Source organism: Streptomyces sp. NBC_01537, from assembly GCF_045040445.1.
In the GTDB taxonomy this organism is placed as follows: Bacteria; Actinomycetota; Actinomycetes; order Streptomycetales; family Streptomycetaceae; genus Actinacidiphila.
In genome coordinates this window covers 1583717-1812261 of sequence record NZ_CP109392.1, presented here as the reverse complement: position 1 = coordinate 1812261, position 228545 = coordinate 1583717, and the positions used below count along the sequence as shown (strand labels likewise).

At 71.1% G+C, this 228545-nt stretch carries 197 protein-coding genes, 1 tRNA gene and 10 pseudogenes (1 of these 208 cut by a window edge); 116 read left to right on the top strand and 92 right to left on the bottom strand.

Features of this window, described 5'->3' with window-relative positions; genetic code table 11:
* A protein-coding gene (locus OG607_RS08465; protein ID WP_405720691.1) for an Lrp/AsnC family transcriptional regulator crosses the window boundary here: on the top strand, window positions 1-955 show its 3' portion. Its footprint begins 20 nt before the window's first position; only the last 955 of its 975 coding nucleotides appear in the window; the start codon falls outside the window, past its left edge; it ends in the stop codon at window positions 953-955.
* A gap of 84 nt (window positions 956-1039) precedes the next feature.
* Window positions 1040-3001 carry a hypothetical protein gene (locus tag OG607_RS08460; RefSeq protein ID WP_405720688.1) on the top strand — a complete coding sequence of 654 codons (1962 nt, stop codon included), beginning with the start codon at window positions 1040-1042 and terminating at the stop codon, window positions 2999-3001.
* A 53-nt stretch (window positions 3002-3054) separates the two neighbouring features.
* On the opposite strand, the pseudogene OG607_RS08455 reads toward OG607_RS08460, so the two are convergent.
* The 4 genes and pseudogenes from OG607_RS08455 to OG607_RS08440 all read right to left on the bottom strand — a co-directional run.
* Window positions 3055-3309 (bottom strand): annotated as a pseudogene (locus OG607_RS08455) (LysR family transcriptional regulator); the annotation flags it as partial.
* 54 nt (window positions 3310-3363) lie between these two features.
* Complete coding sequence (locus tag OG607_RS08450) at window positions 3364-3657, bottom strand: hypothetical protein (protein ID WP_405720685.1); 294 nt, start codon at window positions 3655-3657, stop codon at window positions 3364-3366.
* 22 nt (window positions 3658-3679) lie between these two features.
* Entirely contained in the window at window positions 3680-3925 is a 246-nt protein-coding gene (locus tag OG607_RS08445; RefSeq protein WP_405720683.1) for a hypothetical protein, read from the bottom strand.
* Between the two features lie 108 nt (window positions 3926-4033).
* Entirely contained in the window at window positions 4034-4405 is a 372-nt protein-coding gene (locus OG607_RS08440; RefSeq protein ID WP_405720680.1) for a DoxX family protein, read from the bottom strand.
* Between the two features lie 34 nt (window positions 4406-4439).
* On the opposite strand from OG607_RS08440, the gene OG607_RS08435 reads away from it, so the two are divergent.
* Entirely contained in the window at window positions 4440-4832 is a 393-nt protein-coding gene (locus OG607_RS08435; protein ID WP_405720677.1) for a VOC family protein, read from the top strand.
* Window positions 4832-5425 (top strand): histidine phosphatase family protein, encoded by a 594-nt coding sequence (locus OG607_RS08430; RefSeq protein ID WP_405720675.1) that lies wholly within the window; start codon window positions 4832-4834, stop codon window positions 5423-5425. Before OG607_RS08435 ends, OG607_RS08430 begins: the two co-directional genes overlap by 1 nt.
* Here OG607_RS08430 and OG607_RS08425 read toward each other — a convergent pair.
* On the bottom strand, window positions 5391-9599 hold the full coding sequence (locus OG607_RS08425) for a glycoside hydrolase family 38 C-terminal domain-containing protein (protein ID WP_405720671.1): 4209 nt from the start codon (window positions 9597-9599) through the stop codon (window positions 5391-5393). The two genes, OG607_RS08430 and OG607_RS08425, sit on opposite strands and share 35 nt — an antisense overlap.
* A 5-nt stretch (window positions 9600-9604) precedes the next feature.
* Complete coding sequence (locus OG607_RS08420; protein ID WP_405720668.1) at window positions 9605-10531, bottom strand: N-acetylglucosamine kinase; 927 nt, start codon at window positions 10529-10531, stop codon at window positions 9605-9607.
* Window positions 10532-10803: 272 nt separating this feature from the next.
* Between OG607_RS08420 and OG607_RS08415 the strand changes: the two genes are divergently transcribed.
* The 5 genes from OG607_RS08415 (at window position 10804) to OG607_RS08395 (ending at window position 17499) form a co-directional block, all read left to right on the top strand.
* The gene (locus OG607_RS08415; protein ID WP_405720665.1) at window positions 10804-11961 is read left to right on the top strand and encodes an ROK family protein; all 1158 of its coding nucleotides are present in this window, start codon (window positions 10804-10806) and stop codon (window positions 11959-11961) included.
* A 313-nt stretch (window positions 11962-12274) separates the two neighbouring features.
* Window positions 12275-13606 carry an ABC transporter substrate-binding protein gene (locus OG607_RS08410; protein ID WP_405720662.1) on the top strand — a complete coding sequence of 444 codons (1332 nt, stop codon included), beginning with the start codon at window positions 12275-12277 and terminating at the stop codon, window positions 13604-13606.
* A 51-nt stretch (window positions 13607-13657) separates the two neighbouring features.
* The gene (locus tag OG607_RS08405; RefSeq protein WP_405720660.1) at window positions 13658-14635 is read left to right on the top strand and encodes a carbohydrate ABC transporter permease; all 978 of its coding nucleotides are present in this window, start codon (window positions 13658-13660) and stop codon (window positions 14633-14635) included.
* A gap of 26 nt (window positions 14636-14661) precedes the next feature.
* On the top strand, window positions 14662-15540 hold the full coding sequence (locus tag OG607_RS08400; RefSeq protein WP_405720657.1) for a carbohydrate ABC transporter permease: 879 nt from the start codon (window positions 14662-14664) through the stop codon (window positions 15538-15540).
* 9 nt (window positions 15541-15549) lie between these two features.
* Window positions 15550-17499 carry a hypothetical protein gene (locus tag OG607_RS08395; RefSeq protein WP_405720655.1) on the top strand — a complete coding sequence of 650 codons (1950 nt, stop codon included), beginning with the start codon at window positions 15550-15552 and terminating at the stop codon, window positions 17497-17499.
* A gap of 6 nt (window positions 17500-17505) precedes the next feature.
* Here OG607_RS08395 and OG607_RS08390 read toward each other — a convergent pair whose 3' ends face one another.
* Both OG607_RS08390 and OG607_RS08385 read right to left on the bottom strand, forming a co-directional pair.
* Window positions 17506-17634, bottom strand: a complete 129-nt coding sequence (locus tag OG607_RS08390) for a hypothetical protein (RefSeq protein WP_405720652.1) — start codon at window positions 17632-17634, stop codon at window positions 17506-17508.
* A 178-nt stretch (window positions 17635-17812) separates the two neighbouring features.
* Entirely contained in the window at window positions 17813-18187 is a 375-nt protein-coding gene (locus OG607_RS08385) for a cupin domain-containing protein (protein ID WP_405720649.1), read from the bottom strand.
* Window positions 18188-18274: 87 nt separating this feature from the next.
* Here OG607_RS08385 and OG607_RS08380 point away from each other — a divergent pair, with 87 nt between their 5' ends.
* Complete coding sequence (locus OG607_RS08380) at window positions 18275-18730, top strand: MarR family winged helix-turn-helix transcriptional regulator (RefSeq protein WP_405720646.1); 456 nt, start codon at window positions 18275-18277, stop codon at window positions 18728-18730.
* Window positions 18731-19349: 619 nt separating this feature from the next.
* On the opposite strand, the gene OG607_RS08375 is transcribed toward OG607_RS08380, so the two are convergent.
* Genes OG607_RS08375 through OG607_RS08365 form a run of 3 tightly spaced genes read right to left on the bottom strand, consistent with a single transcriptional unit; the run spans window position 19350 to window position 21267 of the window.
* Entirely contained in the window at window positions 19350-19784 is a 435-nt protein-coding gene (locus OG607_RS08375; protein WP_405720643.1) for a GNAT family N-acetyltransferase, read from the bottom strand.
* Between the two features lie 2 nt (window positions 19785-19786).
* Window positions 19787-20650 carry a thioesterase family protein gene (locus OG607_RS08370; protein ID WP_405720640.1) on the bottom strand — a complete coding sequence of 288 codons (864 nt, stop codon included), beginning with the start codon at window positions 20648-20650 and terminating at the stop codon, window positions 19787-19789.
* 2 nt (window positions 20651-20652) lie between these two features.
* Window positions 20653-21267, bottom strand: a complete 615-nt coding sequence (locus OG607_RS08365; protein ID WP_405720637.1) for a TetR/AcrR family transcriptional regulator — start codon at window positions 21265-21267, stop codon at window positions 20653-20655.
* 173 nt (window positions 21268-21440) lie between these two features.
* Here OG607_RS08365 and OG607_RS08360 point away from each other — a divergent pair, with 173 nt between their 5' ends.
* Complete coding sequence (locus tag OG607_RS08360; RefSeq protein WP_405720634.1) at window positions 21441-23000, top strand: hypothetical protein; 1560 nt, start codon at window positions 21441-21443, stop codon at window positions 22998-23000.
* 37 nt (window positions 23001-23037) lie between these two features.
* Here OG607_RS08360 and fdhD read toward each other — a convergent pair whose 3' ends face one another.
* Complete coding sequence (fdhD, locus tag OG607_RS08355; RefSeq protein ID WP_405720631.1) at window positions 23038-23898, bottom strand: formate dehydrogenase accessory sulfurtransferase FdhD; 861 nt, start codon at window positions 23896-23898, stop codon at window positions 23038-23040.
* A gap of 153 nt (window positions 23899-24051) precedes the next feature.
* On the opposite strand from fdhD, the gene OG607_RS08350 reads away from it, so the two are divergent.
* Window positions 24052-24735: a GntR family transcriptional regulator gene (locus OG607_RS08350; protein ID WP_405720629.1), complete on the top strand. Its 684-nt coding sequence runs from the start codon at window positions 24052-24054 to the stop codon at window positions 24733-24735.
* 61 nt (window positions 24736-24796) lie between these two features.
* Entirely contained in the window at window positions 24797-25147 is a 351-nt protein-coding gene (locus tag OG607_RS08345; RefSeq protein WP_405720627.1) for a hypothetical protein, read from the top strand.
* Between the two features lie 38 nt (window positions 25148-25185).
* On the opposite strand, the gene OG607_RS08340 is transcribed toward OG607_RS08345, so the two are convergent.
* The gene (locus OG607_RS08340; protein ID WP_405720625.1) at window positions 25186-25704 is read right to left on the bottom strand and encodes a VOC family protein; all 519 of its coding nucleotides are present in this window, start codon (window positions 25702-25704) and stop codon (window positions 25186-25188) included.
* A gap of 64 nt (window positions 25705-25768) precedes the next feature.
* Here OG607_RS08340 and OG607_RS08335 point away from each other — a divergent pair, with 64 nt between their 5' ends.
* Window positions 25769-26407, top strand: coding sequence for a LysE family translocator (locus OG607_RS08335; protein WP_405720623.1), 639 nt, complete (start codon window positions 25769-25771; stop codon window positions 26405-26407).
* On the opposite strand, the gene OG607_RS08330 is transcribed toward OG607_RS08335, so the two are convergent.
* The gene (locus OG607_RS08330) at window positions 26408-26992 is read right to left on the bottom strand and encodes an alpha/beta hydrolase (protein WP_405720620.1); all 585 of its coding nucleotides are present in this window, start codon (window positions 26990-26992) and stop codon (window positions 26408-26410) included. It lies immediately after the preceding gene.
* A gap of 86 nt (window positions 26993-27078) precedes the next feature.
* Between OG607_RS08330 and OG607_RS08325 the strand changes: the two genes are divergently transcribed.
* Window positions 27079-27423: a chorismate mutase gene (locus OG607_RS08325; protein WP_405720617.1), complete on the top strand. Its 345-nt coding sequence runs from the start codon at window positions 27079-27081 to the stop codon at window positions 27421-27423.
* Here the strand turns inward: OG607_RS08325 and OG607_RS08320 are convergent.
* The gene (locus tag OG607_RS08320) at window positions 27416-27946 is read right to left on the bottom strand and encodes a hypothetical protein (RefSeq protein ID WP_405720614.1); all 531 of its coding nucleotides are present in this window, start codon (window positions 27944-27946) and stop codon (window positions 27416-27418) included. The genes OG607_RS08325 and OG607_RS08320 overlap by 8 nt on opposite strands.
* Window positions 27947-28104: 158 nt before the next feature.
* Between OG607_RS08320 and OG607_RS08315 the strand changes: the two are divergent.
* A pseudogene (locus tag OG607_RS08315) lies at window positions 28105-28624 on the top strand (hypothetical protein); the annotation flags it as partial.
* A 68-nt stretch (window positions 28625-28692) separates the two neighbouring features.
* Window positions 28693-28777: transfer RNA gene (locus tag OG607_RS08310), tRNA-Leu, on the top strand.
* 123 nt (window positions 28778-28900) lie between these two features.
* Here OG607_RS08310 and OG607_RS08305 read toward each other — a convergent pair.
* The 11 genes and pseudogenes from OG607_RS08305 to OG607_RS08255 form a co-directional block, all read right to left on the bottom strand.
* On the bottom strand, window positions 28901-29101 hold the full coding sequence (locus tag OG607_RS08305; protein WP_405720611.1) for a hypothetical protein: 201 nt from the start codon (window positions 29099-29101) through the stop codon (window positions 28901-28903).
* Window positions 29102-29554: 453 nt separating this feature from the next.
* Entirely contained in the window at window positions 29555-30385 is an 831-nt protein-coding gene (locus OG607_RS08300; RefSeq protein ID WP_405720609.1) for a helix-turn-helix domain-containing protein, read from the bottom strand.
* Window positions 30386-30734: 349 nt separating this feature from the next.
* Entirely contained in the window at window positions 30735-31583 is an 849-nt protein-coding gene (locus OG607_RS08295) for a hypothetical protein (RefSeq protein ID WP_405720606.1), read from the bottom strand.
* Window positions 31584-32255: 672 nt separating this feature from the next.
* Complete coding sequence (locus OG607_RS08290; protein ID WP_405720604.1) at window positions 32256-32543, bottom strand: hypothetical protein; 288 nt, start codon at window positions 32541-32543, stop codon at window positions 32256-32258.
* 392 nt (window positions 32544-32935) lie between these two features.
* Entirely contained in the window at window positions 32936-34192 is a 1257-nt protein-coding gene (locus OG607_RS08285; protein ID WP_405720601.1) for a DUF6236 family protein, read from the bottom strand.
* Window positions 34193-34721: 529 nt separating this feature from the next.
* Window positions 34722-35081, bottom strand: a pseudogene (locus OG607_RS08280) (transposase); the annotation flags it as partial.
* Between the two features lie 166 nt (window positions 35082-35247).
* Window positions 35248-37566 (bottom strand): bifunctional polysaccharide deacetylase/glycosyltransferase family 2 protein, encoded by a 2319-nt coding sequence (locus tag OG607_RS08275; RefSeq protein WP_405720599.1) that lies wholly within the window; start codon window positions 37564-37566, stop codon window positions 35248-35250.
* 16 nt (window positions 37567-37582) lie between these two features.
* Window positions 37583-38209 (bottom strand): hypothetical protein, encoded by a 627-nt coding sequence (locus tag OG607_RS08270; RefSeq protein WP_405720597.1) that lies wholly within the window; start codon window positions 38207-38209, stop codon window positions 37583-37585.
* 82 nt (window positions 38210-38291) lie between these two features.
* Window positions 38292-39089 (bottom strand): hypothetical protein, encoded by a 798-nt coding sequence (locus OG607_RS08265; protein WP_405720594.1) that lies wholly within the window; start codon window positions 39087-39089, stop codon window positions 38292-38294.
* A complete protein-coding gene (locus tag OG607_RS08260; RefSeq protein WP_405720591.1) occupies window positions 39086-39790 on the bottom strand; it encodes an RNA polymerase sigma factor in 705 nt (234 codons plus the stop codon). The genes OG607_RS08265 and OG607_RS08260 overlap by 4 nt, the downstream gene beginning before the upstream one ends.
* A gap of 174 nt (window positions 39791-39964) precedes the next feature.
* Window positions 39965-40171 carry an SHOCT domain-containing protein gene (locus OG607_RS08255; RefSeq protein WP_405720588.1) on the bottom strand — a complete coding sequence of 69 codons (207 nt, stop codon included), beginning with the start codon at window positions 40169-40171 and terminating at the stop codon, window positions 39965-39967.
* 252 nt (window positions 40172-40423) lie between these two features.
* On the opposite strand from OG607_RS08255, the gene OG607_RS08250 reads away from it, so the two are divergent.
* The gene (locus OG607_RS08250; protein ID WP_405720585.1) at window positions 40424-40570 is read left to right on the top strand and encodes a hypothetical protein; all 147 of its coding nucleotides are present in this window, start codon (window positions 40424-40426) and stop codon (window positions 40568-40570) included.
* Here OG607_RS08250 and OG607_RS08245 read toward each other — a convergent pair.
* Window positions 40551-43667: a glycoside hydrolase family 2 TIM barrel-domain containing protein gene (locus tag OG607_RS08245; protein WP_405720583.1), complete on the bottom strand. Its 3117-nt coding sequence runs from the start codon at window positions 43665-43667 to the stop codon at window positions 40551-40553. The genes OG607_RS08250 and OG607_RS08245 overlap by 20 nt on opposite strands.
* 399 nt (window positions 43668-44066) lie before the next feature.
* On the opposite strand from OG607_RS08245, the gene OG607_RS08240 reads away from it, so the two are divergent.
* The 6 genes and pseudogenes from OG607_RS08240 to OG607_RS08215 all read left to right on the top strand — a co-directional run bounded on the left by OG607_RS08240 (window position 44067) and on the right by OG607_RS08215 (window position 50812).
* The gene (locus OG607_RS08240) at window positions 44067-45029 is read left to right on the top strand and encodes an amidohydrolase family protein (RefSeq protein WP_405720581.1); all 963 of its coding nucleotides are present in this window, start codon (window positions 44067-44069) and stop codon (window positions 45027-45029) included.
* A gap of 59 nt (window positions 45030-45088) precedes the next feature.
* Window positions 45089-46687 (top strand): annotated as a pseudogene (locus OG607_RS08235) (bifunctional 3-(3-hydroxy-phenyl)propionate/3-hydroxycinnamic acid hydroxylase); the annotation flags it as partial.
* A gap of 11 nt (window positions 46688-46698) precedes the next feature.
* Window positions 46699-48012, top strand: coding sequence for an MFS transporter (locus OG607_RS08230; protein ID WP_405720579.1), 1314 nt, complete (start codon window positions 46699-46701; stop codon window positions 48010-48012).
* On the top strand, window positions 48009-49124 hold the full coding sequence (locus OG607_RS08225; RefSeq protein WP_405720576.1) for a maleylacetate reductase: 1116 nt from the start codon (window positions 48009-48011) through the stop codon (window positions 49122-49124). The genes OG607_RS08230 and OG607_RS08225 overlap by 4 nt, the downstream gene beginning before the upstream one ends.
* A complete protein-coding gene (locus tag OG607_RS08220) occupies window positions 49121-50008 on the top strand; it encodes a dioxygenase (RefSeq protein ID WP_405720574.1) in 888 nt (295 codons plus the stop codon). The genes OG607_RS08225 and OG607_RS08220 overlap by 4 nt, the downstream gene beginning before the upstream one ends.
* Window positions 50009-50035: 27 nt before the next feature.
* Window positions 50036-50812: an IclR family transcriptional regulator gene (locus OG607_RS08215; RefSeq protein ID WP_405720571.1), complete on the top strand. Its 777-nt coding sequence runs from the start codon at window positions 50036-50038 to the stop codon at window positions 50810-50812.
* A 289-nt stretch (window positions 50813-51101) separates the two neighbouring features.
* On the opposite strand, the gene OG607_RS08210 is transcribed toward OG607_RS08215, so the two are convergent.
* The 7 genes from OG607_RS08210 to OG607_RS08180 all read right to left on the bottom strand — a co-directional run bounded on the left by OG607_RS08210 (window position 51102) and on the right by OG607_RS08180 (window position 59958).
* Window positions 51102-51821 (bottom strand): maleylpyruvate isomerase family mycothiol-dependent enzyme, encoded by a 720-nt coding sequence (locus tag OG607_RS08210; protein WP_405720568.1) that lies wholly within the window; start codon window positions 51819-51821, stop codon window positions 51102-51104.
* Entirely contained in the window at window positions 51821-53497 is a 1677-nt protein-coding gene (locus tag OG607_RS08205; RefSeq protein WP_405720565.1) for a (2,3-dihydroxybenzoyl)adenylate synthase, read from the bottom strand. Before OG607_RS08205 ends, OG607_RS08210 begins: the two co-directional genes overlap by 1 nt.
* Window positions 53478-55571: an acetate--CoA ligase family protein gene (locus OG607_RS08200; protein ID WP_405720562.1), complete on the bottom strand. Its 2094-nt coding sequence runs from the start codon at window positions 55569-55571 to the stop codon at window positions 53478-53480. Before OG607_RS08200 ends, OG607_RS08205 begins: the two co-directional genes overlap by 20 nt.
* A complete protein-coding gene (locus tag OG607_RS08195; protein WP_405720559.1) occupies window positions 55568-57169 on the bottom strand; it encodes an FAD-dependent monooxygenase in 1602 nt (533 codons plus the stop codon). The genes OG607_RS08200 and OG607_RS08195 overlap by 4 nt, the downstream gene beginning before the upstream one ends.
* 2 nt (window positions 57170-57171) lie before the next feature.
* Window positions 57172-57996 carry a fumarylacetoacetate hydrolase family protein gene (locus OG607_RS08190; protein WP_405720556.1) on the bottom strand — a complete coding sequence of 275 codons (825 nt, stop codon included), beginning with the start codon at window positions 57994-57996 and terminating at the stop codon, window positions 57172-57174.
* On the bottom strand, window positions 57993-59060 hold the full coding sequence (locus OG607_RS08185; protein ID WP_405720553.1) for a cupin domain-containing protein: 1068 nt from the start codon (window positions 59058-59060) through the stop codon (window positions 57993-57995). Before OG607_RS08185 ends, OG607_RS08190 begins: the two co-directional genes overlap by 4 nt.
* Window positions 59061-59145: 85 nt before the next feature.
* A complete protein-coding gene (locus OG607_RS08180; protein WP_405720550.1) occupies window positions 59146-59958 on the bottom strand; it encodes a PaaX family transcriptional regulator C-terminal domain-containing protein in 813 nt (270 codons plus the stop codon).
* A gap of 135 nt (window positions 59959-60093) precedes the next feature.
* Here OG607_RS08180 and OG607_RS08175 point away from each other — a divergent pair, with 135 nt between their 5' ends.
* Entirely contained in the window at window positions 60094-60819 is a 726-nt protein-coding gene (locus OG607_RS08175; protein WP_405720547.1) for an alpha/beta fold hydrolase, read from the top strand.
* Window positions 60820-61234: 415 nt separating this feature from the next.
* Entirely contained in the window at window positions 61235-62557 is a 1323-nt protein-coding gene (locus tag OG607_RS08170) for an alpha-L-fucosidase (protein ID WP_405720544.1), read from the top strand.
* A gap of 31 nt (window positions 62558-62588) precedes the next feature.
* Here the strand turns inward: OG607_RS08170 and OG607_RS08165 are convergent, their stop codons facing one another.
* On the bottom strand, window positions 62589-62960 hold the full coding sequence (locus tag OG607_RS08165; protein ID WP_405720541.1) for a hypothetical protein: 372 nt from the start codon (window positions 62958-62960) through the stop codon (window positions 62589-62591).
* Window positions 62961-63204: 244 nt separating this feature from the next.
* Between OG607_RS08165 and OG607_RS08160 the strand changes: the two genes are divergently transcribed.
* Together OG607_RS08160 and OG607_RS08155 are read left to right on the top strand one after the other, a co-directional pair.
* Complete coding sequence (locus OG607_RS08160) at window positions 63205-63591, top strand: hypothetical protein (protein WP_405720538.1); 387 nt, start codon at window positions 63205-63207, stop codon at window positions 63589-63591.
* Between the two features lie 27 nt (window positions 63592-63618).
* The gene (locus tag OG607_RS08155) at window positions 63619-65397 is read left to right on the top strand and encodes a caspase domain-containing protein (RefSeq protein ID WP_405720535.1); all 1779 of its coding nucleotides are present in this window, start codon (window positions 63619-63621) and stop codon (window positions 65395-65397) included.
* Between the two features lie 4 nt (window positions 65398-65401).
* Here OG607_RS08155 and OG607_RS08150 read toward each other — a convergent pair whose 3' ends face one another.
* Window positions 65402-65827 (bottom strand): sulfurtransferase, encoded by a 426-nt coding sequence (locus OG607_RS08150; protein WP_405720532.1) that lies wholly within the window; start codon window positions 65825-65827, stop codon window positions 65402-65404.
* 23 nt (window positions 65828-65850) lie between these two features.
* On the opposite strand from OG607_RS08150, the gene OG607_RS08145 reads away from it, so the two are divergent.
* Window positions 65851-66168 (top strand): hypothetical protein, encoded by a 318-nt coding sequence (locus OG607_RS08145; RefSeq protein WP_405720529.1) that lies wholly within the window; start codon window positions 65851-65853, stop codon window positions 66166-66168.
* A gap of 114 nt (window positions 66169-66282) precedes the next feature.
* The gene (locus tag OG607_RS08140; protein WP_405720527.1) at window positions 66283-67209 is read left to right on the top strand and encodes a Ppx/GppA phosphatase family protein; all 927 of its coding nucleotides are present in this window, start codon (window positions 66283-66285) and stop codon (window positions 67207-67209) included.
* A gap of 10 nt (window positions 67210-67219) precedes the next feature.
* Here the strand turns inward: OG607_RS08140 and OG607_RS08135 are convergent, their stop codons facing one another.
* Window positions 67220-68257: an LLM class flavin-dependent oxidoreductase gene (locus OG607_RS08135; RefSeq protein WP_405720524.1), complete on the bottom strand. Its 1038-nt coding sequence runs from the start codon at window positions 68255-68257 to the stop codon at window positions 67220-67222.
* Window positions 68258-68605: 348 nt separating this feature from the next.
* Between OG607_RS08135 and OG607_RS08130 the strand changes: the two are divergent.
* Window positions 68606-68878: pseudogene (locus tag OG607_RS08130) on the top strand (homoserine O-acetyltransferase); the annotation flags it as partial.
* A 225-nt stretch (window positions 68879-69103) separates the two neighbouring features.
* Here OG607_RS08130 and OG607_RS08125 read toward each other — a convergent pair.
* Entirely contained in the window at window positions 69104-69877 is a 774-nt protein-coding gene (locus OG607_RS08125; protein ID WP_405720521.1) for a maleylpyruvate isomerase N-terminal domain-containing protein, read from the bottom strand.
* Between the two features lie 353 nt (window positions 69878-70230).
* Complete coding sequence (locus tag OG607_RS08120) at window positions 70231-72486, bottom strand: DEAD/DEAH box helicase (protein ID WP_405720519.1); 2256 nt, start codon at window positions 72484-72486, stop codon at window positions 70231-70233.
* Between the two features lie 332 nt (window positions 72487-72818).
* On the opposite strand from OG607_RS08120, the gene OG607_RS08115 reads away from it, so the two are divergent.
* From OG607_RS08115 to OG607_RS08095, 5 genes are all read left to right on the top strand, one after another.
* Window positions 72819-75329 carry a SpoIIE family protein phosphatase gene (locus tag OG607_RS08115; RefSeq protein ID WP_405720516.1) on the top strand — a complete coding sequence of 837 codons (2511 nt, stop codon included), beginning with the start codon at window positions 72819-72821 and terminating at the stop codon, window positions 75327-75329.
* Window positions 75326-76435, top strand: a complete 1110-nt coding sequence (locus tag OG607_RS08110; RefSeq protein WP_405720513.1) for a sugar ABC transporter substrate-binding protein — start codon at window positions 75326-75328, stop codon at window positions 76433-76435. The genes OG607_RS08115 and OG607_RS08110 overlap by 4 nt, the downstream gene beginning before the upstream one ends.
* 90 nt (window positions 76436-76525) lie before the next feature.
* Window positions 76526-77644, top strand: coding sequence for a sugar ABC transporter substrate-binding protein (locus OG607_RS08105; RefSeq protein WP_405720510.1), 1119 nt, complete (start codon window positions 76526-76528; stop codon window positions 77642-77644).
* 34 nt (window positions 77645-77678) lie between these two features.
* Window positions 77679-78455, top strand: a complete 777-nt coding sequence (locus OG607_RS08100; protein WP_405720507.1) for an ATP-binding cassette domain-containing protein — start codon at window positions 77679-77681, stop codon at window positions 78453-78455.
* Window positions 78446-79768: a sugar ABC transporter permease gene (locus OG607_RS08095; protein WP_405720504.1), complete on the top strand. Its 1323-nt coding sequence runs from the start codon at window positions 78446-78448 to the stop codon at window positions 79766-79768. The genes OG607_RS08100 and OG607_RS08095 overlap by 10 nt, the downstream gene beginning before the upstream one ends.
* Before the next feature lie 13 nt (window positions 79769-79781).
* Here OG607_RS08095 and OG607_RS08090 read toward each other — a convergent pair whose 3' ends face one another.
* Window positions 79782-80660, bottom strand: a complete 879-nt coding sequence (locus OG607_RS08090) for an alpha/beta fold hydrolase (protein ID WP_405736627.1) — start codon at window positions 80658-80660, stop codon at window positions 79782-79784.
* Window positions 80661-80769: 109 nt separating this feature from the next.
* On the opposite strand from OG607_RS08090, the gene OG607_RS08085 reads away from it, so the two are divergent.
* The gene (locus tag OG607_RS08085; protein WP_405720501.1) at window positions 80770-82755 is read left to right on the top strand and encodes a BTAD domain-containing putative transcriptional regulator; all 1986 of its coding nucleotides are present in this window, start codon (window positions 80770-80772) and stop codon (window positions 82753-82755) included.
* A 22-nt stretch (window positions 82756-82777) separates the two neighbouring features.
* On the opposite strand, the gene OG607_RS08080 is transcribed toward OG607_RS08085, so the two are convergent.
* Together OG607_RS08080 and OG607_RS08075 are read right to left on the bottom strand one after the other, a co-directional pair.
* Window positions 82778-84067: a CAP domain-containing protein gene (locus tag OG607_RS08080; RefSeq protein WP_405720498.1), complete on the bottom strand. Its 1290-nt coding sequence runs from the start codon at window positions 84065-84067 to the stop codon at window positions 82778-82780.
* Window positions 84068-84145: 78 nt separating this feature from the next.
* Entirely contained in the window at window positions 84146-84541 is a 396-nt protein-coding gene (locus tag OG607_RS08075) for a hypothetical protein (protein ID WP_405720495.1), read from the bottom strand.
* Window positions 84542-84938: 397 nt separating this feature from the next.
* Here OG607_RS08075 and OG607_RS08070 point away from each other — a divergent pair, with 397 nt between their 5' ends.
* The 13 genes from OG607_RS08070 to OG607_RS08010 all read left to right on the top strand — a co-directional run bounded on the left by OG607_RS08070 (window position 84939) and on the right by OG607_RS08010 (window position 97795).
* A complete protein-coding gene (locus OG607_RS08070) occupies window positions 84939-85814 on the top strand; it encodes a helix-turn-helix domain-containing protein (RefSeq protein ID WP_405720492.1) in 876 nt (291 codons plus the stop codon).
* A 24-nt stretch (window positions 85815-85838) separates the two neighbouring features.
* The gene (locus OG607_RS08065) at window positions 85839-86051 is read left to right on the top strand and encodes a DUF397 domain-containing protein (RefSeq protein ID WP_405736624.1); all 213 of its coding nucleotides are present in this window, start codon (window positions 85839-85841) and stop codon (window positions 86049-86051) included.
* A 53-nt stretch (window positions 86052-86104) separates the two neighbouring features.
* Entirely contained in the window at window positions 86105-86929 is an 825-nt protein-coding gene (locus OG607_RS08060) for an SAM-dependent methyltransferase (RefSeq protein ID WP_405720489.1), read from the top strand.
* 1 nt (window position 86930) lies between these two features.
* Window positions 86931-87380, top strand: a complete 450-nt coding sequence (locus OG607_RS08055) for a GNAT family N-acetyltransferase (protein WP_405720486.1) — start codon at window positions 86931-86933, stop codon at window positions 87378-87380.
* A 113-nt stretch (window positions 87381-87493) separates the two neighbouring features.
* Entirely contained in the window at window positions 87494-89185 is a 1692-nt protein-coding gene (locus tag OG607_RS08050) for a protein kinase domain-containing protein (RefSeq protein ID WP_405720483.1), read from the top strand.
* 320 nt (window positions 89186-89505) lie between these two features.
* Entirely contained in the window at window positions 89506-90282 is a 777-nt protein-coding gene (locus OG607_RS08045; protein WP_405720480.1) for an SDR family NAD(P)-dependent oxidoreductase, read from the top strand.
* 218 nt (window positions 90283-90500) lie between these two features.
* Window positions 90501-91547 (top strand): sugar ABC transporter substrate-binding protein, encoded by a 1047-nt coding sequence (locus OG607_RS08040; protein ID WP_405720477.1) that lies wholly within the window; start codon window positions 90501-90503, stop codon window positions 91545-91547.
* A complete protein-coding gene (locus tag OG607_RS08035; RefSeq protein ID WP_405720475.1) occupies window positions 91544-93058 on the top strand; it encodes a sugar ABC transporter ATP-binding protein in 1515 nt (504 codons plus the stop codon). Before OG607_RS08040 ends, OG607_RS08035 begins: the two co-directional genes overlap by 4 nt.
* Window positions 93051-94028 carry an ABC transporter permease gene (locus OG607_RS08030; protein ID WP_405720472.1) on the top strand — a complete coding sequence of 326 codons (978 nt, stop codon included), beginning with the start codon at window positions 93051-93053 and terminating at the stop codon, window positions 94026-94028. Before OG607_RS08035 ends, OG607_RS08030 begins: the two co-directional genes overlap by 8 nt.
* 233 nt (window positions 94029-94261) lie before the next feature.
* On the top strand, window positions 94262-96721 hold the full coding sequence (locus tag OG607_RS08025; protein ID WP_405720469.1) for a SpoIIE family protein phosphatase: 2460 nt from the start codon (window positions 94262-94264) through the stop codon (window positions 96719-96721).
* Window positions 96722-96772: 51 nt separating this feature from the next.
* Window positions 96773-97126, top strand: coding sequence for an ArsR/SmtB family transcription factor (locus OG607_RS08020; protein ID WP_405720467.1), 354 nt, complete (start codon window positions 96773-96775; stop codon window positions 97124-97126).
* Window positions 97123-97296 (top strand): DUF6126 family protein, encoded by a 174-nt coding sequence (locus tag OG607_RS08015; protein WP_405720464.1) that lies wholly within the window; start codon window positions 97123-97125, stop codon window positions 97294-97296. Before OG607_RS08020 ends, OG607_RS08015 begins: the two co-directional genes overlap by 4 nt.
* 127 nt (window positions 97297-97423) lie before the next feature.
* Window positions 97424-97795, top strand: coding sequence for a hypothetical protein (locus OG607_RS08010; protein ID WP_405720461.1), 372 nt, complete (start codon window positions 97424-97426; stop codon window positions 97793-97795).
* Between the two features lie 8 nt (window positions 97796-97803).
* Here OG607_RS08010 and OG607_RS08005 read toward each other — a convergent pair whose 3' ends face one another.
* From OG607_RS08005 to OG607_RS07985, 5 genes are all read right to left on the bottom strand, one after another.
* The gene (locus OG607_RS08005) at window positions 97804-98160 is read right to left on the bottom strand and encodes an ArsR/SmtB family transcription factor (protein WP_405720459.1); all 357 of its coding nucleotides are present in this window, start codon (window positions 98158-98160) and stop codon (window positions 97804-97806) included.
* 34 nt (window positions 98161-98194) lie between these two features.
* Window positions 98195-99829, bottom strand: coding sequence for a SulP family inorganic anion transporter (locus tag OG607_RS08000; RefSeq protein ID WP_405736621.1), 1635 nt, complete (start codon window positions 99827-99829; stop codon window positions 98195-98197).
* A gap of 430 nt (window positions 99830-100259) precedes the next feature.
* On the bottom strand, window positions 100260-101324 hold the full coding sequence (locus OG607_RS07995) for a LacI family DNA-binding transcriptional regulator (RefSeq protein ID WP_405720457.1): 1065 nt from the start codon (window positions 101322-101324) through the stop codon (window positions 100260-100262).
* A gap of 336 nt (window positions 101325-101660) precedes the next feature.
* Window positions 101661-104060: a beta-galactosidase gene (locus OG607_RS07990; protein ID WP_405720454.1), complete on the bottom strand. Its 2400-nt coding sequence runs from the start codon at window positions 104058-104060 to the stop codon at window positions 101661-101663.
* A 118-nt stretch (window positions 104061-104178) separates the two neighbouring features.
* Window positions 104179-104892 carry a VOC family protein gene (locus OG607_RS07985; protein ID WP_405720452.1) on the bottom strand — a complete coding sequence of 238 codons (714 nt, stop codon included), beginning with the start codon at window positions 104890-104892 and terminating at the stop codon, window positions 104179-104181.
* 178 nt (window positions 104893-105070) lie between these two features.
* On the opposite strand from OG607_RS07985, the gene OG607_RS07980 reads away from it, so the two are divergent.
* The 7 genes from OG607_RS07980 (at window position 105071) to OG607_RS07950 (ending at window position 115772) form a co-directional block, all read left to right on the top strand.
* The gene (locus OG607_RS07980) at window positions 105071-110215 is read left to right on the top strand and encodes a family 43 glycosylhydrolase (protein WP_405720449.1); all 5145 of its coding nucleotides are present in this window, start codon (window positions 105071-105073) and stop codon (window positions 110213-110215) included.
* Window positions 110216-110315: 100 nt separating this feature from the next.
* Window positions 110316-111491 (top strand): NAD(P)/FAD-dependent oxidoreductase, encoded by a 1176-nt coding sequence (locus OG607_RS07975; protein WP_405720447.1) that lies wholly within the window; start codon window positions 110316-110318, stop codon window positions 111489-111491.
* Window positions 111488-111772 (top strand): (2Fe-2S)-binding protein, encoded by a 285-nt coding sequence (locus tag OG607_RS07970; protein WP_405720444.1) that lies wholly within the window; start codon window positions 111488-111490, stop codon window positions 111770-111772. Before OG607_RS07975 ends, OG607_RS07970 begins: the two co-directional genes overlap by 4 nt.
* Window positions 111753-113183 carry an NAD(P)/FAD-dependent oxidoreductase gene (locus OG607_RS07965; RefSeq protein WP_405720442.1) on the top strand — a complete coding sequence of 477 codons (1431 nt, stop codon included), beginning with the start codon at window positions 111753-111755 and terminating at the stop codon, window positions 113181-113183. Before OG607_RS07970 ends, OG607_RS07965 begins: the two co-directional genes overlap by 20 nt.
* Complete coding sequence (locus OG607_RS07960) at window positions 113180-114094, top strand: dihydrodipicolinate synthase family protein (protein ID WP_405720439.1); 915 nt, start codon at window positions 113180-113182, stop codon at window positions 114092-114094. Before OG607_RS07965 ends, OG607_RS07960 begins: the two co-directional genes overlap by 4 nt.
* A gap of 5 nt (window positions 114095-114099) precedes the next feature.
* Complete coding sequence (locus OG607_RS07955) at window positions 114100-115101, top strand: proline racemase family protein (RefSeq protein ID WP_405720437.1); 1002 nt, start codon at window positions 114100-114102, stop codon at window positions 115099-115101.
* On the top strand, window positions 115098-115772 hold the full coding sequence (locus OG607_RS07950) for a GntR family transcriptional regulator (protein WP_405720434.1): 675 nt from the start codon (window positions 115098-115100) through the stop codon (window positions 115770-115772). Before OG607_RS07955 ends, OG607_RS07950 begins: the two co-directional genes overlap by 4 nt.
* A gap of 188 nt (window positions 115773-115960) precedes the next feature.
* Here the strand turns inward: OG607_RS07950 and OG607_RS07945 are convergent, their stop codons facing one another.
* Complete coding sequence (locus OG607_RS07945) at window positions 115961-117244, bottom strand: hypothetical protein (RefSeq protein WP_405720431.1); 1284 nt, start codon at window positions 117242-117244, stop codon at window positions 115961-115963.
* 195 nt (window positions 117245-117439) lie between these two features.
* Here OG607_RS07945 and OG607_RS07940 point away from each other — a divergent pair, with 195 nt between their 5' ends.
* On the top strand, window positions 117440-118816 hold the full coding sequence (locus tag OG607_RS07940; protein ID WP_405720429.1) for a family 1 glycosylhydrolase: 1377 nt from the start codon (window positions 117440-117442) through the stop codon (window positions 118814-118816).
* Here OG607_RS07940 and OG607_RS07935 read toward each other — a convergent pair.
* From OG607_RS07935 to OG607_RS07920, 4 genes are all read right to left on the bottom strand, one after another.
* Entirely contained in the window at window positions 118813-120195 is a 1383-nt protein-coding gene (locus OG607_RS07935) for an acyl-CoA reductase (protein WP_405720426.1), read from the bottom strand. The genes OG607_RS07940 and OG607_RS07935 overlap by 4 nt on opposite strands.
* Complete coding sequence (locus tag OG607_RS07930; RefSeq protein WP_405720423.1) at window positions 120192-121553, bottom strand: hypothetical protein; 1362 nt, start codon at window positions 121551-121553, stop codon at window positions 120192-120194. The genes OG607_RS07935 and OG607_RS07930 overlap by 4 nt, the downstream gene beginning before the upstream one ends.
* 26 nt (window positions 121554-121579) lie before the next feature.
* Window positions 121580-122263 carry an ABC transporter ATP-binding protein gene (locus OG607_RS07925; RefSeq protein ID WP_405736619.1) on the bottom strand — a complete coding sequence of 228 codons (684 nt, stop codon included), beginning with the start codon at window positions 122261-122263 and terminating at the stop codon, window positions 121580-121582.
* Between the two features lie 90 nt (window positions 122264-122353).
* A complete protein-coding gene (locus OG607_RS07920) occupies window positions 122354-123598 on the bottom strand; it encodes an ABC transporter substrate-binding protein (RefSeq protein WP_405720421.1) in 1245 nt (414 codons plus the stop codon).
* Window positions 123599-123781: 183 nt separating this feature from the next.
* Between OG607_RS07920 and OG607_RS07915 the strand changes: the two genes are divergently transcribed.
* A complete protein-coding gene (locus tag OG607_RS07915) occupies window positions 123782-126490 on the top strand; it encodes an ABC transporter permease subunit (protein ID WP_405720418.1) in 2709 nt (902 codons plus the stop codon).
* Window positions 126491-126524: 34 nt separating this feature from the next.
* Here OG607_RS07915 and OG607_RS07910 read toward each other — a convergent pair whose 3' ends face one another.
* From OG607_RS07910 to OG607_RS07900, 3 genes are all read right to left on the bottom strand, one after another.
* Window positions 126525-128162 carry a choline dehydrogenase gene (locus tag OG607_RS07910; RefSeq protein ID WP_405736617.1) on the bottom strand — a complete coding sequence of 546 codons (1638 nt, stop codon included), beginning with the start codon at window positions 128160-128162 and terminating at the stop codon, window positions 126525-126527.
* A 15-nt stretch (window positions 128163-128177) separates the two neighbouring features.
* Window positions 128178-129341 carry an NAD(P)/FAD-dependent oxidoreductase gene (locus tag OG607_RS07905; protein ID WP_405720415.1) on the bottom strand — a complete coding sequence of 388 codons (1164 nt, stop codon included), beginning with the start codon at window positions 129339-129341 and terminating at the stop codon, window positions 128178-128180.
* A gap of 116 nt (window positions 129342-129457) precedes the next feature.
* Window positions 129458-130480, bottom strand: a complete 1023-nt coding sequence (locus tag OG607_RS07900; RefSeq protein WP_405720412.1) for a PucR family transcriptional regulator — start codon at window positions 130478-130480, stop codon at window positions 129458-129460.
* A 187-nt stretch (window positions 130481-130667) separates the two neighbouring features.
* Here OG607_RS07900 and OG607_RS07895 point away from each other — a divergent pair.
* A pseudogene (locus OG607_RS07895) lies at window positions 130668-132208 on the top strand (aldehyde dehydrogenase family protein).
* 18 nt (window positions 132209-132226) lie between these two features.
* Here the strand turns inward: OG607_RS07895 and OG607_RS07890 are convergent.
* The gene (locus tag OG607_RS07890) at window positions 132227-133369 is read right to left on the bottom strand and encodes an acyl-CoA dehydrogenase family protein (RefSeq protein WP_405720409.1); all 1143 of its coding nucleotides are present in this window, start codon (window positions 133367-133369) and stop codon (window positions 132227-132229) included.
* Between the two features lie 100 nt (window positions 133370-133469).
* Between OG607_RS07890 and OG607_RS07885 the strand changes: the two genes are divergently transcribed.
* Both OG607_RS07885 and OG607_RS07880 read left to right on the top strand, forming a co-directional pair.
* Window positions 133470-134237: a glucose 1-dehydrogenase gene (locus OG607_RS07885; RefSeq protein ID WP_405720407.1), complete on the top strand. Its 768-nt coding sequence runs from the start codon at window positions 133470-133472 to the stop codon at window positions 134235-134237.
* 14 nt (window positions 134238-134251) lie between these two features.
* Complete coding sequence (locus OG607_RS07880) at window positions 134252-135031, top strand: enoyl-CoA hydratase/isomerase family protein (protein WP_405720405.1); 780 nt, start codon at window positions 134252-134254, stop codon at window positions 135029-135031.
* Window positions 135032-135655: 624 nt separating this feature from the next.
* On the opposite strand, the gene OG607_RS07875 is transcribed toward OG607_RS07880, so the two are convergent.
* From OG607_RS07875 to OG607_RS07860, 4 genes are read right to left on the bottom strand one after another with little or no spacing between them, the layout of a single operon-like run.
* Window positions 135656-136105, bottom strand: coding sequence for a hypothetical protein (locus OG607_RS07875; RefSeq protein ID WP_405720403.1), 450 nt, complete (start codon window positions 136103-136105; stop codon window positions 135656-135658).
* Window positions 136106-136126: 21 nt separating this feature from the next.
* Window positions 136127-137341 (bottom strand): CaiB/BaiF CoA transferase family protein, encoded by a 1215-nt coding sequence (locus OG607_RS07870; RefSeq protein ID WP_405720401.1) that lies wholly within the window; start codon window positions 137339-137341, stop codon window positions 136127-136129.
* Window positions 137338-137832 (bottom strand): MaoC family dehydratase N-terminal domain-containing protein, encoded by a 495-nt coding sequence (locus OG607_RS07865; RefSeq protein WP_405720399.1) that lies wholly within the window; start codon window positions 137830-137832, stop codon window positions 137338-137340. Before OG607_RS07865 ends, OG607_RS07870 begins: the two co-directional genes overlap by 4 nt.
* A 16-nt stretch (window positions 137833-137848) precedes the next feature.
* Window positions 137849-138673: an enoyl-CoA hydratase/isomerase family protein gene (locus tag OG607_RS07860; RefSeq protein ID WP_405720397.1), complete on the bottom strand. Its 825-nt coding sequence runs from the start codon at window positions 138671-138673 to the stop codon at window positions 137849-137851.
* Window positions 138674-138753: 80 nt separating this feature from the next.
* Between OG607_RS07860 and OG607_RS07855 the strand changes: the two genes are divergently transcribed.
* Entirely contained in the window at window positions 138754-139908 is a 1155-nt protein-coding gene (locus OG607_RS07855) for a CaiB/BaiF CoA transferase family protein (RefSeq protein WP_405720395.1), read from the top strand.
* Between the two features lie 74 nt (window positions 139909-139982).
* Here OG607_RS07855 and OG607_RS07850 read toward each other — a convergent pair whose 3' ends face one another.
* Complete coding sequence (locus tag OG607_RS07850) at window positions 139983-141167, bottom strand: amidohydrolase family protein (protein ID WP_405720393.1); 1185 nt, start codon at window positions 141165-141167, stop codon at window positions 139983-139985.
* Window positions 141168-141281: 114 nt separating this feature from the next.
* Between OG607_RS07850 and OG607_RS07845 the strand changes: the two genes are divergently transcribed.
* The 5 genes from OG607_RS07845 to OG607_RS07825 are packed head-to-tail and all read left to right on the top strand — an operon-like array spanning window position 141282 to window position 144976.
* Window positions 141282-142412 carry an acyl-CoA dehydrogenase family protein gene (locus tag OG607_RS07845; RefSeq protein WP_405720391.1) on the top strand — a complete coding sequence of 377 codons (1131 nt, stop codon included), beginning with the start codon at window positions 141282-141284 and terminating at the stop codon, window positions 142410-142412.
* Window positions 142413-142441: 29 nt separating this feature from the next.
* The gene (locus OG607_RS07840; protein WP_405720389.1) at window positions 142442-143626 is read left to right on the top strand and encodes an acyl-CoA dehydrogenase family protein; all 1185 of its coding nucleotides are present in this window, start codon (window positions 142442-142444) and stop codon (window positions 143624-143626) included.
* A gap of 23 nt (window positions 143627-143649) precedes the next feature.
* The gene (locus tag OG607_RS07835) at window positions 143650-144135 is read left to right on the top strand and encodes a PaaI family thioesterase (RefSeq protein ID WP_405720387.1); all 486 of its coding nucleotides are present in this window, start codon (window positions 143650-143652) and stop codon (window positions 144133-144135) included.
* A 5-nt stretch (window positions 144136-144140) separates the two neighbouring features.
* On the top strand, window positions 144141-144566 hold the full coding sequence (locus tag OG607_RS07830; protein WP_405720385.1) for a MaoC family dehydratase N-terminal domain-containing protein: 426 nt from the start codon (window positions 144141-144143) through the stop codon (window positions 144564-144566).
* Window positions 144566-144976 (top strand): MaoC/PaaZ C-terminal domain-containing protein, encoded by a 411-nt coding sequence (locus OG607_RS07825; RefSeq protein WP_405720383.1) that lies wholly within the window; start codon window positions 144566-144568, stop codon window positions 144974-144976. Before OG607_RS07830 ends, OG607_RS07825 begins: the two co-directional genes overlap by 1 nt.
* 56 nt (window positions 144977-145032) lie before the next feature.
* Here OG607_RS07825 and OG607_RS07820 read toward each other — a convergent pair whose 3' ends face one another.
* Window positions 145033-145842 carry a FadR/GntR family transcriptional regulator gene (locus tag OG607_RS07820; protein ID WP_405720381.1) on the bottom strand — a complete coding sequence of 270 codons (810 nt, stop codon included), beginning with the start codon at window positions 145840-145842 and terminating at the stop codon, window positions 145033-145035.
* A 152-nt stretch (window positions 145843-145994) separates the two neighbouring features.
* Here OG607_RS07820 and OG607_RS07815 point away from each other — a divergent pair, with 152 nt between their 5' ends.
* Window positions 145995-146798, top strand: coding sequence for an enoyl-CoA hydratase-related protein (locus tag OG607_RS07815; protein ID WP_405720379.1), 804 nt, complete (start codon window positions 145995-145997; stop codon window positions 146796-146798).
* Entirely contained in the window at window positions 146795-147382 is a 588-nt protein-coding gene (locus tag OG607_RS07810; protein WP_405720377.1) for a DUF2889 domain-containing protein, read from the top strand. Before OG607_RS07815 ends, OG607_RS07810 begins: the two co-directional genes overlap by 4 nt.
* Here the strand turns inward: OG607_RS07810 and OG607_RS07805 are convergent.
* The gene (locus OG607_RS07805; protein WP_405720375.1) at window positions 147376-147894 is read right to left on the bottom strand and encodes a PaaI family thioesterase; all 519 of its coding nucleotides are present in this window, start codon (window positions 147892-147894) and stop codon (window positions 147376-147378) included. The two genes, OG607_RS07810 and OG607_RS07805, sit on opposite strands and share 7 nt — an antisense overlap.
* Window positions 147895-147983: 89 nt before the next feature.
* On the opposite strand from OG607_RS07805, the gene OG607_RS07800 reads away from it, so the two are divergent.
* The 4 genes from OG607_RS07800 to OG607_RS07785 all read left to right on the top strand — a co-directional run bounded on the left by OG607_RS07800 (window position 147984) and on the right by OG607_RS07785 (window position 152124).
* Window positions 147984-148979, top strand: a complete 996-nt coding sequence (locus tag OG607_RS07800; protein WP_405720373.1) for an LLM class flavin-dependent oxidoreductase — start codon at window positions 147984-147986, stop codon at window positions 148977-148979.
* Window positions 148976-149803: an SDR family NAD(P)-dependent oxidoreductase gene (locus tag OG607_RS07795; RefSeq protein WP_405720371.1), complete on the top strand. Its 828-nt coding sequence runs from the start codon at window positions 148976-148978 to the stop codon at window positions 149801-149803. The genes OG607_RS07800 and OG607_RS07795 overlap by 4 nt, the downstream gene beginning before the upstream one ends.
* A 103-nt stretch (window positions 149804-149906) precedes the next feature.
* Window positions 149907-151343 (top strand): class I adenylate-forming enzyme family protein, encoded by a 1437-nt coding sequence (locus tag OG607_RS07790; RefSeq protein ID WP_405720369.1) that lies wholly within the window; start codon window positions 149907-149909, stop codon window positions 151341-151343.
* 178 nt (window positions 151344-151521) lie between these two features.
* Entirely contained in the window at window positions 151522-152124 is a 603-nt protein-coding gene (locus OG607_RS07785) for a hypothetical protein (RefSeq protein ID WP_405720367.1), read from the top strand.
* Here the strand turns inward: OG607_RS07785 and OG607_RS07780 are convergent.
* Window positions 152114-152500: pseudogene (locus tag OG607_RS07780) on the bottom strand (IS5 family transposase); the annotation flags it as partial. The gene OG607_RS07785 and the pseudogene OG607_RS07780 sit on opposite strands and share 11 nt — an antisense overlap.
* Window positions 152464-153180 (bottom strand): hypothetical protein, encoded by a 717-nt coding sequence (locus OG607_RS07775; protein WP_405720365.1) that lies wholly within the window; start codon window positions 153178-153180, stop codon window positions 152464-152466. The gene OG607_RS07775 and the pseudogene OG607_RS07780, both read right to left, overlap by 37 nt.
* A gap of 300 nt (window positions 153181-153480) precedes the next feature.
* Between OG607_RS07775 and OG607_RS07770 the strand changes: the two are divergent.
* Window positions 153481-153784, top strand: a pseudogene (locus OG607_RS07770) (hypothetical protein); the annotation flags it as partial.
* On the opposite strand, the gene OG607_RS07765 reads toward OG607_RS07770, so the two are convergent.
* Complete coding sequence (locus tag OG607_RS07765; protein ID WP_405720363.1) at window positions 153702-154700, bottom strand: helix-turn-helix transcriptional regulator; 999 nt, start codon at window positions 154698-154700, stop codon at window positions 153702-153704. The pseudogene OG607_RS07770 and the gene OG607_RS07765 overlap by 83 nt on opposite strands.
* 100 nt (window positions 154701-154800) lie before the next feature.
* Here OG607_RS07765 and OG607_RS07760 point away from each other — a divergent pair, with 100 nt between their 5' ends.
* Both OG607_RS07760 and OG607_RS07755 read left to right on the top strand, forming a co-directional pair.
* Complete coding sequence (locus OG607_RS07760) at window positions 154801-155388, top strand: DinB family protein (protein WP_405736614.1); 588 nt, start codon at window positions 154801-154803, stop codon at window positions 155386-155388.
* A gap of 118 nt (window positions 155389-155506) precedes the next feature.
* Window positions 155507-156658, top strand: coding sequence for a serine hydrolase domain-containing protein (locus OG607_RS07755; RefSeq protein ID WP_405720361.1), 1152 nt, complete (start codon window positions 155507-155509; stop codon window positions 156656-156658).
* Between the two features lie 19 nt (window positions 156659-156677).
* Here the strand turns inward: OG607_RS07755 and OG607_RS07750 are convergent, their stop codons facing one another.
* Window positions 156678-157901 (bottom strand): acyl-CoA dehydrogenase family protein, encoded by a 1224-nt coding sequence (locus OG607_RS07750; RefSeq protein ID WP_405720359.1) that lies wholly within the window; start codon window positions 157899-157901, stop codon window positions 156678-156680.
* A 91-nt stretch (window positions 157902-157992) separates the two neighbouring features.
* On the opposite strand from OG607_RS07750, the gene OG607_RS07745 reads away from it, so the two are divergent.
* The 8 genes from OG607_RS07745 (at window position 157993) to OG607_RS07710 (ending at window position 166020) form a co-directional block, all read left to right on the top strand.
* A complete protein-coding gene (locus OG607_RS07745; protein ID WP_405720357.1) occupies window positions 157993-159483 on the top strand; it encodes an aldehyde dehydrogenase family protein in 1491 nt (496 codons plus the stop codon).
* 49 nt (window positions 159484-159532) lie between these two features.
* A complete protein-coding gene (locus OG607_RS07740) occupies window positions 159533-161125 on the top strand; it encodes an AMP-binding protein (RefSeq protein WP_405720355.1) in 1593 nt (530 codons plus the stop codon).
* On the top strand, window positions 161122-162297 hold the full coding sequence (locus tag OG607_RS07735) for a thiolase family protein (RefSeq protein ID WP_405720354.1): 1176 nt from the start codon (window positions 161122-161124) through the stop codon (window positions 162295-162297). Before OG607_RS07740 ends, OG607_RS07735 begins: the two co-directional genes overlap by 4 nt.
* Window positions 162294-162692, top strand: a complete 399-nt coding sequence (locus OG607_RS07730) for a Zn-ribbon domain-containing OB-fold protein (protein ID WP_405720352.1) — start codon at window positions 162294-162296, stop codon at window positions 162690-162692. The genes OG607_RS07735 and OG607_RS07730 overlap by 4 nt, the downstream gene beginning before the upstream one ends.
* Before the next feature lie 16 nt (window positions 162693-162708).
* Window positions 162709-163455, top strand: coding sequence for a 3-oxoacyl-ACP reductase FabG (fabG, locus tag OG607_RS07725; RefSeq protein WP_405720350.1), 747 nt, complete (start codon window positions 162709-162711; stop codon window positions 163453-163455).
* 19 nt (window positions 163456-163474) lie between these two features.
* Window positions 163475-163927: a MaoC family dehydratase gene (locus tag OG607_RS07720; RefSeq protein ID WP_405720348.1), complete on the top strand. Its 453-nt coding sequence runs from the start codon at window positions 163475-163477 to the stop codon at window positions 163925-163927.
* Window positions 163928-163957: 30 nt separating this feature from the next.
* Entirely contained in the window at window positions 163958-165184 is a 1227-nt protein-coding gene (locus tag OG607_RS07715) for an acetyl-CoA C-acetyltransferase (protein WP_405720346.1), read from the top strand.
* 77 nt (window positions 165185-165261) lie between these two features.
* On the top strand, window positions 165262-166020 hold the full coding sequence (locus OG607_RS07710) for a FadR/GntR family transcriptional regulator (RefSeq protein ID WP_405720344.1): 759 nt from the start codon (window positions 165262-165264) through the stop codon (window positions 166018-166020).
* A 9-nt stretch (window positions 166021-166029) separates the two neighbouring features.
* Here OG607_RS07710 and OG607_RS07705 read toward each other — a convergent pair whose 3' ends face one another.
* Entirely contained in the window at window positions 166030-166485 is a 456-nt protein-coding gene (locus OG607_RS07705) for a hypothetical protein (protein ID WP_405720342.1), read from the bottom strand.
* 17 nt (window positions 166486-166502) lie between these two features.
* Window positions 166503-167540: an LLM class F420-dependent oxidoreductase gene (locus OG607_RS07700; protein WP_405720340.1), complete on the bottom strand. Its 1038-nt coding sequence runs from the start codon at window positions 167538-167540 to the stop codon at window positions 166503-166505.
* A gap of 83 nt (window positions 167541-167623) precedes the next feature.
* Here OG607_RS07700 and OG607_RS07695 point away from each other — a divergent pair, with 83 nt between their 5' ends.
* Window positions 167624-168775, top strand: coding sequence for an acyl-CoA dehydrogenase family protein (locus OG607_RS07695; RefSeq protein WP_405720338.1), 1152 nt, complete (start codon window positions 167624-167626; stop codon window positions 168773-168775).
* Between the two features lie 566 nt (window positions 168776-169341).
* Complete coding sequence (locus tag OG607_RS07690; RefSeq protein WP_405720336.1) at window positions 169342-172920, top strand: LamG-like jellyroll fold domain-containing protein; 3579 nt, start codon at window positions 169342-169344, stop codon at window positions 172918-172920.
* 110 nt (window positions 172921-173030) lie between these two features.
* Here the strand turns inward: OG607_RS07690 and OG607_RS07685 are convergent, their stop codons facing one another.
* From OG607_RS07685 to OG607_RS07675, 3 genes are read right to left on the bottom strand one after another with little or no spacing between them, the layout of a single operon-like run.
* Window positions 173031-174146, bottom strand: a complete 1116-nt coding sequence (locus OG607_RS07685; protein WP_405720334.1) for an acyl-CoA dehydrogenase family protein — start codon at window positions 174144-174146, stop codon at window positions 173031-173033.
* 8 nt (window positions 174147-174154) lie between these two features.
* The gene (locus tag OG607_RS07680; protein WP_405720332.1) at window positions 174155-175117 is read right to left on the bottom strand and encodes an electron transfer flavoprotein subunit alpha/FixB family protein; all 963 of its coding nucleotides are present in this window, start codon (window positions 175115-175117) and stop codon (window positions 174155-174157) included.
* 42 nt (window positions 175118-175159) lie between these two features.
* The gene (locus OG607_RS07675; RefSeq protein ID WP_405720330.1) at window positions 175160-175969 is read right to left on the bottom strand and encodes an electron transfer flavoprotein subunit beta/FixA family protein; all 810 of its coding nucleotides are present in this window, start codon (window positions 175967-175969) and stop codon (window positions 175160-175162) included.
* Window positions 175970-176088: 119 nt separating this feature from the next.
* Here OG607_RS07675 and OG607_RS07670 point away from each other — a divergent pair, with 119 nt between their 5' ends.
* Genes OG607_RS07670 through OG607_RS07660 form a run of 3 tightly spaced genes read left to right on the top strand, consistent with a single transcriptional unit; the run spans window position 176089 to window position 178356 of the window.
* On the top strand, window positions 176089-177390 hold the full coding sequence (locus tag OG607_RS07670; RefSeq protein WP_405720328.1) for a phenylacetate--CoA ligase family protein: 1302 nt from the start codon (window positions 176089-176091) through the stop codon (window positions 177388-177390).
* Window positions 177390-178097: a hypothetical protein gene (locus tag OG607_RS07665; RefSeq protein WP_405720326.1), complete on the top strand. Its 708-nt coding sequence runs from the start codon at window positions 177390-177392 to the stop codon at window positions 178095-178097. Before OG607_RS07670 ends, OG607_RS07665 begins: the two co-directional genes overlap by 1 nt.
* A gap of 55 nt (window positions 178098-178152) precedes the next feature.
* Window positions 178153-178356, top strand: coding sequence for a hypothetical protein (locus OG607_RS07660; protein ID WP_405720324.1), 204 nt, complete (start codon window positions 178153-178155; stop codon window positions 178354-178356).
* A 58-nt stretch (window positions 178357-178414) separates the two neighbouring features.
* Here OG607_RS07660 and OG607_RS07655 read toward each other — a convergent pair whose 3' ends face one another.
* Window positions 178415-179503: an amidohydrolase family protein gene (locus OG607_RS07655; protein WP_405720322.1), complete on the bottom strand. Its 1089-nt coding sequence runs from the start codon at window positions 179501-179503 to the stop codon at window positions 178415-178417.
* 137 nt (window positions 179504-179640) lie between these two features.
* Here OG607_RS07655 and OG607_RS07650 point away from each other — a divergent pair, with 137 nt between their 5' ends.
* The 4 genes from OG607_RS07650 to OG607_RS07635 are packed head-to-tail and all read left to right on the top strand — an operon-like array spanning window position 179641 to window position 183652.
* Window positions 179641-180087, top strand: a complete 447-nt coding sequence (locus tag OG607_RS07650; protein WP_405720320.1) for a Zn-ribbon domain-containing OB-fold protein — start codon at window positions 179641-179643, stop codon at window positions 180085-180087.
* A complete protein-coding gene (locus OG607_RS07645; RefSeq protein WP_405720318.1) occupies window positions 180084-181232 on the top strand; it encodes a thiolase family protein in 1149 nt (382 codons plus the stop codon). The genes OG607_RS07650 and OG607_RS07645 overlap by 4 nt, the downstream gene beginning before the upstream one ends.
* Before the next feature lie 21 nt (window positions 181233-181253).
* Window positions 181254-182522 (top strand): acyl-CoA dehydrogenase family protein, encoded by a 1269-nt coding sequence (locus OG607_RS07640; protein ID WP_405720316.1) that lies wholly within the window; start codon window positions 181254-181256, stop codon window positions 182520-182522.
* Window positions 182519-183652 (top strand): acyl-CoA dehydrogenase family protein, encoded by a 1134-nt coding sequence (locus tag OG607_RS07635; RefSeq protein WP_405720314.1) that lies wholly within the window; start codon window positions 182519-182521, stop codon window positions 183650-183652. The genes OG607_RS07640 and OG607_RS07635 overlap by 4 nt, the downstream gene beginning before the upstream one ends.
* Here OG607_RS07635 and OG607_RS07630 read toward each other — a convergent pair.
* The 3 genes from OG607_RS07630 to OG607_RS07620 form a co-directional block, all read right to left on the bottom strand.
* On the bottom strand, window positions 183619-184335 hold the full coding sequence (locus OG607_RS07630) for a DUF6215 domain-containing protein (protein ID WP_405720312.1): 717 nt from the start codon (window positions 184333-184335) through the stop codon (window positions 183619-183621). The genes OG607_RS07635 and OG607_RS07630 overlap by 34 nt on opposite strands.
* A 166-nt stretch (window positions 184336-184501) precedes the next feature.
* On the bottom strand, window positions 184502-185278 hold the full coding sequence (locus tag OG607_RS07625) for an SDR family NAD(P)-dependent oxidoreductase (protein ID WP_405720310.1): 777 nt from the start codon (window positions 185276-185278) through the stop codon (window positions 184502-184504).
* Window positions 185275-186057, bottom strand: coding sequence for an enoyl-CoA hydratase/isomerase family protein (locus OG607_RS07620; RefSeq protein ID WP_405720308.1), 783 nt, complete (start codon window positions 186055-186057; stop codon window positions 185275-185277). Before OG607_RS07620 ends, OG607_RS07625 begins: the two co-directional genes overlap by 4 nt.
* A gap of 99 nt (window positions 186058-186156) precedes the next feature.
* On the opposite strand from OG607_RS07620, the gene OG607_RS07615 reads away from it, so the two are divergent.
* Window positions 186157-186999, top strand: a complete 843-nt coding sequence (locus OG607_RS07615; protein WP_405720306.1) for an enoyl-CoA hydratase-related protein — start codon at window positions 186157-186159, stop codon at window positions 186997-186999.
* Window positions 187000-187046: 47 nt separating this feature from the next.
* Here OG607_RS07615 and OG607_RS07610 read toward each other — a convergent pair whose 3' ends face one another.
* The 4 genes from OG607_RS07610 to OG607_RS07595 form a co-directional block, all read right to left on the bottom strand.
* Window positions 187047-187853 (bottom strand): NPP1 family protein, encoded by an 807-nt coding sequence (locus tag OG607_RS07610; protein ID WP_405720304.1) that lies wholly within the window; start codon window positions 187851-187853, stop codon window positions 187047-187049.
* A gap of 155 nt (window positions 187854-188008) precedes the next feature.
* Window positions 188009-189166, bottom strand: coding sequence for an acyl-CoA dehydrogenase family protein (locus OG607_RS07605; RefSeq protein WP_405720302.1), 1158 nt, complete (start codon window positions 189164-189166; stop codon window positions 188009-188011).
* 18 nt (window positions 189167-189184) lie between these two features.
* Window positions 189185-189712, bottom strand: coding sequence for a DoxX family protein (locus OG607_RS07600; protein ID WP_405720300.1), 528 nt, complete (start codon window positions 189710-189712; stop codon window positions 189185-189187).
* Complete coding sequence (locus OG607_RS07595) at window positions 189709-190617, bottom strand: SDR family NAD(P)-dependent oxidoreductase (RefSeq protein WP_405720298.1); 909 nt, start codon at window positions 190615-190617, stop codon at window positions 189709-189711. Before OG607_RS07595 ends, OG607_RS07600 begins: the two co-directional genes overlap by 4 nt.
* Before the next feature lie 148 nt (window positions 190618-190765).
* Between OG607_RS07595 and OG607_RS07590 the strand changes: the two genes are divergently transcribed.
* The 5 genes from OG607_RS07590 to OG607_RS07570 are packed head-to-tail and all read left to right on the top strand — an operon-like array spanning window position 190766 to window position 195610.
* Entirely contained in the window at window positions 190766-192241 is a 1476-nt protein-coding gene (locus OG607_RS07590) for an OB-fold domain-containing protein (protein ID WP_405720296.1), read from the top strand.
* Window positions 192241-193452 (top strand): acetyl-CoA acetyltransferase, encoded by a 1212-nt coding sequence (locus OG607_RS07585; RefSeq protein WP_405720294.1) that lies wholly within the window; start codon window positions 192241-192243, stop codon window positions 193450-193452. The genes OG607_RS07590 and OG607_RS07585 overlap by 1 nt, the downstream gene beginning before the upstream one ends.
* Window positions 193445-194308: a crotonase/enoyl-CoA hydratase family protein gene (locus tag OG607_RS07580; protein ID WP_405720292.1), complete on the top strand. Its 864-nt coding sequence runs from the start codon at window positions 193445-193447 to the stop codon at window positions 194306-194308. The genes OG607_RS07585 and OG607_RS07580 overlap by 8 nt, the downstream gene beginning before the upstream one ends.
* Before the next feature lie 7 nt (window positions 194309-194315).
* On the top strand, window positions 194316-194843 hold the full coding sequence (locus tag OG607_RS07575; protein ID WP_405720290.1) for a nuclear transport factor 2 family protein: 528 nt from the start codon (window positions 194316-194318) through the stop codon (window positions 194841-194843).
* Complete coding sequence (locus OG607_RS07570) at window positions 194840-195610, top strand: SDR family NAD(P)-dependent oxidoreductase (RefSeq protein WP_405720288.1); 771 nt, start codon at window positions 194840-194842, stop codon at window positions 195608-195610. Before OG607_RS07575 ends, OG607_RS07570 begins: the two co-directional genes overlap by 4 nt.
* A 129-nt stretch (window positions 195611-195739) precedes the next feature.
* Here the strand turns inward: OG607_RS07570 and OG607_RS07565 are convergent, their stop codons facing one another.
* A complete protein-coding gene (locus tag OG607_RS07565) occupies window positions 195740-196225 on the bottom strand; it encodes an excalibur calcium-binding domain-containing protein (RefSeq protein ID WP_405720286.1) in 486 nt (161 codons plus the stop codon).
* Window positions 196226-196390: 165 nt separating this feature from the next.
* Here OG607_RS07565 and OG607_RS07560 point away from each other — a divergent pair, with 165 nt between their 5' ends.
* A complete protein-coding gene (locus tag OG607_RS07560) occupies window positions 196391-196942 on the top strand; it encodes a DinB family protein (protein WP_405720284.1) in 552 nt (183 codons plus the stop codon).
* Here OG607_RS07560 and OG607_RS07555 read toward each other — a convergent pair.
* Window positions 196912-199278, bottom strand: coding sequence for a GNAT family N-acetyltransferase (locus OG607_RS07555; protein WP_405720282.1), 2367 nt, complete (start codon window positions 199276-199278; stop codon window positions 196912-196914). The two genes, OG607_RS07560 and OG607_RS07555, sit on opposite strands and share 31 nt — an antisense overlap.
* Before the next feature lie 67 nt (window positions 199279-199345).
* Between OG607_RS07555 and OG607_RS07550 the strand changes: the two genes are divergently transcribed.
* From OG607_RS07550 to OG607_RS07540, 3 genes are all read left to right on the top strand, one after another.
* The gene (locus tag OG607_RS07550; RefSeq protein WP_405720280.1) at window positions 199346-200275 is read left to right on the top strand and encodes an SDR family oxidoreductase; all 930 of its coding nucleotides are present in this window, start codon (window positions 199346-199348) and stop codon (window positions 200273-200275) included.
* A 110-nt stretch (window positions 200276-200385) separates the two neighbouring features.
* Window positions 200386-201750, top strand: coding sequence for an FAD-dependent oxidoreductase (locus tag OG607_RS07545; RefSeq protein ID WP_405720278.1), 1365 nt, complete (start codon window positions 200386-200388; stop codon window positions 201748-201750).
* Between the two features lie 133 nt (window positions 201751-201883).
* On the top strand, window positions 201884-202924 hold the full coding sequence (locus OG607_RS07540; protein ID WP_405720276.1) for a LacI family DNA-binding transcriptional regulator: 1041 nt from the start codon (window positions 201884-201886) through the stop codon (window positions 202922-202924).
* A gap of 62 nt (window positions 202925-202986) precedes the next feature.
* Here the strand turns inward: OG607_RS07540 and OG607_RS07535 are convergent, their stop codons facing one another.
* The gene (locus OG607_RS07535) at window positions 202987-205176 is read right to left on the bottom strand and encodes an RICIN domain-containing protein (protein WP_405720274.1); all 2190 of its coding nucleotides are present in this window, start codon (window positions 205174-205176) and stop codon (window positions 202987-202989) included.
* A 294-nt stretch (window positions 205177-205470) separates the two neighbouring features.
* Here OG607_RS07535 and OG607_RS07530 point away from each other — a divergent pair, with 294 nt between their 5' ends.
* The 5 genes from OG607_RS07530 to OG607_RS07510 all read left to right on the top strand — a co-directional run bounded on the left by OG607_RS07530 (window position 205471) and on the right by OG607_RS07510 (window position 212155).
* Window positions 205471-206505, top strand: a complete 1035-nt coding sequence (locus OG607_RS07530) for a LacI family DNA-binding transcriptional regulator (protein WP_405720272.1) — start codon at window positions 205471-205473, stop codon at window positions 206503-206505.
* 137 nt (window positions 206506-206642) lie between these two features.
* Window positions 206643-207932 carry an ABC transporter substrate-binding protein gene (locus tag OG607_RS07525; protein WP_405720270.1) on the top strand — a complete coding sequence of 430 codons (1290 nt, stop codon included), beginning with the start codon at window positions 206643-206645 and terminating at the stop codon, window positions 207930-207932.
* Window positions 207933-207955: 23 nt separating this feature from the next.
* Window positions 207956-208879, top strand: coding sequence for a carbohydrate ABC transporter permease (locus tag OG607_RS07520; RefSeq protein ID WP_405736612.1), 924 nt, complete (start codon window positions 207956-207958; stop codon window positions 208877-208879).
* A complete protein-coding gene (locus tag OG607_RS07515) occupies window positions 208876-209694 on the top strand; it encodes a carbohydrate ABC transporter permease (RefSeq protein ID WP_405720268.1) in 819 nt (272 codons plus the stop codon). Before OG607_RS07520 ends, OG607_RS07515 begins: the two co-directional genes overlap by 4 nt.
* A gap of 154 nt (window positions 209695-209848) precedes the next feature.
* Window positions 209849-212155 carry a glycoside hydrolase family 3 N-terminal domain-containing protein gene (locus OG607_RS07510; RefSeq protein ID WP_405736609.1) on the top strand — a complete coding sequence of 769 codons (2307 nt, stop codon included), beginning with the start codon at window positions 209849-209851 and terminating at the stop codon, window positions 212153-212155.
* An 8-nt stretch (window positions 212156-212163) separates the two neighbouring features.
* Here the strand turns inward: OG607_RS07510 and OG607_RS07505 are convergent, their stop codons facing one another.
* The 6 genes from OG607_RS07505 to OG607_RS07480 form a co-directional block, all read right to left on the bottom strand.
* A complete protein-coding gene (locus tag OG607_RS07505; RefSeq protein ID WP_405720266.1) occupies window positions 212164-212517 on the bottom strand; it encodes a UBP-type zinc finger domain-containing protein in 354 nt (117 codons plus the stop codon).
* The gene (locus tag OG607_RS07500; RefSeq protein WP_405720264.1) at window positions 212514-213962 is read right to left on the bottom strand and encodes an ATP-binding protein; all 1449 of its coding nucleotides are present in this window, start codon (window positions 213960-213962) and stop codon (window positions 212514-212516) included. The genes OG607_RS07505 and OG607_RS07500 overlap by 4 nt, the downstream gene beginning before the upstream one ends.
* Window positions 213959-215641, bottom strand: coding sequence for an FAD-dependent oxidoreductase (locus OG607_RS07495; RefSeq protein ID WP_405720262.1), 1683 nt, complete (start codon window positions 215639-215641; stop codon window positions 213959-213961). The genes OG607_RS07500 and OG607_RS07495 overlap by 4 nt, the downstream gene beginning before the upstream one ends.
* Before the next feature lie 137 nt (window positions 215642-215778).
* On the bottom strand, window positions 215779-216498 hold the full coding sequence (locus OG607_RS07490) for a YcnI family protein (RefSeq protein ID WP_405720260.1): 720 nt from the start codon (window positions 216496-216498) through the stop codon (window positions 215779-215781).
* A 53-nt stretch (window positions 216499-216551) separates the two neighbouring features.
* Window positions 216552-217112, bottom strand: a complete 561-nt coding sequence (locus OG607_RS07485) for a hypothetical protein (RefSeq protein ID WP_405720258.1) — start codon at window positions 217110-217112, stop codon at window positions 216552-216554.
* Window positions 217113-217177: 65 nt separating this feature from the next.
* On the bottom strand, window positions 217178-218614 hold the full coding sequence (locus OG607_RS07480) for a PepSY-associated TM helix domain-containing protein (RefSeq protein ID WP_405720256.1): 1437 nt from the start codon (window positions 218612-218614) through the stop codon (window positions 217178-217180).
* Between the two features lie 187 nt (window positions 218615-218801).
* Between OG607_RS07480 and OG607_RS07475 the strand changes: the two genes are divergently transcribed.
* From OG607_RS07475 to OG607_RS07445, 7 genes and pseudogenes are all read left to right on the top strand, one after another.
* The gene (locus OG607_RS07475; protein ID WP_405720254.1) at window positions 218802-219440 is read left to right on the top strand and encodes a hypothetical protein; all 639 of its coding nucleotides are present in this window, start codon (window positions 218802-218804) and stop codon (window positions 219438-219440) included.
* A 210-nt stretch (window positions 219441-219650) separates the two neighbouring features.
* Complete coding sequence (locus OG607_RS07470) at window positions 219651-220229, top strand: sigma-70 family RNA polymerase sigma factor (RefSeq protein ID WP_405720252.1); 579 nt, start codon at window positions 219651-219653, stop codon at window positions 220227-220229.
* 47 nt (window positions 220230-220276) lie between these two features.
* Window positions 220277-220648, top strand: a complete 372-nt coding sequence (locus OG607_RS07465) for an AMP-binding protein (RefSeq protein ID WP_405720250.1) — start codon at window positions 220277-220279, stop codon at window positions 220646-220648.
* Window positions 220639-220977, top strand: a pseudogene (locus OG607_RS07460) (ATP-binding cassette domain-containing protein); the annotation flags it as partial. The gene OG607_RS07465 and the pseudogene OG607_RS07460, both read left to right, overlap by 10 nt.
* Window positions 220978-221048: 71 nt before the next feature.
* Window positions 221049-222035, top strand: a complete 987-nt coding sequence (locus OG607_RS07455) for a helix-turn-helix domain-containing protein (protein WP_405720248.1) — start codon at window positions 221049-221051, stop codon at window positions 222033-222035.
* A 50-nt stretch (window positions 222036-222085) separates the two neighbouring features.
* Entirely contained in the window at window positions 222086-222217 is a 132-nt protein-coding gene (locus OG607_RS07450) for a hypothetical protein (RefSeq protein WP_405720246.1), read from the top strand.
* Window positions 222218-222350: 133 nt separating this feature from the next.
* Window positions 222351-224843, top strand: a complete 2493-nt coding sequence (locus tag OG607_RS07445) for an ATP-dependent Clp protease ATP-binding subunit (protein WP_405736606.1) — start codon at window positions 222351-222353, stop codon at window positions 224841-224843.
* Window positions 224844-225021: 178 nt separating this feature from the next.
* Here the strand turns inward: OG607_RS07445 and OG607_RS07440 are convergent.
* From OG607_RS07440 to OG607_RS07430, 3 genes and pseudogenes are all read right to left on the bottom strand, one after another.
* Window positions 225022-225495: pseudogene (locus OG607_RS07440) on the bottom strand (transposase); the annotation flags it as partial.
* Between the two features lie 145 nt (window positions 225496-225640).
* Window positions 225641-227653: an FtsX-like permease family protein gene (locus OG607_RS07435; protein WP_405720244.1), complete on the bottom strand. Its 2013-nt coding sequence runs from the start codon at window positions 227651-227653 to the stop codon at window positions 225641-225643.
* A 57-nt stretch (window positions 227654-227710) separates the two neighbouring features.
* A complete protein-coding gene (locus OG607_RS07430; protein ID WP_405720242.1) occupies window positions 227711-228397 on the bottom strand; it encodes an ABC transporter ATP-binding protein in 687 nt (228 codons plus the stop codon).
* Window positions 228398-228545 lie beyond the last annotated feature (148 nt).

The following is a 228545-nucleotide window of genomic DNA, read 5'->3' as shown; positions in this document are numbered from 1 at the left end:
CGTGACCGACCAGCAGCTTCTGCACGCTCTGACGCTCGATCCCAGAGCCCCCTTCAGCCGGATCGCCGCCGTCCTCGGCGTCTCCGACCAGACGGTCGCCCGCCGCTACCGGCGGCTGCGCGCCGACTTCGGGATGCGCGTGCTCGGCCTGACCGACGGCGCACGCCTCGGCCGCACCCGCTGGATCCTGCGGCTGCGCTGCACCCCCGACGCCTCCGTGACCATCGCCAAGGCCCTCGCCCGCCGCCCCGACACGGCATGGGTCCGGCTGACCTCCGGCGGTACGGAGCTGTTCTGCGTCACCGACTCCGACCGCGACGAATACGACGCGCTGCTGTTCGGCAAGCTCCCGCGCACCCCGAGGATCGTCGAGATCAGAGCCATGTCCGTGCTGCACGTCTTCTACGGCGGCGTCCAGGGCTGGTTCACCAAAAGCGGCAGCCTCACCCCCGAGCAGAGCGCCGCGCTGCGCGTGCCCGCCTACGACCACGAGCCCGGCGGCCCGTTCCGGCTCGACCCCGGGGACGAGCCGCTGCTCGCCGCCCTAGCGGAGGACGGCCGCGCCTCCTACCCCGAGCTGCACCGGGCGACCGGCCGCTCCGAGTCAGCCGTAAAACGCCGCCTTGAACAGCTCGTACGCGCCGGAGTTCTCTATTTCGACGTTCAATTCGACTCTGTACTGCTCGGCTACGACGCCCAGGCCGTACTCTGGCTCACAGTCGCGCCATCCGCGCTCGCCACGGTCGGTGAGGCGCTCGCCGGCCACCCCGAGACCGCCTTCGTCGCCGCGACCACCGGTACTTCCAATCTGGTCACTTCGGTCATCTGCCGTGACCACGCCGGTATTTACGCATACCTCAATGAAAAAATCGGAGCCCTGGACGGGGTGCGGCACGTGGAGACCGCGCCTGTCGTACGGAAATTCAAGCAGATGACGTACGAAGAACGCAGATAGTCGTGCGCACTCTTGCGCAATGGCGACTACGTGCTTCATCGTACGCACGACCAACGCGACCACCGGGGGGTGGGTACGACGGAAATGACAGGGGAACAGATCCCCGACAGAACCTCCGGAACCACCGGAACAACAGAGACCGCAGGAATCACCGGCATAAACGAACTGAGTGAGCGGATAGTGCGGCTGTCGGCCGCCCAGGTCCGCCACGGAAGCGAGCTGGACGCCCTCAGCGTCAAGGTGACCGGCGTCAACGCCTGGGTCGGCGGACTGCACGGCACGATGAGCGAGGTGTCCGCCCGCCTGGCCGACCTGACCGGGACCGTCGCCGAGCTGAGCGAGGAAGTCGCGCGCAGCCGGGACGAGTTCGCGGTCTTCCTCCAGCAGTACGAACGCGACCGCCTGGCCTCCGGTGCCCAGGCGGAGCTGGCCCGGCTGACCACCGACTGGCTCACGCGCTTCGGCGGACGCAAGCGGATCCGCTCCCTGGCACGGGGACTCACGCACACCCTCACCGCCGACGCGATCCGCAGGGACGCCGTCGAGCCGCTGATCGTCAAGGAAGCGATCCAGGACTCCCTGCTCTGGGACTCCACATACTGGCTGGCCCCCGCGCTCACCGCGCTGGCCGCGCGCCACCTGGGCGATTCGGACACCAGCGAGCGTGCCCGGCAGCAGGCGTACGCCCTCGACCCGGCCAAGGCCAAGCTCTTCGCCGCCCTCACCTTCGCCCGCCTCGGCGAGCAGGACGACGCCGCCCGCTGGGCCGGCCGTTACCTGGAGACCCTCGACCCCAAGCGGCTCGAAGCGGAGTTCCAGCCCGTCCTCAGCGCCATCGCCGCCGGTGAACTGGGGGCAGAGGCCCATACGTTCGCCCTGCAGGCGATGCTCCGCTGGGACAACGACTCCGAGACCCCGGAAGCGGACCGCGGTGCAGGCCGGGGCCGCGGCAGGCACGCCAGTGACAAGCGCATCGCCGGCTCGCGGCCGCGCGCGCTGCGCTGGGACCAGCGGCTGTGGGAGCTGCGCACGCAGGTTTCCGCCGAACGCTTCCCCGCCCTGCGCGAGGCCGTCGGCGAGCAGTGGGACGGCCTGGCCTACGGCTGGGAGCTGGCCACCATCCCCGGCGGCCTGCTCGGCCACCTCAACCGGGAATTCCCCGACACCCCCGAGGAACTCGCCGCCGGACGCGGTTACGCGGGCCTCGCGCTCGAAATGATCATCGAGCGCCCCGAGCCCGACGAGGCCGAACTCCACCACGAGATGGAATGGCAGCGCCGCGTCGTCGAGAACCGCGGCGAGACCCCTGCCGCATCTGCCGCGTCTGCCGCTCCTGCCGCTCCCGCCTCCCCGTCGGCGCCGGACGAGCTCGCACCAGGACTCGACTTCGCCGCCATCCTCGACCACGCGGTATTCGAGCCCGAAGGCGTCGAACTCGGCGCGGCCGGGCGGCGGCTGGCCCTCATCTGCGTCTGGAAGAGCGTCCAGCAGTCCGCCGCCGACTTCGTCCGCGCCGCCGCCACCCAGCGGCCCCAGCGGATCCACCTCGACCTGCACGGCTGGACCATCGACGTCCCCACGGATCCCGCCGTGCTCATCGACGAGCCGCTGCTCGCCGACCGGCTCGCCACCCACATCGACGACCTCACCCGCGAAGCGGTGCGGGCCGTCACCCACAACTGGCTCCGCCTTGTCGCCGGCGGTCTCGGCGGCGCGCTCACCACCACGCTCGCCGTCGTGCTCCTGCGCGGCAACACCGCCGCCTCCGTCGCCGTCGGCGGCGCAGCCGTGGCCGTCTGGGGTCTCCTCGACCTCCGGCGCGTCCCCGTCCAGCGCCGCCGCCGCCAGGACCACGGACGCCGCACGCGCAAGGAATCCCTACGGCTCCTGGCCGCCGCCCTGCGCCAGCGCACCGAGTTCTTCGACACCTGGGACCGCAACACCGCCGAACTCACCAGCCTGCGCATGTGGTCCCCGTTCGGCAACGGCCCCGACTCCACGCCGACGACCCTTTCGTACGAGGAGGACGAGGAACCGGAGGAGTAGACGCCTGCTGGATGCCGGGTAGGCGCCGCACACCGGTTACCGGCCACCGGTCGCTACAGCGGCCGGTGCAGCCGGTCGCCGCCGGCCAGGATCGCCGCCGCGAGCGCGTCCGCCGCGTCCTGCGCATGCGGCCGCCGCCGCCCGTGCAGCAGCACGAAGTCCACCTCGCCCAGCTCCGGCAGCCCCGCCCGGGCCGGCACGCGTACCAGCCCGGGCGGAATCAGCCCCTGCGCATGGGCCATGACGCCCAGCCCCGCCCGGGCGGCCGCGATCAGACCGTTGAGCGAGCCGCTCGTACAGGCGACACGCTGAAACCCCCGGCCCGGGATCCGCTCCCGGGCCGGGGACTTCCTGGTCATGCGTTACCGGTGGTTGCAGACCCAGTGTCCGGGGACCCAGAACTTGACCCAGTAGCCGTGGTGCCAGTGGCCCCACTTGTCCCAGAAGCCGTGGTGCCAGACCTTCGTCCAGTGCCCGTGCTGCCAGACGCAGTGGTGGTGGTTGTTGTGGTGCCCCGGCCCGGGGTGTGTGGGCGAGGGGACGGACGGGGCGGTGGGCGCCGCGGAGGCGGTGCCTGCCACAGTGAGTGCGGCTCCGCCGGCGAGCATCGTGGACGCCGCGCCCAGGGCGAGGCCTCGCATAAGTCGGTTACGCATGGTTGTCCCTCCGGGATGGCTGTTAGTGCGGGCACTGCCAGTGGGCCGGAATCGTGATCACGAACTTTCCGAGCAGTGGCAGCTGGAGAGTGATGGTCTGCTGGGGCACCCACCGGCACGGCTGCGGGTTGTGGTGCGTCGTCGCGGCCGTCGTAGCGGTGGGGGCGGCGGCGGAGGCCGCGCCGATGGAGGTGAGGGTGGCTCCGCCCACGACCAGCGTGGACGCGGCGCCAGTGGCCAGAATCCGGGTGAAGCCGGTGCGTCGCATGGGAGACCCCCTTCCTCATCGGAGAAGTCAGGTCCCCTATCGCCGCATATCAGCGTATATGCAAAGAAGTGTCATGTAACGGAAAAATTAGGCAAAATCGGACTTCTGTCAACGCAGCATGTCCACTACCAGCACAGACAGCGCCATCCCGAGAAACAACATGTAAGCCCCGAGCGCCCGGCCCCGGTCGCCCGCCCGCAGCTGCATGACCAGCACCCATGCGAAGACCAGACCCTCCACGGCAGCCCCCGCCACCCCCAGCGGCGGGGTCGGGAGCCCGGCGATGACGGCGGCCGTACCGAGCAGGTGCAGCGAGCCCAGCAGTGTCAGGACCCACAGCCGGCGGCCCTGGAGAACGCCCAGCCGGGTGAGTTCGTCGAGCCGGGTCAGTCCCGGCCTGGCCCGGGCCAGTTGGACGACCGCCGACGGCAGCGATTCGAGGACGAGGAGCACGGTGAGGGCCACGGCCAGTGCGAACACGGCGCTCAGTGTGCCAGCCGCCTAGGCTTGGCATGTGGGATCACCCGAACCGTTCGTCCACCACATCGGCGTCTTCGCGTCCGACCTCGCCGCGAGCAGGGACTTCTATTCGGCAGCGCTCGCCCCGCTCGGCGTCCGTATCGGATACGAGACGGCCGTCGCGGCCGAGTACTGGCCACCCGGCCGCGACACGCCCTCGCTGTCCCTGGAGCAGGCCGAGGCCGCCACCGAGCGCACGCGCGGCGTGCACATCGCCTTCGCGGCCGGTGACCGCGCGGCGGTCGAAGCCTTCCACGCAGCTGCCGTGGCGGCGGGCGGCCGCAGCCGTCACGCCCCGCGTCACTGGCCCCAATACCGCGCGTACTGCGCGTTCGTGAGCGACCCGGACGGCAACAACATCGAAGCCGTACACAAAGAGGAGTCCTGATGCACCCGCGCCTCATCCTGGTCCGGCACGGCCAGACCGAGTGGTCCAGGAGCGGCCAGCACACCGGCCGCACCGACATCCCGCTCACCGAGGAGGGTCGCGACGCCGCCCGGCTGCTGGGCAAGCGCCTGAAGCGGTCGCCCTGGGAGGACTTCCCGGGCGCCCAGGTCCGTACGAGCCCGCTGGCGCGCGCCCGCGAGACCTGCGAGCTGGCCGGTTTCGGGGACCGCGCCGAGGAATGGGACATGCTCATGGAGTGGGACTACGGCGCCTACGAAGGCCGTACGTCCCCGGAGATCCGTGAGGAGCGTCCCGGCTGGGTGATCTGGCGCGACGGAGTCATCGGCGGCGAGACCTCCTGGCAGGTCGCCGGGCGCGCCGACCAGGTCGTCGCCTGGGCGAAGGCCTCCGAAACCGACTGCGTCGTCTTCGCCCACGGCCACTTCCTGCGCACCCTCGCCGCCCGCTGGCTGCACCTGGACCCCGCGCGCGGCATGGTGCTCAGCCTGGCCCCCGCCTCCCTGTCCATCCTCGGCTGGGAGTACGGGGACCCGGCCGTCACCCTCTGGAACGACACAGCCCATCTGCAGTGAGTGCCAGTGCCCGCGTGTACTGGACGCCGCCGAACGCCGTGACCTTGGCCAGCACCCACCACTCGCCGCCCGGGTCGGCGGTGGCCGCACAGCCGACGGCGTACGGCAGTTCGGCCGTCGCCCCCGGCGCGATCGCGAAGCCCTGCGTCCGGGGCGTCACCGCGATGTCGTCCCCGGGCGCGCCCCATGTCCCGTAAGGGCTGACCAGCTGCACCTCGCCCCGGATCTCGGAGCGGGCGTTGTTCGTCACGCGCACGCAGCGTTCCGTCAGTTCGGCCCGCAACGGCTCGGCGGTGGGCGCGCCCACGGTGACCGGTACGGCGTCCTCCAGGAGCTGGCCGAGCTCGTCCCGGATGCGCGCCGCCACGTAGTACGTGCCCTGCGCGGCGCCCTCGTCGGGGCTGACCGTCAGCTCGAAGTCCGCGTGCTCGCCCGGCGCGAGGTCGTAGGCGAGGGTCTGCCGGGGCGTCGCCGTGAGGCCGGCGGGCACGTCGAGCTCGACCCGGCCTTGCGCATGCCGGGTCGCCGCCGCGACGGTCAGGCGGATCCGGCCCTGCTCGTGCTGCGTCAGGTGGACGCTCACCGGCAGGTACCCGATGGGCGCGGGCCCGGCGTTGTGCAGCCAGTACCGCGTGAACACGGGCTGGGCGGTCTCGGTCCGTCCGGCGCTTGAGGCGCCGGGGGGCCTGGGGGTCCTGGGGGCACCCACCGGACGTGCGGCGAACGTGGCGACGTCAGCCGCGCCCATGGCCACGCACACGACGCCCGCGTCCTCCACGGCCAACGCCCGTACATCCGAGGCGCGTTGTTCCAGCAGGTCCGTCGCCTCCGGCTCGGCCAGGCCCCCGCCGAACAGCCGTACGCGAGCGGAAACCGCCCGCCCCTGCGACTCGTACAGCCGGACCGCCAGTCCGTCGACACCGGGGTCCACTTCCCCGGATAGGCCGGAGGCCATCGCGTTGCCGCGCGGCTTCAGCGCGCTGAGCAGGACATTGTCCGGCTCAACTGTCAGCAGCGAGGCGCCGGAGGGCAGTTCTCCGCCGCTCGGGGCGGTTTCCACGGCGAGCAGCGCGTGGTTCGCCTCCTGGCCGGCCCGTACGAAGCCTCCGGCGCGCCAGTCGCCGGGCCCGGCGACCAGGCTGTAGCGGAAGTCGTGCGTCCAGTGCTGGAGGGCGAAGCTGCTGCCGTCGGGGACGGTGCGGCGCTCGCCGTCGATCCAGATGCCCGCCGGCCAGTCGGTGCAGGCGCGCATGAGGGTGAGGCAGAGCGTGCCGTCGGCGGTGGCGACGAAGCTGGGCGTGCCGTGGTTGAGGAGGGCGGCGGAGTAGTCGTCGGCCGGCTCGGTGGTGGTGGCGAGGCCGTCGGGGACGGGGACGTCGATGACGGACCCGGTCACTGTGAGGTCGTGGGCGATGAGGACCGGCAGATCGCGCGGCCCGCGCAGGTCCGCGCCGGGCACCCAGGCCTCCCGCCGGGTCCGTGTCGCCGGGACGAACACCCGTCCGTGCGTGGCCAGCGCCTCGCGGTAGGCCGGACCGGCATCGCTGAGAACGGCTTCCGCGAAGGCATTGTCAGTGCCGAGTGCGAACCTGATGTCGGGGAGATTGGAGTCCGCGTCGAGGGAGCCGTAGCGCGGGCCGTCAGGGCGGGTCGTGGTGGCCGTGACGCCCTGGGCGACGAGGGCGGCGAGGAGGGGGCGTACATCATGGTCAGCGGGGGCGATCACTTCGGCAACGCCGATGGCGTGCTTGAGGGTGTGGCCGTCAGGGCCGTGCAGGGCGAGGTGCGCGGTCGTGCCGAGCCCGGCCCAGGTGTGGGCGGGGTTGTCCAGGGTCCACAGGTGCTCGGCGGCGTCGGAGTCCGGGAAGCCGAACGACCGCCCGATGGCGGCGAAGCCGACCTCGGAGACGGGCAGCGCGCCGGGCAGGTCGAGGTCGAAGCGGACCCGCAGCAGCCGGTCCTGGCCGATCGAGCCGTCGACCCGGGTGCGGAAGTCGACCCGGTCGGCGCCCTCCCACAGGGTCGCGGTCTGCGTGAACCGCAGCTCGCCGAGCCGCGTTTCGCTGATGATCCGCCGCCCGACGGGGGAGTGCTCGACCCGTACGGAGGCGGCGGGCGCCGCGCCCGTGCCCCGGCCGGGGCCCTTCGGGAGCAGGTGCCACGGGCCCTCGCCCCACACGGGGTGGGTGGTGTGCTCGTCCTGGACGACCAGCTCGGCGCCGAGCCCGCCGGGGCGCAGCAGTTCGCGGCCGGTGCGCAGGTCCGTGACCCGGCTCAGCGCGCCCCCGCGTGCGGGGTCGGCCTCGATGCGGAACGTGCCGTTGTCGATGACGGTCGTGCCGGGCACGGTCGTCCAGCCGGGTGTCGTGCCGGGCGTCGTGCCCCCGGCCTCGCTCTCGACGAGGCGGTGGACGCGGTGTCCGAGGGAGGGGATGCCCCGGGCCAGGAAGGTGAGGGTGCCGCCGTCGGACACCGCCGGCAGGGGCCGTCCGCTGTCGTCCCGTACCTCAAGGCCTTCGCCGGCAGGCACCGACACGACCCCGTCCCGGTCCCAGGACAGCGTGTTGGCGACATACACCGCCCGGCCCTCGCCGCGCGTGTCCGTGCCCTGGGCGAGCTGCTCCAGCGCGGCACCGCGCACCTGGTCGCCCAGCTCGTACGCCTCGCGCCAGCCCGCCGCCAGGTCGATGTAGACCTGGTCGGACTCGGTGCCGGTGACGGCGTCGTGGTGGGCTCCGTACGCGAGCAGCCGCCACGCCTTGTCGAGGGACTCGGAGGGGAAGCGCTCACCGAGGAAGGTGGCGGCGAGCGTGGCGAGGCGCTCGCCGTCCAGGACGGCGGTCTCGGCGGCACGCTGGGCCTGCTTGGTGTCGATGTAGGAGACGTCCTTGCCGGTGAAGACCGGGTTCATGTCCCGGGTCTGCGGCGTGACCGGCGACACCGTCCATGCCGTCCGGTCCTCGGCCTCGCGGCGTACGGCGCCGAAGAAGTCGCGCGTCAGGCCCATCGTGAACCGCGGCCAGACATAGCGCTTGGCCCACTCGCGGTGGACCTGGGTGCACCAGCGGGACGGCACGTTGTGGTCATGGCCGACCGGCAGCATGACATTGCGGGTCGCGGCGACCTTCTTCAGCTCGGCGTACTGGCCGTAGGCCGCCTCCATGGCAGCGTCCACCGACTCCGTGCGGTTGATCGCCCAGCCCGCGGTGTAGTGCGCGCCCATGTAGTGGGTGAGGACGCCGCGCCCGCTCGGGGAGATCCACTCGAACTCGCTGGGGAACTGCATCCGGGCGATGTCCTCGGCGTGGCCCATCGGGCCGGAGTTGTGGAACGGGCCGCGCGCCCAGGCGCTGGAGTCCAGGCCGGCGTCGGCCATCAGGCCGGGGTGGGCGGGGTCGTGGCCGAAGACGTCGAGCATCCAGCCGGAGCGCGGGTCGCCGCCGAGGACGTCGCGCTGATAGCCGATGCCGTAGACGGTGTTGCGGATGGTCGACTCGGGGTGGGTGAGATTGGTGTTGGGCTCGTTGTAGCTGCCGCCGACCAGCTCGATGCGGTCCGAGCGCAGGAAGCGCCGCAGGTCGGCCCGGTCGTCCGGGTAGGCGTCCCAGTGCGGCTTGAGATAGTCGATCTCGGCGAGGACGAAGCGGTAGTCCTCGTCGTGCCGGGCCGCGTCGAGGTGCGCGCGTACGAGGTCGAAGGCGCTGCGCACGTGGGGCGGGCGCAGTCGGTCGACCCAGGGCAGGTCGGGGAGTTCGTGGCGGATGGCGGTGAAGCCGGCCTGGGTGTTCCACCACACGGGGTCGTAGTGGAAGTGGGACACCATCCACATCGTCCAGCCGGTGGCCTCTGCCGTGATGGTCCCGTCGGCCGTGCACCGCCGGCCGGTGCCGTCGGCGTCCTCCACGACGGCGGTGACGCGGTGCACGGAGCCTTCGGCGGCCGGCGCGGAGACGACCACGCCGACCTCGACGACGGTCTGTTCCTCCGGGCCCGGGAGGGTGATCAGCTCGGGTTCGGGCGTGCTGACCGTCGGCCCCTCCACGCGGACCCGCACCGGGCCGGCCGGGCGGCCGGCGCCGCCTGCCGTGCCCTCCACGGTGACCCGCACGACCTGGCGGGGAGCCGGGCCGGTGCCGACGAAGAGATCGGTGGACCGGATGGCGTGGATCCGCATGCTGTTCAGAGGCCTTTCAGGGAGGACTGGCGGAGCAGGCGGGCCAGCCGTACGGCCCCGGTGACGGGCGGCACCCGCAGCGGATGCACCCGGGAGCCGGGCAGTGCGGTGGCGAGGGTATCGGTGAGCGCGGTGAAGAGCACCGGCTGGTTGAGCACGACACTGCCCGCCACGACGATGTCGTCGGTGACGGCGCCGCGTTCGGCGAGCTGTATGACCAGGCCTGCCAGGGACCGGCCGCCCTCCGAGATGACCTCGCGGGCGATGGCGGAACCTGCGGCTGCCGCCTCGAAGACGGCCGCGCCGTGCCGGCCCCAGTCGGCGGACGGCTCCTGCGCGGCCTCCAGGGCGGCGCCGAGCGCGGGGACCTCGGGTGCGTCGAAGGCCGTGAGCAGCAGCCGGGCCAGCTCGTCCGGCTGTTCGTCGCGGTCGTGGGCGGCGTAGACGGCGCGTACGGCCTCGCGTACGAGACCGGCGGCGCCGCCCTCGTCGCCGAGGACCGCGCCCCAGCCGCCGACCTGGACGGCGGTGCCGTCCGGAAGCTCTCCGACGGCGACCGAGCCGGTGCCGGCGACCAGCCCGACCCCCTTGTCCAGCCCGAGAGCGGGGACGAGGAGCCGGGAGTCGTTGACGACGTGGCAGGGCACACTGCCGCCGAGGCGGGCGACGAGCGCCTGCCGGATCAGTTCGGCCTGCCGCGGGGTCTCGCAGGCGTGGGCGCCGACGGCGACCGACACGGGACGGGACCCCGCGGGCAGGGCGTGGTGGATCAGCTCCGTGAGCCAGTCCGCGGCGTCGGCGGCGTGATGTGGCCGCCAGTCACGGCTGGCGCGGACGTGGTCGGCGACGGTCTCGTCACCGGCGTACGCCTGGAGATGGGTCTTGGTGCCACCGACGTCGATGCCGACGACGAGGGCAATGGAGTCCTGCACGGGGTTCTTCGCCTTTCGCGACGCAGCGCTGTGGGGGTGGTGTCTGCTGCGCACGGCGGGCGAAACCGTGACTGACGGAGATGGGGTAGCAGAGCAAAGCGGATCAGAGCAGCGATGTCAGGAGGCCCCGGGACGGGCCTCGGTCGAGGGCGACAGGCGTGTGTCTGGCTTCGTTAGGAAGTTAACTAACGAAGTAGAGTGCGTCAAGGGGCTGTGAACACAAGCGGCCCCCGATGTTTGATGCGACCTGATCGATCGACCTGGGGGACCGTATGACCACTGGTGATCACGCCGGGCCGCGGCCGAGTGACAGTACCAGAGCCGTCTTTGAGGTTCTGGCCGGTGCCGGACGCGCCACGCGCCCCCAACTGGCCGCCGCCTGCGGCCTGTCCAAACCCACCGTCTCCCTCGCCGTGGCCGAGCTGGAGGCCGCCGGACTCGCCGCCCGCTCCGGCACCGCCAACGGCGCCACCGGCCGCTCCGCCGCCGTCTACCGCCTCGGCCCCCGGGCCGGCTGCGTACTCGCCATCGACCTCGGCTCCACCCACACCGAGGTGCGCGGCTGCGCCCTGGACGGCGCCGTGCTCGCCGTCCAGGGCACCGACAACGAGCTGCGCCCCGCCGACGCCGTCCACACCGTCATCGACGCCCTGCGCGCGGCGGCCGCCGGCCCGCTGCGGGCCGCTGTCGTCGCCGTCCCTGATGTCGCCGGGCAGGACGCCGACGGCCGGGTCCGCCCGGCGACCGCCCGGATCCGCGGCGCAGTTGAGGCCCTCGCGCTGCCCGCCGGGGTCCCGGTCCAGATCGAGAACAACGTCAACTGCGCCGCCCTCGCCGAGCTGCACGAAGGCGCCGCCCGTGACCGCGACCGGGCCGGGTTCGGCTATCTGCAGATCGGCTACGGCATCGGCCTGGGCATCGTCCTGGGCGGCCAGGTACTGCGCGGCGCGAACGGCGCGGCCGGGGAGGTCGCCCGGCTGCCCTACCCGTGGGCCGCCGCCCAGCAGCCCCGGCACGAGGGCCTGGAGGCCTACACCGGCGCCCGCTCCCTCATCGCCCGCGCCGCCGTGGCCTGGCGGCCCGACGAGGGCGACGGGCCCCTCCCGCACACCGCCGAACAACTTTTCTCACTCGCCGCCCGAGGTCACGCCACCGCCGCCGCCCTCGTCGCCGGCCACGCCGCCGAGGTGGGCAGACTGGCCGCAGCCGTGGTCGCCGTGCTGGACCCCGGGCTGATCGTCCTGGGCGGCGGCATCGGCGCGAATCCCCAGCTCCTGCCGGGTGTACGGGCCGAACTGGCCCGGCTGAGCTGGCCCACCGAGGTCGTCTCCAGCGTGCTCGGCAACAGCGGCACCGTCCTGGGCGCGACCCGCCTGGCCGTGGCCCGGGGAATCCAAAACGTTACCGGCGAGCCAACGGCCGGGCATTGACTCCGGACCCCGCACTCTGCAAATGTCCGGACAAGCGCTTTCTAGGGCCGGTGGGACCCGGCTCAGGGTGAGTGGTTCACGATCTTGTACGAGGGCGTGCCCGTACGGGATGCAGGAGGCAGGATTCCGCATACAGAATCCACGGGCCTCCGTCAGGACCCTCATCTGTACGGCGGCGCGGCCGGGCGAGGCCGCAATCCACGGGAGCGCGCAACCCCCTGAGCTGTACCCGAGCATTCCCACGCATTTCCCGGCAGCACCCCCCAGTCCCGAATCACTCGGGTACTTCGTCACGTACATGTAGGAGGAACCGGTGGGCACCGAAATCTCACGCAGAGGCCTGCTCCGCATCGGCGGAGGGCTGGCCGCCACAGGCGCCCTCACCAGCGCCCTGGCCGCCTGTAGCGGCGGCACTGGCGCCGGCAGCACCAGCAGCAAGCTCACCATGACCTGGTGGGGCAGCGACGAGCGCCACGCGGCCTACAAGAAGGCGCTTGCCGCCTTCCAGAAGAAGAACCCCTCGATCAAGGTCCAGGCGACCTACCAGGGCTACGACGGGTACTTCGACAAGTTCAACACCAACATCGCCGGCGGCAGCGCCCCCGACCTGCTCCAGATGGACACCGCGCTGGTCGCCCAGTACGCCCGCAAGGGTGTGCTCGCCCCGATCGACTCCTACGTCGGCAAGAGCCTCGACCTGACCGGCTTCTCCAAGACCCTCCTCGCGGCCGGCACCGTCGACGGCAAGCTGTACGGCGTCCCGTCCGGCATCGGCGTCAACCAGCTCACCATCAACCGGAGCGGCCTTGAGGACCTGGGCCTGAAGCTGCCGGACGCCGAGTGGACCTGGGCCGACCTGAAGTCGATCTCCCAGCAGGTCTACAAGAAGAGCGGAGGCAAGACCTACGGCGTCGACGACGGCGGCGGCTCCACCCTCCAGTGCTTCGAGATCTTCGCCCGGGAGAAGGGCCAGCAGTTCTTCTCCGACGACGGCAAGAAGCTCGGCTTCACCTCCGACACGCTCCAGGAGTGGTGGGAGTACTGGGCCGAGATGCGCAAGATCCACGCCTCCGGCCCGGCGGCGCTCACCTCCGCCGCGCACAACGACCTCACCAAGAACGCGGTCGTCATTGGCAAGGCCCTGTTCACCTTCGACTCCGGCGTCTACGGCGCGGGCGGTTCCATCACCGACGCGCAGCTGGACTTCCTGCCCACCCCGCAGGGTGACTGGTCCGGCGCACGCGAGGGCAACTTCGTCAACGGCGGTGTGCTGCTGAGCGCGACCAAGGCCAGCAAGAAGGTCGCCGACTCCGTGAAGATCATGTCGTTCATCGCGCAGGACGCGACGGCGATCAAGGACTTCCAGCTGCTGCGCGGCATCCCGCCGACGGAGAAGGCCCGCAACCTGATCGCCTCGGGCCTTACCGAGACGGACAAGCTGAACATGGCGAACGCCGACTACATCTCCAAGCGCGTCTCCAAGGCGACCAACGCCCTGGCCGCCCCCGCCGCCCCGCCGCAGGGCGCCGACCAGATCTGGGACCTGCTGTTCCAGTCGAACCTCGCCGTCGCCTTCGGCAAGAAGACCATCAAGGCGCAGCTGAGCGAGTTCTTCGACCAGGCGGCAGGCATCCTGTCCGCGTAAGCCGCACGGCACAACGGCAACGGAACACCGGGAAGGGCCAGGGAGATGAGTATGACCACCGCGAACACCGACGCGGTCGTGAAGGAGACGCCGGTTCCGGCGACCCCGTCCGACCAGCGGGAGCGCGAACGTATGCGCCGCCGCCTCGCCAGACGGCGGGGCGGGGGCTGGTGGCCGTTCCTCTTCCTGGCCCCCTGGTTCGTCGGCCTGTTCGGCCTGACGATCTACCCGATGCTCGACTCGCTGTATCTGTCCTTCACCAACTTCGACCTGCTGACGCCCGCTCAGTGGGTCGGCACCCACAACTACGAGCGCATGTTCTCCGACGACCCGGTCTTCTGGGACTCGGTGCACGCCACGCTTCTGTACGTCCTGGTCTCAGTGCCGCTGAAACTGGCGCTCGCACTCGGCGTGGCGATGCTGCTCAACCGTGATCTGAAGGGCATCGGCATCTACCGGGCCGCCTTCTACCTGCCCTCGCTGCTCGGCGGCGCGGTGGCCATCGCCATCGTCTGGCGTCAGGTCTTCGGCGGCGACGGCCTTTTCAACGACTTCCTCGCCTGGTTCGGCATCAAGGGCCAGGACTGGATCTCCAGCCCCGACACCGCGATCTACACCCTGATCCTGCTGGCCGTCTGGCAGTTCGGCACCCCGATGGTCATCTTCCTCGCCGGTCTGAAGCAGCTGCCGAAGGACGTGTACGAGGCGGCCGCGATCGATGGCGCACCGCCGGTCACCCGCTTCTTCAAGATCACCCTGCCGCTGCTGACGCCGATCGTCTTCTTCAACGTCGTCCTGCAGATCATCGACGCGTTCAAGACGTTCACTCCCGCCTACGTGATCAGCAACGGTTCCGGCGGACCGCTCAACTCGACCATGCTGTACTCCCTCTACCTGTACAAGAAGGGCTTCACAGACCTTCAGATGGGCTACGCCTCGGCGCTTGCCTGGGTGCTGTTCCTGGTCATCGCAGGCTTCACGGCGGTCAACTTCATCGCCAGCCGCTACTGGGTCCACTACGACGACTGACGTCTGAGCGAGGAGTCCTTCACCCCATGTCCGTCATCACCCCGAACCTGTCGCCGCTGCGCAAGCTGCGCTCTGCGACCGGCGCCCGCCGTATCTTCATCCACACCGTGCTCATCGGCGTGGCGATCGTCATGCTGTACCCACTGATGTGGATGCTCAGCAGCTCCCTCAAGCCCGACACCGAGATCTTCACCCACCCCGGGCTCATCCCGAAGGCGCTGCACCCGCAGAACTACTCCAAGGGCTGGAGCGGCTCCGGCAACTCCTTCTCCCTCTACATCACCAACTCGCTGATCGTCTCGATCGGCGCGGTGGTAGGGAATGTCATCTCCTGCTCGCTGGCTGCCTACGCCTTCGCGCGCTTCGAGTTCCGCGGCAAGAAGATCTGGTTCGGCCTGATGCTCGGCACGCTCATGCTGCCCACGCAGGCGGTCCTGATCCCGCAGTACACGATCTTCTACAACCTGACCTGGATCAACACGTTCCTGCCGCTGATCGTGCCGAAGTTCCTGGCCGCGGACGCGTTCTTCATCTTCCTGATGGTCCAGTTCATCCGCTCCATCCCGCGCGAGCTGGACCAGGCGGCCATGATGGACGGCGCCAATCCCTTCCAGATCTACTGGAAGATCATCCTGCCGCTGATGAAGCCGGCCCTGGTCACCACGACGATCTTCACGTTCATCTGGACGTACGACGACTTCCTGCACCAGCTCGTCTACCTCCAGCAGAACGACAAGTTCACCGTCCCCCTCGGCCTGACCCTCTTCCTGGACCAGACGAGCGGCTCCTCCTACGGCGCGATGTTCGCCATGTCGACCCTCGCCCTGCTGCCGACCCTCATCTGCTTCCTGATCTTCCAGAAGCGGCTGGTCGAAGGCTTGGCCACCTCCGGACTGAAGGGCTAGTACGAACCCGTGGTCTTCCTGACCTACCAGCGCGGCGCCCTGCACGACCTGGCCGACGACCCGGCCGCGTACGACGCCGTGCTGGAGCGAGTCACCGCCCAGGCCCTCGCCCGCATCACCGAGGACGGCAACCTCGAACGCCCCGACTGCGGCGAGGACATCGGCGACACCTCGCTCGGCATCACCTCACTGCTCGCCCTCGCCTGGCAGCGCTCCGGCGGCGCCCTTGACAACCTTGTCGAGCCGGTGCGCCGCAGCCTGGAATTCCACCTGCGCATGCGGGTCTACCGCACCGACAATCCCGGCTACCCCAACCTGCGCATGCGCGATTCCGGCGAGCCGTACGCCCGCTACGTCCTCGGCGACGGCGAACACCCCATCGGCGACTGGCCCAGCACCGCCTGGGCCCTCCTCCAGGCCGTCAACGTCCTGGACCTCGCCGAGGGCCTGATCGCCGACGACCAGCGCGCCGAGCTCATCGACGTCGCCCACGGCTACTGGCGCTGGCTCACCGACGTCGCGTACTTCAACCCCCAGGACACCGCCAACCAGGCCATCGGTGCCATCGTCGGCGCCCTGATGCTCGCCCGGCACCTGGGCCCCAAGGACGCCGACGCGGTGCGCGAGCGCGCCCTGCACATCTACGCCACCGAGATCCGCGCCCGCCGCCTCCCCGACCGGGGCGCGCTGTGCCCGCCCGAGCACGGCGGGGCGTACGACAACAACTACGGCCCGATCTCGCTGTCCTTCCTCGCCCAGGCCCACCGGGTCAGCGGCAAGCAGGTCTTCGCCGCCGACGGCGATGAGCTGGCCCGCTACATCGACGCCCGCCTGGCCTCCGGCGGCTACGACAACGGCGGCCCCCGCTACAGCGAGCAGCACTCCGGCTTCGAAGCCGTCCTCGGCATGCGCTACTTCGGCCGCCGCATCCGCTCCGACCTCGGCCGCTACCTGGCCGACACCCGCTGGGCCCGCCATGCCGCCGGCCCCGACGGCGCCGTCGACGGCCACTTCGCCTTCATGCTGGTCTGGCAGACCCAGGACACCACCCGCTGGTACCGCACCCCGGGCACGGCCGTCGCCCGCCACCAGCTGCGCTCCGCGCGCGTCTCGGTCTCCTTCGACGGCGCCATGACCCCCGCCCTGATCGAGGCAGGGGGAACGATCCTGCTCCCCGCCGCCGTCAACCGCCAGCACGGCTTCGGCCCCGCCGCCGACGGCTTCCTGCTCACCCGCCCCATGGGTGAGATCCGGGTCCGCGACGCCGTCGCCCCCGGCGGCCTGGCGGCCAAGCTCGTCACCAAGCCGGTCGTCAACCGCGACCACACCCTGCTCCACGTGCAGTCGCTGTACGTCACCGACGGCACGAGCCTGTGGCTGACCACCGCCCTGGAGCGCATCCCCGGCGTTCGCATGCTGGCCGGACTGCCGTACGCCACCGCGCTCGACGGCCGCCTCGCGAAGATCACCGAAATCGGCGGCCTCGACCTCGCCGAGAAGGGCGCGAGCCTGGTGGCCGAGGGCAACACGCTGGTGGCCGGAGGCCTCACCGTCAGCTCCGCGGGCGAACTCACCCTCACCACACCCGACTTCCCCGGCACCGACGGCTCGGCGTACTTCAACAGCCCCGACACCATCGGCCTCACCCAGGAACAGGCCGCCTTCCGCCTCGCCGCCGACCCCCGCGGCTACGGCAACCCCGATGCCGGCTGGCGCGACATCATCGCCACCACGGCCCTGGCAGCGGCCCCCGCTCCCGGCTCCCCGGACGGCCTGACCGTCCTCGCGGTCCGCTACACCCCCGCCCACGCCGCCGACGGCACCTACGCCCCCGGCCTCACCCTGGACGAGGGCGGCCTGACCATCCGCACGGAGGCCTTCACCGCCCTCGTCGGCCCGCCCTCAGGCGACGCCGCCGGCAACCCGACTCTGGAGCTGCGCCCGGCCGCCGGAGCTTAAGAGGCCTCAGGCGTTGCCGGACAGCAGCCCCGGGCTGGTGGTCCCCGGCGCGCCGAGGCCGCTGGGGCCGTCGACGAACGCGGCCCCCGTGAGGAGGGCGAGAGCGGCGAGGGCGGCGCTGAAGAAGCGGCGCATGGTGGTCTCCTTGAACATCGGTATGCGAAGCACTGACTGGAACGCCCCATTGCATACCGCCGAATGGCCACCCAAGCGCCGCATTTCACCCTTCCGAGGGCGCGGCGCCACCGAATTGCGGGCACCGCCACATCGGTTGATCCTGCCAAGGGCCACGGTCTACCGGAAGAGTCTGTAGTCACTGCACCCAGGGCGGCGAGATCCGCGACCCGTCGGCGAGTTCCGCCTCCAGCCCGAGGCTGGTGGTGACCCACATCGTGGCGGGCTCGGCGGTGGGGTTCGCGACCCCCAGGAGCGTCCCCGCGGGCGCGACGGCGACATCACCGGGGGACAGCATCCGCGCCTCGCCGTCGAGGCTCAGCCTCAACGAGCCGCTGAGCAGCAGAAACACCTCCTCACGGCTGATCGTGTGCGCCGGTCCCTCGACCCCGGCGGGGATCTCGCCCCGCCAGGCGCACAGCTCGGTGCTGCCGAGGCCGGAATTGGCGTACGAGACGAAACGAACCCCGTGCAGCTCGTGGACGACGGCATCGGCAGCGCGGACGAAAGGCATGACGGACCTCCTGAATAGGCAAGCAACTTGAGCAAGTAGCTTGCTCATATGCTCAAGCTGCTTGCGCAATGTGTCAAGCTTGGCGACGTGAACGACGCCCCTGCCGAAGAAGCCCTGGCCTTCAGCGCCACCCTCCTCGCCGCCGCCGGTGGCCTGGTTGCCGCTATCAACGCCGGCGTCATCGCCCGCGGCTTCGACGACATCCGCCCGGCCCACGGCTTCGCCTTCGCATGCATGGCCCCGGACGGCGCCACCGTCAGCGAACTCGCCGACCACCTCGGCTTCACCCGCCAAGCCGCCAGCCAGCTCGTCGACGAACTCGTCCACAAGGGCTACGCAGAGCGCCGCCCCCACCCCCACGACGCCCGCGCCCGCCTCGTCGTCCTCACCGAACGCGGCTGGTCCTGCACGCGCGCGGCGGAAGCGGCCGCCGCGGACGCGGTGCGTCCCTGGACCGCGGTCCTCGGCGAACGTCGCATGCGCATGCTGCGCGACGACCTCCAGCGCATCGCCCCGGGCGGGCCCATCCGGCCGACCTGGTGACTCGCGGGGTGCGGGCTGCCATGGCTGGCGGTGCCGTTGCGGTGCCGCCCGCCATGGTTGCTGGTTCCGTCCTCAAGCGCCGGACGGGCCGCGCGGGCGGTGCCGCCTGCGCCGGTGTGGGTGCGGTGCCGTCGGTTGGGGTTGCTGGTTCCGTCCTCAAGCGCCGGACGGGCTGGGTTGGCCGGTGTGCGCCTGCTGTTGTCGTGCGGTCGGGGCCGCCTGCCGGGACTGCGTCCTCAGCGCTCGCGACTCGGGTCGGCCTTGTTCGTGCCCGGGATCCTCGCTCGTCGCTTCCGGGCGCATCCCTCCACCGTCCCCTTCGGCCCGTACGCGGCCACCGGCCGGTGGGGGTACAGGTCCTCAGGCCCGGACGGGTGAGGATGTCCTTCCGGCCGGGCGGGGGCGGTGGAGGGGTTCTCCCGCAGGCGACGAGCGAGGGCCCCGGGCAAGGACAAGGCCGACCAGAGTCGCGAGCGCCGAGGAGAGAGACCCCGGCAGGCGCCCCCGACCCCACGGCCAACCCAGCCCGTCCGGCGTTTGAGGACGGAACCGCCAGCCATGGCAGGCGGCACCGCAACCGCACCGCCAAACATGGCCAACGGCACCGCAACCGCACCGCTCACCCTAGAAGCGGACGCTTCAAATAGGTCGCCGTCTCCTCGAAACCGAGCCGTACGTAATAGTCGCGCGCCCGCCGGGTCGGAACGGTGACCTCCACCGCCCCCAGCCCGCGCCCCCGCTCGACAACGGCCCGCACGAGGCGCTCGCCGACGCCGCGACCACGCCAAGCGGGGTCGACCATCAGCTCCTGCAACTCGCAGACGTAGCCGTTCGCGTACAGCACCAGCAGATCGTGGACGAGGGCGTAGCCCACGACGACGCCCTCGTCCTCCGCCACCAGAAGGCCACCGTGACGACCGCTCAGCAGCAGCGGAAAGTGCCGGTCGAACAACGAGCGCTCCGGCCGGTGGCTGGTGGCGAAGCCACTCAGCAGCACGAAGACGGCATCGGCGTCCGCCGGGACCGCCGCACGCACCGTCACGGTCGCCGTCATCGTCAGGGCCGTGGCTGCCGTACGCGGGCGAGCTGGCGCGACTGGGCGACCAGGCGGCCCGAGGAGTCCCAGACCTCGGCGTCCTCCTCCATGTAGCCGTCGGCGAAGTTCCGGGTGGAGTGGGTGATCCGAAGCCAGCCCGGTGCGGGTTTCGCCCTTATGTGGGCGGTCAGTTCGAGGGTCGGGGCCCAGCCGGGGAGGCCCAGGTCGAAGCTGACCGGCGGCAGCGAGTCCACGGCGAGCAGCAGCATGAGCGGATCCGGCTCGCGGCCGTCCGGGAGCCGGAGCCAGCCCTGGATGAGCCCGCGTCCGCTGGGCTGCCCGAGTGCCCAGCCGACGGTCGAGGGGTCCAGCCGCAGCTCGATGCTGTCCAGCAGCGGGGCCTCCTTGAGGAACTCCGGGGGTGCCAGCTCCGTGCCTACGCACTTGTCCGGCGGGGGCATGTCCGGGGGAGCGGCGGAGGTCCGCACATCGCCGGCGGCATGGCCGTCGAGGTCGCCGTAGGTGGCCATTGCCCGAAGCCGCTCCTCGCCGTTCTGGGCGATCGAGGCCGTGCCGGTCGAGACCGTGCGGCCCCGGCGCAGCGTCTCCGTCCGTACGGTCGCGGGGCCGGGCCGGGAGGCCGAAAGGTAGTAGGCGCTGATCGAGAACGGATCGGTGTGGCCGTGGCCGTCCTCGCCGCCGCCCAGCTCGGCGGCGAGCGCGCGCCCGGCGAGGGCGAGCAGGAAGCCGCCGTTGACGCCCTGGCCGATGCGCCAGCTGTCGTACAACTCGGCGTCGTACAGGCCGGAGGCGCCGGGGCGCGCAGTGAGCGCCGTGTCCCGGTCGAATCGGTGTATCGGAACGGGAATCGGAATCTGATTCATCGTCAATGTCCTTCTGGAGATATGTCATTCAGGCCGAAGGCGCGCAACAGCGCCTCCAGCGCGTCATCCACGTCGGCGGCGCCCGTGGCCAGTGGCAGCGACCCCCACATCCACAGCTGCGCCAGCCCCTGCAGCCCCGACCACAGGGCCCCGGTCAGCAGCCGTGTGTCGTCGCCCTGTCGCCAGCCCTCCTTCTGGGCCTCCCGTACCCGCGCGGCCATCCCGTCGTCGAAGGTCGACAGGCTGACCCGGCTCAGCTCCCGGTCGGTCGGATCGAGCAGGTCATGGCGGAACATCAGCTGGAACATCGCCGGATGCGCGAGCGCGTACGCCACGTAGGCGCGCGCACAGGCCCGCAGCCGCTGCACCGCCGACGCGTCGCCGGGGCAGCGCGCAACCGCCTGCCGGCCCTGGGCGGTGAGTTCCCGGAAGCCGGTCGTCGCGACGGCGGACAGCAGTGCCGCCCGGTGCGGGAAGTGCTTCAGCGGCGCTCCGTGCGACACGTTGGCGCGGCGCGCGATGGCCCGGAGGGTGAGGCCCTCGACGCCGTCCTCGGCGAGCACGGCGAGTGCGGCGTCGAGCAGGCGGCCGCGGGGGTCGGTCGGCGGGGCGTTCATGGTAGACACTGTCCACCGAAGAGGTGGACAGTGTCCACCTCTTTCAACGGCCGGTTTCCGCGTGGCCGCATGCCCTACTTTTGGCCTTGAGGCCTTGCGTACGGAATCGGGTGGAGTCGGGGGCGAATCTGATGTCAGCGGCGACGGGCGTGACGACAGGCGCGAGAGGCACCGTGGTCATCCTGACCGCGCTCCCGCTGGAGTACCAGGCGCTTCGCGCCCATCTCACGGAGCTGGAGGAGCGCATTCACCCCGAGGGGACGATCTTCGAAGTGGGCTTGCTTCCGGGCAGTCCGTGGAAGGTCGCGCTCGCGGAGATCGGCCAGGGTGCCAGGAGCGCAGCGGTGATCACGGAACGCGCGCACACCTGGCTGCAACCGGAGGCGCTCCTTTTCGTCGGCGTCGCCGGCGGCCTCGCCGACGACATCGCTCTGGGGGACGTCGTCGTGGCCACCAAGGTCTACGGCTACCACGGCGGCAAGCAGACGCCCGAGGGCTTTCACGCGCGGCCCCAGGCCTGGGATGCGTCACACCGCCTGGAACAGGCGGCCCGCGCCGCCCTTCGCGATCCGCAATGGGGGCGGCGGTTGGCCGGTCCGATTCCGGCCGTGCACTTCAAGCCCATCGCCGCCGGTGAGATCGTCCTGAACGACGCCCAGAGTTCACTCACCGACCAGCTCACACGCCAGTACAACGACGCGGTCGCCATCGAGATGGAGAGTTCCGGCGTCGCCCAGGCCGCCCATTTGACGGATGCCCTTCAGACGCTCACGGTCCGGGGCATCAGCGACAAGGCCGACGGCCGGAAACGGACGACGGACGCTGACGGATGGCAGCAACTCGCCGCCGGCCATGCCGCTGCGGCCGCCTTGGCCGTGCTCGACCGCCTGGTCTCTGTCCAGCCCGCACCGCCCCCGCCCTATCCGACCCTCCACGCGGTACAGACAGCCGTCCCATACACTCCCCCGGCCGCTCCCCCCTATCCCGTATGGATGCCTGAAGACGTCGAGCGGCGACTGGCGAAAGCGCGGGATGTCATCGGCAATGTCGCCGAGAAGGCCAGGCTGATGTCCGAGGTCTTCCCGGACGCCGAGACCGTATGGGGGGCGGACAGCTGGAAATACCTCAAGCTGCGGTGGGATTGGGCTGAGTTGGTATTCGCTTCCGGCCGGGTCGCGGAGGCCGCCGACGAGTACCTGGATCTCATGCCGCGCATGGTCGGTACGCCCGAGGCGAATCCGCGTGGGGCACTGCCCGACATGCTGTTTCGCCTGTCGGCCCACATTCTGGTCAAGGCCGGTCGTGTGGGCGAGGCCGTGGAGCTTCTGTCGGACCAGTTGGACGCGTCGCTGGAAGTGAAGGGCCCGCGCGCTGAGGAAACGCTGAGACTGCGCGAGAGCCGTGCCCTCGCCATCGCCGCCGATGGAGACCCCGACGAGGCCGTCCGGCTGTTGAAGGAGCTCATTCCGGATATTCGTGACGCCGTCAAGGCGATGAGCAGTGGCGGCGATACGGCACTTCAAACGCGATTCCACCTGGGCGTGTGCCTGCTTCAGGCTCAACGCCGCGACGAGGCCCTGATGACCCTGGGAGCTGTCCTTCGTGACCGCGAAACCTCGTACAACTACGTCTACCTGCCGGATTTCATGCTGGCGGAGGCGCAGGACCTGGTGAGCGAACTCGACCCGCCACCGCCGCCGTCCGAGAGGCGGGGATTCTTTCGGCGGCGGTGAGCTTTTCCGTCGGCGTGCGGGTAGGGCCGCAGCGGCGTCAGGCCCGGCCGGAGGCCTCTGCGCGCAGGGCGATGCGCTGCTCGCCGGCGTACACGTTCATGGAGGCGCCGCGGAGGAAGCCGACGAGGGTGAGGTTGGACTCGGCGGCGAGGTCGACGGCGAGGGAGGAGGGGGCGGAGACGGCGGCGAGGACGGGGATGCCGGCCATGACGGCCTTCTGGGCGAGCTCGAAGGAGGCGCGTCCGGAGACGAGCAGGATCTTGTCGGCCAGCGGCAGCAGGCCCTGCTGCAGCGCGCGGCCGACGAGCTTGTCGACGGCGTTGTGACGGCCGACGTCCTCGCGTACGTCGAGGAGCTCGCCGTCAGTCGTGAACAGCGCGGCGGCGTGCAGGCCCCCGGTCCGGTCGAAGACCTGCTGGGCCGCGCGCAGCCGGTCGGGGAGGGCGGACAGCAACCCGGGTTCGAGACGGACGGGGGGAGCGTCGGGGTCGTCGGCGATCGGCCAGCGGGCCTGGGTGCGGACCGCGTCGAGGCTCGCCTTGCCGCACAGCCCGCAGGAGGAGGTCGTGTAGACATTGCGCTCAAGGGTGATGTCGGGGACGGGGACGCCCTGCGCAAGCCGCACATCGACGACGTTGTACGAGTTCGAACCGTCCACCGTCGCGCCTGCGCAGTACACGATGTTCGCCAGCTCGTCCGCCCGGCCGAGGACACCCTCGCTGACCAGGAAACCGGCCGCGAGCGCGAAGTCGTCACCGGGCGTGCGCATGGTGATGGCCAGCGGCTTGCCGTTCAGCCGGATCTCCAGCGGCTCCTCGGCGACCAGCGTGTCCGCGCGGTGGCTCGCGGCGCTGTCCCTGATGCGCAGTACGCGGCGGCGCTCGGTGACCCGTCCCATGGTGATCAGTCCTGTCGGTAAGGGAGGCAGCGGCAAACGGCTCTTACCCAAGAGGTTGCCACGGGTCGCGGGACCGACGTGCGGCGAGGCCGGCCAGCCTGTACTCAGTAGACTGTAGACGAAAAACAATTACCGAGCGCTGGGGGACACAGGATGCTGTCCGCAGGACTTCCGCAGGGTGCCGTGCCGAAGCTGGAACGCCCCGGACCGCTCCGGGAACGGGTCTACGAAGCGCTCCTCGAACTGATCATCACGCGGGCCCTGCAGCCCGGCCAGCACCTGGTCGAGACCGAACTGGCCGGCCACCTGGGCGTCTCCCGCCAGCCCGTCCGCGAAGCCCTCCAGCGCCTCAACACCGAGGGCTGGGTCGACCTGCGCCCCGCCCAAGGTGCGTTCGTCCACGAGCCCACCGACGACGAGGCCGACCAACTCCTCGTCGTCCGCGCCCTCCTGGAGACCGAGGCCGCCCGCCTCGCCGCCGCCAACGCCTCCGGCAAAGGCCTCAAGCGCCTCGACGAGCTCTGCACCGCCGGTGAACGCGCCGTCGAGGCCGAGGACGTCGACGCCGTCGTGGCTGCCGACGCCGCCTTCCACGCGTATGTCATGGAACTGGCCGGCAACGCCGTCCTCTCCGAGCTCGCCGCCCAGGTCGAACGCCGCGTCCGCTGGTACTACACGCCCATCGCCCGCCAGCGCGGCATCCAGTCCTGGAACGAGCACCGCGAGCTGATCATCGCCATCGCCGAACGCGACGAGGCCCGGGCCCAGCGGGTCATGCGCACCCACACCGAGCACACCCGCACGTCCTACCAGCAGCGCGAGCGCAGCGCCGGCTAGGCCCTGGTGCCTGAGCGTCGGACCTGGAACCCCGATCACCCGCCACGCGTCCGTACGGGGCATGGAACAGCGTGAAGAGAGCAACCCTGCCGCCGGATTGCTCATCGCGGCCCTCGCGGTCGCCACGGCGTTCGGGGTGTGGCTTCATGGCGCCCGGCCCGGTCTGTACGGAGCATTCGAGGGCCAGCGGGACTGGAGCCTGCTGTACGCGGACCTGCCGTGCATGCTCATCGGGCTTCCGGCGGTCACCCTGGCGGTCTGGACACTGACGCGCGTTGCGCTGCGCCGCCGGCTGGGGCGCGGTGCACGTGGTCTGGCGTCGGGCACGGTGGCCGTGGTGGTCCTTCTGGTCCTGGCCTGGGCCTGCCTTGCCTGGCTGGGCGCCCGGGTCGGCTGGGTGTCGCCGCAGTAGTGACCCGGGCGGCCAGGGGCTCTGGTCGGCCTACCGGCCTACTTGAGCAGCGGGATGCCCTCGAACTGGCCGAGATCCTCCCGGTACAGCTCCAGATTCAGGCCGTTGGGGTCCCGGACGTACAGGCTGTTGTCGACGCCCCGGTCCGGGCCGAGGTAGTCGAAACCGGCCGCGTCGAAGCGCGCCTTCGCCGCCGCGAACTGCTCGGCGGTCACCGAGAGCGCCATGTGCTGGAGGCCGCCGATGGTCTCGTGCTGCTCGGGGTGCTCGTGGCCGGGGAAGTCGAAGAAGCCCAGCAGATTGCCGTTGCCGATGTCGAAGAAGAAGTGGCTGGACCCGGCGTAGTCCCGGTTCTCCACCAGCTCGACGAGGGGGAAACCCAGGAAGTCCTGGTAGAAGGCGATCGTCTCCTCGACATCGCGACAGATGAACGCCACGTGGTGCACGCCCCCCGTCGTCGTCGGGGGCCGCTCGCCCAGTTCCCGCAGGTACTTCGCGCGCAGCACCTCCCGCCGCTCGCGCACCGCTTCCAGCTCTTTGCCCTGGGGCTCGGCCATGATCTGATCGCCTCCGTAGAAAAATCCGATGCCGGTCAACGCATACCCGCTATACCTTCCAGGCATGGTGTCACTCGACCGACTGGCGGCCTTCGCCGCGATGTCCCTGCTGATCTGCGTGATCCCCGGTCCCAGTGTGCTCTTCGTCATCGGCCGCGCGCTCGCCCACGGCCGCCGTGTCGCCCTCACCTCCGTCGCCGGCAACACCCTCGGCTCGTACGTGCTGGTGGCCGCCGTCGCTCTGGGCATCGGGCCGGTCGTCGAGCGCTCCGTGCTGCTGTTCGCCGCACTCAAGCTCGCGGGCGCGGCCTACCTGGTGTATCTCGGCGTCAAGGCGCTGCGACAGCGCAAGGCACTTGCTCTCGCATCGGCCGACCAGCGCACGCCGCGCGGCGCGCTGCGCACCCTGGGTGAGGGCTTCGTGGTCGGGGTCTCCAACCCCAAGACGATGGTGTTCTACGCCGCCGTGCTGCCCCAGTTCGTCGACCGCGCCGCAGGCCATGTCATCGGCCAGATGCTGCTCCTGGGCCTGATCTTCAACGCCGTCGCTCTCGTCTCCGACTCGACCATGGGCCTGGCGGCCTCCGCCGCCCGCTCCTGGTTCGCCCGCTCCCCGAGGCGGCTGTCCCTGGTCGGCGGCGCGGGCGGCCTGGCCATGATCGGGCTCGGGGTCACGGTCGCGGCGACAGGTCGCACGGACTGATCAGGCAGGACCCACCAGCGCGTCGAGCAGCTCGGGGAACCGTGCCCCGGCGTCGGCCATCCGGTCCTCTGACGTGAAGTGGCCGTACCCCCGGAACTCCCGGTAGCCGATCCCCTCGACGCGGCTGCGGATCCGGCGGACGCTCTCCTGGATGTCCTCCGCGTCGTCGTCGGAGTGGAAGAGCAGGGTCCGCGCCGTACGGGAGGCCAGCGCGGGGTCGGGACGGAAGTCGAAGAAGGCGGGCGCGACGTCCCCGAACGGGTCGAGCCATGGCGCCACCAGCACGACCCGCCCCACGCGCGTGCCCGGGCGCTCACTGAGCCAGCGCAGCAGGAATCCGCCGCCGCAGCTGTGGCCGACCAGCATGGTGCCGGGCCCGATGTCGTACCGCTCGAACTCCCGGCGCCAGGCCGGATAGTCGGGCGCGTACGCGAGCGGCATCTCGGGGGTGTGCGCCGCTATGTCCCGTACGATCAGCTGCTTCGCCAGCCACGGCAGCCACAGGTGATTGCTGGCGGAGGGCACCTCCGGATCGTAGTACTCCTCGCGGGGCGGGCACCCGTGGACGATGATCGCGTTGGCCATCGCCCGATGATAGGCGCAGGCCCGGAGCAGGTATCGTGCTTCGGTCCACCCTTCCGTCCCGGCCCGACCAGGATCGCGAGAAGTGCATGAGTGAGCAGCAGTCCGGCGAGCAGCGCGGCGACGACGAGGTGTTGCGGCGCCTGCGGTATCTGCGCGGCAGCATCGACAACCTCGACGCGGCCCTCGTCCACCTGCTCGCCGAACGCTTCAAGGCCACCCAGCAGGTCGGCGAGCTGAAGGCGGCCCACAGCCTGCCCCCGGCCGACCCGGAGCGCGAGGCACAGCAGATCGCGCGGCTGCGGGGGATGGCGGAGGACGCGCATCTCGACCCGGCGTTCGCGGAGAAGTTCCTCAACTTCATCATCGAGGAAGTGATCCGGCACCACCGCGTCATCGCGGAACGGGCCGCCAACGGTTCCGCGCTCAGCTGATCCAGCCCCTGGCGCGGAGCAGGAACTCACGGGTCGAGCCCATCCCGTACCTGTTCACGTCGCTGGACAGCCGGGCGATCTCCGCCAGCATCGGCGCGATGTCGATCCCCGCCTCCTCCGCCTCGGCGCACAGGTCCCTCAACCCCAGCAGTTCGTCGCGTGCGTCGGGACCCTGGTCCATCGCCGAGAAGTGCAGCAGCCGAAACCGGAAGCTCTCCGGCGTGGGCTCGTGCGGCACGTGCACGGCCCAGCGGAAGGACGTGTAGCGGTTGAACAGCGCGCGTACGGCGGCTCGTACGCTTTCGTCGCCCTCGGCGTAGCGGGCGATCACGGCCCGCAGCGCGGCCTCGGCCTGCGCCTTGACCCCTGCTTCCTCCAGCGGCCGCGACTCCCTGAGCTTCGTCTCGTAGTCGGGGTCGGAGGTATCCACCCGACGGTTGGCGAGGGGCTTCAGCAGCGCGTCGATCCGCGCGATCTCGTCCTCTATCACCGATATCTCCGACGGGGTCGGCACCTTGTCCATGTCCCGGTCCGTACCCGCCCCGGATCCGGACGATGCGGGAAGGGAAGCGCGGCGGGCCCAGGACCTGTCCGGCGGATCCTGGCCGGGTCCGCGACCCCTGGCGCGGCACCTCGCGGCGTTGCCGAAACGCCCACAGGAAACCACCCCGCGGGCGCCTCGTTGACGATCCCTGCCGCGTCAAAGGGCTCGGCGACCTCGTCTCCGAGGCCATCAGCCGCGGCGCCGTCCCCCTCCACCGCGGCACCCTCGCCGACGCCCGCCTCCTCCCCGGCCAGGACACCTCCGCCTATCTCCCCCCCCCGGACCACTCTCCTCAACCCCGCCCCCTCCTCCCCCCTCCACCACGCGGAGCCCTTCGGCCCCGTCGACACCATCGTCCTCGTCGACACCGAAGCCGAGCTCCTCGCCGCCCGCCTCGCCCCCCCACATCCGCGCCCTCAAAACGGGCCACAACCACCCCCGCTCCCGCGGCGACCGCGCCGAGCTCTTGAGCGGCTTCGGCGCCTCCTGGCGCGGCGCCTTCGTCGGCGGCCACCTCCTCGTCCACGCCGTCACCCAGGGCCCCCGCCCGAGTGCCTCCCCGGCAACTTCCCCGACCGCCACCTCATCCCGCCTGACCTCCCCCATTGCCTCCCGCTGCCGTCCCGCCCCCGGGGCGGCAGCGGGATACGCAGGTGAAACGCACCCCGAATCCTTGGTATCGTTGTCCTTGTCGCCGCGGGAAACCGCGCGGGACGTCACACCCGGTCCGGGTGGCGGAATGGCAGACGCGCTAGCTTGAGGTGCTAGTGCCCTTTATCGGGCGTGGGGGTTCAAGTCCCCCCTCGGACACGCTATTTGTACTCGTTTGACGGTTTTTGCGCAGCGGTGATCGGCGCCCGTTCCCGGCCTTCGGCCGAGCGCGGGCGTTTTGCTGTCCCATACCCCGCGTGCGGTGTCGTGTGCGCAGGGTGGTCAGCCGATGGCAATCTTCTCTGCTTCCGGGGTGTCGGCGGTCACGGTGTGTGCGGTCGGGTCGTAAGTGAGCTTGATGCCGCCCGCCCGGAAGCGTCCCGCGCGGCGGGCCCGGTGAGGGAGTGCTGGTCGGGGGGCTTGTTGTGGGCGGAGCCGGATCAGCAGTGCCGGCAGGTGCGGCAGGACCTGATCCTCGCGCACATAGGCATTGCGGGGGCCGGTCTGGTGCGGGTGAGGTGGAGCTGGAGTGTCCGTGGCGGCAGCGGTAGGCGGGGTGCTGGTGGTTCCAGCAGGACTCCATCCGGCGCTCGCACACCCCGCACCGCAGCACGCCAGCGAGTAGGTAGGTGCGGCCGGGCGCAGTCTCGCGGGCGGTGCGGAGGTGCTGAACTGCGATGAAGTCGGCTTCGCCGACGAGCGCCGGGTGGGCCGGCGTGGTGGAGATGACCCAGTCCTCGGGGGTGTTCCAGCGCGTGACCGCACCGAGGGCGCCGTGAACCGCATCAAGAAGATCAAGAGGCAGCTGTACGGCCGGGCCGAACTCGAACTCTTACGGAAGATGATCCCTGTTGGTGAGACCGCCCGTGATGATTCCCCGTGATCGCTGTCAGAGCGGAGCCGTTCAAGGTCATCACGGCCTACAGGGAGGACTGGTCAGAATTCCTTGCGGGCGTGCTCCAGGATCGCCGTGGTCAGATTTGCTCCAGGTGCCTGGGCACTCATCTGGTCCAACGCTTCGAGGAAGGTCGCCACGTCGGCCCGGTCATCGAAGTAGGTGGCGCTGGTCAAGCTCTCCACGTAGACGATGTCCGGCAGCTCGGGCTGTTGGAAGCGGAAGATCTGGAAGGGCCCGTACATCCCCGGGTGTGGGCCTGAGGAGAACGGCATGATCTGGAGCCGGATATGGGGCAGCGAGCATGCTTCGATGAGCCGGTCGATTTGGGCGCGCATCACGGCGGGGCCGCCGGTAGGCCGACGGAGGACTGCTTCGCCGATGACCATCCACAGCAGGGGTGGGTTCTCCCGGGTCAGCAGCCGCCGGCGTTCGGTGTGCAGCGCCACCGAATGTTCCACTTCCTGCTCGGAGGCAGAGGGACGTCCCGCCCGCAGTACCGCTCGTGTGTAGTCGTCCGTTTGGAGGAGTCCGGGGACGTAGTGCGGTTCGTAGGCGCGGATTGTATCGGCCTCGCCCTCCAAACTCACGAAGGCGCTGAACCAGTCGGGCAGCACATCGTGGTAGCGGTGCCACCACCCAGGCTGGTTGGCATCCCGGCACAGGCTGAGGAAGGCCTCGATGTCGGAGGAGTCGGTGACACCGTAGGTGTGCAGCAACTTCTCGACGTAGGGGAGTTTCAGGGTGGCCGTAGCCGTCTCCATGCGGAGGATTGTGGCAGGGGTGACGTCCAGTGCGAGGGCCGCCTGCTCGTACTGCAGGCCGGCCTTTTCCCGGAGGTCCTGAAGGCGCTTGCCGAGCAGCACTCTCATTACGGTGGGTGTGCCACCGGCTCGTGCTTCCTGTGCTGCGCCACTGCGTTCGGACCCGGCGATGTGCGCAGCAAGGAGGCGGAGGGCGGCAGCGTCTGGCTCCCCAGGGAACGCCTGGCTGGGAAGCCGCTCATGTCCCTGGTACCCGAGGGCGTCCAGAAGCTGGACGACTTCACGGGCAGCCTCCGCAGATGCGTCCCCGGTGCCGTGGACCATCTGGTTGCGCAAGTCGGCCATCCTGCGGACGGTGCGAGCATGGGACGCTGACGTGCGATCCCGTAGGTGGCGGGCTCCGGTGCTGCCCAGGGACGACTCTGCCAGCAGTGCGTCGAACTCGTTGTCCTGGCTGTCACCCATCAAGTTCACCGCGTTTCGCCTGCTGGGCTTTGCGCCTCCAGCGGTGGAGCACGCCCTCGACAGCGCGCTCTGACGTCTCGTTGAGGATCTCGACGATCTCCGATTGCGTATATCCGTCGATCGTCATCGCCAGAACCGTCCGTTCCCGCGGCTTGAGGCTGTTCAGTTCGTCCTTGACCCGCATGGTGCCCAGGATCGTGGACTCCTCGCTGTGGCTGGCCCGGGGTTCCGCGGATGTCGCGTCGCGCCACAGTGCGCGACGCCACCGGGCTTCGGCCACCCGGTGCTTGCGGTACTCGTTGGGGAATTCGTAGACGCAGGCACCTATGAAGTACGTCGTGATGCTGGCACCCCCCTCGAATCGCCAACCGCCGTCCACGAGCGCGTGCTTCCGGAACCGGGGCAGTGCTCGTGCCACAGTCATCGTCGCCAGCTCATCTCGAACGTCACTGTTGCGGACCAGTTCCTCCAGCTCGGACTCCGTCGGGTTCAGTGCGTAGCCGCGTAAAGCGACAAGCTTGAACACGTACCCGGAGTGCATCATCCCGCGCAGTACGGAGATGCCGTATCGGGCCAGCTCTTCCGTGAAGCGGACGTACCGGGGACCGGTGAAGTTCTCGGAAGACAGCACTTTCAGCAACTGCCTGTCGGCCATGCGCCGCTCCAGACTCTCCTGGAGGCGGCTGGCGTCGTCGACGAACGGCGAGGCCATGTGCCCCATGGCCTCGCTCGCCGACACGGGAGCGCCCAGATCGAAAGAGTGGGGCTGTTCCGCAGGTTTTACGTGCCGGGCATGCGCGCCTGGGGACTCCTCGTCCGCAGCCTCGCTGTCGCCCTTCATCCCCATGGCCTTTCTGGGTCGTCGCTTGTGCCGACCTTGTAGGTGCGGCTTCTGCCGGTACCCCACGGCCACTTCCAAGATTTTTCAGAGAGAGGGCCAGGGGACGAAAACGCCCCGTGGGGTACCTCGGAGACGGCGACCTATCAGCGGCATCAGAACACCAACGATGCAGGAGAAACCGGTGACTTGCCCACCCGATCCGACGCCGCATAACGCACCGACCCCTGCCACGCCCGCGAACCCCCCGGCACCGGCGACGACTGCACCCACCTCCGATCCCGTTCCCTTCCTGCCCATGCATACCGCCCTCGTTCTGCTGACGGCGGTCGTCATCGGGCTCATCGTGGGAGGCCTGACGTTTATTGATGGCAGGTCTGCGGCGGCTGCGGTACTCGCCGGAGTCATGAGCGCAGGAATCTGCGTTCCTGTGCTCCGAACCCTGATCCGCTAAGAAGTCAACGCAAGGAACCCGTACGTGGACTCCCGTTCTGAGGAGACTGGCCTCCGAGTTCCGCCCTGGAATCGTTCAGTTCTGGCAGCCGCGCCTCGGAGCGGCGCGACCGCTCTGCGAAACCACTTGAGGCGTCCTGCAGGCACTGGCACGGTGGCCCCTTGTGCCTGCAACAGATGCCTCAGAGAGCCGAGATCGTGAACCACCTGGAGGGGGATGCGTCACCGGTAGCTAGTAGTGGCCTCGCGTCCGGGCAGCCGCTCCGGTCCGCTGCCTTTCGGTGGTTTCTGGGCGGCCAGTCGATCTCCATGGCGGGCAGCGCCATGTCGCCTGTCGCCCTGGCCTTCGGCGTCCTGGAAGCTGCCGGGCGCGACCTCCACCCGGCCGCTTGACCTGTGAGCCAGCAACTCAACCGACAGCAACAAGGCGACCGGCGGCCGCCCCGCCACCAGCACGGGCTTCCAGGCCAGCGCGGGCGCAGCCGCGATGTTCGCCGCCAGGGAGACCACGATGCCCAGCAGAAATGCCAGCTACACCACGTATTGCGTCCGGCGACCACCGCCTGCCGGCGGCCTCAGGAGACCGACCGCCGCCAGCAGGAGCAAACCGTCCACCCGACAACGGCCACAACGCACCGCCCTGCAGGGCAAAAGCACGCTGATGGACGTATGAGGCGTCGCCGCGACACCCGATGCGCGTGACCCCGCCAGGGGAACTCCGGATCAAGCAGCACGATCATGCGGTTGAACCGCGCAGATGCCTAACGCGAAGAGCGGGACTCAGTCTCACTGAGTCCCGCTCTTCGTTGTTGGTTCGCAGTGATCGCGATACACCTGCGATGGACCCCGAGGCTCAGCCCTCTCTATCAGCCTCGAGCGAGACACTCCGCTTTGTCGGATTATCAGGTGAAGCGGGAAAGACGCCGAAGCAGGGATGGGGGCTGCAGACCGCTCTCGACGGACAGGAGGTAGGCCACCGTGGAGCCGGATAGGAGGGCTCGGCGCTGCTGGGCCGCAGAGCGGTGCAGGCCAGCGACGGCAAAGGCAGCGCCGAGAGCCGTGCCGAGTAGCGGTTGCCCGGCGAGGGCGTTGCCGCCGGCGGCGCCGCCACCGAGGGCAGCGACCGTGCCAGGAAGCTCGAACTTGAGATTTGCTGCGGAGTAAACGGTCCCGAGGTAGAGGCCTCTCATGGCTTTGCGAAGGTCCTCAAGTGGGGTTTCAAAGCGTTTCCCAACCTCCTTGCGTAGGAAGGCTTCGCGGGAGGCCGGCAGACTGACGCCGACCAACTCGCTCCGGAGGTCGGCGACGGTTTCGGTCACGGCACTGGTAAATGCATCGAACTCCGCTTTGTAGTCCTGACGCAGCTTGATGATCTTCTCCACACGCACCTCGGAGAGGAACTCCGGTATGGCAATCCGTATGGCCAGCATGCCAACGTGGCTCGCAAGTTCGACGTCACCGGCAGAGGGAGTCACGGAGGGACCTGCAGCTCCTCCTAGGAGGGCGGTAGTGATGCGGTCGCTGTCCCATCCGTTCGACGCGATATGTGCGGTGGGCTCGTCTGTGGTGGGGGCAAACCTGCCCTGGCGGGCCAGTTCTTCGACGAAGGCGCACTTGTAGACCCACGCCAGCCCGACGTCCATGGCCACCCATCGGTAGTACCTCGCGTCGGGTGTGTAGCGTGACAGTCGCGTCTCGACGGCAAGGCCCGAGTCGAACAGAGCATCACGCAGTTCGGGGGTGACCTCCTCCCAGTAGGTACCAGCCACGACACCACCAACGTGAGGGCGTGACCCTGAGCCCGGTTGCGGCGGAGAAGGGTCTGCAGACACGTACCGGGGGTCTGGGATGTCGACCCCGGCGGCCTGCCAATTACGCACGTCCGAGAGCTGATTGCTGTACAAGCGCCGTAAGTCCTCGGCATGCCGGGCGATCACATCCAGAAACATCGGCGCCACCGCCTGCGCCGCGGGTTCAGGCTCCACCGGCACTATGAAGTCCAGTTGATCGATGAGCGCGCGTGTCGTCCGCAGATCGAACAGCTCGTAGTCGGCCGGCACAACGCGGGCCAACTGCGGCCAGTAGAGAGCCGCGGTCTTAAGCCACTCCTCGTTGCGAAAGTGAATGTAGGGGTAATAGAGGCCGATCTGATCCAGCATGGTGACACCTCCCCTCGTCACGGTACTGAGGGACCTTAAGGTTGCCAATCGGATACGTGAAGGTATTCGCCTCGCTCTCATGGATCCCGAAGTGCCATCATCTGGGCCGACCCTTCATATGTCGGCCATCTGGTGACCTGGGCCAAGATCTACCTCGAACCTACTGTCCAGGCCATTCATCGCCCACCAGACAGAAAAGGCTTGGAAGCGCTACTGAGTTGGAACTCGGGCTGTCGTCAGCGGGGAGGGACAACCCGAGTTCAAATTCGTGGGATGCCGCTCCTTCAGAACCGACCTCGCCACCATGGCACGTCCAGGCTGTCGGGCCGGGATGACTTTGGATCTCGCCCAAACTTTCTTGTCGAGGGCCCACGCTGGGACGCGCAGCTCACGCGCGCTCTTCCTGGGCAGCGCGTGAAGCACGGCTTCGAGGTGACCACGGAAGGATCCGCCGTAACACCCGCACTCAGGGATGCCGCAATCGGGACCTGCGAGCGGATCTACAAGTTGCCTGAGAGGGCCCTGAGTACTCGGCCAGGGCGTTGTCGTAGGCATCGGCGACGCTGCCGATGGAGGGTGCGATGCCGGCCTGGGCGAGGCGTTCGGTGAAGGCGATCGAGGTGTACTGGCTGCCCGCGTCCGAGTGGTGCACGAGCGCGTTGACCTGTTGGTTCGGTCGGTAGCCGCGCTGCCAGAGGGCTTGTTCGACGACGTCCAGGACCAGGGAGGTCTGTTTGCTGCGGGAGGCCTTCCAGCTCAGGATCCGGCGGGAGAAGGCGTCGACGCACAAGGCGACGTAGACGGTGCCGGACCAGGTGGCCACGTAGGTGAAGTCGGCCACCCACAACCGGTCCGGGCCGGCTGCCTGGAAGTCGCGGTTGACCAGGTCACCCGCGCGTCGTCCATCCTGGCGCTGGCTCGCGGGCGGCACGGAAATGCTGCACGGCGATGAAGTCAGCCGTGCTGACCAGCACCGGGTGGGCCGGGGCGGTGGAGATGGCCCAGTCCTCAGGGGTTCCAGCGCATCACGTCGCGAGTCAGCGAGTCGTCGCTGGTCAGCGTTGCCATGACTCCCTGTATGAGCCGAGGCTGTGGGCGTTGTAGGAGCCGGCGTTCATCACCGTGTCGTTCGCGTGCGCGGCTTGGGCCTCGGCCAGCCAGGCGTCGGCGAGCGCGGTGGGTGCGGCTGGTGTCGGGACCGGTGCGGTGGGGGAGGGCGGCGCCTGGAGACTGCCGTAACGTTCCATCCGCTGCCAGCGCAGACGGGAGCCGGCCAGGGCGGTGAACACCGACTGGACCACCACCAGGTACATCAGCTGCCGGTAGACGAACTGCTGCAACGGCAGACTCCACAGCGGTCCGGTGCGTTCGCCGTCCAGCCGGAACGCGTACCGGCCCATCGTCAGCTGCAGCAGCAGGAAGGCCAGCCACACCGCGATGACCCGCGTCGGCTGGAGGAAGACCAGCCCGTAGACGGCGAAGACGTCCACCACCGGGCCGAGTAGCGGCAACAGCGTTTGGAAGAGCAGTAGATACCCGAGCCCCCGGCGGCCGAGCCGGCCGGCAGGGCCGCGCCGCACCAGGGCTCCCCGGTGCTTCCACATGGCCTGGAGGGTGCCGTAGCACCAGCGGTAGCGCTGTTTCCACAGGGCGCCGAGGGAGGCGGGGGCCTCGGTCCAGGCGATGGCGCTCTCCTCGTAGACGACCCGCCAGCCGTCCCGGCACAGGGCCATCGTCAGGTCGGTGTCCTCGGCGAGTGTGCTGTCGCTGACCCCGCCCACGCGCCGCAGGGCCTCGCGGCGGAAGGCGCCCACCGCGCCGGGCACGGTGGGCATGCACTCGGCCAGGTCGAACAGGCGGCGGTCCAGGTTGAAGCCGACGACGTACTCGATGTGCTGCCAACGGCCCAGCAGCCCACCTCGGTTGGCGACCTTGGCGTTGCCGGAGACCGCGCCCACCCGTGGGTCGGCGAAGGGCTGGATCAGCATGCGTACGGTGTCGGGCTCGAAGACCGTGTCGCCGTCGACCATCACCACCAGGTCGTGGGAGGCGGCGGCGATACCGGTGTTGAGGGCGGACGGCTTGCCGCCGTTGGCCTGCCGGATCAGCCGGACGCCGGGCCGGCCGAGCGCTGCCACCAGGTCGGCGGTGCCGTCGGTGGACCCGTCGTCCACCACGATGATCTCCACCGGGTGGTCGGAGGCGGCCAGGGAGCGGACCGCCGCCTCGATACCCGCGCTCTCGTTGTACGCGGGCACGACGACCGACACCGGTGCGGTGACCGGCGGGCCCCACGGCACGCGCCGGGCCCGCCGGTGCCGCCGCGCGGCGACCAGCACGGTGACCGCACGCAGCAGGCTGAGCGCCCCGGCGACCACCATCAGCCAGTCCAGCGCCGACAGGACCAGGTTGCCGCCGCGCAGCAGGTAGATCAGGCCGAGTCCTTGCCAGTGGTCGCCGATGCCGGCGTCGCGGACCGGATCCGCCATGCCGACGGCGGCGCTGACGGTGGCGAACCGGTACCCGTCGGCTTTCAGCTCGGGCAGCAGGACGCGCAGCGCCGCGACGGTCTGCGAACGGTCCCCGCCCGCGTCGTGCATCAGCAGGACCTGGCCCGCGGCGTCGTGCGGTGTGGAGTTGGCGACGATCTTGGCCACGCCGGGGCGCTGCCAGTCCTCGCTGTCCCTGGTCGTCAGTACGGTCAGGTAGCCCTGCTGTCCGGCGCGCCGCATGCTGTCCCAGGCCGCGTCGTCGACGGCGTCGTTGCCCGAGGAGTACGGCGGGCGCAGCAGCGGTGTGGTCACCCCGGCGGCACCGGCCACCGCCAGCTGGGCCTCGCGCAGCTCCAGCGACTGGCGCCAGGGCGGGAGGGTGGACAGTTCGGCGTGGGTGAAGGTGTGGATGCCGACCTGGTGTCCTTCGGCGACGATCCGCCGGACCAGGTCCGGATGCTGGGCGGCCAGGGTACCGACCACGAAGAAGGTGGCGTGCACGTGGTTGCGACGCAGGATGTCGAGGACCTGCGGCGTCCATCGCGGGTCGGGGCCGTCGTCGAAGGTGAGCGCGATGGTACGGGCTGCGGGCTGCGCGGTGCGGGGGTGGGCGGCGCCCGCGTCCACCACGGGTCCGCCGTGGGCCACGGCGGCGGGCACCGCAGCGGCGGGGCCGGGCGCGGCCGCCGTACCGTCGGCCGCGTCGTTGAGCATGTGGTGGCTGTAGCCCTGCAGGAGCAGTGCCGCCGTCAGGGTCAGCACAAGGGTGCAGAGCAGCAGCCAGTGGGTGCGCAGCGGCGCCTCGCGACGGGTTGCCGCCGGGCGACCGCGCTCAGGGCTCGGTCTGCGGCGGGCGGGCTTGCGGCGGTGGCTGCGGCTCATGGGACAGGGCTCTCGGTTACTTGGTGGGGCGGTGAGTCGCCCCCGGAGCCGTGCTGGCGCGGCTCTTCGTGGAGTGGGCGGCGGGGCTCGGCTTGGCCGAGGAACCGGTGGAAGAGGAGGCGGAAGCGGCGGGAGCCGTGGATGACGGCGTCGCGGTCGCGGACGGCCCCGCGGACGCCCCCTGCGGCTGCCCGGTCCTGGCTGCACCGCCGGAACGTCGCGTCGCGTCGCCCGTGCCCGCAGGCGAGTCCTCGGGTGCAGGCTGTGCGGCAGCGGTCTTCGTCGCGCCCGGGAGCGGCAGGAACGGCTCGTTCAATGTGGGGCCGCCGAGCGCGGTACTGATCACCAGGGCCAGGTAGCCGACGGCGAGGACCGCCATGGCCAGGCCGAGACGTCGGACCCGACGTCGACGCCGCCCCGAGGCGTCGACAAAGACGGGCGCGGGGGCGGCGTGGGCGGCGTGCGCCGGTCGGACAGGCGCCGGAGGCTGCTCGTACGGCGCCGGAGGCTGCTCGTATGGCTCCTGAAACGGCCCGTACGGCTCCTGAAACGGCTCGTACGCTGCCGTCAGCTGCTCGTACGGTCCCTGAGGCTCCGCAAGCGGCGGAGTGATCGGGGTCATGATGAAGGTGTGGTCGCTCACGGCTCACTCATGGCGGGTCGGACCGGGCGGGCGGTGCGGCCACAGGGGGAGTTTGACGCACCGCCCGCCCGGCGCTGGGGCGTCACCCGGCATGGGCCGGGTGACTGGTCGGGGTGCTGCGCGCCGGAGCGGTCGCGGCATGGGTGGACTTCGGCGTAGTGCTCGGGTGAGCGGCATGCGTGGACGCGGAGCCGTTACCGGCACCGGTGGACGGCGTGGCCGTGGCGCTCGCGGAGGCCTGGGCGCCGTGCTCCGTCGTGCCGAGAACCGCGGCGCAGTAGGCCGCGACCTGGTTCGCGCCGTCCGCCGCGTCGACCAGGTCCGCGTATGCCGGCTTCGTCAGGAGCTTGGCGCGGCCGACGACGCTGTGCTTGGTGTACGCACGGCACAGCCCGGTGAACGCGGGGTCGGCGCTCGCCGGGGGACTGTCCGGACCACCGGTGTCCGCCACCTCGGGTGTGTCGGCGGAACCCGTGGCGCCGGCCGTGGTGCTCGCGGACGAACCGCCGCCCCCGGGACCGACGGCCGGACCGTCGCCGCGCACCCCGGGCAGGTGGCCCGTACCCGCCGCGAAGGCCACCCCGCACACGGCGGTGGTGGCGAACGCCGCCACGAGCGCCTTGGCGCTCAACCGCCTCGCCGGTGCGGCCACGGTTGTCATCCGGCTCCTCCCGAGCGGCTGGACAGGGCTGAGACGCTTCTCCTCGAACGCGGCCAGCACCGCTCGCTCGCCGGGCTGTTCGCCGTCGGCCGGGGGAGCGGCCAGGGCGGCGAGCAGATCGGCGAGGGCGTCATGACCTGTGTCAGGACCGAGCGGACGGCCGGTGAGCAGCTTCTCGGCGGTGTCCGGATCGATCCGTCGCGTCCGGTGGATCCTCATCTCATGTCCTTCAGCGTCGAGTCGTTGCTCCGTGTCACACCCTGGGGTGAGATTTTTTTCCCGGGCTCGTGCGCGGGCTCCGTACGACCGGCGGAGGCGGCCTCCTCCGGCTCGGCCTCCGACCGTTCCAGCAGCTTCGCAAGCTTGCGCAGGCCCCGTTGCGCCGCCATCCGTACGGCCCCGGGACGCTTGCCGAGAACCCGGGCCGCGCTGTCCGCGTCCAGGTCCATGACCACCCGCAGCAGCACCGCCTCGGCCTGGTCCCGTGGCAGGGCCGATATCAGGCCGAGCGCGGTACCCGTACGGAACCCGCCCAGTGCGGCCCGCGTCGTGTCGTCCCCGCCGGGCAGATCGGCCAGGTAGTCCATGGGCACCCCGGCCGCCTGTGGGCGGCGGCGCTGACGGCGCAGATGATCCAGGGCGCGGTTGCGGCCCACGGTGACGAGCCAACCCCGGAAGCCGTCCGCATCGCCGCGGAAGGTGTCGAGATCGCGGACCACGTGCAGCCAGGTCTCGGAGGCCACGTCCTCGGCCTCGTTCCCCACCAGGACGTACAGGTACCGCAGCAGTCCCGGTTGCAGGGCCCGGAACACCGACTGGAACGCCTCCGGGTCCCCGGCCCGCGCCGCGCTCACCGCCGCCGACAAGTCCTTCGGCTCCGCCGGATGTCCGGAAACGGGCGGTGGTTTGTTGTCACTCACACCGAATTCTTCTGCTCTGCGCACCTGCGACATCATGCGGCATCCCGACGCCGGGCGGGGAACCGGGCCGGAATCCGGTCGGAAGCGGTGGGCTTCGGCACCGAACCGTTCGAACCCGTCACAGCACCGTCCGCCAACCCGCAGCGGCCGCCGGAAGCCACTCCGAGTACCGCGTCACTCCTCCGGGACCTGCGACATCCGGTGCCAGAACTCGCCACAGTCGATCTCCCCGGCCACGTACCGCCGCCGCAGGACCTCACGCGCCCTCAGCGCGTACAACGCACGGCACCGCGGCGACACCCGCACCATCGCCGACCACAGCAGGAGCGACAGGCCAATCGCCATCAGCCCGGCAAGGACGGCGAGGAGAAGATCGTCCATCACGCACCAGAGCCCCATGCCGGGTGTCACGCACCCTGGGGCGGCGGTCCCGGTGGCGCATGACGCTCCTGTCTCGGGTATCCGCGGCCCAGCCGCGCGAGTACGGCCGGCGAGCGGCCGGCGAGCGGCCTTGCGGCCGCTCGCGGGATGGTATGTCGGGACATCCAGATCTTCGTCACACGAGCATCAGCGTCGAAACCCCCGTCCATGTCACGCCTTCGGGATGAATTCCTCGAGATTTTTCTCGGCCCCGTGAGCGCAGATCGCTCCAAGCCTTTTGTCCTGTTCGAGACGAGCGAGCGTCACGTGCCGCAGGCCGTCGAGGCCGTGGCCCGCGACGGGCTGGTCCCGAGGGTGGTCGGCGACGACGCGCCACCCGTCACGCGTCCGGCACCGTGAGGGTGCTGATGCGCTGGGCGCCGTTGGTGGCGCCGGGGTGGGCGCTGGTGAGGTCCAGGCGGAGGCGGGCGGTGGTGAGGGGGGCGAAGGTCAGCACGGTGGGGGAGCCGGAGGCGGTGGCCCAGCTGACGGCCGGGTTCTTGACGGGGACGTATCGGTCGCCGTCCCAGTAGGAGGCGGCGATCGAGGCGGGCAGGGTGTGGGTGGCGTCGACGATGAAGGAGACCTCGACGGTGTGCAGGGTGCGCGGCGCGGCCCAGGTCACCGATATCCAGTCCGACGGGCGGGCGCCGCTGAAGGCGGGCAGCAGGGCGGTGGCGGACTTGGCGAAGGCGTTGGACCAGCCGGTGTCCGGGTTTCCGTCGAGCATGGCGGCAGGGAGGGTGTTGGAGGCCCCGGAGTAGCCGGCGTCGGCCAGCGGGTAGACGGGGTCGCCGGTGCCCGGGTCGGGGGCGAACGGCCGGGCGGGGGTGGTCGACACGGTACGGGCGGGGGTGGTCCGTACGGCCGTGCCGGCGGTGTGCAGTCCGTCGGCGCTCGCGGTGAGGGTGAGCCGTCCCGGCCGGGTGCCGGAGCGGACGATGGCCAGGGCCTTGCCGTGGAACGCGGTGCGGGTGGTGGCCTGGTACCGCTCGGCGCTTTCCTGGCGGCCGTTGTCCACCCCGGCCAGCGAGCCGCCGGTCACGGCGAACGTGATCAGGTGATCGGCGTCGGGCACGGTGACGCCCCGGGCGTCGATGACCTCGACGGTGACATGGGCGAGCGACCGGCCGTCGGCGTCCAGCGTGGTGCGGTCCGGCGTGAGGCGCAGGGTGTGCGGTGCGCCCGCCGTGCGCAGGACATCGGTCGCGACGGTACGGCCGTTCCGCCGGGCCACCGCCTTCAGTTCGCCGGGGGCGAAGGGGACATGCCAGATGAGGTGGAGCTTGCCGGCGCTGCCGTTGGGGCTGGTGTAACTGCCGGGGTACGGACCTGCGGTGACCGTCTTGTCGTCGCCCGTGGCCTCGGTGGTCTCCAGGTAGCCGCGGCCGTCGGTGGTCCGCTTGGCGTCGAAGGTCCGCACGCCCAGCGAGGTGCCGTTGAGGAACAGCTCCACGGTGTCGGCGTTGGAGTAGGCCCAGACCTCCACGCTCTCGCCCGGCTCGTGGCCGGTCCAGTCCATGGGCAGCAGATGGACCATCGGTTCGCTCGTCCACTGGCTGCGGAACAGGTGGTACAGGTCCTTGGGGAACCCCGCGGTGTCCACCGCGCCGAAGAACGAGGCCTTCACCGGGAAGACGTTGTACGGGGTGGGCTCGCCGATGTAGTCGATGCCGGACCAGAGGAACTGCCCGGTGAAGAACGCGCGGTCGCGGTCCTTCTTCAGCCCGTACTCGCCGCTCATCGTCCAGGAGGCGAGGTTGTTGTCGTACGAGGAGGTCGCGCGTCTGCCTGGGGTGTGGTTCTCGCCGGTGTTGAGGTGCTCGGGTTCCTGGTAGGTCCCCCGGGTCGAGGTCTCGGAGGAGGACTCGGACTCGAAGAGGAACAGGTGCGGGTAGCGGGCGTGCAGGGCGTCCACGGACGCGGCGGTGTTGTAGTTGAGACCGAGGCCGTCGAGCATGGCCAGGATCAGGTCCGCCGGTGAGCCGACGGCGGGCACGGAGTGGTACTTGTTGGAGCCGATGACCACGGGCCGGGTGGGGTCCAGGGCGCGGATGTCGTCGACGAGGCGCTGGGCGATGGGGACTCCGGCGGCGGTGGTGGAGTCGGAGATCTCGTTGCCGATGGACCACATGAGCACGGCGGGGGAGTTGCGGGCGGCTTTGACCATCTCGGCGATGTCGGCGTCGCTGTCGGCGTCGAAGAAGCGGTGGTAGTCGTAGGTGGTCTTGGCCGAGTGCCAGCAGTCGAACGCCTCCACCATCATGAGGATGCCGAGCCGCTCACAGACCCGGATCATCTCGGGGGAGGGCGGGTTGTGCGAGGTCCGGAAGGCGTTGACACCCATGGACTTCATGATGGTCATCTGGCGCAGCACGGCGTCGGGGCTGATGGCGGAGCCCAGCGCGCCCTGGTCGTGGTGGAGGTCGACGCCCTGGAGTTTGGCGTACTCGCCGTTGACGGTCAGCCCGGTGTCGGGGTCGATGGCGATGTGCCGGATGCCGAAGGTGGTGGGGTAGCTGTCGACGACCTCGCCGCCGACCTCCACGTCGGTGTCCAGCATGTAGAGGTGCGGGGTGTCGAAGGACCACAACTTGGGCCGGGCGACGGTGAGTTCCAGCGTCGCGGTCCGGGACGCGCCGGCGTCGATCGGTAGATCCGCAGCAGCCCGTGCCACGGGACGGCCGCTCGGGTCGCGGACGGTGGTGACGACGGTGACGGTACGAGCAGTCCCGGATTCGTTGACGACGTCGACCTGCGCCCGCACGCAGGCGCGGCCGGCGGTGATGTCGGGGGTCGTCACATAGGTGCCCCAACGCCGCACGTGCACCGGGTCGGTGACGACCAGACGGGCGTTCCGGTAGATGCCGCTGCCGGAGTACCAGCGGCTGCTGGGCAGCTTGTTGCGTACCTCGACGGCGATGACGTTGGCGGTGGTCCCGTCGGTGTGCAGCAGATCGGTGAGGTCGAAGGCGAACCCGGTGTAGCCGTAGGGGTGGTTGCCGACGAGGGTGCCGTTGCAGTACACGTACGAGTCCATGTAGACGCCGTCGAACTCGACCGAGATCCGGCGGCCGGCGAGCGCGGGCGGCAGCGTCAGCGAGGTGCGGTACCAGCCGAGGCCGCCGGGTAGGAAGCCGGTGCCGGAGGAGGTGCCGGAGCCGGTGGTGGGGGTGAGTTCGATGCTCCAGTCGTGCGGCACCTGGACCGCCCGCCACCGCGAGTCGTCGTAACCGGGGTCGGCCGCGCCGGCGTAGGCACCGGTCGGGTCGGTGATGCCGGCCGGGTTGACGAGGGCGAACCGCCAGCCGTCGGTGAGTTCGATGGTTCTGTCGGAGAGGCCGCGGTTCCGCGCGACGCCGACCGCGCCGGCGCTGCCGGGGGCTCCGGCATCGAGGGCGCCGGCCAGTGGTACTGCGGTTCCGGCGATCAGGAACGACCTGCGGTTGACCGTCACTGCGATCCCTCCTCGTTGAGGCACGCGCACCATAATTGATCAACAGCGAACAGAATTCACCATTCCTCAACGGATTCTCGCAGAGGTTGACTGGCTGCGGTCAAGACTCGCGTCAGACGTTTCGGTGTTCGTGGGAGCCCCGAGGCTGATGGGGCTGCCCCAGTCGATGGCGTCGCAGGGCGAGATCCGGCGACAAACTCCGGCAATACGACCGGAACATCGCCGAGGCGGATGCGGACCGCTCTGTCGGTCTGCTCGGCGCCGTCGTGCAGTGGATGGCCGCCCGCGACCGGCCCATGGCGGCTTGCCCCGAGAAATGTTTCCGCGTCGTAACGGTTGACACGCGTCTTCAGGGGATTCACCATTTCGAAATGCATCCACTATTACGTAAGGACTCGCGTGAAGATCATTGGTCTTGAAGAGCATTTCGTCACGCCGGACCTGGTCGGCTACGGCGCTTCCACCGAATCGATAGCCCAACCGCAGGCATGGGCCGAGGCGTCGCGACGGCTGCTGGACCTCACGGAGGAGCGGCTGGCCACGATGGACGAGTGCGGCCTGGACGTGCAGGTCCTGTCGCTGAACTCGCCGGGCATCCAGGCCGAGACGGATCCGGCGGCGGCGGTCGCCAAGGCGGCCACGGTCAACGACTTCCTCGCGGGGGTGATCGCCGAGCATCCCGACCGGTTCTGCGGCTTCGGCGCGCTGCCGCTGCAGGACCCGGTCGGCGCGGCCCGGGAGCTGGAGCGATCGGTGAAGGAGCTGGGGCTGAAGGGGGCGCTGGTGAACGCGCACACCAACGGCATGTATCTGGATCACCCGAGCCTGCGGGTGGTGTGGGAGATGGCGGAGGCGCTGGACGTTCCGCTGTATCTGCACCCGGCCAACGGGGCGGACACCTCTCATGTCTTCACCGATCACCCCGAGATGATCGGCCCGATGTGGAGCTGGGGCGCCGACACCGCCACCCACGCCCTCCGCCTGATCTTCGGCGGCGTCTTCGACGACTTCCCGAACGCGAAGCTGCTGCTCGGGCACATGGGGGAGGGCCTGCCGTTCGTGCTGTGGCGGCTGGACTCACGGTGGGGCTTCCACAATCACCGCGGGATCGAGCTGAAGCGGGAGCGGCCCTCCGAGTACCTGCGCCACAACCTGTACATCACGACGAGCGGGGTCTGCTCGCCCGCCCCGCTGCTCGGGGCGATGCTCGCGCTGGGCTCGGACCACATCCTGTTCGGCACCGACTACCCCTTCGAAACCATGCGGACGGCCACCGACTTTCTGCGTACGGCCCCGATCAGCGAAGCGGACCGGGCCAAGATCGCGCACCGGAACGCCGAGTCACTGCTGCGCATCCCGTAGGCGCGAAGCAAGAGCACGAAGGAAGAGCACGAAGGAAGAGCACGAGGGAAGAGACAGAACCCATGTATGACGTCGCAGTGATCGGCTACGGGCCGGTCGGCATGGCCACGGCCGCCCTCCTCGGCCGGGCGGGCCACCGGGTCGTGGTCCTGGAACGGTACGACAGCCTCTACAACCTGCCCCGGGCGGCCATCTTCGACGACGAGACGATGCGCACCTTCGCCCTTCTCGGGATCGCCGAGTCGCTCCTGCCGAAGCTGCACATCCAGCGGACGTACGAGTGGCGCAACGGCGAGGGCGAGCTGCTCATCGAGCACGAGTTCGCCGAGACCGGACGGAGCGGCTGGGCGGAGTGGTACATGATGTACCAGCCCGATCTGGAGGACGCGCTGGACGGCGTCTGCCGGTCCCTGCCCGGGGTGGAGGTCCGCTTCGGCAGCCGGGTGACCGGCCTCCAGGACAGCGGGGCGGGCGTCCGGGTCCAGTTGGACGGCGGCGCCGGCGAGGCGGACGGCCCGGTCGAGGCGCGGTACGTCGTCGCTTGCGACGGCGGCAACAGCTTCACCCGGCAGTGGCTCGGCATCGGCCAGGACGACTACGGATTCTCCGAGCCGTGGATGGTCTGCGACTTCAAGCTGACGGAACCGGTCGAGCTGCCGATGGCACAGCAGGTCTGCAATCCGGCACAGCCGCAGTCGATCATCTCCATCGGACCCGGCCACCACCGGTTCAGTTTCATGCTCGACGCGGAGGAGTCGTTCGCGGCCGAGTCCCGTCCCGAGCTCGTCTGGCAGCGGGTCAAGCCCTATCTGCGCCAGGAGCAGGCGGAGCTCATCCGGGTGGCGACGTACACCTTCCTCTCCCGGGTGGCGCACCAGTGGCGGACCGGCCGTGTCCTGCTCGCCGGGGACGCCGCGCACCAGATGCCGCCGTTCCTGGGGCAGGGCATGTGCTCGGGCATCCGCGACGCGCAGAACATCGCGTTCAAGCTGGACGCCGTGCTGCGCGGCCGCGCCGACGACGGGCTGCTGGACACCTATCAGTCCGAGCGCGAACCGCATGTGCGGGCCGTCATCGAGAAGGGCATCGAGCTCGGACGTATCCAGACACTGCGCGACCCGGCCAAGGCGGCCGAGCGCGACCGGCAGTACATCGAGCGGCGGCGGGGCGGCCACCACTCCGAGAAGATACGTTTCCCCGGCCTCGGCCCAGGCTTGCTGGCCGATGGTGACACACCGGCAAGCGGCCAGCTCATGGTGCAGGGCCGGCTCCTGCGCGGCGACCGCACGGCCCGATTCGACGAGCACTTCGGCCACGGCTTCCAGCTCGTCCTGCACGAGCGGCTGCATCGGGCCCTTTCTCCCGGCCTCCTCGACCAGGCCCGCGCCATCGGCCTCGGCGTCGCGGTCGTCGGTACGGGCACCGAGATCACCCAGAGCACCCAGAGCAGCACGGAAGCGGCCATTGACACAGATGGCACCTATATGAGGTGGTTCGACGCACACGCCTGCGCCGCCGTCCTCGTCCGCCCGGACTTCTACGTCTTCGGAACCGCCGACACCGCAGCCGCCACCGAGGCCCTGGTGGCCGACCTGGCCGCCCGGCTCGGCAGCGGAATCTCCTCCTCACCATCACCGCTCACGACGGCTCAGGCTTAGGAAGGACCGACATGACCACGACCACGACCACGCAGGCGCGCGTCCCCAGCGTCACCCGCGTCATCAGACCCGTGACGCTGCTGGTGATCGGCTGGGTTATCGCCTCTTTGGAGGGCTACGACCTCGCCGTCTTCGGGGCGTCCATTCCCGCGATCGTCACCGACCGCTCCCTGGGCGTCGACAAGATCGGCGCCGGCGCCATCGGATCGCTCGTCGCCATCGGCATGCTGGCGGGCGCCGGACTCGCCGGTGCGCTGGTCCACCGCATGGGGCCCCGCGCGCTGATCATCGGCAGCGTCGGGCTGTTCTCGGCGGGCATGGTGCTGAGCGCCGTGGCCCCGGACTCCACCCTGTTCGGTGCCGGACGGCTTGTCACGGGCCTCGGGCTGGGCATAGTGATGCCGACGCTCAACTCCTACGTCGCCGACCTGAGCACCCCCGGCCGACGGAACCGCAACATCGCGACCGTCATGAGCGGCTACGCCTTCGGCGGCCTCTCGGCCCCGCTGCTCGCCTCGGTTCTGCTCCCGCACGGGGCGTACCGGTGGCTCTACCTCATCGGGGTCGTCCCGGCGATCGCCATCGTCCCCTTCCTCCTCCGCCTGCCGGAGAGCCCCGTCCACCTGCTCAACACCGGCCGCCGGGACCGGGCCACCGCTCTCAACGAGCACTTCGGGCTGCCCGAGCCGACACTCGCCTCCGGCGGTGCCGCCGGCCGCTGGTTCGGGCTCGCGCAACTGCTGCGACGCGATGTCCTGGCCGTCACGATCCTGTTCTGGGTCATGTGCTTCTGCGGACTGCTGCTCGTCTTCGGCATCACCACCTGGCTGCCCAGCATGATGCAGGCGGCCGGATACCCGCTCGGATCGGCACTGCTGCAGACCGCCATGATGTGGCTGGGCGTCGGCTGCGGCGTGATCGCCGGCGGCAGGGTCGCCGACGCCATAGGCCCGAAGCGGGTCGTCATCGTGGCCTTCCTGGTGAGCAGCGCCAGCCTGGTGCTCATCAGCACCGGCCCGGCAGTCGCCCTCCTCTACCTGCTGATGTTCGTGGCCGGATTCGGCTTCATCGGGGCCCAGATGCTCGTGAACGGTTTCATCGCCACCCGGTACCCCGACGACCTGCGGGGCAACGGCCTGGCCTGGGCCCTGTCGGTGGGCCGGTTCGGCGCCATCGCGGGCCCCAGCCTGGGCGCGTTCATCCTGGCCTCCTCGCTGTCGGTGCGGTGGAACTTCCTCGCCTTCGCCATCCCCGGCCTGATCGGAGCCACGGCGGCGGTGCTCGTCCCGATGGCGCGCAAGAAGGCCGGCGGTGCCCGGGGATGACGACCGGCACGACGTACTACGAGGGCCTCGCGCAGCGTGTCGTCTTCGGCGCGGGCGCGGCGCGAGGCGAACTGGCCGGCGAGGTGAAGCGCCTGGGGGCGTCCCGGTTGCTGCTCGTGGCCGGCGAGTCGGAACTGCCCCTGGCGCGGGAGCTGGTGGCCGGACTGCCGGTCGTCGCCGAGTTCAGCGGCGTACGGGCACATGTGCCGATCGAGGTGGCCCGGGCGGCGCGACGCGCCGCCCGGGAGGCGGGCGCCGACCTGCTGGTGTCGGTGGGCGGCGGGTCCACCACCGGCACGGCGAAGGCCGTGGCCCTGAGCGAGGGCCTGCCGATCCTGGCGGTGCCCACCACTTACGCCGGCTCGGAAGCCACACCCGTGTGGGGCATCACCGAGGACGGCCGCAAGACCAACGGCAGCGATCCGGTGGTGCTGCCCCGCACCGTCATCTACGACGCCGAGCTGACCCTCACCCTGCCCACCGGCCTGACCGTCGCCTCAGGGCTCAACGCGGTGGCCCACTGCGTCGACTCCCTGTGGGCTCCCCAGGCCAACCCGGTCAGCACCGCCTCCGCCCTGGAGGGCCTGCGCTGCCTGGCGGCGGGCCTGCCCGTCGTACGCTCCGACGGCCAGGACATCGCGGCCCGCCACGAATGCCTGGAGGGCACGTATCTCGCCGCGGTCGCCTTCGCCGGGGCCGGATCCGGGATGCACCACAAGATCTGCCACGTCCTGGGCGGGGCGTACGACCTGGAACACGCGGCGATGCACGCGGTGCTCCTCCCGCACGTGGTGGGCTTCAACGCCGCCGCTGTGCCCGGGGCCGCCACGCGTCTCGCGTCGGCTCTGGCCGGCGCCGGATTCGGCGACGGCAGCAGCGCGGTCGCCGGGCTCTCCGCGCTGTACGCGGCACTGGACGCGCCCAGGCGACTGGCCGACCTGGGGCTCGCCGAACAGGACCTGGACGAGGCCGCGAGCCTGTCCCTGGAGAAAATCCCGCCCTCCAACCCCCGCCCCGTCTCCCGGGAACAGATACGGACGCTGCTGCACCGCGCCTGGGCGGGGCTGGAACCCGAAGCCGTGCCGCTTGTGCCGCTGGAAGGAACGCCATGACGCGACAGACCGATGCGGACCAGGCGCGAAGCGAGGCGCTGGTGACCGAGAAGGTGCTGGCGAGCTTCGCCAGGACGCCCGACGAGCGGCTCCGGGAGGTGATGGACGCCGTCGTCCGCCATCTGCACGCCCTCATCCGCGAAGTACGCCTCACCGAGGCCGAGTGGGAGGCCGCCGTGCGGTTCCTCACCCGGGCGGGACACATCACGACGGACACCCGGCAGGAGTTCATCCTGCTCTCCGACGTGCTCGGGGCGTCGATGCTGACCATCGGCGTGAACCATCCGGTACACGGCCAGGCCACCGAGGCCACGGTCTTCGGCCCCTTCTTCGTGGCGGACTCCCCGCGCGTCGAACCCGGTGGCGACATCACCGGGGGCGCGGCCGGGGAGCCGTGCCGGGTCAGCGGGACCGTGACCGACGCCGAGGGCAAGCCGGTCGCCGGGGCCCGTATCGAGGTCTGGGAGGCCGACGAGGACGGCCACTACGACGTGCAGTACGGCGACGGGCGCACGGCGGGGCGAGCCCATCTGTTCACGGACGCGGAGGGCCGCTACTGCTTCTGGGGCGTCACACCCGCCCCCTATCCCATTCCGCACGACGGCCCGGTCGGCGACCTCCTGGCCGCCACCGGCCGGTCACCCATGCGCGCGGCGCATCTGCACTTCATGGTCACCGCCCCCGGCCTGCGCCGCCTGGTGACGCACATCTTCGTCGAGGGCGACGAACTGCTGGCCCGGGACGCGGTGTTCGGCGTCAAGGAGTCCCTGATCAAGCCCTTCACCCGGCACCCGCCCACCGACCCCGCGCCCGACGGCCGCGAACCGGCCACCACCTGGACCGACGTTGTCTTCGACATCGTCCTGGCTCCCGAGCGCATATAGCATCACCTGGGAGAGAAGGGGCGTGGGATGACAGAGGACGGGGACACGGACGACCGTCAGGGGATCAAGTCGGTCGAGACGGCGATGCGGGTGCTCATGGCACTGGAGCAGAGCGCCGGCCCGATGAGCCTCTCCGCGATCGCCCGCGCCAGCGACACCCAGCCCAGCAAGGCCCACCGCTACCTCGTCAGCCTCTGCCGCGTCGGCCTCGCCTCCCAGGCGACCGACTCCGGCCTCTACGACCTCGGGCCGACCATGCGCCGGCTCGGGGCGGAGGCCCTGCGGCGCACCAACGAGGTCGCCGTCGTCTCCGGCCACGCCCCCCAGCTCCGCGACCGCACCGGACACTCCGTGAACGTCGCGGTGTGGGGCGACCACGGCCCCCTCGTCGTCAACTGGGCCTACGGATCCCACGCACTGCCCATCGTCGTCCGCATCGGCAGCACCCTGCCGCTGCTCGGCTCCTCGATCGGCCGGGTCTTCCTCGCCCACCTGCCGCCCGTCATGACCGACCACCTCGTCGCCCGTGCTCTCGCCCGGCCCGCATCCGGCTGGTCCCAGGCGAAGGTGGAGGAACTGCGGCAACAGGTGACCGCCGACGGCTTCGCCGTCTCGTCGGGCGGAGTCATCCCCGGCATCGCCTCCGTGGCCGCCCCCGTGTTCGCCGCCACCGACCCGCTTCCGCTGGCCATGTCCGTCGTCATCCCGGACGAGCTGGCCACCCCCCAAGAGGTCGACTCCGTCGCGAAGGAACTAGTGGAGACCGCCAAGCGCATCTCCACCGAGCTGGGCTGGGCGACCTGACCCTGCCGGGGCTGCGCCCTAGCGGGCGCGGGGTAACGCAACGTACGACCCCGGGTTGTGGGTAGGCCGTCCGCCTGAGGCGGGACGGGCTGGCACAACCCGGCCACCGGCCTGCGGGCCGCCCGGGAAACCGCAACCGGCCACCGGGCCGCACCCGGCGGCGAGACGTGCAGGCCCATGGGCCCGGTCCGCGCGGGGTACGGCCCGTTGCCGGGTGCGGGCGGGTTGGGCCAGCCCGCTTCGCCTCAGGCGAGCGGCCTACCCCCAACCCGGAAGAGAGGGTCCGGGGTCAGAGCCACGGCGGAAGCGTCACGGACGCCACGGGCGCGGGGGCGGCGCTGCGCCCGGTGACCCAGGACAGCAGGCGTGCGGCCGTCCAGTCGATGACGGCGGGTTCCTCGTCCTCCGGGCCGAGCCGCCACGTACGGTCGCGGTCGAGGGGGGCGAGGCGGACCGCCGGGCACTGGGGGCGGGTGGAGAGCATGCCGCAGACGTCGTCGAGGAGGGTGTCGATCACGTCGGGGGGCAAGTCGGCGACGGTGGCCCCGGCCGCCAGGTCGACGGCGTGCAGCCATACCTCCCGTACGCGCATCCAGGGGATCTCGGCGGCGGGGATCGCGCGGCCCAGCGCGCTGCGCACCTCGGCCTGCCAGGTGCCGGCGTCGAGGGCGTCGAGGGCGTTCTCCAGGTCCGCCGCCGTGGATCGCAGGTCCTCGCGCAGCGTGGCCGGGGGCAGCGCGGCCGAGGTTTCGATCTCGGCTGCGCGCTGTGCCTGGTCGGCGTACATCGGGGTCTCTACGCCGGTACGGGCCCAGGCCGCCAGTCGGCCCAGGGCCTCGGCGTTGCGGGCGACATGGCCGATCACGTGTGCCCGGGTCCAGCCGGGGAGGGCGCTGGGCTCGCGGAGGTGACCGTCGGTGAGCCGGTCGGTCACCGCGAGAAGAAACGTCGTGCCCTCGCGCATCCAGGGCAGGGTCGAGGCGGTGTCGTGACGCTTCGGGACGCTCATCAGGTGCTCCGGGCGAGTCGGGTGAGTCTTTCGGCGATGTCGGCGCGCAGCGCCTTCTTGTCGATCTTGCCGACCTTGGTGGCGGCCAGCTCCTCGACGACGACGAGGTGTTCGGGCAGCTTGAAGCGGGCCACCCCGGCCCCGTCCATCGCCTCGCGGATCCGGTCGAGGGTCATCGCGCCGCTTCCCGGCTTCATGACCACGTAGAGGCATACGCGTTCGCCCAGTTCGGTGTCGGGCATGGCCACGGCCGCCACCTGGGCGGCGTCGGTGAGCCGGTAGACGAGGTTCTCGACCTCCTCGGCGGAGATCTTCTCGCCACCGCGGTTGATCATGTCCTTGTCGCGGCCCTCGACCACCAGATTGCCCTCGGGGGTGAGGCGGCAGATGTCGCCGCTGCGGTACCAGCCGTCGGCGGTGAACGCGCGGGCGTTCTGCTCGGGCGCCCGGTAGTAGCCGCGGGGAGTGTAGGGGCCGCGGGTGAGCAGGGAGCCGGGCTCGCCCACGGGGACGTCCTGGTCGAGTTCGTCGACGAGCCGTACTTCGTCGTCCGGGCACATCGGCCGGCCCTGGGTGGTGCAGACGACGTCATCCGGGTCGTCGAGGCGGGTGTAGTTGAGCAGCCCTTCGGCCATGCCGAACACCTGCTGCAGGGTCGCGCCGAGCACCGGCCGGATCCGGCGGGCCAGTTCGTCGGCCAGCCGGGCCCCGCCGACCTGGAGCACCCGCAGGGTGGCCAGCTGCCCTGCGCCGTGCCGGTCGGCGTGCTCCAGCCAGCGGCCGGCGACGGCGGGCACCACGGCGGTGTGGGTGACCTGCTCGGCGGCGACCGTGGCGAAGACCCGTACGGGTTCGGGAGAGGGCAGCATGATCACCCGGCCGCCCGCCAGTAGCGTGCCGAGGATGCCTGGGCAGGCCAGCGGGAAGTTGTGCCCGGCGGGCAGGCTCACCAGGTAGACCGAGGTGTCGTCCATGCCGCTGACCCGGGCACTGGCGAGGGCGTTGTAGGCGTAGTCGTCGTGGGTGCGGGCGATCAGCTTGGGCAGCCCGGTGGTGCCGCCGGACAACAGGAACACCGCGACGTCGCGGCTGCCGGGCGGTGCGGCCTCGCAGCGCGCCCGGTCCGCCGCCGGGTCGTCGCCCGGCGCGCACAGCGCGCGCAGGTCCACGCTGCCGGGGGCGATGTCGTCCCCGGCGACCAGGACGTGCCAGGGCCCGGCGGCCTCCTTGGCCAGTTCGTGGGCGAGCGCCTGGTGGTCGAAGTCGCGCAGCCGGTCGGGGACGGCGATCGCGGCGGCCTCGGAGTGCGCGGCCAGATACGCCAGCTCGCTGCGGCGGTGGGCGGGCAGCGCCATGACCGGCACGATGCCGGCCCGCAGACACGCCCAGGTGAGCACGGTGAACTCCCAGCCGTTCGCGAGCTGGACCACGATCCGGTCCCCGGCCGTGAGGCCGAGATCGAGCAGCCGCCCGGCTGCCGCGTCGGCGCGTTCGGCCAGTTCCGCGAAGGTCAGCCGCAGCTCGCCGTCGACCAGCGCTGTCGCGCCGGGCGTACGGTCGGCGGTCTCGCGCAGCAGGTCACCCAGCGGGCGGCCGGCCCAGTACCCGGCCTCGGCGTAGTGCCGGGCGTCGGCCTCGGGCCACGGAACCGTACCTTCAGCGATGGGTGCGGCCATCGGACACCTCCGGGACAGTGGCGATACATACAGCATCCAGGGCAAACAGGCCCTGTGCGGTCAACCGCAGCGGATTGATTTCGATCTCGGCGAGGCCGGGATGCGTGGCGAGCAGATCGCCCAGGGCCACCACCACCTCGCCGAGCGCGGCATGGTCCAGTACCGGTCCGCCGCGCCAGCCGTCGAGGAGGTCGCGTCCGGCCAGCTCGGTCGGCATCGCGGCGGCCTCTTCGAGGCTCAGCGGGGCAAGCCGTACGGCCACGTCGGCCAGCGCCTCGGCGGTGGTGCCGCCGAGGCCGGCCACGACGACCGGGCCGAAGACCGGGTCCCGTCGGGCACCGACCACCAGGTCCACGCCCGGGGGAGCCATCGACTCCACCAGGAAGCGTCCGGCACCGGCGGCCTCGAGCGCGTCGAGGGCGGCGTCGAGCTCGGCCGGTGTGCGTATGCCGAGCCGGACCCCGCCGATCTCGGTCTTGTGCAGCACGGACGCGTCGAGCAGCTTGACCGCGAACGGCCCGGGCAGTTCGGCGAGCGCCGCATGGGCCTCGGCCCGGTCGGCGCACGCCCGGCGCGGCATGGTCGCCACGCCCAGCGCGCCCAGCAGCGCCTTGGCCTGGTCCTCGTCCCACGGCCCCGGGCCGGGCTCGGGGAGACGGGCAGCACTCTCCGGCTCGGCATCCCCCTTGCGGTGCCGGGCGCGGGCGTCCGCCAGCAGGGCCCCGGCCATGGCGGCCAGGCCGTGCGGGCCGTCGGCGACCGGCACGCCCCGGTCGAGCAGGGCCCGGCGGGTGCGGCGGACCTCGGCCCCGGCACCGCCGACGCCGAGCAGCACAGGAGTGCCCTCCGCCGTGCCCGCGTACGCGTCCACGGCCTTCAGCAGGTCGAAGGCGTCCGGCTCGTGCAGCGCGTACGCCGCCACCAGCGCCACGCCCGGGTCGGCCGCGACCGCGTCGAGCACCGCCCCGAAGCCGGGGCCGGGACGGCCGGTGTCCACCGGGTTGCGCTGGTACGTCAGCGGGGGCAGCTCCCGCGCCAGTACGCGGAGGGTGTCCTCGCCCAGCTCGGGAACGGCGGCGCCACGGCCGCGCAGCTCGTCCAGCAGCAGCAGACCGGGCCCGGCCTGTGCGGTCACCAGCCCCACGCCCGGATCGGCGGACGGGGACAGCCGGGTCAGCGACAGCGCGCCGACCGCGTCGACGAGTTCCCGTTCGTCGTCCACCAGTACCGCCCCGGCCTGCGCGAGAGCGGCGCGCGTGATGCGCCACGAGGTCGCGAGGGCGCCGGTGTGCGATGCCGCGAACGCGCCGACGTCATGACGGCCGACGACCAGCGCGACGACCGGGCGGGTGCGGGTCAGCCGCGCGACGGCGCCGGCCAGTCGTCGGCCGTCGGCGACCGACTCGATGTGCAGGGCGACGGCGGTGGTCTGCCCGTCGCCCGCCAGGTGGTCGAGGACGTCCTCGGCGGCCAGGTCGACGCCGTTGCCCAGCCCGACGGCGAGGCTCACCCCGTGACCGGCCTCGGCGAGCATGAAGGCCAGCGCGTGGTTCACGCCGCCACTGGCCGCCACGACGGCGATCCTGCCGGTCGGCACGTCGGCCGCTCCGGGCACGAAGCTCGCGGTGAGGCCATGGCCCGGCGCGAGGAAGCCGGAGGTGTTCGGCCCGAGCAGCCGGATCCCGGTGCGGGCGACCACCTCGGCCAGATCGCGCTGATGGCGCTCGCCCTCCGGACCGGCCTCGGCGAACCCGCCACCGTAGACCACGGCCGCACGGGCACCGGCCTGCGCGGCCTCGGCGACCGCGCCCGCGCATCCCCCGGCCGGGACGCAGATCAGCGCCAGGTCCACGGGGCCGTGCTCGGCGGCCTCCCGTACGGAGCCGTGGAGCCCGGCCGACGGATCGGGGTTACGGGCGTTGACCAGCCCGACGTACCCCGGAAACCCGCCCACCGAGCGCGCCAGCGCGGCTCCCAGCTTCGCCGGATCGCGGGACGCGCCGACGACGGCGAGGCCGCGCGGGGCGAACAGGGCGTCGGTGGTGGCGGTGGCGGCGGGGTCCGTGACCGTCATCGGCCGACCTCCCAGTTCGAGACAGTCGCGGTGGAGCCGCCGACGAGGTCGGCCCGGCCGGACAGCAGCGTGGTGACCGCCTGGTCGCGGTCCATGCCGTCGTCGACGACAAGGGCGGGCAGCCCGTGGTGCAGCCGGGTGTGCTCGGCGAGGAGGGTGCGGGTGTACGCCGTTCCCCCGTGCACGGCGACCAGCGCCGGGCCTGCCGACGCGGAGGCGGCAAGGGCCTGCCGGGCGGCGGCAAGGCCGGACTCGTCGTCGGGGGCCGCGATCCACGCGCCCCAGGGCGAGGGCCCCGTAGCCGGCTCGGCGTGCAGTGGCAGCGGGGCACCGGTTCCGTTCGCGGGGCGGGCGGCGCCGTCGGCCTCGACCACTACGGCCCGGCCGGGCAGCGGCCATCCGGCCACGTCCAGCGGGGTGTTCAGGGGGGCGGCGCCGTGGGCCGCGTGCCACTGCTCATGGCTGGCCTGTACGAACTCCGGCGCCCGCCTGGCCAGCCGCGCGTCGGTGATGCTGCGGGACAGGAAGTGGTACGCGAACTGCCAGGGCTCGAAGGCGTCGTAGTACTGCCCGAAGTGCTCCCACCAGCCCAGGCTGGGACGGGCGGCACCCTGGATCGCCTCGACCGACGGCCGGGCCGCCGCCTCGTAGGCGGCCAGTGCGGCCGGGAGGTCGTCGCCGTGCTTGGCCAGCGCGGCCGAGAGCGCGATCGCGTCCTCCATGGCCATTTTCGTGCCGGAGCCGACCGAGAAGTGGGCGGTGTGCGCGGCGTCGCCGAGGAGGGCCACCGGCTGCGGCTCGGTCACGTACCACCGCCGGGTGCGGCGGGTGCGGAAGTTGCCCCAGCGGGAGTTGTTGACCAGCAGCCGGTGTCCGTCGATCTGCTCGGCGAACAGCTCTTCCAGGTAGGCCTTGCTCACGATGTCGCTGGGTCCCGGCGGCTGGGTCGTGTCGAAGGCGTCCAGTCCGGCCGCCCGCCACGACGCCTCGTCGGTCTCGACGATGAAGGTGCTCACGTCCGCGCTGATGGGGTAGCCGTGTACGGCGAACACACCGTGCGGGCCGCGCTCGTGGACGAAGGTGAGGCTGTCGAACATGTAGTCCGTGCCGAACCAGATGAACTTGGCCGCCGCTGTCTCCACCGACGACTCCAGCCGTTCCTCCAGGCGGTCACGGGTACGGGAACCGCTCCCGTCGGCGGCGACCACCAGGTCGTAGCCCTCCAGGTCGGCCGGCTCCGCCTCCGTGCTGAAGCGCAGCTCGGCGCCCAGCTCCCGGGCGCGCTCCTGGAGCAGCGCTAGCAGAGTGCGGCGGGAGATCGCAGCCATCCCGTTGCCGCCGCAGCGGATCCGCTCGCCCTTCAGCCGTACCTCGATGTCCTGCCAGTGCCGGCCGTGCTCGTCCAGCGCCTCGCGCAGCAGTGGGTCGGCCTCGTGGATGCCGGCGAGCGTACGGTCGGAGAAGACCACCCCGAAGCCGAAGGCGTCGTCGGCGCGGTTGCGTTCGAACACCGTCACCTCGGCCGACGGGTCGGCCTGCCGGAACAGCGCGGCGAAGAACAGACCACCGGGGCCGCCGCCGACGACAGCGATGCGCATGGTCAGCCCCTCACCAGGGTGTTGCGGCACTCGCCGATGCCCTCGATCCGGGTCACCAGCTCGCTGCCCTCGGTCAGATAGCGCGGGGGCTTGCGGGCATGGCCGACGCCTCCGGGGGTGCCGGTGGCGATGAGGTCGCCGGGTACGAGGGTGATGATCTGCGATATGTACGCGACCAGGGCCGCCGGATCGAAGACCAGGTCGGCGGTGTCGGCCTTCTGCATCAGCTCGCCGTCCACCGTGCAGGTCAGCTCGCTCGACACGGGTGCGTCGCCCGGCTCGGCGGTCACCAGCCACGGGCCCACCGGGGTGCTCGCCTCGAAGGTCTTGCCCTGGAGCCACTGGGGCGACCGGTACTGGAAGTCGCGCGCGGTGACGTCGTTGACCACGGTGTAGCCGGCGATGGCGGCGCGGGCCTGCTCGGGGGTCGCGTGCCGGACCTCGGCCCCGATGACCACGCCGAGTTCGGCCTCCCAGTCGACGGCCGCCGATCCGGCGGGCAGCGTCACCGGGTCGTGGGCGCCGACCAGCGCGCGGGCGAACTTGCCGAAGAGCGCCGGGTGTTCGGGCAGTTCGCGACCCATCTCCAGGATGTGGTTGCGGTAGTTCAGCCCGACGCAGAGGATCTTCTCCGGGGACGGGACGGGCGGCGCGTAGTCCAGCCCGGCCAGTTCGTGCCGGGGTCCGTCCCCGGCGGCGGCCTCGGAGCGCCAGTCCGGGCGGCGCAGCAGCCCGCCCAGGTCGGCGTGGCCGAGTTCGACGGCGGCGTCATCGTCCACCCGTACGGCTCGGGTGCCATCGGCGGTACGGATCGTTGCGAGCCTCATACGGAGGGCTCCTCTCGGTGGGTGCGGGCCAGGCCGATGGCCTCGTAGACGGGGTCGTCGGAGAACCGGAAGGCGTCCAGGCCGGTGTCCGTGGCGAGCGTGACCGGGGCCCAGGACGGCACGGCGAACAGGTCGCCGGTCGCGACCTCGTACCGCTCCTCGCCGACGGTGACCGTGCCGCTGCCGTCGAAGACCTGCCAGACGGCGGAGCCGACCACCCGGGTGGTCGCGGTGCGGGTCCCGGCGCGCAGCCGGTGCATTTCGGTACGGATGGTCGGCAGCGCGTCGCGCGCGGTGGCGGGGTCGGTGAACCGTACGACCGCGTGGCCGGGCTCGACGACGCCCGGGAAGCCTTCCTCCTCCAGCTCCAGCTGGGCGGTGAGGGCGGCGTCGGTGTGTTCCCAGCGGTAGGCCATCAGCGGCGATGCCGGGGTGGGCGGCGCTCCTACCGGGCGCAGACCGGGGTGGCCCCAGAGGCGTTCGTTGCGCGATGCGGCGGGGGTGGCCCGGGTGGCCAGCTGGTCGGGGCCGAACTCGAAGAACCCGGCGTCGAGCTGGCGGACCAGCGGGATGTCCAGGCCGTCGATCCAGGCCATCGGCCGGTCGGTGGTGTTGTGGTGCTCGTGGAAGTGCATGCCGGGGGTGAGCAGCAGGTCACCGCGGCGCATGGCGACCGGGTCGCCCTCCACGTTGGTCCACACCCCCTCGCCCTCGACGACGAAGCGGAACGCGGTCTGGGTGTGCCGGTGCGCCGGGGCCTCCTCGCCCGGGCCCAGGTACTGGATCGCGGCCCAGAGGGTGGGGGTGGCGTAGGCGGTGCCGGGCAGGCCCGGGTTGGCCAGCGCTATGGCGCGGCGCTCGCCGCCCCGGCCCACCGGCACCAGCTCCCCGCTGCGGGCGGCGAGCGGGTGGAGTACGGACCAGCGCCAGAGGGCGGGCCTCGCGTCCGGCTGCGGCTGCGCGGGCATCAGGCCCTCGCGCTGGGTCCACAGGGGGGTCAGATGTGCGGCGTCGAAGTCGGCGTAGAGCCTCTCCAACGCGGCACGCTCATCGGTGATCGTCACGGCGGCGCTCACTCCTTCGGGATGGCCTGAGCACCAACGTACGACATTCACAGGACGATCGTCTAGTTTTTGAAACGCATCCCGATCAGTTCCCGGCCCCCGATCCGCCGATGAGCCGGTCGACGTACGCCTCCGCCTCGGCTCGCAGCAGGCCGTGGGCCTCCAGGAACACCTCGTGCGCGGCCCGGCCGACCCAGTCCTGGGGCAGCAGCTCGGGCGGCAGATCCGGGTCCCGGAAGGGGAGCAGGCGGTAGTCGTGGATGAGGTGCATGCGTTCGACCAGCGCGTCACGGCCGCGCAGCTCGCCGGCGCGGTAGCCGGCGAGCCGGGGCCGGTAACGGTCGAGCAGTTCCGCGTAGTCCTTGTTCAGGGCGGTCAGGTCCCAGGACCTGACCGCCATGTCCCGGTCCGCCGCGGCCCCCTCGGAACGGGCGTGCAGCGCGTCGAGCCGCACGGAGGTGTGGTCGGCGAAGCTCTCCCGGACCTCGGCGACCCGGTCGTGCGGGCTGATCCAGACCGACGCCGACAGCAGGCCGAACCCCAGCCATGACAGCCGCTTGCGCAGTTGCTCGCGCAGCGCCCGGTCGGCCTCGGGCACCGAGTAGATGACCATGTGCCACCGGCCGTCCCACGGCCCGGGCGCACGGGCGAAGATCCGCGCCCTGCCCTCGTCGAGCAGCCGCCAGGAGGCCTCGGTGAGCTCGTAGACGGTCTCCCGGCCCTCGCGCCGGCTGTCCAGCCAGCCCTCCTTGCGCATCCGGGCGGCCACCACGCGTACGGTGCTCTCGGGGACGTCGAAGCACCCCGTCAGCGCCACCAGGTCGCGCAGCCTGACGGCTCCGCCCCGGTAACGCAGATAGTCACCGAACAAATCGAAGACCAGCGACCGCGGCTTCATGCGCGCCTCCCGGGATCCCGTCGAGATCCAAAGTCATTCGTGTCAATCACTTGACGATCGTCTCACATTCGGCCCATATTTCAGCCATCAGCGGCCGTCTCGGACGGCAGCACCCTCAGCGTCAAAGGAGACGCCATGGCAGAGACCTTCGTCCTCATCTCCGGTGCTTGCCACAGTGGCTGGACCTGGCGCCTGGTGGCCCAGGAGCTGCGCGCGGCCGGCCACCGGGTCCTGGCTCCCGACCTGCCCGGCCTCGCGGACGGCGACGATCCCCAGAAGCACAGCCTCGCGGAGGTGGGCGACTTCGTCGTCGACCTCGTCGAGCGCCACGACCTGCGGGACGTCACCCTGGTCGCCCACAGCTGGGGCGGCTACCCGCTCACCGCCGCCGCGCCCCGGCTGGCCCCCCGGCTCCGCAAGCTCATCTACTGGAGCGCCTTCGTCCCGGCCGAGGGAGCGTCCCTGATGGACGAGGTCCCGCCGCACTACGCGGACATGTTCACCCAGATCGCCGCCGCATCCGGCAACAACAGCGTCCTCTTCCCCTTCGAAGTGCTCACCGCCGCCTTCATGCAGGACGCCGACGCGAGCGTCCAGCAGCTCATCAACGGCCTCCTCGTCCCCCAGCCCATGCGCTACTTCACCGAGACCGTCACCCCTGTCGACCCGGCCGCGCTCGGCGTTCCCGCCTCCTACGTCGTGGGCTCCGAGGACCTGGCCCTGCCCCCCGGCGAGTTCGGCTGGACCCCCCGTTTCCCGCAACGCCTCGGCGCCGACACCCCCGTCATCGAGTTCCCCGGCAGCCACGAGGCCCAGTTCACCCGCCCCGCCGAGCTCGCTGCCGCCCTGCTCAAGGCGTAGGACGAGAGCGCCCATCACCAATGCCATCGGCCCGTATGCCAACCGCCAGGCGCTGGGTTGTGCCGCTCGGGGCCCCGTGCCCCGGGCGGGCGCCTGGAGACCCGGGTCACGTGCTTGGAGAAGTCGACATGCCGGCGGACTACCCACATCCAGTCGGTCGATGCGCAGGGCGTTCTGGCCGAGGCGGCGGACGGCGTCCAGACCTACATGGCGTACCCGGGATGGACCGTATGGCCCACGTGCCCGGACCTGAGGTGAAGGCGGATGGCCGGCAGCGGCACCGTTGAAGCTGCTTCTGCCCAGTGATACAGATACATCCGATGTATTATTCGGGATTGGACCCTCTGACCCCCAACGGCAAGGGTGTTCTAGAGTTGTCCCGCGCAATCACTCCGATGTATTGACGAGGTGTGCCATGACAGGCCGGCCAATCCCCGCATGGTTCACCGATGCCAAGTTCGGGATCTTCGTCCACTGGGGCGCGTACTCGGTGCCGGCCTGGGCCGAGCCCACGGGTGAGCTGGGGGCCATCGACCCCGAGGTGTGGTTCGCCCACAACCCGTATGCCGAGTGGTACTGGAACACCAGCCAGATCGAGGGCAGCCCCGCCCACGAGCACCACCGCACAGTCCATGGGGGCCGTCCCTACGACGACTTCCTCGACGCGTGGAAGGCCGAGCTCTTCGACCCGGCGGACTGGGTCGACCTGTTCGCGCGGGCCGGTGCCCGGTACGTCATTCCGACGACCAAGCACCACGACGGCATCGCTCTGTGGGACGCCCCCGGCACCGGTTCGCGCAACACCGTGCACCGGGGCCCGCGGCGCGACCTGATCGCCGACCTGGCCGCCGCCGTACGGGCCCGGGAACTGCGCTTCGGCGTGTACTACTCCGGAGGACTCGACTGGTACGCGGGGCGGCGTGCCGTCATCCGCCACGAGGACCTCATCGACGACTACGGCCGGCCCCAGGAGGCCGCGTACGCCGCCTACGCGCTGCGCCAGGTGCACGACCTGGTCGACCGCTACCGCCCCGAGGTCCTGTGGAACGACATCGGCTGGCCGGATGCGGGCATGGCCGACCTGCCGGAGCTGTTCGCCCGCTACTACGCCGCTGTCCCTGACGGTGTGGTCAACGACCGCTGGGACGGGGCCCACGCCGACTACCTGACCAGCGAGTACCAGGCCAACCGGCAGAACGAGGCGGGGGCGGTCCCCTGGGAGAACTGCCGGGGCATCGGCCTCTCGTTCGGCTACAACCGCAACGAGGGCCCCGAGCACCTGCTGGAACCCGCCGCCGCGGTACGCCTGCTGGTGGACGTCGTCTCGCGTGGCGGCAACCTCCTGCTCAACGTCGGCCCGAAGTCCGACGGCACCCTCCCCGAGGAGCAGCGGGCCGTCCTGGAGGGCATCGCCGCGTGGATGGCCCACCATTCTCCCGCCGTGCACGCCACCAGCCCGCTCGCGCCCGGCGCCGCCGAGCCGCGCGACGGCGGTCCGTGGATCCGCTGGACCCGCGACGACCGGTACGCCTACGCCTTCATCGCCGACGCCCCGGCCTCCGGCGAGGTCCTGCTGAGGACCGCTCAGGGACTGTTGGACCCTGATACGGCCCTCCGGCTGGACGGCCGTCCTGCACAGGCCCGCACCGTGGCCGACGGCGTCCTGGTCACCTCCGACGCACTCGGCGCACCGATGCCCGTCGTGGTCCGGTTCGCGCTTTCGTCTCTCGCGTCCTGATCCAGGTCCGCGCCCAGCGTGGGCCACGCCCTCAGTCGGTCGGCTCTGAGTTCCGGATGACCAGGGTCGCCCCGTTCTCACTCGTGTACACGGAGAGAGCGACCGGAATATTCCCCACCACCGTGGTGATTTGTGATTTCTCGTCACGGGTGAAGTGCGAGATTGGCAGCGTTCCTACCTGTGCTTCATCTTCAAGCGTGAAGGATTCCACGCCGTAGAAGATCAGTTTGAACTCCACCCTCTGGCGGATCGGGAATGACCATTTCTTGTGGTACTGGATCCTCGTCCCAGTCAGGGTCAGTCGGGTTCCATCGAGCTGGACCTGAGGGAGGTCCACGACAGCGTCATGGAGTTCTTGTGTGAGATCTTCGATCGACTCGTATTTCATGCCCTCTTGCGCCATCCCCACCTGCCGTCGATGTCGAGAACGAGTCAGGTTCTTGTCAGGTAAAGGAAGCGAAGATTGGTGACGAAGTGTCAGCGGTGAGTTCTTCGCGCAATTTTACTCGCCTCTCGGTGATGTGCACGTCGGTCCACACCCGGTGTTTTCTTGCGCCATCGCCGCGACGGGGTGAAACTGGACCCGAGGGACGTGGAGTCATAAGCCGTCCGCTCCGCGCCGCCCCTGCGAGAGAAGGGGCAGTTCCGTGGAAGACCGATTGCAGATTCATCTTTCCGACGATGGCTCGGACCCTGCCCGGCTGGACCTGTTGACCGGCTACCTGCGACAGGAACTGCTCCAGCTCGACGTGGAGGACGTGAGCGCCGTGCCGGCCGGGGAAGCCCCGCCCGGGGCGCGGTCCCTGGGGGTGGTGGAGATCGGCGGGCTGCTGGTCACCCTGGGCAGTTCCGTGACCGCGCTGCGCGAGGTGGTGTCCGTGCTGCAGAGCTGGTGGAGCCGGTGCCGGGAGAGCCGTCCATCGCTGCGGCTGACCCTGGACGGTGATGTGCTGGAGATCTCCGAGGCCAGCCAGGGTCAGGTGACGGACGCCTTCGAACTCTTCGTCCACCGGCACGCCACTGCTCAGCAGTAGCCGCTAAGCAGCGGCCGAGGAGCGGTCATGGAAGAAAAATCCCGGCACGCGTTGATCATCGCCAACGACCGCTACCACGACGACGGCCTGCGGCAGTTGGTGTCCCCGGCTCAGGACGCGGCGGCGCTCGGGGACGTCCTGAGCGATCCGCAGATAGGTGACTTCGACGTACAGATGGTCAGGAACGAGCCCTCGCACGTCATCACGATGCGCATCGACGACTTCTTCTCCGACCGGCGCCCCAAGGACACCCTCGTGGTGCACTTCTCGTGTCACGGCCTGAAGAGCGAGTCCGGGGAACTGTACTTCGCGGCTTCCAACACCCTTCCCCGGCGGTTGGCGTCCACGGCCGTTCCGGCGAGCTTCGTGCGGCGCTGCATGGCCGTGACCCGGGCCCGGAGCATCGCGCTCTTCCTGGACTGCTGCTACGGCGGCGCGTTCTCCCAGGGCGCGACGGCACGGGCGGCGGGCGACGCGCACGTGCTGGACTCCTTCGCCGGCGAGAAGCTCGGCGGCGGGCGCGGCTGGGCCGTCATCACCGCGTCGAACTCGATGGAGTACGCCTTCGAGGGCAGCCAGCTCGCCGAGGACGCCGGTGCGCGGCCGTCCGTCTTCACCAGCGCCGTGGTTTCCGGGCTCGCGACCGGCGAGGCCGACCTCGACGAGGACGGCCGGATCTCCCTGGACGAGCTGTACGAGTACGTCTACGACCGCGTCCGCCAGGAGAACCCGAACCAGACCCCCAGCCGCAGCGTCGACATGCAGGGTGACCTCTACCTGGCCCGCAGCTACCGGCGGCGGATCACCTCGGTGCCCGTGCCGGACGACCTGCGGGCCGCCATGCGCAGCGCCGACCTCTACACCCGCCGCGGGGCCATCATCGAGCTGCGAAGCCGGATGGAGCACACCGACCTCTCCGTGGCCGCGGGCGCGCGCGAGGCACTGGAGGAGATGGCACGCCAGGACATCCGGGCGGTCGCGGACGAGGCGACCCGCGCCCTGAACGAGGTGAGGGTCAACCCCTACCCGGCACACCTGCACTTCGGACAGGTCGGCCAGAACACCCCGACGCCGCACCAGTCCGTACGGCTGCTGGGTCCGCCGCTCGCGCGGAGCTGTGTGCCGCGTCCGCAGAGCGACTGGCTGCACGCGACGGAGTCCTCCGACGGACTGGACGTGTCCGTGGAGACCGCCACGCCGGGGCGGCTCAGCGGCGACCTCGTCCTGGAGGGAGTCGTCGGCACCTCCGTCGTCCACGTCGACGTCGAGGTGCTGCCCGCCGCTTCGGCGGCGCCCACCCAGACCGCCGCCGTCCCGCCCTCTCCCCCTCCGCCTCCCGGGCCTCCGCACGTAACGCCGCCGGTGCCGGTGCCGGTGCCGGTTCCGGCGAGGCGTCAGACGGCCTGGTCCTGGATCGTGACGAGACGCGCTCCCATCGCGGCGGCCTGTGCTCTGGCGCTGGCCGTCATGGCGGGGGTCACGGCAGTCATGGCCGTTGTGGAGGCGACGTACGCGTCAGTGTCCCGGAGCCATGAGCACCCTGGAGGACGGGAGATCGAGAACTTCGCCGGGGACAGGGGGTTGGTGCCCCTCCTGGTCATGTGCCTGGTCACGGGGTTCGTGGCGCTGGTGGTCGCCGCCGTCGCGCGCTACGACCTGGGCCGCCCGGGGGAGAATTCCCTGTCCAGGTACACGGCGAGCGTGACGAGATTCACCACCCGGGTGGCCAAGCGGCTCGCCCTACCGTCGTTCCTCGTGGCGCTGGCCATCCTCATCGCCTACAAGATCGCGGCCCGCAGTTGGTGACGCGTCAGGTCGCGAAGGGCGTCGGCACAGCGCCGCCGGTGGCGAGAGGACGTTCGGAGGCGGCCCATTCCTCCAGTGATCCGTCGTAGAGGGTGACGTCGTCGCGGCCGAGCAGGGTCAGGGCGAGCGCGACCGCCGCGGCGGAGATGCCGCCGCCGCAGTAGAGGACGACCGGGGAGTCCTGGGCCGGGAGGACGGCGTCGACCCGGGCTGCGAGTTCCGTACGGGGGAGAAAGCGGCCGGTGCCGTCCAGGAGGTCACGGCCGGAGAGGCTGAGGCTGCCGGGGATGTGTCCGCGTCGGGCGTAGCGGGTGGGGGCGGTGCCGTCGAAGGCGGCGGGGGGCAGGGCGCACGCCAGGGCGCCGGGGCGCTCGCCGCGGGCGACGGCGTCGGCATCGGTGATGTCGGCCCAGAAGCCGGGGCGGGGCACGCCTCAGCGACCGCACCACCGCCGTGCACGACCTGGCGACCGCCATCGAGCGCAACATCGTGCAGTGGCTCGACCTGCCCGGCGGCGCCGTCCGCGTCCAGCTCGACCACCTGGACGCGCTCCTGGCGGGCTACACCTCGGTCCGCCCGCTCACCGCCGCCGAGACCGCCGCCCTGCCCGAGCTGCTGCCCCTGGTCCACGCCGAGTTCGCGCTGTCCGAACTGGACTACTCCCACGGCGTCATCGGCTCCGCCGACAGCTCCCGCCTCGCCTACGACTACTACCTCGGCCATGCCGAATGGTTTGCCACACCCGAGGCCAAGGACTCCTGGAACACCTGAGAAGGGGCGGACGATGAGTCGGCCGGACGACGGGTGCGGGCACGATCGGTGACATACTGGTTACTCAATGGACCGAGCGCAGGTGAAGCGCGTGGGGGCTGGGGAGCTGGTGGAGTGCGGCAGGCAGGTGTGCTCGATGTCGGGTGTCACAGCGCGCTGCTCACGGTGGTGCGGTGGCGATCGGGCGGGTCTCTGGAGCCCGTGTTCTCCCACAAGGTGCGGCTGAGACTGCACGAGGCACTCGACCGGAAGGGGCGTCTGGGCAAGGCCGGGGTGGAGAGCGTGCAGCGGGCGGTGGCGGAGGCGGTCGCCGCGAATCCGCAGCTGCGCCGATCCGAGTTCTTCCCGTTCGCGACGTCCGTCATCCGGGACGCGCCCAATCGCGATGACGTCATCGCGCGGGTGGCGCGGGCCACGGGCACCCGGCTGCGGGTGCTGACCGGCGAGGAGGAGGCACGACTGGCCTACGTGGCCGCCCAGCGGTGGACGGGCTCGGCGCCCGGCCCGCTGCTGGTCCTGGACATCGGCGGCGGCACCGTGGAGATCGCCTCGGGTACGGGCGATCAGCCCCGCGTCGTACGCTCCCTGCCGCTCGGCGCCCGCAGGATCACCCGGGACTGGCTGCCCGCCGGCACCGGCTCGTCCAAGCGGCGCCTGGCCGAGGTCCGGCGGCATCTGCGGCAATCCCTGAGCGTGGGGCCCGGCGTGCCCCAGGCCGAGCCGGGTGGACGCGTGCTCGCCTGCTCCAAGACCTTCGAGCAGCTCGCCCGCCTCGCCGGCGCTTCTGGGCACAAGACACCGAGACTTCGGGGACAGCTGAGTCTGCCCCGGCTGCGGGCCTCGATCGACCTGCTCGCCGACGCGCGCCCGCGCCGCGGTGCCGGGCTGCCGGGTATCTCCCGGCACCGCGCCGAGCAGTCCCTGGCCGGGGCCCTGATCGCCGAGAGCCTCATGACGGCGTGCGGGGTGGAGGTCGTCGAGATCTGCCCGTGGTCCACCCGGGAAGGACTGCTCCTCGAACGCCTCGGCGTAACGCGCTGACAATCCCGGCTCAGTCGGCCCGGACCCGGCTGGGCCGGTCCGCGCGCACAGCGGGAGCGATCTCGGTGGCGAACCGTTCCAGGGCCTCCTCCTTCAGCCCGGCCGGGGTGTGCTCGACGGAGATGCCGGTCAGTTCATGGCCGAACAGCTCCTGGTACTCGCCGAGTTTGTCGATGATCTGGGCGGGGCTGCCGACGAGCGCCGAGCCCTCGCCGACGAACTCCTCCACCGTGGTGATCTCCGACTTGTTGTGCTTGAACGTGGGGCTGGCGGCGAACGCCTCCCACACCGGCCGGAAGAGCTCCAGCGCCCTCTGCGAGGTGTCGGCGACCAGCAGGCTTGGGAAGCTGGCGGCGACGACGGCGTCCTTCGGGTCGCGGCCGTAATGGGCCCAGCGTTCGCGGTAGTGGTCGACTAGGGCGGAGTAACGAGGCCTGCGATGGAAGCCGTTGGCGGTGAACAGGGGGTCGCCGTGGCGGGCGGCGAGGTCGGTGGAGCGGTCACTGGTGGCGCTGCCGTGCCAGACGGTGATGTGCGGCTGGAGCGGGCGGGGCTGGGTGGTGACGGCCGTCAGCGGCGTACGGAACCGGCCCGACCAGGTGACGGGCTCCGGTCCCCACAGCCGTCGCAGCAGCTCGTACTTCTCGGAGAGGTAGTCCCACTGGAGGGACTCGTCGAGGCCGAAGAGGCGGTACTGGTCGGGGTGGTTGCCCTTGGAGATGACGAGCTCGATCCGGCCGTCGGAGAGGTTGTCGAGCGTTGCGTACTCCTCGGCGACCCGCACCGGATCGAGGATGCTGAGCACGGTGACGCCGGTGAGCAGCCGCACCCGGCTGGTGCGCTCGCTGATGGCGGACAGCACGACGGCGGGCGAGGAGGACAGGAAGTGGCCGCCGTGCCGTTCACCGACCGACACGGCATCGAAGCCGAGCTCCTCGGCACGCACGGCGCGCTCCACGACCGAGCGGAGGCGCTCGCGCTGGGTCGGCACGTGACCGGTGGCCGCGTCGGGCGTGTTGCCGACGATGTCGTTCAGCAGGAACTTCACGGGGGACTCCTGGAAGGTCAGAGGGCGTCGCGAAAGAAGACAGCGCGGCCAGTGGCCGGGGAGGGGAAGGCGAGGATGCCGAGATCGGCGAGGTCGGCGCGATCGGCGAAGACGCGAGCGTGACGCTCAGCGACAGTGAGTGGCGCCGACGCGGCCGAAGTCGACCACGCGCCGCTGAGTCAGCCAGGTGCGGCGGGGGCGCGACCCGCAGGCCGCCGCGAAGGCAGTAGGCGGCATGGACCCAGCATGCGGCCGGCATGAGCCGAACGTCCAATGACGATTCGTCATCAAACGATCACGATTGCTTCTCGGTCCGCATCCAGTGCGCGCTGCGCGTCGACGCCTCGCGTGCGTCCAGCAGCGCGGGCAGGTGGTCCTTGCGGGCAGCACCGGCCCTTCCCGTATCTGACACAGCGTAACCAGGTCGCCGCGGAGGCCGAGTTGGCGGACGCGCTGGGCATCGGCCGTTGGGCCCTGGTGATCGGCGGCTCGATGGGCGGCATGCGCGCCCTGGAGTGGGCGGTCTCGTACCCGGGACGCACCGAGGCGCTGCTCCTGCTCGCCTGCCCCGCCGCGGCCGGCGCCGAACCGATCGCCTGGGCCAACATCCAGCTGCACGCCACCGGGCCCGCTACCGACTCGCTGCTTGATCTACGAGGTCAGTCCCAGCAATCTGCACCCGCCGCGCACTGTCCCCAGCCGAGCGCGAGCCGCCCGCAGGTGCGCCTTTCGCCTTTGAACAGCGGCCCGCAGCCTGCCCGCAGCCGCGCGATGTCCGCAACCCCGGGCCCAGTGGCGCCCGCAGGAGCGCGCGCACAACCGACAGATGCGTCACAAGTGCGCGTTTTACGCGTTCGGGTCCCAGTCTGCGAGCTGCTCCATCGGCTCGGTGTCGCCGGTGGTCTCCAGGCCGTCGAGCGGGACGCGCTCGTAGAAGTAGAGGACCAGTTCGCTCGCTGCGCCTCGCATCGCCATGTCGCCCGGCTCCGCGTCGGCGGCGAGGTCGTCGCAGCGGACGCCGTCGGCGTTGAGGGTCAGGCGCCAGGAGCGGCCCTCGGTCGTGTGCAGGTCGATGGTCGCCGGCTTGAACGGCCAGGGGACGGTCGTCGCCGAGACGGTCGTCAGGAACTCGTCGACACCCTCGACCGCGACGTCCGTCGGCAGCGGCTGTGCGGCCCCCTGGGTGAGCTGGGTGTCGTAGGTGTGGACAGCGATCTCCTGGATCTGGTGCCGGGCCACGGCTCCGCTGGTCTCCGGGGCCTGCGAGCGGCCCCACCAGGTCCAGCAGCCGCGGTCCGGGCCGGCCTCGCGCATCGCGTCGAGCATGAGCTCGGTCGACTCGGCGAGCCAGGCGTCCAGGGCTTCGTGGTCGCGGGGCGCGGTCGGGGCGCCCTTCGGGTCCGTCCTCGCCGGGGGCTCAGCGCCCGGGCCCGCCGCGACGATGGCGGCCTGGCGGCGGCGGCCGTCGCCGAGGTGCTGCGCCAGTTCGCGCAGCGTCCAGTCCGGGCAGGTCGGGACCTGGACGTCAAGGTCGGGGGCGGACGCGATCGCGGCGCGGAACGCGGCCGAGCGGTCTTCGATCAGCCGCAGGACCTCGGGGAACTCCAAAATGTTTTGCACGGCGGTTGTGTATCACGGCGCTCCGGCCGCCGGGTAGCGAATTTGTCGGACGAACGCGTCGACGGCCGGGCGGAGCGCCGGCGCCGAAGCCGTCCTGAAAATCCGCGCACTGCTCGCCAACGGCGACTTCGACCGCTACTGGACCCGGTCGAGGTGTCCCGAAGTAGGTCACTACACCGAATTTAGATGTCGGGTGCCAGGAGGCCGCGTCGTCACGCTGAGTTGGATTCCGTTCGGCGACGCCGAACTCTGGCAGCGCCGGGGCAACGCAGTACCTGCGCCTCATGCTCCGTCGGTGTGAGTTGCTGGACGCCGTCCGGATCCCCGCCTGGCAGTTGTACGACACAGCGACGTCAGGGGTTTGAGGCCGGCGCTGAAGCTGCGCCGAGATCCTTATGGAGGTCGACGCCGACGACCGGAGTGGGGGTGAGGGCGAGGCGTGCTTGCTCTTCCTCGACGATCTGGCGGGCGAGGGACTGTTCGGAGACGTCGACGGCGTCGGGGGTGGACTCCGCGAGGTCGCTGCGGCGGGCGTAGGCGTCGAAGAGCCGCTGCTTGATGCCGAGGATGTCGAGGATGCGCTGGTCGATGCTGTCGGTGGTGAGGAGGCGGTGGACCTGGACGTGACGGATCTGGCCCATGCGGTGGGCGCGGGCGATGGCCTGCGCTTCCAGGGTGGGCTTGACCTGGGGTTCGCAGAGGATGACGACGGAGGCGGCCTGCATGTTGAGGCCGGTGCCGCCGGCCTGGATCTGGCTGAGCAGGACGGCGTGGCCGGGGGCCGCGGTGAAGGCGTCCACGAGTTCCTGGCGCCGGGTTGCGGTGACGCTGCCGGTGATGGGGCCGAAGACGGCAGGGGTGCCGGTGCCGAGGGCTTCGTGGGCGGCGGTCAGTACGTCGCGGAAGTGGGAGAAGACGACGACCTTGAGGCCGTTGTCGGCGGCCTCGGCGACGAGTTCCAGCAGTCGCCGGAGTTTGGCCGACTTCGCGGGGGCTGCGTAGGCGGCGCGGCGCATGGCCATGAAGTTCCCGGCGGCGACGGCTTCGCGGTAGGCGGCGAGGTCGGCGGGGCTGAACTCCTCCCATTCGTCGATCTGGACGAGTTCGGGGAGTTCGGTGAGGACGTCCTGCTGGTTTCGGCGCAGGTATGCGGGGGCGACGGCTTTGCGGAATGCGTGGGAGCCGGCGACGGCGTCGCTGTGCCGGATGTGGGGGAGGAGGTCGGGCTGGAGGTGGTGGACCAGGTTGCGGAACTCCTCGACGCGGTTCTCCATGGGGGTACCGGTGAGGAACAGGACGTGATCGGTGCGTGCGGTACAGGCGGCGATGGTCCGGGAGCGTCGGGTGTCGGGATTCTTGACGTAGTGGGCTTCGTCGACGACGAGCATGCCGATCGGGATGTCGTCGGGGAGGGCCAGGGTTCCCAGTACGTCGAAGGTGGTGACGGCCGTGTCGCCGTGGCGGATCCACTCGGCGAGAGCGGCGTCACGGTCCGGACCGTGCACCCCGTAGGCGTCCAGGGTGCTACGGGACTCGATTTCGCGGATCCAGTTGATCAGGACACTGGCCGGGCAGACCACCAGGAAGTGCGTGGCGCCCTCGGCCTTGAGGTGGGCGAGGGCGGCGATGGCCTGGATGGTCTTGCCCAGGCCCATCTCGTCGCCCAGAACCACCCTCCGCTGGGCCAGGGCGAAGCGGGCTCCGAACGCCTGGTAGCCGCGCAGGGACACCCGGCGGTGGGTGTCGTCCAGCCGCTGGGCGCGTACGCGGTCGGACACCTCGCTGGGGAGGAAGCCCTCGGCGGCGTCGAGGTCCGGGGTGAGTCCGGCGATTTCGGAGAGCAGGACGGTGTATTCGGCGGGGCGGACCCTGAAGTCCAGCCACGCCTGGTCCGCCGGGTCGGAGGGGCGGAGAAGGTCTGTTGCCGCCTGGGCGAGCAGCAGGGGGACGGCGTGCGTGTCGGCGTCGGCGAGAAGGGCGTCGATCTGCTGGACGGCGTCGAGTGCCTGCTGCCGCCGCTCCTTTCCGACGAGCAGCATGCGTAGCCGGCCTCGGGCGGGGCGGGCGGCCGTGAGCAGTGGGGCGAGCTCGTTGTCGATCCGCGCGGCGGTGTCGATGGCGCGGGGGATGTCGGGACCGGCGTTCACCAGCCGGTTCAGCGCGGTGACCAGGGCCGTGGTGTCGGTGTCGTCACTCGCGTCGGCGTCGATCCGGACGGCGACGTGCTCCTCCATGGCGGTCGCGATCTGCCGTGCGGCGGCGATGGCCTGGTTGGCGCTCTGGGCGCCGATGCCCGGGATCTGCTGGAGCGCGTACGGCCTGGCGCCCAGGACCCGCCCGACCGTCGTGTACCCGGCCGACTCCAGAGCGCCCAGGCGCAGCCGGCCCTCGGTGACGTCCTTGAGACGGGACACCGGGATGCCGTCGAGTTCCCGGCGGACCAGAGCGTCCGTCAGCGGTGACAGAGCGGCCCGGATTCCCGACACCACCTCGGTGTGGTCGGCGATGACCGTAAGAGCCGCCCTGAGGAGCACGTCTGCCTGCGCAAGGACCGATCGCGCGTTCTTGCCGGAAGGCACCAGCTTCTGTTCCAACCCCGCCCCGCCCATCGCACCCTTTTGTGGCTCTGTACATCTGCTCCGGGCACATGATTCCACTGGCGTGCGGCTCTCCCCGCAGCTTTCTCCAGCCGATGGTGGATGGCTGTTCTCGGCCTGGTTGTTCAGGTAATCCGAGGTGCGGTGCTCGACGGAGGGCATCAGGGCGCGATGTGCGGCGGCGCGGCGGCGTCCACGACCAAACCCTCCCGGGGACGGACGGTGCCGCCACTGACGGCGATCGAGTGGATCTGTCCGGTTGTCCCATATGTGCGATTCTGGTACGGGGTGGCTGACCTCAAGCTGTCGGCACCCACCGCATGGACGGGAGGTACGTCGCGGACATGCCTCATGACGGCCGTGCCCGGACCGGAGTCTCGGAGCTGCGGGTATCCGGTGCATCCGAGGCCCCGGCGCCGCGGCCTCCGGTGCCGGAGGCCGCGGTGAGTGATCGGGCGCTGACGTTCGCCGGAGCGGCGCTGGCAGCGGTGTATGTGCCGGGTGCCGGGAATGACGGGAACGAAGAGCTTCGGTTGGCGGAGACGGCCGGGTGTGCGACGTCCGAGTTCAGGCTGCCGGAGCGGTTGCCCCTGTCCGGCGGCTCGCCCGCGGCGCACGCCGTGCGCACCGACCGGCCGCTGTGGCTGGATCGGGCGGGACTCGCCGCGTACTCCGAAGGGGGGCCGACGCCGCCGCGAGCGGAGGCGTCCCTTGCCGCGCTGCCAATGGGGACGGAGGGCAGGCGGCTGGGCTGCCTCGTCGTCGTGGGGGCTTCCGCGGACGGCTTCGAGCCCGAGCAGCGGCGTTTCCTGGAGCGGTACGCCGACGCGGTGGGCGGCATGCTCCAGTCCGGGACCGGCCGCCCCGCACCCGCGTCGTCGCTGCTCGGTCCCGCCCTGCGGAGTCTGCGCGTCGGCTACTTCGTCCTGGTGCCGGACACCGGCCTGATCGAGGCGGACGAAACCCTGCTCGAGCTGGTCGGAATCGCGCCGGAAGACTTCGACGGCGAGGCGGACACCCTGCTCGCGCATGCCCTGCCGGAGGACATGCACGCGCTGATGTCGGTCGTGGAGCCGTCCACGCAGGCGTTCGGCCGGCGGGAGCTGGAGTTCCGTGTCCGTCGCCCCACCGGTGAAATGCGCTGGCTGAGCCTGAGCTGCCGGGTGGTGGTGAGCGCCGACGGCCGTCCGGAGCAGGTGCTGGGCATGGTGACGGCGACCTCGGTCCTTCGCCAGAGCGCCGATGACGTCTCCAGGATCCAGTGGCTGACCGCGGCACTCGATGATGCAGCGACGGTCCGTGACGTCAGCCGTGTGGTGGTCACCGCGCTGCGGGAGCCGCTGGGCGCCGACCGGGTGGCGCTCGCCGAGCTGCAGGACGACCGGCTCATGGTCACCGTGCTCGACCCGCCCCATCCCGCCGCCTGGCCGGAGACATGGCGTGCCGAGTGGCGTTCGGAATGGCCCGACGCACCGGTCAGCGCCCTGCCCACCTTGCAGCTGGCCCTGCGGGACGGACGTATGGATCTGTGGCCCGCCGGCACACCCCTCGAATCCGGGCTCGCGGGCATCGGCGCCGGAGGTCTGGCGGTCCTGCCGCTGCCCGCCAAGGGCTGGGTCGCCGGAGTGTGCCTGGTCGGCTGGGACCAGCCGCACGAGTTCGTCCCAGAGGAGCGGTCCCTGCTGACCGCCACCGCGGCGCTGGTCGGGCAGGCCCTCATGCGCGCGCACGCGCACGACGCCGAGCAGGAGCTCGCGACGATGCTGCAGCGCAGTCTGCTGCCCCGGCGCCTCCCCGAGCTGCCCGGGGCGATCGCCGTCGCCCGCTATCTGCCCGCCAGGCGCGGGTTGCAGGTGGGCGGTGACTGGTACGACGTCATCGCCCTGTCCGAGCACCGGGTGGCGCTGGTCATCGGTGACGTGCAAGGACACAGTGCCGGAGCCGCAACGATCATGGGGCAGATGCGTACCGCGGTCAGGGCGTACGCGGTGGAGGGCCACCCGCCCGACGTGGTCGTCTCGCACGCCAATCGGCTCCTCGTCGGTATGGAGACCGATCTGTTCGCCACCTGCTGCTACGCCGAACTGGACTTGGAGGAGGGCAACACCCTGTTCGTCCGGGCCGGGCATCTCTCACCGCTGGTGCGCCATCCCGACGGCAGTACCGAGGAGGTGCAGGTCGAGGGCGGGCTCCCGCTGGGCGTCGTCGCGGACGCGGAGTTTCCCATGACCGCGGTCACGCTGGCCCCCGGCACGGTGATCGCCCTGGTCACCGACGGCCTGGTCGAGGCCGCCGACCTGCCCCTGGACGTGGGCATGCAGCGGACGCGGACCGCGCTCGCGGCGGCCGATCCGGCGGATCCGGGGCGGATGGCCGACGAACTGCTCGGCGGCGTCGAGCCCCGTGAGGACGACGTGGCGCTGTTGCTGCTGCGCTACGACGGCATGAAGAGCCGGCCGATACGGGCCGGCTGGGTGGTGTGGCGGTTGCCGGACGCCGTCATGCACGCCCGCCGTTTCACCGCGCGCACTCTGCGTGGCTGGAAGATCGAAGCAGTGGCCGACGCGGCGCTGCTGGTCGTGTCGGAGCTGGTCACCAACGCCCTGGTGCACACCCAGGGCCCGGTGCGCGTCGACCTGATGCTCCGCGGGGACCGGATACGGATCTGCGTGACCGACTCCTCGCCGCGTGCGCCCGCCAAGCCGGTGATCGTGGACTGGGAGGCGACCGGCGGCCGAGGCCTGTTTCTGGTCGAAGCGACGTCGGAGTCCTTCGGCTCCGTGCCGGTGGCCGGCGGCAAGCAGGTGTGGAGCGAGATCGTCGTGCCCCGAACGAAACGAGGGGGTCTGTCATGAGGACCCGCACATGGCACGCCATCGCGGCGCCTGTCGCGGCGCTCGTCGCCGGACTGATGGCGATGTCCCTGGCCGCCTGCGGAGGAGACCAGCAGTCCGGCACGGACAGCTTCGCCGTCGGCCTGCTGCTTCCGAGCCGCACCGTCCCCCGCTGGGAGCACTCCGACAAGCCGCTGATCGAGAAGGAGCTGAAGAAGCTGTGTCCCCGCTGCACCGTGGACTACGCCAACGCCGAGGGCGATACCACGAGGCAGCGGCAACAGATGATCTCCATGATCACCAAGGGGGTCAGGGTCCTGATCCTCGACGCCACCGACACCAGGGCGCTGCGCTCCTCGATCCAGGAGGCGCACAAGGCCGGTGTCCCCGTCGTCGCCTATGACCGGCTCGCCGAAGGCCCGATCTCGGGCTATGTCAGTTTCGACGGTGGGCAGGTCGGCAGGCTCCAGGGCGAGGCGCTCCTGAAGGCCATGGACGACAAGGCGAACGGCGGGAACGTCGTGAACGAGAACGTCGTGATGATGAACGGCGATCCGACCAGCCCCAACGCGGCGTGGTACCGCAAGGGCGCGCTGTCCGTCATCGCGGGCAAGGTGAACATCGCCAGGTCGTACGACACCCCGGGCTGGAGTACGGAGAACGCCCACGCCAACATGTCGGCCGCCATCGCGGCCCTGGGCCCGGACCGGATCGACGGCGTCCTGGCGGCGAACGACGCGATAGCCACAGGCGTCATCGCCGCTCTCAAGAGCGCCCGTGTCGGCGAGCTTCCTCCCGTCACCGGCCAGGACGCCCAGCTCGACGCCGTGCAGCGCATCGTCAAGGGCGAGCAGTACATGACGGTGTACAAACCGTTCGGAGCGGAGGCCGAGGCGGCCGCCGCCATGGCCGTCGCTCTGGGGCGCGGTGAGGATCTCGGCGAAGTCGCCACCACGACGACCGACAGCCCCACCACACGGCACATCCCCAGCGTCCTGCTCACTCCGAGCGCGGTGACGGTCGGCAACATCGAGCAGACACTCGTCAAGGACGGCGTGTACACCGTCGACCAGATCTGCACCCCGAAGCTCCGGTCCGCCTGCGACAAGGCCGGACTCGCCCCGTAACTCGTCCGGTAAGTGGCCCGGTCCTTGGCTACGCTTGGTATTAAGCGCCCATTACGGGGCAATGTCGGACATATTTCTAAGGAACCGAAGATGGGTCTCGGTGCCGGCCTTCCGGCCATGAAGCGCAGGTCCCTCCCCCGTGCGTCGGCGGCGGCGGCGGTCGCGGTTGCCGCCGGCCTGGCCCTGACCCTGGTCGCGGGCTGCGGCGGGGGTGGTGGGGGCGGTAACGACAGCATCACCATCGGCGTGCTGCTCCCGGGTGGCGGGGCCTCTCGCTTCGGGCAGTCCGACAGGCCCCTGATCGAGAAGAAGCTGAAGCAGCTGTGCCCGGACTGCCCCGTGACTGTCGCCGCCACGCCCGACCCGGCGGTCCAGCGGCAGCAGCTCGAGGCCATGATCACCAGGGGGGTGGATGTCCTGATCCTCGCCGCCATCGACGCCGAGGGGATACACCCCTCGGTCGAGGCCGCGCACCGGGCCGGTATCCCGGTCGTCGCCTATGACCGGCTCGCGCAGGGCCCGATCTCCGGTTACGTCACCTTCGACGGTGCGAAGGTCGGCAGGCTTCAGGGCCAGGGGCTCCTGAAGGCCATGGGCGCGAAGGCGCACGGCGGCCAGATCGTCATGATGAACGGTGCCACGATCGACCCCAATGCGGGCTGGTACAAGGGGGGATCGCTCTCCGTCCTCAAGGGCCAGGTGAAGATCGGCAAGTCGTACGACACCGTCGGATGGCGGCCGGAGAACGCCTTCGTCAACATGACCGGCGCCATCGCCGCCCTGGGCGGGGGCAACATCGACGGTGTCCTGTCCGCCAACGACAGCCTCGCCGGCGCTGTGGTCTCCGCCCTCAACGCCGCCGAGGTCAGGCCGCTGCCCCCGATCACCGGTCAGGACGCCGACCTCGCCGCCGTGCGTCGCATCGTCCGGGGCGAGCAGTACATGACCGTCTACAAGCCCTTCAAGCCCGAGGCCGACGCCGCCGCCGAGATGGCCATCGCCCTTGGGCGCGGCAAGACGGTCGAGTCCATCGCCACCGGCACCGTCGACAGCCCCACCACGAAGCACATCCCGGCGGTCCTGCTCCCGTCCGTCTCGGTGACGGTCGGCAACATCAAGAACACTCTGGTAAAGGATGGTATGTACACCATCGACCAGATCTGTACTCCGAATCTCCGGTCCGCCTGCGACAAGGCCGGACTCACTTGACGGGTTTTCCCCGAAGGCGGAAGGAGGTGGCCCCGTGCCTCAGCCCCTGCTGGCCTTGCGCGGCGTCTCCAAACGATTCGCCGCCGTCCAGGCGCTGGTGGACGTAGAGCTGGAGATCAGGGCCGGCGAGGTGGTCGCCCTGGTGGGCGACAATGCCGCAGGCAAATCCACCCTGGTCAAGGTGATCTCGGGGGTCGGCCCCGCCGACAGAGGCATCGTCGAGTGGCAGGGGGACGCCGTCCAGATCAAGCGTCCCCAGGACGCCCAGGTCCTGGGGATCGCGACCGTCTACCAGGACCTCGCGATGTGCGACAACCTCGATGTCGTCGGCAACCTCTTCCTCGGCCGGGAGATCCACCGGTTCGGCGTCCTCGACGAGGTGGAGATGGAGCGCCAAACCCGCGAACTGCTCCACACCCTGTCCATCCGCATCCCGGACGTGCGGGTGCCGCTCGCCACCCTGTCCGGCGGCCAGCGGCAGGTCGTCGCGATCACCCGCTCGATCCTCGGCTCGCCCAGACTGCTCCTGCTCGACGAGCCCACCGCCTCCCTGGGCGTCGAGCAGACCAGTCAGCTCCTCGACCTCATCGAGTCACTGCGCGACCGGGGCCTCGGGGTGCTCCTCATCAGCCACAACATGGGTGACATCAAGGCCGTCGCAGACCGGGTCGCCGTCCTGCGCCTCGGCCGCAACAACGGCCTCTTCGACGTGACCACCACCTCCCAGGAACAGATCATCTCCTCCATCACCGGCGCGGCGGACAACGCCGTGGCCCACCGCGCGACCTACCCGGAGGAGGCATGGCCGTGAGGGGGAGCGGGCGGGGGAGGGAGAGCGGGCAGGGGAGGGAGAGCGGGCAGGGGAGGGAGAGGCAGGCGCGCGCCGACGATGCCGCGCCCGCCGCCGGCCGACCCCGCGGCGGACGCCGGTGGTACGCCGGACATCTCAGGGCGTACGCCGGCGTGGTGCGCCGCAGACTGCACGAAGGCGACCTCGGCCCGGCCCCCGTCCTGCTCGCTCTCGCCGTGACCTGGATGATCTTCCAGGGCCTCAACGACAACTTCCTCTCGCCCCGCAACCTGTCCGTCCTCAGCGTGGACATCGTCGGGACCGGCATGGTCGCCGTCGGCATCGTCTTCGTGCTGCTGATCGGCGAGATCGACCTGTCGGTGGGCTCGCTCGCCGGCCTGGCGGGCGCCCTGTTCGCCGCGCTGAACGTGAACCTCGGAATGCCGGAATGGCTCGCCGTGATCATCGCGCTGATCTGCGGCGCGGCCGCCGGGGGCCTCCAAGGGTTCTTCTTCGCCAAGATCGGCGTACCCGCGTTCGTCGTCACCCTCGCGGGCCTGCTCTTTTGGAACGGCCTGATGCTCTACCTCCTGGGGCCGGACAGCTCCATCAACTTCAGCGAGGACGGCCTGGTCGCCACGCTGACCAGCCGCTACTTCGCCGCCGCCCTCGCCACCTACGGCCTGGCGGCGCTCGGTACGGCCGCGTACCTCCTCGTCTCCTTCCGCAACCGCAGACGCCGCAGCGCCGCCGGGATGCCGTATCGCCCTGTGGGCGAGATCTGGGCGCGTACGGCCCTCCTCGCGGTGGTCGCCTTCGCCACCGTCTACGTGCTGGGCCGCTTCGAGGGCCTGCCGCTGGCGCTCCTGATCTTCCTCGCGGTCATCATCGCCTCGGACCTCTTCCTGCGCCGCACCCCCTACGGCCGGCAGATCCTCGCCCTGGGCGGCGGCGTGGAGGCAGCCCGGCGGGCCGGCGTCGACGTGGCGCGCGTACGGATCTCGGTGTTCATGGTGTCGGGGACCCTCGCCGCGGTCGGCGGCCTGTTCATCGCGTCACGCCTCACCTCGGCGAGCCAGGTCTCGGGCTCCGGCATGCTGCTGATCAACGCCATCGCCGCAGCCATCATCGGCGGCACCAGCCTCTTCGGCGGCCGCGGCTCGACCTGGTCCGCACTGCTGGGGGTGCTCATCATCCAGTCGATCGCCTCGGGCATGGCGCTGCTGGGAGTAGAGACCCCCGTCCAGTTCATGATCACCGGCGGGGTGCTGCTCACGGCCGTCGTTTTCGACTCCTTGGCGCGGCGCGCCGCGGAGTCGCACGGGCGGGACTAGGGCCTGTCCTGTGTCAGCGTGCCGTGAGTTTCCGCAGCGCGGCGGCGATCTGTTCGGGGGCTTCTTCGGCCATGAAGTGGCCGTAGGTGACGGTGGTGTGGGAGAGGTCCGGTGCCCAGGCCTGCCAGAGCGCCGGGGCGTCGAAGCCGAGGGCGGCGCCCCAGTCCTGCTGGAGCACGGTGACAGGCATGCGCAGCTGGTTGCCGGTGTCGTGGTCGGCCCGGTCGTGGTCGATGTCGATGCCGGCGGAGGCGCGGTAGTCGGCCACGATGGAGGTCACCGCGTTGCGGGAGGCGTCCAGGTAGGCGGCGCGGATGTCGGCGGGGATGGTCTGTGGGGCGCCTGCCCAGATGTCGAGGAAGTGGCCGAAGAACACGTCCGGGGCGGCGGCGATCAGCTGCTCGGGCAGGCCCGGGGGCTGGGCCATGAGGTAGAGGTGGAAGCCGACGGCGGCGGTCGTGCCGCGCGTGACGTCCCACATGTCCAGGGTGGGCAGTACGTCGAGGCAGGCCAGGTGGGTGATGGCGCCGGGATGGTCGAGTGCGGCGCGGAAGGCGACCAGGGCGCCGCGGTCGTGGCCTGCGAGGGCGAATCGGTCGTGCCCGAGTGCGCGTGCCAGGGCGATGATGTCGGCGGCCATGGTGCGCTTGGCGTAGGCGGTGCCGTCGGTGTCGGCGGGTTTGTCGCTGGCGCCGTAGCCTCGCAGGTCGGGGCAGATGACGGTGTGGTCGGCGGCGAGATCGGCGGCGACGTGCCGCCACATCAGGTGGGTCTGGGGGAAGCCGTGCAGCAGCACGATCGGGCTGCCCGAGCCGCCGACGGCGACGTTGAGGGTCACGTCGTCGGCGACGGGTACGCGCTGGTACGCGAAGCCGGGGATGGACGGTGCCACGGTCATGGTGGGCTGCTCTCGCTAGTTTCGGGAGGCGTCCGCCGGGCGGCGGGGCACGACGAGCCTGCCGCGTGCGAATCAGCATCCGGTCAGCAACTACCGTGGCGGTATGGAACCGGTCGCGTTCGGTGTGCTCGGGCCTGTGGTGGCGGAGCGTGGCGGTGGCGTGCTCGCGTTGAAGGGGCCGCGGCATCGGGCGGTCCTGGCCCGGTTGATCGTGGCCCGCCGCCGCGTTGTCCCGGTGGCCCGCCTGGTCGAGGACCTGTGGGAGGAGCCTCCGCCGGGCGCCGTCGGTGCCGTGCAGACCTTCGTCGCCGCGCTGCGCCGTGTCCTGGAGCCGGATCGTCCGCCGAGGGCGCCGGCTCGTCTGCTGGTCACGGAAGGTCCCGGTTACGCGTTGCGCGCGGATCCGGACGCCGTGGATGCCTGGCGCTTCGAGGCGGCCGTCGGTGCCGCGCCGGCGTTGCCGCCCGCGCGGGCGGCAACGCGGCTTCAGGAGGCGCTGGGGCTGTGGCGCGGTCCCGCTTACGGCGAGTTCGAGCAGGAGAACTGGTGCCGGGCCGAGCGCTCCCGCTTGTCCGAGCTGCGGCTGCGGGCCGAGGAGCAGCGGGCTGAGGCCCGGCTGGCGCTGGGCCGGGCCGCCGAGGCGGTGCCCGATCTGGACGCGCACGTGGTCGACCATCCCTGGCGCGAGGACGCATGGGGGCTGTTGGCGCTCGCGCTCTACCGTGCGGGCCGCCAGGGGGACGCGCTCGCGGTGCTGCGCCGGGCGCGGGCGGCCCTGGTCGGCCGGCTGGGGGTGGACCCGGGCCCGCGCCTGCGCCGGCTGGAGGCGGACATCCTCACCCAGGACCCGTGCCTGGACCTTGCGGCCGAGCCGGCGGCGACCGGGGCGGCCCGGCTGTGGACGCAGGCGGCCGCGGCGTACGACCGTAATGTGGCCGCCGGTGCCCGGGCCCGGCTGGAGTCGACGGTCGGCCTGATCCGGAACCTCGCGGTGACCGGGGGCGGTGGCCTGGAGGCCGCCCGGCAGCACCGCATGGCGGCCATCACCTCGACGGAGGAGTTCGGCGACCCGGAGCTCACCGCCAGGGTGATCGGCGCCTACGACGTGCCCGCGATCTGGACCCGCGGCGACGACCCGCAGTTGGCCGGGCAGGTCGTCGCCGCGGCCGAGCGCACCATCGCCGCCCTGCCGGACGGCGGCTCGCAGGACGCCGCGCGCTGCCGCCTGCTGGCCACGATCGCGATGGAGATGCGCGGCACCCGCTCCCCGCGCGGGCCCCGGGCCGCTCGCGACGCGGAGGAGATCGCCCGCCGCCTGGACGATCCCGCGCTGCTGGCCTTCGCCCTCAACGGGGTGTTCATGCAGTCCTGCACCCGGGCGGGCCTCGCGCCGCAACGAGACGCGATCGGCGCGGAGCTGATCGCCCTGGCCGCCCGCCACGGCCTGATGACCTTCGAGGTGCTCGGCCACCTGATCCGGCTTCAGGCCCGCAGCGCGCTCGCCGACTTCCCCGCGGCGGACGTGCACGCCGCCGCCGCGGACCGCCTGGCCGAGCGCCACGAACTGCCGCTGGTGGGTGTCTTCACCCGGTGGTACGGGGCGCTGCGGCTGGCCGACTCCGGTCAGCGGTCGCAGGCCGAGGCCGCCTACCGGGCGGCCGCCGCGCGGCTGGACGGCGCCGGCATGCCGGGGCTGCGGCACGGTCTCATGCCGCTCGCCCTGCTGTGCTGCCGCCTGGCCGACGGCCCTCCATCCGCCCTGCGGGCGGCCGACGGCGTCGCCCCGAGCGCGGACTGGGGCCCGTACCGTCCCTGGGCCGAACCCTTCGCCCTGCTGCGTACGGGCCGCCGCGCCGACGCACGGGCAGCGCTGCGCGCCCTGCCGGAGCCGCCCGCGGACCTGATGTACGAGGTGCTGTGCTGCCTGCAGGCCGCCGTCGCCCTGGAACTCGGCGACCGCGCCGTCCTCAGGCGGGTCCGCTCCCGCCTGCTGCCCGCTGCAGGCGAACTCGCGGGCGGGGGCAGCGGCCTGGTCACCCTCGGCCCCGTCGACCGTTACCTCACGGCCATCACGGCCGCCCTCGACTGATGTGAGGGTCCCGGCCCGGCTGTCAGGCCATGCCGAAGAGCTGGGTCCAGTAAGTACCGGCATGGCTGCCGATGGCGTGGCCGATGCCGATGTGGGTGAAGTCCGGTTTGAGGATGTTGGCGCGGTGGCCCGGGCTGTTCATCCAGCCGAGGACGACCTCGGCGGGGGTGCGCTGGCCGCAGGCGATGTTCTCGCCGATGCCGCGGTGGGTGGAGCCGGCGGTGGCGGCGCGGTCCCAGGGCCGGCGGCCTTCGGGGGTGGTGTGGGCGTAGAAGTCGCGGGCGACCATGTCGTCGCTGTGCGCCTGGGCGGCGGCGGTCAGTGCCGGGTCGACGGTCAGAGGTGCCAGTCCGGCGCCGGCCCGTTCGGCGTTGGTGAGGATGACCACGTCGGATGCCAGGCGGGCCAGGCCGGCCGGGGTGAACGGCTGGGCCCACAGGGCGGTCCAGTAGACGTCACCGGATGGCCCGCCGGTGGCGCGGCCGAGTCCGACATGGCTGAACGCCGGGTTGTGGAAGGGGAGTCGGCGCTGCTCCGCGGCCAGGCAGTAGTCCACGAATTCCGCCGGGGTGCGGGGCCCGGAGACGATGTGCTCGGCGATGGACAGACACGCGTAACCGCCGGCGGCGACGCGGTGGAAGACCGACCGGCCGGCGGGGCTCTCCAGGCCGAGGCGGCCGTGCGCGGCCATGCTCGCGGCGTGAGCCTGGGCGGCCGAGGCGAGCCTTGCGTCAAGGGTGACGGGGGGAGCGCCGGCCCGGGACCGCTCGGCGTTGACGCGGGGGAGGAAGCCGTCCGGCGACGGTGAGGGGGAGCGGACCGGTGGCGGGTCGTCGTCCAGGACGTCGACGCCGAAGTCGCGTGCCACGCCGGCCAGGCCGTCCGCGTAGCCCTGGCCGAGGGCCCGCAGCTTCCACTCGGTGCCGCGCCGGTAGATCTCGGCGATCAGCAGCACGGTCTCGTACGTCGGCTGCGGCGGGGTGAAGCGGGCGAGCACCGCTCCGCCGTTCCCCGTCACGCTCATGGCGGGCACCGGCAGCCTTCCGAGAGGTGTGCCGGGATCGGCGGGGCTGACGGCCACCGTGACCCGGCTCGCCCCTGCCCGCAGCGACCGTGGGTCCACGGTGACCGTGTCGCCGTGCAGCCGGGCACCGGGAGCGGACGGCTGGTTGAAGAAGACGAAGTCACCGTCCCCGGCGACCTTTCCGTTGTCACCGGTGATCAGTACGGAGAGGTCGAACGGCCCCGGCACCCGGATCGCGAGCGAGCCGTCGGGCAGCGTCCGGTTGCCACCGGAGACCAACTCGCCCATCGCCGCCCCTCGCCGCCGTGCGTGCTCATCGTGTTCATCGATGGAACGGACGCCGGGTTCATCCGGTTCCAGCGCGGATCAGGCGGCGCCGATGTGGCAGGCGGCGAAGTACAGCGGGAGCGGCGGCGTGTAGGGCGAGTCGTGGGGGCGGTGGATCAGGCGGGGGTCGTGAGCGGAGGGAGTGGTCAGCTGGGCACCTACGGAGTACTGGGTGAAACCGGGCCAGCTGACGCCGAGGTGGGAACCGGAGGGGACGATCCACCACCAGTGGCGGTCGTCGGCGAAGACGCAGCCTGTGCGGGGGAGTGCGTCGATGATCCGCTGGCCGTGCTCGGCGGGGATGCCGACGGCGTCGCACCCGAGGGCGGCCGGGAGATCGGGGGGAAGGACAAGCCGTCGGCGGCATCCACGCGGGGCACGGGGGCTGGTGCGGGCGTACGAGAGCAAAGGGGGCCGGGGCCAGGACGACGGCATCAGAGGCTGCTTCCGGACAAGGGCGGCCGTCGTGCGGACACCCGCGGCTGAGGGCGGCTCAAGCAAGGGCGGCTCAAGGAAGAGGCCGCTGGTTCTGCCCGGAGGCGAACTCGGCCCGGACGATGCCTCTAGGGCCCGTCCGCCGCCGGACAGGCCCTCCCAGCCCGCTGCCGCTCTGGGCTTCGGAGGCCACCAGGACCACGTCATCGCACAGTTGGGGGGCGGCGGAGGGATGCATGGGGTTCACCTTTCGTCTGCCCTGACGTCACTGTGTCAGTTGACGGATTCAGCACGCAACAGGCGACTTGAAATTTGCATATTACGCAGTGCAACTGCTGTTGCCGCAGGTCGGCCGTGGCACACTACGACCGTGCACCCGGCGCCGAGGAGGCAGGACGTGAGTGTGGAGACCGCCTGGGGCGACGCTCCGACCGTCCTGCGCATGATCCTCGGGAGGCAGCTCGAAGAGCTGCGCACCCGCGCCGGACTGAGCTTCGAACAGGCTGCCGAGGCCATCGGGGTGAGCCACTCGACGCTGCGCCGGATGGAGGCCGCCAAGGTGGCCCGGCTCAGGCTGGCCGAGGTCGAGAAGCTGCTCCGTACGTACGGGATCACGGACCAGAACGAGATCGACACCTTCCTGCAGTCGGTCCGCGAGGCCAACAAGCGCGGCTGGTGGCACAACTACCGCGATGTGATGCCGGACTGGTTCGCCGCGTATCTGAGCCTGGAACGGGCGGCGCTGCAGATCCGGGCCTACGAGCCGCAGTTCGTCCACGGCCTGCTGCAGACCCAGGAGTACGCACGGGCCCTGCTCACCGCCGGGAACCCGCACGCGTCGGACGGGGCCACCGAGCGGATGGTCGCGCTGCGGATGCAGCGGCAGGAACTGCTGCACCGTCAGAACCCGCCCCGGCTGTGGGTGGTGATGGACGAGACGGTGCTGCGGTGGCCGGTCGGCGGCGCCGAGGTGATGCGCGCCCAGATCGACCACCTGATCGCGGTAAGCGCGCTGCCCCATGTGACGCTGCAGATCATGCCGTTCAGGAACGGCCCGCATCCGGCGATGCGGGCCGGGGCCTTCCACCTCTTCCGGTTCAAGGCCCGCGAACTCCCCGACATCGTCTATCTCAACGGCATGGTCGGCGCGGTCTACCTCGACAAGGACGAGGACGTCCTTGTGTACCGCGAGGCGCTGGACCGGCTGGGCGCCCAGTCGGTACCGGCCAGGAAGACCGAGGAACTTCTCGGCGCGATTCGCAAGGAGCTGTGAGTGCACCACCACATACGCAACGGCATGCCCTCCACCGATCTGGGCGCCAAGGGCTGGCGCAAGCCCTGGAGCGACGACGCCGGTGGCGCCTGCGTGGAGGCGAAGAAGCTCAACGACGGCCGGGTGGCGCTGCGTCAGTCCACCGATCCGGACGGCCCGGCCCTGGTCTTCCCGCCCGGGGCGATGACCTCTTTCGTCGACGGCATCAAAGCCGGTGCCGCCGACTTCCTCTGCTGATTCCTGACCCTGGACAGCTCATGACGAACCAATTACCCGATGGAGGGACCGCGTTGCACGAGAACGGCTGGTCGGCCGACCGCATCGACACCCAGAGCGCGCATTCCGCGCGCATCTACGACTACATCATCGGCGGCAAGGACTACTACCCGGCCGACAAGGAGGCCGGCGACGCCATGACCGCCGAGTGGCCGGCCCTGCCGGTCCACATGCGGGCCAACCGTGACTTCATGCACCGGGCCGTGCGCTACCTGGCCGAGGAGGCCGGCATCCGGCAGTTCCTCGACATCGGCACCGGCATCCCCACCTCGCCCAACCTCCATGAGATAGCCCAGGCGGTCGCCCCCGACTCCCGGATCGTCTACGTGGACAACGACCCCATCGTCCTCACCCTCTCCCAGGGCCTGCTCGCCAGCACCCCCGAGGGCAGGACCGCCTACGTCGAGGCCGACATGCGGGACCCGGCCGCCATCCTCGCCGCCCCGGAGCTGCGGGAGACCCTGGACCTCGGCAAGCCGGTGGGTCTGACGGTGATCGCCATCGTCCACTTCGTCCTGGACGAGGACGACGCCGTCGGCATCGTCCGCCGCCTGCTGGAGCCGCTGCCCCCTGGCAGCTACCTCGCGATGTCCATCGGCACCGCCGACTTCGCCCCCGACGAGGTCGGCCGGGTCGCCCGCGAGTACGCCGCCCGTGGCATGCCCATGCGGCTGCGCACCGAGGCCGAGGCCGAGGAGTTCTTCGAGGGTCTTGAGCTGGCCGGCCCCGGGGTGGCCCAGGTCCACAAGTGGCGCCCGGACGGCGCCGGCAGCGGCGCCGAGGCCATCAGGGACGAGGACATCGCCATGTACGGGGCGGTCGCCAGAAAGCCCCTGTGACATGCCTGTACAGATCGAGCCGGCCGGACTGGCCGACCTGCGCCGGGTCCTTGCCGATCACCCTCGCTACTGGGGCGAACGCGACCTCCGGTCCCTGCACCTGACGGCGCTGGTGCAGGAGTTCGGTTCGACGTGTCTGGTCGCCCGGGCCGGGGACGGGATCCGCGGGTACGTCTTCGGGTTCGTGACCCCGGCCGGCACCGGGTATGTGCATCTGGTCGCGACCCGGGACGATGCCCGCGGCTCCGGTCTCGGGCGCCGCCTGTACGAGGCGTTCGCCGAGGCGGCGCGTCGCGAGGGCGGCGTGCGGCTGAAAGCGATCACGTCGGTGGGGAACACCGGCTCGATCGCGTTCCATCGCCGCCTCGGCTTCGAGGTGGAGATCGTCGATGACTACAACGGCCCGGGCCAGGCCATGGCCGTCTTTCGACGCGATCTGCGCGAAACCTGACGTTCCATCAAATTCCTTTATTAGCACGGGAGTTCGGCCTCCGATGGGGTCTGTGGCCCCCTATGCTGTGCGTGCCCGGAGGGGCTGCGGGGGCTGAGGCGTCGGGAGGGATTGTGGCAGCGCTGGAGCCGGAGGACCCGCTTTCCGTCGGGACCTACCAGTTGCTGGGGCGCCTGGGCGTGGGCGGTATGGGCCGGGTCTTCCTCGGACGGTCGCCGGGTGGGCGGGCGGTCGCGGTCAAGGTGGTGCACGCCGAGCTGGTCCGCCGGCCGGAGTTCCGCTCCCGCTTCCGCCGCGAGGTGCAGGCGGCCCGTCAGGTCAGCGGGGCGTTCACCGCCCCGGTCATCGACGCGGACCCGGACGCGCCCCTGCCGTGGCTGGTCACCAGCTACATCGCCGGGCCGTCACTCCAGCAGGCGGTCGCCGACCACGGACCGCCGCCCGCGCACGTCGTACTGGCCCTGGCGGCCGGGCTGGCCGAGGCGCTGATGTCCATCCACGCGGTGGGCCTCGTCCATCGCGACCTCAAGCCGTCCAACGTGCTGCTCGCCGAGGACGGACCCCGGGTCATCGACTTCGGGATCGCCCGCGGCCTTGAGGTCAGCTCGATCACCAAAACCGGGCTCATGGTCGGCTCCCCGGGCTACATGTCGCCCGAGCAGATCAACGGCGGTGGCGTCACCCCGGCGAGCGACATCTTCGCCCTAGGCGCGGTCCTGGCGTACGCGGCGACCGGTGCCAACCCCTTCGGCGAGGGACCGACCCCCGCGCTGCTGTACCGCGTGGTCCACAGCGAGCCCGACATCCGAACGGTCACCGAACCGGGCCTGTACGCCCTGATCGCGGCCTGCCTGGCCAAGGACCCGGGCCGCCGCCCCACGCCGCGCGAAGTCCTTGCCGCGGCCGCCCCCGGCGCCGGCCGGGTGACGGACACCCGCCACTGGATGCCCGCCGTCGGCCACACCCGGGCGTTCGCGCCCGACACCCCGCAACCGCCGAGGCAGCCGCCGACGCGGCCCGGCACTGCGGCGGCACCCGGCGGCCGTACCCGGCGGGTCCTGCTGCTCTCGGGACTCGCCGCCGCTGTCGCCGCCGCGGGCGGCACCGTCGCTCTGCGCCTCACCGGATCCACGGCGAACGCGAGCGGATCCTCGCCCTCGCCCTCGTCCTCCCCGTCCCGGTCGTCCGGGGTGTCCTTACCGGCACCGCTCGGTGCCTGGCCGCTCAGCGAAACCTCCGGCACCTCCGCCGCGGACACCGTGGGCTACCACGACGGCACCGCCAGCGGGGTCGGGTGGGGGCTGGGCAAGGACGGTGCCGCCCAGTTCAACGGTGTCAGCAGCCAGATCATCACCGAGGGCCCGGTGCTCGCCACCGGCAGCGGCCAGAGTTTCACCGTCGCGGCCTGGGTCTGTCTGTCCGCCGTACCCGACGGCTTCGCCACCGCCGTCAGCCAGGACGCCACGACCGCCAGTGGCTTCTACCTCCAGTACTCCTCCGCCGAACAGCGGTGGGCCTTCGCCCGCCCGGGCGTCCGCGCGCTGTCGTACACCCTTCCCTCCGCGGACACCTGGACGCACCTGGCGGGCGTCTGCGACGCGGCCGACGGCCGGTTACGCCTGTATGTCGACGGCGTCCAGCAGGGCGCCATCGGCGACACCGACCCCGTCGACGCCCCCGGTGCCCTCATGATCGGACGCGCCACCTACCAGGGCCAGGCCAGCGACTTCTTCCCCGGTGCCATCAAGGACGTGCGGGTCTTCGACCAGGCCCTCACCTCCGCCCAGATCAAGACCCTGCGCTGAGGCCGCTGCGTGGCGTATTCAATGCCGCCGTCAATAATGTGACCGCTGATGCGAAGGAATGCGGAATTCGTCAGTTCGAAAACTGATTTCATTGTTTCCCGATTCCCGGCTCTGACTCAATCCCTGCCCTTTCGCCGGGCGACACACCGTAACCGCATTCGACCGCCTGACCTCTCGCTTCCGGTCACGGACCTATATACTGATTTGTGAAGTTGTGCAGTCGGCCCCGAGACGCATCGGATATCTCTGATGAAGGCGACGAAGGCGCGGCGCGAGACACGGCTGCGAGCCACCCCGGGATTCAGCGAGCGGCCTCCGGTATGAACGCGCGGGAGTTCGAGGGGCTGTCCGCCATCGTGACGGGCGGGGCGTCCGGTATCGGCCTGGCCACCGCCCGGACCCTGGTGGCCCGCGGTGCCCGCGTGGCGGTCCTCGACGTCGACCTCGACGTCGACCGGGATCCCGGGCCCGTGTACGCGATCCGGGCCGATGTCGGGGACACCGCATCGGTCGCCGCCGCTGTCGGCCGGGCGGTCGAGGAGCTCGGAGGCCTGGACGTCCTGGTCAACAACGCGGGGATCGGCGCCCGGGGCACCGTCGAGGACAACCCGGACGAGGAGTGGCACCACGTGCTGGACATCAATGTGCTGGGCATCGTCCGCACCAGCCGGACGGCCCTGCCGCATCTGCGCCGCTCCTCGAACGCGGCGATCGTCAACACCTGTTCGGTCGCGGCGGCCACCGGGCTGCCGCAGCGGGCGCTGTACGCGGCCAGCAAGGGAGCCGTGTTCGCACTGACCCTGGCGATGGCGGCCGACCACATCGGTGAGGGCATCCGGGTCAACTGCGTGAACCCGGGGACCGTGGACACCCCATGGGTCCGCCGGCTGGCCGAACAGGCCGACGACCCGGAGGCCGAGCGTGCCGCCCTCAGCGCCCGCCAGCCCAGCGGCCGTCTGGTGACCGCCCAGCAGGTCGCGGACGCCATCGCCTACCTCGCCGGACCGCTGGCCGGCGCCACCACCGGGACAGCGCTCGCGGTGGACGGGGGAATGGAAGGCATCCGGCTGCCCCGGGAAGGGCCAGGCCGTGTCTGACAAATCCCGTCTGCCCCACGACGCCGCAGTGACATCAGCCGCTGGCGCGGCGGGCGCGCGCTCGCTGCGTGGTCGGAGTCGCCCGAGCAGCCCACTACGAGGGCGATCCTCCGCCTTGCGATCGCACGCACCAGACGCCGTGGGGCCCGCCCTTCGGGCGGCCGGCGCCAGACCCCCGCTCCTTCTCCCACGGACATCACCAGAAGGGCCCTGGCACCATGAAGCGCATCGCCGCCGTCGCCACATCCCTCGCACTCGGGTGCGGGCTCGCCGTCGCCGCCACTGCGTGCGGCGACGGCGGCCAGGGCAATGCCGGGACCGCATCGGGCAAGGTCGGTGTGGTGCTGCCGCTGCTCACCTCGCCGTTCTGGGAGTCGTACAACAGGTATGTGCCCCGGCAGGCCGCCGCGCAGGGCGTCGACACGCTCCCGACGGTGAACTCCAACTCCGATCCGAGCAAACAGATCACCGACATCAACAACCTGCTGACCCAGGACGTCAAGGGCCTGGTCGTGTCCCCGCTCGACTCGGCGGCGATCACCGCGGGTCTGAACGCCGCCCAGCGCAAGGGCGTGCCGGTGGTCGCGGTCGACGTGGCGCCGGACAAGGGCAAGGTCGCGATGGTGGTCAGGGCCGACAACCGCGCCTACGGCGAGAAGGCCTGCAAACAGATCGGCGGCGCGGTGAAGACGGGCAAGGTGGTGCAGATCCAGGGCGACCTGGCCTCGGTCAACGGCCGGGACCGCTCGGACGCGTTCAGCGCGTGCATGAAGAAGAACTACCCCCGCGTCAAGGTGCTGGAGATCCCGGCCGGCTGGCAGGCCGACAAGGCGGCGGCCGGCCTGGAGGCGCTGTACACGGCCAATCCCGATATCAGGGCCATCTACATGCAGGCCGGCGGTGTGTACCTGGCGCCCACACTGAGCACCCTCAGACGGCACAACGCGCTGCGCGCGGCCGGCGACCCCAGGCACATCGTGATCGTCTCCAACGACGGCATCCCGCAGGAGCTCGACGCGATCCGCAAGGGCCTGATCGACGCGACCGTCTCCCAGCCCGCGGATCTCTACGCGAAGTACGGCATGTACTACATCAAGCGGGCGATGGCCGGCGAGACCTTCCACCCGGGCCCGACCGACCACGGCAGCACCATTGTCAGACTGCCGGGCGGAATCCTGGAGGACGAGCTCCCGGCACCGCTGGTGACCAAGGCCAATGTCGATGACACGGCTCTGTGGGGCAACCAGATCGGCAAGACGTCGTGAACGCCACGGGCCCGCGTCCGGTGGCCGAGGCGCTCGGCATCACCAAGCGCTTCGGGCCCACCGTGGCCCTGCGGGATGCGGGCATCACCATCCGGTCCGGTGAGTCGCACGCCCTGGTCGGCCGCAACGGGGCCGGGAAATCCACCCTGGTGGCGATCCTGACCGGAATCCAGCGGCCCGACAGCGGGACGGTCCGCTTCGACGGCGAACGCGCGCCGGACCTCGCGGACCGGGAGGCCTGGCAGCGTCGCGTCGCCTGCGTCTACCAGCACCCCACGGTCTTCAGGGATCTCACCGTCGCGGAGAACCTCTTCGTCAACCGCTACCCGGCCGGACGCGGCCGGGCGATCAGCTGGCGGCGGATGCGCCGCGCCGCCCGCGAGGTACTGGACGAGTGGGGCGTGCCCGTCGACGAGAACGCTCCGGCCGGGGCGCTCGGCGTCGAGGACACCAAGATGGTGGAGATCGCCAGGGCGCTCTCCCGGGGCACCCGGTTCATCGTCCTGGACGAACCGACCGCCCAGCTGGACAGCAGGGCCATCGAGCGCCTGTTCACCCACATGCGGCGGCTGGAGAAGGCCGGAGTCACCTTCCTGTTCATCTCGCACCACCTGGAGGAGGTCTACGCGGTCTGCCAGGCCGTCACCGTCTTCCGGGACGCCCGCAGGATCACCACCGCGCCGGTCGGCGGGCTGCGCCGCGGCGATCTCATCGAGGCGATGACGGGGGAGCGGGGCACAGCGGCCGACCCCGACGCCATCGGCGCCCCGCCGGCGGACGCACCCCTCGTGGTGCGGGTGGACCGGCTGAGCGGCCCGCACTTCACCGATGTGAGCCTCACCATCCGTGCGGGTGAGGCCGTGGGCCTGACCGGGCTCGCGGGCTCCGGCAGCCATCAGGTCGCCGAGGCACTGGCCGGGCTGTACCGCCCGGACAGCGGCCGGATCGAGGTGCTCGGCCGCCCCGTCCGGCTCGGCAGCGTCCCCTCGGCGCTCGCGGCGGGGGTCGGCTGCGTGCCCCGGGACCGCCACTACGAGGGCCTGGTGCCGGAGCTGTCGGTCGCCGAGAACGCCTCGATGACCATCACGGACCGGCTCGGGCGGCTGGGGGTGATCTCCACCAGGGCCCGCAACGCCTTCGCCCGCCGGGCGATCGGCGATCTCGACATCAGGACGGACGGCCCGGACCAGCCGGTCAGCGGCCTGTCGGGCGGCAACCAGCAGAAGGTCGTGGTGGCGCGCGCGCTGGCCACCGCCCCTGACGTGCTGGTGCTCATCAACCCGACGGCCGGCGTCGACGTGAAGTCCAAACGGTCCCTGCTCTCCTTCATCGACCGGTCCCGCGCGGCCGGACGCGCGGCCCTCCTCGTCTCCGACGAACTGGCGGACCTGCGTCGCTGCGACCGGGTCCTGGTCATGTTCAAGGGCGCCGTCACCGGCGAGTACGCGGCGGGCTGGACCGATCACCAACTGGTCGCCTCCATCGAAGGGGTCACCCTCAGCGATGAATGACACCCGGTCGCTCGTCCTCGCCAGGACCCGTGACCTGGCGCTGCTTCCCGCGCTGGTTCTGCTGCTGGTCATCGGCGCGGTCGGCAACGACAACTTCCTCCACCGGGACAACCTGCTGAACGTGCTGAGCGCGTCCTCGGCCCTCGGGCTGCTGGTGCTCGCGGAGGCGATGATCCTGATCAGCGGCAACATGGACCTCTCGCTGGAGTCCATCGCGGGCCTGGCCCCCGCCCTCGGCCTCATGGTCGTCATTCCGGCCTCGTCGGCGGGCTTCGGGACACAGCTGCCCTCCTGGCTCGGACTGCTGCTCATCCCGCTGACCGGCGCGCTCATCGGGGCCGTAAACGGCCTGCTGATCGTGAAGCTCCAGCTCAACGGCTTCATCGTCACCCTCGCGATGAACATCGTGCTGCGCGGGGTCCTGGTCGGGATGGTCTCGGGCAAGACCCTGTTCGACGCCCCGGCGGCCTTCTTCGCCCTCGGGTCGGACAGCTGGCTCGGCGTGCCGGTCTCCGTATGGGTGACCGGGCTCTGCTTCGCCGTCGCCGGGTGGGTGCTGCGCTACCACCGGCTGGGGCGTGCGGTGTACGCGGTGGGCGGCAACGCGCCGGCGGCCAGGGCGGCGGGCATCCGGGTGGACCGGGTCGCCTGGGGCGTCCTGGTCATCGGCGGCACGCTGGCTGCCGTGGCGGGCCTGGTGATCGCGGGGCGCGTCGGGGCGGTCAACGCCAACCAGGGACAGGGCATGATCTTCACCGTCTTCGCGGCCGCCGTCATCGGCGGCATCAGCCTGCGCGGCGGCAAGGGCTCCCTGACGGGCGCCCTGCTCGGTGTCCTGCTGCTGGGGCTGCTGGAGAACCTGCTCACCCTGGCCCAGGTGTCGTCCTTCTGGATCCAGGCGATCTACGGGGCGATCATCATGGTCGCTCTCATGGTCGCCCGGCTGACCACCGGTGAGGCCCAGGCCTAGGGCCTGTCTTGTGGATCTCCGCGGCGTCGCGTGCCCTGGCACCAACGCTCGCCGCGTTGTCGTCGGTCGACAACGCTCCGCGTTGCCTCCCTCCTCCGCCTTGCGACCGCAGGCGCCAGACCCCGCTCCTTCTCCCACGGAGATCCACAAGACAGGCCCTAGCCACAACCGGTCCGGAGGGGTACCAAGTCATAATATGAGAGATATGCCATCCGCCAGATTGGACGGCCGCGATGATGTTCCCTGCGGAGGCCACACCGAACGGAACGTACGGGCCGTTCGACATGGCGAACGCCGCCGCGGCAGTGATCGACGCCCAGGGCACGGTCATCGGCTGGACCGGGGCCGCCGAGCGACTGCTGGGGTACCCGGCGGCTGAGATCCTGGACCGCCCGGCCGCCCTGCTGCTGGCGGGGCCCGAGGACGCCTCACGGGCGGCGGCCATCGTCGACGAGTGCCGGTCGCGGGACAGCTGGGGCGGGCTGGTGGGCGCCCGGCACCGGGACGGCCGGCGGGTCGACGTGGGGCTGCGGGTCTGCGCCATGTCCGACACCGAGGACCGCAAGGCCTGGCTGGTCTCGGCCATCGATCTGACGAAAAGCCCGTCCTGGGCGGTGAGCGGGTCGGTGCTGGAGGGCTTTCTCACCCGCTCCCCACTGGGCATGGCCGTGCTGAGCCCGGACCTGCGGTACGTCTGGATGAACGACACCCTGGAGCGATACGGCGGGGTGCCGCGCTCGGAGCGGCTGGGCCGCAGGATGAGCGACTCACTGCCCGGCCTCAACACCAACGCCCTCGAAGCGAAGATGCGGCAGGTGCTGGAGACGGGCGTGCCGGTGATCGACTACGAGTACACCGGCTGGACCTGGGCGGACCCGCACCGGGAGCATGCGTACTCCACCTCCTTCTTCCGGCTCGACGATCCGGACGGCAACACCATGGGCGTGTGCTACATGGGGATGGACGTCACCGACCGATGGCGGGCCCGGGAGCGACTGGTCCTGTTCGGCGAGGCCAGCGCGAGTATCGGCAGCACCCTGGACGTGATGCGGACCGCCCAGGAACTGGCCGACTTCGTGGTGCCGCGGCTCGCCGACTTTGTGACCGTCGACCTGCTGGAGTCGGTCCTGCAGGGGGAGGAGCCGGGCTCGGGCCCGCTCGGCAGCGTGCGCCTGTTGCGGCGCGCCGGGCAGAAGTCGATCCACGAGGGCACCCCGGAGTCGGTGACGGCGACCGGAGACCTGACCGGCGCACCCGCGTCCTCGCCGTACTTCCGGTCCATGGCCGACGGCGCCTCCATTCTGGAAGCGCGGCTGGACGTCGACGGCGCCGACTGGATCGCCGAGGACCCCGCGCGGGCCAGGAGCATCGCCGAGTACGGGATGCACTCCATGATGTGGGTACCGCTGGCCGCGCGGGGCACCGTCCTGGGCGTGGCGACCTTCGTCCGCGAGGAGCACCCGCAGCCCTTCGAGGCGGACGATCTGCTGCTCGCCGAGGAACTCGTCAACCGGGCCGCCGTGTGGGTGGAGAACGCCCGCCGCTACACCCGTGAGCACGCCGCCGCGCTGGCCCTGCAGCGCAGCCTGCTCCCGCACGACCTGACCGGCGGGACGGCCATGGAGGTCGCCTCGCGCTATCTGCCGACCGACGCGCGGCAGGGCGTGGGCGGCGACTGGTTCGACGTGATCCAGCTGTCCGGCGCCCGGGTCGCGCTGGTCGTCGGCGACGTCGTCGGGCACGGCATCAACGCCGCCGCCACCATGGGAAGGCTGCGCACCGCCGTGCAGACGCTCGCCGACATGGACCTGCCCCCCGACGAGCTGCTGGCGCACCTGGACGACCTCGTGATCCGCCTCGCCGAGGAGAAGGGCGACGACGAGCCGATCGCCACCGCGGTCCTGGGCGCCACCTGCCTCTACGCGGTCTACGACCCGGTCACCCAGCGGTGCACGATGGCCCGGGCCGGGCATCCGCCACCCGCTGTCGTCGGCCCCGACGGCACCGTCTCCTTCCCCGACCTCCCGGCGGGGCCCCCACTGGGCCTGGGGTCGCTGCCGTTCGAGTCGGCGGAGCTGGAGCTTCCCGAGGGAAGCCTGATCGCCCTCTACACCGACGGCCTCATCGAGACCACCGACCAGGACATCGACGTCGGGCTGGGCCGGCTGAGCGACGTACTGGCGCAGCCCGGCATGCCCCTGGAGGAGCTCTGCTCCGCCGTGGTGGACAACCTGCTGACCGGCCCGCAGAGCGACGACGTCGCACTGCTGGTCGCCCGTCCGCACGCCCTGGGCGCGAACCGGGTCGTCTCGTGGGACCTGGCGGCGGATCCGGCGGTCGTCGCGAGCGCCAGGGCGATGGCCGTCCGCCAGCTGGGGGAGTGGGGACTCGACGACCTGATGATGACCACCGAACTGATCGTCAGCGAGCTGGTCACCAACGCCATCCGGCACGCCAGCGGACCCATCAGGCTGCGCATGATCCGGCACGACATCCTGATCTGCGAGGTGTCCGACGCCAGCAGCACCTCTCCGCGCCTGCGCCACGCCCGCACCACCGACGAGGGCGGGCGCGGGCTCTTCCTCGTCGCCCAGCTGACCCGCCGCTGGGGCACCCGCTACACCCCGGCAGGCAAGATCATCTGGGCCGAGCAGGACTTCCCCGATGTTCGACCGGTCGGCCGCATGGTCTAGGCTTGAAGAGTTCTTCAATTTGCCAGACCGAGGGAGTGCGGAGTGGTCGGAGTGCAGGTTCCGCTATACCAGGCCAAGGCGGAATTCTTCCGGATGCTGGGCCACCCGGTGCGCATCCGGGTCCTGGAGCTGCTGCAGGACGGGCCGATGCCGGTACGGGACCTGCTGGCGGCGATCGAGGTCGAGCCGTCGAATCTGTCCCAGCAGCTGGCGGTGCTGCGCCGCTCCGGCATCGTCACCGCCACCCGCACCGGATCGACGGTGATGTACGAGCTGGCGGGCGGGGATGTGAACGAGCTGCTGCGGGCCGCACGGCGGATCCTGACCGTCCTGCTGTCCGGCCAGCAGGACCTGCTCGCCGAGCTCCAGCAGACGCGGACCGAAGTGGCGGGGGACCGGGCGTGAGCGAGCAGGGCGGGGAGGTCGGGGAGGTGCCCGCGAGCACGGGTGCGGGCACCGAGAAGTACAAACAGCGGGCGGTGCTGCTGAGGGTCATGATCTATGTCTTCGCGACACATGTCTTCGCCGGGTTCGTCATGCTGCTCTTCTACCTGGGCCAGCACGCGCAGAAGTGATCCGGCCGGTCGCACGACTCGGTCATTATTGAAGACTTCTTCAATTCCCTACAGGGGAAACTCACGTCGTCCCTAGGGTCGCCAAGCGAGGGAACACGATCGCGAAGCGACGAGAGGACAAGAGTCCATGGCGAGTACGGACGTGGCACTGAAGGACGCGATGCTGATCGAGGGGGCGCGCGGTGCCGCCCTCGTCGACTACACCAGCGGCATGGCCCTGGGAGTCCTCGGCGGCGGCAAGGATCTGGACCTCGCCATCGCCGCGGCGGGCAACACCGAGGTCGTACGGGCCAAGATCCGCGCGCTGGAACTGCTGGGCCTGCAGGACCAGATCGAGGACATCCTCATCACGCTCGGCGGCCAGTACCACCTGATCCGGCCGCTGGCCGGCAAGACGGGCAAGGGGCTGTTCCTCTACCTCGTACTGGACCGGGTGCGCGCCAACCTGGCCATGGCCCGCCACCAACTGCGCCGGATCGAGGACGACATCGAGGTGTAGGAGCGGGCTCAGATCCTGTCCGGGGGCCCGTCCGACGGGGACGCGGCCCGCAGGTCCGCCAGCAGTTCGGCCTGGCCCGCCAGGACGCCGGACAGGATCGCCCGGGCGACGCGCAGCAGCTCCGCCACCTGAGGACTGGTCAGGGAGTAGTAGACGGCCGAGCCCTCCTTGCGGGAGACGACCAGATTCGCCCGGCGCAGCACGGCGAGCTGCTGGGAGAGGTAGGCCGGCTCCAGGCCGACGTGCGGGAGCAGCTCCGAGACCGCGTGCTCGCGCTCACTGAGCAGCTCCAGCACCCGGATCCGGGCCGGGTGGCCGAGTGTCCTGAAGAATTCCGCCTTGAGTTGGTACAGCGGTGTGCTCACCCCGCCATCCTCCCGCGCGCGACGGGTGACGCGCTCAACGGTTGGCGAGGACGACCGGATCTGCCGGATCCGGCAGGACGCCCGCCACATGCAGGTGGGCGCGGGCGGCGCGGATCGCGTCGGGCGTGCTGTCGTACACCCGCCCTTCGGCGCGGAGCCGGTCCAGGACGCCCAGGGAGTCCAGGGTGCGCAGCTGGCCGGGCCGGATCCCGGAGGCCATGACGATGATGCCGCGCCGGGTCAGTTTGCCGATGGCGTCCTTGAGGACCAGCGCCCCGGTGGCGTCGAGCGTGCTGACCCGGGACATGCGCAGGATGACGACCCGGACGTCGGCGACCTCGGTCAGCTCCATCAGGAAGCGGTGGGCGGCGGCGAAGAACAGCGGCCCGTCGATCCGGTACGCCACGATGTGCTCGGTGAGCAGCCGGTGTTCCTCCTCGCTGTGGTCGCCCCGGTCGAGCGGCACCTGGTCCAGCCGTGCCTGCCGGGCCACCGCCCGCAGAGCGAGCGCGCCGGCCACGCCCATGCCGATGAGGACCGCCTTGACCAGGTCCAGGGCGAGCGTGGCGGCCGCGGTGAGGACCAGGATGACCGCGTCGGAACGGGTGGCGCGGGCCATCGCCCGCAGCGAGCCCACCTCGACCATCCGGATCGCGGTGGCGATCAGCACCCCGGCCAGCGCCGCCAGCGGGATGCCGGACACCAGTGGGGCGGCGGCGAAGACGATCACCGCGAGCACGGCGGCGTGGCTGAGCGCGGCCAGCCGCGACCCGGCCCCGGACCGGACGTTGACCGCCGTACGGGCGATGGCCCCGGTGGCCGCGACGCCACCGAACAGCGGGGCCGCCAGGTTGGCCAGGCCCTGTCCGAACAGCTCCTTGTCGCTGTCGTGCCGCTGCCCGACGCTCATCGCGTCCGCGGCGCTCGCCGACATCAGCGACTCCAGTGCCGCCAGCGCCGCCACCGCGAGCGCAGGGGCCAGCAGCGACGGCACGCTCGCCGGGTGCAGGAACGACAGGGACGGCGCGGGCAGTCCGGAGGGCAGGTGCCCGATCAGTGCCGCGTCCAGGTGGGCCGCCTTCACCGCGAGGGTCGCCCCGGCCACCGCGACCAGCGAGAACGGTACGGTCGGCTTCCAGCGGGCTCCGGCCAGCATCAGCACGACCACCCCGGCGGTCAGGCCGGCCGCGGTCCAGTCCGGCTGCCGTACGAACTCCCCGGCCGAGCGCCAGGCGATCACCACGACCTTCGCACCGTCCGGCTTGGCCACCCCCAGTGCCGCGGGCACCTGCTGAAGCCCGATCACCCCCGCGATGCCCAGCGTGAACCCCTCGATGACGGGCGCCGGGACATAGCTCATGTAGCGGCCTGCCCGAGCGAGGGCGAGGGCGATCATCATCAGCCCGGCCAGCAGGCCCACCGCGAGCACTCCGCCGGTCCCGTACTGCGCGACGATCGGCACCAGGACCACCGTCATCGCCCCGGTCGGCCCCGACACCTGCAGATTCGAACCCCCGAAGACCGCCGCCAGCGCCCCGGCCACCACCGCCGTCGCCAGCCCGGCCTCCGCCCCGGCCCCCGAGGAGATCCCGAACCCGAGAGCGAGCGGCAGCGCCACGACCGCCACCGTCAGCCCGGCCAGCAGGTCCCGGCGTGGGTTACGGCCCATCAGCGCCAGGTCGGCCCGGGAGGGGAGCAGTGAGCGGACCTGATAGAGCGGTACCGGCACCGGGCGTACGTCCCTGTCTTCTGGCTGGCTGGAAGCAACAGCATGTAGTGAATTGATAAATTTTGCAATTGCGCGATGGCTACGCTCCGGCGCCAACGGCAGCCGCTACACCTCCGATGGCGTCCTGCCCCTGATCCCGGGCATCGACGCGGTCGGTCGGTCGCGGCGGCCGCGGCGATGAACCCCGGCATGTCGTCCTGGGGCGCGCTGCGCCGCCGGGTCACCCTGCGGCCCGGCGCGGGGTCCTGATCCTGGGCGCCACGGGCAACGCCGGACAGCTCGCCGTCCGCCCCGATCGCGCCAAGCCGCTGGCCTGGATCCAGATCGGCTCCATGGCCGGAGGGGAGATCGCCTCCGGCCGGCGGCTGACTCAGCGCTTCGGCGCCGGTCCGGTGCTGCGGCGGACGATGAGTTCGACGGGTACGACGTACCCGGCCCGGGGTTCGGCGGGGCTGTCGATCCGGGCCAGGAGGAGCCGCAGGGAGCGGGTGCCGATTTCGGCGAAGTCGGTGCGTACGGTGGTCAGCGGGGGAAGCAGGTGGGCGGCCTCGGGGATGTCGTCGTAGCCGACGACGCTGACATCGCCGGGGACCTGGCGTCCGGCCTCGTGGAAGGCGCGGAGCACGCCGAGTGCCATCTGGTCGTTGGAGGCGAACACCGCCGTGACGTCGGGGCGTGCCGCCAGGCGGCGGCCGAGATCGTAGCCGGAGTCGGCGCTCCAGTCGCCGATCAGGGGGTCGTGGACCTGCGCGCCGGCCGCCCGCAGGGTGGCCCGCCAGCTCTCCACGCGCCGGTCGGCGGAGATCCAGCCGGTCGGGCCGGCGATGTGCCGGACGGTGGAGTGGCCGAGCCGCAGCAGATGCTCGGTGGCCTTGCGGGCACCGGCCCGGGAGTCCGCGGTGACCAGGGGAGTGCCGTCCCCGAGGTCGCTCTCCAGCACCACCAGCGGGGTGTCGAGACGGGCTTCCGCCAGCGCTCTGCCGACCCGCTGCTGCGGGGCGATGGCGATCACGCCGTCCGCGCCCTCGGCGGACAGCCGTTCCACGGCGCGTACCACCGTGTCCCGGTCCGCCCTGTCCAGGGCGATCGAGCTCACCAGGTAACCGGCCTCCTGCGCCGCGGTGTTGATCGCGGTCAGGGTGGAGGCTGGCCCGTAGCGCGCCGCGTCCGAGGAGATCACACCGAGCATCCTGGTCCTGCCGCTGGCCAGGGAGCGGGCGCTGCGGCTCGGGCGGTAGCCGAGCGACCGCATGGCCTCCAGAACCGTCTCACGGGTCTCGGGGCGGACGGCGGGATTGTCGTTGAGCACCCGCGAGACGGTCTGCTTGGAGACACCGGCCAGCCGTGCCACGTCGTCCATCACCGGGCGTGCTCCCGCGAAGTTGCGTCGGCTCCGCCCCTTGGGAGCAGGACCGTCGGGGGCACTTCGGCTCATGGAACGGGTTCCTTCGGCATCGGCCCGGCGGCCTGGACCCGCCCGGGCAGGCCCACAGGATAGGCCAGGCGGGACAGCGCGGCCCGGTCGCTCGGGCCGCCGCGGCTGGGCCCAAGGGCCCTTCTGACGGATCTGCCAGGCGCCGTGACGCTTCCCTCCGCCGCCTTGCCAGGCAGGCCCTGGTGCGGTGGCCGCGTACGTTCGCCGGGTTGCGCAGCCTGCCGGCTGCGCTTTGTCCTCAATCGCCGGACGGGCTGAATTCAGCCCGTCCGGCGATTGAGGACGGACCCGGCCACCGGACGAACCCGGCGAACCAGTGCGGTCGCCGGACACGCACTAGCCTGCCCGGGTCGCCCATGAGCGGGCGGTGACCCATTCGGCGTGCCCGACGGCGGCCGTTTCCGCCGCGTTCCCCGCCTGGGCGGGTACGTACACCGGGGCGTCGGCGCGCAGGGGCAGCAGTTTCAGGCGCAGGCCGTGGGCGCGCAGGGCTGCGGCGGGCAGCCGGTCGAGGCCGATGTCCCAGGGGCGCCCGGAGAAGAACTGGTCGGCGACGAGGGTGTCTCCCACGTAGGCGCGCGCCACGTCGCCGGTCCAGTGGATGCGGAGCAGGGTTCCCGGGGGCAGGTCGTCCGGTACATCGATGCGGTACTCGGCGGCGCTTGCGTCGAAGTGCTTGTCCGCGGGGACGCTCGCCCGGCCCAGCGGGCCGGTGGCGGTCTCGGGTGCGGGGCCGGCGGGGCGGATCAGGGTGACCGGCAGGGCCGTGTCCTGGCTGCCGGGCCGGCTGCCGGGCCCGTCACCGGGCAGCACGGTGAAGCGGGTGAGTACCCCGTCCGGCGCTTCCCGCACGGAAGCGTCGGCCACCACCGGGGCCCGTTCCGGAGCGGGCAGGACGGCGAACGAGGGCGCCGTGGCAGAGCTGTGCACGCGGACCTCGTCGTGGTCGAAGACGACGCCGTCGCGGCAGAGCACCAGCCGCTCGGCGCCCCACGCGGGACCCCGGTAGGCGGTACGCGCCGTCGCCGCGTCCAGGACCAGCAGGCCGACCCGTCCGCCGTCCGCCGTGTCCACCTCGACCAGGGCGTCGGTTCCGGGGCGCAGGCCGGTGACCAGGACGCGGCCGTCGGTGCGGGTGATGTCCGCGCCGGGCGCGCTGACGCACGCCACGGTGGCCGCGCTGAGGGCGAGTTCGGGGGTGATGCCGTCGGTGGCGGCCAGCACCACGACCGTACGCCCGTCCGCGTCGATCCGGCACACCGGCTGGGCGGTGGCCCAGTCGAGCCGCAGGCCGTCGATGTCCAGGCGCAGAGGCCAGCAGAAGTACGCGCCGCCGGGGACCGTGACGGGGGTGCTCGGCAGGGTCAGGGAGGTGGTGCCGTCCGGGAAACCGACCGTGAAGGAGGTGTCCGGATGCGGCGGCAGCGGCTCGTGCGGCTGGTGGTTGTTGACGAAGAGGAAGCCGGCGGCGCCGTCACTTCGCACGGCCCAGCGCAGGGTGTCCCGGTCGTGCTGGCCGTCGGGCTTCCGCTCGGGCAGGACCGGCTCCATCGGGGCGATCAGGTCGCCGAAGTCGGCCAGCAGCAGGTGCTGGAGGCGCAGCTCGTGGTACGAGGGCCGGTACTGGCCGTACTCGCCCAGCGGTGCCTGGAAGTCGTAGGTGAGGACCGGGAGGTCGTTGGGGTAGCCGGTGGCGTGGGATTCCTGGAGGGTGGTCAGTTCACCGGCGGGGTTCGTGCCGCCGTGGAACATGTAGTAGCCCTGCCAGACCGAGCCGCAGCCGATCTTGGTGAGGCCGAGCGCGCCCACGTCCTCGGGCTCGACGCGCGGCCGGCGGTGGTAGGCGACGGCCATGCCGCCGCCCAGCTCGCAGGTGGCCCAGGGGAAGCGGTCCGTGGGGGCCGGGTCGCCGCCGCGTACGGTCGTCGGCCGCAGGTCGGCGCCGATGCCCTCGTCGTCGCGCTGGTGGGTGAAGAAGAAGTGCTTGCGGCAGGTGTCGGACCAGCCGCCGTCCGCCTCGGTCCAGAAGGTCTCCGTATAGCCGCCGTACAGCGGAAGCAGCTCGTCGGGCGGGAGCTGGACGCCGCCCCAGGCGGTCGACGTCCACAGCGGGGCGCTCAGTCCGGCCTCCTGGGCCATCCGCTTGAGGGTGAGCAGGTGGCCGGGCTGGTCGTAGAGCTCGTTCTCGATCTGGATGGCGACGATCGGCCCGCCGTGGGCCCGGCCGAGGCCGCGCAGCTGCTCGCCGATGGCCGTGAACCAGCGGCGTACCGGCTCCAGGTACGCGGGGTCGTCGGTGCGGGGGACGCAGTCGCGGGCCAGCAGCCAGTCGGGCAGTCCGCCGTTGCGGACCTCCGCGTGGCACCAGGGGCCGACGCGGGGGATGAAGTCCAGGCCGTGGCGGGCGCACAGCTCGGCGAACCGCCGCAGATCGCGGTCGCCGTCGAAGCGGATGCGGCCCTCCACCTCCTCGTGGTGGATCCAGATGACGTAAGCGGCGACGGCCGTCACGCCGCCCGCCTTCATCTTCAGCAGCTCCTCCTCCCAGTCCCGGGCCGGGTAGCGGGTGTAGTGGAACTCCCCGGAGACCGGGAACCACGGGCGGCCGCCGCGGGTGAGGTAGCGGCTGGTCACCTCGATCGGGTCGGACACCCCGGGTGCGTCGGTGAAGGGCAGATGGCCGGTCAGCGGGGGCGCGGCGGGCACGGGAACGCGCAGGCGGTGCTGGTCTGTCATCAGGACTTCTCCGGTCCGGGGTCCGGCCGGGCAGGCCGGGTGCGCGGCGCCGCTACGACGCCACGGGGATGTTACCGGTAACATCCCCGTGGTCCCACTGCATTTACCGGGTCCGGCCTCAGGTGGTCAGGCAGAAGGGGTGGCCGGCCGGGTCGGCGAAGACCCGGAAGGTCGTGCCGCCGCCTTCGAGCCGGGACGCGCCCAGCTCAAGAGCCCGTGCTTCGCCGGTGTCGAGGTCGTCGACGATGATGTCGAGGTGTCCCTGCTGCGGGTGCGCCGGGTCCGGCCACTGGGGCGGGGTGTAGTCGCTGACCTGCTGGAACATGACGCTCTTGCCGTCACCGGCGATGAGCGAGCCTTCGGGGCCGTCGTAGGTGACCTCCATGCCGAGGAGGGCGGCGTAGAAGCGGGCCAGTGCCGATGCGTCGGGAGCGTCGATGGTGACGGCGAACAGCCCCATCACCGGGCCGACGCCGTCCTTCTGGCACAGGTCGAACGGGTGGCCCGCAGGGTCGGCCAGGGTGATCCAGTTCGGGCCGTCGGCGAGCCGGGTGGCGCCGAGCGCGACCGCCCGTTCGGCCGCCGTCAGGTGGCCGTCGACCTGGAGGTCGAGGTGGAGCTGCTGCGGGTGCTGCTGGCCGGGCCACTGGGGTGCGGCATGGTCCGGGGCCAGCTGGAAGGCCAGTTCCTGGCCGTCCCCCGTCCGCATGGTGATCCAGTCGGGCTCCTTCCGGGCGATCGTCCAGCCGGTGAGTTCGGCGTAGAACGAGGCGAGCCTCTCGATGTCGGCCGCGTCGAACGCGGCGAGTTCCAGGCGTCCTGTCACAGTCATGCCTCCCATCCTGCCCCCGGCCACTGACATTGGCGGGCGGATCGTTTGTCCGACTGGTCGGACGTTGTTCGGTATCTCTTGACGCTGCACTCCGTGCGCGTTCACACTCTCGAAACGCGACGTCACACACCGCTCCCCCCCTGGTTTCGGTCATGTCTCAACGAGGAGATTTGAAACGATGCAAAGAGCCTGCCTCGCCGTACTGACCGCCGCGTCGCTGTTAGGAGGAGCAGTCGGCCTCGCGGTTCCCGCACAGGCGGCGCAGGCCTCGGACGTCACCGACGGGCTGGCCCTTCGGTACAAGCTGGACGCCGCCTCCGGCGCCGTCGCGGCCGACGCCTCGGGCAACGGCAGGGACGGCGCGGTGAGCGGGACCGCAGGGTGGTCCGGCAGCGGCGAAGGGCTCGCCTTCAACGGCTCGGACACCTACATCAAGGTGCCGGACAGCATCATGAGCGGCATGACGTCGATCACCGTATCGATGGACGTGAAGATCGACTCCGCGCAGACCACCCCGTACTTCATCTACGGTTTCGGCAACTCCAGCGGGTCCAGCGGCAACGGCTACCTGTTCACCACGGGGAACACCTTCCGGACCTCCATCGCCACCGGCAACTGGTCGACGGAGCAGACCACCCAGCCCTCCGCCGCCCGCAACCTGACCCGCGCGGTCTGGAAGCACATCGACTACGCCCAGACCGGCACCACCGGCATCCTCTACGAGGACGGTGTGGAGGTGGCCCGCAACACGGCGGTCACCATCACCCCCGGCGCCATCGGGTCGGGGGTCACCACCGCCGACTACATCGGCAAGTCCGTCTACTCGGGGGACAAGTACTTCAAGGGCAGCATCCGCGACTTCCGGGTGTACGACCGGGCGCTGGCCGCCTCGGAGACCGAGCAGCTCGCCCTCCCCGTCGCCACCCAGGGCGTGGCCGACGACAAGGCCGCCCTCACCCTCGGCGACACCGGCGCGGTCGTCGCCGACCTGACGCTGCCGGCCACCGGCACCGCCGGCGGCTCCACGATCACCTGGGCGAGCGACACGCCCTCCGTGGTGTCGGCCACCGGCGCCGTCACCCGCCCCGCCGCCGGTGAGCCGGACGGGCACGCCACACTGACGGCAACGCTGAAGAAGGGCCCGGTGACCGACACGAAGACCTTCGACGTCACCGTCCCCGCCGACTTCGACGACGCCGAGGCCACCCAGCGGGCCGCCGCCGCGCTGAGCGTTCACAACCTCGGCGACGTACGCGGCAACCTCACCCTCCCGGCGACCGGCACCTACGGCACCGCCGTCACCTGGTCCTCCGCGAACCCCGATGTCGTCTCCGCCGACGGCGTGGTCCACCGCCCCGCGCACGGCGACGGCGCCACCACCGTCGACCTGACCGCGACCGTGACAAAGGGCGGCGCCACGGCCACCCGCGTCCTCACCGCGACCGTGCCCGAACTGCCCGCCCAGGAAGCCCGCAAGGGATACCTGTTCAGCTACTTCACCGGCGAGGGCACCTCGGACGGCGAGCAGGTCCACTTCGGCCTCAGCAAGGGCGACGACCCGCTGCACTGGCGGGAGCTGAACGACGGCAGTCCCGTGCTGACCTCCACCCTGGGGGAGAAGGGCCTGCGCGACCCGTTCATCATCCGCTCCCCGGAGGGCGACAAGTTCTACCAGATCGCCACCGACCTGCGGATCTACGGCAACGGCGACTGGGACGCCGCACAGCGCACCGGTAGCAGGTCCATCATGATCTGGGAGTCCACCGACCTCGTCCACTGGACCGACCAGCGCCTGGTGAAGATCTCGCCCGACACGGCCGGCAACACCTGGGCGCCGGAGGCCTATTACGACGACTCGCTCGGCGAGTACGTGGTCTTCTGGGCCTCGAAGCTGTACGACAACGACGCGCACACCGGCGACACGTACAACCGGATGATGTACGCCACCACGCGCGACTTCTACACCTTCAGCGAGCCCAAGGTCTGGATCGACCGCGGCTACTCGGTCATCGACTCCACGATGATCAAGCACGACGGCCAGTACTACCGCTTCTCCAAGGACGAGCGGAACAACACCTCCTCCACCCCCAACAGCAAGTTCATCTTCGAGGAGAAGGCCGACTCGATCCTCGACCCCTCCTACGACGCCGTCGCCGAGGGCATCGGCAAGGGCGCGATGACCGCCGCGGAGGGGCCGCTGGTCTTCAAGTCCAACACCGAGGAGAAGTGGTACCTCTTCCTGGACGAGTTCGGCGGCCGCGGCTACATCCCCTTCGAGACCACCGACCTCGACTCCGGCGTCTGGACCCCCTCCACCGACTACGACCTCCCGTCGACCCCACGCCACGGCACGGTCCTTCCGGTCACCCAGGCCGAGTACGAACGGTTGCTGACGGCCTATCAGCCCGACGCGCTCGTCACGAGCGCCGAGGACGTCAGCGTGAAGACGGCCGTCGGCCAGGCCCCCGTCCTGCCGGCCACCGTCATCGCCGAGTACGCGGACGGCGTCCAGCGCCCCGTCTCCGTCACCTGGGACGACGTCCCGGCCTCGGCGTACGCACAGGCCGGGACCTTCACCGTCAGGGGCAGCCTGCCGGACGGCTCCGCGATCGAGGTCCATGCCGCCGTCACGGTCTCGGCGGAGGGCTCCGAGGTGCCGGCCGACCTGGTCCTGCACTACGACTTCGACGAGACGGCCGGCAGCATCGCCCGCGACTCCAGCGGCCACGGCAACCACGGCACGTACGTCCATACCCCCGCCTTCGGCACCGGTGTGCACGGCGGCTCGTTCGAGATGTCCGGCGGCTCCAGTACCTCCACCACCTCGCCGTACGTCAAGATTCCCAACGGTGTCCTGAAGAACACCGACAGCGTCACCGTCTCCACCTATGCCAAGTGGAACGGCGGGGCCAACTTCCAGTGGCTCTTCGGACTCGGCCCCGACAGCAACAAGTACCTCTTTGCCACCCCGTCCAACGGCGGCTCCAGCCTGTACTCGGCGATCACCACCGCCACCTGGTCGGGCGAGTCCAAGATGACCGGCTCCCAGTTCACCACCGGCACCTGGCATCACGTCACCGTCACCGTGGACGGCACGGCGCAGACCGCGGTCCTCTACCTGGACGGCGTCGAGGTGTCCCGGGCGACGGGCGTCATCATCAAGCCCTCGGACCTCTACGACTCCGCCAAGGACTACACCGGCTACATCGGCAAGTCCCTGTACGGCGCCGACCCCTACTTCGGCGGCGCCGTCGACGACTTCCGGATCTACAACCGGGCCCTGTCGGCCGCCGAGATCCTGGAGCTCAGCGGCAACACCACGGGCATCGCGAAGGTGACCCACCCCGCGCTGAAGGTCGCCGCGATCGTCGACGACGCCGACAGCAAGGTCACCCTCCCGCTCACCGAGGGCACCGACCGCACCTCCCTCGCCCCCGAGTTCACCCTCGCCCACGGCGCGAGCATCAGCCCCGCCTCCGGCACGGCGCACGACTTCACCAAGCCGGTGACGTACGTGGTCACCGGCTCGGACGGCACAACCCGCACCTGGACAGTGGAGGCCCTGGAGATGAAGAGCCCGGTGCTGCCGGGGCTGAACGCCGACCCCGACATCGTCGTCTTCGGCGACACCTTCTATATCTATCCGACCACCGACGGCTTCGACGGCTGGAGCGGCACGCAGTTCAAGGCGTACTCCTCCAAGGACCTGGTCCACTGGACGGATCACGGCGTCATCCTCGACCTCGGGCCGGACGTCAGCTGGGCCGACAGCCGGGCCTGGGCCCCGACGATCGCGGAGAAGAACGGGAAGTACTACTTCTACTTCTGTGCCGACGCCAACATCGGCGTCGCCGTCTCCGACTCGCCCACCGGCCCCTTCAAGGACGCCCTCGGCAAGCCGCTGCTCGCCGCCGGCGCCTTCAGCGGCCAGATGATCGACCCGGCGGCCTTCACCGACGACGACGGCCAGTCGTACCTGTACTTCGGCAACGGCCACGCGTACGTCGTCCCGCTGAACGACGACATGACCTCCCTCGACGCGTCGAAGGTCACCGACATCACGCCGAGCGGCTACAACGAGGGCTCCTTCGTCATCAAGCGAGCGGGCACCTACTACTTCATGTGGTCGGAGAACGACACCCGGGACGAGAACTACCAGGTCGCCTACGCCACCGGACCCTCGCCCACCGGCCCCTGGACCAAGCGCGGCGTGATCCTGAGCAAGGACCTGTCCCTGGGCATCAAGGGCACCGGCCACCACTCCGTCGTCCACGTCCCGAACACCGACGACTGGTACATCGCCTATCACCGCTTCGCCATCCCCGGCGGTGACGGCACCCACCGCGAAACCACCATCGACAAGCTGGAGTTCGACTCCGACGGCCTGATCAAGAAGGTCGTGCCCACCCTGACCAGCATCGACCCGGTCACCATCGTCCGCGCCGGCCCCGACGCCCTGGGCACCGAGGGCAGCCCGATCCCCCTCACCGGCACCATCTCCGGAGCCGGCGACCCGAAGTGGACGGTCGAGGCCGGGGCGCCCTGCACCTTCTCCGACCCCGGCGCCATCCTCACCGCCATCACCTGCGCCGACAACGGCACGTACGAGGTCACCCTGACCGGTGGCCGAAGCCACGACAGCCTCACCGTCACCGTCGACAACGCGGCACCGGTGATCGGCTCGGCCACGGGTCCGGCCCACCCGGTGCCGGTGAACAAGCCGGTCACCGTGAGCGTCCGGTTCACCGACGCGGGCGCCGCCGACACCCAGACCTGCCGCGTCGACTGGCAGGACGGCACCGCCCCTACGGCTTGCACCGCCGCCCACACCTACCGGGCGGCGGGCATCCACCGGCCGGTGGTCACCGTCACCGACGACGACGGCGGCTCGGACAGCAGGACGCTCCCCGAGCTGGTCGTCTACGACATCAACCAGCGCATGACGGGCAAGGGCGACATCACCTCGCAGGCCGGGGCCTCACCCGCTCACCCGTCCGCGACCGGGAAGGCCTCCTTCTCCGTCGCCGCCAAGTACAAGAAGGACGGCACCATCTCCGCCAAGGCCGCCTTCGAGTTCAAGGCCGGCAAGCTGGACTTCCGCGACACCTCCTCCGACTGGATGGTGATCACCGGCTCCCAGGCCCAGTACCAGGGCTCCGGCAAGGTCAACGGCACCGGCGGCTACGGCTTCCGGGTCTGGCTCACCGACTCCCCGGACACCTTCCGCATCAGGATCTGGAACAAGACCACGGGCGATGTCGTCTACGACAACCTCACCGGTGCCAGGACCACCGGCATAACGCTGAGCGTCGGCAAGCGCTGACCAGCAACACCTTCGAGTGGCGCTCCGGGTCGGTCCCGGGGCGCCACTCGCGCGTCCGGTGAGAGTGGCGCGTGGAATTGCAATGTGACATACTACTGCCATGAGTGGGTCGAATCGATCACCTGATGTGGTCGTCATCGGGGCGGGTGTGGTCGGTGCCGCGTGCGCGTACTACTGCTCCCGGGCCGGTCTGAGCGTCACCGTCGTCGAGCGGGGTGCGATCGGCGGCGGCACCACCTCCGCGTGCGAGGGCAACATCCTGCTCTCCGACAAGGAGCCCGGGCCCGAACTCGACCTGGCGCTGCTCTCCTCACGGCTGTGGCAGGAAGCCGCCGGGGAGCTGGGTGCGGAACGCCTGGAGTACCAGGCCAAGGGCGGTGTCGTGGTGTCGGCCTCGCCCGCCGGGGCCGACGGCCTGCGCAGGCTCACGGCGGCCCAGCGCGAGGCCGGTGTCGAGGCGGTCGACGTCTCCTGCGGCGAGGTCACCGAGCTGGAGCCGAACATCACGCGTGACGTGGTCGCGGGGGCGTACTACCCGCAGGACAGCCAGGTCCAGCCGGTGCTGGCCACCGCGCGGCTGCTCCAGCACGCCCGGGCGCGGGGGGTCACCGTCCTGACGGGCACCGAGGTCACCGGCTTTGTGCGCGACGGCCGGGGCGCCGTCATCGGGGTCGCCACGAACTCCGCCGAGGCGCCGGTCATTCACGCCGGCCGGGTCGTCAACGCCGCCGGCACCTGGAGCGGGCAGCTGAGCGAGCTCGCGGGCGCACCGGTCCCCGTGCTGCCCCGGAAGGGGTTCATCCTCGTCACCGAGCCGCTGCCCCGGGTGATCCGGCACAAGGTCTACAGCGCCGACTACGTCGCCAACGTGGCCAGCGGCGAGGCCGGGCTGGAGTCCTCGGTCGTGGTCGAGGGCACGCGGGCGGGCACCGTGCTGATCGGGGCCAGCAGGGAACGGGTCGGCTTCGACCGCTCGATGTCGCTGCCCGTGCTGCGCAGGCTGGCCGCGCAGGCCATCGCGGTCTTCCCGTTCCTCGCCGAGGTCGCGCTGCTCCGGAGCTACCTGGGATTCCGTCCGTACTGCCCGGACCATCTGCCGGTCATCGGTGCCGACCCGCGCGCCCCGTGGCTCGTCCATGCCACCGGGCACGAAGGCGCCGGGATCGGGCTGTCCGCCGCGACGGGACACCTGATCGCCCAGGTCATCGCGGGGACGGAACCCGACCTGGATCTCACGCCCTTCCGCCCGGACCGGTTCGAGGAGGCCACCGGATGAGCAGCGGTGCGAGTTTCGAGTTCCGCTTCGACGACGAGACGATCGACGCGGAGGAAGGCCAGAGCATCGGCGCCGCGCTCATCGCCGCCGGGCACCGCTCGTGGCGCAGCACCCGGATCGAGGGTGCCCCGCGCGGGCTGTTCTGCGGCATCGGGGTGTGCTTCGACTGCCTGGTCACCGTCAACGGCCGGCCCAACCGCCGCGCGTGCCTGATCGAGGCCATGCCCGGTGACCAGGTCCGGACCCAGGAAGGAGCGGGCCATGGCGACCTCGCCTGCTGACTCCCGCCGCTACGACCTCTCCGTCATCGGGGCCGGTCCGGCCGGTCTCGCGGCGGCCGTCGCCGCCGGTGCCGCCGGAGCCCGCGTCGCGCTGATCGACGCGGCCCCGCGGCCCGGCGGCCAGTACTGGCGCCACCGCCGGGGCGACAGCGGAGCCCTGCACCACGGGTGGTCCACGTTCCGGCGGCTCCGGCAGGGGCTCACCGACCACGCCGACCGGATCGACCACCTCGCCGGGCACTCCGTCTGGCACGTGGAGCGGACCGACGACGGATTCCGCACGTACGCCCTGCACAACGGGGACAGCGCCGAGCGGATCGTCGACAGCCGTACGGTCGTGCTGGCCACCGGCGCCTACGACCGCCAACTACCCTTTCCCGGCTGGACGTTGCCGGGAGTGTTCACCGCCGGCGGGGTTCAGGCGCTGCTGAAGGGCCAGGGCGTGCTCGCCGGACGGCGGATCGTGGTCGCGGGCACCGGCCCCTTCCTGCTTGCCGTCGCCGCCGGGCTCGCCGAGCGGGGCGCCACCGTGGTCGGCGTGTACGAGGCCGGACTGCCCGCCACGTTCGCCCGGCACCCGGTCGTGGTGGCCCGCAGCACCGCCAAACTCGCCGAGGGCGCGGGATACCTGGCCACCCTGCTGCGCCACCGGGTGCCGTACCGGACCCGTAGCACCGTGGTCGCCGCACACGGCACCGACGAGGTCACCGGGGCCACGGTGGCCAGGCTCGACGCCCAGTGGAAGGTCGTGCCCGGCAGTGAACGCAGGCTGGACTGCGACACGATCGCCGTCGGCTACGGCTTCACGCCCCAGATCGAGCTCCCGCTCCAGCTCGGCTGCGACACCTGGTCCGACTTCGACGGCACCCTGCACGCCCACGCCGACGAGCGGCAGTGCAGCACCGTCCCCGGCGTCTACCTCGCCGGCGAGGTCTGCGGGGTCGGCGGCGCCGCCCTGTCCCTCATCGAGGGTGGACTCGCCGCCCTCCACGCCGCCCACGCAGCCACCGGGGCCGTTCCCGATCCGGCGGCCGTACGCCGCCTGGTGCGGCGGCGCAACGCGCAACTGCGGTTCGCGAGCGCCCTGCACGAGGCTCATCCGGTACGGCCGGGGTGGACGGACTGGCTGGACCCCGGCACCGTGGTGTGCCGGTGCGAGGAGGTCACCGCGGAAGCGGTCACCGAGGCGGTGGTGGACCTGGGCGCGACCGATGCCCGCGCGGTCAAGCTGTACGCGCGCCCCGGCATGGGGCTGTGCCAGGGCCGGGTCTGCGGCTACGCCACCGCGTCCCTGGTCGCCGCACAATGCGGTCGCAAGCCGACCGACGACGATCTGCGCGCCCTGGCCGGCAGGCCCGTCGCGCAACCGGTGCCGCTCGGCACCCTCGCCCGAACCAAGGAGACCCCATGAACGTACAGACGCAGACACAGCCGTGGCACGGCGTACTGGTGGCGACGGCGCTGCCCTTGCGCGAAGGGAGCAGCGGCAAGCTGAAGGTGGACTTCGACGGCTTCGCCGGGCACGTCGCCTGGCTCGCGGAGAACGGCTGCCACGGTGTCACGCCGAACGGCTCGCTGGGGGAGTACCAGACCCTGTCACCCAAGGAACGTGCCCGGGTGGTGACCACGGCGGTCGAAGCGGCGCCCGAGGGTTTCGCGGTGATGCCCGGGGTGGCCGCGTACGGCGCCGACGAGGCACGGCGCTGGGCCGAGCAGGCCGCCGAAGCGGGCGCCTCGGCGGTGATGCTGCTGCCGCCGAACTCCTACCGTGCCGACCGGCGCGCGGTGGTCGCCCACTATCGCGAGGTCGCGGCCGCCGGGCTGCCGGTCGTGGCCTACAACAACCCGATCGACACCAAGGTCGACCTGGTGCCGGAGCTGCTGGCCGAACTGTATGGCGAGGGGCTGATCGCGGGCGTCAAGGAGTTCACCGGCGACGTACGCCGGATCTACCGGATCGCCGAACTGGCCCCGGGGCTCGATGTGCTGTGCGGCGCCGACGATGTCGCCTTCGAGCTGGCCGTCGCCGGGTCGCCGGGCTGGGTGGCCGGCTATCCCAACGCCTTCCCCCGCGCCTGCGTCGAACTCTGGCAGGCGGCCTCGTCGGGCGATCCGGCCGCCGCGCTGCCGCTCTACCGCACCCTGCACCCGCTGCTGCGCTGGGACTCCCGGACCGAGTTCGTCCAGGCGATCAAGCTCAGCATGGACCTCGCCGGCCGCTACGGCGGCCCCTGCCGCCAGCCGCGTGTACCGCTGACCGCCGAGGACGAGCTGGCCGTGCGCCAGGCCACCGAGAAGGCCCTCGCGGAAGGGCTGCGGTAACCGGGATGCGCAGCAACCGGGTCTTCCACGCGGTCGACTCCCACACCGAGGGCATGCCCACCCGGGTCGTCACCGGCGGGATCGGGGTGGTCCCCGGCGCCACCATGTTCGACCGGCGGCGGTACTTCATGGAGCACCTCGACCACATCCGCAGGTTCCTGATGAACGAGCCGCGCGGGCACGCCGCGATGAGCGGCGCCATCCTGCAGCCGCCCACCCGCCCCGACGCCGACTACGGCGTGCTCTTCATCGAGACCTCCGGCTGTCTGCCGATGTGCGGGCACGGCACCATCGGCGTTGCCACCGTGCTGGTCGAGACCGGCATGGTCGAGGTCACCGAACCGGTCACCGCCATCCGCCTCGACACCCCGGCCGGACTCGTCGTGGCCGAGGTGCGCGTGGAGGACGGCGCCGCGCGGTCGGTCACCCTGCGCAATGTGCCGTCCTTCGCGCTCGGCCTGGACCGGACCCTCAAGGTCGCGCCATGGGGTGACATCCCCTACGACCTGGCCTTCGGCGGCAACTTCTACGCGATCGTCGAACTGGACGACCTGGGCATCCCCTTCGACCGGGCCCACAAGAACCGGATCATGGACGCCGGCCTGGCGATCATGGCCGCGATCAACGAGCAGGACCGCCCCGTCCACCCGGGCAACCCCGAGATCAGCGGCTGCCACCACGTCTACCTGGCCGCGCCCGGCTCGGACGCCCGCCACTCCCGCCACGCCATGGTCATCCACCCCGGCATGTTCGACCGCTCTCCCTGCGGCACCGGCACCAGTGCCCGCATGGCCCAGCTGCACGCACGCGGCGAACTCGCTCTCCACACCGACTTCGACAACGAGTCCTTCATCGGCACGCACTTCACCGGCCGCCTCGTCGAACAGGGCGAACTCGGCGGCCTCACCACCGTGACGCCCACCATCACCGGACGGGCCTGGATCACCGGCACGGCCCAGTACCACCACGACCCCGACGACCCCTTCCCCGAAGGCTTCGAACTATGACCCCGACCCATCACACAACACCGGCACTGCCCTCGTTCGGCAACCGGCGCAACCTGCGCGAGGAGATCACCGAAACTCTCCGCGCGGCCGTGATCTCCGGCGAACTGCGGCCCGGCGTCGTGTACTCCGCGCCCAGCCTGGCTGAGCAGTTCGGCGTCTCCTCCACGCCCGTCCGTGAGGCGATGCTCGACCTCGTGGGCGAAGGCCTGGTCGAGGCCGTCCGCAACAAGGGATTCCGGGTCACCGAGCTGTCCGAGCAGCAGCTCGACGACATCACCCACCTGCGCGCCCTGATCGAGATTCCCACCGTGCGGGCGATCGCCGAGGCCGGAGTCAACCCCGCCGTCATCGAGCGGCTGCGCCCGCTGGCGGCCGGCATCGAGGACGCCGCCCGCCGGCGCGACCTGATCGCCCACGTCACCATCGACATGGAGTTCCACCTCACTCTGCTGGGCCTGACCGGCAACACCTACCTCGTCGACATGGTCCGCTCACTGCGTTCCCGGTCACGGATCTACGGACTTGTCACCCTGTCCGAGCACGATCAGCTCGTCCCCTCCTCGCACGAGCACTCCGACCTGCTCGACCTGATCGAGGCCCGGGACGCCGACGGTGCCGAGCAGCTCATGCGGCATCACCTCAACCACGTCCGCGGCATCTGGAAGGCTTAGGGCCTGTCCGGCGGATCTCCGTGGCGTCGCGTGCCCTGGCACCAGCGCTCGCGGCGTTGCCGAAACGCCCACAGGAAACCACCCTGTGAGCGCTCCGGCGCCTTGCGATCGCAGGCGCCACAGTGACATCAGCCGCTGGCGCGGCGGGCCGCTCCTTCTCCCATGGAGATCCGCCGGACAGACCCTAGTCACGAGCCGTCCGCGTGCACGGCGTAGACGTAACGCTTGTCGACGTACTCGCTGAGGTTCCAGATCACGGACTCGCTGTAGGCCCAGCCGGATGCCCCGCTGCTGTGGTAGCTGAGGTCCTCGCAGCCGATGGCCAGGTCGCAGACGGCGCTCGCGGTCGAGCCGCCGGAGGTGAAGGTGCGCAGCGTGCCCTTGGTGGAGGGGCCGGCGCTCGCCGAGAGGTAGTGCTTGCTGTTGCGGGAGACGACTCCCTGGATCTTCTGCTGGCTGACGGTGACGGCCTCGGTGGCGGTGAGCGAGGCCGGCAGCCGGTCGGTGTAGTCGAGGTTCCAGCGGACCACCTTGGGCGTGGTGGTGCCGGCGCCGGTGCCGTTGAAGGTGCCGTCGGTGTAGCTGACGGTGCCGGCGGCGGAGTACTCGCTCACCACCAGGCTGTCGGGGCTGCTGGCGCGGTCGAGCCCGATCGCGGTGTAGCGCAGGTACGTTCCCGCGTTGTCGTAGGCGAGGCTCTGCGGCAGGACGTACTGGTAGCCGTAGCCGTAGCCGTAGTACGAGCCGTCGGTGTGCAGACCGCACACGTCCTTCTCGGCGGTGGCGACCGTGAAGAGGGTGTTGAGGTCGAAGACCCTGAGTCCCTTGAAGGTGTCGACGACGTAGAGCAGGTTTCCGTACCACATGATGCCGCCGGCGTGCTTGCGGATGGGGTTGAAGGAGTACTCGCCGGCGGCGGTCGTGACGGGTTCGACCAGCAGCACATGCCGGTACTTCGGTGCGGAGGCGGTGTTGTAGTCGACGAAGGTGAGCCGCAGGCCCTTGTCGAGCGCGTACTCGTCGACGCCGTCGCCGTCGGGATCGGTCTCGAAGTACCAGGAGGCGAGGACGACCTTGTTGCTGCCGCCGTCCGGGTAGAGCCCGTTGCCGTAGGCGTCGGCGCTGGTGGTGACGCCCTGCGGTATCCAGTAGTCGACGGCCTGGTCGTCGTCGTCCCAGGCGAAGCCGGTCGCGAAGGCCTCGGCGGTGCTGGGGGCGCTGGTGAGGTGGGTGGCGCTGTGGTTGGTGTCGGCGATGACGGTGGTGGCGTCCACCTTGGTCAGCTTGGTCGCCAGGCCGGCGGCGAGGGCGTCGAACTGGCCGTAGGAGTTGCCCGTCCGGGCCGTCAGGGTGAACTGAGTCGCGCCGATGGTGGCCGCCTCCGCGGCGGTGGGGGCCAGCAGGCCGCCGGTCGTCGCGGCGAACGGTGCCGCGGCCAGGCCCTTGATAATGGTTCTCCGTGTCATGGTCATGACGCGGAAACCTAGAGGTCACCGGCTGTTCGGGGCAAGCATATAAGTGATCTTGGTGTCCGGGTCGTGCGGTGGGCCGGATCCGGGGACAGGGAAATGTGGCTGAAATATTGTGGTGACACCGCCGTGGTGTTAGCGTCCCCGCACGGCTATCCCGCCGAATCAGCTGACTTATTCACCTTTCGGGTGGTTGGCATGAGCAATCCCGCCCTGCATGGCTCCTTCCAGAGTGTCGACTGGGGCGTTGCCACCGCCGACAGCATCGCGGCCCCGTTGCCGGACCATCGGGAGACCGCCACCGACTGGTCGGACGGGCACCACCAGCAATGGTCCGACGACGTCCGCGCGGTCACCGGGGCGTCCCCGGCCACGTACCGCACGGTCCTGGGCTGGCGGTACGTGCAGCCCGACGGGGCCGGGCAGTGGGACCGCACGGCGCTGGACCGCTGCGACCGCGCGCTGGACGCCACACTGGCGCGGGGCCTGCGTCCCGGGCTGACGCTGCTGCACCGGGATCTGCCGGACTGGCTGGCCGGATCCGGCGGATGGCTGTCGCGGGACACCGCGCTGCGCTTCGCCGAGTACGCCGCCGAGATGGGGCAGCGGTTCGGCGACCGCGTGGACCGGTGGATCACCTCGAGCGACCTGGTGGCGCCGGCGGTGGCCGAGTGCGTGGCCGGAATGGGCCCCACGGGTCAGGGGCTGGGCGCGGCAGGGCTGCCGGCCGTGCACCATCTGCTCCTGGCCAACGGGCTCGCGGGCCTCGCGCTCAGGGGAGCCGGAGTGACCGCCGAGATCGGGACCACCGTGACGCTGTACGGCGGCTACCCGGCGACCGACGACCCGTTCGACCGCATCGCGCTGGAGCGGCTGGAGTCCTGGGGGAACCGGCTGTTCCTCGACCCGATGCTGCTGGGCGAGCACATGACGACCGAGGACGACCGCTCTCCCGTCGAGGAGTCCGGCTGCGTCCGGCCCGGGGACATGGAGATCATCTCGGCCGCGCAGGACTCCATCGCCCTGTCCTGGCACCTTCCGTTGCGCGTCACCGCCCCCGAGAACCTCCCCGGCGTCCTGCCGGTCCTGGGCTGCTTCCAGGCCCTCAACGACGTCAACCGCCTGCTGATGCACCTCGGCTTCGCCGTCGTCCCCTTCGAGGGAGTGGAGACCAACTCCTACGGCTGGCCCATCGTCCCCGAATCCCTGGCCGACGCCCTCGCCTCCCTCCACGACCTCTACGGCGACCTGCTGCCGCCCCTGCGCATCGTGGACAACGGCATGTCCGACCCGGACGGTGACACCCGGCGCTCCCGCCTCGCCGCCCGGCTGTCCTGGCTGGCCCGCGTGATGGCCTGCGGGGTGGACGTACGCGGCTACGAGTACTGGTCGGTGCTCGACAACCTCGAACACAAGCTGCGTTACTCCCGGTTGTACGGGGCTGCCGTCCCCGAGGGCGAGCCCGTGCCGCAGCCCCCGATCCCGCGCGACTGGTCGCATGCCGGCGCGTTCAGTGAGGACCGCGGCCCGGGTGGCGCGCCGCGCTCGCTCCAGCTGGTCAGCCCTCGTCGTTAGCCCTCGTCGTTTACCCAGCGCACGAACCGCTGCAACGGCCGGAACCCGTCGTGCGGCAGCCCGGCCTCCACCCGCCCGGCCCCCGAGAGCTCCACCACGCGCTGCACCCCCGCCCCGGCGAGGGCGTCGCGCACCTCCGCCTTGCGGGCGGAGGGGTAGACGCCGACGGTCTGGGTCGCCACGTTGGCGTACCGCACGCCGTCGCTCAGCTCCCGCACTGGGACGACGTTGACGATCCGCCCGTCCGGATGGAAGTCCACCGGCTCGTCGGAGCGGATGACGACGCCCTCGCCCCGGTAGCCGCCCCAGACCCGGTACAGCGGCTCCAGCGCGCGCAGACCGTCGATCTCGTCGCGCAGACCGGGCGGCACCGGGGCCCCGGCGGCCGAACTGTGCTGCCGCTCGACGCCCAGCCGCTCCTGGAGCAGGGCGCAGTAGCGGTCCACCTCCGTCACCGTGCCCTCCACGAACTGGAAGCGGCTGGAGGCGCAGGCCTGCTGGTTCATCAGCGTGACATCGGTGGCGGCCAGCTCCGCGACCTCCCGCAGGGTGTCCTCGGAGACGAAGGCCTCCCGGCCGATCAGCGAGATCGAGGTCTTCGGGTCGAAGGCCACCAGCTCCAGCCCCGGTCCGACGTACTTCTGCGCGCTGCGCAGCGCGCCCTCGCCGCCCCAGGCGACCAGCTTGTCGAAGTACTGCGGCCTCAGCAGCGCGCCCTCGACCCGCTCGTCGCCGCCGCGCCAGTACACCGCCGAGAAGGAGCGGGTCACCGGGTGCCCCGGCGCGACCGCCGCCATCGCCCGCAGGATCGCGGTGGCGGTGAACAGGTCGTTCGACGGCAGCTTCAGTAGATTGACCCCCTTGGTGAGGGCCCCGCGCACCACCGACATCGCCGAGACCCCGGGGGCGTTGCCCGCCACGATGTGCAGCAGCCGGGGCGGGAAGGCGCGGATCCGCGACCGCCGCCCGCTCGGGGCGTCGGTGATCTCCCGCCAGCCGTCCACCACATCGGGGCCGCCCAGCTCGTGCTCGACCTGGAACTCCATGCTGCGGCGGTTGAACTGCCGCCCCAGGTCCCGGTACGAGCGCTCCAGCACGCTCCGGGGCAGCGGACTGGTCCGCACCGAGAACTCCAGCGCCTCGGCCATCAGCCCCTGCGGGTCCTTGGTGATCCACTCGCCGGTCTCCACCAGCAGGTCCATCACCTCCGACAGCGGCACATCCAGCGCCGGCAGCGGCTCCTGGCGCGGCCACACGAGCCGGTCGAGCGCGAGCGGGGGAGTGGTGAAGCGGGCGTGCGGCGGTCCGAACTCGGGTCCGGCGCCGAGGACGGTCTCGCCCTTGACGACATGGCTTACGGGAACGGGAACGGCGTTCATACGTCCTCCACCACCCCACGGATATAGGAATCGATCGTGCCCGCGCAGCCGATGTGGTCGTCCTCTCCGGGCTGTGCGATACGCGAGATGTCGTCGAGGAAGGTCGGCCCGTAGCGCCCGCAGGCGCATCGCTCCGAATGGTCGACGGTGACCCGGTCGCCGGTGATCACCCCGCCCCAGCGCCCCTCGTGCGAGAGGTCGAGGAAGGCGAACCGGCCCTGCACCAGGCCGTCGCCGGATGCCTGCTCGGGGCCGAGCAGCTTCTCGGCGGGCGGGTCAAGGATCAGCGTGATCAGTCCGGGCGCGCGGTGGTAGCGGCCGGCCTCGCAGCGGGGGAGCTGCTGGCCCAGCTCGGTCATGCCGTACGACGCCGGGCGGAGCACCTCGCCGTAGAAGCGGGCCACCTGGTCGCGGTAGTCGGGCGGCAGAGCGACGGACTTGGTGCCGCCGCCGGCCCCCACGACGCTGCCGGGGTGGAAGTCGCCGTCCGGGATGCCGCGCTCGCGGGCCCGGTCGATGATCGCCATGTGCTGGGCCCACATCCCGCTGACCCACACCGGCTCATGGCGGCGGTCCAGCAGCTCGTCGGCCAGCCGGCGCAGGGCGTCCCGGCCCTCGACGGCCCGGGCCGCGCTCTCGTCGCGTATCGCGGTGATCTCCTCCGGGGTGGCCGTGCCGTCCGCCATCCGCTTGCGGAAGGCGGCCATCCGGCTCACGTCGGAGATCCGCAGAGGTTTGTCGGTCAGCGCGTGGACCAGGCCCGGGCGGGCCCAGTTCTCGGCGTTGATGACCGCCGCCTCGACCGCGCTGCTGTACCCGGCCATCGGCCCGAGCCAGAAGAACGGCCACTGCGGGCTCGACGCGATCAGCGGCCAGCCGTGGGTGTGCCGGATGTGCCGCCGCTTGCGCTCCCCGTCGCCCCGGGTGTGGTTGAGGAAGGAGCACTTCCCCGTGGTACCGCTGGTGGCCAGCACCTGGTGGCCGGCGGCCCAGAGCCGGTCGAGCCAGTCGTCGACATCGGCGACGCCCTCGACGTCCACGTCCACGACGCTGTCGACCGACAGGGTGTCCAGCCACCGCAGCATCCGGTCCCAGCGGCCCTGGTCGAAGAACGACTGCGGATACGACTTGTAGACGGTGTGCGCGAACAGCAGCGGGACGAGGTCGTCCAGGGACCTGATCTCGTCGATCCCGGCGTCCTCGGCCCGCCGCCCCACCAGCGGGATCTGCTCCCGGCGCTCCTCGAACAGTGCCTGGGCCGCACGCAGTTGCAGCGGTTCGAGGTCGGCGGCGGAGCGGTTGTAGGCGTCGTCGGGGTCGGTGATCAGGTCGAGCAGGCGCTGTCGGGTGGACTCCATTCCGTTTCCTTTCTCCAGGCCGGGATTCAGAGCTGGACAGGCAGACCCTGGGCCGGACCGCCCGCGAGATACGAGGACTCGATCGCGTCGAGGTTCTCGCGCAGTTCCTTCGGGGTTCCGGTCATCTCGACCCGGCCGCGCCGCAGCACGTACACCCGGTCGGCGATGTCCAGCACCTTGCGTACGTGCTGCTCGACCAGCAGCGCGCCCAGGCCGCGGTCGGCGGCCTCGCGCACGGCGCGCAGCAGGCGCTGGACGACCAGGGGGGCGAGGCCGAGGGACAGTTCGTCGGCGAGCAGCAGCTTGGGGGAGCGGCCCAGGGCGCGGGCCAGGGAGAGCATCTGCTGCTCGCCGCCGGAGAGCATGCCGGCGCCGGTCTTCAGGCGCTTGCCGAGCTCGGGGAAGAGATCGAGGGCCCGGTCCGTCTCGACGCGGCCGACCCGCAGGTTGTCGGCCGTGTCGAGACGGGTGAAGACGGCTCGCTCGCCCACGTACGCCAGGCCCTGGCGGGCGCGGCGGTGCAGCGGGGCGGTCGCGGGGGCGCCGAGCCAGGTGACCTCGCCGTCCATCGGGGCCAGTTCGCCGGCCAGGACCTGGAGGGTGGTGGTCTTGCCGGCGCCGTTCGGACCGAGGAGCGCGACGACCTCGCCGGGGCGCACCTCGATGTCGAGGTCGCGGACGACGGGCTGGGTTCCGTAGCCGGCGGACATCGCGCGGGCGGCGATCAGGGGTTCGGAGGTCTGCACGGTGATCTGCACGGTCCGTTCCTTACGTCTCTGGACTTCTCTGCTTCTCCGGCGTCAGCCGGTCTTGGTGGTCAGCGCCTTGCGGACGTCGACGAAGGTCGAGCCGGCCTTGGCCCACTCGATCTGGCCGTCCTTGATGACCAGGTCGGTGGCGGTGGTGTTGTGGATGCGGTTCAGCCCGGGGATCGGCAGGGCGGTCGAGGTCTTCCAGCTCAGCGGCGGGGTCAGTCCGCCGGTGTCGAGGCCGGAGGTGCTGTTCAACTCGGCCACCAGGGCCTTCGCGGTGACGGTGGACAGCTTGTTGGCGGCCTCGGTGAAGGCGGTGAACGCCACCCAGGTGGTCTCGTCGGCGCCGTTGGTGGTGTCGATGTTCTTGTTGCCCTTGGCGGCGGCGACGTAGGTCTTCCACGCCGGGTCGGAGACGGGCGGGTAGTAGCCGGTGATGATCGCGCCCTCCAGCGGGCCGCCGGCTCCGCCGGTGCTCGCGGCCAGCTCCGGCGTGAGGTTGCCGACGACGCTGCCGAGCTTGTTCTTGGCCCCGGACTGGACGTACGCCTGGACGAACAGCTGCGAGGCCGTGCCCAGGATGACGTCCACGCAGCCGCCGCCCTTGGTGGCCGCGGCGACCTGCGGGGCGAGGTCGGTGGCGCTGAGCGGGATCTTCACGTCCTTGGCGGCCGCCCCGCCGGCGGAGACCGTGCCCAGGGACAGGAACTGCCCGACGATGGCGGCCGCGGCCACGTCGTACCGCACGCCCGCGACCGACTTGCAGCCGGACTCGACGAGCTGCTGGCCGTGCGCGGCGAAGATCACCGGGGTGCCGCCGTTGACCGGGAAGGACAGCGGGTTGGAGAACTCCGCCGCCGAGACGCCGGTGCCGCCGAGGTAGGGGATGCCGGCCTTCTGCAGGATCGGCATGTAGCGGTCCCCGGCCAGGCTGTACGAGCCGACGACCGCCACGACCTTCTCGCTGACCGCCTGCTGGGCGCACTTCTCGGCCTCGTTGGGGTCGCCCTTCTCGTTGCAGGTGATCACCTTCAGCGGGCCGCCCTTGATGCCGCCGTGGTTGTTGATCCACGTCGCGTACGCCTGGGCGGTGGCGGGCACGCCGGGCTGGTTGCTGCCCTGGGAGTTCTCCGGTGCCCAGACCATCACTTTGACGGGGGTGCCGGTCAGGGACGAGTCGGCCGTCGAGGCGGCGTTGTCGGATCCTGAGCTGCCGCAGGCTGCCGCGAGCAGCGCTCCGGTGGCCGCGAGACAGGTGGCTGCGGTGTGTCTGCGCAGACGTGCGTTGTGCATGGTTCCCTCCGCGGGGGTGGCTGCCGCCCGATCGGGCGGGTCGTGGCGGGGTCCAGCATGGGGGCAGATGGGTAAGTTAGAGAAGTACCCTAACCAGAATGATTTAAATAAATAACCCGCATGCCCTTGCGGGCCCCCCGGGGGTTCGCTACTCATAGGGCCTGAGAACAAGGGGTTGATCTGGTGGACGACATCCTGCGCTTCGCGCTCCTGGGCCTTGGACTCGGTGCGCTGTACGCGCTCACCGCGCAAGGCATCGTGCTGATCTACCGAGGGTCCGGCGTCCTGAACTTCGCGCACGGCGCCATCGGCATGACCGCCGCCTACCTCCAGTGGGAGCTGACCGCCAACCACGGCGTGCCCTACTGGACCGCCCTGGTGGTCGCCGTGGCCGTGGCCGGGCTGCTCGGCGTGCTCACCCACCTGCTGGTGATGCGCCCGCTGCGCCGGGCCTCCTCGCTGGCCCGGCTCGTCGGCACGCTGGCGGTGTTCATCGTGCTCACCGCTGTCGCTGTCAAGCGCTACGGCGACAGCGTGCAGCTCGTCGCCGGCAAGCTGCCCTCCGGGCTGGTGAAGATCGGCGGCGTGACCGTGTCCGAGGACCGGTTCTGGCTGCTCGGCATCGCAGTCGTCATCACGCCGGCACTGCATCTGCTCTACCGGCGCACCATGTTCGGCCTCGGCACCACGGCCGTCGCGGAGAACCAGAGCGCGGCCTCCGCGCTGGGCTGGTCCTCGGACGTCATCGCCGCCGCCAACTGGGGCATCGGCTCCGCGCTGGCCGGCCTGACCGGCATCCTGATCGTCCCCGTCATCGGCCTCGCCGTGAACGGCCTGACGACGCTGCTGCTCAGCGCCCTGGCGGCCGCCCTGGTGGGACGGTTCTCGTCGTTTCCGGTCACCCTGGCGGGCGGCCTGGTCATCGGCGTCGTCCAGTCCGAGCTGACCCGCTTCGGGACCAACGTCACCGGCCTCGCGGCCTCCGTGCCGTTCCTGGTCATCGCCCTGGTCCTGGTCGCCCGGGGCCAGGCGCTGCCGCTGCGCGGCACGTTCCTGGAGCGGCTGCCGGCCCTGGGGACGGGCCGAGTGCGACCGGTCCTGCTGGCGGTCGTGGTGGCGATCGCGCTGCTGCTCACCGCCGTCTCCTCGCCGCTGTGGGCGGACGCGATCACCAACACCATGGTGCTGTCGCTGATCATCCTGTCCGTGGTGGTGGTCACCGGCTACGCGGGACAGGTCTCGCTGGCGGCGTACGCACTCGCCGGCGCCGGCGCCTTCATCGCCGGCCACGCCGTCGCCGACTGGGGCTGGCCCTTCGAACTCGCCCTGCCCGCAGGCGTACTGGGGACCATACCCATCGGGCTGCTGTTCGCCCTGCCCGCCATCCGCACCCGGGGCGTCAACCTCGCCATCATCACCCTCGGGCTGGGCACCACGCTGGAGGTCATGGTCTTCCAGAACACCGGCCTGGCCACCACGACCGGCAGCGACGGCATCGAGGTCGGCAAGCAGACCCTGTTCGGCATCAACATCTCCGGCGTCGACCACCCACAGCTCTACGCGGGCCTGGTTCTCGTGCTCTTCGTCCTCGCCGCCCTCGCAGTCGCCAACGTACGCCGCAGCCGCACCGGCCGCCGCCTCATCGCGGTCCGGGCGAACGAACGCGCGGCGGCGGCGCTCGGGATCAGCGTCCGCGCCACCAAGCTCTACGCCTTCGGGCTGTCGGCGGCGATCGCCGCGCTCGCGGGCGTCCTCATCGGCTTCCGGTCCACCTCGGTGGTCTTCACCGACTTCGCGAGCTTCAACTCCATCACGGTCCTGGGGCTCGCCGTCATCGGCGGCGTCGGCTACCTCGCCGGGCCGGTGTTCGGCGCGACCTTCGCCGCCGGAACGGTCGGCGCGCGCTTCGGGGACCTGGTCGTGCCGGGGCTCAGCGAATGGATGCCGCTGATCGGCGGGATCATCCTGCTGCTCACCCTGGTCGGCAACCAGGACGGCATCGCGCGGGAGACGGGCGGCCAGGCCGCCGCGCTGATCGCCCGGATCCGGCCGCCCGGGCCCATGGCGTCGGCTCCGGCCCCTGCCCCTGCGCCCGTCGAGGGTGCCGCCGGCCGGGCCCGGCCGCTCCCGTTGCACGTCGAAAACCTGACCGTGCGGTACGGCGGAGTCGTCGCCGTGGACGGCCTGTCCTTCGCGGTCGAGCCGGGCCGGATCGTCGGCCTCATCGGCCCCAACGGCGCCGGCAAGACCTCCGCCATCGACGCCGTCACCGGCTTCACCCCGGCGGCCTCCGGCCGCGTACTCCTCGGCGGCGACGACGTGACCGGCGCCGCTGTGCACCGGCGCGCCCGCGCCGGGATCAGCCGGTCCTTCCAGTCCCTGGAGCTCTTCGAGGACATGACCGTCCTGGACAACCTCTACGCCGCCTCCGACCGGCCCGGCCCACTGACGCCCGTGACGGACCTGGTCCGTCCCGGCAGCCGCCCGCTGCCCGAGCAAGTGCTCCTCGCCGTCCGCGAGTTCGGCCTCGACGGCAGCCTCGACCGGTCCGTCGGAGACCTCTCCTACGGCGAGCGCCGGCTGCTCGCCATCGCCCGCGCGGTGGCGACCTCCCCGTCCGTGCTGCTCCTCGACGAGCCGGCGGCCGGTCTCTCCGACGACGAGACCCGCGAGCTCGCCCGCCTGGTCCGGCGGCTCGCCGACGACTGGGGCATGGGCGTGCTCCTCGTCGAGCACGACGTGGACATGGTCATGAGCGTCTGCGACCAGGTCGTCGTCCTCGACTTCGGGCGGCGGATCTGCGTCGGCACGCCGGACGAGGTACGGCGTGACCCGGCGGTCCGGGCGGCCTACCTCGGCGACCTCGCGCCGGAGGAGGCGGCTGCGGGTTGACAGGTTGCCGACGGGCGCGGGCTGCCGCCCCGGTTCACCGTCCCGCTCGGTAGTACACCGCGTCGGACGGTGCGAGCGGCTGTCTGCCGCGTATCCGGTCCGCGATCTTCTCGGCCATCATCATCACGGGGGCGTTCAGGTTGCCGGTGACGACCCTGGGCATGATCGACGCGTCGGCGACGCGTATGCCGCGTACCGCGTTCATCCTGCCCTCGCTGTCCACTACGGCGTCGGAGTCGGTGCCCATGCGGCAAGTGCCGGACGGGTGGTACGAGGTGCCGGTGGCCCCGCGGATCCACGTTTCGAGGTCGCGGTCGCCGGTCACCTCCGGTCCCGGGTTGAGATGCCGCGGGCGGAACCTCTGCATGGCGGACTGGCCGATCACCCGGTCCCGCATCAGCCGTACGCCGTCTATCATGTCCTGCAGGTCCTGGCGGGACTCGTAGTGGTTGAACACGGTGAGCGGCGCGTCGGCCGGGTTCCTCGTCAGCAGCTTGACGTAGCCGCGGCTCTCGGGGCGCGAGAGGTCCATCCAGACCTGGAAACCGGGCACGGGGACGAGCTTGCCGTTCACCAGCTTCCGGGTGAGCGGCAGGAATTCGTACTGCATGTTGGGGAAGCCGAGGTCGTCGCGGGTGGCCAGGAACGCACCGGCCTCGAAGAAGTTGGTGGTGCCCAGGCCCCTGCGCAGCAGCAGCCACTCGGCGCCCAGTCTGGCCCGCCCGAACAGGTTCAGCTGGGCGGTGAGCGAGTCCTCGTGCGCCGTGCCGAACTGGATGTCCACGCCGGGGTGGTTCTGCAGGTTGCGGCCCACGCCGGGGATGTCCGCCACGACGTCGACGCCGACCTCGCGCAGGTCGTCGGCGGGACCGATGCCGGAGAGCAGGAGCAGTTTGGGCGTGTTGACGGCGCCCGCGCACAGGATCACCTCGCGCTCGCAGGTGACGCGGCGCGGACCGTCCGGGCCCGCCACCTCGATACCGGTGGCGGCGCCGTTCTCGACGAGGACCCGTGTCACCAGGGTCTTCGGCAGCACCGTGAGGTTGGGCCGCCGCATTGCGGAGCGCAGGTAGGCGCGCGGGGCGCTCCAGCGCACGCCGTCGTGGATGAAGGACTGGGCGACGTGCATGCCCTCCTGCCGGTAGCCGTTGTGGTCCGGTGTGACCTCGAAGCCGCTCTGCTCACCGGCGCGCAGGAACGCGTCGTACAGTTTGTGCTCGGCCTTGGCACGGCTGATGCGCAGCGGGCCGTCGCCGCCGCGGAAGTCGTCCGGGCCGTCCTCGAATGTCTCCATCGTGCGGAAGTACGGCAGGCAGTGGGCGTAGTCCCAGTCCTTCAGGCCGTTGTCCGCCCAGCCGTCGTAGTCCATGGGGTTGCCGCGGTTGAAGATCATGGCGTTGATCGACGAGGATCCGCCGATGATCTTGCCGGCTTTCTCGTCGATCATCTTGCCGTGCAGGTGCGGCTCGGGGCCGGACTGGTAGCCCCAGCCGATCCGCTTGTTCTGGTACACGAACGGCAGGCCGCCCGGCATGGTGATGAAGAGGCTGCGGTCGGAGCCTCCGGCCTCCACGAGCAGCACCTTCACCGAGGCGTCCTCGGTGAGGCGGGCGGCCACGATGCAGCCGGAGGAGCCGGCGCCGACGACGATGTAGTCGAACTTCACGTCCACTGACTCCAAGGCTCCTTAGATGATTCCCTGTTCGGGAAGCGGCGTGCCGTCCATGAGGCGCTGCCAGCCGAAGCGGGTGAGGTCGATGGTCTGGTACGACCCCTTCAGCAGCAGCTCAGCCATGGCGCGGCCGCAGCCGGGCGCGTGCATCAGGCCGTGGCCGGAGAACCCGGCGACCAGGTGGAAGTTGGCGAGGCCGTCGGCGCCGGGGCCGATGATGACGTTGCCGTCGAAGTCGTTCTGGTCGTACAGGCCGGGCAGCGTGCTGGTGCAGCGGGTCCGCTCGAACTGCGGGAAGCGGTGGGCGAGTGCGGGCCAGACGGCGCTTTCGAAGTAGGCGCGGTCGACGTCGAAGTTGTAGCCGCGCGGCTCCGCGAGCGTCGGAACGCCGCCGGCGTAGCCCTTGCCCTCGGGGCGGAAGGCGAGGCGCCGGGTGTCCTTGATGTAGGGCAGCGGCTCGATCGGGTCCTGGGACTCGAAGTAGTGCTCGAAGCGCCGTAGCGGCTCGATGGGCGCCTTGACGCCGAGCATCGCGCAGACGTCCTTCGCCCAGGCACCGGCGGCGTTGACGAACTGGGCCGCGTTGATCCGCCGCCCGGACTTCAGTACGGCGGTGGTGACGTGGCTGCCCTCGCGGATCAGGCCGGTCACCTCGTCCGCCACGAACCGGGCTCCCAGCGCCCTGGCCTTGTTGCGGAAGCCCGTCAGCACGCTGTGCGGGTCGAGCCAGCCGTCGTCGGGGGAATGGACGGCGCAGCCGAGGTCCTCGACGTTCATGGACGGCCACTTCTGCTTCAGCTCGTCCGGTTCGAGCCAGACGACGTCGCAGCCCAGCCGCTGCTGGATGTCGAAGTTCCGGCGCAGCGCCGCGCGGTCGGAGGGCGGCACGATGAAGAGATAGCCGTTCTTCTTGAAACCGATGTCGGCCTCGGCTCCGTCGACCGCCATCGTCCTGGGGAACTCCTCGAAGAAGTCGATGCTGTACTTCGACAGCTCGATGTTCTCCGGAAGGTGGAACAGCCGCCGCACCCCACCCGATGCGCGTGGGGTCGACGCCAGTTCGTAGTGGGGGTCCCGCTCGACCACGACGATCTCGGCACTCGGGTCGAGGAGCTTCGTGAAGTAGGCGACGGCCGCGCCGATCGCTCCGCCGCCGATGACGACGATGTCGGTTCTCATGCCAGCCGACAGTAGGTCGGGCCGTCCGGCGGCCGCATCCACGGTGGAGAGGAGAGATTTCCCCGGTGTTCGACATCTGTCGAATCCCGCCGGGGCCGATGACGAAGCCGGGGGCCCTACTCCTCGACGCTGCGATAGGCGGCCAGCCACAGAGCCAGCTGCAGGCTGGTCCGGCCGGCTCCGGACCGCAGGTCGACGCCGGTCAGCTCGGTGATCCGGTTCAGGCGGTAGTAGAGCGTGGTGCGGTGGACGTGCAGCTCCTCGGCTGCGGCGGCGACTTCTCCGCCGTGGTCGAGGACGACGCGTGCCGTCGTCATCAGGTCGTCGCGCGACTGCTCGAGGAGTGCCTCGGCGCCCGCGTGCACCTGCGCGACGGTCAGGGAGTCGGGGGCCTCCACAATGAACCTCCAGGCTCCCAGCCCGTCCCACGACGCCCTGTCCAGCCGCGCGCCGGCGGCGACGACCCGGCGGGTGGCCGCCGCCCGGCGGACCGCTTCGCCGAGTTCGGCCAACGGCACCGGGCCGCCGCTCGTCGCGTTCCGTACGCGGCTGCTCACGACGTGTGCGCTCATGTGGCCGGGCAGCGGCCAGCCGCCCGCCGTCGGCGGGGCCTCGACCTGCACGCGCGCATCGGAGGGCAGGTTCTCCAGCCGGGTGAGTTCACGCGCGGCGTCCTGGTCCGGGGCACGCAGCAGGCGGCTCAGGAGCTCGTCGCGCTGGCGATGCCGCTGATCGGCCGACCGGCGGGTCTTCGCCATCGCTTCGGCGGCGAGTTCCGCGCAGTCCACCAGCGCCGGAAGGTCGGACTCGGTCAGGGTGCCGTCGCGGTCGAGGACCCACAGGAAGCCGATCGCCCTGCCCTCGTACCGGACGGGCATGCACCAGCGCGCCCACATGTCCGCCTCGGGCAGCGCGGGCGTACGCACCGGCTTCGTCGCCTGGGCGAGCCTGAGCCGCCGCACGACCGCGGCGGCGGCCGGTTCCACGCGCCGGTCGAGGATCGTCCTCATCCGCGTGCCGTCGACCGCACCGCGGGTGCTCCACCAGACGGGGTGCTGGTCGATGTCCTCGACGAGCACCGACAGGCCGACCGCGGACGCCAGATCGTCCACCACGGCCTGCATATTGACGGACTCCATCAGGATTCCCCCTCTCTTCCGTCGGTCCGCGCACCGGCCTCGAAACCCGGGGACCTGGCCGATTCGACAAGTGTAGGAAGGGCGGTCGAAGATTTCACACCGCCGCCGATGCCCGAAGGCGTACGGCGCTCCTAGGGTCGGGTCACACCGGATCGACACCGCCATCGGAGCCCCTCGGAGCCCTGCCATGACCGAACCCGCCGCGGCGCTCGCCGAGGTCCGCGCCGCCGCCTACGACGTGCCCAACCTCATCGCAGGCCGTGAGGTCCGCACCGGCCGCACGCTGCCCGTCGTCACCCCGCACGAGCACGCCGTCCGGCTGGGGCAGGTCCACCACGCCTCCGTCGAGCACATGGCCGAGGCCGTGGAGGCCGCGACCGACGCCTCCCGCTGGTGGGGCCGGCTCGGCCGGGAGGAGCGCGCGGCGCCGTTCCTGCGGGCGGCCGACATGCTGGAGAGCGGCGGGCCGTGGCGCGAGCGGCTCACCGCCGCGGCGATGCTCGAACTGTCCAAGACCCGGGAGCAGGCCAAGGGCGACGCGGTCGCCGAGACGGCCGAGCTGATCCGCGCCAACGTCGAGAACATGCGGGCGATGTACGACGTACAGCCCTATTCGCCGGAAGGCATCCGCAACCACGTCGAGTACCGGCCCCTGGAAGGCTTCGTCCTCGCGGTCTCGCCGTTCAACTTCGTCTCCACGAACACCTCGCGTTCGCGCCCGCCCTCCTCGGCAACACGGTCGTGTGGAAGCCCGCCGAGAGCGCCGCACTGACCGCGCACCTGTCCCTTCAGCTGCTGCGCGAGGCAGGCCTGCCCGACGGGGTCGTCAACATCGTCCACGGCGGCGGCGCGGAGCTCGGCCCGGCCGCCCTCACCCACCGCGACCTCGCCGGGGTCCACTTCACGGGCTCCACCGCCACCTTCCGGCAGATCCTGCGGACCGTGGGCGAGAACGCCGACGGCTACCGGAACTACCCGCGCGTGGCCGGCGAGACCGGTGGCAAGGACTTCATCATCGCCCACCCCTCGGCCGACCTCGACGCCCTCGCCGTGGCCTGCGTGCACGGCGCGTTCGACTACCAGGGGCAGAAGTGCTCCGCCCCGTCGCGGCTGTACATCCCGCGCAGCCTGTGGCCCGCCCTCAAGGAGCGGTTCATCGAGCTGACCCGGCGCCTCGTGATCGGTGACCCGACCCTGCCGCAGACCCACATCGGCGCCGTCATCAACGCCCGCCAGCACGCCAGGCACGCCGAGGCCCTGGCGCGGGCACGGGCCGAGAACCTGGTCGTCGTGGGCGGCACCACCGACGACTCGGTGGGCTGGTTCGTCGACCCCACCCTCCTCGAAGTCGACGATCCGCACTCGCCGTTCATGACCGAGGAGCTCTTCGCACCCGTCACGGCCGCCTACGTGTACGAGGACGCCGACTGGGCGAAGACGCTGAGGCTCGTCGACGAGTCCACTGCCTACGGGCTCACCGGCGCGGTCTTCGCCGAGGACGAGGAGGCGATCACCCAGGCCGCCGACGCCCTGAAGTACACCGCCGGCAACTTCCACATCAACGACAGGCCGACCGGTGCCGTCGTCGGGCAGCAGCCTTTCGGAGGCTCCCGCGCCTCGGGGACCAACGACAAGGTGGGCACCGTCTGGAACCTGATCCGGTTCACCAGCCCCCTGACCGTCAAGCGCCCCGAGCGCCCGGAGCGCACTCCCTGGCCGCCGGCCTGACCGTTGTCACGGGTCGGCTCAGAGGCCGAGGCCGCGGCCGACGATCTCCTGCATGATCTCGGACGTTCCGCCGAAGACCCGCTGCACGCGGTTGTCCCGCCAGATCCGGGCGATCTCGTACTCGTTGACGTAGCCGTAGCCGCCGAAGAGCTGCATGCAGCGGTCGATGGCCTGCCAGGCGGTCTCCGAGGTCCAGTACTTGGCGGCGGCCGCGTCGTCGGCGGTCAGATGGCCGTCGACCAGGGCCATGATGCAGCCGTCGACGTAGACCCGGGCGGCGTTGAGCTTGGCCCGGATGTCGGCGAGGGCGAAGCGGTTGGCCTGGAAGCTGCCGATGGGCTGACCGAAGGCGGTGCGCGTCTTGGCGTAGTCCAGGGCGAGGAGGAAGGCGCGCTCGGCGGCGGCGAGGGAGCTGACGGCGATGGCGAGGCGCTCGGTGGGGAGATTGCGCATCATGTGGTAGAAACCGCGGTTCTCCTCGCCGATCAGGTTCCCGGCGGGGACCCGGCACTCGTGGAAGAACAGCTCCGCGGTGTCCTGGGCCTTCATGCCGACCTTGTCGAGCTTGCGGCCGCGCTCGAAGCCGGGCGTGCCGCGCTCGACCACGATGAGGCTGATGCCCTTGTGGCCGGCCTGGGGGTCGGTCTTGCAGGCGACGATGACCAGGTCGGCCAGGATGCCGTTGGTGATGAAGGTCTTGGAGCCGTCGATGACCCAGTCGTCGCCGTCGCGGCGGGCGGTCGTGGCGATGGACCGCAGGTCCGAGCCCGCGCCGGGCTCGGACAGGGCGAGGGCGCAGATCGTCTCGCCGCTGATGACGCCGGGCAGCCAGCGGTCCTGCTGCTCGTCGGTGGTGAGACCGCCGAGGTAGGGCGGCAGGACGTCGTTCTGCAGGCCGAGGCCGATCCCTACGGAGCTGGTCGCGGCCATCTCCTCGGCCATGATCGCGTTGTAGCGGAAGTCGTGGATCCCCTGGCCTCCGTACGCCTCCGGGAACTGCCAGCCGATGAGCCCGGCCTTGCCGGCGGCGGCCCACGCGGCGCGGCTGACCTGGCCGTCGTGCTCCCACTCCTCGGTGTGCGGGGCGCACTCGCGCAGGTAGTAGGCGCGGGCGGTCTCGCGGAAGAGGTCGTGTTCCTCGGTGAAGATCGTGCGGCGCATCGGGTGGTCCCTTCCCTGCTGTCTTCCATCGTCTTCTATCCGAGCATTCAGTGTAGTAATTTAAATGATTGTGAACCGGTGGGGAAGTCATGGAGGGCACATGGACGAGCGTGGCGGACTGAACGGCACGGTGGCTGTCGTCACCGGAGCGGGCCGGGGTATCGGCGAGGCCATCGCCGCCGGGCTGGCGGCCCAAGGCGCGGCGATCGCCGTGTGCGACCTCGACGCGGCGGCCGCCGACAAGGTCGCCGCGCGCCTCGCCGAGCAGCACGGCGTACGGGCCCTGGGCGTGGCGGTGGACATCGCCGACAGCGCGGCCGTGCACGCGGCCGTGGCCCGGGTGACGGAAGAGCTGGGGACGGTGGACGTCCTGGTCAACAACGCCGCCATCGACGTCATCGAGCGCTTCGTCGACAGCAGCGAGCAGACCTGGGACCGGATCATCTCCGTCAACCTCCGGGGCACCATCACCATGACCCGGGCCGTCCTCGACGGCATGATCGGACTCGGCCGGGGCCGCGTCATCCACATCGCCTCCGACGCCGGCCGCGTCGGCTCTTCCGGCGAGGTCGTCTACTCCGCGACCAAGGGCGGCGTCATCGCCTTCGGCAAGGCCCTCGCCCGCGAGGTCGCCCGCCACGGCATCACCGTCAACAGCGTCTGCCCCGGGCCCACCGACACCGCGCTGCTCGGCCAGGTCGCCGAGTACAGCCAGAAGATGTACGACGCGACCCTGCGGGCCATCCCGCTGCGCCGGGTCGCCGAACCGGCGGACATCGCCGGTGTCGTTGCCTTCCTCGCCTCCGACGCCGCCGCGTACATGACCGGGCAGACGCTCTCGGTCAGCGGCGGCCTGACGATGGTCTGAGGGGAAGCGCTGATATGACCGATGTACTGCGGGTGGAGCTGCGGGAGCGGATCGCCGTCCTCACCCTTGACCGCCCCGGCGTGCTCAACGCGATCGGCACGGCGACCACCGATCGGCTCGGCGAGGTACTGGACGAGCTGCGCGAGGACGACCGGGTCCGCGCCCTCGTCCTTGTCGGCGCCGGGCGCTGCTTCTCGGCGGGGGCCGATCTCGCCGAGATCGAGTCGTTCACCGCGGCCTACCAATTCCGGGAGTTCGTAGGCCGGTTGACCTCCGTCGGCCGGGCTCTCCAGCACCACCCCAAGCCGTCGGTCGCCGCCCTCCACGGCTTCGCCTTCGGCGGCGGCCTCGAACTCGCCCTCGCCTGCGACCTCCGCGTCGCCGAACGCGGCACGCGCTTGGGTCTGCCCGAAATGAAGCTCGGCGTCCTGCCGGGAGCCGGTGGCACCCAGCGGCTGCCCCGGCTCATCCCGCCTGCCGTCGCCCGCCAGATGATCCTCACCGGCGAGCCGATCGACGCTGACCGGGCTTATGGGCTTGGCCTCGTCAACGAACTGGCCGAGGGCGGCGGTGCGCTTGCTGCGGCGGAGGCGTTGGCCGTGCGGCTCGCCGCCGGTGCGCCGCTCGCCTTGGCGGCGGGGAAGCGGTTGATCGACGAGGGGCTGCGTATGGAGTTGGACGCGGCGATCGCGTACGAGCGTGAGACCGTCTCCGTGCTTTTTACCTCCGAGGACCGTGAGGAGGGGCTCAAGGCCTTCCGTGATCGCCGTCCCGGAGACTTCCGGGGCGCGTAGTCCGTACGGTGCGGTTTGCGGTGGTTTGCGGTTCCGTCCTCAAGCGCCGGACGGGCTGGGTTGGCCGTGGGGTCGGGGGCGCCTGCCGGGGTCTCTCTCCTCGGCGCTCGCGACTCCGGCACCTTCAGTCCGTGCCCGGGATCCTCGCTCGTCGCCTGCGGGAGAACCCCTCCACCGCCCCCGCCTGGCCGGGAGCGTTCACTTCAGCCCGTCCGGCGTTTGAGGACACGCCCGAAGGGCGTTCGGGGGTCCGGGGGCGCAGCCCTTGGCGGTCCGGGCGGAGCCCGTCACGCGGTGCCAGCCGCTGATCGGATGCAGCGGGCAGGGGCGGGGTGGGGGAACACCCCCGGCGGCCGGAGGCCGGCGCAGCGGTCCGAAGCCAGCGAAGCGCCCGCGAGGGCCGCGCAGGAGGATAGGGGCCCTCGCTCGTCGCCTGCGGGAGAACCCCTCCACCGCCCCCGCCTGGCCGGGAGCGTTCACTTCAGCCCGTCCGGCGTTTGAGGGAAGGGGCGGGGTGGGGGACCCCTCACCCACGAACCGCCCACCCGCGAGTGGGCCGGCACACGGGCGTGCCCTCCGAGCGATGCCGGCGTGGGCCACTCACCGCCGGCTGACCGGGACGGGTCACGGGCCCTGCGCGATCAGCTCCCGGGTGTGGACGAGTGCCGCTTCAATGAGTTCGCAGAGCCGGTAGTCCCCCTCGATGGAGTGCAGATCGCTCTGCCAGGCGTCGACCGCGTGCCACCCGTCATCGATCAGGGGCGGGACGGGCTCGCCGGCCTTGAGGTTCGTGGGCGGTGACGGCAGCCGTACCAGCAGGTCTGACATGCCCTCGGCGACGGCTGCGGCTACGCCTTCGTAAGCCAGGACCGGGACTCCGTAGGCGGCGGAGAGAGGCTGCCAGAGGGCCAGCTTGTGCAGCCTCTCCCAGAGGTCTGGGTGCGTGTGCAACTGCCATGCGCCGAGAGCCATGTCGTGAGGCCCGTGCGGCGGGGCGGCCCGGGCTCGCAGATGGGCCAGCAGCGCGGTGTTGTGGGGATGCTCGGGGAGCGTGGGCAGCGGTTGGGATCCCATGCGCCGTTACCTTACGGCGGATCAGATCACCTTGTCGGCGTGCAGCGCGGCAATCTCGGCGGGGCTGAGGCCGAGGGCCTGGAGCACGTCCGCCGTGTCGCCGCCGAGGGCGGGCGGCGCGGCGTAGGACTCGATGGGGGTGGCCGAGAACCGGATGGGGTTGCGCAGGAGGTCCAGGCCGTCGTCGGTTCGGACGCGCATGGCGCGGTGGGCGAGTTGGGGGTTGGCGAGGGCATCGGGGAGGGTGTTGACGGGGCTGACGGGGACGTCGGCCGCTTCGAGGTCGGCGATCCAGGCGGCTGCGGGGCGGGTGAGGAAGAGGGCGTCGAGGATGGCGAGGAGTTCGCGGCGGTGGGAGATGCGGGCGGGGACGGTGGCGAAGCGGGGGTCGGTGGGGAGGTCGGGGCGGTGGAGGGCGTGGCAGAGGGCGGCGAACTGCTGGTCGGTGGCGGCGACGAGGAAAATGTCGTGGTCGGAGCAGCGGAAGGACTGGGAGGGGATGCCGCCGTAGCCGCCGTTGCCACGGCGTTCGGGGACCTGGCCGGAGACCAGGTAGGACTGGGCGTAGTGGGAGAGGGCGGCCAGGCCGCAGTCGAGGAGGGAGAGGTCGATGTGCTGGCCGACGCCGTCGGCCGCGTCGCGGTGGTGGAGGGCGGCGAGGATGGCGTTGCCCGCGTAGAGGCCGGTGAGGATGTCGATCATGGAGACGCCGACCTTCATGGGCCCGGCGCCCGGGACGCCGTCGGGGAGGCCGGAGACGCTCATCATGCCGGACATGGCCTGGAAGACGCCGTCGTAGCCGGGGCGGCCGGCATAGGGGCCGTCCTGGCCGAAGCCGGTGATGGAGCAGTAGACGAGGCCGGGGTTGACGGCGGCCAGGGGCGCGTAGTCGAGGCCGTACTTGGCGAGGACGCCGGGGCGGAAGTTCTCGATGAGGACGTCGGATTCGGCGACGAGGCGGCGCAGCAGCTTCTGGCCCTCGGGCTTGGAGTGGTCGAGGGTGACGGACCGTTTGTTGCGGTTGCAGCTGAGGTAGAAGGCCGCCGGGTCCGGGTCGTCGCCTGGGGTTTCGAGGAATGGCGGCCCGTAGGCGCGGGAGTCGTCGCCGACACCGGGGCGCTCGATCTTGATGACGTCGGCGCCGAGATCGCCCAGCATCTGCGCGGCCAGGGGCGCGGCGAGGATACGGCTCAGGTCGAGGACGCGGATGCCCTCCAGCGCCCGGGGTGCGCTCATCGCGCTTCCGGTTCGTAGTCCTTGCCGCGGATCAGGCGTACGGGGGTGTAGACGAGGACTTCCTCGTCGCGCTGGTTGCGCACGCCGATGCGGCTGGTGACGACGCCCCGGGCGCCCTTGCTGGCCGGGCGGGAGCCGGTGGTCTCGACGACGGCGTAGAGCGTGTCGCCGACGTAGACCGGCTGTTTGACGGTCAGTTCCATGTGCATGAAGGCCAGGCCGGTGCCGTGCAGGACGTTGGTCTGGAGGACGAGGCCCTCGGCGATGCAGTAGATCATGCCGCCGGGGATGAGGCGGCCGGTGTAGCCGCCCTCGGCGGCGTGGGAGGCGTCGAGGAAGAGGGGCTCGTTGAAGCCGCCCCAGCTGATGAAGTTGACGAGGTCGGTCTCGGTGACGGTGCGCCGGGCGGTGCGGAAGGCGTGGCCGACCGGCATCTCCTCGTACGTCATGCCCTGGACGAGGGGCGGGGGCGTGGTGGTTGCCTCGGACACGGTTGCTCCTGGTTTCTCAGAGGGCCAGCGGGTTCTTCGCGGCGACCGCCGTGAAGTCGGGGGCGCGCTTCTCGCGGTGGGAGGCCACGCCCTCGGCGACGTCGTGGCCGCCGAAGCCGAAGAACTCCAGGCCGAGGGAGGCCTCGAAGGCGGGGGAGGCGGTGCGGTACCAGTGGTTGAGGGAGCGCTTGGTCCAGCTGATCGCGCTGGCCGAGCCGGCGGCGAGCGCGGTGGCGACGCGCAGGGCCTCGGCGTGGACCTGGTCGTCGTCCACGCACTTGGAGACCAGGCCGATCCGCTCGGCCTCCTCGCCGGTGAGGACTTCGCAGGTCAGCAGGTAGTACTTGGCCTTGGCCATGCCGCACAGCAGCGGCCAGCAGATCGCCGCGTGGTCCCCGGCGGCGACGCCGAGGCGGGTGTGGCCGTCGACGATCTTCGCCTTGCGGCCGACGATCGAGATATCGGCGAGCATCCCGATGACCAGCCCGGCGCCGACGGCGGGCCCGTGGATGGCTGACACGACCGGCTTGGAGCAGTTGATGACGCCGTAGACCATCTCGCGGGCCTCGCGCATGACGCGGGCGCGGACCGCGTAGTCGGCGGTCATGTCCTCGATGGAGTCGAAGGTGCCGCCTGCGGAGAACGCCTTGCCCGCGCCCTGGACGACCACGGCGCGGGTCTCGTCGTCGCGGTCGATCACGGGCCATACGTCGGCGAGTTCGCCGTGCATCCGGCCGTCCACGGCGTTGAGGTTCGGGGCGTCCAGGACGATGCGCAGCACGCCGGGGGCGGGGCGTTCGAACCGCAGGCGTTCGAAGGCGGAGTACGGATCGGTTGTCACGGGGTCTCCTCCAAGAGCAGGCGTTAAGCTAGATTAGTGTATCTAGTTCAATAATAAGAAGGCTTTGGAGGAGGTGGGCCGTGCGTCCGCTGGAGGGCTATCGCGTGGTCGAGCTGGGCATCTGGGTGGCGGCGCCGGCCGCGGCCGCGATGATGGCCGACTGGGGCGCGGAGGTGATCAAGGTGGAATCGCCCGGCGGCGACCCCAACCGCTACACGCTCAAGCACGTCGGCCAGGACGTGGACAGCGCGCCGCCCTTCGAGACCGACAACCGGGGCAAGCGCGGTGTCGTCCTCGACCTGCGTACGGAGGAGGGCCTCGCGGACCTGCACCGGTTGCTGGAGCGTGCCGATGTCTTCGTCACCAACCTTCGGCCCGGCGCCCTGGAACGCCTCGGCCTCGACCCCGACACCCTGCGCGAGCGGCACCCCGCGCTCGTCGTCGGCACCCTCACCGGCTACGGCTGGACCGGCGCCGAACGCGACCGCGCCGGGTACGACGTCTCCGCCTTCTGGGCCCGCCCCGGCATCGCCGCCATGCTCAACCCGGTCGGCGAGCCGCCCCCCGGCATCCGCCCGGGGCTCGGGGACCGCACCGCCGCGTCCAACCTGGTGGCCGGTGTCCTGGCCGCGCTGCTGCGCCGGGAACGGACCGGCGAGGGCGGGGTCGTCGATGTCTCGCTGCTGCGCTCGGGCACGTACGCCATCGGCAACGACCTCGCCCTGCAGAACTTCTTCGGCAAGCGCGGCCGCACCCGCCCCCGCACCGAGCACGAGTCCCCGCTCTACAACTCCTACCAGGCGGGGGACGGCCGCTGGTTCTGGCTGGTCGGCCTGGAGGGCAACCGCCACTGGCCCGGCGTGCTCGCGGCGCTGGGGCGTCAGGACCTAGGCGAGGACGAGCGCTTCGCCACGGGGCGCGCCCGGCGCGGGCATGTACGGGAGCTGATCGCGGTCTTCGACGAGGAGTTCGGGAAGCGTCCGCTGGCGGAATGGGCCGAGCGCTTTGATGTCCATGGTGTGTGGTGGGCACCCGTCCAGACCCTGGCGGAGGCCTCTGCCGATCCTCAGGCCGAGGCCGTCGGGGCGTTTGTCGAGCAGCCGGGGATGGGGGAGGGGCCGGTGCTGCGGACGGTGGCCACGCCGGTCGGCTTCTGGGGCGTCGACGACAAGCCGCGGGCCGGTGCGCCGGCCCTGGGGCAGCACACGGCTGAGGTCCTCGGGGAGCTGGACTGAATTCCAGCCCGTTCGCGGGTCGGCCCGGGGCAGCGGATTCGCTGCCCCGGGCCGACCCGCGTTCCGCCTGGCGCTCAGCGCGAGATCAGCTGCTGCGCGTTGTTGTACATGATGTCGTCCTGCACCTGCTCGGACAGCGTCGGGATGAGCTTGCGGAAGTCCGCCGGGTTGGCCAGGCCCTCCGCGTGCGGGTAGTCCGAGCCCATGACCAGGGACTCGTGGTAGCCGAGCCGCTGGACGAGGCTGGTCACGTCGTCCTCCGGGTAGGGGACGACGCGGATGTGCTTGCGGAAGACCTGGCTGGGCCGCTCCTCCAACTGGCCGCCGAGCCAGGGGCCGTTGCGGCCCATGCCGCGGCTCTTGTCCATGTGGCGGACGAAGTGCGGGACCCATTCGGCACCGAACTCCGAGACCAGGACGTTGATGTCGGGGAAGCGGCCGAAGAGGTTGTCGAAGATGAGTGCGGAGAGTGTCTCCTCGATGGGCCGCTGGCCGTAGGTGTTCATCCACTGCCACGCCGACATCCGGAAGTGGATGGGGTTGGGGTCGTGGCCCCAGGCCGGGGCCACGTTCGAGTTGTAGTAGAACTCGCTGATGTGGTAGCAGACGCTGGCCTTGGCCTCGTTGACCAGCTTCCAGAACGGGTCGAAGTACGGGTCGCCCGGCGAGCGCCCGTACATCGGGCCGGTGGGCAGCATGATGAAGCGCGCGCCCTCATTCAGTACGGTCTCCAGCTCCTTGACCGCGCTGGGCAGGTCGCGCAGTGAGAGCAGGGCGGGGGCGTAGATCCGGTTCTGGTGGTCGAAGCCCCAGACCTCGTTCATGTAGCGGTTGAACGAGCGGTAGTTGGCGTAGAGCGGCTCGACCCCGCGTACGTACTCCTCGGCGACCAGGGCCCAGCCGCCCGGGTAGATGATCGACTGGTCGACGCCCTGCTCGTCCATGACCCGCAGCCGGGCGTCCCGGTTCTGGTACGCCTCGTGCATCGGCTCGAACTGGTACGTCTCCTCGGGGTTGCCCGAGGCCATGGCCTTGAGCATCTCCTTCAGCGAGCCCGGCCGGTAGACCTGCCCGAACTCCGGCTCCAGGCAGACCACGATCCGGTCGCCGGCGAGGATGACCTCCCGGCCGTCGGCGAGCGTCACGGGTGCCACGGCCTCGCCGAGGAACTCCTTGGGGAGGTACCGGGTGAAGGAGTCCCGCTCCTCGTACATGTGCTGGTCGCAGTCGAAGATCCGCTTGCGCTGCTGCTCCGTCATCGCGGTGGTCCTCCCTCTGATCTGGCTGATGCGGCTCTGATCTGGCTCACTCAACTTATTGTGGTTACTATAATTATCTAACTCTATCTAGCCTGGCAAGGACTGGACTCCGGGATGGCCCACCACACACTCACCGGCACCTACACCGAGGAGCAGGACGAGCTGCGCAAGGTCGTTCGCTCCTTCCTCTCCAAGCACTCGACGGAGGCAGATGTACGGGACCTGATGGCCACGACCCAGGGCTACGACCCCGCCCAATGGCACCGCATGGGCGCCGAACTCGGCCTCCAGGGACTGGCCGTCCCCGAGGAGTACGGCGGCGCCGGCTACGGCTACGTCGAGCTGGGCATCGTCTTCGAGGAGACCGGCCGCGCCCTGCTCTGCGCCCCCTACCTCGCCACCGTCGCCCTCGCCGCCGAGGCGCTGCTGCGCAGCGGCGACGAGGCCGCCCGCAAGGACCTGCTCCCGGGCATCGCGACGGGGGAGACGGTGGCGACCCTGGCCTTCACCGAGGACAGCGGAAGCTGGGACGAGCGCGGGGTGGCCGCCCGCGCCCGGCGAACGGCCACCGGATGGGCCGTCACCGGCACCAAGACCTACGTCCCCGACGGCCACACCGCCGACCTGCTCCTGGTGGCGGCCCGTACGGATGCCGGGCTCAGCCTGTTCGCCGTCGAGGTGGGCGCGCCCGGCCTGGTCCGTACGCCGCTGGAGACCCTGGACCAGACCCGCAAGCAGGCCCGTCTGGACCTGGACGCGGTGCCTGCCCGGCTGATCGGGGAAGAGGGCGCGGCCTGGCCGGTGATCGAGCGGAGCCTGGCGACCGCCTCCGTGCTGCTGGCCGCCGAGCAGTTGGGCGGGGCATCGCGGGCTCTGGAACTGGCGGTGGAGTACGCGAAGATCCGGGTGCAGTACGGGCGGGCCATCGGCTCGTTCCAGGGGATCAAGCACCTGTGCGCCGACATGCTGGTCGAGGTCGAGTCCGCCCGGTCCGCCGTCTGCGACGCCCTGTGGGCGCTGGAGGCCGACGCCCCGGACCTGCCGGTCGCCGCCGCGCTCGCGCTGGCGTACTGCTCGGACACGTACACCCGGGTCGCGGGCGACTGCGTCCAGGTGCACGGCGGCATCGGCTTCACCTGGGAGCACCCGGCCCATCTGTACCTCAAGCGTGCGAAGAGCTCCGAGGTACTGCTCGGCACGGCCGCCTCGCACCGGGAGCGGCTCGCCGTACGGCTGGGCCTGTGACAGACACGATGTCGAGAGAGGAGCAAGGGGTGGAGCTGGACTTCGGGCCCGAGGCCGAGGGCTTCCGGGCCGAGGCGCGCGACTGGCTCGACGAGCACCTGGTGGGCGAGTTCGCCGAGCACCGGGGCGTCGGCGGACCGACCGACGCCGAGGCCTGGGAGGTGCGGCTGGCCTGGGACCGCGAACTGGCGGCAGGCGGCTGGCTCGGCATCAGCTGGCCGAAGGAGTACGGCGGCCGGGGGCTCGGGCTGCTGGAGGAGATCGTCTTCAACTACGAGTACGCGCGCGCCGCCGCCCCCTACCGGGCCACCTGCAGCGCGCTCGACCTCCTCGGGCCGATGCTCGTCGCGATGGGCAGCGAGGCCCAGAAGCAACGCTTCCTGCCCCGGATCCTCGACGTGAGCGAGATGTGGGGCCAGGGCTTCAGCGAACCCGGCGCCGGCTCCGATCTCGCCTCCGTACGCACCCGGGCGGAGCGGGACGGCGACGAGTGGGTCATCAACGGGCAGAAGGTGTGGACCACCATGGGCCACGTCGCCGACTGGCTCTACGTGCTGGTGCGCACCGATCCGGACTCCCGGCGCCACAAGGGCCTGAGCATGCTGCTCGTCCCCACCGACCAGCCGGGCGTCGAAGTGCGCACCATCCGCAACCTGGCCGGGCAGGACGAGTTCGCCGAGGTCTTCCTCACCGACGCCCGCACCCGCGCCGACCTGGTCGTCGGCGAGGTCGGCCAGGGCTGGCGAACCGCCATGGGCACCCTCGGCATCGAGCGCGGCGCGACGCTGCTGCCCCAGCAGCTCACCTTCGAGCGCGAGGCGGAGGCGCTGCTGGCGACGGCCCGCGCCAAGGCCGAGGCCGGGCAGCTCGATCCGGAGCTGCGCGCGCGGGTCGTCCAGGCCTGGACGTCGGTGCGGATCATGCGCACCACCAACCTCCGCACCATCGGCGAGCTGCTGGCCGGCCGCGACCCCGGACCCCAGTCGCACATCGCCAAGCTCTACGCCTCCACCGGCCACGTCCGGCTCGGCCACCTCGCCTCCGAACTCGCGGGCCCGGCGGGGCAGATCACCGGTTCCGGCTACGCGCTCGACACCCGCCAGCGCACCTTTCTGCTCTCCCTCGCCGAGACGATCTACGGCGGCGCGAGCCAGGTCCAGCGCAACATCATCGGCGAGCAGGTGCTCGGCCTGCCCCGTGAGCCGCGCCCGTGAGCACGACAGAGGGGAGCAAGCCCATGAGCATCGGCACAGGCCTCGCGGAGGAGGAGCAGCGGTCCCGCCGGGCGTGGTTCCGGGAGCGCTGGGAGCACGGCGTCCGCTTCAACCGCATGTGCCGTATGCGCGTGCTGCGCTGGGACGAACGCGGCGTGGAGATCGCCCTCCCCTACACCGAGCCGCTCTCCTCCCATGAGGGCGTCTTCCACGGCGGCGTCGTCTCCGCCCTGATCGACACGGCGGGCGGCGGCGCGGTCATGGCCGGCCACGACTTCGACAAGGGCAGCCGCATGTCCACCGTCACGATCTCCGTCCAGTTCCTCGCCCCGGCGCGGGGTCCCGAGATCGTGGCGTACGCGCTCTGCGTCAGGCGCGGCGGCCGCCTCCACCACGCGGAGGTCGAGGTCCGCGACCGCAGCGGCACGGCCTGCGCGCGGGGGCAGGTCGTGGTGAGCATCTCGGGGGAGCGGGCCGGAGTCGGCGAACCCATTCAGCGAGAGAGGTGAGGGATATGGCAGCGACCAGATTTCCCGTCGAGGCCGGGCACATCATGATGTTCGCCCGGGCCATCGGCGACGAGGAGGACACGACGGTGGCCCCGCCCACCTTCACGATGGCGTCCGCTCACTACGACCCGGACTCCCCGCTGCGGCCCCTGCCCGGCCAGGAGTGGCTCGGATCGGGACGCGGCCCGGGCGTGGCCGTGGAGGGCAGCGGCGGGCTGCACGCCGAGCAGCACTTCGAGTACCACCGGCCGCTGCGGGCCGGCGACACGCTCACGGTCAGTACGCGGCCGGGGCGCAGCTGGGACAAGGCGGGCCGGGCCGGGCTGCTGCGCTTCAGCGAGCAGATCACCGAGTACCGCGACGAGGCGGGCGAGCTGGTGGTCACCGCCCGCACCGTCGGCGTGGTCACGACCCAGGGAGAGGGCACCTGATGGCACTGCGAGCGGACGGGATCAAGGTCGGCGAGTCACGCGAGGAGGTGGTCGTCGAGGACCTGAAGCGCACCCGGATCGTGCAGTACGCGGGCGCGTCCGGGGACTTCAACCCCCTCCACACCGACCAGGAGTTCGCGGTCAAGGTGGCCGGCTTCCCCGGGGTCTTCGCCCACGGCATGCTCACCATGGGCCTGACCGGCCGCGTGCTCACCGACTGGGTGGGCCGCGACCGGCTGCTGCGCTACGGCGTCCGCTTCAAGGCGCCGGTGTGGCCGGGGGACACCCTGACGACGACGGTGACGGTCGAGAGCATCGACGGCCCGGTGGCCGAGTTCTCCGTGCGCACGGTCAACCAGAGCGGCGTCGAGGTCGTCACGGGCACGGCGGCGGCGCGCCTGGACCTGTAGGGCGCGGGGAACTGCGCGATCAGCCCACCACGGTCCGCACAATACGCACGGACCGCTCAGTCCCCGAGCAGGTCCAGCACCGTCTTGGGCCCGGCCGCGTTGACGTAGTCATCCGCGCCGGCGATGTGCCGCTGCCACAGCTTCTCGGCCTCGTCCGCCTTGCCGGCCTCGATGAGGCCGACCAGCTTCACGTGTGCCCGGTGGCCCTTGCGGGCCTGGGCGGTGGGGGTGCCGGTCTCGGAGACCTGGGCGACCTGGGAGGCGTTGGCGCGGTCGATGATGAAGCGGAGCATGCCGCTGAGGAGGATGAGGGTCTGGTTGCCGGTCAGCTCGACCAGGAGGGTGTGGAAGGCGTCCTGGGCGTCGACCAGGGCGAGCGGGTCCTCCAGCACGGCCTTCTCGGCGGCGATCGCTTCGCGCAGGCGGGCGATGTCCTCCGGGGCGTGCTTGGTCGCGAGCTGGCGGGCGCAGGGCGGCTCGATGAAGGCGGCGGCCTGGTAGACGTCGCCCAGCGTGGCGCCCCGGTACTCCAGGATCAGCCCGGCGTAGCGCGCGGCCACCTCGGCGTCGGGGGCGCTGACCCGGGCGCCGCCGTGGGCGCCGCGGCGGACGCTGATCAGGGCCTCGGACTCCAGCACGCGGAAGGCTTCGCGCAGGGTCGGGCGGGAGATCCCGAACTGCTCCATGAGCATGGACTCCGACGGCAGCGCGTCGCCCGGCTGGAGCTCGCCCCGGACGATCTGGCGGCGCAGCTGCCCGGCCACGAGCTCGGCGGTCTTGGGCACGCGGACCTGGCGGCCCACGGGCGCCCGGGTCGGGATGGGCAACGTGAAACTCGGCTGCGCACTGCCGGCGGGCTGGGCCACGGTACTTCTCCTCGTGCTCCATTTGCCGCGAATACAGCAAAATGAATCTTCCTAATGCAACAAGACTACCAGGGGAGGGGAAGCCCCCTGGTGTGGACCGGCCGTGTCGTATATAGATGATTCATCTATCTATTATGGGAGGCTGATCCTCCGTGACTCCACCCGAGCCGGTGATCCTCAGCGAGCTGACCGCCGACGGCGTGATGGTGCTGACCCTCAACCGTCCCGATCGCCACAACGCCTGGACGCTGGAGATGGAGCTGCTCTACAACGAGCTCTTCGACCGCGCCGAGTCCGACCCCGCCGTACGGGCCGTGGTCCTCACCGGCGCCGGCCGCAGCTTCTGCCCCGGCATGGACATGAGCGTCCTCGACGGTGCCTCCTCCGGTGCCCGCCCCTGGCCCACCGGCCAACTGCCGCCCCGCACCCGCCCGCTCGCTCTCCCCAAGCCGGTCGTCGCCGCCGTCAACGGCGGGTGCGCCGGGATCGGCTTCATCCAGGCGCTGATGTGCGACGTGCGCTTCGCCGTGCCCGGCGCGAGGTTCGCCGCCGCCTTCAGCCGGCGCGGGCTGGTCGCCGAGGACGGCGTCTCCTGGATCCTCCCCCGCGTCGTCGGCTACGGCCACGCGAGCGACCTGCTGCTGTCCTCCCGCCGGGTCGACGGCCCCGAAGCCCTCGCCATGGGCCTGGTCAACCGCCTGGTCGAGCCGGACGAGCTGCTGCCCGCAGCGGTTGCGTACGCGACCGAACTGGCCCGCGAGTGCAGCCCGTACGCGATGTCCCTCATCAAACGGCAGCTCCTGGACGACCAGGCCCGGGCCTTCCCCGACGGGCGCGACAGCGCGATCGCCCTGCTCGCCACCGCCAAGCGCGCCCCGGACTACCGCGAGGGCGTCACCAGCTTCATCGAGCACAGGCCGCCGCGCTTCGCCGGCCTGGGGGAGGTGCGCTCATGACGGACAAGGTGCCGCTGCACCGCCGTACGATCACCTTCGCGGCGTACGAGTGCGAGGACGACGGCGGTTCCATCGACGTCGAGGCCGAGCTGCTCGACCAGCGCCCCTGGGCGGAGCCGTACGCGGGCCCGGGAAGCTCGGTCGCGGAGCTGCACCGGATGGCACTGACCGTGCGGGTCCGGCTCGCGGACATGCTGATCACCGAGGCGCGGGCGGACATGGGCACCTTCCCGCACGCGGAGTGCCCCCGGATCACCCCCGCCTTCGAGGGACTGGCAGGCCTGAGCATCGCCTCCGGCTTCAACCGGGCGGTCCAGGAGCGCTTCCGCGGTGTCTCGGGCTGCTCGCACCTCTACGAGCTGGCGCGGCTGCTGGGGCCGGCCGTGGTCCAGGCGGGTATCTCCGCCAAGGCCCGGCGCCGCGTGGTGGGCAGGCCCACCCATGATCCCCGTACGACGGCGGGAGTGCTCAACAGCTGCCACATCTGGGCGCCGGACGGGCCGGGAGTGCGCAAGCTCGAAGCGGGCTGGCGACCGGGGACGGGGGTGTTCCCGGTGCCGCCGGTGGAGACCTTCGGTCAGTGAGGCCGGGCGTCCTGGCCGGCGAGCCACCGCTCATGGCGTGCGAAGTGGCCGTTGTCGCGGCTGACCCAGATGCCGGACGCGCGCGCGACCACGGCGCGGCCGGGCAGCAGGACCATCTCGCCGGAGATGTACCAGCGTGACCCCTCGCGGCGCTCCACCCAGGCGCGCACTTCGAGCGGTCGCCCGACCGGGACCGGTTTGACGAAGCTCACCGTCAGCTCGGCGGTGACCGACAACACGCGGTTGAGCAGTGGTACATGCCCCAGGCAGTCGTCGAGGACGGCGGCCGTCCAGCCGCCGTGCGCGACGTTCGGTCCGCCTTCGTGGTCCCGGGGGCAGGTGAGGGCGAACCGGACCGCCCCGTCGTCCTCCATGCGCTCCCGCTCGACGCCCAGCTTGCATCCGCCCTCCTTGCGGCAGGCGCCGCACAGCGCGACGCCACCGGCGGTGCGGGGCGGGTCCTGGAAGTCGGGCATGGCATCGGATGGGACATCGGACGTGGCATCGGACATGGCGGCACTCCTTGTCTGATTCAGTTTAATGCGTTAGATATAACAGAGGATTAAGGCTAGTCGCTACGACCCGATGGGAGCTGGCCGCCGTGAAGATCGGCCTCTGGTTCGACCTGCGCAACCCCCCGAAGTGGCGACAGGACCCCGCCCGCCTCTACGGCTTCACCCTGGAGATGTGCGAGGAGGCCGAGCGGCTCGGCGCCGACTCCGTCTGGTTCTCCGAGCACCACGGCTTCGAGGACGGCTACCTCCCGCAGCCCCTCACCTTCGCCGCCGCCGCTGCCGCGCGCACCTCACGCGTGCGGCTCGGCACCGGCATCCTCGTCGCACCGCTGCGCAAGACCGCCCAGCTCGCCGAGGAGGCCGCCGTTGTCGACATCATCAGCGGCGGCCGGCTCGACCTCGGCCTCGGCGCGGGTTACCGCGTACCGGAGTTCGAGCTGTTCGACGCGGATGTGACGGCCCGCTACCGCACCCTCGACGCACAGGTCGGCGAGCTGCGCCGGCTCTGGGAGAAGGGCGGCGTCACCCCCGCCCCCGTACAGGAGCGGCTGCCGATCTGGCTCGGCTACCAGGGCCCCAAGGGCGCCCGCCGGGCCGGCCGGATGGGCGAGGCCCTGCTCACCCCCTCGGCCGAGTCCTGGCCGCACTACCGGGACGGGCTCGTCGAGGGCGGCCACGACCCCGCCACCACGGCCCGGATGGCGGGCGGCTTCGAGGCGTACGTGACGGACGACCCGGAGGGGGACTGGCCGGTGGTCGCGCCCTACATCGCCTACCAGGTCGACAGCTACCGCCGCTACATGGTCGAGGGCACCGGCCAGCCGCCGCCGCGCCCCGTGGACCCGGACAAGCTGCGCCGGCGCGAGCCCCGGGGCCCGCTCTCCTCCTACCTCTACGGCACGCCCGAGGACGTGGCGGCGGAGATCAGGAAGCGGACGGCGGGCGCGCCCGTGGAGACGGTGTGGTTCTGGGCGTCGGTCGCCGGAATGCCGGAGGAGATGACGGCCCGCCACGTCAGGACGATATGCACCCGCCTGCGCCCGCTGCTGGCGGACCACGAACCCGGAGGAGAGGCGTCATGACCGGCAGACTCAAGAACAAAATCGCCATCGTGACGGGAGCGGCCTCCGGCATCGGGGCGGCCACCGCCGAACGCGTGGCCGCCGAGGGCGCGCACACCGTCGTCGCCGACCTCAACCTCGACGGGGCGAAGGCGGTGGCCGAACGGATCGGCACGGCGGGCGGCTCCGCCGTCGCCGTCGGCGTGGACCTCGGCGACGTCGACTCCGTACGCGCCATGATCGCGACCGCCGTCGGCATCTACGGCGGCCTCGACATCCTGCACAACAACGCCGCCGCCACCCACCTCGCCGCCCGCCTCGACCTCCCCGTGGCCGAAGCCGACCCCGCCGTCTGGGACGACACCTTCCGCATCAACCTCCGGGGCACGATGGCCGCCGTCCAGGCCGCGATCCCGCACCTCGTCGCGCGCGGCGGCGGCTCCGTCATCAACACCTCCTCCGGCGCCGGCCTCGCCGGAGACCTCAGCCACCCCGCCTACGGGGCCTCCAAGGCGGCCATCATCAACCTCACCCAGTACGTCGCCACCCAGCACGGCAAACAGGGCGTCCGCTGCAACGCCATCGCCCCCGGCTTCATCGTCACCCCCGCCAGCTCCGGTTCCGAGTACGGGCCGATCCAGGAGACGATGCTCCGCCACCACCTCACCCCCCGCCTGGGCCGCCCCGAGGACATCGCCTCGGCCGTCGTCTTCCTCGCCTCCGACGAGGCCGCCTTCATCACCGGGCAGACGTTGTGCGTGGACGGCGGGCTGCTCGCCCACCAGCCGTACGTGGCGGACCTGCGGGCGGTTTCGGAGAAGGGGGCGGAGGGGACCGATGACTGACGTCGACCGCCTCTGCGGACACGAGGGGACGACCGTGCGGCTGGCCGGTTCGTCCTCAATCGCAACCATGTCCCGGGTCCTCCCGGGACAGGGCTGAACCCCTGTGACCGCCACCTGGACCGCCATGGTGGCCCGCGCCTACGACCACCCCCGCCCAGCCGTGCGCTTCGGCGGCGTCACCTGGACCGGGCACGAACTCCTGGACCGAGCCGCAGGGGCCGCCGACTGGCTGGACGCCCTCGGGTGCGCCCCCGGTCGGCCCGTGCCGGCGCTGGTGGCCACCTCGGCCGAGGCGTTGGCCCTGGTGATCGGCGGCGCGGGGTCGGGGCACCCGCTCGCGCCGCTCGGCGTGCGGATGGCGCCGCCGGAGATCGCGGCGGTCGTCAAGGCGCTGGGCGCCCCGCTCGTCGTGGCCCAGGCCGGGTTCGCCGAACTCGGCCTCACCGTGGCGGAGCTGACCGGCTGCGGAGTGGCCATCCTGCCCGAGCTTGCCGAACTGCCCGCGTCCAGCAGGGTGTTGGCCGCCGCGCCGGACGACATCGCGGCCGTGCTGCACACCTCCGGCACCACGGGCGTCCCGAAGGCCGTCCCGATGCCGCAGTGGCGGCTCGCGGCCCGCGCCCGCGTCAACGGCGCCCTGTGCGAACTCGACCCGAGCAGCTTCTACGGCGGCAGCTCGCCCTTCCACCACATCGCGGGCCTGGGCAACCTAGCCGTCGCCCTGGCCGCCGGTGCCACCGTCACCGGGCTGCCCCGCTTCACGACCGAGGGCTGGGCCCTGCTCCGCGACATGGGCGCGACCCACACCAGCATGGTCCCCGCGATGCTGGAAATGCTGCTCGCGGCCGGCCAGGCGCATCAGCCCCACCTCCGCGTCCTCCAGTACGGCGGTGCCCCCGTCCGCCCGGAGACGCTGCGCCGTACGTACGGGGCGATGCCCGGCGTGCGCATGCTCAACATGTTCGGGCAGACCGAGGGCTCCCCGCTCAGCGTGCTCACTCCCGAAGACCACCGCGAAGCCGTCGCCGGCCGCCCCGAACTGCTGCTGTCCGTCGGCCGCGCCGCCCCCGGCGTCGAGCTGCGGATCGCCGGCGACGCCGGGCCGGACGGTGTGGGCGAAGTCCTCGGCCGGGCCGACCACCTCTTCCGGGTGGACGACGAGGGCTGGCTGCACAGCGGCGACCTCGGCCGGATCGCGGCGGACGGCTACCTCTACCTCTCCGGCCGCCGGAACGACATGATCATCCGTGGCGGTGAGAACGTCCACCCCCTTGAGGTCGAGACAGTCCTCGCCGCCCACCCCGGCGTCGCCGACGCCGCCGTCGTCGGCATGCCCGACGACCGCCTGGGGCAGACCGTCGTCGCCTTCGTCGTCCCCACGGACCCGGCCGCCCCGCCCCACCCCGATGCCCTCAGGACGTACGCCCGCGACCGGCTCTCCGGTTTCAAGGTGCCGGCCCGGTGGTGCTTCGTACCCGACCTGCCGCGCAACGCGAACGGCAAGATCGTACGGAGCCGCCTGCGTGAGACCACGGCCTGAAACAGCCGTCGCGCCCTGTCGCCGGACACGCACGTCCGGAACACTCGTGCGAGGGGGTGTGAATCAGTAGTTCCTTGGGGGGAAGCCGATGCTCCGAATCCACTTCACGGATGCCGACTTAGAGGTCGTCTCGATTGGTGCTGCTCAGCGCTGAAAGAGGGTGTCGGAGGACAGAGCCGTGCTCCATGATCGCCTCATGTCGAATCCTGCTTCATTCCGCGATCAGAGCAACTGGACCGATGGCTTCTACGAACTGGCCATCGAGGTTGGATCAACCGATGACGCCCGGGTTCAGGAAGTTCTGGGCGCGGTGTGGTCCGCAGCGGGTGTGCAGGGATGCTTTGCGTTCCGAGACCGTGAGCCCGAGGAACAGGAGCCCGTGTCGTGCTCGGCCGCCTCCCTGGCCGAGTACGGACACCTCCGCGGTCAGGTGCGCCTGCCGACCGGCCAGCTGGCGGTGTGCGGTTGCGTGGCGATCCGCGGGGGCGATGAGAGCAGTGACTGGCTGGACTTCTATGTTCCCGTCGGAGCGCTGAGCAAGGCGGGTATCGCCTACTGGGACGGCCGGCCGTTCTTCAGGTCCGCCGTCATGGACGACTGGCTTGCAGCCGTAGGGGCCGGGGCTTTCCGCCATACGCCTTTCAGCCTCGCCGTGATCGGCTTTGAAGTCTCTGGATGCACCGATGCGGCGACGTTGGCGGGCAGGCTGCCGGAGTCACGCCGGATCGGGTACCTGCTTCCGCAGGAAGGAGTCCTGCACTACGGGGCGGCTAACGACTGAGCCCGGACACCCTGGGCGGGCATGACCTCCGGTAGCAGATCAGGAGGCAGGAGATGCCGACGAAGGCGAGAAAGTGCTCGGCCTTGCGCTCGTAGCGGCGGTGCAGGCGGCGGCATCCGTTCAGCCAGGACATCGTCCGCTCGACCACCCAGCGGTGCCGGCCGAGACGGTCGGAGGATTCGATGCCGCGACGGGCGATGCGCGGCACGATCTGCCGACGGCGCAGCCAGCCTCGCAGGTGGTCGAAGTCGTAGCCCTTGTCCGCATGGAGCTTGTCCGGGCGGCGGCGCCTTGGCCCGTAGCGGGAGCGGATTGGCGGGATGCCGCGCATCAGCGGGATCAGGGCCTGGCTGTCGTGCAGGTTGGCGCCGGAGATGCCCACTTAGCGGTGGCCCAGGCGTGAATCACGTCGAAGTCAGGGTCAGGCCCGGTGTGCATAGCCGGATTCCCCCGTACTGCATACGCCGGTAGGCGGGCTTCGTTCAGGTAGGCCGGGGAGAGTGACAGGCTGAAGCGTTTCTCGATGACGCCGAGGGTGCGCCTGTAAGCGGTCGTGTAGTGCTCACCCTCAGCGGCGCCGGGCGTGGCGCCGTCGGGCCCAAGCACCTGTGCAGCAATGAGGTCGGGCAGCAGCAGGTCCGGCTCCCGGCCCCAGCGGTGAGTCTCCTCCTTGAGCCCGAGCCCCCAGGTGAGCACGCCGTCACGGGCGTAATTGACGGTGGCTGGTGGATGTTCCTGCATCGGCACGTAGTGGAAGGTCTCAACGCCGTTTCGGGAGATCTCCGTTAAGCGGTCGCTGCCAGTGGAGTCCCCGTACTCCACTGCGAAGGACCAGCCCGCGCACTCGCCGACCCGCACGACACCATCACCGTCCGCGCCTGGCCGGTACTCCTCGATCCCAAGGTCCCACACCTCGGCATCGGTGATCGGCTCGCTCGCCCCGTCGGGAGCGCCTCCCATGCGCAGGGCCAGCCCCTTCGCGGATATCCCGCGCGCGAACACCACGCTGGACATCCAGTGCTCCAGATCGGCCAACCACTGAATACCGTCACCCACGACGACACCACCCCTTGCCAGCACGAGTTAGTGATCACGCTTCTCAGCCCGCACCCTAACCAGCGCCACTAACAAGCCGAACCCCCACCGCTCACCCTGCAGCGGATCACGTATGAGCGCCCGTGAGCCAGGTTGACAAGGCTCAGTGAGCCCCTTTCAGCGTTGCCGCTGATCGGGTGACGGCGGCAGGGTGCGCCAACACACGAGGGATCCCGTGCCGTTGAGGGATGTGTTCGAAGTGTCAACCCATCGGTGGGGGAGCCTCGTTGGTTCCCTGCCCTGCTGAACGCGACCGCTGCAAGCGACGGCTCCGCCAAGTGCCGGTGCCACGGCGTGAACGTGCAGGTCGTGAGTGTCCCGACCGGCCACGTGCTGTGGATCTCGCTGTCCTGCCGGGCCGGTGCGATGACCTGGCCGCGGCACGCAGGGGGCACCCGTCGAACGTGGGACGGCACGATTGAAATCTTGGAAGATCTTCCGCAGGCCACGCAGCAGCCCCAGGAGAGGAGCGCTGAAAACGCTCATTGGATCGGGGGCGGCGTGGTGGGCGGGTCGGTTGTGGCATTGGCGTAGCGGCGGGCCAGACACGCGACGGCGTCCTTGAGCTCGGCCGGGCCGACGACCTCGAAGCCGGCGTCGAAGCTGCCGATGGCGGCGGCCAGGCCGGGCCAGGACCACGAGCCGAGGATGAGCCGGCAGCGGTCGGGGCCGAGTTCCTCGACGACTCCGTCGCGGATGTGGCGGGAGACGGCGGCGGCGGGGAGGTCGAGGATCACCTCGCCGCGGCAGGGCCAGCCGCCGGAGCCGGCGGAACCCTGGAACCGGCTGGTCACGAAGGCGGCCACGTCTCCTCCGGGCAGTTCGCGCGGGGTGAAGCGGGGCCCTGTGGGGGTGCGCGGGGTGATCCGGTCGGCGCGGAAGGTGCGCCAGTCCTCGCGGTCGAGGTCCCAGGCGACGAGGTACCAGCGGCCGCCCCAGGTGACGAGGTGGTGGGGCTCCACCCGGCGGGCGGAGGGTCCGGGGCTGTCCTTGACGGGGGTGTGGTCGAAGCGCAGCACTTCGCGGGCGTGGACGGCGGCGCTGAGCGTCATGATCACGCTGCTGCCGACCTGTGGGTTCGGCCGGATCGCGGTCCGCTCGACGGCTGTGACCTGGAGGGTGTCGATGCGGTGGCGCAGCCGGGCGGGCATGACCTGCCGGACGGTGGTCAGCGCGCGGGCCGCGGCTTCCTCGATGCCGGCGCCGGTGGCGGTGGCGATCTGGAGTGCGATGGCCAGAGCAACGGCCTGCTCGTCGTCGAACAGCAACGGGGGCAGTTCCGCGCCGGCGTCGAGCCGGTACCCGCCGTCGGGGCCCTTGAAGGCCACGATGGGATAGCCGAGCTCGCGCAGCCGGTCGACATCGCGGCGCACGGTGCGCGGGCTGACGTCCAGCCGGTCGGCCAGCAGCGACCCGGGCCAGTCCCGGCGCGCCTGGAGAAGCGAGAGCAGCGAGAGCAGTCGGGCTGAGGTCTTCGGCATGACTCCAGATTGCCCTGAGAAGCGGCCAGAACCTGGCCGCTTCTCCTGCGATTGTTCTCTCGTGCCAGACAACGAGAACAACCGGAAGGGCCCGATCACCATGACCGCCACGACCACGCCGACCACGCTGACCTCGACTTCCGACGCCGAGCGGGCCGACCTGCTCGCCGAGCTCGCGACCGCGCGATCGGCCCTCACCAACACCGTGCGCGGGCTCAGCGACGAGCAGATCGGCCAGCGCCCGACGGCCAGCGCGCTGTGTCTGGGCGGGCTGATCAAGCACGTCGCGTCCACCGAGGAAGGGTGGATGCGCTTCGTGGTCGACGGCCCGTCGGCGATGAGTTTCGATCTGCCCGACGGCGTCACCTGGGCCGACCTCATGGCCGGTACCGCACGCGAGCTCCCGCAGTGGGCGATCGACCGCGAGAACGACTTCCGGATGCTGCCCGGCGAGACGCTGGCCGGGATCATCGAGCGCTACGAGCAGGTCGCCGCCGCCACCGAGAAACTCATCGCCTCCGTGCCCGACCTGTCGGCGACGCACCCCCTGCCGGAGGCGCCCTGGAGCGAACCCGGAGGGGTGAGGAGCGTACGCCGGGTGCTGCTGCACGTCATCGCCGAGACCACCCAGCACGCCGGGCACGCGGACATCCTGCGCGAGACCCTCGACGGGCAGACCTCGACCTGACATCCCGGGCCTTCGCCCGGTGTGATGCATTCACCGCTCCCTCTGCGCGTGGCGGCCGCACCTGTGCGTGTCCGGCGGCGACAGTGGCCGGAAACCGCTGCCGGAGGTGTGTCGCGCTGTGAAAGTCCGATCCGTGGTCCTGGCCGTCTCGCTGCTCCTCGGTGTGAGTGCGTGCGGCGAGGAGGCCTCCCGTGACAGCCTCTCGCGTGAGCAGGTCGCACAGAGGAAGGCCGCGCACGGGGACTCGCAGAGGGAGCGGCTGGCCGCCGACAGCGCGGCCCTCCTGGCCAACGGCGTGCCCGGGGTGGTGGTGGTCACGGCCGAGAACGGCCGGCAGACCTCCACGGCGTGGGGCGAGGGCGAGGTGGCCACACACACGCCGCTCGCCGTGAGCGACAGATTCCGGATCGGCAGCGTGTCGAAGTCCTATGTCGCGGTGATCATGCTCCAACTGGCCGACGAGAAGAGACTGAGCCTCGACGACACCGTCGAGAAGTGGCAGCCCGGCCTGGTCCCCAACGGCGCGCAGATCACGATCCGCCAGCTGCTGAACCATTCCAGCGGCATTCCCAACTACGAGGACAACCCCGCCTACCTGGCGCCCTACCTGGCGGGCGACGTCACCCGCGTCACCACCCCGCAGCAGCTCGTGGCCCTGGCCAACGCGCTCAAGCCCGCCTTCGCGCCCGGCACGGGCGCGGCGTACTCCAACACCAACTACACCGTGGCCGGGCTGATCATCGAGAAGGCCACCGGGACCTCACTGGCCCACCAGTTGGAGCAGCGCATCTTCAAGCCGCTCGAACTGCGCTCCAGCTATCTCCCGACCGCCCCGGAGATCGCCGGACCACACGCGCACGGCTACTTCGTGATCGGCAAGCCGCCCGCCAAGGCGACCGACGTCACCCGCTTCAGCCCCTCGATCGCCTTCGCGGGCGGCGGCATCGTGGCCACTGCGGGCGACGTCTCCGCCTTCTACCGGGCGCTGCTGGGCGGCCGGCTGCTCCCGCCGGCCCTGCTGAAGCAGATGATGACCACCGTCACCGGCAGCAAGGGCGAGAAGTTCGGACTCGGCCTGGTGCCCCGCACACTGCGGTGCGGAACCGTCTGGGGGCTCGACGGCAACTTCCCCGGGTACCTGGTGCAGTCCTACGCGAGCCAGGACGCGAAGCGCCAGGCCACGATCGCCCTCAACCTCGACCCCAACTCCATGAGTCAGAAGGCGGCCGCCGCCACGGAGAAGCTGTTCGAGGACGCCTTCTGCGGGTGAGGGAGCTTCGCCTCTGCGTCTACGCTCGCGGCTCGCGCGGCAGGCCGAGGACCTTCTCGGCGAGGATGTTGCGCTGGACCTGGGACGTCCCGGCGTAGATCGTGCCGGAGAAGGCGATCTGGTACGTCGTGGACCATGAGGCCGAGGAGTTCGCCGCTCCCGGGTCGTCGGTGCGGTACGTACGCAGGGGCGGGCGGCCGGCCGGGATCTGGGCGTGCATGCCCATGATGTCCATGGCGAGGTCGGTGACCTTGGTGTGGTACTCGCTCCAGAAGAGCTTGGAGACGGAGGACTCGGGGCCGGGCTGGGCGCCCTTGAGCCAGCCGGTGAGGACGCGGTAGCCGAGGTAGCGCATGATCTCGACCTTGGACCAGCACCAGGCGATGCGCTGGCGGATGACGGGGTCCTGGTCCTTGCCGTAGAGGCGGGCCAGCTCGATGAGGCGCTCGACCTCGGCCTTGAAGAGGATGGGGTTGGTGGCGGCCTCCTCGCCCCGCTCGACGCCCAGGAGGCTCTGTGCGACGGCCCAGCCGTTGTCGACGCCGCCGACGACGAGGTCGGCGCGGGTGCGGGCGCCGGTGAAGAAGACCTCGTTGAAGTGGGGGCGGCCGTCCATCATGCGGAAGGGGCGGACCTCGACGCCGGGCTGGTGGAGGGGGACGAGGAGGAAGGAGATGCCGCGGTGCCTGGGGGCGTCGCGGTCGGTGCGGGCCAGGACGAAGATCCAGTCGCAGTGCTGGGCGCCGGAGGTCCACACCTTCTGGCCGTTGATCACCCACTCGCCGGTGTCCGGGTCGAGGTCGGCGCGGGTGGTGAGGGAGGCCAGGTCGGAGCCGGCGCCGGGCTCGGAGTAGCCCTGGCACCAGGTGTCCTCGCCGCTGAGGATGCGCGGGAGGAAGTGGTTCTTCTGCTCCTCGGTGCCCCAGCGCAGCAGCGTGTTGGCCAGCATCTTCACGCCGAAGGTGTCCTGCGGGAGGCCGAACGGCACGCCCGCGCGGGCCAGTTCCTCCATCAGGACGACCTGGTGCAGTTTGGACAGCCCCCGGCCGCCGTACTGCTCGGGCCAGGCGACGGAGAGGTAGCGCCGTTCGGCCAGCCGGGTGCGCCAGTCGCGGGCGAAGGCCCAGGCGGCGTCCTCGTCCAGGGCGCCGATGCCGTGCCAGCCGGCGGGCAGCCGCTCGGCGAGGAAGGCGGTGACCTCGGCGCGGAACGCCTCCGTCTCGGGCGGGTAGCTGATGTCCACCGGCGGTCGCTCCTCTTGCTCCAGAGACATTGATTACCTGAGCTGAATAGGTTATCTATTTAAAAGGATTCTGTACACGAGGAGGCGCGGCATGGTCACGGTCGACGTGGAGCTCCATCGGCGCAAGGCCGAGCAGGACCTGCCGCGCCCCCGCCTGATCATCGGCGGCGAGGAGCTGACGGAGGCGAGCGGCGGGACGTACGAGCACGTCAACCCGGCCACCGGCCTCGTCCAGTCGCGCATCCCGCTGGCCGGTCCCGCCGAGGTGGACCGGGCCGTGGCCGCCGCTCGCGCCGCGTTCCAGGTGTGGGGGACGATGCGCCCCGCCGAGCGGCGAGGGCTGCTGACCCGGTTCGCCCAGCTGATCCGCGACCACATCGAGGACTTCGCGGCCGTCTCGCCGCTGGAGAACGGCGTCTGCGTCGGCGGCTGGGCGGACAACGTGGGCCGCGCCGTCGCGGAGTGGACCGAGTACTACGCCGGCTGGGCCGACAAGATCGAGGGGATGGTCGGGGCCGCGTACAGCCCGTACGAGAACGTCGAGTACACCGTCGCCGAGCCGTACGGCGTGATCGGCCACATCATCACCTGGAACTCGCCCGCGCTGTCCCTGGCCATGAAGGTCCCGCCCTCGCTGGCGGCCGGGAACACGGTCGTCATCAAGCCCGCCGAGAGCACCCCGTTCTCGGCCCTGCTCTTCGCCGACCTCGCCCGGCAGGCCGGCATCCCGGACGGCGTGATCAACGTCGTCACCGGGCTGGGGGATGCGGGGGAGGCCCTGGTGGGCCACCCCGGCGTCGACAAGATCTCCTTCACCGGCGGCCCGGCCACCGCCCGCCGGATCATGGCCACCGCTGCGCGCAGCCTCAAGCCGGTGCTGTTCGAGCTGGGCGGCAAGTCCGCGAACCTGCTGTTCGCCGACACCGACCTGGACCTCGTCACCCCGTACTGCGCCGCCTTCGCGATGAGCAACTCCGGGCAGGGCTGCGCGCTGCCCACCCGGCTGCTGGTCGAGCGTGCGATCTACGAGGAGGTGGTCGAGCGCGTCGTCGCCACCGTCGCCGCCCTGCCCGTCGGCGATCCCCTCGACCCGGCCACATACGTCGGCCCGCTCATAAACGCGGTGGCCCGCGACCGGGTGCAGGCCATGATCGAGCAGGCCATCGCGGACAAAGCCGGGCGGCTGGTGCACGGCGGCGAACGGATCGAGTCCGAGGGCTGGTTCGTGGCCCCGACGGTCTTCGCGGACGTCGACAACACCAGCGACCTGGCCCAGCGGGAGGTCTTCGGGCCGGTGCTGGCGATCACGCCGTTCGACAGCGAGGACGAGGCGGTCGGGCTCGCCAACGCCACCGAGTACGGCCTGTCGGCGTACGTCCAGACGGCCGACATCCGCCGCGTCAACCGGCTGGTGCCCCGGCTGAGGGCGGGCACGGTGTACGTGAACCCCGGCCCCAACCCGATCACCTGCGCGGCCACGCCCTTCGGCGGGGTCGGTGCCAGCGGGTTCGGGCGCGAGGGCGGCAAGGCGGGCCTGGACGAGTTCATCCAGGTCAAGGGAGTCGGCATCGGCCGGCTGTGAACGTACTCGACGCGGCAGACGCAACCCGATACGAGGAGTGAGCAGGGCAGTGACTTCCACCCGCCGGATCACCATCGGCGACACCATCCGCGAGCACAGCCGCTCGCTCCCCGGCCGGACCGCGCTCGTCGACGGGCCGGTGCGCCTGACCTGGCCCGAGCTCGACGAGCGCACCAACCGGCTGGCCAACGCCCTGCGCGGCGCCGGCGTCGGCCCCGGCGACCGGATCCTGTGGCTGGGCCAGAACTCCTTCCGGGTCTACGAACTGCTCGGCGCGGCCGCCAAGATCGGCGCGATGGTCTGCCCCGGCTACTGGCGCTGGGCCGCGCCCGAGATGGCCTTCGTGGTCGAGGACTTCGACCCCCGGGTCGTGGTCTGGCAGGACGAGGAGATCGGCGACACCGTACGCAAGGCACGGGCCGAACTCGGCGACGGGCAGATGGCGTTGTGGCTCCGGCACGACGCGGAGGAGGAGGGCGAGGACACGTACGAGTCCTTTCTCGCCGCCGGGTCGCCGGACGACCCCGGCGACGACCTCGGGGAGGACGTCGACCCGGACGCCGCGCTCCTGGTGATCTACACCGCCGCGATCACCGGCCGTCAGTGCGGCTCGATGCTCTCCCACCGCAACCTCCTCGCGATGGGCGTCTGCGCCGCCTGGATGGGCGACATCGGCCACGAGACCGCATTCCTGAACTCCGGGCCCATGTTCCACATCGGCAACTACCAGTTCTGGGGCATCCCCGCCTTCGTGCACGGCGGAAAGAACGTCGTCGTACGCCGGGTGGTGGCGGAGGAACTGCTGCCGCTGCTCGCCGAGGAGCGCTGTACGCACGCCTACCTCATGCCCCCGACCATCGCCCAGCTGGTCGCCCTGAACAAGGACGCCGGCCACGACCTCTCCGCCATGCGCGCCAGCATCGCCGCCCCCGTCTGGCAGGGCACCATCCCCACCGACACCAGCCGCTTCACCCGCAACGGCGGCGGCGAGGGCAAGGGCTACGGCCAGACCGAGGTCACCGGCTTCGCCGTCACCGGCGCCTTCGGCGGCACCGGCACCGGCAACGCCGGACGGCCCGGGCCCTTCGTGACCGTACGCATCCTCGACGAGCGCGGCGGGGAATGCGAGGTGGGCGAGGCGGGCGAGATCTGCGTACGCGGCGATCTCGTGCACCTCGGCTACTGGAACCGGCCGGCGGTGAACGAGGAGCGCTTTCGCTTCGGCTGGTGGCACACCACCGACCTCGGGCGGCGCGAGACGGACGGCACGATCAGCTTTCTGGGGACGACGACGCGGATGCTCAAGTCGGCCGCCGAGAACATCTTCCCGGCCGAGGTGGAGAACTGCATCGAGTCCCACCCCGCGGTGAAGGAGGCGGCCGTCATCGGCGTTCCCAACGAGCGCTGGGCGCAGGACGTCAAGGCGGTGGTGGTGCTGGCGGAGGGCGGGGACGGCGTGAGCGCCGAGGAGATCATCGAGCACTGCCGGGCGCGCATCGCCTCGTACAAGAAGCCCAAGACGGTGGAGTTCATCGACGTGCTGCCGCGCACCGCCGCCTTCGGCAAGGACTACGACGCCCTCGACGCCCGCTTCGGCGGCGGCGGTTACCCCGGCCGGGACTCGCTGGGGGCGGGACGATGACGGCGTCGGCCTCGGCCCGGCAGGCGGTCATCGTCGGCATCCACGCCACCGAGCAGGCCCTGTCCCTCCCGCACCGCACCGCCATGGACCTCGCCCTGGAAGCTGTCCAGGGCGCGATATCCGACGCCGGGCTGACCCCCGCCGACATCGACGGCGCCCAGGCGGACTGGCCCGGCCCCGGCGGCGTACCGGGCGAGGGCAGCTCCTGGGCGCGAATGCTCGGCGGGGGCAGGGACCTGCGCTGGACGAGCGACTCGATGCTGGACAACGCCGGTTCGCGCGGTCTGCTCAAGGCGGCGGCCGCCGTCCGGGCCGGGTACGCGGACACGGTGGTCGTCGGCGGCTGCAGGCTGGTCTCCCGGGGGCCGGACAACGCGCCGGTCGGGGCGGGGGTGCCGCTGGAGTTCACCGATGTGTGGGGGTCGTACGTCGTCGCGCAGTTCGCGCTGGTGGCCGCCCGCCACATGCACGAGTACGGCACCACCCCACGCCAGCTCGCCGAGGTCGCCGCCACCATCCGCAACAACGGAACGACCAACCCCGAGGCGATGATGTACGGGCGCGGCCCCTACACGGCCGACGACGTGCTCGCCTCCCGCCTGGTCGCCACCCCCTTCCACCTCCTCGACTGCTGCATCGTCGGCGAGGGCGGCGCCGCCCTCGTCGTGACGACCGCCGAGCGCGCCCGCGACCTCCCGCACCCGCCGGTCGCGGTGCTCGGCGGCGGCATGGAGTACCACCAGGCCGCGTACGCCAACCCCGCCCTCTACCGCGAGATCGGGCAGATCGGCAGGGACGCCGCTGCCCGCTCCTTCGCGATGGCCGGCATCGGCCCGCAGGACGTGGATGTCTTCTCCCTCTACGACCCCAACTCCTTCGAGGTCATCCGCCAGTTGGAGGCCCTGGGCGTCTGTGCCGAGGGCGAGGGCGGCCCGCTCGCCGCGAGCGGCGCCATCGCGCTCGACGGCAAGCACCCGGTCAACCCGGACGGCGGCTGCCTGTCCTACGCCTGGAACGGAACCCAGCAGATGACCCTGAAAGTCGTCGAGGCCGTACGGCAGTTGCGCGGCAGCGCCGTCCACCAGATCGACGGGGCCGAGATCGCGGTCGTCGGCAACGCCGGTTCGGGCGCGCAGCACTACGAGATGTCGGTCCTGGGGAGGGCCCGATGAGCCTCAGGCCGGTACCCGTCCCCGGCTCCCTGAGCCGCCCCTTCTGGGAGGCCGCCCGGCGCGGCGAGCTGGTCGTCCCGCACTGCCCGGCGTGCGGCCTGCGCTTCCTCGTGCCCGAGCTCGCCTGCCCCGGCTGCCTGTCCCGCGACTGGGCGTACGAGCCGAGCAGCGGCCTCGGCACCGTCTACTCCGTGACCGTCGTCCACCGTGTGCCCGGGCCCGGCTTCGACACGCCCTTCGCCCTCGCGGTCGTGGACCTGGACGACGGGGCCGTGCTGCTGACCCACGTCGTCGGCCGCGCTCCGGACGAGGTGGCCATCGGCATGCGCGTACGCGTGGACTTCCGGCCGCTGACGGACGAGATCACCCTCCCGTACTTCGTACCGGCGACCTGAGAGGACACCGCATCACATGGGACTGCTGGAAGGCCGGAGCGCGGTGGTCACCGGAGCCGCGCAGGGCATCGGCTACGAGATCGCCCGGGTGCTCGGCGAGGCCGGGGCGTCAGTCGTCATCGGCGACATCAACGAGGACGCGGCCGGGCAGGCGGCGGAGCGGCTCGGCAAGCTGGACATCGCCGCGACGTCGAGGCGTTGCGACGTCACCGACGAGGACGAGGTCGCGGCGCTCGTCGCGCACTGCGCCGACCGCTTCGGGCCGGTCGGGGTGATGGTCAACAACGCGGGCATCACCCGGGACGCGACCCTGCGCAAGATGGCCGTCGCCGACTTCCGCGCGGTGATCGACGTCCACCTCACCGGTGCCTGGAACGGCACCCGCCACGCCGCCCAGGCGATGCGGGAGCACGGGCACGGCGGCAGCATCGTCAACATCTCCTCCATCTCCGGCAAGGTCGGCAACTTCGGCCAGACCAACTACAGCGCCGCCAAGGCGGGCCTCATCGGCCTCACCAAGGCCTCCGCCAAGGAACTGGCTCGAGCAGGGGTGCGGGTCAACGCCGTACAGCCCGGGCTGATCCGTACCGCCATGACCGAGGCCATGCCCCGGGAGGCCTGGGACGCCAAGATGACCGAGATCCCGATGGCCCGCGCCGGCGAACCTGCCGAGGTGGCGCAGGCGGTGCTCTTCCTCGCCTCCGACATGGCGAGCTACATCACCGGGGCCGTTCTGGAGGTGACCGGTGGCCGGTACATGTGACGAACCGAGTGAGGCGACGATGAAGGTGTTCACCGACCTGGACGAGATCCGTGCCGCCAAGGGCAGCGTCCTCGGCACCAGCGACTGGCTGACGATCGACCAGACCCGCATCGACCGGTTCGCCGACGCCACCGGCGACCACCAGTGGATCCACGTCGACCCCGACCGCGCGGCCGCCGGGCCCTTCGGGGCCACCATCGCCCACGGCTTCCTGACGCTCGCCCTGCTTCCGTACTTCGCCGTACAGAACTACCGGATCGAGGGTGCCCGGCTGTCCGTCAACTACGGCCTGAACAAGGTCCGTTTCATCACCCCGGTCCGTGTCGGCTCCCGCCTGCGCGGGATCACTGAGCTGACCGGAGTCGAGGACCTGGACACCGGCGCCCAGCTGTCGTTCCGTACGACGATCGAGATCGAGGGCGTCGAGAAGCCCGCCTGCGTCGCCGAGACGCTCAGCCGCCAGTACTTCTGACCTTCTGAACTTCTGAAAGGACAAGGTCGCATGACCCCCCAACTCCGCGACGCGGTCATCTGTGAACCGCTGCGCACCCCCGTCGGCGGATACGGCGGCGTCTTCCGCGACGTGACGGCCGCCGCTCTCGCGGCCACGGTCGTACGGGCCGTCCTTGCCCGCACCGGCGTGCCCGCCGAGGCCGTCGACGACGTCATCCTCGGCCAGTGCTACCCCAACGGCGAGGCCCCCGCGATCGGGCGCGTGGCCGCTCTGGACGCCGGGCTGCCGGTCGAGGTCCCGGGCCTGCAGGTCGACCGCCGCTGCGGGTCCGGGCTCCAGGCGGTGATCAACGCCGCGATGCAGGTCCAGACGGGGGCCAGCGACCTGGTCCTGGCCGGCGGCGTCGAGTCGATGAGCCAGGCCGAGTTCTACACGACCGGTGCCCGCTGGGGCGTGCGCGGCGCCGGCACGATGCTGCACGACCGGCTGGCCCGGGGCCGAGTCACCTCGGGGGGAGCAAACTATCCGGTCGCCGGGGGCATGCTGGAGACGGCGGAGAACCTGCGCCGCGAGTACGCGATCCCGCGCGAGGAGCAGGACCGGCTGGCCCTGCGCTCGCACGAGAAGGCGGTGGCCGCCCAGCGCGCGGGCCGATTCGACGACGAGATCGTGCCGGTGACGGTGACGACCCGCAAGGGCGAGTCGGTCATCGACACCGACGAGCACCCCCGGCCCGACTCCACCCTGGAGAAGCTGTCCTCCCTGCGTGCCGTCCTCGGCCGCCAGGACCCCGACGCCACGGTCACGGCGGGCAATGCCAGCGGCCAGAACGACGGCGCGTCGCTCTGCGTCGTCACCCACCCGGCCCGCGCGGCCGAGCTGGGCCTGCGGCCGCTGGCCCGCCTTGTCTCCTGGGCCGTGGTGGGGGTACCGCCGCGCACGATGGGCATCGGCCCGGTGCCGGCCACCGCCCGCGCGCTGGACCGGGCCGGGCTGAAGCTCTCCGACATCGACCTGGTCGAGCTGAACGAGGCCTTCGCCGCCCAGGTGCTCGCCTGCACCCGCGAATGGGGCTTCACCGAGGCCGACTTCGAGCGCTTCAACGTCAACGGCTCCGGCATCTCGCTGGGCCACCCGGTCGGTGCCACCGGCGGGCGCATTCTCGCCACGCTGCTGCGGGAGATGGCACGGCGTGAGGTCCGCTACGGCCTGGAGACCATGTGCCTGGGCGGCGGCCAGGGCCTGGCGGCGGTCTTCGAGCGCGCTACCGTGTAATCCATATACTTGGCATGAACAGTTAGCTATTCTGAGGATTGCCGCTCATGCGGCGGCGCCGACGAGAGGCGGACGATGTGACCAGCGAGGTGGGCACCCGCGTACGGGTGCCCAAAATGGCCGAGCTGGTGGCGGCACAGCTGCGGCGCAAGATCATCCGAGGTGAGCTGTCCGAAGGCGACGCCCTCCCCGCCGAGGCCGCCCTGATGGCCGAGTTCGCAGTCTCCCGGCCCACGCTGCGCGAGGCCTTCCGCGTCCTGGAGGCCGAGTCCCTCATCAGCATCCGCCGCGGCGCCCGGGGCGGAGCCCGCGTCCAGCCCCCCGAGGGCAACGTCGCCGCCAAGTACGCCGGCCTCGTCCTCGAATACCGCGGCGCCACCCTCCAGGACGTCTACGACGCCCGCACCGTCATGGAGGCCCCCTGCGCCGCCCTCCTCGCCGACCGCCGCACCGACGAGGACCTCGAACGCCTGCGGGACGCCGTCGCCGAGGCCGAGCTCCTCATGGACGACCCCTCCGCCTTCATCCGCGCCCACATGGAGTTCCACGCCCTCGTCGTCGAACTCGCCGGCAACCAGACCCTCACCGTCCTCAACGGCATGGTCCGCCACATCATCGACCTCGCCAACTGGTCCCACGTCGACCTCGACGCCGGCACCCCCGAGAACGTACGCGCCAACCGCCGCGGCTTCCGCGCCCACGTCAAGCTCGTCGAACTCGTCGCCGCCCGCCAGGGCGAGGCCGCGGAGCGGCTGTGGCGCCTGCACCTGGAGGAGGCGGAGGACTATCTGCTCCGCAACAAGTCGATGACCACGGTGCTCGACCTGCTGGGGTGAGCCCTGCCCCTACCAGGACGACCGCGGGTCCCGGCGGTCCCGCGGAGTCTGCTCGGGCAGGGCGGTGCGCGCGTCGGTACGCCACAGGACCGCGGGGGTCGGCGGGTAGTCCTCCTCCGGCGGAGCGGGAGCGTGGAAGCGTTGAGTGTGAGGCAGCGCTACCTCCACCAGCCTGCCGTCGTGGATCATCCACAGGCCGAAGCAGTCGTCCTCCTCGTCGTGGATCAGCACCTGCACGCTTTCGGGCCGGGGCCACGGCAGCGACCCCAGGTGCTTCAGCAGACCGGAGCGCTGACCTATCCGGTCGAACTCCGTGGCCCAGCCCGCACCGAAGGACCCGGGCCACTGGCTCTGTACCGGCACGAATCGGCCCCGCCAGGTGCGGTCCTGGTCATCCCGGGTCAGGGGCTCCATGACATCGTGCGCGTCGAGCGCCAGCACTATGACCTCTGCGTTTCTGCTCATGCGGCGAGTATCGCCGGTCAGCCGCCCACCGGCCGCGCGTCCCGCAGCTCCCGCACGATCGGCTCCCACACCGCCCCGTCGATGTCGTACGCGGTGTAGAAGGACACCCGGTCCACGACCCCGTCGAAGCGGCTCCGGATCTCGGCCGCGACGCGCTCAGGCTCGGCGACCACCGCAAAGGTGTTGAGCACCTCGTCGTCGATCAGGGTGCCCATCGCGTGCCACCTGTCGTCCCGGGAGGACTTGGAGAGGGCGTTGAGCTCGTCGCCCAGGTCGCCCCAGCCGTGCAGTTCGAGGACGCCCCGGTAGGCGGGGGTGCTGCCGTAGAAGGCGATCTGACGGCGGGTGCCGTCGATGGCGCGGGCCATCTCCTCCTCGGTGCGGCCGGTGGCGGTGAGGAGGAGGTGGCTGATGGAGAAGTCCGAGCGGGTGCGGCCGGAGGCGGTGAGGCCGCGTTCCAGGGTGGGGAGGGTGACTTCGCGCAGGTAGCGCTCGGTGGTGAAGCCGTGGGCGAGCATGCCGTCGGCGACCTCGCCGGCGACGCGGGTCATGGCTTCGCCGACGGCGGCGAGGAAGACCTTGGGCGGGCCCTGGGGGACTGGCGGGGGCGAGAAGAAGGGGGACATGAGGGTGTGGGTGTAGAAGTCGCCGCGGAAGTCGAGCCTGGCGCCGTCGTTCCAGGCGGCCCAGGTCGCGTGCATGGCGCTGATGAACTCCCGCATGCGCGGAGCGGGATGGCTCCAGGGCATGGAGAACCGGCGCTCGATGTGCGGCTTGATCTGGCTGCCGAGGCCGAGGGTGAAGCGGCCGCCGGAGTAGGTCTGGAGATCGTGGGCGGTGTAGGCGAGCTGCATGGGGGAGCGGGCGAAGGCGACGGCTATGGCGGTGCCGACCTCCAGGCGTTCGGTGTGCTCGGCGGCGAGGAGGAGCGGGAGAAAGGGGTCATGGCTCGATTCGGAGGCCCACAGGCCGTCGTAGCCGGCCTTCTCGTGCCTCCGGGCCTCCTCGATGAGCTCGGTGGTGCTCCACTTGCTGATCTTGCCGTCGACCTTCATACGGATCCTCCACGCTTCTGTTGTCGTCCAACGTAGAATAATAAGGTATATAATTGCAATGACAGTCTAAGGGAGGAGCCGACGTGGACTTCGGTCTGACCGACGAGCAGGAGATGCTGCGCACGACCGCACGTGAGTTCGTCGCGGACGTCTGCCCGCCCGAGAAGGCGAAGGAGTGGGACGAGCAGTCCGCCGTCCCGCACGAGCTGTTCAAGGGGATGGCGGATCTGGGGTGGTTCTCCCTGCCGTTCGCCGAGGAGGAGGGCGGCGACGGCGGCGGGCCGCTGGAACTGATCCTGATCGCCGAGGAGCTGGGCCGGGCCAGTTTCGACGTGGCCATGTGCTACATCGGCGTACTCATCCCCGGCATCACGGTCTTCCGCTGGGGCAGCGAGGCCCAGCGCGCCTTCATCCGCGACGCCGTCATGACGGGCCGTCACCGCCTCGCCGTCGGCCTCAGCGAACCCGACAGCGGCTCCGACGCGGCCGCCCTGCGCACCTCCGCCGAGGACCGCGGCGACCACTTCGTCGTACGCGGCCAGAAGGCCTGGTGCACCGGCGCCGGCCTGCCGGACACGACCATCGCCACCTACGTGCGCACCGGGCCCCGCGAGCCCAAGCACGGCGGCATCAGCCTGCTGCTCGTCGACCCGTTGAGCGAGGGCGTCGAGGTGCGCCGCACGCCGACGCTGGCCCGGCACATCCTGGGCACCAACGAGGTGTTCCTCAACGATGTGGTGGTGCCCCGGGAGAACCTGGTCGGCCCCCAGGACGAGGGCTGGAAGGTGATGCTCTCGAACATCGAGCTGGAGAAGGTGATCATCAGCGGCGGTTACCTCGGCGCCGCCCAGGCCACCCTCGACGAGATGCTGGAATACGCCCGCACCCGGCACGCCTTCGGCCGCCCCATCGGCAACTTCCAGGCCCTCGCCCACGCCATGGCCGACCTCCAGACCGAGATCGACTCCGCGCGGCTCCTCGCGCACCGCGCGGCGTGGCTGCTCGCAAAGGGGCTGCCCTGCACCCGCGAGGGATCGATGGCCAAACTGAAGGGCTCGGAGACGTACGTCGCCGCCGCGCGGCTCGGCATGCAGGTCTGCGCGGGACACGGCTTCTCCACGGAGAGCGTGATGAGCTTCCGGTACCGGGAGTCGATCGTGGCCACGATTTCGGGGGGCACCAGCCAGATCCAGCGGAACGGCATCGCCCGGAGCATGGGGCTGCGGACGTATTGAGCGGGCGCGCGGCCCTCTTCGGCGTCGGTCCGGCGCTGGACGGGCCCGCGTCCGGGGAGGAGCCCATCGCGCTGCTGGAGCACTACGCGCGCGCCGCGTGGACCGGGGCGGTGCTGCTGGTCGAGACGGTCCGTAACTACGCCTGCGCCTGTTCTCCGCTTCTCCGCCGTCGCTCAGCTCGTCACCACCGGCCGCTGCCACTGGCTCCGCCTGTCCGACCGATGGCCCTGGACCGAGATCATCACTCGGGTGATCGACCAGCTCCAGAGCCTGCCGAACCCTGGTTGACCAGCCACTTCAACCGCCCGGACAACCCGCACCACCCCAGCCCCAGCCCCAAAGAGACCGCACCACACAAACAGAGAGCCCCCGTCAGCGAACCGACGGGGACTCATAAATGATCGAGGCCAGTGGATCAGTACGCTTGCGCGGTGAAAACGATCTCAGGAAGCTCGGCGGATCCGGCCGCCCGTCCGGCCCCCGCCACCCCTAGCCGGGGTCGGCCACGGTGGCGATCCACTCTTCTCTCCTTTGGCCTCGCCCTCGGCTTGGCGGGAAGTCTCGGCGTGGCGCCCCAGGCCGTGGCAGCCGGCGTCGCCAACTCCACGAAAGCCCAGTCCATCGGCAACACGCCGCAGCAGATCCTCTTCCAGGCCGGGACGGGCGGCTACGGCTGCTACCGCATACCCGCGCTGGTCCGTACGGGGGACGGCTCGCTCCTCGCCTTCGCCGAGGGCCGCAAGACGCAGTCCTGCGGCGACCGTGGCGACAACGACATCGTCATGCGGCGGTCCACCAACGACGGCCGCACCTGGGGGCCGATCAAGGTCGTCGCCAGCGGCGACACCGCGCCCGGGGCCTACGGAACCGGCGCGGTGGTCCCGGCCGGCACCGAGGCCGGATCGCCGGTCACCCGGAGCAATCCCGCGCCGGTGGTCGACGCGGTCAACCACCGCATCTACCTGCTCTCCACCTCCAACCCGGTCAACTACAGCTTTCCCCGGATCCCCTGGGTGCAGGAAAGCAGGGACGACGGGCTCACCTGGAGCGCTCCCACCGCGCTGAACGTCAGTCTCGCCCCCTCTCCCGTCGCGTCGGACTGGTTCGCGACCGGCCCCGGCCACGGTGTGCAGCTCACCCAAGGGGCGCATAAGAACCGACTCGTCGTGGGTGTCCACCAGCAGTCCGGGGGCGGCGTCTACGCCGGCTACCTCTACCTCGACCCGGGTGCCGGGACTCCGCAGTGGAAAGCCGCGCCGGCCGCGAACTCGTACGTGGCCGATGCGAAAAAGCCCTCCGAGGTGAGCGTGACCGAGGTGGCAGGCGGTGAGGTCTTTCTGGCGGCCCGCAATGAAGGCATCGCCGGTAAGCACAGGCTCAGCTACACCACCGCCGAAAAGCCCTCGGACAACGGGGTCCCGCCGGTCGGAGTCTTTGGCGACCCGTCCATGCCGTCGCCGGGCGACATCCAGGGCTCCGTCCTGACGGTGCAGCAGGCGGACGCCTCCCAAAACCTGAAGGAGGAAGTCCTGCTGTCCGCCCCGGCCGACCTGAACGCGAGCAACCAGCCCGCGAAGACCACGATGACCATCTGGTCGCGCTGCGAAGGCGTCTGGAACCCCGCCGGGAAGGTGGTCAGCTCCGCCGACCGGGCGGGCTACTCCGACCTGGCCCTGCTCGCGGACAACGAGATCGGTCTGCTCTACGAGGCCGGGGCGAGCTACTCCGCCAACGAGATCCGCTTCACCCGCTTCTCCCAGGTGCAACTCGCCACCGGTTGCAACGCGTCACCGCCCGCGAGTACGTCGACACAGGCGGTTCCCACCCTCGACGCCACCACTCCGGACGCCTCCCCGCAGGCGAACGACGGCTACCTCAGCTCCACCGCGGCGACTCTGAGCAACACCGACCAGCTCCGTGGGCCGAGCGACGCCGCCGTCAACAACAACAACCTCGCCCTCACCGCGGGTGGCTACGCCGAGGTTCCGTACGCCCGGTCACTGCGCACGGGGACAGGTGACTTCACCTACTCGATGTGGTTCAAGTACCAGGCGCAGACGAACCCCGCCACCGAGCCCGACCACATCCTGTTCTGGTCCAACGCCACCGGAACCACAGAACCGCAGGTCTGGCTCAGAACCCAGCCGAAGAACAACCAGTTGTACGCCTGGGCACAGAGCAGTGACACCGACCTGGCCCGCGCAACACTCACGGACACGTCGTGCGCCTGCGCCTTCGGCGACAACAAATGGCACTTCGTCACGGTCACCCGGGCCGGAAGCCAGCTCAACGTCCAGGTCGACAGCGGTCCCGTCGGGGTGCCGACCGGTGCCATCACCGGTGATGTCTCCAGCGCCCCCACCGGCGGCCCCCTCGGTATCCGGATCGGCGCCAGGCCCGTCGACGCCTCCAGCCCCTTCGTCGGGAAGATCGACGAGTTCCGCCTGTACCGCGGCGCGCTGACCTCCGCCCAGCGGGCCTCGCTGGCCACCCCCGACACCAGCCGCGACAAGGTGAGCGGGTCCACCGACCCGGCGGCGGACACCGCCGCCAACGCCAACCTCGTGGTGCGCCTGCCCTTCCAGGCCCTGGACCAGACCACCGCGGTGAGCACCACGAACATCGCGGGTACCGACGACGAGTCCGGCAACTGCACCGACGGCACCATCCTGGGCACCCGAGCCACCACGAGTGGCAGGTTCACTGATGCGCTGCCGGTGAGTTCCGCACTTCCCGCCGTCACCTCGGAGCTCACGCCGGCGCTGGACGTCGCCGATCGCGATTTCACCTACGCGATGTGGTTCAAGTTCTCCGGCTCCGCCTCGGGCACCAGCCAGCGCGCCCTTCTGTGGGCTTACGGGCCCAACGGGGCGAGACCGGCACAACTCTGGGTCCAGGCGATATACAAGTCCACGGGGAAGACGACGCTGCTGGCCGCGGTCGAGTCGGACACGGGCTCCCTTGTGCAAGTGGAGACCGATGCCAACGGACAGGACTTCGGTGACGGACAGTGGCACGTGTTCATGCTGCAACGTCACGGCAGTGCCGTTCAGCTCGACGTCTGGGGCGGCGAGAAGGATGCGCCCGTCCTCCAGGAGTCGGCGACCGCCTCCGCCGCCCTGAGCGGTACCCTCACCGGCACCAAGGCAAGCGGTATCACCGGCGTCAGGGTGGGGTCCAAGCCCGACGGAACCAAGATCCTCGACGGTGACCTCGACGAGTTCCGCCTCTACGACCACGCCCTCAGCGCCACGGAACGCAGCGCGGTCGCCACGGGCGGAGCGATTTCCCCGACATCTGGTCTGTCGGTGCGCTGGAGCTTCGACGGCAAGTACATGTACTCGATCCCGGCAAACCGGGCCGCCCCCGAGACCACTCCGGCGACCCCCGATCACTCCGGCTGGTGCAACAACGCCTATGTGCTGAACGGCGGGAGCATCGACACCGCCGGCAAGCTCGACACCGGGCTGCGTCTGGACGGTACAGCCGGAGCCGCCGCCCTGGTGCCGTACAGCCCCAGCCTCGCGCTGGCACCCGAGGCAGTAGCCCCCTCGACGCAACCGCCCCGGCAGGGCGAGACCTCCGACTTCACCCTCTCGCTGTGGTTCAAGTACGCCGCGACGGCCACCGCCACGACCGCCACGCCGGATCAAGTCCTCCTGTGGGCCTACGGCGCCGGCAGCGTGGAGCGCCAGGTCTGGATCCGCGCCAGCCCGGCGAACGACGGCATCTACGCCGACATCGAAACCGGTGCCTCCGGAGCCCGCGTCCTGGCCCCGGATGTCAATATGAGCCGGGCCGCCTTCGGGGACAACGCGTGGCACCACGTGACCCTGGTCCGCTCCGGCGACTCCGTGACACTCGCGGTGGACAACGTGGCCTCCCAGACCGCTACCGCCAACCTCGGCGACGGCGCCCTGACCGCCACCGACACCTTCGCGATTGACGGTTTCCGCCTGGGCGGCAAGCCCGACGGCACCCAGACCCTGAACGGTTCTCTCGACGAGGTCCGTATCTACCGGCAGGCTCTCAGCGCCACGGACCTGGGCACCCTCCAGACGACACCTGGCAGCCCGCCGACCGCGACCCCTGTGCTCTGGCTCCCCTTCGACACGATCACCGCCCGGAGCTACTCCCGGATGTGACCCCCGCACCACCCGCCACAGGGCGCCCGGCCGGAACCCCGGCCGGGCGCCCTCGCTATGTTTCCCGGCCGCATCGTCACGGACATCGTGAGCGCAGCCCGTCGCGGCGCTCAGACCCCGATCCGCCGGGCCAGCAGCTCCCGGTGGTAGGCGGGGTCGCCCAGCAGCAGCTGGGAGGTCTTCGCGCGCTTGAGGTAGAGATGGGCGGGGTGCTCCCAGGTGAAGCCGATGCCGCCGTGGACCTGGATGTTCTGGGAGGCGGCGGTCAGGCACGCGTCGGAGCAGAAGGCCTTGGCGAGGCTGGCGACCGATGGGAGGTCCGGGGCTTCGGCGTCGGCTGAGAGCAGGGCGAAGTACGCGGCCGCGCGGGCGGACTCGACCTCCATCAGGACGTCGGCCAGCAGGTGCTTGACCGCCTGGAAGGAACCGATGGCCCGGCCGAACTGCTGGCGCACCTTGGCGTACTCCACCGCCATGTCGAGCGCGCGTGCGGCGACGCCGACCTGCTCGGCCGCGAGCGCGGCGGCGGCCCGGTCCAGTACCTCCGACACGAGGTCCCAGCCGTCGCCGGGCGTACGCAACAGAGCGGCGGGCACGTCCCGGTACTCCAGCCGGGCCTGGCGGCGGGTCGGGTCGAGGGTGGGCAGGGGGGTGCGGGTGAGGCCGGGGGCGTCGCCGTCGGCGAGGAAGACGGCGATGCCTTCGGGCGTACGGGCAACGGTGAGGACGAGGTCGGCGGTGGCGCCGTCCAGGACGAAGGTCTTGTGGCCGGACAGGAGCCAGCGGTCGCCGTGGCGGCGCGCGGTGAGGGCGACGCCCTCGGGGTCCCAGCGGGCGGAGTCCTCGGTGAGGGCGAGGGTGCCGACGAGTTCACCGGCGGCGAGGCCGGGGAGAAGGCGCTTGCGGGCGTCCTCGTCGGCCGAGCGGACGAGGGCGGTGGTGGCCAGGACGGCGGAGGCGAAGTAGGGGGCGCAGAGCAGGGCGCGGCCCATCTCCTCCAGCACCAGGCCGGTTTCGATGGGCCCGCAGCCGGCCCCGCCGTACTCCTCGGGGATGGCCAGCCCTTGCAGGCCCAGTTCCGAGCCCATCCGCCGCCACAGCGCGGGGTCGTAGCCGGCCTCGGTCTCCATCAGCCGCCGCGTCTCGGACTCGGGGGAGGTGTCTTCGAGGAACGCCCGTACCGTGCGGCGCAGTTCCTCCTGCTCGGGGTCGAGTGCGAAGTCCATGTCCCGGCTCAGCCCTTCCGCCGGGCGATCTCGTCGGCGAGCTGCGGCAGGACCTTGAACAGGTCGCCGACCACGCCGTGGTCGACCAGGTCGAAGATCGGGGCCTCCTCGTCCTTGTTGACGGCGACGATGGTGCGGGAGGTCTGCATGCCCGCGCGGTGCTGGATGGCGCCGGAGATGCCGGCGGCGAGATAGAGCTGCGGCGAGACCTGGGTGCCGGTCTGGCCGACCTGGTGGGAGTGCGGGTACCAGCCGGAGTCCACGGCGGCGCGGGAGGCGCCGACGGCGGCGCCGAGGGCGTCGGCGACGCGCTCGATGAGGGCGAAGTTCTCGGCGCCGTTCACACCCCGGCCGCCGGAGACGACGATGTCGGCCTCGGTGAGACCCGGCCGGTCGGACTTCTCCCGGGGGGTGCGCGAGAGCACCGTGACCCCGGTCGCCGCCGCCGAGAACTCCACCGTGACGTGCTCCACCTCGGGGGCGGCCGGTGCGGGCTCGGGCGTGGTGGCGTTGGGCTTGACGGTGATGATCGCGGCGCCCTCGGTGACATGGGCCTTCACCAGGTAGGTCGCGGCGAAGGCCGACTGCTCGGTGACGGGGCCGCTCTCGCCCGGGTGTACGTCGACCGCGTCGGTGATCAGCCCGGAGTCCAGGCGGACTGCGAGGCGGGCGGCGATCTCCTTGCCGTCGCGGGAGGAGGGGACCAGGATCGCCGCCGGTTCGGCGGTACGCGCTATTCGCGTCATCGCGTCGACCGCCGGGACGACGAGGTAGGCGTCGACCTCGGGGGCGTCCACGACGTAGACCTTGCGGGCGCCGAACTCGCCCAGGACCGTGGTCGCGGCGTCGGCGCCCCGGCCCAGGAAGACGGCAGAGGGCTCGCCGAGGCGGCGGGCGAGGGTCAGCAGTTCGAGGGTCGGCTTGCGCACGGCACCGTCGACGTGGTCGACGAGGACGAGGATCTCGGCCATGACTGTCTCTCTCCTTGGGGTCATGGGGCCTTGGGGTCTTGGTCAGATGAACTTGCGCGAGGCCAGGAACGCGGCCAGGACCACGCCGCCGTCGCCCTCGTCCGGCAGGACCTCGCCCTTGACGCGCGGGGGCCGCTTGGCGGCGCTGTCGACGGCCGACCGGGCGGCGGCGAGGCCGACCCGCGCGGGGTCGATGCCGAGGTCGGTCAGGCCGAGGGTGTCCAGGGGCTTCTTCTTGGCCGACATGATCCCCTTGAAGGAGGGGTAACGGGCCTCGCCGGTGCGGTCGGTGACCGACACCACCGCTGGTACGGATGCGCTGATCCGCTCGGTCGCGGACTCGGCCTCACGGCGACCGGTGACGGTCCCCGACCCGGCCTCGACCTGCAGTTCGTCCAGGTAGGTGATCCCCGGGACGTCCAGGCGCTCCGCGAGCATCGCCGGGACCACGCCCATCGTGGAGTCGGTGGCGGCCATGCCGGTGAGGACCAGGTCGAAGCCCAGCCGCTCGACGGCCCTGGCCAGGATCAGGGAGGTGCCCAGGGCGTCGGTGCCCGCGATACCCTCGTCGCTGACGTGGACAGCCCGGTCGCCGCCCATCGCCAGGGCCTTGCGCAGGGCGCTTTTGGCTTCGTCGGGGCCGACGGTCAGATAGGTGATCTCGGCGTCGACCCCGGATTCGACGATCCGCAGAGCCTGCTCGACCGCGTACTCGTCCAGCTCGGACAGCAGCGAGTCGACCGACTCGCGGTCGGTGGTGCCGTCCGGTTCGAACCCGCGGTCGGCGGTGGCGTCGGGGACGTGCTTGACGCAGACGACGATCTTCACGGCGGCCTCCGTAGCTTCGCTCATAATCAGTGGAAGAAGTTAACTGTATAGCGGATTCATCTTTTTTGGGAGAATCCGTTGACTCATTGCTCTGTATGCATCGAGTATCTGGGGAAACAGGCAGCCGGCGGTGAGGAGGGGCCATGTCCGCGGATCGGTACTTCGAGCCGGAGGTGGAGACCATGCCTCCGGAGCGCATCCGGGAGTGCCAGGAGAAGCGCGTCCTGGAGCTGGTCCCGTACGCGTACGAGAACTCGCCCTTCTACCGCGAGCTGTGGGACGCCCATGGCGTCCACCCCCGCCACATCCGCTCGCTGGAGGACTTCCGGGCCCGCGTCCCCTTCATCGACAAGGCCATGATCCGCGACTACCGGGCACGGTCCAAGGACCCGTACGGCGGCATGCTCTGTGTACCGCCCGAGCGGCTGACCTCGGTGTCCTCCAGCTCGGGGACCACCGGCGACCCGGAGTTCTTCGCGGAGATCTGGGGCGACTCCCCGCCGCTGGTCACCGCGCAGATCCGGGACCTGTGGGAGCTGGGGCTGCGACCGGGGGACCGGGTGCTGAGCACGGTCGGCAACTTCCGCAACCTCATGGACTACGGCTTCCAGGCCTTGGGCGCCGTCGTGGTCAATGTGGACTGCTGGCTCGGCAGGATGCCCGAGGTCATCGAGGCGCTGCGCCGCTACCGCCCGGCGTACATGCAGCTGATGTACCCGCAGGTGGTCGAGCTGGAGCACCTGGCCGCCACCCACGATCTGAGGGAGGCGCTGTCCTCCCTCAAGGGTGCCTCCTGCGCGGGCCAGCCGCTGAGCCGCCGGATGCGCGACACGGCCCGCGACGAATGGGGCCTGGAGATCCACGAGTACACCAGCGCGGCCGACACCGGCACCGCCTGGGAGTGCCGCGAGCGCGACGGCTTCCACCTGTGGGAGGACACGGTGTTCGCCGAGTGCCTCGACCCCGAGGCACTGAGCGAGGTCCCCGTGGGCGAGGTCGGCGAGCTGGTCGCCACCGACCTGGACAACCTCGCCGCCCCGCTGATCCGGTACCGCAGCGAGGACCTGGTGCGGCTCAGCCGCGAGCGCTGCGGCTGCGGACGCACCCACGCCCGGATGTGGGTCGCGGGCCGGCGCGGCGACGAGACGGTGGTACGCGGGCGGCCCGTCGTCCTGCGCGAGATCTGGCAGGCGGTCGAGGAGCAGCCCGAGAGCCGGGGCGGCATTTTCCAGATCGTCCGCGCGGCCCGCGAGGTGGACGAGCTGCGGGTCCGTGTCGGCTACGACCCCGAGGTCACCGCCGACACCGCCGACCTGGCCGGGCGCCTCAACAAGGCCGTCCTGCAACGGACCGGCGTCGAACCGGTGCTGGAGCTGCGCACCGAGGAAGAGCTGCTGCGGACCGTCCGCAGTGTCGCCAAGTTCCCCCGGGTGGTGAAGGACTGATGACCCGAAGCGACACCCTGGCCCGTGCCCGTGGGCTCGACCGGCCGCAGACCGCGTACCTCGTACGCTTCCCGGCCGCCGACGGCACCGTCGTCGAGACCGACCTGACCTGGGCCGAACTGGCCCGCGACACGGCGTGGGTCACCGAGCGGCTGCGCGGCCACGGACTCACCGCCGGACACCAGGCCCTGGTGACCGCCTCCGGCTTCGAGGGCCCCTGGATCCGGCCCGTGATCGACGCCCTCCGCTCGCTCGCCGTGCCCTACGCGATCGCCGAGGCCATGGGCTGGGACCACGGCCGCACGGCCGTCTTCCACCGCGAGCTTCGGCCGCACGCGATCATCGGGCTGTCGGCGGAGACCCTCGAAGGGCTCAGCGGCACGGCCGACCTGCGGGAGATGTTCCAGGACACCCCTGTCCTGCTGGCCAGGCCTGCCGCTGTACGCCTGCTGCGCGGCGTGGGCGTCACGGCCTCGGCGATCTGCTTCCTCGGGCCCGCCCTCGCCGTCGAATGCCCCGAGCGGCAGGGTGCGCACGTCAACGCCGCCGAGTGGCGGGTCGGCGCGCGCGACGGCGAGCTGTTCGTGGCGGCGGGGGAGGGACGTGCCGCAGGCGGTCTGGGAGAGACCCCGCTCGGGATCCGGGGGACCGTCCTCACCGGGCCGTGCGCGTGCGGGAGCACGGACCCGAGGGTGCGGTTCTCCTGACGGGTCCGGGGGTGGCCGCTTATGCTGCGGCGAGCCCAATGATCAAGGAGCCGCCATGGCCGCCAAGGTGAACGTCTCGCTCGATGCCGACCTGGCCATCGAGGTGATGCTGCTGTCCGGGGCGACGAACCCGCAGGACGCGGTGGAGTTGATCGTCCGTGACTTCCTGGCGCGTGGCCGGCGCACCGACGCCCGCACCGGCGAAGCCGCCGACGCACACCGCACCGCTCAGCCGACCCGCACGGTCGAGGAGGGCTGACGCGGCAAGGGGCGGGGTCGCGGCGCCGACTGGCGCCGCGACCCCGCCCCTTGTCGTTTCAGACCGCCGGCGCGGCCTCCTCCTGCGGGGGCTCGCCGGGCACGGTGAACAGCTCGTTGAAGGTGCCCCGGGTGACGCGCTCGCGTACGGCGTCGGGGACGTCGGCGAACAGGCCGCGCAGCGTCTCCTGGGTGTGGCCGTAGGTGCCCTCCAGGTGGGGGTAGTCGTCGCCCCACATGACGTTGCGGTAGCCGGTGGCCTCGACGACCTCCACGGCGCTGCGGTCGTGCTGGAAGGAGGCGTACACCTGCTGCTTGATGATCTCGCTGGGCAGCCGGCTCAGCTTGGGGCGGACGAACATGCCGTGCTGCCGGTAGCCCTCGTCCATGCGGTCGCCGATGGCGGGCACCCAGCCGGCGCCGCCCTCGGCGATCAGGATCTTCAGGTCGGGGTGGCGGTCCAGGGCGCCGCCCGCGACCAGGTGGGACACGACCCGCATGCCGGGGTAGGTCGTCTCCATGTAGTTGACGACGGCCCCGCCCGGTCCCCGGTAGACGACGGTGTCGCCGCCGGTGCCGATGTGGAAGCCGAGCACCATGCCGGCCCGCTCGGCGGCGGTCCACAGCGGTTCCCAGCGGTCGAGGGCGTACTCCTCGCCGGGACGGGTGACGGTCGGCAGGAAGACGGCCTGGAAGCCGAGTTCGGCCGCGCGCTCCAGCTCGGCGACGGCGTCCTCGACGTTGGCCATCGAGACGCAGGCCGGGGTGATGACGCGGTCGTTCTTCTGCAGGATCTCGTCGTACGCCCAGTTGTTCCAGGCGCGGACCACCTCGCGGGCCAGCTCGCGGTCGGTGATCATCACATGCCAGAAGCCCATGGAGGGGAAGGCCAGCTGTCCCCACACGCCCTCCTGGTCGAGGTCCTGCAGGCGGGGGCCGAGGTCGCGGGCGCCGGGCGGGCGCATGGCGTCCATGAAGTCGTTGAGCTGGCGGTCCATGCGCTCGCCGTCGATGTAGAGCAGCTCGTACTTCTCGCCGCGCTCGCTGCGCGGGGCGCGCTCGGCCAGCCGTTTGGGCAGCCTGGCCAGCCAGAGGTCGTCGGGCTCCAGTACGTGGGAGTCCCCCGAGTTGGCCCAGATCTTCGTCATGTTCCGCATCCTCCTGTAGCCCGAGCGCGGCTCGGATGGAATCCGTTAAACAGTTTACATGTCTACCTGTATATAGGTAGTGTGTCGAGTGAGATGTTCAGGGTCACGTTCGGTTCGAAGGGAAGGGCTCGTCACCGATGACAGAACCCAGGCCAGTGGCGGAGGGCCTCTTCACCTGGCCCGCCGCCGAACCCAGGCTCATCGCGTCGGAGTGCGCCGGATGCGGGCTGATCAGCTTCCCGGCCGCCGCCCACTGCCTGCGCTGCGGCGACTCGGAGTCCGCGCAGCGGCTGCTGGCCGACCGGGGCGTCCTGTGGACCTTCACCACGCAGAACTTCCGGCCGCCGTCCCCGCCGTACGACGGCGACGACACCGCCGAGACCTTCCGCCCGTTCACCGTGGGCTACGTGGAGCTGCCCGGCGAGGTCATCGTCGAGGCCCGGCTGACCGAGCCCGACCCGGAGCGGCTCGCGATCGGCCAGGAGATGCGGCTCACGGTCGTGCCGTACTCCGTCGACCCCGACGGCACCGAGGTCGTGACCTTCGCGTTCGCACCCGCGACCGCCCTCGTACAGGAGGCGTGATGGAAGCCGTCATCATCGGCGTCGGGCTGCATCCCTTCGGCCGCTTCGGCAGCAAGTCCGCCATGGACATGGGCGCCGACGCCGTACGCCTGGCCCTCGCCGACGCGGGCGTGGGCTGGCCGCAGATCCAGGCCGGGTACGTCGGCAGCCTGGAGGTTGCCACCCCGGACGCGGTCATCGGCAAGCTCGGCCTGACCGGAATCCCGCTGCGCGGGGTGTTCAACGGCTGCGCGACGGCGGGCACGGCGGTCGCCATGGCCGCCCGCGCCATCGAGACCGGCGAGCACGACCTGACCATCGCCATCGGCATGGACAAGCACCCCCGGGGCGCCTTCGCCGCCGACCCGTCGGTCGCCGGGATCCCCGCCTGGTACGGGCAGACCGGGCTCTTCCTGACCACGCACTTCTTCGGCATGAAGATCAACCGCTACATGCACGAGCACGGCATCTCCCACGAGACGCTGGCCAAGGTCGCCGCCAAGAACTTCGGCAACGCCGCCGCCAACGACAAGGCCTGGCGCCGCACCCCGCTCTCGCCCGAGGAGATCCTCGCCTCGCCCGTACTCAACTACCCGCTGCGGCAGTACATGTACTGCGGACCCAACGAAGGCGCGGCGGCCCTGGTCCTCTGCCGCGCCGACCAGGCGCACCGCTACACCGCCCGCCCGGTACGGGTCCGGGCGACCGCCCTGCGCAGCCGCCGCTTCGGCGCGTTCGAGGTGCAGAGCCCGTCCGTGCCCGTCGGCGAGCCGGTGCCCAGCCCCACGGTCGACGCCTCACTCGCCGCGTACGAGGCGGCCGGCATCGGCCCGGAGGACGTGGACATCGCCCAGCTCCAGGACACCGACGCCGGGTCCGAGATCATCCACATGGCCGAGAACGGGCTCTGCAAGGACGGCGAGCAGGAACGCCTCATCGCCGAGGGCGCCACCGAGATCGGGGGCCGCCTCCCCGTCAACACCGACGGCGGCCTGCTCGGCAACGGCGAGCCCATCGGGGCCTCCGGCCTGCGCCAGATCCACGAGATCGTCCAGCAGCTGCGCGGCACCGCCGGGTCCCGTCAGGTGCCCGGCACCCCGCGCGTCGGCTACACCCACCTCTACGGCGCGCCCGGCGTCTCCGCCGTGACGATCCTTTCCACCTGACCTGAGTGAGGAGCCTGCTCCATGGAGCAAGACGACATGCAGGCCTTCGCGGCGGAGGTGCGCGCCTTTCTCGATGCCCACGCCGCCAAGGCCCCCGACCCCGCCGCCCTCACCTGGGGCGAAGGCGACGACAGCATGGCCTACTTCAGCGCCGAGCCCCCCGAGGCCGAGCGGCTCCGCGTGGACGAGGCCAGACAGTGGCAGCGCACCCGCTACGAGAACGGCTTCGGCTGGATCACCGGCCCCGCCCAGTACGGCGGCCGTGAGCTGACACCGGTCCACGACATGCTGTACGACGCCATCGAGTCCGCGTACGAAGTCCCCGACACCGGCACCATCGGCGTCGTCGGACTCGGCATGATCGGCCCGACGATCCTCGCCCACGCCCAGCCGCACCTCAAGGACCGCTGGCTGCCCGCGATGTACAGCGGCGACGCCATCGCCTGCCAGCTCTTCAGCGAACCCGGAGCGGGCTCCGACCTGGCGGGCCTGGAGACCCGGGCCGTACGGGACGGCGACGGCTGGATCCTCAACGGCCAGAAGGTGTGGACGTCCGTCGCCCAGCACAGCCAGATCGGTGTCGCCCTCACCCGCACCGACCCCGACGCGCCCAAGCACCGCGGCATCACGGCCTTCCTGGTGCCCATGGACACGCCCGGCGTCGAGGTGCGCCCGCTACGCCAGATGACCGGCGGCGCGGACTTCAACGAGGTCTTCCTCACCGACGTCCGGATCCCCGACGACCACCGCCTCGGCGAGGTCCACGGCGGCTGGACCGTCGCCCTCACCACCCTCATGAACGAGCGCGCCACCGTCGGCAACGAGGGCGCGGGCCCCGCCTCCGCCGCCCTTTCCCCCGACCGCCTCGCCGCCCTCATGCGCGCCACCTGGACCTGGGACGACCGCGCCCTCCGGGGCCGCCTCGCCGAACTCCTCGCGGACGCCATGGCCACCGACCACCTCAACGCCCGCGCCATGCGCAAGCTGCGCGCCGGCGTCGCCCCCGGCCCCGAGATGTCCGTCTCCAAGCTGATGTACGGTCAGAACCTCACCAAGGCCGCCCACTTCATCTCCGACGTGCTCGGCCCGCGCCTCATCGCCGACACCGGCCAGTGGGGCACGTACGCCTGGTCGGAGCTGCTGCTCGCCACCCCCGCCCTGCGCATCCTGGGCGGCACCGAAGAGATCATGAAGAACATCCTCGCGGAGCGCGTCCTCGGCCTTCCCAAGGACCCGGCCATCGACAGCCGGTCGCCCTTCCGTGAACTGCGCAACGGAGGTACGCGGTGAGCACCGCCATCAGCACCGCCATCAGCACCGACGACGAACTGGAAGAACTCCGCGCGGCAGTACGGGACTTCCTCGCCGCCAAGTCCTCCGAGGAAGCCGTCCGCAAGCTCATGGACAGCACCCCGCCCTTCGACTCCGAGGTCTGGGCCCAGCTCGCCGACCAGCTGCGGCTGCCCGCCCTCACCATCCCCGCCGAGTACGGCGGCGACGGCTACGGTCCCGTCGAACTCGGCGTCGTCCTCGAAGAGATGGGCCGCGTCCTGCTCTGCGCCCCCTTCTTCTCCACCGTCGTCCTCGCCGTCCAGGCCCTGCTCGCCTCCGGCGACCGCGCCGCCTGCGCCCGACACCTCCCGGCCATCGCCTCCGGCCGTACGACCGCGACCCTGGCCGTCGCCGAGGACACCGGACTCTGGGACGCCGCCACCGTCTCCACCCGGGCCGTCGCCGACGGCGGGCGCTGGGCGCTCACCGGCCGTAAGAGCTTCGTCCTCGACGGCGCCACCGCCGACCTGATCCTCGTCATCGCCCGCACCACCGCCGGCCCGTCCCTCTTCGCCGTCGACCGAACGGCCCCCGGCCTCACCGCCGACCCCATGCCCGCCCTCGACGCCACCCGGGCCCTCGCCCGCCTCGCACTCGACCGCGTACCTGCTGTCCTCATCGGCTCCGAGGGCGCCGCCGGCCGGCTCCTCGCCCGTGTCCTCGACTCCGCCACCGTCGCCCTGGCCGCCGAACAGGCCGGCGGGGCCCGCCGGTGCCTTGAGGCCAGTGCCGACTACGCCCGCACCCGCCACCAGTTCGGCCGCCCCATCGGCACCTTTCAGGCCGTCAAGCACAAGTGCGCCGACATGCTCGTCCAGGTCGAGCTCGCCGAAGCCACCGCCCGCGAGGCCGCCCGCCTCGCCGCCGAGGGCTCCGTGGACTTCCCCGTAGCGGCCGCCACGGCCCACGTGGTCTGCTCCCGAGCCTTCATGTTCACCGCCATGGAGAACATCCAGGTCCACGGCGGCATCGGCTTCACCTGGGAGCACCCGGCGCATCTCTACTTCCGCCGCGCCAAGTCCTCGCAGTTGCTCTTCGGGGGTCCGGCCGTCTACTACGAGCGGCTGCTGGACAGACTGGGCATCTGAGACGCTCCCGCGACCCAGCCCTCGACCGTCGGCAGCACCTTCTCGGCGATCCGGAACAGCGCCGCGTCGTCCGGAGTCACGTCGTCCTGGCGCCAGATGGCGATCTCGAAGGACCCACCGCCACCCTTGGGGTTCTTCGCGACGACGAGGTGCCGCGCGATGCCGCCGGTCCCGGCGCTGGACTGGTGGCCGTTGAAGTTGAAGCTGATCGCCATCGTGTGGTCCGAGTACGTCACCGAGGGGTGGCCGAGGACCGGGGTCGACGCGGCCGACGAGCTCACGAAGTCGGCGAAGTCCTTGACCGGCATATCGCCGTTGTCGGTAATCCGTATATTGACGGACCCGAGTTGCACCTCCGCCGACGCGTCGTACTCCTTCGTCCCGTCCGCGTAGGTGATCGGTCCGCCCCCGGATTGCGCTACCGAGACGTGCTCGCTCGGCGTGCCCAGCAGTGTGGGCAGATCGGGGCGGTTGAGCGCTGCGCACAACATCGGATACTCGGGCGAGTCCGTGGATTTGCGCGCCTCGCACGCGGCCGGCTTGTCGCTGCGCGCCGAGGACTTGTCGAAGGCGCTCAGCCCCCACAGGACCGCGATGACGCACCCGACCACCACCAGCGCCGCCGCCACCTGAGCGACCTCGCTGTTGCTGCCCTTGCTGGGTACCACTGAGTCGTCAGCCATGTGCTCGTCCCCGCCCCGCCCCACAGTCAGATGCGCGCCCCAATGCGCTGCGCGATCCTAGACCATGGGGGAACACCTGTGCGTGCGGAATTCAGCCCGTCCGGCGATTGAGGACAAAGCGCAGCCGGTGGGCTGCGCAACCCGGCCAACGTTCCCGCTCGCAGCGCTAGTTCCGCATGTACGACCCGCCCGACACGTTGACGATCTCGCCCGTGACGAACCGCGCCCGGTCCGACGCCAGGAAGGCCACCGCCTCCGCGATGTCGTCCGCGTGCGGCAGCTCGCCCAGCGGGCCCAGCGTGTCGGGGAGTTCGCGCAGCTCGGGGTGGTCGTCGACGAACTTGGTGCCGCGCACCATGCCCATGGACACGCAATTGGAGCGGATGCCGTGCGGGCCGCCTTCGTGGGCGCAGCTGCGCGTCAGGACGTTGAGGCCGCCTTTGGTGACGGCGTACGGGGCCTCGATGCCGGCGCCGCCGATGTCGGGGGCGTAGGTGCCGATGTTGACGATGGCGCCGCCGCCCGCGTCGCGCATGAGGGGCATGATGCGGCGGCACAGGTACCAGGGGCCGGTGAGGTTGACGCGGACGACCCAGTCCCAGGCGGCGGGGTCGTAGTCGAAGATCGGGCCGAGGACGTTGATCGCGGCGTTGTTGACGAGGATCCGGATGGGGCCGAGGGTGGCGGTGACCTCGTCGACGACCTGGTCGATGCGGTCGCGGTCGCCCGCGTCCATGGGGAGGCCGATGACGGTGGCCTTGGGATGGTCGGCGGCGATGGCGCGGGCCACCTTCTCCGTACGGCCGGGGTGGATGTCGGTGACGACGACGGTGGCGCCGCCCGCGGCGAGGCGGCGGGCCACGGCCTGGCCGATGCCCTGGCCGGCGGCGGCGGTGACGAGGGCTACGCGGCCGGCGAACTCGGTTTCCGTCCCGTCGGTCATGCCTTGTTCCCGCTCTTGGTCCTGATCCGGTCGATGATGGCGATGTGCTCGGGGGAGTGCATGCTCTCCCGCTCGGCGAGCAGCGCGGCCTCTCCGACGGTGGGCATGGCCTGCTCCAGGTGGAGGTTCACCGCCCGCTTGGTGTCGCGCAGGGCCTGGGCGGGCAGCGCGGCGAGCCGCCGGGCGAGGTCCAGGGCCTCGTCCAGGAGCTTGTCCTTCGGTACGACCCGGTTGGCGATGCCCAGGCGTACGGCGTCCTCGGCGCTGACCCGTTCGCCCAGGAAGAGCAGCTCCTTGGCCCGTACGAGCCCGACGAGCAGCGGCAGCACGAGCGCGCCGCCGTCGCCGGCCACCAGGCCGACCTGGACGTGCGGGTCCGCGATGTGGGCGCCCTCGGCGATCAGCACGAGGTCGCTCAGCAGGGCGAGGCTGCAGCCGAGGCCGACGGCCGGGCCGTTGACGGCGGCGATGACGGGGACGGGGCAGCGGAGCATGCCGGTGATGATGCGGCGGGCCTCGTTGACGTTCTGGTCGCGGAAGGCGGGCTCGGTCTGGACGCGGGTCATGACGTCGAAGTTGCCGCCGGCGCTGAAGGCCCGGCCCCGTCCGGTGAGGACGACCACCCGGGCGCCGGGGTCGGCGGCGATGGCGTCCCAGACCCCGGCGAGGGCCGTGTGCAGGTCCTCGCTCATGGAGTTGAGCTGGTCGGGACGGTTCAGCTCCACCAGTCGGATCGGGCCGTCGGCCGTCACGACGAGGTCGGCGGGCAGGTCGTACATGTGACAGTCGCCTCCGGCTCCATTGCCCTGTAGTTTAATGGTCTAACTAAATGTACCTCTCTCTATGTATCCGGCGCCAGATGAGGAGTGAGCGAAGCGATGGAAGCGATCGACGAAGACCTGGTGTTGTACGAGACCGACAAGGACGGGGTCGCCACGGTCACCCTGAACCGCCCCGAGCGGAAGAACGCCTGGAGCATCCCCATGGAGCGGCGGTTCTTCGCCGTACTCGACGAGGCCGCCGCCGACCCCGCCGTACGCGTCGTGATCGTGACCGGCGCGGGCCGGGCCTTCTGCCCCGGCATGGACGTCCAGCGCCTCGAGCAGAACTCGCAGCCCGGACAGTCGCTCAACCTGAGCGAGCGCGTCCCGATGTACAGCCGCCGTTCGATGCCCAAGCCCATGATCGCCGCCATCAACGGCGCCTGCGCCGGCATCGGCCTCGTCCAGGCGCTGATCTGCGACGTACGCTTCGCCGCCCGTGGTGCCCGGATGACCACCGCTTTCACCCGGCGCGGCCTGGCCGCCGAGTACAACCTGTCGTACGTCCTGCCCCGCGTCATCGGCCTGGAGAACGCACTCGACCTGCTGCTGTCCGGCCGCACCTTCGACGCCGACGAGGCCAAGGCGCTGGGCCTGGTGAGCCGCGTCGTCGAGCCCGGCGACCTGCTGGACGAGGCCCGCGCCTACGCCCGGGACATCGCCCGCAACTGCTCGCCGCGCGCCATGGCCGTCGTACGCCACCAGGTCTACGGAGACCTGGACCGCGACTTCACCGGGGCGCTGCGGCGCAGCTACTCGGCCATGGAGTTCTTCGCCGGGTCGGCGGACTTCCGGGAGGGTGTCGCGAGCTTCACGGAGAAGCGCGAGCCGCAGTTCGAGGGGCTTCCGGCCGGCTTCGACCCGGAGGACGCCACCAAGGACGAGTTCCTGCCGTACTGAGTACTGAGAGCCGGCGGCGGTTCTGCGGGGGAACCGCCGCCGGTCTGTCAGGCGTAGGCGTCGAACGTGATGGCGGACGGCTTGGCCTCGTTGAGGGTGTCGCCGAACTTGGAGTCCTGGATCATGAAGTTGGCGCTGCCCCAGCTGGAGTTGTTCAGCGTGGTCTGGAGGGCGGTGCCGTTGCTGCCGGGGAAGTGGTCCCAGCTGACCAGGGCCGGGGTGTCCCAGCCGCCGTCGCCCCAGGCCTCGGGGGTCTCGCCGGACTTCGCGAAGCGGAAGGCGTGGGTGAGCGCGCCGTCCTTGTGGTAGACGATCTCGACGTGGGCGCCGTTCATCGGCACCGCGCTGACCGCCTGGGTGTCGAAGTCGCCGTGGGCGGAGGCGGACACGTACGAGGGCTGGCTCGCTCCCTGCTTCACCCAGACCACGACGCTCTCCCAGTCGTGGCGGTGCCCGCCGAGCGAGCTGCCGGCTATGGCCTGGTCCTTCTCGAAGTAGAGCGTGTAGACGATGCCGCACCAGCCGCTGCTGCTGTCGCACTTGGCCCGCGAGTAGGTGTTGGCCTTGCCGAGGTGGTCCGTGCGGCATCCGCCGGTGATCGACCCGGTGGGGCTGAGGCCGCCGTTGAGGGCCCCCGACGCGTCGATGGCGGCGGCGGGGAAGCAGCTGTCGGTGTCGTAGTCGAAGTACGGCTGGAACGCCTTCTGGAAGGTCGTGGTGCTCTCGGCCAGCGGGGTCAGCACGCCTGCGGAGGCGCTGCCCGCCAGGCCGACGGTCAGCGCGGCGGCGCTGACCGCGACGAGCGCCGCCTTGCCGAATCGGGACGTCCATCTGGCCTTGACTGCGTAGGACACGGCTGTTCTCCAGTCGCTCGGTCTGTGGGGGGTTCCACGCGTGGCGTGACCGAGGGTGACAGGTGAACGGTGAACGGCGCCTCCTTTCCCGGGAAATCAATGCCGGGGTGCACCGCCGTGCCGTTCGGAGAGCCGTCGCCTGGATGTCACCAAGATCAACCGCGCGCCACTTCACCGAGCAGCGCCTTGGCGATGATGACCTGCTGGATCTGGCTCGTCCCCTCGTAGATGCGGAACAGCCGCGAGTCCCGGAAGAAGCGCTCGACCGGGACGCCGCGCATGTAGCCCGCACCTCCGTGGACCTGGACCGCGCGGTCCGCGACGCGGGAGACCATCTCGCTGGTGAAGTACTTGGTGCAGGACGGGCCGATCTTGGTGTCCTCGCCGGTGTCGAACTTCCGGGCGGCTTCGAGGACGGTCGCGCGGCCGGCGTAGTAGTCCGTCATCGAGTCGGCGATCAGGCCCTGGACCAGCTGGAAGGCTCCGATCGGCTTCCCGGACTGGACGCGGGTCCGCGCGTATTCGACGGACTCGTCCACCAGGCGCTCGGCCATGCCGACGCACAGGGCGGAGATGTGCACCCGGCCGTGTGCCAGGCAGCCCATCGCGGTGCGGAAGCCCTGGTTGAGCCCGGCCTCGCCGCCGACCATCGCGCTCGCCGGGACGCGTACGTCGTCGAAGTGCACATCGGCCGTCCAGGCGCCGAACTGGCCCATCTTGTGGTCCTTGGGGGCCACGGTCAGGCCGGGGGTGCCGGCGGGGACGAGGAAGGTGGAGATGCCGCGGGTGCGGGGGGCGTCCTTGTCGGTGCGGGCGAAGGTCATGAAGACGTCGGCGAGGGGGGCGTTGGTGATGTAGCGCTTGGCGCCGTTGATGATCCAGTCGTCGCCGTCCCGGTGTGCCCGGGTGGTGAGGGTGGAGGGGTCTGAACCGGCGTCGGGCTCGGTGAGCGCGAAGGAGGCCAGTACGTCGCCGGAGGCGATGCGCGGGAGCCACTCGGCCTTCTGGTCCTCGGTGCCGCCGACCATCAGGACGTGGCCGGCGATGCCGTTGTTGGTGCCGAACATCGAGCGCAACGCGGGTGTGGTGTAGCCCAGTTCGAACATGAGCTGGGCCTCCTCGTACATCGACAGGCCCAGCCCGCCGTACTCCTCGGGGAGCGCGAAGCCGAAGAGCCCCATTTTCTTCGCCGCCTCGCGGATGTCGGCGGGCATCTCGTCCTTCTCGTCGATCTCCGCTTCGAGCGGGACGACCCGCTCGCGCACGAAGCGCCGTACCTCGGACAGCACCGCGGTGAAGTCAGCCGTGTCCACATCTTCTCCTTCGGGTTCTTACTGCTCTGCGGGCTTGTCGTCGGGCTTGTCGTCCGGGTGGTAGCTCAGCTTCAGGAGTACGGCCGCGCTCACGACGCCCAGCCCGGCCGCGAGCAGCGCCGGGCCGGCCCCGCCCCGGTCGCGGCGCAACAGGCCGTCCACCGAGTACCGGCCGGGGCCGAGCGCGGCGAGGGCGACGGCGGCGCCGCCGACCACGCCGACGTACTCCCAGCCGCCCTTGAAGACGAAGAAGCCCTTGCCCCGGTGGTCGGTCCGGGCGGCGACGGCCATCAGGCCGACGGCGGCGGCTGCCGGGAGCGGGCCCCCGGCGCCGAGGGTGAGGCCGGCGCCGGCCGCCATCTCGGTGCCGGCGGCCATCCGGGCGTGGAGGTGGGCCGGTTCGAGGCCGAGGGATCTGAACCAGCCGGTCGTGCCGTCGAGGCCGCCGGGGCCGTTGGCCTTGTTCCAGCCGTGGGCGAAGAGCATCGGGCCGAGCGTCGCGCGCAGCACCAGCGCGGCGGTGTCGCGGCCCCGGCGCGCGCTCACTGGCCGACTCCGGTCGCGCGGCCCAGCGGGGCCACGCCGTACAACTGTGGCACCGTCTCCGCCAGTTCCTCCGGGGTGAGGGCCCCGCCGGACCGGCTGGGCTGGACGTCGGTGACGGTCCAGCCGCGCAGGCGGTTGAGCTTGTCGCCGTCGACCCGGAGCACCTGGCCGGTTAGCCAGGCGGCGGCGTCGGAGGCGAGGTAGACCACGACGCCGGAAGCGTTGGCGGGGTCGCGGGGGTCGAAGCCGCCCATCGCCTCGGCCTCGCCGACCGCGAGGCCGGCCGTCATCCGGGTGGCGGCGAGCGGCGAGATGGCGTTGGCGGTGACGCCGTACTTGCGCATCTCGATCGCGGTGATGACGGTGAGCCCGGCGATCCCGGCCTTGGCGGCGCCGTAGTTGGCCTGGCCGGCGTTGCCGAACAGGCCGGTGCCGGAGGTGGTGTTGATGATCCGCCCGGCCACCGGTTCGCCGCGCTTGGCGGCGTCGCGCCAGTAGGCGCAGGCGTGCCTGGTCAGGGCGAAGGTGCCCTTGAGGTGGACGGCGATGACGGAGTCGAAGTCGGCCTCGGTCATCGAGAAGAGCATGCGGTCGCGGACAATGCCCGCGTTGTTGACGACGATGTCCAGCCGCCCGTACTGCTCGACGGTCTCGGCGACCAGCGCCTCGGTGGCCGCCCAGTCGCTGACGGAGGAGTGGTTGGCGGAGGCCTGCCCGCCCAGCTTGACGATCTCCGTGACCACCTCGTCGGCGGGTGACTCGGCGGTGTGCTCGCCGTGCAGTCCCGAGCCGAGGTCGTTGACCACCACCGTCGCACCGGCCTCGGCGAGGGCCAGGCAGTGGGCCCGGCCCAGGCCCCGGCCGCCGCCGGTGACGATCGCGACCTTGCCGTCAAGGATGCCCATCGACGCCTCCAAAGAGCGAAAGGGTTAACTTCTTTCTCTGTTTCAGAGGCTTCAGCTTAGCCCTGTCGGCGCCGTTTAAATAGCTAAATAGATGTGCTACGTTCGCTACGTTCGGTGAATCGAGGATCAAGGACGAGGGAGGACGCGGATGGCCGGGCTCATCGCCTACGGCGCCTACGTGCCGTACCACCGCCTGGCCCGGGCGGACATCGCCGCCACTCTGGGGTCAGGGGGCGGCAAGGGCACCCGCTCGGTGGCGGGGTACGACGAGGACACCACCTCCATGGCGGTCGAGGCGTCCCGTAACGCCCTGACCGGCGGCTGCGGTGAACTGAGGTCCCGCATAGGCCAGTTGTTCCTGGCCACCGCCACCCCCGCCTACCTGGACAAGGCCAACGCCACCGCCGTCCACGCGGCCCTCGCCCTCGACGAGCACGTCCTCGCGCTCGACATGGCCGGCTCCGTCCGCTCCGGCACCGGCGCGCTGGTCACCGCCGCCGCCTCCACCGTGCCCACCCTCGCCGTCCTGTCCGACCTGCGCACCGGCCTGCCGGGCGGCGCCGACGAGGCCGCCGGGGGAGACGGCGCCGCCGCCTTCGTCTTCGGCGGGCACCGGGCCGACAGCCCCGTCATCGCCGAGCTGCTCGCCCACGACACCGTCAGCGACGAGATCCTGGAGCGCTGGCGGCTGCCCGGCGCCCCCGCCTCCCGGGTCTGGGAGGAGCGCTTCAGCGAGGACATCTACGTCTCCCTCGCGGGCAAGGCCCTGAGCGCCGCCCTCGACCGGGCGAGCCTCACCCTCGACGCAGTCGACCACTTCGCCGTCGCCGGCCTGCACACCAGGGCCTGCGCCCGCCTGCGCCGCACCCCCGGCATCCGCCCCGAAGCGGTGACCCCCGACCTCACCGGCGTCATCGGCAATCCCGGCACGGCCCAGCCCGGCCTGCAGCTCGCCGACATCCTGGACCGCGCCCGCCCCGGCGAGACCATCGCCCTGGTCGTCCTCGGCGACGGCGCCAGCGTCCTGCTGCTGCGCGCCACCGACGCCCTTCCCGCACGCCGCAGCCCCCGCCCGGTCGCCGCCCAGATCGCGGCGGGCAGCGCCCCCATCCCGTACGCCACCTACCTGTCCTGGCGCGGCCTGCTCGACCGCGAGCCCCCGCGCCGCCCCGACCCCGAGCCGCCGTACGCACCGCCCGCGCACCGCCGCAACGGCTGGAAGTACGCCTTCGTGGCCGCCCGCTGCGAGAAGTGCGGCACCCGGCACCTGCCGCCGGACCGGGTCTGCGCATCGTGCCGCAGCGTGGACGCGATGACCGACGAGCCGATGGAGCACGTGCGCGGCACGGTCGCCACCTTCACCGTCGACCGCCTCGCCCACACCCCCAGCCCGCCCATGCTCGTCGTGGTCGTCGACTACGACGGCGGCGGACGCTTCCGCTGCCAGCTCACCGACGCCACCGAGGCCGACGCCGTCATCGGCGCCCGGGTCGAGATGACCTTCCGCCGTACGGTCACCGCCGCCGGGATCCACAACTACTTCTGGAAGGCCCGGCCCGCGCGGCTCGGCACCGAGCCGATCGCCGAGCCGATCATCGAGTCGATCACTGAGGAGGAAAGCTGATGGGCTCCCACGGCATCCGCGACCGGGTCGCGATCGTCGGCATGGGCTGCACGCCCTTCGGGGAGCACTGGGACCGCTCCGCCGACGACCTCCTCATCGACGCCGTCGGCGACGCGGTCACCTCGGCCGGCATCACCATCGAGGACATCGACGCCTTCTGGTACGGCACCCAGGCCTCCGGCGTCTCCGGCCTCTCCCTCAGCCGACCGCTGCACCTCCAGTACAAGCCGGTCACCCGCGTCGAGAACATGTGTGCCACCGGCTCCGAGGCCCTGCGCAACGCCTGCTACGCCGTCGCGTCGGGCGCGTACGACGTCGCCATGGCCGTCGGCGTCGAGAAGCTCAAGGACTCCGGCATGTCCGGCCTGTCCGGCACCACCATGCCCGCCGCGGGCGACGACAGCCGGGGCGAGGTCACCGCCCCCGCCAACTTCTCCCTCCTGGCCCCCGCGTACGCCGCCAAGTACGGGCTGGACGAGGAGGAGATGAAGGACGTCCTCACCCGCATCGCCTGGAAGAACCACTTCAACGGGGCCCGCAACTCCCGCGCCCAGTTCCGCAAGGAGGTCCCGCTGGAGCGGATCCGCTCCGCGCCGATCGTCGCCGGCATGCTCGGCATCTTCGACTGCTCAGGCGTCTCCGACGGCTCGGCCGCCGCGATCGTCGTCCGCGCCGAGGACGCCTACCGCTACACGGACCGGCCGATCTTCGTCAAAGCCCTGTCCTTCGTCGCCGGCCCCAACGACGGAATCCTGGACCCCGCCTACGACTTCACCACCTTCCCCGAGGTGGTGGCGGCAGCCCAGGAGGCGTACCGCCAGGCCGGGATCACCGACCCGCGCGCCGAACTCGCCCTCGCCGAGGTCCACGACTGCTTCACGCCCACCGAACTCGTCCTCATGGAGGACCTGGGCTTCTCCGAACGCGGCCAGGCCTGGAAGGACGCGGCCGGCGGCCTCTTCGACCTCGGCGGCGACCTCCCGGTCAACCCCGACGGCGGCCTCAAGGCCTTCGGCCACCCCATCGGGGCGTCCGGCCTGCGCATGATGTTCGAGGCCTGGCTCCAGCTGCGCGGCGAGGCCCCGCCCGAGCGCGCGGTCCGCACGGTGGCCGAGGGCGGCAGGGGGCTCGCGCTGACGCACAACCTGGGCGGCGGGCCCGGCGAGTGCGTCTCGTTCGTCTCGGTGGTGGGGAATGAGCCCAGTGCCTGAGACCCTGACTGCCGAGCTGGCCGACCGCATCCTCACCATCACCCTCCAAAGGCCCGAGAAGCTCAACGCCTTCAACCCGGTGATGATGCAGGACCTCATCGACGCCTTCGACCGGGCCGACGCCGACGACGACGTACGCGTCGTCATCGTCACCGGCGCCGGGCGTGCCTTCTGCGCCGGCGCCGACATCAGCGGTGGGTCCGGCACCTTCGACCACCGCGCCGCCGGCACCGCCCACCGCGACACCGGCGGCCGGGTCGCCCTGCGGATCTACAACTGCGCAAAGCCGGTGATCGCCGCCGTGAACGGGCCTGCCGTCGGTGTCGGCGCCAGCATGCTGCTGCCCATGGACATCCGGCTGGCCTCCACCCAGGCCCGCTTCGGCTTCGCCTTCGCCCGGCGCGGCATCGTCCCGGAGTCGGCCGCGAGCTGGTTCCTGCCCCGGGCCGTCGGCATGCAGAACGCTCTGGAATGGGCCATGACCGGCCGCATGATCAGCGCCGACGAAGCCGCCGCCGCAGGCCTCGTACGCTCCGTCCACCAGCCCGAGGACCTCCTCCAGGCCGCCCGTGAACTCGCCCGGGAGATCGCCGACCACACCTCGGCCGTCTCCGTGGCCCTCACCCGGCAGATGCTCTGGCGCATGCTCGGCGAGGCCCACCCCATGACCGCCCACCGGCTGGACTCCCGCCTCATGGGCGAGATCGGCGGTGGCCCCGAGTCGCGCGAAGGCGTCCAGTCCTTCCTGGAGAAGCGCCTGCCCGCCTTCCCCGGCCGGGTGAGCCACGACATGCCCGGTTGCTACCCGTGGTGGACCGAGGAGCACTTCCGCCCCTTCGACGTGCCGGAGCGGTGAGAAGGCCATGGACCTGGGCACCCGCCTCGACCGCGTCGAATCCCAGCTCGCCATAGGCCAGTTGCCGATCCGCTACGCCCTGGCCGTCGACTCCCGCGACCTCGACGCCTGGGTGGCCTGCTTCCGGCCCGACGTCGACATGGGACGCCACGGCAGCGGCCGCGAAGCGCTGCGCGCGTACATCGAGCCCCAACTGCGCACCTTCCGCGCCTCCGTCCACCAGATCTGCGGCCACCGCGTCGAACTCGATGCCACGGACCCCGACCGCGCCACCGGGTCCGTCTACTGCCGCGCCGAACACGAGGTCGGCGACCGCTGGATCGTCATGGCCATCCGCTACCGCGACGACTACGTCCGCCTGGACGGCGACTGGTACTTCTCCCGCCGCCGCGAACAGCACTGGTACGCCGCCGACATCACCGAACGGCCCCAAGCCGTCGCCTTCCACGGCTGGGACGGCAGCGGCAAACCCGCACTGCCCGCTGCCTTCCCCACCTGGGCGCCCTTCTGGGCGCAGGACGGAGTGACCCCATGAACGCCCCCGCATCGCCCCTCGCGGGCAAGGCCGCCCTCGTCACCGGCGGCGGCCAGGGCGTCGGCCGTGGCATCGCCCTGGCCCTGGCCTCCCGGGGCGCGGCCGTGGCCGTCTCCGGTCGTACGGAGGCGAAACTCAAGGCCGTCGTCGACGAGATCGGCGAGCGCGGCGGCCAGGCCCTGGCCGTCGTCGGCGACGTCGGGGACCGCGCCGACGTCGAGCGCATGGTCGCCGAGACCGTACGCGTCCTCGGCTCCCTCGACATCCTGGTCAACAACGCCCAGTCCTCCGCGCAGTCGCCCCTGGAGGAGACCACCCCCGCCGAGGTCGACCTCGCCTACCGCAGCGGTCCCCTCGCCACCCTCGCCGCCATGCAGGCCGCCCTTCCCCACCTCCGCGCCCGCGGCGGCGGCAGCATCGTCAACTTCGGCTCCTCCGCCGCCCTCGACGGCCAGCGCGGCTTCGCCTCCTACGCCATGGCCAAGGAGGCCATCCGCGGCCTCACCCGCGTCGCCGCCACCGAATGGGGCCCCTACGGCATCCGCGTCAACACCATCTGCCCGCTCTCCCTCAGCCCCGCCGCCGACGCCTATCTCCAGGCCCGCCCCGACCAGCACGCCAAGCTCCTCGCCGAAGTCCCCCTCGGCCGCCTCGGCGACCCCGAGGCCGACATCGGCCGCGCCGTCGCCGCCCTCGTCAGCGACGACCTCGGCTACCTGACGGGGGCGACCCTGGTCCTGGAGGGCGGCCGGACGCTGCTCGCCTAGACCTCATACATGGGAGCTCGTTGTCGTACCCCCTGCCAGGCTGTCCTTGGCTGAACGCGGAGCCGGCACGGGGAACGCGGAGTGAGGCCCTGCCCGGAGAGCCGGGCGGGGCCTCACGGATATCGGGGCTCAGGTGTCGCAGGCGGTGCCGTCGCCGTCGCGGTCGAGACCGGATCGGTAACCTGGCTCTCCCTGATGGATGGGCGCGGCCCCGGCGGCACGTGCCTCGGAGCAGTTGGCGTAGTAGACGGAGCTGTCGTCGCCGCTCGTCCCGCTGCTTCCGCTGTCGGACTTCGCGGTGACGGTGGCCCTTACCGTCCTGGTCGCCCGCACAATGACGGTCGCCGTGGGCTTCGGACTGGCCGTGACCGTGGCAGTGGCCGTGATGGTTGCCTTGGCAGTGACCGTGGCCGTGGGCTGCGCCTTGGCCTTCGGCTCGCTGCCGTTGCCTGTGGCCCCCATGCCGAGGCCGATGAACCATGACACGGCGATGGCGGGGATGACGATGCGCTTGCGGGCCCATCTCGGCCGGGCGCCCGAGGGTCTGGGCGGCGCCGCTTGCCGGGGCTGACTCCATCCCGGCTGCGGACGCTGCGGCTGGTTTCCCCACGTCATGCTGTCCCCCCAAGGGCGCTAGGTGGGACGACCGTAGTGGCTGAGCGGGCCGATGTGACCCGACTTGCAGCCCAGTGACCCAGTTGTGACCCGCCATCCCGCTCTGTACCCTCGGCGAACTCGACCCCCGCTCGACTGTCAGTGGTCCGGCCTACCGTGAGGAACATGACGTCCTTCGGCGAAGAACTCCTCGCGGTCTACGACAACGTCCACGAGCGCCTGCTCGCGCGGCTCGACGGGCTCACGGACGACGAGTACCTGTGGGAGCCGGTGCCCGGGGGCTGGTCGTTGCGGCCGGGGGACGACGGGGTTTTGCGGGCGGAGAAGACGGAGCCTGATCCTGTGCCGGCGCCGTTCACCTCGATCGCGTGGCGGATGTGGCATATCGGTGTGGAGTGTCTCGACGTCTACGTGAAACTGGCCTTCGACAGAGTCCCGGTCGGTGTTGGCGGATGGCCCGGCGAGGCAGCGGTCCGGCCCGGCGGCGGGGCGGAGGCGATCGCCGCGCTGGACGCGGAATTCGCCCGGTTCCGCAGCCGCATATCAGGTCTCGACGATGCGGCGCTGGCCCGCAGTTGCGGCCCGCTCGCCGAGGAGATCCACGTCTTCACGTACCTCGGTCTGATGTTCCGTGCAATCGACGAGGCAACCCACCACGCGGCGGAGATCGCCCTCCTGCGCGACCTCTACCGCCACCGGGAGGTCTCCGCGGCGTAGTCCGAGCCCGCGAGCCGGATCCGGGCCCCGGAGATGGCCACGCCCTTGCCCGGGGGCAGCAGCCGGACCGGGCGGAGGTCCATTTCGGCGATCTCCGGGAGGTCTTCGACCATCGCGGAGATCCGGAGCAGGGTCTCCTCGACGGCTGCCAGGTCGACGCCGGACAGGAGGGGCGCGGCTCGCAGCGAGCGGACCATTTCGTGCGCGTCGCGGTCGCTGAGGGGGGTGATGCGGTAGGCGATGTCGCCCATGAGGTCGGCGTACTCGCCGGTGAGGCCGAAGGTGATGACGGGGCCGAAGACGGGGTCGGTGGTGACGCCGAGGAAGGCGTCGGTCCCCGGGGGCGCGGGGGCGCCGGTCTGCAGGGCGATGCCGTACGCGTCGAGCAGATCGGCTGCGGCGGCGTCGGGCAGGGGACCGGATCCGTGGGCGGCGACGAGAGCGCGGGCGCGGTCGGGGTCGAGGCCGGGGAGGGCGGGGGCGACGCCGGAGGGGCGGGAGCGCCAGGCCTGGTAGGCGGCGGCGTGGCCGAGGGCGGCGGCGGCCGACTCGGGGAAGGCGAAGGTGGGCACGACGTGGTCGTCGCGGCGCAGCAGCTCGGTGACGCCGGCCCTGGACAGGAAGCTGGCCACGACGGGCTTCGCCGGGTGCGCGGCGGAGGCGTCGAGGATGGCGGAGGCCACCTCGTCGGCGGCGTCGGCGAGCGGGGGCATGAAGAGGACGACGGCCGCGTCCACGCCGTCGTCCGCCAGCAGGGTGTCCAGTGCCTGCCGGTAGTCCTGGGCGGTGGCCGTGGGGGAGAGGTCCGCGAGCGCCGCGATCCGCAGCCCGTTGGCGACGCACGCGCCTGCCGTGAGGGCCGCCGGGCCGCCGGCGTTGGTGATGATCGCGACGCGGTTGCCCTGCGGGGGCGGCTGGTGGGCCAGGAGCAGCCCGACATCGAACAGCTCCTGCAGCGTACGGGTGCGGATCACGCCGGACTGGGCGAACAGGGAGCTGACGGTGGCCTCGGAGCGGCCGTCGGAGGAGTCGGCGGGGCCGGGGTGGACGGCGATGATCGGCTTGTGGGCGGCGATGCGGCGGGCGATCCGGGCGAAGCGGCGCGGGTTCCCGAAGTGTTCGAGGTGGAGCAGGATCACGGAGGTGTCGGGGTCCTGGTCCCACCACTGGAGCAGGTCGTTGGTGGAGACGTCCACGGCGTGGCCGACGGAGACGAAGCCGGAGAAGCCGAGGCCGAGCCGCCGGGCCAGGTCGAGCACGGTGAGCCCGAGCGGCCCGGACTGGCTGGACATGGCGACCCGGCCGGGCGGCGGCAGGGCGGGGGAGAAGGTGGCGGCCAGCCGGGCGGCGGGGGTGGTGTTGACGACGCCCATGCAGTTGGGCCCCACCAGCCGCATCCCCGAGACCCGTGCGAACCGGGCCAGTTCCAGTTCGGCGGCCCGCCCCGCCTCGCCGGTCTCGCCGAACCCGGTGGACACGACCACGACCGCCTGCACCCCGAGTTCGGCGCACTCGCGCACCACCTCCGGCACCGACTCCGCCCGTACCGCCACCACCGCCAGGTCCGGCGGCTCCGGCAGCTCCCGCACCGCCCCGTACGCCCGCAGCCCCGCGACCTCCCCGGCATGCGGGTTCACCGGGTACACCGGTCCCTCGAAGCCGCCCCGCAGCAGGTTCGCCACGATCTCGTGGCCGATGGTCAGGGGCTTGCGGTTGGCGCCGACGACGGCCACGGAGCCGGGCTCCAGCAGCGCCCGCAACGAGCGCCGTACGGCGGTGTGCTCGCGCCGCTCGGCACGCGCCACGGCGAGGGACTGCGGGTCGATGGCGATGTCGAAGTGCCGCACCCGCCCCGGGGGCCCGGCCTCGACCCGGTAGCCGGCGCCCTCGAACACCCTGATCATCCGTACGTTGTCGGCGAGCACGTCGGCCTCGAGGATCCGGATGCCGCGCTCACGGGCGGCAGCCGCGATCCGCTCCAGCAGCAGCCTGCCCAGGCCCTCGCCCTGGCGGTCGTCGCGGACGGTGAAGGCCACCTCGGCGCGGTCGGGGTGGCCTTCGACGCGTACGTAGCGGGCGACCCCGATGATGTCCTCGCCGAGCAGGGCGACCAGGGCCAGCTCGTTGAGGTAGTCCACCCGCGCGGCGCGCCGGATCAGGTCGTCGCGGACCCGGACGGTGACGCCGAGGGAGCGGTAGAAGAGCGTCTCGCGCGACAGGCCGCCGACGAAGGCGACCAGGCTGTCGGCGTCGTCGGGCCGGATGGGGCGGATGAAGGTGGACTGGCCCCGGGTGGACAGTCCGGCGCGTTCCAGCTCGTCGGGGTACCGGGTCATTGCGCGAGTCTACGACACCTGGATACATTCAGATCATTCAGTTAAATATTTCAGCGAGGAGGCGGCAATGTCCGCAGGGCTGTCCACAGAGTTGTGCGAGGGCCGCGTCGTGGTGATCACCGGCGCCGGCAACGGAATAGGCCGGGCCCACGCGCTCGCCTTCGCCGCCCACGGTGCGAAGGTCGTCGTCAACGACCTGGGCGGCGGCCGGGACGGCGGCGGGGCCTCGGCGGGTCCTGCGGCAGCGGTCGTCGACGAGATCACGGCCGCCGGCGGCGAGGCGGTCGCCAACACCGACGACATCGCCTCCTGGGCCGGGGCCGAGAAGCTGATCGCCCAGGCGGTGGAGTCCTTCGGCGGACTCGACGTCCTGGTCAACAACGCCGGGATCCTGCGCGACCGCATGATCGTCACCATGACCGAGCAGGACTGGGACAGCGTCATCGCCGTCCACCTCAAGGGCAGCCTCGCGACTCTCCACCACGCCGCCCGCTACTGGCGGCAGCGTGCCAAGGACGGCGCCGCCAACGACGCCCGGGTCATCAACACCACCTCCACCTCCGGCCTGTTCGGCAACCCCGGCCAGGGCAACTACGCCTCCGCCAAGGCCGCCATCGCCAGCCTCACCATCACCGCCGCCGCCGAGCTCGCCCGCTACGGGGTCACCGTCAACGCCATCGCCCCCACCGCCCTCACCCGGCTCACCGACGACATCGACGTCATGCACCGCATGGCCGCCGCCACCGACCTCAGCCCCGACGCGATCTCGCCGCTGGCCGTCTGGCTCGGCTCCGACCGCTCCCGCGAGGTCACCGGCCGGATCTTCGGCGTCTACGGGAGCAGGATCACCGTCCTGGAGGGCTGGGCCAACGGCCCCGCCGCCACCCACCCCTCCCGCTGGGACCCGGCCGAGCTGTCCGACGTCGTCCCCGACCTCGTCGCCAAGGCCGCACCCAACGCCGACGCGCTCGGCAACCGGCCCCCGACGGGCCTGTGAGACCCGTGAACCCCGTGGTGTGAGCGGCCCCCGTTCAAGGAGTGGACAGGGTAAGGGTAGCCTTACCCTGTCGCGTACTGTGAGCAGCTGTGCCAAAGGAAGGTTGCTCCATGTCACGCGCCATACGGGTGGCCATCGTCGGGGCCGGTCCCGCCGGGATCTACGCCGCCGATGCCCTGCTGAAGTCCGAAGCCGCCACCGACCCCGGGGTCTCCATCGACCTGTTCGAGCGGATGCCCGCCCCGTTCGGCCTGATCCGCTACGGCGTCGCGCCGGACCACCCGCGGATCAAGGGCATCGTCAACGCGCTGCACCAGGTCCTGGACAAGCCCCAGATCCGGCTCTTCGGGAACGTCGACTACCCGTCCGACCTGGCCCTGGACGACCTGCACCGCTTCTACGACGCCGTGGTCTTCTCCACCGGCGCCAGCGCCGACCGCCCGCTCGACATCCCGGGCGTCGAGCTGGACGGCTCCTACGGCGCCGCCGACTTCGTCTCCTGGTACGACGGTCACCCCGACGTCCCGCGCACCTGGCCCCTGGACGCGGAGAAGGTCGCCGTCCTGGGCGTCGGCAATGTCGCCCTCGACGTCGCCCGCGTACTGGCCAAGACCGCCGACGAGCTGCTGCCCACCGAGATCCCGCCGAACGTGTACGACGGGCTCAAGGCCAACAAGGCCCTGGAGGTGCACGTCTTCGGCCGGCGCGGTCCCGCCCAGGCCAAGTTCAGCCCGCTGGAGCTGCGCGAGCTGAACCACTCGCCGAACATCGAGGTCATCGTCGACCCCGAGGACATCGAGTACGACGACGGCTCCATAGCCACCCGGCGCGGCAACAAGCAGGCCGACATGGTCGCCTCCACCCTGGAGAACTGGGCCATCCGCGACATCGGTGACCGCCCGCACAAGCTCTACCTGCACTTCTTCGAGTCCCCGACCGAGATCCTCGGCGAGGACGGCCAGGTCACCGCCCTGCGCACCGAGCGCACCGAGCTGGACGGCACCGGCAACGTCCGCGGCACCGGCCGCTTCCGCGACTGGCCGCTGCAGGCGGTCTACCGCGCGGTGGGCTACCTGTCCGAAGAGCTGCCCAAGCTGCCCTTCGACCCGGTCTCCGGCACCGTCCCGCACGAGGCCGGCCGGGTCCTGGACGGTGACGGCGCCCACATGGCCTCCACGTACGTCACCGGCTGGATCAAGCGCGGTCCCGTCGGCCTCATCGGCCACACCAAGGGCGACGCCAACGAGACCGTGGCCTGCCTCCTCGCCGACCACGCCGCCGGCCGCCTCACGTCGCCCACCGAGCCCGGCCCGGACGCGATCGAGGCGTACCTGCGCGGGCGCGGCGTGCGCTACACGACCTGGGACGGCTGGCACCGCCTCGACGCGCACGAGCGCGCGCTCGGCGAGCCGCAGGGCCGCGAGCGCGTCAAGGTCGTCGAGCGCGAGGAGATGCTCGACGCGAGCGGCGCGTAGGGCCTGTCCGGCCACAGGCCACGTGGGGAGGTCCGCCTTAGGACCTCCCCAGGAGCTGCCGCCGCGGCATCCGTCGGCGGTGGTTCTGCCTTGTGCGTGACGGCTCGGTACCGTTGGTCTGCGGAGGCGCCGGGTGACAGTTCAGGGCAAGGCACAGGTGGACCAGCAGTACGGTCTGCTGACGAGCATCGCGACCGAGGCGGGAGTCTCGCTCAGCACCGTGTCCAAGGTGGTGCACCGGCGTCGTGACGTCGGCGCGGCGACGCGCGCCCGGGTCGAGGAGCTGCTGGCCCAGCACGGTTACGTACGCCCGTGGGAGCGGGATCTCGTGGTCCCCCGGCAGATCATCGCGGTCTTCCGGGACCTGTCCGGCCCGTACACGCTGGAGGTCGCCCGGGGGATCGTGGAGGCGGCCGGCGAGCTCGGCATCGATGTGGTGACCGGGACGACGAGCAGGCGGCCGATCTCCCGGTGGCTCGAGGACTGCGTGGCGCTCGGTGCGGCGGGGCTGATCATCGTGATCTCGATGCTGTCCGAGGAGGATCAGCGCCGCATCGTCGAGCAGCGGCTTCCGGTGGTGCTGATCGATCCGCTCAGCGCACCCTCACTGGACATCCCGAGCATCGGGGTGACGAACTGGAACGGCGCCAGGGACGCCGTACGGCACCTCCTGGAGCGCGGCCACATCCGGATCGGCATGGTCGCCGGCCGGTCGCACTCGCTCACCGGGGCGGCGCGGCTGCACGGCTACCGGGCCGCGCTGGAGGAGGCCGGGATCGACTACGACCCCGCGATCGTGCGCTCGACCGACTTCGACTTCGACGAGGCGCTGGCCGCCAGCCTCCGGATCCTGCGCTCCGACCGGCCGCCCACCGCCGTCTTCGCCGCGAGCGACGCCCAGGCCCTCGGCGTCCTGGAAGCGGCCCGCCAGCAGGGGCTCGGCGTCCCCCAGGACCTGGCGGTCATGTCCTTCGACGACACCCTGGTCGCGGCCATGGCCTGCCCGCCGCTGAGCGCGGTACGGCAGCCGTTCGAGCAACTGGGCCACGAGGCGACCCGGGTGCTGATGGAGCTGGCCGAGGGCCGGCCGCCCGCGTCCCCGCGGATCGAGCTGGCCACGGAACTCGTGCTGCGCACCTCGACTTCCGCTCGCCGGCCCGCCCACACCACATGACGGCAGCGGGGTGCGGCCTCGTTTCGAGACCGCACCCCGCTGCCGCGTCCTGCTCCTGAGGACTACGCCCGGCTCCACTTCTGGGTGGCGTTGCCGAGACCCGTGTACAGCTGCACCTTCGATCCGTTGGCCGTCCCCCAGCTGGTGACGTCGATGACGAGACCGTTGGAGCGGTTGACGATGGTTCCGTCCAGCCGGAAGGCCCACTTCTGGCTGGTCTTCCCGTTGCAGGTCCACAGGATGAGCTTGGTGCCCGCCGTGGTGCCGTCACCGTTGGCGGCGAGGCACTTGCCGGAGACGCGCAGCTCGCCCGCGGTGGTCTGCGTGATGGTCTGGTTGGCGTTCCCGGAGCAGTCGTAGATCTGCACCTGCACACCCGTCGCGCCGTTCGGCACGTCGAGGCAGCGACCGGAGTAGCTGCCCTTCAGGGTGAAGGTCGCATCGGTCGGCAGGGCGTCCGGGACGAGCTGCCAGTCCTGTGAGCCGTCGTCGGTCGACGCCGCCAGGGTGACGGCGCCGCCTGCGGTCGCTCCCGTCGCGTACAGGCTGGTGTTACGTACCGAGCGGAGTTTGTAGTACCCGCTGGTCGTCGCAGCGACCAGGGTCCACTGCTTGTCGGTGGCCCCGTCGTCGACCCACTGGGCCAGCTGCTGCCCGGCTGTCGCGGTGCCGGTCCAGATGCCGGCCGCGCGGCCGCCGGTCTTGTTGAGCAGAGTCACGTTGCTGCTCTTGGCCGTGAGATGCCAGCGCTGCGAGTCGTCCGTGGAGTCCTGCGCCTTGAGGACGAGGTCGGCGACGTTGCCCGTGAGGTTCGCGTCCTGCGTCTTGCCGGTGTCCGGGCTGAGGACCTGACCGGTCAGGCGGTTGACGAGGGTGTCGTAGATGCCGTCGGACCGGCCGAGGTCGACCTCGGCGAAGTGCACGGGCCCGACGCTGCCGCCGCTCCAGGAGGCCTGGAGGATGAGGACGCGTCCGGTGCCGTCGACGTACTGGAGCTGACGGCTGTAACCGGCGGCGATCGCGGTCTGGTACTTCTTCCAGGTGCCGGTGCTCAGACCGGATTCGTTCACCCAGACGCTGCTGCTGCCGGCCGCGTTGTAGACGATCCGTCCGTCCGGCATGGGCAGGAGCACCGGGCTGCCGCCCGTTGCGAGCGTGCTTCCTCCCGAGGGCACGGGCAGCGCAGTGACCGCGGCGTCACTGGCGGCGAAGAACTTCAGCGGGTCGTCGGCGATCTTGTACCGGGTGTTCGTTCCGCCGCCCCAGTACTCGTAGGTGAGGAGCCACTTGCCGTCGGTGGTCGGGGCGATCGTCGTCATGCCGGGGCGACCGCCGCCGATTTCCGTCTTGCTGCTGCTCATGGTCACCGTGGAGCCGGGGACATCGACGACCGGGGAGCTCCAGGAGGTGCTGCCGCCGTCCCAGGTCTTGTGCACGAGGAGCTGGCCGCCGGAGTCCGTCGCCGTGTCGTTGTCCGGGTCGATGACCGGCACTCCGGTGGTGGCGTTGTAACTGAGGTAGTCGTTCTCGTCGGAGTAGTAGGCGACGAGAACGCCGTTGCGGGCCACCAGGTGCGGCTCCCAGACCGGGTCGACCTGCGCGTAGGTGTTGGCGGTCGAGACCCGGCCGAGGGCACCCGCGCTTCCGCCCTGCCAGCTGCCGGTGGCGATGATGTTCAGAATGCTCCAGGTCGCGCCCTCATCGGTGCTGGAGTACAGCGCGAGCGCCACGTCCTTGCGGTCGCCGTCGGCGGTCGGCGTCCAGCTGGAGTTGGCGGCCTTCTGCTCCTCGTAGTAGTAGTCGTCGCCCGAGACGACGCTCGCGAGAAGCAGCGTGCCGGCACTCAGGGACCCGACGGCCTGCGGGAGCACGTAGAGATACGGGTTCGTCCAGTTGCTCGTGTACTTCGCGTACTGGGAGTCACTGGACAGGTAGGCGGGAGCCTTGACATCGGACAGCTTCGACCACGTCGTGCCGTTGTCGTCGCTGTTGTAGATGGGCAGCGTCTGTCCCACCGGGGTGGTCTGGTCGTTCTCGAACGTCGCCACGATCCGGCCGCTCGCGAGTTGGGCCGACTTCGGGTAGAGGACACAGGGGCTCTTGTTGCAGGCGGCGGTGTTGTCCGCCACATACAGGTTCGACGAGCTCGGCTGATACGCCGACGCCCCCGCCGCAGAGGCGATGGCGAATGCCACGCCGATGCCTATGGCTGCCGTTGTCGCGACAGCCTTCCGTACCAAGGATTGCGCCATTGCAGTTCCTCTGATCGTCATGGTCAGCGGTCATCAGGCTGGGATGGGGACAGTATTGGGACGCGGCGCCCCAATGTCACCGCCACGTTTCCGAAAGCGTTTCGCAGGCTGACCGCCGTCGGGTATTGACACCGCGGCAACCGGAGGGATAAGTCGAGGTCCACGGGGAGTTCAACTGCCTTTCCCGCAACGCCTGCGAAAGAGTTTCGCGGCGGCAAGGCGGAGATGTGGCCGCAGCCCTTTAGCTTTGACCCGCCGGCGAAACCGGTCGGTGACAGGGAGGTCGCAGCCGCAGTGACGGGCCGAGCCAGGGCGAGCCTGGACGCACAGTACGGACTTCTCACCTCGATAGCCAAAGAAGCCGGCGTATCGATCGCGACCGTCTCCAAGGTCGTCCACCGCCGGCGCGATGTCTCCGCGGCGACGCGGGCCCGGGTCGAGGAACTACTGACCCGGCACGGTTACATCCGGGCCTGGGAGGCCGACGCACGGCGGCCACGGCAGATCCTGGCTGTCTTCCGCGACCTGTCGAGCCCGTACACGCTGGAAGTCGCCCGCGGCATCGTCGACTCGGCGGCCGAGCGGGGAGTGGCCACGACCGTCGGTACGACCAGCAGGCGCTCGATCGCCCAGTGGCTGGACGAGTGCGCGGCGCTGGAGGCCCTCGGCCTGGTCATCGTCATCTCCACGCTGACCGAGCAGGACCAGCGCCGCGTCGTGGACCAGCGGCTGCCGGTCGTGCTCATCGATCCGCTGAACGCGCCGACCTGGGACATCCCGAGCATCGGGGCGACGAACTGGCACGGGGCCACGACGGCGGTGCAGCACCTCATCGGCCTTGGGCACCGCCGGATAGGCATGCTCGCCGGCCGCTCCAGCTCCATGGCCGGGGCGGCGCGCCTGCACGGCTACCGCGCCGCCCTTGAGGAGGCCGGTATCGCGTACGACCCGGGGATCGTGCGGTCGACGGACTTCGACTACGGCGAGGCCCTGGTGGTCGCACGCCGGATCCTGGGCGTCGAGGACCGGCCGACGGCACTGTTCGCCGCCAGCGACACCCAGGCGCTGGGAGCCCTGGAGGCGGCCCGGCAGCTCGGTGTCGCCGTGCCGCAGGACCTGTCGGTCATGTCGTTCGACGACACCCCGGTGGCCGCGATGGCCTCGCCGCCGCTGAGCGCCGTACGCCAGCCCTTCCAGGAACTCGGCCAGGAGGCCACAAGGGTCCTGCTGCGGCTGGCCGACGGAAAACCCCCGGCGACGATGCGCATGGAACTCACCACGGAGCTGGTGCTGCGTAAGTCGACGGCCCCGCCGTCCGGTGCCGGGTGAATCTGCGAAAGTCTTTCGAAGCTGACGGCCATTTGTTTCTTGCCGATGTCGAATCACGCCGCTTAGCGTGACGGACGCCAGCACACGCCTCTCCATTTGGCTGGCACCTGGGCCCTGGCCGAATCGAAAGGTGTTCAATGAAGAACATATTCTCTCGCAGGAGAACCTGCGCCGCGCTGATGGCGGGCACCACGATGATGATCACCGTGGCCGCCTGTGGGACCTCCGGCGGCTCGGCCTCCTCGCCCACGGGCAACGTTCAGTTCTGGACACTCCAGGACCCGACCAACACCGTGCAGAAGACCGCCGTGGACACCTTCAACTCCACCGGCAACGGCAAGGTCACCCTGTCCGTGATCGCCTCGGACGGGTACAAGGACAAGCTCCGGACCGGCATGGGTTCGTCGAAGATGCCCGGGCTGTTCTTCAACTGGGGCGGCGGCAGCCTCAATGACTACGTCAAGGCCGGCAAGCTGGTGACACTCGACAAGAGCCTGGAGTCACACTTCCTCCCCTCCGCGCTGAACGCCGGAAAGGTGAACGGAAAGCTCGTCGGGATCCCGATCCGGGGCACCCAGCCGGTGTTCATGTTCTACAACAAGAAGGTCTTCACCGACGCCGGTGTGCAGCCCCCGCAGACCTGGAGCGACCTGACGAACCTTGTGAAGGTGTTCAAGGCCAAGGGCATCACCCCCTTCGCGGTGGCGGGCAACGCCAGCTCCTCCTGGACCGAGCTGATGTGGATCGAGTACCTCGTGGACCGCCTCGCGGGACCCGAGCTCTTCAACAAGATCCAGGCCGGCGACTGGTCCCAGTGGAAGGACCCGGCCGTCCTCAAGACCGCACAGCTGGTCAAGGAACTCGTCGACAGCGGCGCCTTCGGCAAGAACTTCGGCTCGGTCAGCTACGGCGCCGGCGGCACCTCCACCCTGCTGAACAAGGGCAAGGCGGCGATGACCCTGATGGGCTCGTGGGAGTACGCCGTCCAGCAGGGCGAGGCCCCGGACTTCGCCAAGAGCGGCCTGGGCTACGCGGCCTTCCCGACCGTCGACGGCGGCAAGGGCGACCCGGCCGACGTCGTCGGCAACCCCACCAACTACGTGTCGGTGACCACCAGTGCCCCCAGCACCACCGCCAGGGAATTCGTGAAGACCGCCTACAGTGACGCCTACGTCCAGGGCCTGGTCGACAAGGGCGAGGTGCCGGTCACGACGAACGCCAAGGCGATGCTCGCCAAGGCCCCGGACCCGGCGTACGCGAACTTCCAGTACGACCTCGTGAGCAAGGCGCCGTCCTTCACCCAGTCCTGGGACCAGGCGCTCGGCCTCACCCTGGGCACCCCGCTGCTCACCGAGATCCAGAAGCTGTTCAACGGGCAGAGCACTCCGGATCAGTTCGTCAGCGCGGTCTCGGCACTGAAGAAGTAAGGAAAGGCATCCACGTGGTCTCCATAACGAGTGCGCGACTCGTCCGGAACCGCAGGGCCCGTGACCGGGCCGCTCCCACCCTGGAGCGGCCCGGCGTGGGCTGGGCGATTCCCGGGCTGGTGTTCTTCCTCGTCTTCGCCGTCGCGCCGATGGTGGGCGTGCTCTACCTGTCCCTCACCAACTGGGACGGACTCAACGCCCCGCAGTTCACCGGGCTCGCCAACTGGTCGCGATTCATCGACGACGGCCAGATCTGGCAGTCCACCCTCGTCACGGGGGTCCTGCTGGTCGGGAACATCGCGGTGCAGGCACCGGTCAGCATCCTGCTGGGCGTCTGGTCGGCCGGTCACCAGCGCAACCGCGCCGTCCTGTCGGCGGTCTTCTTCCTGCCGCTGCTGCTCTCCACCGCGGCCACGGCCGTCATGTGGCGGCAACTGCTCGACCCGAACTTCGGTGTCCCGGCCAAGCTCGGCGCGCTCCTCGGGGACACCAACCCGCTCGGCACCCGCAACGGTGCGATCGTCTGCCTGATCATCGTCACCAGCTGGCAGTTCGTCCCGTTCCACTCCCTGCTCTACCAGGGCGCCGCCCGCGCCATCCCGAACACCCTCTACCAGGCGGCGGAGATCGACGGCGCGGGAAGGGTGCGGCAGTTCATCCACATCACCCTTCCCCAGCTGCGGAACACCATGGTCACCTCGACCACCTTCATGGTCATCGGCGGGCTCACGGCCTTCGACATCGTCCTGCTGCTGACCAACGGCGGACCCGGCACCGACACCTCGATCCTTCCCTTCTCGATGTACCAGACCGCGTTCCGGACCTACGACTACGGGTACGCCAGCGCCATCGCGAGCTTCCTGCTCCTGCTGGCCACCGGAGCCTCGCTCGCGCTTATGAAAATCAGTGGGTACGACAAGATGACGAGCACGTTGGAGGGGCTGTGAGGACGCGCCCGAACTACGTCGCGGGCCTCGCGGCCTTCATATGGCTCCTGATCATCGGCGTACCGCTGTACGCGCTGGTGAACACGGCGGTCCAGCCCCAGACGTCCTACACCGACGGAGGGCCCGTATCGATTCCCTCCCACCTGACGCTCGACAACTTCGCCACCGTCATCGACAGCGGCTTCCTGCACTACATCTGGAACACCTTCTTCGTCGCGGCGTTCACGGTCGCCATCGTGCTGCTCCTGGGCATCCCGATCAGCTATGCCGTCGTCCGGGGGCGGGGCTGGCTCACCCGAGGCGTCTTCCGGCTGTTCCTCGTGGGGCTGGCGATTCCCTCGCAGGCGGTCGTCATCCCGCTCTTCCTGATCATCAACCGCCTCAACCTGTACGACAGCCTCTGGGGGATCATCCTGCCCACCGCGGCGTTCGCGCTGCCGGTGACCGTGCTGGTCCTCAGCGGCGGAATGCGGGACATCGGCACCGAGCTCTACGAGGCCATGGCCCTGGACGGCGCCAGCCCCGCCCGGGTGCTCCGGGAGCTGGTCATCCCGATGTCACGCCCGAGCATCGCGACCGCCTGTGTCTTCACGGCTCTGCAGGCCTGGAACGGCTTCCTGTTCCCCCTGATCATGACCCAGTCCGAGGACGACAAGCTGGTGACCCTGGGCCTGTACAACTTCGTCTCCCAGTACGGAGCCAATGTCCCGGCCCTGCTGGCCGCCGTGCTGATGTCCGCGGTCCCCATCCTCGTCGTCTATCTCTTCGCCCGGCGAGCCCTCGTGGCGGGACTGATGGGCGCCGGCGGCAAGTGACCGACCGGGCGACAGCCCCGGCCTGACCGGCCACCCCCCACATGGCCTTTGGCGCCGTTCCGTACCCCACCCATGCCTGCTGCCTGTCCGACCACGCAGCCGCGGCGCCCGTAAAGAAATGGATGAGACCTTGACGATCAGCGACGAGCGCCCGATGACCGGGCTGTGGAACGACCCCGCCCGGCCGGCGGCCGTTCGCGCCCGGGCCCTGCTCGACGCGATGACCGAGTCCGAGAAGGTCCAGCAGCTCGGCAGCACCTGGCCGGGCCACGACACCTCCGGGGACGTGGCGCCGATGCAGGACACCTTCCGCGGGGCGGAGAGCTTCGAGGAGGCCGTCGTCGACGGCCTCGGGCACCTGACCCGGGTGTTCGGCACCGCACCGATCGCCCCGGAGGCCGGCCGCGAGCAGCTGGCCGCCTTCCAGGAGCTGGTCGTGGCGGCGAACCGGTTCGGCATCCCCGCCATCGCCCACGAGGAGTGCCTGACCGGCCTCACCACCTGGCAGGCCACGGTCTACCCGACCCCGCTCGCCTGGGCGGCCACCTGGAACCCGGAGCTCGTCCGGTCGATGGCGGCGGCCATCGGGTCGGACATGGCGGCCGTCGGTATCCACCAGGGGCTGTCCCCGGTCCTGGACGTGGTGCGCGACTACCGCTGGGGCCGGGTCGAGGAGACCCTCGGCGAGGACCCCTACCTCGTCTCGGAACTGGCGCTGTCCTACGTGCAGGGCCTCCAGTCGGCCGGCACCATCGCGACGCTCAAGCACTTCGCCGGCTACTCCACCTCCCGCGCGGCGCGCAACCACGCCCCGGCGGCCGTCGGTCCACGCGAACTGGCCGACGTCATCCTCGTGCCCTTCGAGAAGGCCGTCGTCACCGGCCGCGTCGGCTCGGTGATGAACGCGTACAACGACATCGACGGCGTGCCCTGCGGCTCCGACGAGACACTGCTCACCCATCTGCTGCGCGACAGCTGGGGATTCGAGGGCACCGTGGTCTCCGACTACTGGGCCATCGCGTTCCTCGCCTCCATGCACCATGTGGCGGCCGACGTCCCCGGCGCGGCGCAGGCCGCCCTGCACGCCGGGATCGACGTCGAACTGCCCCACACCACGGGCTACGGCGACGCCCTGCTGGCCATGCTCAAGGACGGCCGCGTCAGCACTGACCTCCTCGACCGGGCGGTCCTGCGCGTCCTGACCCAGAAGGCCGAACTCGGCCTGCTCGACCCCGGATGGCAGCCCGGGCAGTACACGGCCCCCGCGGACTTCGACTCGCCCCGCAACCGCGACATCGCCCGCCGCCTGGCCGAGGAGTCCGTCGTACTGCTCGACAACGGCTCCGGCATCCTTCCGCTCGCCGACGGCCCGCGATCCATCGCCGTCATCGGCCCCGCCGCCGACGACGCCCGCTGCCTGTTCGGCTGCTACTCCTTCCCCAACCACGTCCTCCCGCACCACCCCGAGGCCGCCCTGGGAATCGGGGCCCCGACGGCGCTCGACGCGATCCGGCGGGAGTTCCCCGACGCCACGGTGCACCACGAGACCGGCTGCCCGATCACCGGCGACGACCGAAGCGGGATCGACGCCGCCGTGGCCGCGGCCGCCGCGGCCGACCTGACGATCCTCGTCGTGGGCGACCGCTCCGGAATGTTCGGCGAGGGCACCTCCGGCGAGGGCTGCGACCTGGCCACCCTGACGCTCCCGGGAGTCCAGGAAGACCTGGTCGAGGCCGTCCTCGGCGCGGCGCGACAAACCGTCCTCGTTGTCGTGTCGGGCCGCCCGTACGCGATCGGCCGGCACGCGAAGGAAGCGGACGCGACCCTTCAGGCCTTCTTCCCCGGGCAGGAGGGCGCCTCCGCCGTCGCCGGTGTCCTGTCCGGCCGCGTCAACCCCTCCGGACACCTGCCCGTTCAGATCCCGGGTGACGCCGCCGGTCAGCCCGGCACCTACCTGGCGCCCCCGCTCGCCCTCAAGAGCGACGGGGTGAGCAACATCGACCCGACCCCCGCGTTCCCGTTCGGGCACGGGCTCTCCTACACCACGTTCAGCATCGATGGCGCGAAGGCCACCGAGGCCGCCGTCGCGGTCGACGGATCGGTCACCGTACGGGCGAGCGTCACCAACACCGGCTCCCGGGCCGGCACCGTGGTGCCTCAGCTCTATCTCACCGATCCGGTCGCCTCCGTCACCCGGCCCGTCCGCCAGCTGATCGGCTTCACCCGTGTCGATCTCGCCGCCGGGGAGACGCGTACGGTGCGGTTCGAGGTCCACGCGGACATGACCAGCTTCACCGGGCGGGACCTGCGCAGGCGGGTCGAACCCGGCTGGATCGTCCTCACGGTCGCCCAGTCGGCGGGCGACCCCGGCTCCTGCGTGCAGGTGAAGCTGGAAGGAGACACCCGCATCGTCGACCACACCCGGACCATGACCACCCCCGCCACGGTGCCCCAGGCCTGACCTGCCGGCTAACGGTGCAGGTGCTCGCGCCAGTCGTCCGGCACCCGGTCGCTGGGACCCGGCACGGTCTGGTCGGCGGGGCGGCTGGCGGGCGGGGCGAGTTCGGGGCCGTCCTCGACGTAGTCCTCGGTCCGGAAGTTCCAGAACCAGGACTCGCCGGGCTCGAAGCTGCGCATGACGGGGTGTCCGGTGGCGGCGGCGTGGGCGCTGGCGTGCTGGGCGGGGGAGGTGTCGCAGCAGCCGATGTGCCCGCACTGGGCACATCGGCGCAGGTGGAACCACCAGCCGCCGAGGGCGTCGCACTCGGCGCAGCCGGTTCCGCTGGGCGGTACGGAGGGGTCGATCGCCGGTGTCGCGGTCATGATGACTCCTGCTGTCCGTCGGATTCGGGGTCGCTGAGGGGGAGGTGTACCCGGAAGCGGGTGTCGCCGGGAACCGACTCCACCTGGAGGTCGCCGTGGTGCTTGTTGACCACGATGCGCCAGGAGATGTCGAGTCCGAGACCGGTGCCCTCGCCCACCGGTTTGGTGGTGAAGAAGGGCTCGAAGATCCGGCCGCGGATGTCGTCGGGCACGCCGGGGCCGGTGTCGCCGAACTCGACCAGGACCCGTTCGTGGTCGAGCGCGGTGCGCACGGTGAGGGTGCCGGTGCCCGCCATGGCGGAGGCCGCATTGTCGATGAGATTCGTCCAGACCTGGTTGAGCTCGCCCGGGTAGACGGGGATCCTCGGCAGGCCGCAGTCGTAGTCCTTGACGACGGTGACGCCGGGGCCGAGCTTTCCCGCGAGCATCTGGAGGGTGCTGTCGAGGAGCTCGTGGATGTCCATGACCTGGAAGGGGGCCCGGTCGATCTGGGAGTACTGCTTGGCGGCGCCGACCAGGCTGGAGATGCGGGTGGTGGAGTCCTCGATCTCGTTCATCAGCAGTTCGGTCTCGACGGTGTAGTTCAGCCAGCGCAGCGCCCCCTCCAGCGTGGCCTCGTCCACGGTGGCCGCGACATGCTCCAGCCACTCGGTGTCCAGCCCGGCCTGGACGAAGGTCGGCGCCAGGTCCCAGCCACCGGCGATGCCGTGGTCCTCCAGCCAGTCGCCGACGGCGTCCTCCCGGTCGGAGGCCTCCATCGGGCCGAGCGGGGCGGCCTTGGCGACCTGCTCCACGGCGCGTTCCTGGAGTTCGACCAGGGTCATCAGGGTGTCCCGCTGGAAGGGCCCGGCGGCGATCATGCCGAGCTTGTGGCGCATCCCGGCGACCCGCTCGCGCAGCGCGGCGGTGGCGCGCAGCGAGGCCGCGGCGGGGTTGTTGAGCTCATGGGTGAGGCCGGCCGACAGCGAGCCGAGCGCGAGGAGCCGTTCGCGCTGGCCGATGGCCTGCTGGGTGTTGCGGTTGCCGAAGAACACCCCCTCCAGCATGTGCACGGCCATCGGGAACCACTCGTGCATCATCCGCGCGAAATCGTCGGCGGCCAGGACGTAGAACCGCGACGGCACGGTGACCCGCATCGAGTGGTTGTACACCTGCGGCACCCGGTCGCCGAGGTAGGCGTTGAAAGCCCCCGCGTACACACCGGGCTTGGAGGTGCGGTTCACCTCCACGTCGTCCGCGCCGACCCGGCGGGACAGTACGACGGTGCCCTCCAGCAGTACGTAGAAACAGGTCGCGGCGGCGCCCTCGGCGTACACCTGGCCCGGCTGGTTGATCTCCACCCGGCCCTCGCGGCACAGCCACGCCAGCTGGTCGTCGGACAGCTTCTCGAAGAGGAACAGCGAGCGCAGTTCCTCCTCGTGGCACACGGCCGGCTCCGAGGTCACAGCCCCTCCAGGTAGCGGTGTACGAACATGACGGCCATGGCGCCCTCGCCGACCGCGGACGCGACCCGCTTGGCGGACTCCGCGCGGGCGTCGCCCGCCACGAACACGCCCGGGACGCTGGTCTCCAGGTGGTAGGGGGAGCGGTCGAGCTCCCAGCCCCTGGGGGAGCGCCCGTCGGCCGACAGGTCGGGCCCGGCTATCACAAAGCCCCGGTCGTCGCGGGTCACGACATCGTCCAGCCAGTCGGTCAGCGGGGCGGCGCCGATGAACACGAACATCCAGCCCGCGTCGACGCGTTCGGTCTCACCGGTGGCGTTGTCGCGCAGGGTGAGGCCCTCCAGGTGGTCGGTGCCGTGGGCGGCGACGACCTCGGTGCGGGTGCGTACGGTGATCGAGGGGATGCCCGCGATCTGCTGGATGAGGTAGTGCGACATCGAGCTGGTCAGGGACTCGCCGCGGACCAGGATCGTCACGGACTTGGCGCCCCGGGCCAGGAAGACCGCGGCCTGCCCGGCGGAGTTGGCCCCGCCGACGATGTACACGTCCTGGGCCTCGCAGTTCGCGGCCTCCGTCAGCGCGGAACCGTAGAACACCCCGCGCCCGGTCAGTTCGGGCACTCCGGGGGCGTCGAGCTGCCGGTAGGACACGCCGGTCGCCAGGATCACGGTCTGCGCGGCGATGGCGGACCCGTCGGCGAACCGTACAGTCCTGGTGGGGCCGCTCACCTCCAGGTCGGTGACCTCGCAGGCGGTGAGCATCTCGGCACCGAACTTGGCGGCCTGGCGGCGCGCGCGGTCCGTCAGCTGGGCCCCGGACACCCCGTCCGGGAAGCCCAGGTAGTTCTCGATCCGTGAGCTCTGCCCCGCCTGGCCGCCGGTCGCCGTGCGCTCTACCAGCACGGTCCGCAGGCCCTCGGACGCCCCGTAGACGGCGGCGCCCAGACCGGCCGGGCCGCCGCCGATGACCACCAGGTCGTAGAAGTCCTCGGCAGGGGTGGTGGCCAGGCCCACGAAGGCCGCCAGATCCTGGTCGGACGGTTCCACCATGGTCTTGCCGTCCGCGGTGACCACCAGCGGCAGCCGCATCCCGTCCTCGCCGGCGGCCTTCAGCAGCCGCTCGCCCTCGGGCTGGTCGGACAGATACCAGCGGTACGGCACCTGGTTGCGGGCCAGGAACTCGCGCACCCCGGACGAGCGGGCCGACCAGCGGTGCCCGACCACCCTGGTCGCGGGCACCGGCCGGTGGTCGGCGGCCAGCCAGGCCTCCAGCAGCTCGTCCACCACCGGGTAGAGCTTCTCCTCCGGCGGGTCCCAGGGCTTGAGCAGGTAGTGGTCGAGGTCCACCACGTTGATCGCGTCGATCGCCGCGGAGGTGTCCGCGTAGGCGGTGAGCAGCACCCGGCGGGCGGCCGGGTGGATGTCCATGGCCTGCTCCAGGAACTCGATGCCGTTCATCCGCGGCATCCGGTAGTCCGCCAGGAGCACCGCGACCTGGTCGCCGCGCAGCTTCATCTCCCGCAGCGCCTCCAGGGCGGATTCCCCGGATTCGGCGCGCACCACCCGGTGCGACGCGCCGTAGCGGCGCCGCAGGTCACGGGCGACGGCCCGCGACACGCCCGGATCGTCGTCGACGGTCAGGATCACGGTCCGTGTAGAGCCGGCCGGCTCTGTCACTGGCATCCCCATCCGAGTCGTTGGGTGTCTTAGGGCCTGACGACTCCATCGTAGGCACCGGGCCCCGTCCCAGCAGGGCAACCGACGGGACGGAACCGGCCACCGGGCGGACCCGGTGGCACGGTTCCGGTCCCGTCGGGACCCTACGCGCGGGGGCTGCGGTTGCGGGTGATGGCGAACGCGGCGGCGGCCAGGCCGAGGATGCCGACGACCAGGCCGGTGATGCCGATGGTGCGGGCGGTGGAGTCGTCGGTGGAGACCGCGGCCGAGACCGTGGCTGAGGCGGGTGCGGCGGCTGCCGAGGCCTTCGGGGAGGCGGTGTCGGCGGCCGCCGTCAGGGTGAGGACGGGGGCCGGGTTCTCGGGCTCCTCCTGGCCGGCCTGGGTTTCCTCGATCCAGCGGGCGACCTTGCCGTCGGAGTAGGTCTGGAGGGTCTTGAAGGCCAGCTCGGAGGTGTCCTCGGGGAGCTGGCCGAAGGCCACGGAGAAGTCCTGGTACTGGCCGGGCTTGATGGTGCCCTTGGTCCAGGTGACCTCGGAGACGGCTTCGGTGATGGTGCCGTCGTCGGTGGTGACCGGGGTCTTGAGCTTGGTCGTGGTGGTCGTGGCGGTCCAGCCGGGGATCGGGCTGACCAGCACGCCGAGGACGGGGTGGTCGGTGGGGAAGAAGACCTGGACCTTCGTCGTGCCCGCGCTGTCCTCCTCGTTGGGGACGCGGAAGGTGAGGGTGCCGTCCGTGGCGCCCTTGGCGTAGCTCTCCGGGTGGACGGTGACATGGGCGAAGGCGGCGCCGGCGGCGGCCAGGACGGCGCTCGCGGTCAGGGCGGTGACGGTGGCGGCTCTGCGCAGGGTGGTGAACGACATGGGTGTGCTCCGTACTCCGTACAGGGGAAAGGGGAAGGGTGCGACTCGCTGGGTCAGGCCGGGACCGGTGGCCCTCGCCGGGAGACCGCGTGGCGCAGCAGCAGGCCCTGTACGGGCGCGGGGCAGGGCGGCACCGCCGCCGGTGCGGTGCCGGGACAGGGGACGGCGGGCCCGATCCGCCCGCGCCACCAGGCGGCGAGGCCGGGGGCCAGCGCCCGGGCCCTGCGCAGGAGGGACCAGAACGCGGCCTCGCCCCGGCGCAGCCACCAGGAGGCGAGCAGCGCGGCCAGCAGATGGGCCACGGCTCCGTAAACCGTCACGGTGTGGTGGGCGCCGTGCATCCCCGCCATCCCCGGCATGCGGGGGCGTGCGGTGTCGAAGGCGAAGTGCAGTGCGGTCTGGACGGTGAGCATCGCGCCGCTGATGCCGGTCAGCGAGCGCTCCCTGCCGCCGAGCGGGCAGGCGAGGGCGAGCACCGCGAGGAATCCCCAGCCGTCGGCCCACGCCGGGGGCGTGGTGCCCACGGCCAGCCGGTGGGCGGCGGCGGACAGCGTCACGCACATCACGGCGAACACCGCCGCCCGCAGAACCCGTACCGCCCAGGAAGCACTCATGCCGACGGGATCCTCCCATTCCGTGAATCGGATTACGGGCCCGGGGTCGGGCTTGTTCACGCACTTCAGCCGTATGTGCGCCTGCCGCGCCGGTGGGCGATCTCGCCGAGGACGACGTCCACGGCGAGGAAGGCGGCCAGCGGGATGCCCAGCAGCGGCACGAAGTAGCCGAGAACGGCGATCGCGGCGGCGCAGGGCACAAGGACGTACGGGGACACGCGGCTCCACGCGCCGCGCGGGATCGGGCGGCCGAAGGCGGAGCCGCGGCCGCGCAGCCACCACATGCGGTAGCCCCAGACGATGAGCAGGATCAGCGCCAGGGTGAGCGCGGCCAGGACGATCTGGTTGGCGAGGCCGAAGAGGATGCCGGTGTGGCCGTCGATGCCCCAGCGGGTGAGCTTGGCCAGGACCGGGTAGTCGGCGAAGCGCAGGGTGTCGGTGACCTTGCCGGAGGCGGGGTCGATGGCGATCGCGTCCTGCTTCTCGGGCCAGCTGCGCTGGACCTGCTTGACGACGTACGCGGAGCCGGAGTCGGCGGGCGGGACGATCTCGACCGGGTTGGACAGGCCATGGGAGCGGGCGGTCCGCAGGACGGCGTCGAGCCCGACGTCGGTGGTCGCGGAGGTGGAAGTGCCCATGTCCATACCGGCCATGCCTTCCGTACCGGCCGTCGAACTGCTGTGCTTGGCGTGCTCCTCGACCGTCGCGGTGATCGACGGGGTCGTCTGGCTGAGCGAGGTCCGCAGGTCCTCGATGCTCGCCCCGGCGTACGTGGACCAGGTCAGGCCGGTCGCGGACAGGAAGAACAGCCCTGCGGCCGCCCAGGCGCCCACCGTGCCGTGCAGGCCCAGGGTGCGCCGTCGGCCGCTGGTGCCGCGCAGCTTGCGCAGCGCGCGGCGGCGGCCGAACCACAGCAGCAGGCCGCCGCCGCTGATGACCCACAGCCAGCTGGCGGCCAGCTCGCTGTAGAGGCGGCCGGTCTCGCCGAGATGCAGATCGCGGTGCAGCTCGTCGATCCAGGTGCGCAGCGGCAGCGCGCCGGTGGAGCCGTAACTCTCCAGCGCGCCGCGCACCTTGCCCGTGTACGGGTCGACGAAGACCGCGAGCGTATGGCCCTCCGCGACTCCGGCGACGCCGGTCAGCAGCACCCGTGTGGTGGCCCCGGCCTCCGGCGAGGGGCGCACCGCGCTGATCGTGCCCTCGGGATGGGCCTTGCGCGCGGCGGCGACCTGCTGGGATATCGGCAGTTCGGTCTTGCCGACGGGGACGCGCAGCTGGTCGGCGTACACGATCTTCTCGGCCTGGAAGGAACCGGCGTACAGCAGCCCGGTCACGGCCGCCACCAGCAGGAACGGGGCTATGAACACGCCCGCGTAGAAGTGCAGACGCAGCACCAGCGGACGCAGTGCGCGCAGCGAGGACCGGACCGGTGCCGGTTGCGGCGCCGGGGCGGGCTCCCCGGCCTCGCGGGGCGGGGCGAGGGTGGGCGGCTCGACGGACATGGCCGGTGCTCCTGCGCGGTGAGGGGAAGTGACACTGCAGCAGTCGGGGCGCCGTAAGGCTGAGTTCCGGGACCGGTGTGTGACGTGGGACACGTGAGGGGCCGTCATTCGACCGCCGGTGGGCATGACAGATGAGAAAACGGCTCGCGCCACCCGTGAGCGGGAGATGGCTGGCACGATGTCCGCCATGACCTCCGGCCCGGGATTCCGTCTCGCGCGCTCCGCGATCTTCGCGGCGCTGTGCGTGGTGACGACCGCCCTGGGCCATGCCCTGATGTCCGGCGACGACCTGCCGGGATGGGCCGTGGGGTACGCGTTCGCGGCGGTGACCTCGGGCGCGTGGTGGCTGACCGGCCGGGAGCGCGGTGCGCTCGCGGTGACCGCGGCCACCGTCACCACCCAGCTTCTCCTGCACTCGGTGTTCACCATGTCCCAGCTGATCGCGGGGACCGACTTCTCCGGTACATCCGGTACCTCGGGTGCGGGCGCGGCGGGCCTGACGCGCATGAGCGCGATGCACGCGGACCCCGGCACGCATGCTTGGTCCCCCGGCATGGTGCTGGCCCACCTCCTGGCCGCCCTGGCCTGCGCGGTGTGGATGTGGCGGGGCGAGGCGGCCGTGTTCCGGCTCGGCCGGGCGCTCGCGTCCTTCGTGGCCGAGCCGCTGCGGCTGGCGGGCCTGCTGCTCGCCTTCGTCGCGCCCGCCGCCCATGGTCCGGTTCGCGTCGCGGGGGCTTTCGGGCCGCTGCTGCGGCAGCCGCGCGGGTCCGCGCTGCGGCACGTCGTCACCCGCCGGGGTCCGCCGGCAGAGCTGTCCACCTGCTGACAGGCGCCCGTCCTTCCTGCTTCCTTCTCGTCTGACGGGCGCGACACCGGCGTACCCGTATGCACAGCCGCGCACGTACGCCGGTCCTCCTGCCCAGCGGCCCTCCCGCCCAGCATCTGTCCGGCTGCCCCACCGCGCCCGCCCCGGGCGGCGCGGACGCCGCCCGCTGCCCGGAGGCCGCCCCACACGAGCGAAGGACCCCCGATCCCGATGACTCCTGCCTTGATGACTCCTGCCCGCACACGCGACGACGCCCAGGTCACCGCCTGGGCCCTGGCCGCCGGTACCGGCGACCGCGAGGCCGTCGACCACTTCGTACGCGCCACGCACCGCGACGTCTGGCGGTTCGTGGCCCACCTCACCGCCGACCCGGCCGGCGCCGACGACCTGACCCAGGAGACGTATCTGCGTGCCCTGGTGAGCCTGCCGCGCTTCGCGGGCCGCTGCTGCGCCCGCACCTGGCTGCTGTCGATCGCCCGCCGGGTCGTCATCGACCGCTACCGCTACGAGTCCGCCCGGCCCCGTCTGCACGGTGCCGCCGACTGGCAGGCGGCAGCCGAACGCGTCCAGGACGGGTCGGGAACCGTGCCCGGCTTCGAGGAGGGCGTGGCGCTGCTCGACCTGCTGCGCGCCCTGGACGCCGGGCGGCGCGAGGCGTTCATCCTCACCCAGGTGCTGGGCCTGCCCTACGCCGACGCCGCCGTCGCAGCCGGCTGCCCGATCGGCACCGTCCGCTCCCGGGTCGCCCGGGCCCGCGAGGACATGGGCCTGATGCTGCGGGCGGGATAGGTCATACCCGGCTGACAAACTGACAACTCCGGGAACTCCGGCCGTACTTGGGCCGACTACCCGAGTACGCGGTCCTGACGGCCGGTGCGGCGGAGGGTGGTTGCGGTCCCTCCACCGCACCGGGCGACCTCGCCTACGGCATGTACACCTTTGGCTCTGCCGGGCGGCCCAAGGGTGTGGCGATCAGCCACCGCTCGCTGGCGCACACCCTCGTCGTGCCGACCGATGACCTGACCGAGTCCGTGCCGCACCTGACGGCCGCCTGCGAACGGCTGCGGATCACCGTCCTCGCTCTGCCCACGGCCTACTGGCACGCCGGTTTCGTCGGAGCGCACCTGCTGGCCGAACTCCTCGCCACCACCGACGCCGGGATCGTCTGGCCCGTCCGCGCGGCGAGCCCCGCCGACGCCGGTCCCTGAGCCCCGCCCTCGGCGTGGTCCGCGTCGGCGGGGACGACGTATGGGCCCTGTCCGCCCGTACCGCCGCCCGCCGTACCGCCGCCGTGCTCCAGGACGCCACTGGCAGCACGACCGGCCTGTCCGTCACCGAGATCGTCGCCCTCGGCCGCACCCCGCACCACGGCCTGCTGGGCCGGGACGGCGCCGAGGACCGCCGGGCCGTCGCCGACGCCATCGACCGCTGCGGCGCCCGCCCCCTGGCCGACCGGGACTTCGCCTCCCTGTCCGGCGGCGAACGCCAACGCGTCCTGCTCGCCCGCGCCCTGGCGCAGGGCCCCCAGCTGGAGGTGTGTCCGATTCCGCACTGGTGGCTGGCCGAGAGTCGCTTGTACGCACCGGAAGGCACTTGGATCATGCTGCAATGGCCATCCGGATGCAGGCTGCAACGTTCACCACCGAGGGCCTCCCCGCGGGGGAACGATTCGCCGTCTGGCGGGAGGAGAACACCCGCTGCATCATTCCGTCCTACGTCCGCACCAACCGCGCGAACGACTTCCACGGCATGCTCACCACGCTGGATCTGGGCATCATCCAGGTCAACCTGGTGAGGTACTCCTCCATCGAGGCCCGCCGCACGGCGAAACTCATCCGCTGTTCCGACCCCGAGCAGTACCAGCTCGCCGTCGTCCTCGACGGCACGCACGGCATCGAACAGGCGGGCCGGCAGAGCCTCCTGAGACCCGGCCACGCGATGATCTACGACAGCTCGCAGCCGTTCGACGCCTTCGCCGCGCACGAGGGCACCGCCCAGCTGATGGTGGCGCACTTCCCCAAGAGCCTGCTGCCGCTTCCCACGGCCGAGATCGACGGGCTGCTCGCGCTGCCCCTCGACACGACCGGGGGAACCGCGTCACTGGCCGTCGGATGCCTGTCCCGTCTGGTCACCAGCACCGACACGTTCCGCGCGGTGGACGGGCCGCGGCTGGCGAACGTGGCGCTGGACCTGGTGACCGTCATGCTCTCCGAGCAGCTCGGCAAGCCGACCGCGTCCGCGAACGAGTCGCACCGGCGCACGCTCCTGCTGCGCATCCAGAACTTCATCGAGACCAATCTCGCCGACCCCGAACTGACCCCCGCCATGATCGCCCGAAGCAATCTGATCTCCGTGAGCTATCTGCACCGGCTGTACCGGGAGCAGGGGCAGTCGGTCGCCGCCTGGACCAGGGCCCGCCGTCTGGAATGCTGCCGCCGCGACCTCACCGACCCCGCGCTCGCCGGAACCCCCGTCCACGCCATCGGACGCCGGTGGGGATTCGTCCGTGCGTCCGACTTCACCCGGGTCTTCCGTACGGCCTATGGGATGCCGCCCGGCGAGTTCCGCCGGCTGATGTCCGAGGGCGCCACCTGAGTGCCTGATTTCAAGGCATCCGCAGGTGCTGGCCTCGTGGCGTGATGAAGGTGGCCAAGCCATCACCTTCGCCGGCGACGCTCACGACCCCGCCGCGCGACGCCGAACGTTTCGCGGCGGAGGAGGCGGCCCGGGTGGCGGAGGTCGCGGACGCGATCACGCTGGGCCCCGGGGAAGCCTGACCTGCATCTGTCGCCCGAGGCTCGCTGCGGTGCCAGGCTGGGATGACGCATGAGACGCATGAGACGCACGTGCGCGCAAAGCGCTCCCAGCCGGCCCCCGCACTCCGCGAAGCCGAAGGAGAAACCGCAGATGATGCCGCTCGGATCAGGACGCGGCGACCCGTTCGCCGAACTCTTCAACCGGTTTCTGGGACTGAGCCCCATGTCCGCCCCGCCCGCCGTCCAGCGGGTTCCCATCGGGCGGTTGCTCAACGACTCCTCGCGCCAAATGCTCGCCTTCGCCGTGCAACGCGCTACCGAGGACGGCAGTGCCGACCTCGACACCGACCACCTGCTGTGGGCGGCCACCCAGGTCGAGCCCACGCGGGCCGCCCTCGCCAAGGCGGGCGCCGACCCCGACCGTCTCGCCGAGGAGCTGTCCGAGATTCTCCCCAAGGGTGAGCTGGACCCGGGCGAGGAGCCGCAGCTCACCCCCGCCGCCAAGCGGACCCTCCTCGGCGCGCACGCCGCCAGCCAGGCCGCCGGGGCCTCCTACATCGGCCCCCAGCACATCCTCCAGTCCCTGGTCGAGCAGCCGCAGAGCGCCGCCGGGCAGGCCCTGGCCAACCACGTCGGCTCCCCCGAGGAGCTGCGCCGCGCCGCCGAGGCCCAGCAGGCGCAGGCCCCGGTGGGACGCCCGAGCGACACGCCGACCCTCGACGAGTACGGCCGCGACATCACCGAAGAGGCCAGGGCCGGCAAGCTCGACGTGGTCGTCGGCCGGGCCGAGGAGATCGAGCAGACCGTCGAGGTGCTGTCCCGCCGCTCCAAGAACAACCCGGTCCTCATCGGCGAGCCCGGCGTCGGCAAGACCGCCATCGTCGAGGGCCTCGCCCAGCGCATCATCAACGGCGATGTCCCGCAGTCCCTGGCCGACAAGCGCGTGGTCACCCTCGACCTGGTCGGCATGGTCGCCGGCTCCCGCTACCGGGGCGACTTCGAGGAACGCATCAAGAAGGTCATCGACGAGGTCAAGTCCGCCGAGGGCGAGCTCATCCTCTTCGTCGACGAACTCCACACCGTCGTCGGCGCCGGCGGCACCGGCGAGGGCTCCATGGACGCCGGAAACATCCTCAAGCCCGCCCTCGCGCGCGGCGAACTCCACCTCGTCGGCGCCACCACCATCGACGAGTACCGCAAGCACATCGAGAAGGACGCCGCCCTGGAGCGCCGCTTCCAGCCCGTCCTCGTACACGAGCCCACCGTCGAGGAGACCGTCCTGATCCTCGAAGGCCTGCGGGACGCGTACGAAGCCCACCACCAGGTCCGCTTCCACGACGACGCACTCGTCGCCGCCGCCGAGCTGTCCGACCGCTACATCTCGGACCGCTTCCTGCCCGACAAGGCCATCGACCTCGTCGACCAGGCCGGCGCCCGAGTACGGCTGCGGTCGCTCGGCCGCAGCACCGATGTCGTCTCCGTCGACGACCGGCTCACCAAGCTGCGCCGCGAGAAGGACGAGGCCGTCGCCGAGGAGGACTACCAGCGGGCCGAAGACCTCAAGGCCGAGATCCGCAAGGCCGAAGAGGAACTGGCCCGGCTGGGCGAACGCCGCGAAGGCGTCGCCGCCGTCACCGCCTCCGACATCGCCTCCATCGTCTCGTCCCGCACCGGCATCCCCGTCGACAAGCTCACCGAGGGCGAGCGCGAACGGTTGCTGAAGCTCGAAGAGGCCCTCCACGCCCGCGTCGTCGGCCAGGACGAGGCCGTCACCGCCGTCGCCGAAGCCGTCCGCCGCAGCCGCTCCGGCATGGGCGACCCCGACCGCCCCGTCGGCTCCTTCCTCTTCCTCGGCCCGACCGGCGTCGGCAAGACCGAACTCGCCAAGGCCCTCGCCGAACTCCTCTTCGGCGACGAGGACCGCCTCATCCGCTTCGACATGAGCGAATACCAGGAACGCCACACCGTCTCCCGCCTCGTCGGCGCCCCTCCCGGCTACGTCGGCCACGAGGAAGCCGGCCAGCTCACCGAGGCGGTGCGCCGCAAGCCGTACGGCGTCCTGCTCTTCGACGAGGTCGAGAAGGCCCACCCCGACGTCTTCAACCTGCTGCTGCAGGTGCTGGACGACGGCCGCCTGACCGACGCCCAGGGCCGTACGGTCGACTTCCGCAACACCGTGGTCATCATGACCAGCAACGTCGGCGCCCCGACCATCCAGACGATGGCCGACCGCCCCGTCTCCGAGATCCGCGATGCCATCCAGCCCGACATCCAGGCCCAGTTCCGCCCGGAATTCCTCAACCGCATCGACGAGATCATCGTCTTCCACCCCCTCACCCGGGAGAACCTCTCCACCATCGTCGACCTCATGCTGGAGCGCTCCCGCCGCCGCCTGAAGGCCCAGGATCTCAAGCTGGAACTGACCGACGACGCCAAGGAATGGCTCGGCAACGCCGGCTTCCAGCCCGAGTTCGGCGCCCGCCCGCTGCGCCGCACTATCCAGACCGAGCTCGACAACCGCGTCGCCACCCTGCTGCTGACCGGCACCGCCCAGCCCGGCGACACGGTCTACGTAGACGTCGAGGACGGCAAGCTCGGCTGCTCCATCCACCGCACCGACGAACCGGACAAGGAGGGTGAGGGCTGAGCGCCCGTTTTTGAATCCGGGCTGTGGCGGCGAGGCGACTGCCGCGCGTTGGCGCACGCGAGCGCACCCCACAGCCCTGTCAGACCCCGGGCCTCGGCCACCGGCACGGCAACCACTGCTAGCAACCCCCCGACAACGGCGAACCGCACGAGGCTCGGCAGGGTTCGCTTGATGCCGGCAGGCGGATGGCGTCCAGCGGCGCGGTCCAGGATGTGCGGCCCGTCTCCAGTGCGGCGATGACCGAGTAAGGCCAGCCAGGGATCATCTGGTGCTTGCCCTCGCCGCGGCCGTAGGTGTGGCAGAACGAGCGGTCCCGGGCGGTGGCAGCGTCCGGCCGCAGCCAGGGCGAGAGTCGGCGGCCAGGACCAGAGCCCGTCTGCCGCCTTCGGCAGCGGCAGTCCGGCGAGCGTCCGGCGCAGCCGGGCCACGTCCAGGCGGCCGCTGTTCAGACCTCCGTACAAAGCGCCGTGTCCGCGGCGGTGCTCGGGTGCCGGCGCGAGGTCCACCAGCGTCCGCACCGGCCCCTCCGTGCACAGCAAAGCCTCGGCCAGCTCGAACAACGCGTCCCGCGTCCGCTCAGGCACTCGTAGAACTCCGCCCGTGACAGCGTTGCGAACGCTGTCCGCTTGTCCGGCTGTTGCAGCACACTCATCTCACGGCCCCGGTCTGGTCACGTGCGTCCTTGGTCGGAGCACATGATCAAGCCGGGGCCGCCCACCCGTCCGGCGAATACCCAGGTGAGCGACCAAGTTCGAGTCCCATTTCGGACCGGAACCTTAAACGACAAGCTGAGCGCATCAGCCCATGTCGCCTGCCGAGGTGACGGCCCGCAGCAGGGGGCGGCTGGCGCCGATCGCCGCGAACATCGCCGCGACGCCGACCATGGCGCAGACGGCCAGTCGCAGTACGCCTGCCGAGTCCACCGTGGCGCCGCCCGCCTCGTTCAGTTTCATCGCGCTGTAGACGCCGGACGCCGTCACGCCTCCCGCGAGGACCACCAGCGGGATCACGGTCTCCCGGACCCTGGCGCGGTCCAGGACCTTCGTCGGGGTACCGGCCAGCCGCAGCAGGCCGTAGACGCGGCGGCGGTCCAGGACGTTCGCGGCGGCCGTGAGCCCGGCGGAGGAGGCGGCGACGACGAAGCCCAGGGCCAGGGCGGCCAGACCCAGGCTCCGCAGCTCGGCAGCGGCGTTGTCGTTGTCCGCGGCGAGGAACTGCTGGGTGTACGGCGCTGAAGCGCGGTCCAGCGGGGTCAGCGCGGTCACGGCGGCGTCCAGTTGGTCCGGGCCGCCGGAGATCTGGGCCGTGATGCCGGTGAGGCCCCACAGGAGGGAGTCGTCGGCATCGGCGGTTCGTGCGCGCACCGTGGCGGTAACCCCGGCGTTGCGCAGCAGCGCGCGGGCCCGGTCGGCGGTCTCCCGCAGGACGACGGGACGCTGATCGGCGGCCGGTACGGACACGGCGACCTGACCCGCGTACTGGTTGTCGTCGAAGGACAGCTGCGCCACGGAGAAGAAGCCGGCCACGAAGCCCGCCATCACCAGCCCGCTGACGGTGCGCCAGGCGCCGCGCGGGTCGTCGCTGAGCCTGCGGGCGGCCAGCAGGGTGGCGGGGCGGCGGGCGAAACGGGCCAGGACCCGGCCGAGCCGGTCCACGACCAAGGGGCCGACGATCCAGAACGCCCCGTAGAACAGCATCAGAAGCGCGGCCTGCTGCGCGGTCTTGAGGCCGTGGTGCCCGGCGTTGCTGGTGACGAAGTACACCAGGCCGGCGAACAGCGCCAGACGCACCATGCGGGTGCGGCGCGGGTCGGCCTGCTGGGCGACACCGAGCGGCGAACGGGCCACCTGGCGCAGCATGGTCACCGCGCTGAGGGCGGTGAGCAGCGCCACGCCCGCGACCACCGCGAGCAGCCCGGACACCCCGACCCACAGGTCCCCGGTGTACCAGTCGCCGATACCGAACGGGAAGCGGGCCAGAGCGGGCAGCAGGGCGCTGAAGGCAAGGGCACCGGCGACCGCACCGGCGGCGCCGACGGCCGCCGCCTCGGCGCCGGTCATCGCGAGGATCTGCCGGGGCGTCGCACCGGCCAGCCGCAGCGCGGCGAGCCGCTGCTCGCGGCGCGCCGCGCCCAGCCGCCCGGACGCGGTGGCCAGCATGAGCACCGGAACCACCAGCAGGCCGGCGGCCACCAGCGCCATGCTCCGGTCCTGCGCGGTGAACAGGTACGGGGTGGTGCCCGAGTAGCCGGAGACGACGGCACGGGCGGTCAGACCCATGCCGAAGGGATCGTTGTCCGCGGCGGCGGGGGAGACCGCGGGGTCGGAGGCGGTGCGCCCGACCACGGCCAGCAGCTGCCCGGGCGAGGCCAGCCCGCCGTCACCGATCGTCCGGTACGAGCCGGTGTGGGGGAACCGCCCGGCGAGCTGCCCCGCGGGCAGCATGTGCACCAGACCGGCGAGGGCGGGGGAGAGGTAGACCTGCCCCGGCTCCGGGAAGGAGCTCAGACCCGGCGGTGCGGGGGCGGCCTTGCGGCCGGGCAGCTGGGCGAGACTGACCACGCTGACCGGCCGGCCGCGTACGAAGGTGGTGGCCACGGCCTGTACGGCGGTGCCGTGCTTGTCGGGCTGCGGGGTGAGCCAGGCGGTGCGGTCGGCGCGGGCGCCGGAGCCGAACCAGGCGGCGAGCAGCACCAGCAGCACCAGGGCGCTGACGGCGGCGGCCGCGGCGGCGAGCAACTGGCCCTGCAGGCCGCGCCGGCCGGAGCGGCGGGCCAGATGCCAGGTCAGGGGGAGGACGGGAGAGGGCATGGAAGGCTCCGGAGGGCGGCAGGGGGAGACGGCTCAGGGTCAGGTGGTGCGGGGAGCTCAGGGCGTGACGGTGTACTGGCTGTAGCGGGTGATCCGGCCGTCGCGGACATGGACGATCCGGTCGCAGTGGGCGGCGACCTCGGCGTCATGGGTGACCATGACCAGCGAGGCGCCCTGCTGCCGGGTGACCGAGGTCAGCAGCTTGACGACCTCCTCACCGGTGGCCTGGTCCAGCGCCCCGGTGGGCTCGTCGGCGAACACCACGTCCGGCTCTACGGCCAGCGCCCTGGCGATCGCCACCCGTTGGGCCTGCCCGCCGGACAACTGCCCGGGGCGGCGCTGCTCCAGACCTTCCAGGCCGAGCGGGGCGAACCAGCGGCGGGCCCGTACGACCGCCTCCTTGCGGACCACGCCCCCCAGCATCAGCGGCAGGGCGACGTTCTCCTCGGCCGGCAGTTCGGGCAGCAGCTGGCCGGACTGGAAGACGAAGCCGAAACGCCCCCGGCGCAGCGCGCTGAGCCGGTTCTCGCCCCAGTGGTCGATGCGCTCGCCCCGCAGCAGCACCTGCCCGCCGTCCGGGCGGATGATCCCGGCGAGGGTGTGCAGGAGTGTCGATTTTCCGGACCCGGACGGACCCATGATGGCCAGCGACTCGCGCTCGCGGACCTCGACGTCGACCCCGGCCAGCGCGGTGGCGGACGCGTACTTCTTGACCAGGCCGATCCCGGCCATGACGGTGCTCATGATCGTGTGCTGTTCCCTTCCCATCGCGTACGCCGCGTTGGTACCGGCGACGTCGAACTTCCTCGACTCTCGCCGTCGGGCGGCACTTCGCGCCTCGGCCGAACGGCCACGACCTGGCCGGAACGCGCGGCGCGGGGTCAGCCGATCG

Excerpts from the sequence above, each read along its gene's own strand:
- OG607_RS08285 (WP_405720601.1), bottom strand. The coding sequence starts at position 34,192 with ATGCTGGATCAGATCGGCCTCTATTACCCCTACATTCACTTTCGCAAC.
- OG607_RS07670 (WP_405720328.1), top strand. The coding sequence starts at position 176,089 with ATGTCCGCGGATCGGTACTTCGAGCCGGAGGTGGAGACCATGCCTCCG.
- OG607_RS08175 (WP_405720547.1), top strand. The coding sequence starts at position 60,094 with ATGGCAGAGACCTTCGTCCTCATCTCCGGTGCTTGCCACAGTGGCTGG.
- OG607_RS08335 (WP_405720623.1), top strand. The coding sequence starts at position 25,769 with ATGGTGTCACTCGACCGACTGGCGGCCTTCGCCGCGATGTCCCTGCTG.
- OG607_RS07905 (WP_405720415.1), bottom strand. The coding sequence starts at position 129,341 with ATGAGAACCGACATCGTCGTCATCGGCGGCGGAGCGATCGGCGCGGCC.
- OG607_RS07480 (WP_405720256.1), bottom strand. The coding sequence starts at position 218,614 with ATGTCCGTCGAGCCGCCCACCCTCGCCCCGCCCCGCGAGGCCGGGGAG.
- OG607_RS08330 (WP_405720620.1), bottom strand. The coding sequence starts at position 26,992 with ATGGCCAACGCGATCATCGTCCACGGGTGCCCGCCCCGCGAGGAGTAC.
- OG607_RS07735 (WP_405720354.1), top strand. The coding sequence starts at position 161,122 with ATGACGGCGTCGGCCTCGGCCCGGCAGGCGGTCATCGTCGGCATCCAC.
- OG607_RS08325 (WP_405720617.1), top strand. The coding sequence starts at position 27,079 with ATGAGTGAGCAGCAGTCCGGCGAGCAGCGCGGCGACGACGAGGTGTTG.
- OG607_RS08040 (WP_405720477.1), top strand. The coding sequence starts at position 90,501 with ATGAAGCGCATCGCCGCCGTCGCCACATCCCTCGCACTCGGGTGCGGG.
- OG607_RS07825 (WP_405720383.1), top strand. The coding sequence starts at position 144,566 with ATGGCACTGCGAGCGGACGGGATCAAGGTCGGCGAGTCACGCGAGGAG.
- OG607_RS08080 (WP_405720498.1), bottom strand. The coding sequence starts at position 84,067 with ATGGGCGAGTTGGTCTCCGGTGGCAACCGGACGCTGCCCGACGGCTCG.
- OG607_RS07870 (WP_405720401.1), bottom strand. The coding sequence starts at position 137,341 with ATGAGCGCACCCCGGGCGCTGGAGGGCATCCGCGTCCTCGACCTGAGC.
- OG607_RS08010 (WP_405720461.1), top strand. The coding sequence starts at position 97,424 with ATGGCGAGTACGGACGTGGCACTGAAGGACGCGATGCTGATCGAGGGG.
- OG607_RS08450 (WP_405720685.1), bottom strand. The coding sequence starts at position 3,657 with ATGCGTAACCGACTTATGCGAGGCCTCGCCCTGGGCGCGGCGTCCACG.
- OG607_RS08385 (WP_405720649.1), bottom strand. The coding sequence starts at position 18,187 with ATGCCTTTCGTCCGCGCTGCCGATGCCGTCGTCCACGAGCTGCACGGG.
- OG607_RS08065 (WP_405736624.1), top strand. The coding sequence starts at position 85,839 with ATGCCCTCCACCGATCTGGGCGCCAAGGGCTGGCGCAAGCCCTGGAGC.
- OG607_RS08400 (WP_405720657.1), top strand. The coding sequence starts at position 14,662 with ATGTCCGTCATCACCCCGAACCTGTCGCCGCTGCGCAAGCTGCGCTCT.
- OG607_RS08030 (WP_405720472.1), top strand. The coding sequence starts at position 93,051 with ATGAATGACACCCGGTCGCTCGTCCTCGCCAGGACCCGTGACCTGGCG.
- OG607_RS07430 (WP_405720242.1), bottom strand. The coding sequence starts at position 228,397 with ATGAGCACCGTCATGGCCGGGATCGGCCTGGTCAAGAAGTACGCGTCC.
- OG607_RS07485 (WP_405720258.1), bottom strand. The coding sequence starts at position 217,112 with ATGAGTGCTTCCTGGGCGGTACGGGTTCTGCGGGCGGCGGTGTTCGCC.
- OG607_RS08405 (WP_405720660.1), top strand. The coding sequence starts at position 13,658 with ATGACCACCGCGAACACCGACGCGGTCGTGAAGGAGACGCCGGTTCCG.
- OG607_RS08345 (WP_405720627.1), top strand. The coding sequence starts at position 24,797 with ATGGAACAGCGTGAAGAGAGCAACCCTGCCGCCGGATTGCTCATCGCG.
- OG607_RS08110 (WP_405720513.1), top strand. The coding sequence starts at position 75,326 with ATGAGGACCCGCACATGGCACGCCATCGCGGCGCCTGTCGCGGCGCTC.
- OG607_RS07945 (WP_405720431.1), bottom strand. The coding sequence starts at position 117,244 with ATGACCATGACACGGAGAACCATTATCAAGGGCCTGGCCGCGGCACCG.
- OG607_RS08230 (WP_405720579.1), top strand. The coding sequence starts at position 46,699 with ATGACCACGACCACGACCACGCAGGCGCGCGTCCCCAGCGTCACCCGC.
- OG607_RS08390 (WP_405720652.1), bottom strand. The coding sequence starts at position 17,634 with ATGCGCCGCTTCTTCAGCGCCGCCCTCGCCGCTCTCGCCCTCCTCACG.
- OG607_RS07655 (WP_405720322.1), bottom strand. The coding sequence starts at position 179,503 with ATGACGAAGATCTGGGCCAACTCGGGGGACTCCCACGTACTGGAGCCC.
- OG607_RS08225 (WP_405720576.1), top strand. The coding sequence starts at position 48,009 with ATGACGACCGGCACGACGTACTACGAGGGCCTCGCGCAGCGTGTCGTC.
- OG607_RS07950 (WP_405720434.1), top strand. The coding sequence starts at position 115,098 with ATGACCCCGACCCATCACACAACACCGGCACTGCCCTCGTTCGGCAAC.
- OG607_RS07470 (WP_405720252.1), top strand. The coding sequence starts at position 219,651 with ATGACTCCTGCCTTGATGACTCCTGCCCGCACACGCGACGACGCCCAG.
- OG607_RS08445 (WP_405720683.1), bottom strand. The coding sequence starts at position 3,925 with ATGCGACGCACCGGCTTCACCCGGATTCTGGCCACTGGCGCCGCGTCC.
- OG607_RS08155 (WP_405720535.1), top strand. The coding sequence starts at position 63,619 with ATGGAAGAAAAATCCCGGCACGCGTTGATCATCGCCAACGACCGCTAC.
- OG607_RS07675 (WP_405720330.1), bottom strand. The coding sequence starts at position 175,969 with ATGAGCGAAGCTACGGAGGCCGCCGTGAAGATCGTCGTCTGCGTCAAG.
- OG607_RS07525 (WP_405720270.1), top strand. The coding sequence starts at position 206,643 with ATGAAGAACATATTCTCTCGCAGGAGAACCTGCGCCGCGCTGATGGCG.
- OG607_RS08205 (WP_405720565.1), bottom strand. The coding sequence starts at position 53,497 with ATGGCCGCACCCATCGCTGAAGGTACGGTTCCGTGGCCCGAGGCCGAC.
- OG607_RS08115 (WP_405720516.1), top strand. The coding sequence starts at position 72,819 with ATGCCTCATGACGGCCGTGCCCGGACCGGAGTCTCGGAGCTGCGGGTA.
- OG607_RS07730 (WP_405720352.1), top strand. The coding sequence starts at position 162,294 with ATGAGCCTCAGGCCGGTACCCGTCCCCGGCTCCCTGAGCCGCCCCTTC.
- OG607_RS08300 (WP_405720609.1), bottom strand. The coding sequence starts at position 30,385 with ATGAGAGTGCTGCTCGGCAAGCGCCTTCAGGACCTCCGGGAAAAGGCC.
- OG607_RS08215 (WP_405720571.1), top strand. The coding sequence starts at position 50,036 with ATGACAGAGGACGGGGACACGGACGACCGTCAGGGGATCAAGTCGGTC.
- OG607_RS08120 (WP_405720519.1), bottom strand. The coding sequence starts at position 72,486 with ATGGGCGGGGCGGGGTTGGAACAGAAGCTGGTGCCTTCCGGCAAGAAC.
- OG607_RS08190 (WP_405720556.1), bottom strand. The coding sequence starts at position 57,996 with ATGAGGCTCGCAACGATCCGTACCGCCGATGGCACCCGAGCCGTACGG.
- OG607_RS07700 (WP_405720340.1), bottom strand. The coding sequence starts at position 167,540 with ATGAAGGTCGACGGCAAGATCAGCAAGTGGAGCACCACCGAGCTCATC.
- OG607_RS07625 (WP_405720310.1), bottom strand. The coding sequence starts at position 185,278 with ATGACCGACGGGACGGAAACCGAGTTCGCCGGCCGCGTAGCCCTCGTC.
- OG607_RS08165 (WP_405720541.1), bottom strand. The coding sequence starts at position 62,960 with ATGGCGCAAGAGGGCATGAAATACGAGTCGATCGAAGATCTCACACAA.
- OG607_RS07615 (WP_405720306.1), top strand. The coding sequence starts at position 186,157 with ATGGAAGCGATCGACGAAGACCTGGTGTTGTACGAGACCGACAAGGAC.
- OG607_RS07620 (WP_405720308.1), bottom strand. The coding sequence starts at position 186,057 with ATGTACGACCTGCCCGCCGACCTCGTCGTGACGGCCGACGGCCCGATC.
- OG607_RS07705 (WP_405720342.1), bottom strand. The coding sequence starts at position 166,485 with ATGAGCAGAAACGCAGAGGTCATAGTGCTGGCGCTCGACGCGCACGAT.
- OG607_RS08025 (WP_405720469.1), top strand. The coding sequence starts at position 94,262 with ATGATGTTCCCTGCGGAGGCCACACCGAACGGAACGTACGGGCCGTTC.
- OG607_RS08180 (WP_405720550.1), bottom strand. The coding sequence starts at position 59,958 with ATGAAGCCGCGGTCGCTGGTCTTCGATTTGTTCGGTGACTATCTGCGT.
- OG607_RS07900 (WP_405720412.1), bottom strand. The coding sequence starts at position 130,480 with ATGGAGTCCGTCAATATGCAGGCCGTGGTGGACGATCTGGCGTCCGCG.
- OG607_RS07805 (WP_405720375.1), bottom strand. The coding sequence starts at position 147,894 with ATGTCCGATGCCACGTCCGATGTCCCATCCGATGCCATGCCCGACTTC.
- OG607_RS07985 (WP_405720452.1), bottom strand. The coding sequence starts at position 104,892 with ATGACTGTGACAGGACGCCTGGAACTCGCCGCGTTCGACGCGGCCGAC.
- OG607_RS07980 (WP_405720449.1), top strand. The coding sequence starts at position 105,071 with ATGCAAAGAGCCTGCCTCGCCGTACTGACCGCCGCGTCGCTGTTAGGA.
- OG607_RS07875 (WP_405720403.1), bottom strand. The coding sequence starts at position 136,105 with ATGGGATCCCAACCGCTGCCCACGCTCCCCGAGCATCCCCACAACACC.
- OG607_RS07990 (WP_405720454.1), bottom strand. The coding sequence starts at position 104,060 with ATGACAGACCAGCACCGCCTGCGCGTTCCCGTGCCCGCCGCGCCCCCG.
- OG607_RS08460 (WP_405720688.1), top strand. The coding sequence starts at position 1,040 with ATGACAGGGGAACAGATCCCCGACAGAACCTCCGGAACCACCGGAACA.
- OG607_RS08340 (WP_405720625.1), bottom strand. The coding sequence starts at position 25,704 with ATGGCCGAGCCCCAGGGCAAAGAGCTGGAAGCGGTGCGCGAGCGGCGG.
- OG607_RS08000 (WP_405736621.1), bottom strand. The coding sequence starts at position 99,829 with ATGGGCCGTAACCCACGCCGGGACCTGCTGGCCGGGCTGACGGTGGCG.
- OG607_RS07545 (WP_405720278.1), top strand. The coding sequence starts at position 200,386 with ATGTCACGCGCCATACGGGTGGCCATCGTCGGGGCCGGTCCCGCCGGG.
- OG607_RS07890 (WP_405720409.1), bottom strand. The coding sequence starts at position 133,369 with ATGCGCCGCACGATCTTCACCGAGGAACACGACCTCTTCCGCGAGACC.
- OG607_RS07640 (WP_405720316.1), top strand. The coding sequence starts at position 181,254 with ATGGAGCAAGACGACATGCAGGCCTTCGCGGCGGAGGTGCGCGCCTTT.
- OG607_RS07845 (WP_405720391.1), top strand. The coding sequence starts at position 141,282 with ATGGCCCACCACACACTCACCGGCACCTACACCGAGGAGCAGGACGAG.
- OG607_RS07585 (WP_405720294.1), top strand. The coding sequence starts at position 192,241 with ATGGGCTCCCACGGCATCCGCGACCGGGTCGCGATCGTCGGCATGGGC.
- OG607_RS07810 (WP_405720377.1), top strand. The coding sequence starts at position 146,795 with ATGACGGACAAGGTGCCGCTGCACCGCCGTACGATCACCTTCGCGGCG.
- OG607_RS07760 (WP_405736614.1), top strand. The coding sequence starts at position 154,801 with ATGACCGCCACGACCACGCCGACCACGCTGACCTCGACTTCCGACGCC.
- OG607_RS07965 (WP_405720442.1), top strand. The coding sequence starts at position 111,753 with ATGGCGACCTCGCCTGCTGACTCCCGCCGCTACGACCTCTCCGTCATC.
- OG607_RS07505 (WP_405720266.1), bottom strand. The coding sequence starts at position 212,517 with ATGACCGCGACACCGGCGATCGACCCCTCCGTACCGCCCAGCGGAACC.
- OG607_RS07765 (WP_405720363.1), bottom strand. The coding sequence starts at position 154,700 with ATGCCGAAGACCTCAGCCCGACTGCTCTCGCTGCTCTCGCTTCTCCAG.
- OG607_RS07995 (WP_405720457.1), bottom strand. The coding sequence starts at position 101,324 with ATGAGCCGAAGTGCCCCCGACGGTCCTGCTCCCAAGGGGCGGAGCCGA.
- OG607_RS07885 (WP_405720407.1), top strand. The coding sequence starts at position 133,470 with ATGGACGAGCGTGGCGGACTGAACGGCACGGTGGCTGTCGTCACCGGA.
- OG607_RS08200 (WP_405720562.1), bottom strand. The coding sequence starts at position 55,571 with ATGACGGTCACGGACCCCGCCGCCACCGCCACCACCGACGCCCTGTTC.
- OG607_RS08045 (WP_405720480.1), top strand. The coding sequence starts at position 89,506 with ATGAACGCGCGGGAGTTCGAGGGGCTGTCCGCCATCGTGACGGGCGGG.
- OG607_RS08275 (WP_405720599.1), bottom strand. The coding sequence starts at position 37,566 with ATGAGCCGCAGCCACCGCCGCAAGCCCGCCCGCCGCAGACCGAGCCCT.
- OG607_RS07795 (WP_405720371.1), top strand. The coding sequence starts at position 148,976 with ATGACCGGCAGACTCAAGAACAAAATCGCCATCGTGACGGGAGCGGCC.
- OG607_RS07930 (WP_405720423.1), bottom strand. The coding sequence starts at position 121,553 with ATGGAGTCCACCCGACAGCGCCTGCTCGACCTGATCACCGACCCCGAC.
- OG607_RS07555 (WP_405720282.1), bottom strand. The coding sequence starts at position 199,278 with ATGACCCGGTACCCCGACGAGCTGGAACGCGCCGGACTGTCCACCCGG.
- OG607_RS07960 (WP_405720439.1), top strand. The coding sequence starts at position 113,180 with ATGAACGTACAGACGCAGACACAGCCGTGGCACGGCGTACTGGTGGCG.
- OG607_RS07665 (WP_405720326.1), top strand. The coding sequence starts at position 177,390 with ATGACCCGAAGCGACACCCTGGCCCGTGCCCGTGGGCTCGACCGGCCG.
- OG607_RS08425 (WP_405720671.1), bottom strand. The coding sequence starts at position 9,599 with ATGCGGATCCACGCCATCCGGTCCACCGATCTCTTCGTCGGCACCGGC.
- OG607_RS07570 (WP_405720288.1), top strand. The coding sequence starts at position 194,840 with ATGAACGCCCCCGCATCGCCCCTCGCGGGCAAGGCCGCCCTCGTCACC.
- OG607_RS07715 (WP_405720346.1), top strand. The coding sequence starts at position 163,958 with ATGACCCCCCAACTCCGCGACGCGGTCATCTGTGAACCGCTGCGCACC.
- OG607_RS07535 (WP_405720274.1), bottom strand. The coding sequence starts at position 205,176 with ATGGCGCAATCCTTGGTACGGAAGGCTGTCGCGACAACGGCAGCCATA.
- OG607_RS07650 (WP_405720320.1), top strand. The coding sequence starts at position 179,641 with ATGACAGAACCCAGGCCAGTGGCGGAGGGCCTCTTCACCTGGCCCGCC.
- OG607_RS07925 (WP_405736619.1), bottom strand. The coding sequence starts at position 122,263 with ATGTCCGCCGGCTACGGAACCCAGCCCGTCGTCCGCGACCTCGACATC.
- OG607_RS08375 (WP_405720643.1), bottom strand. The coding sequence starts at position 19,784 with ATGACGGCGACCGTGACGGTGCGTGCGGCGGTCCCGGCGGACGCCGAT.
- OG607_RS07435 (WP_405720244.1), bottom strand. The coding sequence starts at position 227,653 with ATGCCCTCTCCCGTCCTCCCCCTGACCTGGCATCTGGCCCGCCGCTCC.
- OG607_RS08095 (WP_405720504.1), top strand. The coding sequence starts at position 78,446 with ATGGCCGTGAGGGGGAGCGGGCGGGGGAGGGAGAGCGGGCAGGGGAGG.
- OG607_RS07595 (WP_405720298.1), bottom strand. The coding sequence starts at position 190,617 with ATGGGCATCCTTGACGGCAAGGTCGCGATCGTCACCGGCGGCGGCCGG.
- OG607_RS07975 (WP_405720447.1), top strand. The coding sequence starts at position 110,316 with ATGAGTGGGTCGAATCGATCACCTGATGTGGTCGTCATCGGGGCGGGT.
- OG607_RS08350 (WP_405720629.1), top strand. The coding sequence starts at position 24,052 with ATGCTGTCCGCAGGACTTCCGCAGGGTGCCGTGCCGAAGCTGGAACGC.
- OG607_RS08370 (WP_405720640.1), bottom strand. The coding sequence starts at position 20,650 with ATGAATCAGATTCCGATTCCCGTTCCGATACACCGATTCGACCGGGAC.
- OG607_RS07560 (WP_405720284.1), top strand. The coding sequence starts at position 196,391 with ATGACGTCCTTCGGCGAAGAACTCCTCGCGGTCTACGACAACGTCCAC.
- OG607_RS07495 (WP_405720262.1), bottom strand. The coding sequence starts at position 215,641 with ATGCCAGTGACAGAGCCGGCCGGCTCTACACGGACCGTGATCCTGACC.
- OG607_RS07575 (WP_405720290.1), top strand. The coding sequence starts at position 194,316 with ATGGACCTGGGCACCCGCCTCGACCGCGTCGAATCCCAGCTCGCCATA.
- OG607_RS07940 (WP_405720429.1), top strand. The coding sequence starts at position 117,440 with ATGAGCAATCCCGCCCTGCATGGCTCCTTCCAGAGTGTCGACTGGGGC.
- OG607_RS07745 (WP_405720357.1), top strand. The coding sequence starts at position 157,993 with ATGGTCACGGTCGACGTGGAGCTCCATCGGCGCAAGGCCGAGCAGGAC.
- OG607_RS07455 (WP_405720248.1), top strand. The coding sequence starts at position 221,049 with ATGGCCATCCGGATGCAGGCTGCAACGTTCACCACCGAGGGCCTCCCC.
- OG607_RS07830 (WP_405720385.1), top strand. The coding sequence starts at position 144,141 with ATGGCAGCGACCAGATTTCCCGTCGAGGCCGGGCACATCATGATGTTC.
- OG607_RS07490 (WP_405720260.1), bottom strand. The coding sequence starts at position 216,498 with ATGTCGTTCACCACCCTGCGCAGAGCCGCCACCGTCACCGCCCTGACC.
- fabG (WP_405720350.1), top strand. The coding sequence starts at position 162,709 with ATGGGACTGCTGGAAGGCCGGAGCGCGGTGGTCACCGGAGCCGCGCAG.
- OG607_RS07850 (WP_405720393.1), bottom strand. The coding sequence starts at position 141,167 with ATGACGGAGCAGCAGCGCAAGCGGATCTTCGACTGCGACCAGCACATG.
- OG607_RS08085 (WP_405720501.1), top strand. The coding sequence starts at position 80,770 with ATGGAACCGGTCGCGTTCGGTGTGCTCGGGCCTGTGGTGGCGGAGCGT.
- OG607_RS07630 (WP_405720312.1), bottom strand. The coding sequence starts at position 184,335 with ATGGCTGACGACTCAGTGGTACCCAGCAAGGGCAGCAACAGCGAGGTC.
- OG607_RS07970 (WP_405720444.1), top strand. The coding sequence starts at position 111,488 with ATGAGCAGCGGTGCGAGTTTCGAGTTCCGCTTCGACGACGAGACGATC.
- OG607_RS08415 (WP_405720665.1), top strand. The coding sequence starts at position 10,804 with ATGACCACTGGTGATCACGCCGGGCCGCGGCCGAGTGACAGTACCAGA.
- OG607_RS08265 (WP_405720594.1), bottom strand. The coding sequence starts at position 39,089 with ATGAGGATCCACCGGACGCGACGGATCGATCCGGACACCGCCGAGAAG.
- OG607_RS08320 (WP_405720614.1), bottom strand. The coding sequence starts at position 27,946 with ATGGACAAGGTGCCGACCCCGTCGGAGATATCGGTGATAGAGGACGAG.
- OG607_RS07835 (WP_405720387.1), top strand. The coding sequence starts at position 143,650 with ATGAGCATCGGCACAGGCCTCGCGGAGGAGGAGCAGCGGTCCCGCCGG.
- OG607_RS08055 (WP_405720486.1), top strand. The coding sequence starts at position 86,931 with ATGCCTGTACAGATCGAGCCGGCCGGACTGGCCGACCTGCGCCGGGTC.
- OG607_RS07955 (WP_405720437.1), top strand. The coding sequence starts at position 114,100 with ATGCGCAGCAACCGGGTCTTCCACGCGGTCGACTCCCACACCGAGGGC.
- OG607_RS07510 (WP_405736609.1), top strand. The coding sequence starts at position 209,849 with ATGACCGGGCTGTGGAACGACCCCGCCCGGCCGGCGGCCGTTCGCGCC.
- OG607_RS08075 (WP_405720495.1), bottom strand. The coding sequence starts at position 84,541 with ATGCCGTCGTCCTGGCCCCGGCCCCCTTTGCTCTCGTACGCCCGCACC.
- OG607_RS07550 (WP_405720280.1), top strand. The coding sequence starts at position 199,346 with ATGTCCGCAGGGCTGTCCACAGAGTTGTGCGAGGGCCGCGTCGTGGTG.
- OG607_RS08430 (WP_405720675.1), top strand. The coding sequence starts at position 4,832 with ATGCACCCGCGCCTCATCCTGGTCCGGCACGGCCAGACCGAGTGGTCC.
- fdhD (WP_405720631.1), bottom strand. The coding sequence starts at position 23,898 with ATGGGACGGGTCACCGAGCGCCGCCGCGTACTGCGCATCAGGGACAGC.
- OG607_RS07920 (WP_405720421.1), bottom strand. The coding sequence starts at position 123,598 with ATGCACAACGCACGTCTGCGCAGACACACCGCAGCCACCTGTCTCGCG.
- OG607_RS07880 (WP_405720405.1), top strand. The coding sequence starts at position 134,252 with ATGACCGATGTACTGCGGGTGGAGCTGCGGGAGCGGATCGCCGTCCTC.
- OG607_RS08295 (WP_405720606.1), bottom strand. The coding sequence starts at position 31,583 with ATGAAGGGCGACAGCGAGGCTGCGGACGAGGAGTCCCCAGGCGCGCAT.
- OG607_RS08365 (WP_405720637.1), bottom strand. The coding sequence starts at position 21,267 with ATGAACGCCCCGCCGACCGACCCCCGCGGCCGCCTGCTCGACGCCGCA.
- OG607_RS07590 (WP_405720296.1), top strand. The coding sequence starts at position 190,766 with ATGGCCGGGCTCATCGCCTACGGCGCCTACGTGCCGTACCACCGCCTG.
- OG607_RS08220 (WP_405720574.1), top strand. The coding sequence starts at position 49,121 with ATGACGCGACAGACCGATGCGGACCAGGCGCGAAGCGAGGCGCTGGTG.
- OG607_RS07565 (WP_405720286.1), bottom strand. The coding sequence starts at position 196,225 with ATGACGTGGGGAAACCAGCCGCAGCGTCCGCAGCCGGGATGGAGTCAG.
- OG607_RS07935 (WP_405720426.1), bottom strand. The coding sequence starts at position 120,195 with ATGAACGCCGTTCCCGTTCCCGTAAGCCATGTCGTCAAGGGCGAGACC.
- OG607_RS07680 (WP_405720332.1), bottom strand. The coding sequence starts at position 175,117 with ATGGCCGAGATCCTCGTCCTCGTCGACCACGTCGACGGTGCCGTGCGC.
- OG607_RS08170 (WP_405720544.1), top strand. The coding sequence starts at position 61,235 with ATGACAGGCCGGCCAATCCCCGCATGGTTCACCGATGCCAAGTTCGGG.
- OG607_RS08105 (WP_405720510.1), top strand. The coding sequence starts at position 76,526 with ATGGGTCTCGGTGCCGGCCTTCCGGCCATGAAGCGCAGGTCCCTCCCC.
- OG607_RS07445 (WP_405736606.1), top strand. The coding sequence starts at position 222,351 with ATGCCGCTCGGATCAGGACGCGGCGACCCGTTCGCCGAACTCTTCAAC.
- OG607_RS07475 (WP_405720254.1), top strand. The coding sequence starts at position 218,802 with ATGACCTCCGGCCCGGGATTCCGTCTCGCGCGCTCCGCGATCTTCGCG.
- OG607_RS07720 (WP_405720348.1), top strand. The coding sequence starts at position 163,475 with ATGAAGGTGTTCACCGACCTGGACGAGATCCGTGCCGCCAAGGGCAGC.
- OG607_RS08195 (WP_405720559.1), bottom strand. The coding sequence starts at position 57,169 with ATGCGCATCGCTGTCGTCGGCGGCGGCCCCGGTGGTCTGTTCTTCGCC.
- OG607_RS07660 (WP_405720324.1), top strand. The coding sequence starts at position 178,153 with ATGGCCGCCAAGGTGAACGTCTCGCTCGATGCCGACCTGGCCATCGAG.
- OG607_RS08255 (WP_405720588.1), bottom strand. The coding sequence starts at position 40,171 with ATGGACGATCTTCTCCTCGCCGTCCTTGCCGGGCTGATGGCGATTGGC.
- OG607_RS07685 (WP_405720334.1), bottom strand. The coding sequence starts at position 174,146 with ATGGACTTCGCACTCGACCCCGAGCAGGAGGAACTGCGCCGCACGGTA.
- OG607_RS08210 (WP_405720568.1), bottom strand. The coding sequence starts at position 51,821 with ATGAGCGTCCCGAAGCGTCACGACACCGCCTCGACCCTGCCCTGGATG.